230 protein-coding genes, 5 tRNA genes, 1 other RNA gene and 3 pseudogenes (2 of these 239 only partly in view) are annotated in these 229129 nt (G+C 48.2%); 135 read left to right on the top strand and 104 right to left on the bottom strand.

Annotated features, from left to right (window positions below; genetic code table 11):
* The 3 genes from ligA to ampD all read right to left on the bottom strand — a co-directional run.
* On the bottom strand, positions 1-213 hold the 5' end (the start) of the coding sequence (gene ligA, locus FAH66_RS05650; RefSeq protein ID WP_137040972.1) for an NAD-dependent DNA ligase LigA. 2256 nt of this gene lie to the left of the window's left edge; the window shows 213 of its 2469 coding nt (coding positions 1-213); its start codon is at positions 211-213; its stop codon lies off the left edge, out of view.
* Between the two features lie 139 nt (positions 214-352).
* Positions 353-1621, bottom strand: a complete 1269-nt coding sequence (locus FAH66_RS05645) for a cell division protein ZipA C-terminal FtsZ-binding domain-containing protein (RefSeq protein WP_137040971.1) — start codon at positions 1619-1621, stop codon at positions 353-355.
* Positions 1622-1798: 177 nt separating this feature from the next.
* Positions 1799-2365 (bottom strand): 1,6-anhydro-N-acetylmuramyl-L-alanine amidase AmpD, encoded by a 567-nt coding sequence (gene ampD / locus FAH66_RS05640; protein WP_137040970.1) that lies wholly within the window; start codon positions 2363-2365, stop codon positions 1799-1801.
* Between the two features lie 114 nt (positions 2366-2479).
* Here ampD and mltG point away from each other — a divergent pair, with 114 nt between their 5' ends.
* The 3 genes from mltG (at position 2480) to FAH66_RS05625 (ending at position 5713) form a co-directional block, all read left to right on the top strand.
* A complete protein-coding gene (mltG, locus tag FAH66_RS05635; RefSeq protein ID WP_137040969.1) occupies positions 2480-3475 on the top strand; it encodes an endolytic transglycosylase MltG in 996 nt (331 codons plus the stop codon).
* Positions 3476-3542: 67 nt separating this feature from the next.
* Entirely contained in the window at positions 3543-4169 is a 627-nt protein-coding gene (gene tmk / locus FAH66_RS05630; RefSeq protein ID WP_107723041.1) for a dTMP kinase, read from the top strand.
* A 263-nt stretch (positions 4170-4432) separates the two neighbouring features.
* The gene (locus FAH66_RS05625) at positions 4433-5713 is read left to right on the top strand and encodes a malic enzyme-like NAD(P)-binding protein (protein WP_137040968.1); all 1281 of its coding nucleotides are present in this window, start codon (positions 4433-4435) and stop codon (positions 5711-5713) included.
* A 300-nt stretch (positions 5714-6013) separates the two neighbouring features.
* Here FAH66_RS05625 and FAH66_RS05620 read toward each other — a convergent pair whose 3' ends face one another.
* The 7 genes from FAH66_RS05620 to FAH66_RS05590 form a co-directional block, all read right to left on the bottom strand.
* Positions 6014-7357, bottom strand: a complete 1344-nt coding sequence (locus tag FAH66_RS05620; RefSeq protein ID WP_137040967.1) for an aldehyde dehydrogenase family protein — start codon at positions 7355-7357, stop codon at positions 6014-6016.
* A 79-nt stretch (positions 7358-7436) separates the two neighbouring features.
* Positions 7437-8096, bottom strand: a complete 660-nt coding sequence (locus FAH66_RS05615; RefSeq protein ID WP_137040966.1) for a MarC family protein — start codon at positions 8094-8096, stop codon at positions 7437-7439.
* A 1-nt stretch (position 8097) separates the two neighbouring features.
* The gene (rodA, locus tag FAH66_RS05610) at positions 8098-9246 is read right to left on the bottom strand and encodes a rod shape-determining protein RodA (RefSeq protein ID WP_137040965.1); all 1149 of its coding nucleotides are present in this window, start codon (positions 9244-9246) and stop codon (positions 8098-8100) included.
* Positions 9239-11287, bottom strand: a complete 2049-nt coding sequence (mrdA, locus tag FAH66_RS05605; protein WP_137040964.1) for a penicillin-binding protein 2 — start codon at positions 11285-11287, stop codon at positions 9239-9241. The genes rodA and mrdA overlap by 8 nt, the downstream gene beginning before the upstream one ends.
* 4 nt (positions 11288-11291) lie before the next feature.
* Positions 11292-11792: a rod shape-determining protein MreD gene (gene mreD / locus FAH66_RS05600; RefSeq protein ID WP_137040963.1), complete on the bottom strand. Its 501-nt coding sequence runs from the start codon at positions 11790-11792 to the stop codon at positions 11292-11294.
* Positions 11793-11796: 4 nt separating this feature from the next.
* Complete coding sequence (gene mreC, locus FAH66_RS05595) at positions 11797-12639, bottom strand: rod shape-determining protein MreC (RefSeq protein ID WP_137040962.1); 843 nt, start codon at positions 12637-12639, stop codon at positions 11797-11799.
* Between the two features lie 11 nt (positions 12640-12650).
* Positions 12651-13691 carry a rod shape-determining protein gene (locus FAH66_RS05590; protein WP_137040961.1) on the bottom strand — a complete coding sequence of 347 codons (1041 nt, stop codon included), beginning with the start codon at positions 13689-13691 and terminating at the stop codon, positions 12651-12653.
* Positions 13692-13915: 224 nt separating this feature from the next.
* Here FAH66_RS05590 and gatC point away from each other — a divergent pair, with 224 nt between their 5' ends.
* The 6 genes from gatC (at position 13916) to FAH66_RS05560 (ending at position 19961) form a co-directional block, all read left to right on the top strand.
* Positions 13916-14206, top strand: a complete 291-nt coding sequence (gatC, locus tag FAH66_RS05585; protein WP_003685110.1) for an Asp-tRNA(Asn)/Glu-tRNA(Gln) amidotransferase subunit GatC — start codon at positions 13916-13918, stop codon at positions 14204-14206.
* A 150-nt stretch (positions 14207-14356) separates the two neighbouring features.
* A complete protein-coding gene (gatA, locus tag FAH66_RS05580; RefSeq protein WP_070588267.1) occupies positions 14357-15805 on the top strand; it encodes an Asp-tRNA(Asn)/Glu-tRNA(Gln) amidotransferase subunit GatA in 1449 nt (482 codons plus the stop codon).
* A gap of 15 nt (positions 15806-15820) precedes the next feature.
* A complete protein-coding gene (locus FAH66_RS05575; protein ID WP_137040960.1) occupies positions 15821-16696 on the top strand; it encodes a VirK/YbjX family protein in 876 nt (291 codons plus the stop codon).
* A gap of 28 nt (positions 16697-16724) precedes the next feature.
* On the top strand, positions 16725-17345 hold the full coding sequence (locus tag FAH66_RS05570; protein ID WP_137040959.1) for a trimeric intracellular cation channel family protein: 621 nt from the start codon (positions 16725-16727) through the stop codon (positions 17343-17345).
* Between the two features lie 101 nt (positions 17346-17446).
* The gene (gene gatB, locus FAH66_RS05565) at positions 17447-18877 is read left to right on the top strand and encodes an Asp-tRNA(Asn)/Glu-tRNA(Gln) amidotransferase subunit GatB (RefSeq protein ID WP_137040958.1); all 1431 of its coding nucleotides are present in this window, start codon (positions 17447-17449) and stop codon (positions 18875-18877) included.
* A 79-nt stretch (positions 18878-18956) separates the two neighbouring features.
* The gene (locus FAH66_RS05560; RefSeq protein ID WP_137040957.1) at positions 18957-19961 is read left to right on the top strand and encodes an FAD-binding oxidoreductase; all 1005 of its coding nucleotides are present in this window, start codon (positions 18957-18959) and stop codon (positions 19959-19961) included.
* 234 nt (positions 19962-20195) lie between these two features.
* Here FAH66_RS05560 and FAH66_RS05555 read toward each other — a convergent pair whose 3' ends face one another.
* A complete protein-coding gene (locus FAH66_RS05555) occupies positions 20196-22304 on the bottom strand; it encodes a LysM peptidoglycan-binding domain-containing protein (RefSeq protein ID WP_137040956.1) in 2109 nt (702 codons plus the stop codon).
* A gap of 156 nt (positions 22305-22460) precedes the next feature.
* On the opposite strand from FAH66_RS05555, the gene FAH66_RS05550 reads away from it, so the two are divergent.
* From FAH66_RS05550 to FAH66_RS05530, 5 genes are all read left to right on the top strand, one after another.
* The gene (locus FAH66_RS05550; RefSeq protein WP_137040955.1) at positions 22461-23120 is read left to right on the top strand and encodes a class I SAM-dependent methyltransferase; all 660 of its coding nucleotides are present in this window, start codon (positions 22461-22463) and stop codon (positions 23118-23120) included.
* A 37-nt stretch (positions 23121-23157) separates the two neighbouring features.
* On the top strand, positions 23158-23985 hold the full coding sequence (mutM, locus tag FAH66_RS05545) for a DNA-formamidopyrimidine glycosylase (protein ID WP_137041614.1): 828 nt from the start codon (positions 23158-23160) through the stop codon (positions 23983-23985).
* Positions 23986-24049: 64 nt separating this feature from the next.
* On the top strand, positions 24050-24835 hold the full coding sequence (locus FAH66_RS05540; protein ID WP_003685330.1) for a 1-acylglycerol-3-phosphate O-acyltransferase: 786 nt from the start codon (positions 24050-24052) through the stop codon (positions 24833-24835).
* A 188-nt stretch (positions 24836-25023) separates the two neighbouring features.
* Entirely contained in the window at positions 25024-25761 is a 738-nt protein-coding gene (locus tag FAH66_RS05535; protein WP_137040954.1) for a redoxin family protein, read from the top strand.
* A 253-nt stretch (positions 25762-26014) separates the two neighbouring features.
* Positions 26015-27421: a dihydrolipoyl dehydrogenase gene (locus tag FAH66_RS05530; protein ID WP_003685068.1), complete on the top strand. Its 1407-nt coding sequence runs from the start codon at positions 26015-26017 to the stop codon at positions 27419-27421.
* 73 nt (positions 27422-27494) lie between these two features.
* Here the strand turns inward: FAH66_RS05530 and FAH66_RS05525 are convergent, their stop codons facing one another.
* Positions 27495-28625 carry a PilT/PilU family type 4a pilus ATPase gene (locus FAH66_RS05525; protein ID WP_070630538.1) on the bottom strand — a complete coding sequence of 377 codons (1131 nt, stop codon included), beginning with the start codon at positions 28623-28625 and terminating at the stop codon, positions 27495-27497.
* 203 nt (positions 28626-28828) lie between these two features.
* Here FAH66_RS05525 and FAH66_RS05520 point away from each other — a divergent pair, with 203 nt between their 5' ends.
* The 5 genes from FAH66_RS05520 to FAH66_RS05500 all read left to right on the top strand — a co-directional run bounded on the left by FAH66_RS05520 (position 28829) and on the right by FAH66_RS05500 (position 36315).
* A complete protein-coding gene (locus FAH66_RS05520) occupies positions 28829-29530 on the top strand; it encodes a 5'-methylthioadenosine/adenosylhomocysteine nucleosidase (RefSeq protein WP_137040953.1) in 702 nt (233 codons plus the stop codon).
* Positions 29531-29662: 132 nt separating this feature from the next.
* On the top strand, positions 29663-31456 hold the full coding sequence (gene lepA / locus FAH66_RS05515; protein WP_049351467.1) for a translation elongation factor 4: 1794 nt from the start codon (positions 29663-29665) through the stop codon (positions 31454-31456).
* Positions 31456-32475: a signal peptidase I gene (gene lepB, locus FAH66_RS05510; RefSeq protein ID WP_137040952.1), complete on the top strand. Its 1020-nt coding sequence runs from the start codon at positions 31456-31458 to the stop codon at positions 32473-32475. Before lepA ends, lepB begins: the two co-directional genes overlap by 1 nt.
* Positions 32476-32807: 332 nt before the next feature.
* Complete coding sequence (locus tag FAH66_RS05505; RefSeq protein ID WP_137040951.1) at positions 32808-34727, top strand: hypothetical protein; 1920 nt, start codon at positions 32808-32810, stop codon at positions 34725-34727.
* 124 nt (positions 34728-34851) lie between these two features.
* Entirely contained in the window at positions 34852-36315 is a 1464-nt protein-coding gene (locus FAH66_RS05500) for a surface lipoprotein assembly modifier (RefSeq protein WP_137040950.1), read from the top strand.
* A gap of 116 nt (positions 36316-36431) precedes the next feature.
* Here FAH66_RS05500 and FAH66_RS05495 read toward each other — a convergent pair whose 3' ends face one another.
* Positions 36432-37310 (bottom strand): DMT family transporter, encoded by an 879-nt coding sequence (locus tag FAH66_RS05495; protein WP_137040949.1) that lies wholly within the window; start codon positions 37308-37310, stop codon positions 36432-36434.
* A gap of 237 nt (positions 37311-37547) precedes the next feature.
* Here FAH66_RS05495 and FAH66_RS05490 point away from each other — a divergent pair, with 237 nt between their 5' ends.
* From FAH66_RS05490 to greB, 12 genes are all read left to right on the top strand, one after another.
* Entirely contained in the window at positions 37548-38087 is a 540-nt protein-coding gene (locus FAH66_RS05490) for a gamma carbonic anhydrase family protein (protein ID WP_049350611.1), read from the top strand.
* A 14-nt stretch (positions 38088-38101) separates the two neighbouring features.
* Positions 38102-38701 carry a Maf family protein gene (locus FAH66_RS05485; protein WP_137040948.1) on the top strand — a complete coding sequence of 200 codons (600 nt, stop codon included), beginning with the start codon at positions 38102-38104 and terminating at the stop codon, positions 38699-38701.
* Between the two features lie 88 nt (positions 38702-38789).
* On the top strand, positions 38790-39569 hold the full coding sequence (gene rsmA, locus FAH66_RS05480; RefSeq protein ID WP_137040947.1) for a 16S rRNA (adenine(1518)-N(6)/adenine(1519)-N(6))-dimethyltransferase RsmA: 780 nt from the start codon (positions 38790-38792) through the stop codon (positions 39567-39569).
* Positions 39570-39584: 15 nt separating this feature from the next.
* Complete coding sequence (locus FAH66_RS05475) at positions 39585-40250, top strand: SEL1-like repeat protein (RefSeq protein ID WP_137040946.1); 666 nt, start codon at positions 39585-39587, stop codon at positions 40248-40250.
* 2 nt (positions 40251-40252) lie between these two features.
* Positions 40253-40981 carry an amino acid ABC transporter ATP-binding protein gene (locus FAH66_RS05470; protein WP_137040945.1) on the top strand — a complete coding sequence of 243 codons (729 nt, stop codon included), beginning with the start codon at positions 40253-40255 and terminating at the stop codon, positions 40979-40981.
* Between the two features lie 63 nt (positions 40982-41044).
* A complete protein-coding gene (locus tag FAH66_RS05465) occupies positions 41045-41404 on the top strand; it encodes a hypothetical protein (protein WP_137040944.1) in 360 nt (119 codons plus the stop codon).
* 4 nt (positions 41405-41408) lie between these two features.
* A complete protein-coding gene (locus tag FAH66_RS05460) occupies positions 41409-41861 on the top strand; it encodes a protein YgfX (RefSeq protein WP_137040943.1) in 453 nt (150 codons plus the stop codon).
* 38 nt (positions 41862-41899) lie between these two features.
* Positions 41900-43183: a bifunctional tetrahydrofolate synthase/dihydrofolate synthase gene (folC, locus tag FAH66_RS05455; RefSeq protein ID WP_137040942.1), complete on the top strand. Its 1284-nt coding sequence runs from the start codon at positions 41900-41902 to the stop codon at positions 43181-43183.
* A gap of 13 nt (positions 43184-43196) precedes the next feature.
* Complete coding sequence (ftsN, locus tag FAH66_RS05450; RefSeq protein ID WP_137040941.1) at positions 43197-44345, top strand: cell division protein FtsN; 1149 nt, start codon at positions 43197-43199, stop codon at positions 44343-44345.
* Positions 44338-44871 (top strand): CvpA family protein, encoded by a 534-nt coding sequence (locus FAH66_RS05445; protein ID WP_137040940.1) that lies wholly within the window; start codon positions 44338-44340, stop codon positions 44869-44871. The genes ftsN and FAH66_RS05445 overlap by 8 nt, the downstream gene beginning before the upstream one ends.
* A 152-nt stretch (positions 44872-45023) precedes the next feature.
* Complete coding sequence (purF, locus tag FAH66_RS05440) at positions 45024-46565, top strand: amidophosphoribosyltransferase (RefSeq protein ID WP_137040939.1); 1542 nt, start codon at positions 45024-45026, stop codon at positions 46563-46565.
* Positions 46566-46639: 74 nt separating this feature from the next.
* Positions 46640-47131, top strand: a complete 492-nt coding sequence (gene greB, locus FAH66_RS05435) for a transcription elongation factor GreB (RefSeq protein ID WP_003685038.1) — start codon at positions 46640-46642, stop codon at positions 47129-47131.
* 87 nt (positions 47132-47218) lie between these two features.
* On the opposite strand, the gene plsY is transcribed toward greB, so the two are convergent.
* The gene (plsY, locus tag FAH66_RS05430) at positions 47219-47830 is read right to left on the bottom strand and encodes a glycerol-3-phosphate 1-O-acyltransferase PlsY (protein WP_137040938.1); all 612 of its coding nucleotides are present in this window, start codon (positions 47828-47830) and stop codon (positions 47219-47221) included.
* A 58-nt stretch (positions 47831-47888) separates the two neighbouring features.
* Here plsY and folB point away from each other — a divergent pair, with 58 nt between their 5' ends.
* The 3 genes from folB (at position 47889) to FAH66_RS05415 (ending at position 49555) form a co-directional block, all read left to right on the top strand.
* Complete coding sequence (gene folB, locus FAH66_RS05425; protein ID WP_049329397.1) at positions 47889-48239, top strand: dihydroneopterin aldolase; 351 nt, start codon at positions 47889-47891, stop codon at positions 48237-48239.
* A gap of 46 nt (positions 48240-48285) precedes the next feature.
* A complete protein-coding gene (locus tag FAH66_RS05420) occupies positions 48286-48933 on the top strand; it encodes a nuclease-related domain-containing protein (protein ID WP_137040937.1) in 648 nt (215 codons plus the stop codon).
* Positions 48934-49018: 85 nt separating this feature from the next.
* Positions 49019-49555, top strand: a complete 537-nt coding sequence (locus FAH66_RS05415; RefSeq protein WP_070646807.1) for an NUDIX hydrolase — start codon at positions 49019-49021, stop codon at positions 49553-49555.
* Between the two features lie 130 nt (positions 49556-49685).
* Here FAH66_RS05415 and FAH66_RS05410 read toward each other — a convergent pair whose 3' ends face one another.
* Both FAH66_RS05410 and FAH66_RS05405 read right to left on the bottom strand, forming a co-directional pair.
* The gene (locus FAH66_RS05410) at positions 49686-50324 is read right to left on the bottom strand and encodes an alpha/beta hydrolase (protein WP_137040936.1); all 639 of its coding nucleotides are present in this window, start codon (positions 50322-50324) and stop codon (positions 49686-49688) included.
* 41 nt (positions 50325-50365) lie between these two features.
* Positions 50366-51160: a polyamine aminopropyltransferase gene (locus tag FAH66_RS05405; RefSeq protein WP_003685283.1), complete on the bottom strand. Its 795-nt coding sequence runs from the start codon at positions 51158-51160 to the stop codon at positions 50366-50368.
* 215 nt (positions 51161-51375) lie between these two features.
* Here FAH66_RS05405 and FAH66_RS05400 point away from each other — a divergent pair.
* The 6 genes from FAH66_RS05400 to FAH66_RS05375 all read left to right on the top strand — a co-directional run bounded on the left by FAH66_RS05400 (position 51376) and on the right by FAH66_RS05375 (position 57038).
* Positions 51376-51451 (top strand) — tRNA-Thr (locus FAH66_RS05400).
* Positions 51452-51487: 36 nt separating this feature from the next.
* A tRNA-Thr gene (locus FAH66_RS05395) sits at positions 51488-51563 on the top strand.
* 128 nt (positions 51564-51691) lie between these two features.
* Entirely contained in the window at positions 51692-52483 is a 792-nt protein-coding gene (panB, locus tag FAH66_RS05390) for a 3-methyl-2-oxobutanoate hydroxymethyltransferase (protein ID WP_049333454.1), read from the top strand.
* Positions 52484-52602: 119 nt separating this feature from the next.
* Positions 52603-53439, top strand: a complete 837-nt coding sequence (gene panC / locus FAH66_RS05385; RefSeq protein WP_137040935.1) for a pantoate--beta-alanine ligase — start codon at positions 52603-52605, stop codon at positions 53437-53439.
* Positions 53440-53527: 88 nt separating this feature from the next.
* Positions 53528-56149, top strand: a complete 2622-nt coding sequence (gene mutS / locus FAH66_RS05380; RefSeq protein ID WP_137040934.1) for a DNA mismatch repair protein MutS — start codon at positions 53528-53530, stop codon at positions 56147-56149.
* 37 nt (positions 56150-56186) lie between these two features.
* Positions 56187-57038 (top strand): DUF5672 family protein, encoded by an 852-nt coding sequence (locus FAH66_RS05375; RefSeq protein WP_137040933.1) that lies wholly within the window; start codon positions 56187-56189, stop codon positions 57036-57038.
* Positions 57039-57082: 44 nt separating this feature from the next.
* Here FAH66_RS05375 and FAH66_RS05370 read toward each other — a convergent pair whose 3' ends face one another.
* Positions 57083-57919 (bottom strand): DUF4198 domain-containing protein, encoded by an 837-nt coding sequence (locus FAH66_RS05370; protein ID WP_137040932.1) that lies wholly within the window; start codon positions 57917-57919, stop codon positions 57083-57085.
* 387 nt (positions 57920-58306) lie between these two features.
* Between FAH66_RS05370 and FAH66_RS05365 the strand changes: the two genes are divergently transcribed.
* Both FAH66_RS05365 and dinB read left to right on the top strand, forming a co-directional pair.
* Positions 58307-59356: a sulfate ABC transporter substrate-binding protein gene (locus FAH66_RS05365; protein ID WP_208648095.1), complete on the top strand. Its 1050-nt coding sequence runs from the start codon at positions 58307-58309 to the stop codon at positions 59354-59356.
* Between the two features lie 77 nt (positions 59357-59433).
* Positions 59434-60492 carry a DNA polymerase IV gene (gene dinB, locus FAH66_RS05360; RefSeq protein WP_137040930.1) on the top strand — a complete coding sequence of 353 codons (1059 nt, stop codon included), beginning with the start codon at positions 59434-59436 and terminating at the stop codon, positions 60490-60492.
* A gap of 137 nt (positions 60493-60629) precedes the next feature.
* On the opposite strand, the gene recB is transcribed toward dinB, so the two are convergent.
* The 6 genes from recB to FAH66_RS05335 form a co-directional block, all read right to left on the bottom strand.
* Positions 60630-64286 carry an exodeoxyribonuclease V subunit beta gene (recB, locus tag FAH66_RS05355; RefSeq protein ID WP_137040929.1) on the bottom strand — a complete coding sequence of 1219 codons (3657 nt, stop codon included), beginning with the start codon at positions 64284-64286 and terminating at the stop codon, positions 60630-60632.
* 144 nt (positions 64287-64430) lie between these two features.
* Entirely contained in the window at positions 64431-65201 is a 771-nt protein-coding gene (locus FAH66_RS05350; protein WP_137040928.1) for a hemagglutinin repeat-containing protein, read from the bottom strand.
* A gap of 130 nt (positions 65202-65331) precedes the next feature.
* Positions 65332-65532 carry a hypothetical protein gene (locus FAH66_RS05345; protein ID WP_137040927.1) on the bottom strand — a complete coding sequence of 67 codons (201 nt, stop codon included), beginning with the start codon at positions 65530-65532 and terminating at the stop codon, positions 65332-65334.
* Positions 65533-65565: 33 nt separating this feature from the next.
* Positions 65566-65706: a hypothetical protein gene (locus tag FAH66_RS11170; RefSeq protein ID WP_308862626.1), complete on the bottom strand. Its 141-nt coding sequence runs from the start codon at positions 65704-65706 to the stop codon at positions 65566-65568.
* A gap of 27 nt (positions 65707-65733) precedes the next feature.
* On the bottom strand, positions 65734-66042 hold the full coding sequence (locus FAH66_RS11165; protein ID WP_308186868.1) for a hypothetical protein: 309 nt from the start codon (positions 66040-66042) through the stop codon (positions 65734-65736).
* A 2-nt stretch (positions 66043-66044) separates the two neighbouring features.
* The gene (locus FAH66_RS05335; protein ID WP_137040926.1) at positions 66045-66227 is read right to left on the bottom strand and encodes a hypothetical protein; all 183 of its coding nucleotides are present in this window, start codon (positions 66225-66227) and stop codon (positions 66045-66047) included.
* A gap of 158 nt (positions 66228-66385) precedes the next feature.
* Between FAH66_RS05335 and terL the strand changes: the two genes are divergently transcribed.
* The 8 genes and pseudogenes from terL to FAH66_RS05300 all read left to right on the top strand — a co-directional run.
* Positions 66386-67738: a phage terminase large subunit gene (gene terL / locus FAH66_RS05330; protein ID WP_244285035.1), complete on the top strand. Its 1353-nt coding sequence runs from the start codon at positions 66386-66388 to the stop codon at positions 67736-67738.
* Positions 67735-68622 carry a hypothetical protein gene (locus FAH66_RS05325; RefSeq protein WP_244285033.1) on the top strand — a complete coding sequence of 296 codons (888 nt, stop codon included), beginning with the start codon at positions 67735-67737 and terminating at the stop codon, positions 68620-68622. The genes terL and FAH66_RS05325 overlap by 4 nt, the downstream gene beginning before the upstream one ends.
* 307 nt (positions 68623-68929) lie before the next feature.
* Positions 68930-69646: a LexA family transcriptional regulator gene (locus FAH66_RS05315; protein ID WP_049351389.1), complete on the top strand. Its 717-nt coding sequence runs from the start codon at positions 68930-68932 to the stop codon at positions 69644-69646.
* Positions 69647-69723: 77 nt separating this feature from the next.
* Complete coding sequence (locus tag FAH66_RS11045) at positions 69724-70020, top strand: HipA family kinase (protein ID WP_244285031.1); 297 nt, start codon at positions 69724-69726, stop codon at positions 70018-70020.
* A 31-nt stretch (positions 70021-70051) separates the two neighbouring features.
* On the top strand, positions 70052-70282 hold the full coding sequence (locus FAH66_RS11040) for a HipA family kinase (RefSeq protein WP_003685086.1): 231 nt from the start codon (positions 70052-70054) through the stop codon (positions 70280-70282).
* Between the two features lie 12 nt (positions 70283-70294).
* On the top strand, positions 70295-70444 hold the full coding sequence (locus FAH66_RS11035; RefSeq protein ID WP_003684959.1) for a hypothetical protein: 150 nt from the start codon (positions 70295-70297) through the stop codon (positions 70442-70444).
* On the top strand, positions 70441-71256 hold the full coding sequence (locus tag FAH66_RS05305) for a DUF3037 domain-containing protein (RefSeq protein WP_137040923.1): 816 nt from the start codon (positions 70441-70443) through the stop codon (positions 71254-71256). The genes FAH66_RS11035 and FAH66_RS05305 overlap by 4 nt, the downstream gene beginning before the upstream one ends.
* A 428-nt stretch (positions 71257-71684) precedes the next feature.
* Positions 71685-72137, top strand: a pseudogene (locus FAH66_RS05300) (hypothetical protein); the annotation flags it as partial.
* Positions 72138-72285: 148 nt separating this feature from the next.
* Here FAH66_RS05300 and FAH66_RS05295 read toward each other — a convergent pair.
* Complete coding sequence (locus FAH66_RS05295; protein ID WP_137040922.1) at positions 72286-73194, bottom strand: Dyp-type peroxidase; 909 nt, start codon at positions 73192-73194, stop codon at positions 72286-72288.
* A gap of 103 nt (positions 73195-73297) precedes the next feature.
* Here FAH66_RS05295 and FAH66_RS05290 point away from each other — a divergent pair, with 103 nt between their 5' ends.
* Entirely contained in the window at positions 73298-74386 is a 1089-nt protein-coding gene (locus tag FAH66_RS05290) for a metallophosphoesterase (protein WP_137040921.1), read from the top strand.
* 140 nt (positions 74387-74526) lie between these two features.
* Complete coding sequence (locus FAH66_RS05285; protein ID WP_070749551.1) at positions 74527-75117, top strand: LemA family protein; 591 nt, start codon at positions 74527-74529, stop codon at positions 75115-75117.
* Between the two features lie 108 nt (positions 75118-75225).
* Here the strand turns inward: FAH66_RS05285 and FAH66_RS05280 are convergent, their stop codons facing one another.
* From FAH66_RS05280 to FAH66_RS05265, 4 genes are read right to left on the bottom strand one after another with little or no spacing between them, the layout of a single operon-like run.
* Positions 75226-76338 (bottom strand): SGNH/GDSL hydrolase family protein, encoded by a 1113-nt coding sequence (locus FAH66_RS05280; protein WP_137040920.1) that lies wholly within the window; start codon positions 76336-76338, stop codon positions 75226-75228.
* Positions 76335-77363 (bottom strand): peptidoglycan O-acetyltransferase PatB, encoded by a 1029-nt coding sequence (gene patB, locus FAH66_RS05275; RefSeq protein WP_137040919.1) that lies wholly within the window; start codon positions 77361-77363, stop codon positions 76335-76337. Before patB ends, FAH66_RS05280 begins: the two co-directional genes overlap by 4 nt.
* Before the next feature lie 10 nt (positions 77364-77373).
* Positions 77374-78810 carry an MBOAT family O-acyltransferase gene (locus tag FAH66_RS05270; RefSeq protein WP_137040918.1) on the bottom strand — a complete coding sequence of 479 codons (1437 nt, stop codon included), beginning with the start codon at positions 78808-78810 and terminating at the stop codon, positions 77374-77376.
* Positions 78811-78856: 46 nt separating this feature from the next.
* Complete coding sequence (locus tag FAH66_RS05265) at positions 78857-79495, bottom strand: DedA family protein (protein WP_137040917.1); 639 nt, start codon at positions 79493-79495, stop codon at positions 78857-78859.
* Positions 79496-79725: 230 nt separating this feature from the next.
* On the opposite strand from FAH66_RS05265, the gene hda reads away from it, so the two are divergent.
* From hda to FAH66_RS05245, 4 genes are all read left to right on the top strand, one after another.
* Positions 79726-80394 (top strand): DnaA regulatory inactivator Hda, encoded by a 669-nt coding sequence (gene hda / locus FAH66_RS05260; RefSeq protein ID WP_137040916.1) that lies wholly within the window; start codon positions 79726-79728, stop codon positions 80392-80394.
* A complete protein-coding gene (locus FAH66_RS05255; RefSeq protein ID WP_137040915.1) occupies positions 80391-81059 on the top strand; it encodes a histidinol-phosphatase in 669 nt (222 codons plus the stop codon). The genes hda and FAH66_RS05255 overlap by 4 nt, the downstream gene beginning before the upstream one ends.
* 92 nt (positions 81060-81151) lie before the next feature.
* Entirely contained in the window at positions 81152-81433 is a 282-nt protein-coding gene (locus FAH66_RS05250; protein ID WP_244285028.1) for a TonB family protein, read from the top strand.
* 157 nt (positions 81434-81590) lie between these two features.
* Entirely contained in the window at positions 81591-82376 is a 786-nt protein-coding gene (locus FAH66_RS05245; protein ID WP_137040914.1) for an endonuclease/exonuclease/phosphatase family protein, read from the top strand.
* Between the two features lie 163 nt (positions 82377-82539).
* Here the strand turns inward: FAH66_RS05245 and ssrA are convergent.
* From ssrA to FAH66_RS05230, 3 genes are all read right to left on the bottom strand, one after another.
* Positions 82540-82902, bottom strand: a transfer-messenger RNA (tmRNA) gene (ssrA, locus tag FAH66_RS05240).
* Positions 82903-83015: 113 nt separating this feature from the next.
* The gene (locus tag FAH66_RS05235; RefSeq protein WP_003685291.1) at positions 83016-84230 is read right to left on the bottom strand and encodes a pyridoxal phosphate-dependent aminotransferase; all 1215 of its coding nucleotides are present in this window, start codon (positions 84228-84230) and stop codon (positions 83016-83018) included.
* Positions 84231-84314: 84 nt separating this feature from the next.
* On the bottom strand, positions 84315-84530 hold the full coding sequence (locus FAH66_RS05230; protein ID WP_137040913.1) for a tautomerase family protein: 216 nt from the start codon (positions 84528-84530) through the stop codon (positions 84315-84317).
* Between the two features lie 165 nt (positions 84531-84695).
* On the opposite strand from FAH66_RS05230, the gene FAH66_RS05225 reads away from it, so the two are divergent.
* A complete protein-coding gene (locus tag FAH66_RS05225) occupies positions 84696-85295 on the top strand; it encodes an MlaC/ttg2D family ABC transporter substrate-binding protein (RefSeq protein WP_137040912.1) in 600 nt (199 codons plus the stop codon).
* 59 nt (positions 85296-85354) lie between these two features.
* Here FAH66_RS05225 and efp read toward each other — a convergent pair whose 3' ends face one another.
* Genes efp through FAH66_RS05210 form a run of 3 tightly spaced genes read right to left on the bottom strand, consistent with a single transcriptional unit; the run spans position 85355 to position 87425 of the window.
* Entirely contained in the window at positions 85355-85915 is a 561-nt protein-coding gene (gene efp, locus FAH66_RS05220) for an elongation factor P (protein ID WP_049351376.1), read from the bottom strand.
* Between the two features lie 42 nt (positions 85916-85957).
* A complete protein-coding gene (gene earP / locus FAH66_RS05215) occupies positions 85958-87115 on the bottom strand; it encodes an elongation factor P maturation arginine rhamnosyltransferase EarP (RefSeq protein ID WP_137040911.1) in 1158 nt (385 codons plus the stop codon).
* A 31-nt stretch (positions 87116-87146) separates the two neighbouring features.
* A complete protein-coding gene (locus FAH66_RS05210) occupies positions 87147-87425 on the bottom strand; it encodes a hypothetical protein (RefSeq protein ID WP_003747149.1) in 279 nt (92 codons plus the stop codon).
* Between the two features lie 100 nt (positions 87426-87525).
* On the opposite strand from FAH66_RS05210, the gene nadE reads away from it, so the two are divergent.
* Positions 87526-88314, top strand: coding sequence for an NAD(+) synthase (nadE, locus tag FAH66_RS05205; RefSeq protein ID WP_137040910.1), 789 nt, complete (start codon positions 87526-87528; stop codon positions 88312-88314).
* 68 nt (positions 88315-88382) lie between these two features.
* On the opposite strand, the gene FAH66_RS05200 is transcribed toward nadE, so the two are convergent.
* A complete protein-coding gene (locus FAH66_RS05200) occupies positions 88383-88583 on the bottom strand; it encodes a protein MIGRI (protein ID WP_137040909.1) in 201 nt (66 codons plus the stop codon).
* Positions 88584-88699: 116 nt separating this feature from the next.
* Between FAH66_RS05200 and metX the strand changes: the two genes are divergently transcribed.
* Positions 88700-89839 (top strand): homoserine O-succinyltransferase MetX, encoded by a 1140-nt coding sequence (gene metX / locus FAH66_RS05195; protein ID WP_137040908.1) that lies wholly within the window; start codon positions 88700-88702, stop codon positions 89837-89839.
* Positions 89836-90417 carry a methionine biosynthesis protein MetW gene (metW, locus tag FAH66_RS05190; protein WP_003684992.1) on the top strand — a complete coding sequence of 194 codons (582 nt, stop codon included), beginning with the start codon at positions 89836-89838 and terminating at the stop codon, positions 90415-90417. Before metX ends, metW begins: the two co-directional genes overlap by 4 nt.
* Positions 90418-90511: 94 nt before the next feature.
* On the opposite strand, the gene FAH66_RS05185 is transcribed toward metW, so the two are convergent.
* Together FAH66_RS05185 and FAH66_RS05180 are read right to left on the bottom strand one after the other, a co-directional pair.
* Complete coding sequence (locus FAH66_RS05185) at positions 90512-90976, bottom strand: low molecular weight protein-tyrosine-phosphatase (RefSeq protein ID WP_128581860.1); 465 nt, start codon at positions 90974-90976, stop codon at positions 90512-90514.
* A gap of 86 nt (positions 90977-91062) precedes the next feature.
* Positions 91063-92163 carry a conjugal transfer protein gene (locus FAH66_RS05180; RefSeq protein ID WP_137040907.1) on the bottom strand — a complete coding sequence of 367 codons (1101 nt, stop codon included), beginning with the start codon at positions 92161-92163 and terminating at the stop codon, positions 91063-91065.
* Positions 92164-92369: 206 nt separating this feature from the next.
* Between FAH66_RS05180 and gloA the strand changes: the two genes are divergently transcribed.
* Entirely contained in the window at positions 92370-92783 is a 414-nt protein-coding gene (gene gloA, locus FAH66_RS05175) for a lactoylglutathione lyase (protein WP_003685011.1), read from the top strand.
* Between the two features lie 51 nt (positions 92784-92834).
* On the opposite strand, the gene FAH66_RS05170 is transcribed toward gloA, so the two are convergent.
* Both FAH66_RS05170 and FAH66_RS05165 read right to left on the bottom strand, forming a co-directional pair.
* On the bottom strand, positions 92835-93584 hold the full coding sequence (locus FAH66_RS05170) for a lysophospholipid acyltransferase family protein (protein WP_137041613.1): 750 nt from the start codon (positions 93582-93584) through the stop codon (positions 92835-92837).
* Between the two features lie 105 nt (positions 93585-93689).
* The gene (locus FAH66_RS05165; RefSeq protein WP_137040906.1) at positions 93690-94439 is read right to left on the bottom strand and encodes a GNAT family N-acetyltransferase; all 750 of its coding nucleotides are present in this window, start codon (positions 94437-94439) and stop codon (positions 93690-93692) included.
* Positions 94440-94747: 308 nt separating this feature from the next.
* Here FAH66_RS05165 and FAH66_RS05160 point away from each other — a divergent pair, with 308 nt between their 5' ends.
* The 4 genes from FAH66_RS05160 to FAH66_RS05145 all read left to right on the top strand — a co-directional run bounded on the left by FAH66_RS05160 (position 94748) and on the right by FAH66_RS05145 (position 98636).
* On the top strand, positions 94748-96079 hold the full coding sequence (locus tag FAH66_RS05160; protein ID WP_137040905.1) for a YadA-like family protein: 1332 nt from the start codon (positions 94748-94750) through the stop codon (positions 96077-96079).
* A 94-nt stretch (positions 96080-96173) separates the two neighbouring features.
* The gene (locus tag FAH66_RS05155; RefSeq protein WP_137040904.1) at positions 96174-97106 is read left to right on the top strand and encodes an AEC family transporter; all 933 of its coding nucleotides are present in this window, start codon (positions 96174-96176) and stop codon (positions 97104-97106) included.
* 182 nt (positions 97107-97288) lie between these two features.
* Positions 97289-97762, top strand: coding sequence for an iron-sulfur cluster repair protein DnrN (dnrN, locus tag FAH66_RS05150; RefSeq protein WP_049351364.1), 474 nt, complete (start codon positions 97289-97291; stop codon positions 97760-97762).
* 157 nt (positions 97763-97919) lie between these two features.
* Positions 97920-98636 (top strand): DUF8095 domain-containing protein, encoded by a 717-nt coding sequence (locus tag FAH66_RS05145; RefSeq protein WP_137040903.1) that lies wholly within the window; start codon positions 97920-97922, stop codon positions 98634-98636.
* Between the two features lie 41 nt (positions 98637-98677).
* Here FAH66_RS05145 and FAH66_RS05140 read toward each other — a convergent pair whose 3' ends face one another.
* Entirely contained in the window at positions 98678-99643 is a 966-nt protein-coding gene (locus tag FAH66_RS05140) for a tRNA dihydrouridine synthase (protein ID WP_137040902.1), read from the bottom strand.
* An 83-nt stretch (positions 99644-99726) separates the two neighbouring features.
* On the opposite strand from FAH66_RS05140, the gene FAH66_RS05135 reads away from it, so the two are divergent.
* Both FAH66_RS05135 and FAH66_RS05130 read left to right on the top strand, forming a co-directional pair.
* Positions 99727-101301 carry a glycosyltransferase family 2 protein gene (locus FAH66_RS05135; RefSeq protein ID WP_137040901.1) on the top strand — a complete coding sequence of 525 codons (1575 nt, stop codon included), beginning with the start codon at positions 99727-99729 and terminating at the stop codon, positions 101299-101301.
* 223 nt (positions 101302-101524) lie between these two features.
* Positions 101525-102853 carry an anaerobic C4-dicarboxylate transporter family protein gene (locus FAH66_RS05130; protein WP_137041612.1) on the top strand — a complete coding sequence of 443 codons (1329 nt, stop codon included), beginning with the start codon at positions 101525-101527 and terminating at the stop codon, positions 102851-102853.
* A 69-nt stretch (positions 102854-102922) separates the two neighbouring features.
* On the opposite strand, the gene FAH66_RS05125 is transcribed toward FAH66_RS05130, so the two are convergent.
* Positions 102923-103348, bottom strand: a complete 426-nt coding sequence (locus tag FAH66_RS05125) for a DUF4124 domain-containing protein (RefSeq protein WP_070712610.1) — start codon at positions 103346-103348, stop codon at positions 102923-102925.
* Between the two features lie 189 nt (positions 103349-103537).
* Between FAH66_RS05125 and guaB the strand changes: the two genes are divergently transcribed.
* Complete coding sequence (guaB, locus tag FAH66_RS05120) at positions 103538-105001, top strand: IMP dehydrogenase (RefSeq protein ID WP_137040900.1); 1464 nt, start codon at positions 103538-103540, stop codon at positions 104999-105001.
* A gap of 274 nt (positions 105002-105275) precedes the next feature.
* On the top strand, positions 105276-106295 hold the full coding sequence (gene waaF / locus FAH66_RS05115; RefSeq protein ID WP_137040899.1) for a lipopolysaccharide heptosyltransferase II: 1020 nt from the start codon (positions 105276-105278) through the stop codon (positions 106293-106295).
* A 129-nt stretch (positions 106296-106424) separates the two neighbouring features.
* Here the strand turns inward: waaF and FAH66_RS05110 are convergent, their stop codons facing one another.
* The 3 genes from FAH66_RS05110 to FAH66_RS05100 all read right to left on the bottom strand — a co-directional run bounded on the left by FAH66_RS05110 (position 106425) and on the right by FAH66_RS05100 (position 108795).
* A complete protein-coding gene (locus tag FAH66_RS05110) occupies positions 106425-107399 on the bottom strand; it encodes a class 1 fructose-bisphosphatase (RefSeq protein ID WP_137040898.1) in 975 nt (324 codons plus the stop codon).
* A 67-nt stretch (positions 107400-107466) separates the two neighbouring features.
* On the bottom strand, positions 107467-107820 hold the full coding sequence (locus tag FAH66_RS05105) for a hypothetical protein (protein ID WP_049351359.1): 354 nt from the start codon (positions 107818-107820) through the stop codon (positions 107467-107469).
* Between the two features lie 129 nt (positions 107821-107949).
* The gene (locus FAH66_RS05100; RefSeq protein WP_137040897.1) at positions 107950-108795 is read right to left on the bottom strand and encodes a 23S rRNA (adenine(2030)-N(6))-methyltransferase RlmJ; all 846 of its coding nucleotides are present in this window, start codon (positions 108793-108795) and stop codon (positions 107950-107952) included.
* Between the two features lie 125 nt (positions 108796-108920).
* Here FAH66_RS05100 and FAH66_RS05095 point away from each other — a divergent pair, with 125 nt between their 5' ends.
* Both FAH66_RS05095 and FAH66_RS05090 read left to right on the top strand, forming a co-directional pair.
* On the top strand, positions 108921-109535 hold the full coding sequence (locus FAH66_RS05095; RefSeq protein ID WP_137040896.1) for a riboflavin synthase subunit alpha: 615 nt from the start codon (positions 108921-108923) through the stop codon (positions 109533-109535).
* A gap of 17 nt (positions 109536-109552) precedes the next feature.
* Positions 109553-110419, top strand: coding sequence for an ATP-binding protein (locus FAH66_RS05090; protein ID WP_137040895.1), 867 nt, complete (start codon positions 109553-109555; stop codon positions 110417-110419).
* Between the two features lie 65 nt (positions 110420-110484).
* Here FAH66_RS05090 and FAH66_RS05085 read toward each other — a convergent pair whose 3' ends face one another.
* Positions 110485-110913: a Spy/CpxP family protein refolding chaperone gene (locus FAH66_RS05085; protein ID WP_003683375.1), complete on the bottom strand. Its 429-nt coding sequence runs from the start codon at positions 110911-110913 to the stop codon at positions 110485-110487.
* A gap of 277 nt (positions 110914-111190) precedes the next feature.
* Between FAH66_RS05085 and rpe the strand changes: the two genes are divergently transcribed.
* A complete protein-coding gene (rpe, locus tag FAH66_RS05080) occupies positions 111191-111871 on the top strand; it encodes a ribulose-phosphate 3-epimerase (RefSeq protein ID WP_137040894.1) in 681 nt (226 codons plus the stop codon).
* A gap of 102 nt (positions 111872-111973) precedes the next feature.
* Here the strand turns inward: rpe and FAH66_RS05075 are convergent, their stop codons facing one another.
* Together FAH66_RS05075 and ypfJ are read right to left on the bottom strand one after the other, a co-directional pair.
* Complete coding sequence (locus FAH66_RS05075; RefSeq protein ID WP_137040893.1) at positions 111974-113356, bottom strand: phosphomannomutase/phosphoglucomutase; 1383 nt, start codon at positions 113354-113356, stop codon at positions 111974-111976.
* 121 nt (positions 113357-113477) lie between these two features.
* Entirely contained in the window at positions 113478-114320 is an 843-nt protein-coding gene (gene ypfJ / locus FAH66_RS05070; protein ID WP_137040892.1) for a KPN_02809 family neutral zinc metallopeptidase, read from the bottom strand.
* Between the two features lie 186 nt (positions 114321-114506).
* Between ypfJ and FAH66_RS05065 the strand changes: the two genes are divergently transcribed.
* Positions 114507-115004: a YbhB/YbcL family Raf kinase inhibitor-like protein gene (locus FAH66_RS05065; RefSeq protein WP_070749591.1), complete on the top strand. Its 498-nt coding sequence runs from the start codon at positions 114507-114509 to the stop codon at positions 115002-115004.
* Between the two features lie 76 nt (positions 115005-115080).
* Here the strand turns inward: FAH66_RS05065 and FAH66_RS05060 are convergent, their stop codons facing one another.
* The 3 genes from FAH66_RS05060 to FAH66_RS05050 form a co-directional block, all read right to left on the bottom strand.
* Positions 115081-115590, bottom strand: a complete 510-nt coding sequence (locus FAH66_RS05060) for a peptidylprolyl isomerase (protein ID WP_070632836.1) — start codon at positions 115588-115590, stop codon at positions 115081-115083.
* Between the two features lie 118 nt (positions 115591-115708).
* Positions 115709-117124 (bottom strand): SLC13 family permease, encoded by a 1416-nt coding sequence (locus tag FAH66_RS05055; RefSeq protein WP_137040891.1) that lies wholly within the window; start codon positions 117122-117124, stop codon positions 115709-115711.
* A 294-nt stretch (positions 117125-117418) separates the two neighbouring features.
* Positions 117419-118591, bottom strand: a complete 1173-nt coding sequence (locus tag FAH66_RS05050) for a sugar transporter (RefSeq protein WP_137040890.1) — start codon at positions 118589-118591, stop codon at positions 117419-117421.
* 144 nt (positions 118592-118735) lie between these two features.
* On the opposite strand from FAH66_RS05050, the gene FAH66_RS05045 reads away from it, so the two are divergent.
* The 6 genes from FAH66_RS05045 (at position 118736) to FAH66_RS05020 (ending at position 123196) form a co-directional block, all read left to right on the top strand.
* Positions 118736-118945: a heavy-metal-associated domain-containing protein gene (locus tag FAH66_RS05045; RefSeq protein WP_137040889.1), complete on the top strand. Its 210-nt coding sequence runs from the start codon at positions 118736-118738 to the stop codon at positions 118943-118945.
* Positions 118946-119095: 150 nt separating this feature from the next.
* Entirely contained in the window at positions 119096-121261 is a 2166-nt protein-coding gene (locus FAH66_RS05040; RefSeq protein ID WP_137040888.1) for a heavy metal translocating P-type ATPase, read from the top strand.
* 14 nt (positions 121262-121275) lie between these two features.
* Entirely contained in the window at positions 121276-121785 is a 510-nt protein-coding gene (locus FAH66_RS05035) for an SMI1/KNR4 family protein (RefSeq protein WP_137040887.1), read from the top strand.
* Between the two features lie 94 nt (positions 121786-121879).
* Complete coding sequence (locus tag FAH66_RS05030; protein WP_137040886.1) at positions 121880-122137, top strand: hypothetical protein; 258 nt, start codon at positions 121880-121882, stop codon at positions 122135-122137.
* A gap of 122 nt (positions 122138-122259) precedes the next feature.
* Entirely contained in the window at positions 122260-122826 is a 567-nt protein-coding gene (locus FAH66_RS05025; protein ID WP_137040885.1) for an SGNH/GDSL hydrolase family protein, read from the top strand.
* Positions 122827-122947: 121 nt separating this feature from the next.
* Complete coding sequence (locus tag FAH66_RS05020) at positions 122948-123196, top strand: CsbD family protein (protein WP_208648090.1); 249 nt, start codon at positions 122948-122950, stop codon at positions 123194-123196.
* A gap of 63 nt (positions 123197-123259) precedes the next feature.
* On the opposite strand, the gene trpD is transcribed toward FAH66_RS05020, so the two are convergent.
* Complete coding sequence (gene trpD, locus FAH66_RS05015) at positions 123260-124288, bottom strand: anthranilate phosphoribosyltransferase (protein WP_137040883.1); 1029 nt, start codon at positions 124286-124288, stop codon at positions 123260-123262.
* An 88-nt stretch (positions 124289-124376) separates the two neighbouring features.
* Positions 124377-124967 (bottom strand): aminodeoxychorismate/anthranilate synthase component II, encoded by a 591-nt coding sequence (locus tag FAH66_RS05010; RefSeq protein WP_137040882.1) that lies wholly within the window; start codon positions 124965-124967, stop codon positions 124377-124379.
* Positions 124968-125142: 175 nt separating this feature from the next.
* Between FAH66_RS05010 and FAH66_RS05005 the strand changes: the two genes are divergently transcribed.
* The 3 genes from FAH66_RS05005 to kdsA all read left to right on the top strand — a co-directional run bounded on the left by FAH66_RS05005 (position 125143) and on the right by kdsA (position 128063).
* Positions 125143-126684 (top strand): YdgA family protein, encoded by a 1542-nt coding sequence (locus FAH66_RS05005; protein ID WP_137040881.1) that lies wholly within the window; start codon positions 125143-125145, stop codon positions 126682-126684.
* A gap of 78 nt (positions 126685-126762) precedes the next feature.
* Entirely contained in the window at positions 126763-127146 is a 384-nt protein-coding gene (gene panD, locus FAH66_RS05000; RefSeq protein ID WP_003678944.1) for an aspartate 1-decarboxylase, read from the top strand.
* Positions 127147-127220: 74 nt separating this feature from the next.
* Positions 127221-128063 (top strand): 3-deoxy-8-phosphooctulonate synthase, encoded by an 843-nt coding sequence (gene kdsA, locus FAH66_RS04995; protein ID WP_107723130.1) that lies wholly within the window; start codon positions 127221-127223, stop codon positions 128061-128063.
* Between the two features lie 56 nt (positions 128064-128119).
* Here kdsA and mutL read toward each other — a convergent pair whose 3' ends face one another.
* The 6 genes from mutL to FAH66_RS04965 all read right to left on the bottom strand — a co-directional run bounded on the left by mutL (position 128120) and on the right by FAH66_RS04965 (position 134351).
* Positions 128120-130096, bottom strand: coding sequence for a DNA mismatch repair endonuclease MutL (gene mutL, locus FAH66_RS04990; protein ID WP_137040880.1), 1977 nt, complete (start codon positions 130094-130096; stop codon positions 128120-128122).
* 36 nt (positions 130097-130132) lie between these two features.
* Positions 130133-130615, bottom strand: a complete 483-nt coding sequence (locus FAH66_RS04985; RefSeq protein WP_003683615.1) for a GNAT family N-acetyltransferase — start codon at positions 130613-130615, stop codon at positions 130133-130135.
* Between the two features lie 72 nt (positions 130616-130687).
* A complete protein-coding gene (locus tag FAH66_RS04980) occupies positions 130688-131824 on the bottom strand; it encodes a 5-(carboxyamino)imidazole ribonucleotide synthase (protein ID WP_137040879.1) in 1137 nt (378 codons plus the stop codon).
* On the bottom strand, positions 131821-132366 hold the full coding sequence (locus tag FAH66_RS04975) for a DUF1643 domain-containing protein (protein WP_137040878.1): 546 nt from the start codon (positions 132364-132366) through the stop codon (positions 131821-131823). Before FAH66_RS04975 ends, FAH66_RS04980 begins: the two co-directional genes overlap by 4 nt.
* Positions 132363-133838, bottom strand: coding sequence for an anthranilate synthase component I (trpE, locus tag FAH66_RS04970; protein ID WP_137040877.1), 1476 nt, complete (start codon positions 133836-133838; stop codon positions 132363-132365). Before trpE ends, FAH66_RS04975 begins: the two co-directional genes overlap by 4 nt.
* 135 nt (positions 133839-133973) lie before the next feature.
* A complete protein-coding gene (locus FAH66_RS04965; RefSeq protein ID WP_137040876.1) occupies positions 133974-134351 on the bottom strand; it encodes a hypothetical protein in 378 nt (125 codons plus the stop codon).
* 136 nt (positions 134352-134487) lie between these two features.
* On the opposite strand from FAH66_RS04965, the gene FAH66_RS04960 reads away from it, so the two are divergent.
* Positions 134488-135108 (top strand): Smr/MutS family protein, encoded by a 621-nt coding sequence (locus FAH66_RS04960; protein WP_137040875.1) that lies wholly within the window; start codon positions 134488-134490, stop codon positions 135106-135108.
* A gap of 53 nt (positions 135109-135161) precedes the next feature.
* Here the strand turns inward: FAH66_RS04960 and FAH66_RS04955 are convergent, their stop codons facing one another.
* From FAH66_RS04955 to dnaB, 6 genes and pseudogenes are all read right to left on the bottom strand, one after another.
* On the bottom strand, positions 135162-135650 hold the full coding sequence (locus FAH66_RS04955; RefSeq protein ID WP_137040874.1) for a PilX family type IV pilin: 489 nt from the start codon (positions 135648-135650) through the stop codon (positions 135162-135164).
* A 4-nt stretch (positions 135651-135654) separates the two neighbouring features.
* Entirely contained in the window at positions 135655-136200 is a 546-nt protein-coding gene (locus tag FAH66_RS04950; RefSeq protein ID WP_137040873.1) for a pilus assembly PilX family protein, read from the bottom strand.
* Positions 136179-136818: pseudogene (locus FAH66_RS04945) on the bottom strand (hypothetical protein). The gene FAH66_RS04950 and the pseudogene FAH66_RS04945 overlap by 22 nt, the downstream one beginning before the upstream one ends.
* 2 nt (positions 136819-136820) lie before the next feature.
* Positions 136821-137471: a type IV pilus modification protein PilV gene (gene pilV, locus FAH66_RS04940; RefSeq protein ID WP_208648089.1), complete on the bottom strand. Its 651-nt coding sequence runs from the start codon at positions 137469-137471 to the stop codon at positions 136821-136823.
* Positions 137472-137486: 15 nt separating this feature from the next.
* Positions 137487-138182 carry a pilus assembly FimT family protein gene (locus FAH66_RS04935; RefSeq protein ID WP_137040872.1) on the bottom strand — a complete coding sequence of 232 codons (696 nt, stop codon included), beginning with the start codon at positions 138180-138182 and terminating at the stop codon, positions 137487-137489.
* A 157-nt stretch (positions 138183-138339) separates the two neighbouring features.
* On the bottom strand, positions 138340-139746 hold the full coding sequence (gene dnaB, locus FAH66_RS04930) for a replicative DNA helicase (RefSeq protein WP_063075500.1): 1407 nt from the start codon (positions 139744-139746) through the stop codon (positions 138340-138342).
* Between the two features lie 154 nt (positions 139747-139900).
* Here dnaB and FAH66_RS04925 point away from each other — a divergent pair, with 154 nt between their 5' ends.
* Both FAH66_RS04925 and FAH66_RS04920 read left to right on the top strand, forming a co-directional pair.
* Positions 139901-140482 carry a superoxide dismutase gene (locus tag FAH66_RS04925; protein WP_070460856.1) on the top strand — a complete coding sequence of 194 codons (582 nt, stop codon included), beginning with the start codon at positions 139901-139903 and terminating at the stop codon, positions 140480-140482.
* Between the two features lie 225 nt (positions 140483-140707).
* A complete protein-coding gene (locus FAH66_RS04920; protein WP_137040871.1) occupies positions 140708-142249 on the top strand; it encodes an L-lactate MFS transporter in 1542 nt (513 codons plus the stop codon).
* Positions 142250-142307: 58 nt separating this feature from the next.
* On the opposite strand, the gene FAH66_RS04915 is transcribed toward FAH66_RS04920, so the two are convergent.
* The 10 genes from FAH66_RS04915 to cmk all read right to left on the bottom strand — a co-directional run bounded on the left by FAH66_RS04915 (position 142308) and on the right by cmk (position 152104).
* Positions 142308-143153 carry a DUF817 domain-containing protein gene (locus FAH66_RS04915; protein ID WP_137040870.1) on the bottom strand — a complete coding sequence of 282 codons (846 nt, stop codon included), beginning with the start codon at positions 143151-143153 and terminating at the stop codon, positions 142308-142310.
* Positions 143154-143186: 33 nt separating this feature from the next.
* A complete protein-coding gene (gene ispG, locus FAH66_RS04910) occupies positions 143187-144452 on the bottom strand; it encodes a flavodoxin-dependent (E)-4-hydroxy-3-methylbut-2-enyl-diphosphate synthase (RefSeq protein WP_137040869.1) in 1266 nt (421 codons plus the stop codon).
* Between the two features lies 1 nt (position 144453).
* Complete coding sequence (locus tag FAH66_RS04905) at positions 144454-145338, bottom strand: helix-turn-helix domain-containing protein (RefSeq protein ID WP_137040868.1); 885 nt, start codon at positions 145336-145338, stop codon at positions 144454-144456.
* A complete protein-coding gene (pilW, locus tag FAH66_RS04900; protein ID WP_137040867.1) occupies positions 145339-146094 on the bottom strand; it encodes a type IV pilus biogenesis/stability protein PilW in 756 nt (251 codons plus the stop codon). It abuts the gene before it with no gap.
* An 8-nt stretch (positions 146095-146102) separates the two neighbouring features.
* Positions 146103-147191, bottom strand: a complete 1089-nt coding sequence (rlmN, locus tag FAH66_RS04895; RefSeq protein ID WP_137040866.1) for a dual-specificity RNA methyltransferase RlmN — start codon at positions 147189-147191, stop codon at positions 146103-146105.
* Positions 147192-147359: 168 nt separating this feature from the next.
* The gene (gene ndk, locus FAH66_RS04890) at positions 147360-147785 is read right to left on the bottom strand and encodes a nucleoside-diphosphate kinase (RefSeq protein WP_004519785.1); all 426 of its coding nucleotides are present in this window, start codon (positions 147783-147785) and stop codon (positions 147360-147362) included.
* A gap of 94 nt (positions 147786-147879) precedes the next feature.
* On the bottom strand, positions 147880-149016 hold the full coding sequence (gene zapE, locus FAH66_RS04885) for a cell division protein ZapE (RefSeq protein ID WP_137040865.1): 1137 nt from the start codon (positions 149014-149016) through the stop codon (positions 147880-147882).
* 261 nt (positions 149017-149277) lie between these two features.
* A complete protein-coding gene (locus FAH66_RS04875) occupies positions 149278-149592 on the bottom strand; it encodes an integration host factor subunit beta (RefSeq protein ID WP_003678992.1) in 315 nt (104 codons plus the stop codon).
* 10 nt (positions 149593-149602) lie between these two features.
* Positions 149603-151288 carry a 30S ribosomal protein S1 gene (gene rpsA / locus FAH66_RS04870; protein ID WP_137040863.1) on the bottom strand — a complete coding sequence of 562 codons (1686 nt, stop codon included), beginning with the start codon at positions 151286-151288 and terminating at the stop codon, positions 149603-149605.
* A gap of 156 nt (positions 151289-151444) precedes the next feature.
* Positions 151445-152104 (bottom strand): (d)CMP kinase, encoded by a 660-nt coding sequence (gene cmk / locus FAH66_RS04860; RefSeq protein ID WP_137040862.1) that lies wholly within the window; start codon positions 152102-152104, stop codon positions 151445-151447.
* Positions 152105-152319: 215 nt separating this feature from the next.
* Here cmk and ruvB point away from each other — a divergent pair, with 215 nt between their 5' ends.
* The 7 genes from ruvB to FAH66_RS04825 all read left to right on the top strand — a co-directional run bounded on the left by ruvB (position 152320) and on the right by FAH66_RS04825 (position 157478).
* Complete coding sequence (gene ruvB / locus FAH66_RS04855; RefSeq protein WP_137040861.1) at positions 152320-153351, top strand: Holliday junction branch migration DNA helicase RuvB; 1032 nt, start codon at positions 152320-152322, stop codon at positions 153349-153351.
* A 121-nt stretch (positions 153352-153472) separates the two neighbouring features.
* Positions 153473-155380 (top strand): ATP-binding cassette domain-containing protein, encoded by a 1908-nt coding sequence (locus tag FAH66_RS04850; RefSeq protein ID WP_137040860.1) that lies wholly within the window; start codon positions 153473-153475, stop codon positions 155378-155380.
* 90 nt (positions 155381-155470) lie between these two features.
* A complete protein-coding gene (locus FAH66_RS04845) occupies positions 155471-155902 on the top strand; it encodes a type II toxin-antitoxin system RatA family toxin (protein ID WP_003683270.1) in 432 nt (143 codons plus the stop codon).
* On the top strand, positions 155895-156167 hold the full coding sequence (locus FAH66_RS04840; RefSeq protein WP_137040859.1) for an RnfH family protein: 273 nt from the start codon (positions 155895-155897) through the stop codon (positions 156165-156167). Before FAH66_RS04845 ends, FAH66_RS04840 begins: the two co-directional genes overlap by 8 nt.
* A 54-nt stretch (positions 156168-156221) precedes the next feature.
* Positions 156222-156800, top strand: coding sequence for an aminoacyl-tRNA hydrolase (gene pth, locus FAH66_RS04835; RefSeq protein WP_003683307.1), 579 nt, complete (start codon positions 156222-156224; stop codon positions 156798-156800).
* A gap of 103 nt (positions 156801-156903) precedes the next feature.
* Positions 156904-157113 carry a dioxygenase gene (locus tag FAH66_RS04830; protein WP_107867605.1) on the top strand — a complete coding sequence of 70 codons (210 nt, stop codon included), beginning with the start codon at positions 156904-156906 and terminating at the stop codon, positions 157111-157113.
* Positions 157110-157478, top strand: a complete 369-nt coding sequence (locus FAH66_RS04825; RefSeq protein WP_003683668.1) for a VanZ family protein — start codon at positions 157110-157112, stop codon at positions 157476-157478. Before FAH66_RS04830 ends, FAH66_RS04825 begins: the two co-directional genes overlap by 4 nt.
* Positions 157479-157582: 104 nt before the next feature.
* Here the strand turns inward: FAH66_RS04825 and FAH66_RS04820 are convergent.
* The 8 genes and pseudogenes from FAH66_RS04820 to dapA form a co-directional block, all read right to left on the bottom strand.
* Positions 157583-157690: pseudogene (locus FAH66_RS04820) on the bottom strand (opacity family porin); the annotation flags it as partial.
* A gap of 59 nt (positions 157691-157749) precedes the next feature.
* Positions 157750-158925 (bottom strand): radical SAM family heme chaperone HemW, encoded by a 1176-nt coding sequence (gene hemW / locus FAH66_RS04815; protein WP_137040858.1) that lies wholly within the window; start codon positions 158923-158925, stop codon positions 157750-157752.
* Positions 158926-159021: 96 nt separating this feature from the next.
* A complete protein-coding gene (locus FAH66_RS04810) occupies positions 159022-159384 on the bottom strand; it encodes a DUF6568 family protein (protein ID WP_137040857.1) in 363 nt (120 codons plus the stop codon).
* A gap of 59 nt (positions 159385-159443) precedes the next feature.
* Positions 159444-159953, bottom strand: coding sequence for a hypothetical protein (locus FAH66_RS04805; RefSeq protein WP_137040856.1), 510 nt, complete (start codon positions 159951-159953; stop codon positions 159444-159446).
* Between the two features lie 75 nt (positions 159954-160028).
* Positions 160029-160622, bottom strand: coding sequence for an RdgB/HAM1 family non-canonical purine NTP pyrophosphatase (rdgB, locus tag FAH66_RS04800; protein WP_137040855.1), 594 nt, complete (start codon positions 160620-160622; stop codon positions 160029-160031).
* A 9-nt stretch (positions 160623-160631) separates the two neighbouring features.
* Entirely contained in the window at positions 160632-160862 is a 231-nt protein-coding gene (locus FAH66_RS04795; RefSeq protein WP_137040854.1) for an NGO_0222 family membrane protein, read from the bottom strand.
* Between the two features lie 121 nt (positions 160863-160983).
* The gene (gene bamC, locus FAH66_RS04790) at positions 160984-162069 is read right to left on the bottom strand and encodes an outer membrane protein assembly factor BamC (protein WP_425271370.1); all 1086 of its coding nucleotides are present in this window, start codon (positions 162067-162069) and stop codon (positions 160984-160986) included.
* A gap of 126 nt (positions 162070-162195) precedes the next feature.
* Positions 162196-163071, bottom strand: a complete 876-nt coding sequence (gene dapA / locus FAH66_RS04785) for a 4-hydroxy-tetrahydrodipicolinate synthase (protein WP_049351544.1) — start codon at positions 163069-163071, stop codon at positions 162196-162198.
* Between the two features lie 336 nt (positions 163072-163407).
* Here dapA and FAH66_RS04780 point away from each other — a divergent pair, with 336 nt between their 5' ends.
* From FAH66_RS04780 to FAH66_RS04760, 5 genes are all read left to right on the top strand, one after another.
* Positions 163408-164799 (top strand): nucleobase:cation symporter-2 family protein, encoded by a 1392-nt coding sequence (locus FAH66_RS04780; protein ID WP_137040852.1) that lies wholly within the window; start codon positions 163408-163410, stop codon positions 164797-164799.
* A 116-nt stretch (positions 164800-164915) separates the two neighbouring features.
* Entirely contained in the window at positions 164916-166058 is a 1143-nt protein-coding gene (locus FAH66_RS04775; RefSeq protein ID WP_137040851.1) for a THUMP domain-containing class I SAM-dependent RNA methyltransferase, read from the top strand.
* Positions 166059-166345: 287 nt separating this feature from the next.
* Complete coding sequence (gene nrdG / locus FAH66_RS04770) at positions 166346-166855, top strand: anaerobic ribonucleoside-triphosphate reductase activating protein (protein ID WP_137040850.1); 510 nt, start codon at positions 166346-166348, stop codon at positions 166853-166855.
* Between the two features lie 117 nt (positions 166856-166972).
* The gene (gene nrdD, locus FAH66_RS04765; RefSeq protein WP_137040849.1) at positions 166973-168754 is read left to right on the top strand and encodes an anaerobic ribonucleoside-triphosphate reductase; all 1782 of its coding nucleotides are present in this window, start codon (positions 166973-166975) and stop codon (positions 168752-168754) included.
* 190 nt (positions 168755-168944) lie between these two features.
* Complete coding sequence (locus FAH66_RS04760; protein WP_049344783.1) at positions 168945-169334, top strand: DUF5339 family protein; 390 nt, start codon at positions 168945-168947, stop codon at positions 169332-169334.
* A 384-nt stretch (positions 169335-169718) separates the two neighbouring features.
* Here FAH66_RS04760 and FAH66_RS04755 read toward each other — a convergent pair whose 3' ends face one another.
* The 5 genes from FAH66_RS04755 to FAH66_RS10820 all read right to left on the bottom strand — a co-directional run bounded on the left by FAH66_RS04755 (position 169719) and on the right by FAH66_RS10820 (position 177088).
* A complete protein-coding gene (locus tag FAH66_RS04755) occupies positions 169719-170249 on the bottom strand; it encodes an REP-associated tyrosine transposase (protein WP_137040848.1) in 531 nt (176 codons plus the stop codon).
* Positions 170250-170524: 275 nt separating this feature from the next.
* Positions 170525-172420 (bottom strand): ATP-binding protein, encoded by a 1896-nt coding sequence (locus FAH66_RS04745; RefSeq protein WP_137040847.1) that lies wholly within the window; start codon positions 172418-172420, stop codon positions 170525-170527.
* A gap of 17 nt (positions 172421-172437) precedes the next feature.
* Positions 172438-175296 (bottom strand): excinuclease ABC subunit UvrA, encoded by a 2859-nt coding sequence (gene uvrA, locus FAH66_RS04740; protein WP_137040846.1) that lies wholly within the window; start codon positions 175294-175296, stop codon positions 172438-172440.
* A 150-nt stretch (positions 175297-175446) separates the two neighbouring features.
* Entirely contained in the window at positions 175447-176310 is an 864-nt protein-coding gene (rfbD, locus tag FAH66_RS04735; protein ID WP_137040845.1) for a dTDP-4-dehydrorhamnose reductase, read from the bottom strand.
* Positions 176311-176890: 580 nt separating this feature from the next.
* Positions 176891-177088: a hypothetical protein gene (locus tag FAH66_RS10820; RefSeq protein WP_167480318.1), complete on the bottom strand. Its 198-nt coding sequence runs from the start codon at positions 177086-177088 to the stop codon at positions 176891-176893.
* A gap of 8 nt (positions 177089-177096) precedes the next feature.
* Between FAH66_RS10820 and FAH66_RS04725 the strand changes: the two genes are divergently transcribed.
* The 4 genes from FAH66_RS04725 (at position 177097) to dld (ending at position 183337) form a co-directional block, all read left to right on the top strand.
* The gene (locus FAH66_RS04725) at positions 177097-178107 is read left to right on the top strand and encodes a calcium-binding protein (protein WP_244285025.1); all 1011 of its coding nucleotides are present in this window, start codon (positions 177097-177099) and stop codon (positions 178105-178107) included.
* 152 nt (positions 178108-178259) lie between these two features.
* The gene (locus FAH66_RS04720; protein ID WP_003683512.1) at positions 178260-179123 is read left to right on the top strand and encodes a phosphoribosylaminoimidazolesuccinocarboxamide synthase; all 864 of its coding nucleotides are present in this window, start codon (positions 178260-178262) and stop codon (positions 179121-179123) included.
* Between the two features lie 236 nt (positions 179124-179359).
* Positions 179360-181480, top strand: a complete 2121-nt coding sequence (pnp, locus tag FAH66_RS04710; RefSeq protein ID WP_167480317.1) for a polyribonucleotide nucleotidyltransferase — start codon at positions 179360-179362, stop codon at positions 181478-181480.
* Between the two features lie 165 nt (positions 181481-181645).
* Positions 181646-183337: a D-lactate dehydrogenase gene (gene dld / locus FAH66_RS04705; RefSeq protein WP_137040844.1), complete on the top strand. Its 1692-nt coding sequence runs from the start codon at positions 181646-181648 to the stop codon at positions 183335-183337.
* Between the two features lie 61 nt (positions 183338-183398).
* On the opposite strand, the gene FAH66_RS04700 is transcribed toward dld, so the two are convergent.
* From FAH66_RS04700 to FAH66_RS04685, 3 genes are all read right to left on the bottom strand, one after another.
* Complete coding sequence (locus FAH66_RS04700; RefSeq protein WP_137040843.1) at positions 183399-184763, bottom strand: sodium-dependent transporter; 1365 nt, start codon at positions 184761-184763, stop codon at positions 183399-183401.
* A 781-nt stretch (positions 184764-185544) separates the two neighbouring features.
* Positions 185545-186228 carry a 16S rRNA pseudouridine(516) synthase gene (locus FAH66_RS04690; RefSeq protein WP_137040842.1) on the bottom strand — a complete coding sequence of 228 codons (684 nt, stop codon included), beginning with the start codon at positions 186226-186228 and terminating at the stop codon, positions 185545-185547.
* 142 nt (positions 186229-186370) lie between these two features.
* Entirely contained in the window at positions 186371-186847 is a 477-nt protein-coding gene (locus FAH66_RS04685) for an NGO0322 family iron-responsive protein (RefSeq protein ID WP_137040841.1), read from the bottom strand.
* Positions 186848-187188: 341 nt separating this feature from the next.
* Between FAH66_RS04685 and dnaQ the strand changes: the two genes are divergently transcribed.
* The 5 genes from dnaQ (at position 187189) to FAH66_RS04660 (ending at position 190647) form a co-directional block, all read left to right on the top strand.
* Positions 187189-187926, top strand: a complete 738-nt coding sequence (gene dnaQ / locus FAH66_RS04680; RefSeq protein ID WP_137041608.1) for a DNA polymerase III subunit epsilon — start codon at positions 187189-187191, stop codon at positions 187924-187926.
* Entirely contained in the window at positions 187923-188609 is a 687-nt protein-coding gene (gene ispD / locus FAH66_RS04675; RefSeq protein WP_137040840.1) for a 2-C-methyl-D-erythritol 4-phosphate cytidylyltransferase, read from the top strand. Before dnaQ ends, ispD begins: the two co-directional genes overlap by 4 nt.
* Positions 188610-188641: 32 nt before the next feature.
* Positions 188642-189121, top strand: a complete 480-nt coding sequence (gene ispF, locus FAH66_RS04670; RefSeq protein WP_137040839.1) for a 2-C-methyl-D-erythritol 2,4-cyclodiphosphate synthase — start codon at positions 188642-188644, stop codon at positions 189119-189121.
* 43 nt (positions 189122-189164) lie between these two features.
* Positions 189165-189836 carry a ribose-5-phosphate isomerase RpiA gene (gene rpiA, locus FAH66_RS04665; RefSeq protein WP_003679072.1) on the top strand — a complete coding sequence of 224 codons (672 nt, stop codon included), beginning with the start codon at positions 189165-189167 and terminating at the stop codon, positions 189834-189836.
* A 73-nt stretch (positions 189837-189909) separates the two neighbouring features.
* Entirely contained in the window at positions 189910-190647 is a 738-nt protein-coding gene (locus tag FAH66_RS04660; protein WP_137040838.1) for a thermonuclease family protein, read from the top strand.
* Between the two features lie 190 nt (positions 190648-190837).
* On the opposite strand, the gene FAH66_RS04655 is transcribed toward FAH66_RS04660, so the two are convergent.
* From FAH66_RS04655 to FAH66_RS04645, 3 genes are all read right to left on the bottom strand, one after another.
* Positions 190838-190928: transfer RNA gene (locus FAH66_RS04655), tRNA-Ser, on the bottom strand.
* A 63-nt stretch (positions 190929-190991) separates the two neighbouring features.
* A tRNA-Leu gene (locus FAH66_RS04650) sits at positions 190992-191078 on the bottom strand.
* Between the two features lie 38 nt (positions 191079-191116).
* A tRNA-Leu gene (locus FAH66_RS04645) sits at positions 191117-191203 on the bottom strand.
* Positions 191204-191282: 79 nt separating this feature from the next.
* Between FAH66_RS04645 and rnr the strand changes: the two genes are divergently transcribed.
* The 6 genes from rnr to FAH66_RS04615 all read left to right on the top strand — a co-directional run bounded on the left by rnr (position 191283) and on the right by FAH66_RS04615 (position 198134).
* Positions 191283-193778: a ribonuclease R gene (gene rnr, locus FAH66_RS04640; RefSeq protein ID WP_167480316.1), complete on the top strand. Its 2496-nt coding sequence runs from the start codon at positions 191283-191285 to the stop codon at positions 193776-193778.
* 81 nt (positions 193779-193859) lie between these two features.
* Positions 193860-194207: an ArsC family reductase gene (locus FAH66_RS04635; protein ID WP_070585426.1), complete on the top strand. Its 348-nt coding sequence runs from the start codon at positions 193860-193862 to the stop codon at positions 194205-194207.
* A gap of 145 nt (positions 194208-194352) precedes the next feature.
* The gene (locus FAH66_RS04630) at positions 194353-196206 is read left to right on the top strand and encodes a SurA N-terminal domain-containing protein (RefSeq protein WP_137040836.1); all 1854 of its coding nucleotides are present in this window, start codon (positions 194353-194355) and stop codon (positions 196204-196206) included.
* An 82-nt stretch (positions 196207-196288) separates the two neighbouring features.
* Positions 196289-196894 carry a recombination mediator RecR gene (recR, locus tag FAH66_RS04625; protein WP_070748766.1) on the top strand — a complete coding sequence of 202 codons (606 nt, stop codon included), beginning with the start codon at positions 196289-196291 and terminating at the stop codon, positions 196892-196894.
* An 89-nt stretch (positions 196895-196983) separates the two neighbouring features.
* Positions 196984-197334, top strand: a complete 351-nt coding sequence (locus tag FAH66_RS04620) for a helix-turn-helix domain-containing protein (protein ID WP_244285023.1) — start codon at positions 196984-196986, stop codon at positions 197332-197334.
* Complete coding sequence (locus FAH66_RS04615; RefSeq protein ID WP_137040834.1) at positions 197238-198134, top strand: IS3 family transposase; 897 nt, start codon at positions 197238-197240, stop codon at positions 198132-198134. Before FAH66_RS04620 ends, FAH66_RS04615 begins: the two co-directional genes overlap by 97 nt.
* A gap of 85 nt (positions 198135-198219) precedes the next feature.
* On the opposite strand, the gene FAH66_RS04610 is transcribed toward FAH66_RS04615, so the two are convergent.
* Positions 198220-198507, bottom strand: a complete 288-nt coding sequence (locus FAH66_RS04610) for a hypothetical protein (protein WP_003683377.1) — start codon at positions 198505-198507, stop codon at positions 198220-198222.
* Between the two features lie 214 nt (positions 198508-198721).
* Here FAH66_RS04610 and FAH66_RS04605 point away from each other — a divergent pair, with 214 nt between their 5' ends.
* The 4 genes from FAH66_RS04605 (at position 198722) to FAH66_RS11030 (ending at position 203109) form a co-directional block, all read left to right on the top strand.
* Complete coding sequence (locus FAH66_RS04605) at positions 198722-199972, top strand: lipoprotein-releasing ABC transporter permease subunit (RefSeq protein ID WP_137040833.1); 1251 nt, start codon at positions 198722-198724, stop codon at positions 199970-199972.
* Complete coding sequence (lolD, locus tag FAH66_RS04600) at positions 199965-200648, top strand: lipoprotein-releasing ABC transporter ATP-binding protein LolD (protein WP_003683651.1); 684 nt, start codon at positions 199965-199967, stop codon at positions 200646-200648. The genes FAH66_RS04605 and lolD overlap by 8 nt, the downstream gene beginning before the upstream one ends.
* Before the next feature lie 132 nt (positions 200649-200780).
* Positions 200781-202544 carry an exodeoxyribonuclease V subunit alpha gene (gene recD, locus FAH66_RS04595; protein ID WP_137040832.1) on the top strand — a complete coding sequence of 588 codons (1764 nt, stop codon included), beginning with the start codon at positions 200781-200783 and terminating at the stop codon, positions 202542-202544.
* 349 nt (positions 202545-202893) lie between these two features.
* Entirely contained in the window at positions 202894-203109 is a 216-nt protein-coding gene (locus FAH66_RS11030) for a hypothetical protein (protein WP_244285021.1), read from the top strand.
* Between the two features lie 93 nt (positions 203110-203202).
* Here the strand turns inward: FAH66_RS11030 and FAH66_RS04585 are convergent, their stop codons facing one another.
* The gene (locus tag FAH66_RS04585; protein WP_036490717.1) at positions 203203-203604 is read right to left on the bottom strand and encodes an RNA-binding S4 domain-containing protein; all 402 of its coding nucleotides are present in this window, start codon (positions 203602-203604) and stop codon (positions 203203-203205) included.
* Between the two features lie 204 nt (positions 203605-203808).
* On the opposite strand from FAH66_RS04585, the gene FAH66_RS04580 reads away from it, so the two are divergent.
* The 6 genes from FAH66_RS04580 (at position 203809) to FAH66_RS04555 (ending at position 209168) form a co-directional block, all read left to right on the top strand.
* Entirely contained in the window at positions 203809-204768 is a 960-nt protein-coding gene (locus FAH66_RS04580; RefSeq protein WP_070748760.1) for an acetyl-CoA carboxylase carboxyltransferase subunit alpha, read from the top strand.
* A gap of 88 nt (positions 204769-204856) precedes the next feature.
* Complete coding sequence (gene tilS, locus FAH66_RS04575; RefSeq protein WP_137040831.1) at positions 204857-206182, top strand: tRNA lysidine(34) synthetase TilS; 1326 nt, start codon at positions 204857-204859, stop codon at positions 206180-206182.
* A gap of 219 nt (positions 206183-206401) precedes the next feature.
* Positions 206402-207001, top strand: a complete 600-nt coding sequence (gene rpoE, locus FAH66_RS04570) for an RNA polymerase sigma factor RpoE (RefSeq protein WP_137040830.1) — start codon at positions 206402-206404, stop codon at positions 206999-207001.
* A gap of 5 nt (positions 207002-207006) precedes the next feature.
* Positions 207007-207555, top strand: coding sequence for a sigma-E factor negative regulatory protein (locus tag FAH66_RS04565; RefSeq protein WP_137040829.1), 549 nt, complete (start codon positions 207007-207009; stop codon positions 207553-207555).
* A 118-nt stretch (positions 207556-207673) separates the two neighbouring features.
* On the top strand, positions 207674-208465 hold the full coding sequence (locus FAH66_RS04560; protein ID WP_137040828.1) for a TrmH family RNA methyltransferase: 792 nt from the start codon (positions 207674-207676) through the stop codon (positions 208463-208465).
* A 43-nt stretch (positions 208466-208508) separates the two neighbouring features.
* Positions 208509-209168, top strand: a complete 660-nt coding sequence (locus tag FAH66_RS04555) for a YecA family protein (protein ID WP_003683658.1) — start codon at positions 208509-208511, stop codon at positions 209166-209168.
* A gap of 60 nt (positions 209169-209228) precedes the next feature.
* Here FAH66_RS04555 and FAH66_RS04550 read toward each other — a convergent pair whose 3' ends face one another.
* From FAH66_RS04550 to FAH66_RS04540, 3 genes are all read right to left on the bottom strand, one after another.
* Positions 209229-209717, bottom strand: coding sequence for a DUF456 domain-containing protein (locus FAH66_RS04550; protein ID WP_070647064.1), 489 nt, complete (start codon positions 209715-209717; stop codon positions 209229-209231).
* A 159-nt stretch (positions 209718-209876) separates the two neighbouring features.
* Positions 209877-210836, bottom strand: a complete 960-nt coding sequence (gene ttcA / locus FAH66_RS04545; protein WP_003683461.1) for a tRNA 2-thiocytidine(32) synthetase TtcA — start codon at positions 210834-210836, stop codon at positions 209877-209879.
* 128 nt (positions 210837-210964) lie between these two features.
* The gene (locus FAH66_RS04540) at positions 210965-211318 is read right to left on the bottom strand and encodes a RidA family protein (RefSeq protein WP_003683286.1); all 354 of its coding nucleotides are present in this window, start codon (positions 211316-211318) and stop codon (positions 210965-210967) included.
* A gap of 99 nt (positions 211319-211417) precedes the next feature.
* Between FAH66_RS04540 and ybaK the strand changes: the two genes are divergently transcribed.
* The 5 genes from ybaK (at position 211418) to hemB (ending at position 215287) form a co-directional block, all read left to right on the top strand.
* Positions 211418-211903: a Cys-tRNA(Pro) deacylase gene (ybaK, locus tag FAH66_RS04535; protein ID WP_137040827.1), complete on the top strand. Its 486-nt coding sequence runs from the start codon at positions 211418-211420 to the stop codon at positions 211901-211903.
* A 15-nt stretch (positions 211904-211918) separates the two neighbouring features.
* Positions 211919-212506, top strand: a complete 588-nt coding sequence (locus tag FAH66_RS04530) for a DnaJ domain-containing protein (RefSeq protein ID WP_137040826.1) — start codon at positions 211919-211921, stop codon at positions 212504-212506.
* Positions 212507-212509: 3 nt separating this feature from the next.
* Positions 212510-213382: a DMT family transporter gene (locus FAH66_RS04525; protein ID WP_003683395.1), complete on the top strand. Its 873-nt coding sequence runs from the start codon at positions 212510-212512 to the stop codon at positions 213380-213382.
* Positions 213383-213542: 160 nt separating this feature from the next.
* Positions 213543-214253 (top strand): DUF6973 domain-containing protein, encoded by a 711-nt coding sequence (locus tag FAH66_RS04520; protein WP_137040825.1) that lies wholly within the window; start codon positions 213543-213545, stop codon positions 214251-214253.
* Positions 214254-214285: 32 nt separating this feature from the next.
* The gene (gene hemB, locus FAH66_RS04515; protein WP_003683488.1) at positions 214286-215287 is read left to right on the top strand and encodes a porphobilinogen synthase; all 1002 of its coding nucleotides are present in this window, start codon (positions 214286-214288) and stop codon (positions 215285-215287) included.
* Between the two features lie 203 nt (positions 215288-215490).
* Here the strand turns inward: hemB and lipA are convergent, their stop codons facing one another.
* From lipA to FAH66_RS04500, 3 genes are all read right to left on the bottom strand, one after another.
* Entirely contained in the window at positions 215491-216474 is a 984-nt protein-coding gene (gene lipA, locus FAH66_RS04510; RefSeq protein WP_003683323.1) for a lipoyl synthase, read from the bottom strand.
* A gap of 129 nt (positions 216475-216603) precedes the next feature.
* Entirely contained in the window at positions 216604-217206 is a 603-nt protein-coding gene (gene lipB, locus FAH66_RS04505; protein WP_137040824.1) for a lipoyl(octanoyl) transferase LipB, read from the bottom strand.
* A complete protein-coding gene (locus FAH66_RS04500) occupies positions 217206-217481 on the bottom strand; it encodes an HP0495 family protein (RefSeq protein WP_003679150.1) in 276 nt (91 codons plus the stop codon). Before FAH66_RS04500 ends, lipB begins: the two co-directional genes overlap by 1 nt.
* A 216-nt stretch (positions 217482-217697) precedes the next feature.
* On the opposite strand from FAH66_RS04500, the gene lon reads away from it, so the two are divergent.
* From lon to FAH66_RS04475, 5 genes are all read left to right on the top strand, one after another.
* Positions 217698-220157 carry an endopeptidase La gene (lon, locus tag FAH66_RS04495; RefSeq protein WP_137040823.1) on the top strand — a complete coding sequence of 820 codons (2460 nt, stop codon included), beginning with the start codon at positions 217698-217700 and terminating at the stop codon, positions 220155-220157.
* 185 nt (positions 220158-220342) lie between these two features.
* Positions 220343-220612 (top strand): HU family DNA-binding protein, encoded by a 270-nt coding sequence (locus tag FAH66_RS04490; protein WP_003683413.1) that lies wholly within the window; start codon positions 220343-220345, stop codon positions 220610-220612.
* A gap of 351 nt (positions 220613-220963) precedes the next feature.
* Positions 220964-221233 (top strand): FeoA family protein, encoded by a 270-nt coding sequence (locus tag FAH66_RS04485; RefSeq protein WP_049349822.1) that lies wholly within the window; start codon positions 220964-220966, stop codon positions 221231-221233.
* 27 nt (positions 221234-221260) lie between these two features.
* Complete coding sequence (gene feoB, locus FAH66_RS04480) at positions 221261-223129, top strand: ferrous iron transporter B (RefSeq protein WP_137041607.1); 1869 nt, start codon at positions 221261-221263, stop codon at positions 223127-223129.
* Positions 223126-223254, top strand: coding sequence for a FeoB-associated Cys-rich membrane protein (locus FAH66_RS04475; protein ID WP_082156001.1), 129 nt, complete (start codon positions 223126-223128; stop codon positions 223252-223254). The genes feoB and FAH66_RS04475 overlap by 4 nt, the downstream gene beginning before the upstream one ends.
* A gap of 120 nt (positions 223255-223374) precedes the next feature.
* Here FAH66_RS04475 and FAH66_RS11025 read toward each other — a convergent pair whose 3' ends face one another.
* Positions 223375-223683: a phosphatase PAP2 family protein gene (locus FAH66_RS11025; protein ID WP_244285056.1), complete on the bottom strand. Its 309-nt coding sequence runs from the start codon at positions 223681-223683 to the stop codon at positions 223375-223377.
* A gap of 522 nt (positions 223684-224205) precedes the next feature.
* On the bottom strand, positions 224206-224859 hold the full coding sequence (locus FAH66_RS04465) for a DUF1287 domain-containing protein (protein WP_137040822.1): 654 nt from the start codon (positions 224857-224859) through the stop codon (positions 224206-224208).
* A 455-nt stretch (positions 224860-225314) separates the two neighbouring features.
* Here FAH66_RS04465 and ubiU point away from each other — a divergent pair, with 455 nt between their 5' ends.
* The 3 genes from ubiU to ubiT are packed head-to-tail and all read left to right on the top strand — an operon-like array spanning position 225315 to position 227680.
* A complete protein-coding gene (gene ubiU / locus FAH66_RS04460) occupies positions 225315-226322 on the top strand; it encodes a ubiquinone anaerobic biosynthesis protein UbiU (protein WP_070631052.1) in 1008 nt (335 codons plus the stop codon).
* Between the two features lie 13 nt (positions 226323-226335).
* A complete protein-coding gene (locus FAH66_RS04455; protein WP_137040821.1) occupies positions 226336-227253 on the top strand; it encodes a U32 family peptidase in 918 nt (305 codons plus the stop codon).
* Positions 227240-227680, top strand: a complete 441-nt coding sequence (ubiT, locus tag FAH66_RS04450; RefSeq protein ID WP_049352304.1) for a ubiquinone anaerobic biosynthesis accessory factor UbiT — start codon at positions 227240-227242, stop codon at positions 227678-227680. Before FAH66_RS04455 ends, ubiT begins: the two co-directional genes overlap by 14 nt.
* A gap of 261 nt (positions 227681-227941) precedes the next feature.
* Here the strand turns inward: ubiT and mpl are convergent, their stop codons facing one another.
* A protein-coding gene (mpl, locus tag FAH66_RS04445) for a UDP-N-acetylmuramate:L-alanyl-gamma-D-glutamyl-meso-diaminopimelate ligase (protein WP_137040820.1) crosses the window boundary here: on the bottom strand, positions 227942-229129 show its 3' portion. The gene runs 189 nt beyond the window's last position; 1188 of the gene's 1377 nt are visible here — the last part of the coding sequence; its start codon lies off the right edge, out of view; its stop codon occupies positions 227942-227944.

The raw sequence follows: 229129 nt of genomic DNA, 5'->3' as shown, positions 1-229129 counted from the left end.
ATCAAAGCCTGCCAAAGGCTCGCCACCGACGCGCTGGGTTGGGCTGTCGGGCAGTTTCAACTCAGGGTGATTCAACTCCAATGCTTCGAGCTCGCGGAACAATTTGTCGTATTCGGCATCGGGTACGCTGGGCGCGTCTAGGGTGTAGTATTCGTAGGCGTAGCGGTTGAGGAGGTCGGTCAGGTATTTGATACGTTGTGCGGTTGGATTCATGTGCAATCGAAATAGAGTTTTCAGACGGCCTGATGATAGAGAGGCCGTCTGAAAATCGATGAATATTGAAGATGAAGGGATTTTACCTGAAAAAAAGCGGATATGCCGTCATTGCATATCCGCTTTTGATTGGGGAAGTTTAAGAGAACAGGCGAAGGGCTTGTTTGCTGCCGGGTTTGATGCCGACTTTGAGCATTTCTTCCTGACGGGCCAAAACGTAGTTGCGTACGTCTTTAAGCCATTGGGTGGAAACTTCTTCCATTTGGTCGTTAACTAAGTCCAAGCTGAGTTGGCCGGAGAGTTTGATTACCAAGTCCATGAATTTGTCGAAAGTTTTTTCGCCGGCCGGAACATGCGGAATATCCAAAAGCATGCTGAAACCGCGGTAGGCTTGGTTGTCCAACAAAAGATTGGTAAACGGTTTGTTGTCCAAAGTATGGATGGAGAACAATTGAGGGTTGTTGTTATCGCCGAAGTGGAAAGCGCCGTCTTCGCCCAGTTTGAAGCCTGTATCTTCCACGGCGGCACGCAATTCTACGCCGCTGATATTGGAATGGGAAACCAAGTGAATGGCGATGGTTTGGTCAACACGCGCACAGAATTGGTCGAGAGCTTGTGCAACTTCGGTGAACGCGTCCAAGTCGGTATGCAAAACTTTGCCGTCCATCAGCTGGGCAAAAGCATCAACCTGTTGGTCGAAGTGTTGCAGCTCTTCACGCGCGGCCAAACCGTTGCGGCTGACAGCCTGAAGGCCCATAACGAAGCCTTGGTAGTAAACTCCCGGAATCGGCTCGGCAACGCGGAAATGGTCGTCCATGGTGCAACCGATGATTTGGAAGCGGTGAGTGCCGGAAAGGCGCGGCAGGGCGTGCAATTCTTGGGCTTGTTTCAGGGAGATGTAGGCCATGTAGTCGAAGCGCGGATCAAACCAAGGCAACTCGACTTGCGATAATTCGTCCAAGCTGATCAATGGTACTTGTGCCACAGGCTCGGCAGCGGTTTCAACCGGAGCAGAAGCGGCTTCGGCAGGGCTGACGGTAATTTCGTTGTTTAAGCCGATAACAGTGTGTTGGACTTTTTCTTCTGCGGAAAAGTCGTCTTCCACAGTCAACTCGACATCCGTTTTAATCTGTGTAGGGTGGGCCAGTTTGGCTTTTGCCGCGTAGATTTCATCTTGCTCTTGCAGGTTGCGCAATGCCTCTTCGGTTTTTTTGTTTTTCTTGATAAACAAACCCTGGCCGCCGGTTTCTTTACTGTCGCGGACGTGCTTGGTTTTGCTGGTCAAAAGCGCATCTTTATCGGAATGGCCGAATTGTTCGCGCACTTGTTTGCGGTATTGGTTTTCCTGGTACATGTTGTAACCGATGACCGCCAAAAGAGCGGCGAGTGCTAAGACGATGAAAATCATGGAGTAATCACTTTTTAAAAAGGCAGCATTCCGTCTTTTTCAGGGTGCGGAATCTTGCTGCGCGGGAAGTTCGCTGGAGCCGGACTTTATTTGTCCGAATGAATAGCTGAATTATAACGAAAATAAACGGTTGTGACAGCATTATGTCTGCCAATCATTGTTCAGGCCGTCTGAAAGTTATCCGCGTTGGACGGGGAGACCTGCTTTTTGAAGGCGAGGCCAATCGAAGAAATGTCCGGGATCGGTTTTCCTGTCCGGCGCGATGTCCTGATGACCGGTAACGACCTGAATCGGGTAATGTTCGGAGATAGCGGTCAGCAAGGCTTGCAGGCTGGTGTATTGTGCTTCGGTAAAAGGCTCGAAATCGCAGCCTTCCAATTCGATACCGATGGAGAAGGCATTGCATTTTTCTCTGCCTTGAAACGACGATACGCCGGCATGATAGGCCATGTCGTCGCAGGAAACGAATTGGACGGTTTCGCCTTTACGGCTGATGAAAAAATGGCTGGAGACGCGCAAGGTGTGGATGATACTGAAAAAAGGGTGCTCGTCGGGGTTGATTTGGTTGGTAAACAAATTTTCCACTGCCCCCGTGTTGTACTCAAAAGGAGGAAGGGAAATATTGTGGAGGACAACCAATGAGATGTCTTCATCCGGTTCGCGTGGGCTGAAATTGGGCGAATGAGTTTGGCGTGCATTCAGCCAGCGGCCGTTTTGCCAAATGTTTTTTGAAGGGGAATTCATGGTTTCAGACGGCCTTTCGGGATAGGAAAGCATAAGTTAGGGAAGGTGGCAGGCGTGGTGGACTTATTTCGGTTATACTGTCGCCCGACACGTTCACAAACCAAGAATCCTACCATGCTGAAAAAATTGTTGAAATGGCTGGCCGTATTTTTGACGGCATTTGCCGCTGTGTTTGCCGCATTGTTGTTTGTTCCGAAGGACAACGGCAAACCATACCGTATTACCGTTACCAAAAACCAAGGTATCTCTTCCGTCAGCCGAAAACTGGCTCAAGACGGCATCGTTTATAACCGTTATGTGCTGGTAGCCGCCGCATATGTGATGGGCGTACACAACCAACTCAATGCCGGTTCTTACCGTCTGTCTGCCAAAGTATCGGCTTGGGACATTTTAAAACGCATTAAAAAAGGCCGTCCTGACTCGGTCAGCGTGCAAATTTTGGAAGGCGCGCGTTTTGCCCAAATGCGCCGTATTATCGACAACACTGCCGACATTGCCCATGACACGCGTGGTTGGAGCGATGAAAAATTGATGGCCGAAGTAGCGCCCGATGCCTTGAGCAGCAATCCTGAAGGACAGTTTTTCCCGGATAGTTACGAAATTGATGCCGGTGGCAGCGATCTTCAAATTTACAAAATCGCCTACCGTAAAATGCAGGAAAACCTGCAAGAAGCATGGGACGACCGTCAAAGCGGCCTGCCTTATAAAAATCCGTACGAAATGCTGATTATGGCGAGTCTGATTGAAAAAGAGACCGCGCACGAGGACGACCGCGCCCATGTGGCCGCCGTATTCGTCAACCGCCTGAATATCGGTATGCGCCTGCAAACCGACCCGACCGTTATCTATGGTATGGGCGATGCGTATAAAGGCAGAATCCGCAAAGCCGACCTGCAACGCGATACGCCTTACAATACCTATACGCGCAGTGGTTTGCCGCCGACTCCGATTGCACTTCCCGGCAAAGCCGCGCTTGAAGCGGCGGGTCATCCGTCTGATGAAAAATATCTGTATTTCGTCTCAAAAATGGATGGTACGGGCTTGAGCGAGTTCAGCCATAATCTTTCTGAACACAACGCTGCCGTGCGCAAATATATTTTGAAGAAATAAACCGAATAGGCCGTCTGAAACATTTATAATCCCTGTTTCAGACGGCCTTTAAATTGACGATATCCATATGAAACCCAGATTTATTACCCTTGACGGCATAGACGGCGCAGGCAAATCCACCAACCTCGCCGTAATGAAAGCATGGTTTGAAAAACACCAACTGCCCGTGTTGTTTACGCGCGAACCTGGAGGCACTCCGGCCGGAGAAGCATTGCGTGAAATCCTGCTCAACCCAGCCACCCAAGTCAGTCTGCGTACCGAAACGCTGCTGATGTTTGCAGCCAGACAGCAACACTTAGAAACGGTCATTCTGCCTGCCCTGAAAAACGGCACGCATGTCGTTTCCGACCGCTTTACCGATGCAACGTTTGCCTATCAAGGCGGCGGACGAGGCGTTCCCTTGCAAGATATTGCTACGCTTGAGCATTGGGTGCAGGGCGATTTCCGCCCAGATTTAACTTTGCTGTTGGATGTGCCTTTGGAAGTGTCAATGGCGCGCATCAACCAAACGCGTGAGAAAGACCGCTTTGAACAAGAAGAAGCCGAGTTTTTCAATCGGGTGCGCGAAGTGTATTTGCAACGTGCTAACGAACAGCCGGAACGCTATGCCGTCATCGACAGCAGCCAAAGTCTGGACGCGGTAAAAAATCAGATTGAAACCGCGCTAGACAGTCATTTTGAATTGAATGTTTAAGTTTAAATAAAATGCCGTCTGAAAGAAGGATAGTGTAACGAAGAAATATTATTACAGAAGTTTTTAGACATAAAACCAAATAAAACGAAACATCAAAACAAATGTAATAAATATCGGTATGCGCCACCAAAAGAACATGATAAAATTACGGCCTCTTACAAAGCCGGTCTGTTAACAACCCGACTTTAGAAATTTTAAACGTCTGAAGCAGCCTGTTTCAGACTTGTTCGCTGTAAAATCTCTCTCGCAAACAGGATCGATAAATGGAAAATTCATTAAAAGAAGCCGCCCTGCAGTTCCACGAATTCCCCGTGCCGGGCAAAATCTCCGTTACCCCAACCAAATCTTTGGCCACTTCTAAAGACTTGGCGTTGGCGTACTCTCCGGGCGTAGCCGCTCCTTGTATGGAAATCCATGACGATCCTCAAACTGCCTACAAATACACTGCCAAAGGCAACTTGGTTGCCGTGATTTCCAACGGTACCGCAGTGTTGGGTTTGGGCAACATCGGTGCGTTGGCCGGTAAACCTGTAATGGAAGGCAAAGGTGTATTGTTCAAAAAATTCGCCGGCGTTGACGTATTCGATATCGAAATCGATGAAAAAGACCCACAAAAATTGGTAGACATCATCGCTTCTTTGGAACCGACTTTCGGCGGCATCAACCTCGAAGATATCAAAGCGCCTGAGTGCTTCTATATCGAACGCGAATTGCGCAAACGTTGCAAAATCCCTGTATTCCACGACGACCAACACGGTACCGCCATCATTACTGCTGCCGCTGTATTGAACGCTTTGCGTTATACCGGCCGCAAAATTGAAGAAGCGACTTTGGTGTGCTCCGGTGCAGGTGCCGCAGCGATTGCTTGCTTGAACCAATTGCTGGATTTGGGTCTGAAACGTGAAAACGTAACCGTCTGCGACTCCAAAGGCGTGATTTATAAAACCCGCGAAGACAAAGACCGTATGGACGAGTCCAAACAGTTCTACGCCATCGAAGACAACGGCCAACGCGTATTGGCTGATGCCGTTAAAGGTAAAGATATCTTCTTGGGTCTGTCCGGTGCAAACCTGCTGACTCCTGAAATGCTGAACACCATGAACGAAAAACCAATCGTGTTCGCTATGGCAAACCCAAATCCGGAAATTTTGCCTCCTTTGGCAAAAGAAACCCGTCCGGATGTGGTGATCGGTACCGGCCGCTCAGACTTCCCGAACCAAGTAAACAACGTATTGTGCTTCCCATTCATCTTCCGTGGCGCATTGGATGTCGGCGCGACCACCATCAATGAAGAAATGAAACGCGCTTGCGTATACGCTTTGGCTGACTTGGCAATGGAAGAGGTAACTGAAGAAGTGGTTGCCGCTTACGGTAAGAAATTTGAATTCGGCGCGGAATACCTGATTCCTACCCCATTCGACTCCCGCCTGTTGCCTCGCGTTGCTTCTGCTACTGCTAAAGCAGCTATGGAAAGCGGCGTGGCTACCCGTCCAATCGCCGACTTGGATGCGTACGCTGCTAAATTGGCTGAATGGAAACTGTAATTCAGTAAGTAGTGCTTGATTGAAAAGGCCGTCTGAAAGTTGTATTTCAGACGGCCTTTTTGTTTATTGAATATTTTAGAAACGGCTTAATGCAGTAATCGGAATGAAGAATACGATAATCTGCTGATTCAAAATCGACGTGGGAATATGGATTGTTTTCTAAGATAGATTTCTTATTTTTGAGCGGCTTTGACTTTGAAGGGTTTGTACGGGATTGAATACAATATTTTTTCAGCTTTTTTAAACAACGTCAGGCCGTCTGAAATCGAGTTTTCAGACGGCCTGAGTTAATAAAACGGTTTATTTTTGCCAATAGGTTTTGACGTTGACGAACTCGTACAGCCCGAATTCTGATAGCTCGCGTCCATAGCCGGAAGCTTTGACGCCGCCAAAGGGGAGGCGCAGGTCGCTGCTGGTGTGGCGGTTGATAAAGACAGAGCCTGCTTGGATTCTTTCGGCGTATTGCCATGCGTTTGCCGTGTCTGCTGTGTAGATGCAGGCGCCAAGGCCGAAAGGTGTGTCGTTGGCAAGTGCGACGGCATGATCCGGATTGTCGGCACGTAAAATCATGGCAACCGGGCCGAAGACTTCTTCGTGCCAAACGCGGCAGTTTGGGTTGACTTGATCCAATACCGTGGCAGGGTAAAACCAGCTTTCTCCCTCAGGGATATAGCCGCCGCTCAAGCATTGCGCGCCATGTGCAACCGCATCTTGAACCTGCTCGTGTACGGTTTGACGCAGGTCTTGGCGGTGAAGCGGGGCAAGGGTAGTGTTCGGGTTTTTGGGATTGCCGGTTTGCAGTTTGGCGCACTCGGCAAGGAAGAGCGGGATAAATTGTTCGGCAATATTCTGGGTAACAACGATGCGTTTGGCGGCATTGCAGGATTGTCCGGCATCGCGGAAGCGCGAATAGCAGGCATCGATGGCTGCGCGTTGCAGGTCGGCATCGGGCAGAATGATAAACGGATTGCTGCCGCCCAGTTCAAGGACGGTTTTTTTCAGATGTTTGCCTGCATGGGCGGCCAGCAGGCGGCCGGTATGGGTCGAACCGGTAAATGCCATGGCATCGGTATCTTCAATGGCTTTAAGCGTGTCTTCATGGCTCAACCATGCGCCGATAAGCGGCAAACCTTCGGGGACAAGGCTGAATAGGGTTTCGCTGACGCGGGCGACACTGGGCGCAGGTTTGACCGCGCAGGCATTGCCGGCACAGAGGGCAGGGATGGCAAATCGTAAAATCTGCCAAACAGGGTAGTTCCACGGCATGACCGCCAAAACAACGCCCAAAGGCTCGAAGCGGACCTGGCTGAGGCTGGCTTGGGTGGCGATGGTTTTATGGGCAAGCAGTTCGGGGGCAAGGCGGGCGTAGTAGCGGATAAGCTCGATGGATTTGCTGATTTCGGCACGACATTCGTGCAGGCAGCGTCCGACTTCTTCGCAAACCATTTCGGCAAGGCGTTCTTGGTTTCGGGTGAGGATGTCGGCAAATTGCTGTAAGAGGATGGTGCGCTCGATAATGCTTGATTGGGCGAAGGTTTGCTGAAGGGTTTGGAGGCGGTTTAATTCGTCGGTGAACTCGGTATAGCTTTGCGCCGGTCGGCGGTAAATGGTTTCTCTGGTGAAGACATGGGTGCTGTGAAACATGGTTGGCTCCTTTGTTTTTATGTTTTTATGAGGCCGTCTGAAAATGTTTCAGACGGCCTTTTATTGTGATGATTGTACTTCAAGCGACTAGTTGGGGAAAAATGGATTTTAAGCCGGCAACAATAATCTCTACGGAAATGGCGGCTAGCATCATGCCCATGATGCGGTTGAGGATGGTCAGGCCGGTAGTGCCCAAGCGTTTGCTGATGCGTCCGGCCACGACCAAAATGAAATAGCAAATCAGGCTGACCAAGAAGCCGGAGATGATAATTAGGGCAATATCGCTGTAATTTTTGGCGGCAGAGGAATAAATGATGACAGTGGAGATACCGCCGGGGCCGATGGTAATCGGAATGGCAATGGGTACGACGGCAATGGCTTTTTCATTGCGGCGGACTTGTTGCGCACTTTGATGTTCTTCTGAATGGGGATCAATTTTGGGTTTGGCCGAGTTGTCGTTGCCGTTCATTAAGGAGATGGCAATCAGCAAAACCAGAATCCCGCCGCCGACTTGGAAAGAGCCGACGCTGATGCCGAGTACTTTCAACAAGATACCGCCGCTCAGTGCAAAGACGATGATTACGATGAAGACAGCCAATGCGGCAGTACGCGCGATTCTGCGCTTTTCTTTGGTGCTGTGGTTTTGTGTCAGATCAAGATAAATCGAGAGCGCGCTGAAAGGATTAATCAGCACGAGAAATGCCACAAGCAGCTTGCCGATTTCTACACCCAGTTCCATATTATTCCTCGCTTTCAGTTAGGTCATCGTTATCCGCATTACGGCGGCGGTTTTTGTGTTCGTTTGCAATACCCATCAGCAGGGCGAGCACCACCATGATGGAAAGCGTAGCCGTGCCGCCGTAGCTGACCAAGGGGAGAGGGACACCTACGACGGGCAAAATACCGCTGACCATGCCCATGTTTACAAAGGCATAGCAGAAAAAAGTCATGGTCAATGCGCCTGCCAAACTACGACTGTAAAGGGATTGCGCTTGAGCGGCAATCCACAATCCGCGTGCCAGAATGATAAGGTAAATCAGCAGTAAAAGGATATTGCCAATCAGGCCGAACTCTTCGCCGAATACTGCGAAAATAAAGTCAGTCGTTGATTCGGGAATATAGTCCAAATGGGTTTGCGTACCGTTGAGCCAGCCTTTACCCCATACGCCGCCCGAGCCGATGGCAATCATGGATTGGATGATGTGGTAGCCTGCACCTAACGGATCTTTGGTTGGGTCGAGCAGGGTGAGGACGCGGGTTTTTTGATAGTCGTGCATGCCGTAATTCCACAAGAGTGGCAAGGCGGCTACAAAGGCAATAATAGCGGAAAAAATGGCTTTCCAAGGTAATCCGGCAAAGAAGATGACAAAAATACCCGAAGCCATAATCAGCGCGGCCGTACCGAGGTCCGGCTGTTTCAAAATCAGGGCGACAGGAACAAGAATCAGCACGAGGGCGATAATATAATGTATCCATTTCAGACGGCCTTCATAGCGTTGAAAATACCACGCGACGGTCATGGGAATACCGATTTTCATGATTTCGGAAGGTTGGATACGGGTAAAGCCGAGACTCAGCCAACGGGTCGAGCCGTTGACGGTAACGCCGGCGACTTCGACACCAATCAATAGTAATACGCCGACAATGTAAACCGGCAGGGCAACTTTGGCAGCCGTTTGCGGCTTGAATACGGCGATAATCCATAATAGGGCAAAGCCCAAAACGGTATGGATGGTTTTGTTTTCCAATTGGCCGAACTCTTGCCCATCTGCAGAATAGAGCAGGAACAGGCTCATGATGTAGATGGCGAGCATGGCAAAAAACAGCCAAGGGTCAATCGGGGCGGCAATGGTGGATTTGAAATTTTTCCACGCTGATGTGTTATTCATGATGAACCTCCGGCTGTGAGGCAGGGCTTGTCGGAGTCAGTCCGTAGGCAGATTGGAAAATGCTGGTAATAGGCTGATGCTTGTCCGTTGTTTCAGTTTTGGCTAAATCTGACTCAAGGCCGTCTGAAAACTGCTGCGGTTTGACGTGAAGCATATAAAAATCAGTCATTTCACGAGCCAATGGCGCGGCATACGCACCCCAGCCGCCGTTTTCCAAAATAACGGCAATGGCGATTTCAGGTTTTTCCAATGGTGCAAACGAGATAAACCATGCGTGGTCGCGGTGTTGTTCGCGCAGGGCTGCGGCGTTGTAGCGGCCTCCCTGTTTGATTTGTACGACCTGGGCCGTACCTGTTTTACCGCCCATTGTATAAGCAAGTCCGCCACCAATACGGTGCGCCGTACCGCCCGGTTTCAATACCTTTTCCATTGCGCGTTTGACGTATTCGAAGTTGTCGGCTTTGAACGGAATTTGGCGCTCGGGATTGGGGTTGATGCGGGTAATTTTGCGTGCGCCGAAATCCAATACTTCTTTGACCAAATGCGGCTGATAAACGACACCGTTATTGGCCAGAGAAGCTGTCGCATGTGCCATTTGTAAAGGCGTGTAGGCGTTGTAGCCTTGGCCGATGCTGACAGAAACCATTTCGCCGGCGCGCCATTCTTTGGCGGTCGGATCGGAAGATTTGGCAAAGCGTTTGGCTTTCCATTCGCGGCTAGGCAAAACGCCTGTATATTCGCTGGGCAGGTCAATGCCGGTTTTTTGGCCGAAACCGAATTGCGCCAGATACGGAGAGGCTTTATCGATACCCATTTCGTAACCCAAGCGGTAAAAGAAGGTATCTGAAGATACTTGAATGGCTTTGCTCAAGTTGGCCGAGCCGTGGCCGCTTCGGACAGAGTCACGGAAAATATGGCGGCTGCCGGGTATGCTCCATGCGCCGGGAGCGGGGATGATGGTGTTTTGAGTGATTTTGCCGCTTTCCAATAAGGCCATGCCCATAAAGGGTTTGAATGTAGAACCCGGCGGGTAAAGGCCTTGGGTAACGCGGTTGATCAAAGGCTTTTTCCAATCGTCATTCAGCATTTTCCAAGTATCACTGTCGATGCCGTCAATAAAGAGGTTGGGATCGAAGGAAGGCTTGGAAACAAAAGCCAAAACAGTACCGTCTTGCGGATTGATGGCCACCAATGCGCCACGGCGGTCGCCTAAAATGCGGTCGGCTTCCTGCTGCATACGGATATCCATGCCCAGGCGCAAGGTTTGCCCCATTTTGGACGGAACATTTTTCAATACGCGGACGATATTGCCGTAAGCGTCTTTTTCGACTTCCTGATAGCCTGGAATGCCATGAAGCTGGTGTTCGTAATATTTTTCCAAGCCGGATTTGCCGATATGCGTACTGCCGCGGTAGAGGGCGGTCAGGCCTTCTTCTTCCAGCATTTCTTTGTCTTTATCGCTAATACGGCCGATATAGCCTAAGAAATGGGAAGTCAGTTTGCCGTAAGGATATTCGCGGAATGTGCGTGAGTTGACCTCTACGCCTTTAAATTCGCGCAGATGTACGGACAAACGGGCGGCCTCTTCATCGGTCAGCCTGAGCTTGAGCGGGATATTTTCAAATTTTCGATAGCTTTCGCGGTATTTTTTGAAGCGTTTTAAATCTGTCGGCGTAATATCAACATATTTTTTCAATGCTTCAATGACATCTTCCATCTTGCCTTCGATGCGGCTGGGAATAACTTCAAGCGAAAAGACTGGATAGTTTTTGGCCAAAGGAACGCCGTTGATATCGACGATTTCGCCGCGTACAGGCGGCGTTGGAATCAGGGTGATGCGGTTGCTCGATGCCTGACCGGAAAACTCGTTGTGTTGAGTCACTTGTAGGTAAAAGAACCGCGCCAGCAAGATGGAAAAGAAGATGACGATCAGGATAAAAGCAACGAGCAGGCGCAACAAAGCGTCGGCTTGTGCTGCCTGAGCAGAAGGTTTTTTGGTATGTTGACCACCGGAAAGACGGCGTGGAAGAATCGGTTTCATCTTTTCAGCGGGAGCGGTAAATACGGGTCACAATCAACATTAGCTGGCTGAGTATCGGCCAAAGTAATGCGCCGACAAGTGGGGCAACAAAGCCTTGCAAAGTGATGACCTGATGATTAAGAAACAAACGGGCAACAGTTAAGACGGCCTGATTGAGAAGCAGTGCAGCCAATACAGCGGCCAATTGCATAATGTGGCCGTAAAGCATGATTTGGCGGCGGCGGTTTAAGATGAAATAAGTCATTACGACGTAAGACAGGGCGTGCAAGCCCAAAGTCGCGGCGGTTGCGGCATCGACAATCAGACCGATGGCAAAAGCCAGTCCCATGCCTGCGCGTTGCGGTTGGTGCAATGTCCAATACAGCAACATCAGTGCCGTCATTTCAGGCAGCCAAAAGAATCCGTCAAAGGAAAACGGCATAAAGTCCAGTATCATCATCACTATGAGACTGGCCGCCATGATGTGCAGCGGTACTGCACGGTAAGAATCGTCAAAATCGTTCATGAAATCAGCGTGGGGAAGAAGGGGCGGAAGAAAGTACCAAGACAAAACGGCTGCTGCGTAAAGCGGCCAAAGGCGTCAATTGCGTATCGTAATAAGGCGTTCCCGATGCACGGACAACCTTGCTGACGGTTGCAACGGGAATCCCCGCCGGATAAGTACCGTCCAAACCGGAAGTCAGCAGAACATCGCCGGGTTTCAAGTCGGAGCCGGTTGGGAAATAGCGCAAATCCAAACCGTTGCCATTGCCGTATGCCAAGTTGCGTTCGCCGGTACGGCTGACGGCTATGGGGACAATGCTTTGTCCGCCTGAAATCAGCCCAATTTCCGCACTTTGTGTGTGAACTTGTGTCAACAGGCCAATCAAACCGCTTTGATCGATGACCGTATCGCCAACTTTCAAGCCGTCTTGACTGCCCTTGCCGATAATCAGTCTTTCGGAAAGCGGATCTTTGCCATTGGAAATGACTTCCGCGCCGATAACGTTGTGAATGCTTTTTTGTTGTAAACCGTATAGTTTTTTTAATTCGCGCAATTCATCGGTATTGACTTTATCTCGCTGCAAATCAATTTTCAGACGACCATTTTCTTCCAGAAGTTGGCGGTTTTGTTCCAAGAGCTCGGATTTAGACTGGGAGAGGTCGGCAAAATATTGATAAAGTTGAACAGGTTGATTCGCCAGCCATTGAGCAGGGTAGAGCATAGGCATTACTGCCGCACGTATAGGCTGCATTAATGAAAAGCGGTAATCGGCCACAATCATGCCGGTAGCCAGAGCGATATAAACGACAAAACGAGGCAACAGCTTAGGGCCTTTTGCCTCGTCAAAGCGCAAAGAAGAGCGTTCCATAACCATCTACCTTATGGGTTTTCCGTGAATACGGTATCATCCCATTTGCCGATATAGTCCAAAGCCTTACCGGCACCATAGGCAACGCAGTTCAGAGGTTGGTCGGCAATACCGACGGGCAGGCCGGTTGCGTCGGCCAAGACGGTATCGATACCGTGCAGAAGCGCACCGCCGCCGGTCAGCATAATACCGCGGTCGGCGATGTCGCCGGCCAGTTCGGGTGGAGCCTGTTCTAAAGCCAGACGGACGGCACGGATGATTTGATTTACCGTTTCACTCAATGCTTCACGGATTTCAGTTGAAGTAACAGCCAAGGATTTAGGCGTACCTTCGGCCAGATTGCGGCCTTTAATGCGCATGGCTGTTTCGGTTTCAAAGCCCGAGGCCGAGCCGATTTGTTTCTTCAATTCTTCGGCCGTAGCTTCGCCAATCAAGACACCGCGATGGCGGCGAAGGTAATGGATGATGCTTTTATCGAATTCATCGCCGGCTGCGCGGACAGAAGCAGAATAGGCCATGCCGCCCAGCGAAAGAATACCGATTTCAGTCGTACCGCCGCCAATATCGACAATCATCGAACCTGCCGCATCTTCAATTGGCAAGCCCGCGCCTAAAGCGGCGGCCATCGGTTCTTCAATCAAATGTACGCTTGCCGCTCCGGCAGCAAACGCAGAATCCAAAATCGCTTTACGTTCCACTTGGGTGGAGCCGCCCGGAACACAGATAACCACACGAGGCGGAACCAAAGATCGTCCTTCGGTGGCTTTTTTAATCAACATACCCAGCATACGCTCGGTAATCACAAAATCAGCAATCACGCCGTCCCTCATCGGGCGGACAATTTCAATATTGCGCGGCGCACGCCCCTGCATTTTTTTGGCTTCCGTGCCCACGGCTATAATTTTACTTTTATTGCCTGCGCCGGATTGAATCGCAACCATAGACGGCTCATCCAAAACAATCCCTTTGCCACGTACAAAAATCAACGTGTTGGCTGTGCCCAAGTCGATGGCAATATCATTGGAGAGGAAACGAGATAAAAGACGAAACATAGGATTCCTGAAATTCCGGCCCAGCCCGGATGTGTTTAGCATTATTTAAAATAAGAAAAACAGGTACACAGTTTTAGACGGATAAATGCCCCCTTAAAAGGCCGTCTGAATTAAAACACCATGCCAACCTGTTTGGTTTTCGGTTATAATTCTTCGCTTCATAGAAGACGAAATGCAATGATACCCCAAACCCAAGAGGCATTGCTATCAGACAAGGATTTTTTATGGCTTTAAGCTTAAATGATGTGGAAAAAATAGCAAAACTCTCGCGCCTCACTTTAACGGACGAAGAAAAAAACAAAACGCTTGCCGAGTTGAACGACATTTTCGCCATGGTTGAAAATATGCAAAGCGTCAATACCGACGGCATCGAACCCATGGCGCATCCGCACGAAGCCGCTTTGCGCCTGCGCGAAGATAAAGTGACTGAAACCGATCACGCTGCAGAATATCAGGCTGTTGCCCCCGAAGTGCGCAACCGCCTGTATATCGTTCCTCAAGTGATTGAAGAATAAGGTTTCAGACGGCCTTTGCTTATCGGCAAAACCCTATTGCAAGGCCGTCTGAAAGGATATTCTGTTTAGACGGCCCGATTTATTGATTTAAACGGATGTTTTCAATATCTGTTTTGAAAGCAAAAACTGTTTTATAGAAAGTACGGCACAATGACCGCTTACACGCTCAAACAAGCCAGCAGCCTGCTGCAATCCAAACAAATTTCTGCAGTCGAATTGGCGACCGAATATTTGGCCGCTATTGCTGCGAAAAACCCTGCCATCAATGGCTATGTGACCATCGATCAAGATAAGACCCTTGCTGAAGCCAAAGCAGCCGATGCGCGTATCGCGGCCGGTAATGCAACGGCTTTGACCGGTGTGCCGGTTGCTTACAAAGATATTTTCTGCCAAACAGGTTGGCGCAGTGCATGCAGCTCCAAAATGTTGGATAACTTTGTTTCTCCTTATACTGCCACTGTGGTGCAAAACCTGTTGGATGCCGGCATGGTGACTCTTGGCCGTACCAATATGGACGAATTTGCCATGGGTTCGACCAATGAGACTTCGTTCTACGGCGCAACCAAAAACCCATGGAATCTTGAACATGTTCCCGGCGGTTCGTCAGGCGGTTCGGCTGCCGTGATTGCGGCGCGTTTGGCACCGGCTGCCTTGGGTTCGGATACCGGCGGTTCTATCCGTCAGCCTGCATCGCATTGCGGTATTACCGGCATCAAGCCGACTTACGGTACGGTTTCACGTTTCGGTATGGTTGCCTATGCTTCCAGCTTCGACCAAGCCGGCCCTATGGCGCAAACGGCCGAAGACTGTGCGATTTTGTTGAACGCCATGGCCAGCTTTGACGAGCGCGATTCCACCAGTTTGGAGCGTGACAAAGAAGACTACACACGTGATTTAGACAAGCCGCTCAAAGGTTTGAAAATCGGTTTGCCTAAAGAATATTTCGGCGAAGGCGCGGATGCCGATGTTCAGACGGCCTTGCAAAGCGTTATCGATTTGCTCAAAGCACAAGGAGCGGAGACTGTTGAAGTTTCCCTGCCGCAAACATCATTGTCGATTCCCGCTTATTACGTTCTCGCCTCTGCAGAAGCAAGTACCAACTTGTCCCGTTTCGACGGCGTACGTTACGGCCACCGTGCAGCGCAATTCGGCGACCTTGAAGAAATGTACAGCAACACCCGTGCCGAAGGTTTCGGCAGTGAGGTTAAGCGCCGTATCATGATCGGTACTTATGTATTGAGTCATGGTTACTACGATGCGTACTACTTGAAAGCGCAAAAACTGCGCCGCCTTGTAGCCAATGATTTTCAGACGGCCTTTGGTCAATGTGATTTCATTTTGGCGCCGACTGCGCCGACTGCCGCGCCTAAACTCGGCAGCGACATTCACGACCCTGTGCAAATGTACTTGTCCGATATTTACACCATCGCCGTAAACCTTGCCGGTTTGCCTGCACTGACTCTGCCTGCCGGTTTCAGCACAAACGGCCTGCCGATTGGTGTGCAATTTATCGGCAACTATTTCTCCGAAGCCAAAATTTTGGGTGCAGCACATCAAGTTCAACTGAACAGCGATTGGCACACTAAAGCGCCGGAATAAGGGTAGGGAGTCTATATGCCTGAAAAGTTTTCTTTTCCGGGATTTAAAACTGTTTATCAGAATGCACCAAAGTTTAAAACGCAACATTTAAAATTTACATTGAGGACATTGTGGTATCGTAAAGAAATTAAGGCATTTGAGCAGTTTGTAAATGCTTCGGAAATATGCCAAAGTTTTTTTAGTCAAATGCCCCAAGATGCCTATCCTTTGATACATGAGTTTGTTGATAAGAAATTTAGTGGTCATGATAGGTTAAAAATTATGCAGTCAGATTTTGAGGCTGCAGAAAAGCTGTTTGGAAAAGAAAGAGTAATGGATATGAAAACCCGTTCCTTTCATATTGTTTTGGCAAAACCTTCAGACGGCCTTGAGATTTGGCTTAACCGAAATGACAATTGCGTCGATGAGGGAATGTGGTCTCTTTCTTTACGAGAAAGCAATGGAAAACGTCTGTATATGACAACATTCGCCTTTGTAAATAATATGCTGCTTGCAGCCTCCCTTCAGGGACCAGCAGGAGAAGAGGCGAAAGATACCGTACGGGATTTAACTAAGAAGCTACATGGATTGCGTCCTCAGCAATTGATGGTGCATGCATTGCAATATTTTGCTATTGCATTAAAGCTGGATGGTGTGATTGGTATCACACAAGATAGGCAAGTTAAGCTACGTTGGCGCTTGAAGAAACGTGTCAAAATGAACTATGACCAGTTTTGGCAGGAGCATGGTGCTCAAAAAGGTGTTGATGGATTATGGCATCTTCCAAAAGAGCCGGTACGTAAAAATTTTGAGGAAATCGAAAGCAAAAAACGGTCTATGTATCGTAAGCGTTATCAGATGCTAGATGAAATAGAAGAGCAGATAAGAAATGGTTTAGCGCCTATAAAATAAACTATCATCTGATGAATTAAACATATATATGAATACAACCGACTTCATTCAAATCATTGGGACAGCCGCGTTTGCCATTTCCGGCTATTTGGTCGGCTACAACAAGCAATTAGATGTACTCGGTGTCGTCATTACGGCGTTACTGACGGCTGTTGGCGGCGGCATGATACGCGATGGTTTGGTCGGCCGGATTCCGCAAGTGTTTTTGCAAACCGATGCGTTGATAGTTGTGTTTGCCACGCTTGCCATTGCGTGGTTGATAAGGGTGCAACGCTATCGCAGCACCTATTTGGCCGCTGCTTTTATTATTGCCGATGCCATCGGTTTGGCAGCTTTCAGCATTACCGGCGCACAAATCGGTATGGCCTTGCAGCTCAATTTGTTTGGCGTTATTTCTTTGGCTTTTGTGACTGCCGTTGGCGGCGGTATTGCGCGCGATATTTTGGTCAATGATGTGCCGATGATTTTGCGCACCGACCTTTACGGCAGCGTAGCCATTTTGATTGGCGGGCTGATTTATCTGTTCGGGCATTTGGGCTGGATTAATATTTTTACGTTAAACCTGCTCTTTGCCGGCGGATTGTTGTTTCGCCTGACTGCATACCGTTTTCATTGGCAACTTCCCGGGTTCCAACGCCGCAGGAAATAAACTTATCTTACAGACGGCCTCTTATGGATTTCTTATTCAGGCCGTCTGAAAAACGAATCACTCATTTAACCGATTAACTTTTTTTCGACAGAAAGACCCTTATGACTTGGGAAACCGTAATCGGACTGGAAATCCACGTCCAACTCAACACCCAATCCAAAATCTTCAGCGGCGCATCCACTGCATTCGGTGCCGAGCCTAATGCCCACGCCAGCGTGGTTGAGTGTGCGTTGCCGGGCGTATTGCCGGTAATGAACCGCGAAGTCGTCGAAAAAGCCATCAAACTCGGTTTGGCTTTGGATGCGAAAATCAATCAGAAAAACGTGTTCGACCGTAAAAACTATTTTTATCCTGATTTGCCAAAAGGCTATCAAATCAGCCAGTTGGATTTGCCGATTGTTGAACACGGCAAACTAGAAATCGTAGTAGGCGATGAAGTTAAAACCATCAATGTTACCCGTGCGCACATGGAAGAAGATGCGGGTAAATCCGTACATGAAGGTTTGAACGGTGCTACTGGTATTGACTTGAACCGTGCCGGTACGCCTTTGTTGGAAGTTGTCTCCGAGCCGGAAATGCGTTCCGCAGCCGAAGCCGTGGCATACGCTAAAGCATTGCATGGTTTGGTAACTTGGTTGGATATTTGCGACGGCAATATGGCGGAAGGCTCGTTCCGCGTCGATGCCAACGTTTCTGTACGTCCAAAAGGTCAGGCTGAGTTCGGTATACGCCGTGAAATCAAAAACCTCAACTCTTTCCGCTTCTTGGAACAAGCCATCAATTATGAAGTGGAAGCGCAAATCGAAATTTTGGAAGACGGCGGTAAAGTACAGCAGGCAACCATGCTGTTTGACCCTGAAAAAGGCGAAACCCGTGTGATGCGTTTGAAAGAAGATGCGCACGATTACCGCTATTTCCCAGATCCGGATTTGCTGCCGGTCATTATTTCAGACGGCCAGTTGCAAAAAGCCAAAGAGCAAATGCCTGAGTTGCCGCATGAAATGGCGGCGCGTTTTGTTGCCGATTACGGCGTGTCTGACTATGATGCGCGCCTGTTGACTGCCAGCCGCGCTCAAGCTGCCTATTTTGAAGAAGCGGCCAAAGCCTGCGGCCAAGGTAAATTGACGGCGAACTGGATGAACGGCGAGCTTGCCGCTACCTTGAACAAAGAAGGTTTGGAACTGACTGAAAGCCCGATTACAGCTCCACGTCTTGCTGAGTTGGTTGCTAAAGTTGCAGATGGAACATTAAGCAGCAAACTGGCGAAAAAAGCTTTTGAAGCAATGTGGGCAGAGCCTGAAGCAGGTATTGCCGAAATCATCGAGAAACATGGTTTGCAACAAATTACTGACACTGGTGCAATTGAAGCGATGGTGGACGAAGTGTTGGCAAACAATGCGAAAGCCATTGAACAATTCCGTTCCGGCAATGAAAAAGCCTTGAATGCGATTGTCGGCCAAGTGATGAAAGCAAGTAAAGGCAAGGCTAATCCGGCTCAAGTTCAAGAGCTGATTAAAGCCAAATTAGCTTGATAGATAGGACAGGCCGTCTGAAAACAGGTTTATTTTCAGATGGCCTTTATTTTTGATTTTAAAACTATTCTAAAATACCATGACACATACTATTACCTTATCAGATCAAATCACATTTACGGTAAACGAGGATGAAACCGTTCTTGCTGCCGCGACCCGTCAAAATTTAAATCTGCCCCATTCTTGTAAAAGTGGTGCCTGCGGACAATGCAAGGCCGAGTTGATGAGTGGCGAATTTGAAATGGGCGATCATATTGATAAAGCCATTAGCGCAGAAGAAAAAGCGCAGGGCAAAGTGTTATTGTGTCGCACTACAGCGAAGAGCGATCTCAAAATCAATGTGCCGGGGTTTAATCCGAATGCTTTGCCGGTGCGCACTTTGCCTGTGCGCATTGAGACGATTGAAATCAAACATGATGTTGCTTTGTTGAGATTGGCTTTACCTAAAGCGCCGTCATTTGCATTTTATGCCGGACAATATATTGATTTGCTGCTTCCCGGCAATATCAGCCGCAGCTATTCCATTGCCAATTCGCCTGACCAAGAAGGCGTTTTGGAGCTGCATATCCGTAAACGTGAAAATGGCGTATGTTCGGAAATGATTTTTGGTGCCGAGCCTAAAATCAAAGAAAAAGGCATTGTCCGCGTTAAAGGCCCATTGGGTACGTTTACTTTGCAACAGGACAGCAATAAACCGATTGTTTTGTTGGCAACGGGTACAGGTTATGCCCCTATCCGCAGCATTTTGCTTGATTTGATTTATCAGAATAGCGAACGTCCGGTTCATTTCTACTGGGGGGCACGTCAGAAGGAGGATTTGTACGCATTGGAAGAAGCAGAAGCATTAATAGGCCGTCTGAAAAATGCGAAATTCTCGCCTGTCCTTTCTAAGCCTGATTCCAATTGGAAAGGGGAGAATGGGTACGTGCAAAACGTTGCCGCACAAAATTATCCTGATTTAAGCCAATATGAAGTTTATGCTTGCGGGTCACCAGCCATGACGGAGAGTGCGCAAAGTTTGCTGACTCAAAAATGTGCTGTACCGGAAGATGCCTTCTTCTGTGATGCTTTTTCACCGGCATAATCATGTTTATACAGAATTTATATGTTTGAATGTAGGTGTTAAGAGTAAAATTTGATGGCAATCTGTTTGAGAAAGAGTGTGTTTTTGCACACTCTTTTTTCTATGTGGTAGTTATTGCATAGATGTTTATGGCTTGAAGAGATAGCTATTTTGTTTTTAAAAATTGAATTTATTATTTATCATAAAGAAAAGGCCGTCTGAATGTTTCAGACGGCCTTTGTTTTGAAGCAAGTATTAGCTACCGATCAGTTTCAAACGTTGACCAGGAGTCACAGTACGGGTATTGCGGTTCCAACGGCGGATATCATTAACATCAACATTGAAACGGTTGGCGATGGTGTTCAAAGTATCGCCTTTGCGTACAGTGTAGGAAACGTTTTGAATCGGGTTGCTGCGGACTTTTGCAGGAGCAGCTGTGACCCGAAGGATTTGGCCTTTTTTGATATTGTTGCCTTTGATGTTGTTGGCAATAATCAAATCAGCTACGCTCAAGTTGTAACGTTTGGAGATGTTAAACAGCGTATCGCCATCTGCCACGCGGTGTGTGCCTGCTTCAAGTGCTGCAGTTTGTGTGTTTTGTTGACCGTTTACACGGGCAAGACGCGCATTGATGCGGCGTTGTTGTTTAGCGGTATTGGCTGCGATACGTGCGGCACGAGCACTTTCGGCAGTGACAACAGTTTGAACTTGTTTGGCTTCAGGAGTTGCTTCAGCGACAGTCGCTGCAGGTTCCTCCGCAGGTCGGCTTTGTACCAAAGCCATCAGGTCATCATGCTCTTCTTGAACCGGCGCAGCAGCAACAGATTCAACTGCTAGAGCAGGGGCTACATCGTTTGCGGCAACAGTCGGTGCAGTCAAGTCGGCAGGGATAGCTGCTTTGGGTGCTTCTGCAACATTTGTAGCAGCAGGATCAGAAGTAGTATGGGGCATGGCTACAACAGGGGCGGCTACATCCGCATTTGCAACTTGAGGCTGCGCCTTGGTTTCTGTTACCGCTACGGAAGTAACGTTTTCAGCTTTGCTGCGTGCAATAAAGTCAACCGGTTTGCTGGACTGTGGAACAACAGGAGAAACAATATTGGTCACGGTATTTTGAGCGACTTTAACCGGTTCTGCTACGTTGGAAGCAATAATCGGAGACATGGCCGGCATATTGGATTGGTAAGTATCCGGCGTATTGTCTTTGTCGATAAAGTTAATGATATCTTGACTTTGGGTAGCTGAGTTTTTAGCCACCAAAATGCTGCGACCTTCAGAAATGGCACTGCCGCTCAGGCTATTGAGGCGTTTGAGTTCGGCTACACTCATGCCGGTATCGTTAGCAATGGCATTAAGTTTTTTGTTGCCCAAAGAGGTATAAATATCCCAAGACATCAGGGTATCTGGATTGGCATTGCGGTAGTTTTTCTCAAATGCAGAAACCGCAGAAACTGGCAACAACAGACGACGGTTGTTTTTAGGGATAAATACTGGGGCATTGAAACCTGGGTTGAGTGCCAACAGTTCGCTTTCGCTGATGTTTGCAAAGCGAGCGATTGTGCTGTTATCAATAGGTTTGTCGATGCTGACAGATTTGAAATACGGTTGATTGCTGATTTCGCTGATATTCATGCCGAAAGTTTGCGGGTTGGCAACGATGTTGCGGACGGCCAAAAGTTTTGGAACGTAGTTGCGTGTTTCATTCGGCATACGTAGGTTTTCGTATGTCGGCTCCAAACCTTGCGCACGGGCACGGTTTACGGCGCGGCCGACGTTACCTTCGCCCCAGTTGTAAGCGGCAAGGGCCAAAGACCAGTCGCCGAACATACCGTGCAAGTATTGTAGGTAGTTCAATGCGGCATCGGTAGCGGCGTAAACGTCGTGGCGGCCGTCATACAAAGGCGTTTTTTCCAAGCCGAAGTGGCGGCCGGTAGCCGGCATAAATTGCCACAGGCCGGATGCGCCGACGTGTGATTTGGCTTTGGTCACGAATGCGCTTTCAATGAAAGGCAGCAAAGCGATTTCAGCAGGCATATTGCGTTTTTTAACTTCATTGGCAATATGGTACATATAAGGTTTGCTGCGGGAGATGGTGCGGTCGAAATATGCACTGTTTGCAGCAAATTTGTTTTCATGGCGGCGAACCAGTTCTGTGTTGACTTCGTTGATGCGGAAGTCTTTACGCAATGATGCCCACAAGCTGCCAGAGCCGAAGGTTTGTGCTTTGGCTTGGTCGAGCAGGGCGGAGTTGAGGCGCATCATGGCCATGCCGACTTGGTTGGGCGTGGCGTTTTGCGCGTAGGCTGTGGCGGAAACTGCCGACAGGCTTGAAACGGTCAGAGCGATGGTTTTTAGTTTTGCCATAGTAAATAGAGTTATCAAATATATAATAAAATTTCGTCTTTTCGATGGTATCGTTTCAGCATTCAAACGTCAAGTCGAGCAGGGAATTTGCTTGTATGATGTGGCCGTGGTGTTAAAATTCTGTCACACAAGCCAGAATGCATAGGGGAGTCTTTAATGGAAGTTTTTTTTATGCAAACGCCAATGGGACAATATCTTGCTCAAAAAGAGGCGGATTTTTTCAGACGGCATTTGCAATATTTGAATGGCCAAGTGGCAGTTCAATTAGGCGGTATATGGCAGAGGCCGTCTGAAAATATGATTGTGGTGCCGCGCGATGTGCGGATGGATGCTGAAATGTTGGCATTTGAAACGCATTCTGTGGATGTATTATTGATGCCCCATCTTTTGGAAATTTCATCTGCCGATTTGGTGTTGCAAGAGGCATTTAGGATATTAAAACCCGAGGGCAGGTTGATTTTGACGGGATTTAACCCTAAATCTTTGTGGGGATTGAGCTCGTGGTTTGATGGCAAAAGATTGCCTATGAAATCTCAATGCTTGGCGCTGGCTGAGTTGAAACGAAAAATTGCCGCTATTGGTTTTGAAATGGAATATGGGCAGTTTATGGATTATCTGCCTGCTGTGAATTCGCCATCTGCTTTGCGGTTTTGGCGGTTTATGGAAAAGGCGGGGGATAGGTGGTGGCCTCAATGTGCGGCGGTTTATGGTGTGGTTTTAACGAGACATTTAATTGGTGTCCATCCTTTGCCTGAATTGGAATCTGCATTCGATGGCAATACGGTTGCTTTAAGTACGGCGCGTTTGACCGAATAGTTTTCAGACGGCCTATATATGGATTTGGAGAATAATGATGCCTGAATTACCTGAAGTGGAGACGACTTTACGCGGAATCGCGCCGCATATTGATGGCAAGAAGATAGAAAAAGTCATTATTCGCCAGTCTAAATTGAGATGGCCTATCCATCCAAACTTGGCGCAAATTTTGGCCGGGCGCAAAATTTTGGCATGCAACCGTCGTGCGAAGTATTTGATTATTACTTTTGAAACAGGTATTTTACTTATTCATTTAGGTATGTCCGGCAGTTTGCGGATTTTTACCGCCGATGATGAGCGTATCGCCACACCAGATAAACACGATCATTTGGATTTTGTATTTGATGACGGTACCGTATTGCGTTATCACGATCCGCGTAAATTTGGTGCGGTATTGTGGTATGAGGGTATTGCCGAGCATCATCCGCTGTTGGAAAAACTGGGGCCGGAGCCGCTCTCGGACGATTTTGATGCAAATTACCTGTATCAGAAATTGAAAAACCAAAAGCGAGCAGTTAAATTAGCGCTGATGGATAATGCGGTGGTGGTTGGCGTTGGCAATATTTATGCGAATGAAAGTCTGTTTAAGGCAGGTATTTCGCCATTGCGTCCGGCGAATAAGCTGACCAAAAAAGAATGCGCATTATTGGTGGAAACCGTTAAAGCGGTTCTGCAAAGGGCGATTGAAACCGGCGGCAGTACGCTGCGAGACTTCGTTAATAGCGATGGAAAAAGCGGCTACTTTCAGCAGGAGTATACGGTCTATGGCCGCCACAATGAGCCTTGTGTCCAATGTGGCGGGCTGATTTTTAAAGAAACTTTGGGGCAGCGTGGAACATTTTATTGTCCAAATTGCCAGAAATAGTTTCAGACGGCCTTAAATGTCAGAGGCCGTCTGAAAATAATGAACACAATACAGAAGAAATTTTATGTCTAAACAAAAAGCTCCTTTTTTTAAACGACTGGGCAGACTTTGCCGTTTGGCAGCTTGGTTATTCAGAACCGGTCGGGATTTGCGTGCCATCGATGGCAACAATGCAGAGGAACGCAATCACGCTGTGGTTGTTTTGGGAAAAGGTGCGTTGGATGCTTTGGATATCGAATTGGAAATCGGCGTACCGCCGCAAGGAAATGTGAGCGGTACTTTGGTGGTGGCCAATCATGTGTCTTGGTTGGATATTTTTGCCATGAGTGCCGTTTATCCGAGCAGTTTTATTGCGAAACAGGAAATTAGCGGCTGGCCGGTTTTGGGGAAAATGGGTAAAAATGCCGGCACGGTGTTTATTAAGCGCAATTCCCGCCGTGATATCGAGCCGATTAATCAGGCGATTTGTGCGGCATTGAAAGCAGGGCAAAATGTCAGTTTCTTTCCCGAGGCACGCACTTCTTCTGGCTTGGGTATTTTGCCGTTTAAAGCAGCCCTGTTTCAATCGGCTATTGATGCGAAAGCGCCGATTCAGGCAGTAACTTTGCGATATTATGATGGCGAAGGACAACGGACGGATCTGCCATCCTATGCGGAGGTAAACCTGTTTCAGTCTTTATGGCGTATTGTTTCTATGAAGAAAATCCGTATCCGTTTGGATTTCTCGCCTCAATACAAACCGACAGACATGCCGGATAAAGACCGCTATGTTTTGAAGGATATTGCGGAAACAGCCATCGGTGAAATTGTGGCTTCGGATTCTCCCGTTCAGCCCTTACCTAAAAAATAATTTCAGTCAGGTACTTGTTTTATTTCAGACGGCCTCCATTTAAAGAAACAGCTGTTTTCGGTTTAATTGAATTGATAGTTTAATATAATTAATATTATTTGAACTATAAATTATACAAATCGATAGGCCTGCATTAGAATGCAAGCATTGATTCATTTCTCAAACCCGAATTTTTAAGGAGCTTAAAAATGGCTTTGCAAGATCGTACCGGTCAAAAAGTACCTTCCGTAGTATTCCGCACTCGCGTTGGCGACACTTGGAAAGATGTTTCTACTGATGATTTGTTCAAAGGCAAAAAAGTAGTCGTGTTCTCTCTGCCTGGCGCATTTACTCCAACTTGCTCTTCTTCTCATCTGCCACGCTACAACGAATTGTTTGGCGCGTTCAAAGAAAACGGTGTTGACGCAATCTACTGCGTATCTGTAAACGACACTTTCGTAATGAACGCTTGGGCTGCTGAAGAAGAAGCTGACAACATCTACATGATTCCTGATGGCAACGGTGAATTCACTGAAGGCATGGGCATGTTGGTTGGCAAAGAAGACTTGGGCTTCGGTAAACGCTCTTGGCGTTACTCCATGCTGGTTAACGACGGCGTGGTTGAAAAAATGTTTATCGAACCTGAAGAACCAGGCGATCCTTTCAAAGTGTCTGACGCTGACACTATGTTGAAATATATCGCTCCTGAGTGGAAAGCTCAAGAGTCCGTTGCCATCTTCACCAAACCTGGCTGCCAATTCTGTGCTAAAGCTAAAAAAGCTCTGCAAGACAAAGGCTTGTCTTACGAAGAAATCGTATTGGGCAAAGATGCAACTGTTACTTCCGTACGCGCTATTACCGGCAAGATGACTGCTCCTCAAGTATTCATCGGCGGCAAATACATCGGCGGCAGCGAAGACTTGGAAGCTTACTTGGCTAAAAACTAATTGCCTGTATGCTTAAGACGGCTTGAAAAGGCCGTCTGAAAGACCCAAATATAGAGTTATTCAAACGACGTTTGCAAATCGGCGTTCTGAATAACTCTATATTTACAAGTAGAATTTGAGATTATTGTTTTAAATCGATATTTAGGTATTGGCTATTAATTTTTAGATTTTGATAGTTTATGAAGTTTAGGCCGTCTGAAAACGGATAACCTGATGGCAATATCGGTTTGGATATAGACAGTAAGGATAAAATATGAAAAAGATTCAAGCAGATGTGGTAGTACTGGGTGGCGGTACAGCCGGTATGGGCGCATTTCGCAATGCCCGACTTCATACAGACAATGTTTACCTGATTGAAAACAATGTATTCGGAACAACTTGTGCACGTGTCGGCTGCATGCCGTCCAAATTGCTGATTGCGGCTGCGGAAGCGCGCCATCATGCTCTGCATACCGATCCGTTTGGCGTACATTTGGATAAAGACAGCGTAACGGTAAACGGCGAAGAAGTCATGCACCGCGTGAAGTCCGAACGCGACCGTTTTGTCGGTTTTGTAGTCAGCGATGTAGAAGAGTGGCCTGCCGACAAGCGTATTATGGGTACGGCAAAATTTGTTGATGAACACACCGTCCAAATTGATGACCACACTCAAATTACTGCAAAAAGTTTTGTGATTGCCACCGGTTCGCGCCCTGTGATTTTCCCACAGTGGGAAGTTTTAGGCGATCGCTTGATTGTGAACGATGATGTTTTTTCTTGGGATACCTTGCCTAAGAGTGTGGCCGTGTTCGGCCCTGGCGTAATCGGCTTAGAGTTGGGTCAGGCTTTGCACCGTTTGGGCGTAAAAGTTGAGATTTTTGGCGTAGCCGGTGCGATTGGCGGTATTTCCGATCCTGTTGTCGCTGAAGAAGCCAAAACCGTTTTTGGTGAAGAGTTGACTTTGCATTTGGATGCCAAAACCGAAGTCAAATTGGATGCAGAAGGTAATGTTGAAGTTCATTGGGAACAAGATGGCGAAAAAGGTGTGTTCCATGCCGAATATGCTTTGGCTGCCGCCGGTCGCCGTCCGAACGTGGACAATATCGGTTTGGAAAACCTGAATATCGAAAAAGATGCGCGTGGCGTGCCTGTTGCCGATCCGTTGACCATGCAAACCAGCATTCCGCATATCTTTATCGCAGGCGATGCGTCCAATCAATTGCCTCTGCTGCATGAAGCTTCCGACCAAGGCAAAATTGCCGGCCACAATGCCGCTATTTTCCCGAATATTGAGGGCGGTTTGCGCCGTAGCGTAATCGGCGTGGTATTCACCAGTCCGCAAATTGCCACTATCGGCTTGAAATACGCGCAAGTTACGGCGAAATATCAGCCTGATGAGTTTGTCATCGGCGAGGTTTCCTTCCGAAATCAAGGCCGCAGCCGCGTTATGTTGGTCAACAAAGGCCATATGCGTTTGTATGCTGAGAAAGCGACCGGCCGTTTCATTGGTGCGGAAGTTGTCGGCCCTGCTGCCGAACATTTGGCACACTTGATGGCTTGGGCGCATCAAATGAAGATGACGATTCCGCAAATGCTGGATATGCCGTTCTACCATCCGGTTATCGAGGAAGGTCTGCGTACTGCATTGCGTGATGCCGATGCAAAACTGAAACAGGCTTGATTATTTGATGGAATAAAGGCCGTCTGAAACTCGTAGTAAGGTTTTAGACGGCCTTTTCTATGCTTTGAAGCTGTTAAATCAATTCTAAATCCGGACCGGCATTTTGCGCACGACGGCTTCGTAATTGAATGTCTAGGCGCAAGTCATGGGGGGAGTCGGCATTTTTAATAGCGTCTTTATAGCTGATATCGCCGTTTTCATACAAATCATACAAGGCTTGGTCAAAAGTGATCATGCCCATGCCGGTTGATTTTTTCATCATTTCTTTGATGTTGTGGACTTCGCCTTTTTGAATCAAGTCGGCAATAATCGGCGAATTGAGCAAAACTTCGACCGCCGCCACACGACCCCGTCCGCTTTCACGGGGAATCAGTCTTTGTGAAATAAAGGCTTGCAGGTTGAGCGACAAGTCTGTCAGCAACTGGGTACGGCGCTCTTCGGGGAAGAAGTTGATGATGCGGTCGAGTGCTTGGTTGGTATTGTTGGCATGTAGTGTCGCCATACACAAATGGCCGGTTTCCGCGAAGGAAATAGCGTAGTCCATGGTCTCGCGGTCGCGGATTTCGCCAATCAAGATAACATCCGGTGCTTGGCGCAGGGTGTTTTTCAGCGCAATCGGCCAATTTTCGGTATCTACGCCGATTTCTCGTTGGGTGATGATGCAGTTTTTGTGTTGGTGGATAAACTCAATCGGGTCTTCGATGGTGATAATGTGGTCGAAGCTGTTTTCGTTTCGATAGTCGATAAGGGAGGCGAGAGAAGTGGACTTGCCCGAACCTGTACCACCGACAAAAATAATCAGGCCGCGTTTTCTGAGGGCGATGTCTTTCAGAATAGGGGGCAGATTGAGCGTTTCAAATTTCGGGATATTGCTGGTAATGGAGCGGAACACTAAAGCTGTTGCACCGCGTTGAACCATGGCATTGACACGGAAGCGACTGGTATCGGGCAGGCTGATGGCGAAGTTGCATTCGTTGGTGGAAGAAAATTCTTCGATTTGTTTGGAAGACATAATCGAAAAAGCGATTTCCATACATTTTTCAGCACTCAACGGCTCATCACTCAGTCGCGTAATTTTGCCGTCCACTTTCATGGCCGGCGGGAAATTGGTGGTAATGAAAAGGTCGGAGCCTTTGTATGTGTTCATATGGTGTAGCCAAGCGAACAATTCTTCTTTTGCACCCGGAGTATTTTCGTCAAACATAAGAATTCAGATAGTTAATATTAAGTTATTTCATTGAGAATAATTATAACAGAAGCAACCATTATTTGCTGTTTGCCAGCTCGAGCGTCAATCTATTTTAAATTGAGTGTCGTTCTGGGAATATAGCAGATTTTTCAGTATCCCTGTGATTTTAAATTCTGCTGTTATAATGTTGCCCGATTAGTGAATGGAAAGGTAACGAGATGTCAGTACAAACAATTGCCGTGGTCGGCGCAATGGAGCAGGAAATCGAGCTTTTGCGTGAAAGCATGGCTAATGTCAAGCATGTGTCCTTCGGTAAATTCTCGGCGTATGAAGGCGAGTTGGCAGGAAAACGCATGGTATTGGTTTTAAGCGGTATCGGTAAGGTTAATGCAGCGGTTTCGACTTCTTGGGTCATTCATCAGTTTGCACCGGATTGCATCATCAATACCGGCAGTGCAGGAGGTTTGGGCAAAGGATTGAAGGTCGGCGATGTGGTCATCGGCGAAACTGTGGCGCATCACGATGTTGACGTAACGGCTTTTGGTTATGTTTGGGGGCAAGTACCGCAACTTCCTGCTGCGTTTGCATCGGATGAGAACTTGATTCGCCAAGCAGAAAAGGCTGCGCAAGTGTTTGAAGGTGCGGCTGTAACGCAAGGCTTGATTGTTAGTGGCGACCGTTTTGTGCACAGCAGCGAAGGTGTCGCGGAAATCCGCAGCCATTTCCCTGAGGTCAAAGCAGTGGAAATGGAAGCTGCGGCGATTGCGCAGACTTGTCACCAGTTAGAAGTGCCGTTTGTGATTATTCGCGCCGTATCCGATTCGGCAGATGAGAAAGCGGACATCAGCTTTGAAGAGTTTTTGAAAACGGCGGCCGTCAGCTCGGCGAAGATGGTAACCGAGATTGTCAAATCGCTATAAAATCATGCAGAAACGTTGAATTTCCGTTAGAATACGGAACGATTCAACCTTATTCTAAGGCCGTCTGAAAACCGAATCCCTGTTTTTTCAGACGGCCTTTCCGACTTTAATTGCATTTATCTTAATAACAATATGAAAAACATACGGAATTTCTCCATTATTGCCCACATCGACCATGGTAAATCGACGCTTGCCGACCGTTTTATCCAATACTGCGGCGGTTTGGATTTGCGCGAAATGAGTACGCAGGTGCTCGACTCCATGGACATCGAAAAAGAGCGCGGCATTACCATTAAAGCACAAACCGCCGCGCTCAACTATAAAGCACGCGATGGGCAGGTGTATCAGCTCAATCTGATTGATACTCCGGGACACGTCGACTTCTCTTATGAAGTATCCCGTTCGCTGTCGGCTTGCGAAGGCGCGCTTTTGGTGGTCGATGCGTCTCAAGGTGTAGAAGCGCAAACCGTGGCGAACTGTTATACCGCGATTGATTTGGGCGTGGAAGTTGTGCCTGTTTTGAACAAAATCGACTTGCCTGCTGCAGAACCCGAGCGCGTGGAGCAGGAAATTGAAGACATTATCGGCATTGATGCCGTCGGTGCGGTTCAATGTTCTGCCAAAAGCGGTATTGGTGTGGAAGATGTTTTGGAAGAAATCGTTGCCAAAATCCCTGCGCCGACCGGCGATGAAAATGCGCCGTTGCAAGCTGTTATCGTCGATTCGTGGTTTGACAACTATGTCGGCGTGGTCATGCTGATTCGTGTGAAAAACGGCACCATCAAGCTGAAAGACAAAGTGCGCTTTATGAGCACCAAGGCGGAAACGCAGGTTGAGCAGCTGGGCGTATTTACGCCGAAATCGGTTCAAAAACAAGAACTGAAAGCCGGCGAAGTAGGCTTTTTGATTACCGGAGTAAAAGAATTGGGTCAGGCAAAAGTCGGCGATACGGTTACTTTGGTTGCCAACCCTGCCTCTGAGCCGTTGCCCGGCTTCCAAGAAGTACAAAGCCAGGTATTTGCAGGCCTTTATCCGGTGGAAAGCCACGACTACGAAGCTTTGCGCGATGCGTTGGAAAAATTGCAGCTGAACGATGCTTCGTTGAAATTTGAGCCTGAAGTTTCCCAAGCATTGGGTTTCGGCTTCCGTTGCGGCTTCTTGGGCCTGTTACACTTGGAAATCGTGCAGGAGCGTTTGGAGCGCGAGTTCGACATGGACTTAATTACCACTGCGCCAACGGTGGTTTATGAAGTTGTGTTGAAAAACGGCGAGAAAATCGAAGTTGAAAACCCGTCCAAACTGCCTGAAATCAGCACCATCGAAACCATTCTCGAGCCGATTATCACTGCGACCATCCTCGTGCCGCAGGAATATGTCGGTAACGTTATGACTTTGTGTAACCAAAAGCGCGGCGTTCAGGTCAATATGCAATACATGGGCCGTCAAGTCATGCTGACTTATGATTTGCCGATGAACGAAGTTGTAATGGACTTCTTCGACAAACTCAAATCTACTTCGCGCGGCTATGCTTCGTTGGACTACCATTTCAAAGAGTTCCAACCGTCTGATTTGATTAAGCTCGACATCATGGTCAACGGCGAAAAAGTCGATGCCCTGAGCCTGATTGTCCACCGTCAAAGCGCTGTTCACCGAGGCCGCGAGCTGGCAGCGAAAATGCGCGAACTGATTCCGCGCCAAATGTTCGACATCGCTGTCCAAGCCGCCATCGGCAGCCAGATTATCGCCCGCGAAAACGTCAAAGCCCTGCGTAAAAACGTTTTGGCAAAATGTTACGGCGGCGATATTACGCGTAAGAAAAAACTTCTTGAAAAACAAAAAGCAGGTAAGCGCCGCATGAAACAAGTGGGCAATGTGGAAATCCCGCAAAGTGCATTCTTGGCGATTCTGCAAGTGAGTGATAAATAATGAGTATAAATCTGACTTTAGGCGCAATCGTTGTACTGTTAGCCGGCTTGGTCCTCAACTTCAAAAGCAGTAAAGAGCGTCAGGAAAACGGCGAATGGAGCTCCGGCCTGCAATGGAGTTATCTCTTGTGCATGATCGGCGTATTCGGCATTTTGTCCGAATTTATGAGCTTTACCGCCGTATTGCTGGTGTTTGTCGTGTTCACCGGTATTGTTTGGGCAATCCATAAAGGCTGTCTGAAAAAAAGCGAGACCGGCGAAGACAATGCGCATTTTACCGACTATATGGGCGGCTTTTTCCCCATCATCTTGGTTATCTTTGTGTTGCGCAGCTTTATTGCCGAGCCGTTCCAAATTCCGTCCAGCTCCATGCGTCCGGGCTTGGTAAAAGGCGATTTTATCTTGGTGAACAAATTCTCTTACGGTATCCGCCTGCCGATTTTGAATAAGGTCATTATCCCTGTCGGCAACATTGCCCGAGGCGATGTCGTGGTGTTCAATTACCCACTTCAGCCTGAGATGAATTACATCAAACGTATTGTCGGTATTCCGGGCGACGTTGTGGAATACCGTGATAAGGTTTTGACTGTTAACGGTGAAATTATTTCCGAAAAACCAAACGGCAATTATCAATACGCAGATGATACCGATCCGTCTATGATTCATACGCTTGAGCGTTTTCAGACGGCCTTAAACGGCAAAATTTTTGACGTTATCAAAGAGGCCGGTCAGCCTTCCGTATCTATTGCTGTATTGAACAAATATACTTCTGAAGTGATGCCTGAAAGCAATTACTCGCTTGAAACAAGCGGTTTGGAAAATTGCGAATACGCAGAAGACGGCAATGGCTTTATCTGTAAAGTTCCCGAAGGCCGTTATTTCGCGATGGGCGACAACCGTGACAACAGCGCCGATTCCCGTTATTGGGGATTTGTTGATGATAAACTGATTGTCGGTAAAGCCTTCTTTGTTTGGATGAACTTTGGCGAACTCAGCCGTATCGGTAGCAGTATCAAATAAGCAATAAACAGATTAAAAGGCCGTCTGAAGTCTTTCAGACGGCCTTTTTTATAGCAATTTAAAATTTGTGTCTTAGATGAATATTAAATTTAATATCAAAAGATGGGCTTGAAATATTGTTAACTTAAGAGATGATTAGGTATTTGATAATTATAAATTAATCAAAATAAGTACATTTTCAAAAATTAACAAATGTAAATTAAGTAAAGCTGTTTGTATTCGTTTATAATATCACGATGGCGTAATTGTTGTTTATATTTAGTTTTTCAATTATTAGTAAATAATCTAGTTGTTTTAAGTAAAGTTACTTTCAGTTGATAAGGATTATATTTATGTTTACTCAGAAGAAATCACCTATTACTCATTTTGTATTAACAGGTATTTGTGCGGCAGTTTTAGCCGCATGTGCTAGCTCGAATGGAGAACCGGGTTCCCCGACAAGTCCATCTGTAGCACCTAATGATATAAGTAATAATACCAATAAAGGTAGTTCTAATAAGGACAATGCAAACAAGCCTAGTACAGGTAAAGATAACGCCGGTAAGGACAATGCAAGCAAACCTAATACTGGCAAAGATAATTTAGCTCAAATTAATGAGCAAATTTCTAAAAATATTCAGAATAAATTAGTCACTCTTAGATTGAATGATACAGTAGAAAAAGAAGGATATAAATTTGCTGAATTTAGTCAAGCTGAAGTAGATACAGGTTTTATTGCAAATAACTTTGCTGCGAACCCATTGTTGGAGAAAGCTTCCGAGAATACTTTTGTTTATGATAGTGCACATATTATCGAAACTTCTGGGGGGCGTGGCAAATATAAACTTTTACGCCCTCAAACGGTTATATTGGGAGGAGTGGCAACACGCTATAAAATAAATAAAATCGATGGATATATTAAGAGAGAGTATGGTTATGATGAAATTGATACACCATTAAATTCAAAAAATTTAATTGGTGTAGATAAGCGTAATGCAAACGGTATTTTAATTAAACAGGGTAGTAGCGTTAATATCTTAGACCAAGCGGCCAGTAAATTTGAGTTGGATAGTGTAGGGGGCAGTCGTTATACACAATGGTTTAATAATTTTGGAACTAATGCAGATAATAAAACTTCTTTAGATAAAGGGCGCCGTGTATTAGCTGATGTAGAATATAAGTTAGATGATAAGGGGAATCCGATATGGAACATATCTACCAAACCTAGTAAAGGTTATCAATATGCACATTCTTTGAATAATTATTTTGATAATAATCCGGATGACGAATTATATGTTAATCAAAATGGTGAATATGCATATCGCTTTACTTTGGATAAAACTACTACATTTAAAGTTAGCTCGGAAGCAGCAAAAGTAAATCCAGAGCGCGCAGATGCGCTTAAAGCTTTGGGTTGGGTTGCGGATAAACAATATACTTACCCTGCTGGTAGCTATTTTCTTGTAACACAAAAAGATGGTAGGTTGAAGATTGTAGCTGATAAAGGGCAAATGACCGAAGTGTCATTATATTCAATTCATACCGGTATTGATAATAATAAGGCATTAGGCGCATTTCAAAATAAACGTGTAATTGCTGAAATGTTTAGTGCATTGCACTATGGAAAGGTAAATGAAGTTCGTGCAATTTATACTTATGATGTTGGACAAGCCAATGGTTTTAACCAACAATATCTTTCATTAACTGCATGGCGTTATAAAAATGGCGATGGTACTTATGGGGTTAATACTCCATTTAACATCGGCATTTTTAACCGAGTTATTACTGAGAATGGTATGGTTGCCAATGTCTATGATATGAAGACTAAAAAAGGATTATCTGCCAAATATACAGGTGTTGCCTATTCTAGCAGAGATGGTAAACAAGACGGCGTGATGAATATGACTGCACAGTTTCATGAGCCAAACATGGCTTACAATACTGTTTTAAGTAATAATGTTACCTTTAATGGAGCGATTACCAATCGTCGCTTAGATGATAAACGTGATGTATATTTCGCTAGTGGTAATGTAAAAACAGAGAGTGGAATGCCTTCTGCAACTGCAGGTCAAAAAGTCTCTCTAGTGGGGGGCTCACCACTTTCTGGAGATATCACTGTTTGGATGAAAGGAAAAAATCCAGGTGAAAATGAAGTGATTTATGGTAAAGGTGACATACGTTTTGCTGGCCCAAATGCAGAAGAAGTGGGTGGTGTGTTAAAAATTACGACCAGCCATGGTGAAAATAATATTGGTTTTGTTGGCAAGCGTTAAAACGCTGATTAAACAATAAGCAGCAGGAGCTTGGCATCTGCTGCTTATTGTTTTTAATATGAAAAATACCAATAGATAAAATTTTAATTTAACTATTGTTACTTAAATTTTAAGAAATAGATTTATGAAGTCTTATTCATTCATTTTTATGCTGGGAACGCTAGTTCCTTCAATGGTGTCTGCTGAAATTATGACGAATCCTGAAACTGTAGCTGATCGACAGGTAGAAAGAATTCAGGAGATGGCTATTCCTAAAGTATCAGAGCAAGATAAATTATTTTCAGACAATGACGGTACTTCTCTAGAAGAGTCTAGTCAAACGTTGACATTAGATGATTTAGCCAAGCAACCAGAATTGACAGAGCCATTGTTAAATCAGGCTTTACAAATGCGAAATTATATATCGGCAGCACAGCTCTTGCCGATATATCGAAAATGGAGCGGGCACGATCCTATTTTATTGGCCTATGCGCAAGGTGCAATTTGGCGCTCTGAAGGGAAATATAAAAAAGCTATTAAACTTTATCGTTCTATTCTCGCTCAGAATTCTTATCTTGTTACTGTCCGTTTAGATTTAGCTGCTATGCTTTATGAGGATAAACAGACTCGCAATGCGAAACATGAATTCAATACAGCCAAGGAGCAAGGGCTTCCTGAAGATGTACTTCCGACTATCGCACTTTATGAAGATGCTATGAAGAAAAAGAAATGGCAAATTTCAGGTAGTCTAAGTTATATCCAAGACAGCAATATTAATAATGTTTCAACGGAACGCGAAATTCATCTTCCTCAATTTGGTAATTTAGCATTTGAAAAGAATCCTGATTATTTGCCACAAAAAGGACATGGGTTTAATTATTCGTTATCTATTAATCGTGATGATAATATTAAAGATAATCACTACTTAGCTATGTCGGGTGATATAGATGGTGTGACTTATTGGGATAATCATGCTTATGATGATCAAGTAGCAAGAATAAGCCTGGGTTATAAAAATAAAAGTTTTAAAACAGATGGCTATGTTATACCATTTTTAGAAAAACGTCGTTATGGAAATCATCCTTATTACACACGTGCAGGTGTAGATTTAGGCATTTCAAATTGGATAACGCCAAATTTACGTTTGTCCGCTAACAGTACAATAGCAAAAAAAGATTATGCATATACTGAACGACAGGGGAAAGATTATCAAGTTGGAGTAGGTGCTACTTACCTTTTAAACAATGATACTTACTTTTTAGGTGGTTTAAACTATGCTCGTGATAAAGTAAAACATTATGCTGGTAGTAGCTCTAAACGTATAGGGGGATATGTTGGTTGGGGACAGACTTGGGGCAAAAACCTGAATAGCAGACTTATAATCAATCACTATCACGAACGTTTCGATGGAAAGCATTATATTTTTACTGATCGTCATCGCAAAGATAATGTAACTATTACTAATTTAAGTATTTGGCACAATAAATTAAGCGTGCTAGGTGTTACTCCAAGGTTAAATTGGCGATATACAAAAAATAACAGTAATATTGGTGAGCTTAATAGTTATTCTAAAAATCGTGTATTCATAGATTTTGAGAAAACATTTTAAAAAATAATTTAATGGATTCATATAACTTAAACTAATTCTGTTAAATTTGGTTTGAGTCTAAGTATTTCATTATATAAAAAAGGCCGTCTGAAATTTTTCAGACGGCCTTTTTGTATCTATTTTTTGTCTTTTAACGAACCTAAATAAATCGCCAATAAAGTCAAAGTGGCGCCGCTCCATTGGACGGTATTAATCGGTTTATCCAGCCAGAAATAATCGATCAACATGGCGGCGACTGGTTCGGAGAGCAGTAGCAGGCCGGTCAGTGATAAGGATAAAAGCGGGATGGCGTAAGCAATCAATGCCCAAGCGAAGCATTGCATGACGATGCCGTAGATGGAAACTAGAATTACATCGTTTAGAGTTTTGGGGTAGAGATGGGCGGCATCGAATAGTAGCGATGGGATGACCAGTGCCATTGCGCCGCCGAAGCTTAAAATCATCATCAGCGGAAACAAACCGACTTTTTCCTGCTCATGGGTTTTGCGTACGAAAACCATGGACAGGGCCAGCATGGCACCGGATACTACGCCGCTGACAAATCCCCATGCGGCATTGTCGTTATGACCGAATTCTGGGCTGCCGATTAAGGCTACGCCTATGGTGGCCAATATCAAACTTAAAATTTGCAGGGTGCTTAAACGTTCTGAATAAAAGAAGAAGCCGATGGCGGCTAAAAAGAAAATCTGCAGGCTGTTGAGCAAGGTGGAAATGCCGGGGCCTACGGCGTGAATGCTTTCGTGCCAAAGGGCGAGGTCGAACGCGAGGAAAACGCCGGATAAGATTGCGTAGCCGACCATTTTTCTTTTCGTGGGCATTTTTTGTCTGAAAAAACGCCCGAACAGGAAGAATATAGGGGCGGCGATCAGCAAGCGCCAGAATGCGATGGCGTAAGAGCCGACATCGACAAATTTGACGATCAAACTGCCCAAGCCGAAGACGACGCAGCCGACGACTAGCAGGGGCGCTGCATAATTTCCCGAACGTGTCTCCATCGGCTTCTCCAAGAATGAAATGAAGACGATTATTCCATAAAATATAGCTGGGGCGCTAATGATAAATAATGGTAAGCCAAGATAAAGGGTTTATGATGAAAGGCCGTCTGAAAACTGTTTCAGACGGCCTTTTGATGATTTTCTAGCTTGATTTCGTATTGTTGTAGTATAAAATCGTTTTACGCCGTGTTTTCAGACGGCCCGATCAGTTTTGGTTTTGAGAAAAGGATATTGGAAATGGCAAACCCTATTCGTGCGTTTTTGGATTATGTGCCGTCGGTTGATGAGTCTTGTTTTGTAGATGAGACTTCGGTAGTGATTGGTGAAGTGTCGCTGGCGGAAGATGTATCGATATGGCCTTATGCCGTATTGCGCGGCGATGTGAACAGCATTTCTATCGGCAAGCGCAGTAATGTGCAGGACGGCAGCGTTTTGCATGTGTCGCATAAGAATGCGGCGAAGCCTGACGGTTCGCCTTTGATTATCGGCGATGATGTGACGATTGGGCATAAGGTCATGCTGCATGGCTGCCGAATTGGGAATCGTGTGTTGGTGGGCATGGGCTCGATTATTTTGGATGATACGGTTGTCGAAGATGATGTGATGATAGGCGCAGGCAGTTTGGTGCCGCCGCGCAAACGTTTGGAAAGCGGTTTTTTATACGTTGGCTCTCCTGTGAAACAAGTGCGTCCGCTGACGGATGAGGAAAAGGAATTTTTGACGTATTCCTCTGCGCATTATGTCCGCCTGTCCGGCCAGCATAAAATTTCAAAATAAGGAAAATCAATACAATGAACGCAATTTATCTGGCTTCGGGCAGTCCGCGCCGTCGCGAGATTTTGGAAAATTTGGGTTTCACAGTACGCCGCCTTCCTGCGGATATTGATGAAACCCCTAAAGAAGGCGAAGCTGCAGTAGAGTATGTGCGCCGTATGGCCTGCGAGAAAAATCAGGCGGCGGTGGCGCAATGGTTTGCTGCTCATGAACAAGAGCCTGAGTTTGCTGTATTGACGGCGGATACGACGGTGGCGGATGGTGCGGCTATTTTGGGTAAACCGGAATCCGAGGCGGATGCGGTCGATATGCTGGAACGCCTATCCGGACGGACACATCAAGTGCTGACGGCTGTATGCGTTTATTGGCAAGGCGTGCGCCATGATGTGGTGCAGGTGAGTGAAGTGCGCTTTAAAACGTTGACGGCTGAGGAGATTGCAGCCTATGTTGCCAGCGGTGAGCCGATGGACAAAGCCGGTGCGTATGGGATTCAGGGCTTGGGTGGCGTATTTGTCGAGCATTTGCAGGGTAGTTTTACCGGCGTGATGGGTTTGCCGGTTTATGAGACTGCGCAACTACTGAAATCTTTGGGTTTGGAAGCGCCGCCGTTTGCTTAAAATTAGGCAAATGCCGTCTGAAAGCGTGCCGACAAAAACGCCTGTTTCAGTTACAATACTGCCTTAAACAGCTTGCTTGAAGAAAGATATGAAAGAACATAAGGCCCGGAAACGCTTCGGGCAGAATTTTTTGCAGGATACGCGGATTATTAGCGATATTGTCAACGCGGTCAGACCGCAGCCCGATGATATCGTGATTGAAATCGGCCCGGGCTTGGCAGCTATTACCGAGCCTTTGGCGAAAAAACTCAACTGCCTGCATGTTTGCGAAATCGACCGAGACATCGTACGCCGTCTGAAAACCTTGCCGTTTGCAGATAAATTGGTGATACACGAAGGCGATGTATTACAGTTTGATTTCAACAGCATTGAAGGCAAGAAAAAAATTGTCGGCAACCTGCCGTACAATATTTCTACGCCGCTTTTGTTCCGATTGAGCGAAGTGGCAGACGATGTGATCGATATGCACTTTATGCTGCAAAAAGAAGTGGTCAAACGCATGGTGGCGCAGCCGAAAACCAACGACTATGGCCGTCTGGGCGTAATGCTGCAATATTTCTTCGATATGGAAATGTTGATTGAAGTACCACCCGAGTCCTTTGATCCTGCGCCGAAAGTGGATTCGGCCGTGGTGCGCATGATTCCGGTGAAACACCGTATCGGTAAAGCAGAAAATTTTGAACATTTTGCCAAACTGGTGAAACTGGCTTTCCATCAACGCCGCAAAACCATACGCAATAATTTGAAGGAACTTGCCGGCGATGATGATTTGCAGGCAGTCGGCATCAATCCGCAGGACAGGGCAGAACACATCGCCGCTGAGAAATATGTGGAATTGAGCAATTATCTGGTTCAAAAAGTCGTCTGAAAGGTTGGGAACTTAATGTTGAAAAAATATGTCTGGTGTGGGCTGGCTGTACTTATTACCGGTACGGCATTTGCATTAGGCACCGGCGGAGAAGAAAACCTGCGGCGCAAAGCAAAAGCCGGCGATGCTGAAGCGCAATATCTGCTGGCCATGCAGTTGGAAATGACAACAGACCCTGTAAACCTTAAAGAAAGCGAGTTTTACTATTGGCTGAAAAAAGCCGCAGAAAACGGCGAGGGAGCGGCGCAAGACTTACTTGATGATATTGAAGCCGAATATGATAAAACAGCTTTAGAAGACGAACTTGCACCTAACGGTTCACAAAAATTGATGAATGAAGTGTTCAAACTGGAAAATCAGAAGCAGAAAAATTATCCGCTGATCAAAGAAAAATTATTTAAAGCGGCAGCTTTGAGCAACTATGCAGCTTTAGTGGATGCCGCATGGCTGTTTGGAAATCGGGATAATGCGCAGAAATACGGCGTTCCCTTCCATCCCCTGAAAGCCTGCATCCTGTCGGTATATACCAACAACCGTTATGGCGACTTGAACAAAGATGCGCTGGATATATTGTGTCGCGGCATTTATACCAAGGACAACAGTGAGAAAATCGAGCATTACGCCAAACAGATTAAAAACAGGCCGTCCAAAATCTGGTCAATTTTAGAGAATGTCAAATAAACATGATTAAATTCAAAAATGTACATAAACATTTTAAAGATTTGCACGTTATCAACGGCGTGAATCTGGAAGTCAAACAAGGCGAAGTGGTCGTTGTATGTGGCCCTTCAGGCAGTGGCAAATCTACGCTGATTCGTACGGTAAACCAACTCGAGCGCATTGAAAGCGGCGAGATTTGGGTGGACGGCATCAATGTTGCCGATCCGAAAACCGATTTGAACAAAGTGCGCGAAGAAGTGGGCTTTGTGTTCCAAGGCTTCAATCTGTATCCGCATTTGACTGTCTTGGAAAATATCATTCTTTCTCCGATGAAAGTGAAAAACCAAAGCCGTGAAGAGGCGGAAAAGAAAGCGATGGAGCTTTTGGAACGCGTCGGCTTGGCACATAAAAAAGACGCGCTGCCCGGTCAGCTTTCTGGCGGTCAGCAGCAGCGTGTGGCGATTGCACGCGGTTTGGCGATGGAGCCGCGCGTGATGTTGTTTGACGAGCCGACTTCCGCACTTGACCCTGAAATGGTCGGCGAAGTATTGAAAGTGATGAAAGACTTGGCGGAAAGCGGCATGACCATGATGTGTGTAACCCATGAAATGGGTTTTGCGCGCGAAGTCGCCGACCGTGTGATTTTTGTCGATAAAGGCCAGATTCTGGAAGATGAAACGCCGGAAGAGTTTTTTACCCATCCGAAACACGAGCGTGCCAAACAGTTCCTGCAACAGGTGATGACACATTAAACTCGGGCCGTCTGAAATTTCAGACGGCATGATCGGTTTGAATGATTTTGAAAGTTGAAAATAATGTATTTTGTTGACCGTACTGCTGTCGTGCTGAAGCCGACCGCCCGTTTTTGGGAATGGCTGAAATCCGCCGATGAAAATATGCCCGACCTGACCGTCGAGCAACTGCGCACCAACTGCTCCGTATTCCTTGTGCCGCAATTTGACGAACCCGAATCCGTCATTTCTTATTTTGACGAACGCTACCAGCAGATTTTTGAAGCTGAATTGGCCGGCTGGGACATCGATAAAAGCAAATGGCCGCAAGACATAAGCTTGAAGGCTTTTTGGGAATTTTTTGATACCGAAATCCACGATATGGTTTTGGATATGGAAGAGGCGGAATTGAACATTACGCCTGTTTTCGACAATATGATGTAAAGCCGTGCGAAGTTTTCAGACGGCCTTAAAGCCCTCGCGTTCTTTGAAAATTCTGATTGTCTTCTTACACCTTTCGGCGTTTACCTTATGCCTTGCCGAGTTTTACGGCTGGATGATGTGGCTGGGTTTGGCGGCATTGGCCGGCAGTTTTGCCTATGCTTGGCGTACCGTTAATTTTCACGCTCAAAATACAGTTAGAAAAATCATCATCGACCGCCAATACCGTGCGACGGTTTACTTGAATGGCGAGGAAGAGGGAAGAAGCGCGGTTTTGCAAGACAGCAGTATGTTGACGGTTTATGCTTTGTTTTTACAATGGAATGTTGACGGAAAAATAGTCAAACACTGCATCTTGCCCGATATGGCTGGCCGTGATGCCTACCGCCGTCTGAAAGTGTGGGCACGCTGGTGCCGTGAAAAAGAAGACAAAGCAGAACTTGCGGCAGATATGGATTAAACGGCTGTTTCAGACGGCCTTTTGAAGCGATAAATACAATGAAAACATTACAAGACTGGCTTTCTCATTTGGAGACTGCCCATAGTTCCGGCCTTATCGATATGGGTTTGGAACGTGTGGGAGAAGTGAAAAAACGCATGAATTTGGTGCCGCAATGTCCTGTCGTCGTGGTGGCGGGTACCAATGGCAAAGGCTCCGTATGCGCCTATTTGTCGCATATTTATAAAGAAGCCGGTTTTAAAGTCGGTACGCTGACCAGTCCTCATCTTCTGCGTTACAACGAACGAATCGCCATCAACACTCAGCCGGTTTCAGACGACCTGATTGTTTCCTCATTTGAGCGCATCGAAGCGGCGCGCGGCGAAATTTCGCTGACGTATTTTGAGTTTAATGCTTTGGCGGCCGTCGATATTTTCATGCATGAAAATGTGGACGTAATGATTTTGGAAGTCGGTTTGGGCGGACGATTGGATGCTGTGAACGTATTCGATGGCGACTGCTCGGTTGTTACCAGCGTGGATTTGGATCATCAGGCATTTTTGGGTGATACTGTTGAGCAGGTCGGTTTTGAGAAAGCCGGAGTGTTCCGTAGCGGCAAACCTGCTGTATGCGGTCAGAATCCTGCTCCTGAATCATTGGTCAAACACACAGAAGAAATTGGCGCAAAATTGTTGATGGTTCAGCGAGATTTTGATTTTGCATCAATGGAAAGCGTACAGTGGAACTACCGCTTCCATCCGCAATCTTCAGACGGCCAAAGCCGTAACCGCAATTCCTTGCCGTTTCCTGCTTTGCGCGGTGCTTATCAGTTGTCCAATGCAGCGTGTGCATTGACGGTGTTGGAATGTTTGAACGAACAATTGCCGGTTGATATCGGCGCGATTAAACGCGGTTTGCTGTTGGTTGAGAATCCTGGCCGTTTCCAAGTTTTGCCCGGCCGTCCGCTGGTGGTTTTGGATGTCGGCCACAATCCGCACGCAGCCCGTGCTTTGCGCCGCAGCCTGATTAACCTTGCCTTTGCCCAAAAACGTACCGCCGTATTCAGTATGTTGTCCGACAAAGATATTGATGGCGTGCTGGAAATCGTTAAAGACCAGTTTGACGAGTGGAATATCGCGCCTTTAGATGTGCCGCGCGGCATGACGGTGGAGGCTTTGCAAGATAAACTGGCTGAACACGGTATCGATAATGTAAATGTTTTTGAAACTGTCGCTGCTGCCTATCGCGCTGCTTTGGCTAAAGCAACCGAAAATGATAGAATCGTTGTTTTCGGCTCATTCCATACTGTTGCCGATGTAATGGCTGTTTTGAAAGAACACTAACGAGGAAATTATCATGTCCGACAATAAACAAAAAGAAACTCCAAACGGATACGATTTAGACGGTTACGAACGACTCAAACGTCGCAACCGCCGTCGCTTGGTCTTGGCCTCCGGCTTGGTGGTGGCATCGGGTATGCTGTTCGGTCTGGCGCTGACTTCCGGCGACGATAAAAATTCACCGTTTAAAGAAGCGCCTGTCGGTCAGAGCCAAATCAAAACGGCTGACGAGCCGAGCAAGGCGGTTGTTTTAGAGCCTAATAAAGAGGATGTCGCTGCTGCTGAGGAGGCTGCCCGCCATGCGGATGCCGAAGCATCAAATAAACCGCAAAATGCAGGCGACGAAGAAGATAATGCGCCGGTTGAAGTATTGAAGCCAAACCGTGAATCTGCTCCTGAAGATGTCGGCGAGCCGTTGGTTTTGATCAACGATACTTTGGATGACGGCAATATTAAAGGCTTGGAAGAGTCCGAGCGTATTCAACGCGCCGAGGCTGCCAAACGTGAAGCTGCGGAGCGCCGAGCCGAAGAACGCCGCCAACGTCAGGCTGAACAACGTGCTGCTGCGGCCCGTAAAACACAAGCCCAACAGGAAGCTGCTGAGAAAGAAAACGCATTGGCAGCTAAAAAACGCGCACTTCAAGCGCGTGCTGAAAAAGCAGAGCGTGAAGCCGCTGCCGAACGCAATAAATTGGCACAATTGGAAAAGGCAGAGAAAGCCATTGCCGAGCGTAAATCTGCCAAAAACAGCAAAGACAGCGTAAAAGACAAGGCCGAGCCTGCTAAGAAAGTAGAAGCCAAAGTTGAAAAACCAAAAAATGAAAAGGCTAAACCAGAAACGGCCAAAGCAGAAAAAGCCGATAAGGTAAAAACTGCCGAGAAGCCGTCTGAAAAAGCCAAACCTAAAGCTGAAAAAGAAACAGCAGAAGCCAAGCCTGCGAAAAAAGCCGCTATTCAGGCTGGTTATGCTGAAAAAGAACGCGCGCAAAGCCTGCAACGTAAAATGAAAGCCGCAGGTATCGATTCGACCATTACTGAAGTCATGACCGATAAAGGTAAGGTGTATCGCGTGAAATCAGCCAGTTATAAAAATGCACGCGATGCAGAGCGCGATTTGAACAAATTGCGTGTACATGGCATTGCCGGTCAGGTGACCAGTGAGTAATTTGCCTGTTGCCGATTTGTTGGCGGCCGCCGTCATCGTCATCTGCATCATTATCTCGTTGACACGGGGTATTATTGCCGAAGCAGGGGCGATGGTGGCGTGGGTGGTATCTTTTATTGCAGCCAGAACGCTCGCCGTGCCATTTGCCGATGTAGTCTTTAAATCGGTTGAACCGCATTCCTTGGCGGTTGCCATGGGTTTTGCCGCTGTGTTTTTTCTGGCATGGCTGTTGCAGAAACTGGCACGATCGCTGTTGAGCAGTTTGATGTCTGCCGTTGGTTTGGGAAGCATTAACCGTTTGCTTGGCGGTGTATTTGGTGCAGTGAAAGGTGTGATTTTGGTGACACTGGCAGTGATGGTTTTTTCACACACTGATTTGCCGAAAACGGAAGAGTGGCAAAGTTCGTACACAATTCCGTATTTTGAATCACTTGCCGATGCTGCGATGCCTTATTTGCCTGGAAAAGATAGCGCAATGCCCCATCTTTCTAGTAAAGCAGCTGAAGTTGAAGAATTGGATGATTGAGTTTGACGGATTCAGACGGCCTATGGGTCGTCTGAGTCCGTTTTTATTTGCGTAAATTTAGCATCATATTGTTAACAATTCGAGCAAACTCATCTAAATTATTTTATAATGACGGCTTACCCATTTAATCTTCAAACTCGGAGAAGCACGATATGTGTGGTGTATTAGGTTTGGTTAGTCATGAGCCGGTCAATCAGATGTTGTATGATGGTTTGCAGATGTTGCAACACCGTGGTCAGGACGCAGCAGGTATTGTTACTGCCGAAGGCAATATATTTCATATGCACAAGGGCAAAGGCATGGTGCGCGAAGTGTTCCGTACCCGCAATATGCGCGATTTGATCGGTAATGCCGGCATTGCACATGTCCGCTATCCGACTGCAGGCAATGCAGGCAGCAGTGCAGAAGCCCAGCCGTTTTATGTCAGCTCCCCATTCGGCATTGTTTTGGCACACAACGGTAATCTGACCAATACCGAAGAGTTGTATGAAAACGTATGCAACAAACACCTGCGCCACGTTAATACCAGCTCCGATTCTGAAGTTCTACTCAATGTATTCGCGCACGAATTACGCCGCGAAGTCTCTAAAAAAGCCCCTTATCAACTTACTATCGACAATATTTTCAACGCCGTTTCCGAAGTACACCGCATAGTGCGCGGCGCATACGGTGTCGTAGCCATGATTGCCGGATATGGCATGGTTGCCTTCCGAGATCCTCACGGTATCCGTCCATTAGTATTGGGTTCGCAAACCGATGAATCCGGTAAAAAATCGTATGCCGTTGCCTCTGAATCAGTTGCTTTCAACGCGCTCGCCTATGATTTGGAACGTGATATCCAACCGGGTGAGGCAGTGTTTGTCAGCTTTGACGGTTCAATCGTGTCGCGTCAATGCAGTGATAAAGTCAAACTCAGCCCTTGTCTCTTTGAATACGTCTATTTCGCGCGTCCCGACTCCGTCATCGACGGCGTATCCATCTATCAGGCGCGTCTGGATATGGGCGTTTCTTTGGCGGAAAAAATCAAACGCGAGTTGCCCGTCGACGATATCGATGTCGTGATGCCGATTCCTGATACCAGCCGACCCAGCGCGATGGAGCTTGCCGTCCATCTCGAAAAACCTTACCGCGAAGGTCTGATTAAAAACCGCTATATCGGCCGCACTTTCATCATGCCCGGACAAGCAACGCGTAAAAAATCAGTACGCCAAAAACTCAGTCCGATGGAAACCGAGTTTAATGGCAAAAGCGTTTTGTTGGTGGATGATTCCATCGTGCGCGGTACGACCAGCCGTGAAATCGTTGAAATGGTACGAGCGGCAGGTGCGCGCAAAGTCTATATTGCTTCTGCAGCTCCCGAAGTGCGCTATCCGAATGTGTACGGTATCGATATGCCGACCCGTGAAGAACTGATTGCAAACGGCCGCAGCGCAGCAGAAATCTCGGCTGAGATTGGCGCGGACGGCATTGTTTTCCAAAACTTAGAAGACTTGGAAGCAGTAGTCAAAGCACTCAATCCAAAAATCGAATCCTTCGATTCTTCATGCTTCAACGGTGTTTATCAAACCGGCGATATCGACGAAGCGTATCTAAACCGTCTCTCTACCGAAAAATCAGGTTGTGGCGGCTTGAAGGTACATCCAAGCAAAATGGAACACAGCATCAGTATCAGCGATAGTGATGATGAAGAATAAAGTAAATTGACTTACAATAAAGGCCGTCTGAAAATTAACGTTCAGACGGCCTTTAATTATGTTATAGACACATTATGAGTACCGAAACCAAAAATTACATCACACCTACCGGTTGGCAGGCACTGAAAGACGAACTTTATCATTTGGTCAACAAAGAGCGCCCGGAAATCGTCCAAATTGTTAACTGGGCGGCAAGCAATGGCGACCGCAGCGAAAATGGCGACTATCTTTACGGCAAACGCCGTATGCGCGAAATCGACCGCCGTATCCGTTTCCTAACCAAACGCTTGGAAGCAGCCGTCGTCGTCGATCCTGAAGCGCGTGAAGCGACGGACCAGATTTTTTTCAGCGCCACCGTTGGCTTATTGCGCGGAGACGGTCGTGAACAAACCGTCAAAATCGTCGGCGTAGATGAAATCGATACCGCTAAAAACAAAATTTCATGGATTTCCCCTTTGGCACGCAGCCTGATTAAAGCACGCGAAGGCGATGAAGTTGTCTTGGATACACCGGAAGGACGTGAGGTTATAGAGATTCTGTCGGTGGAATATATTAAGATTGACTGATTATGCGTGAATAAAGCGAATGAAACTACAAAAGGCCGTCTGAAAAATATACTTTCAGACGGCCTTTTATTGATTGTATTTATGTTTTTAAGATTTTCCGGCTTTATCTCCGATTTTGCTTTCTTTACCTTGAATCAGGTTTTGAATATTGCTTTTGTGGCGGTACAACACCAATGCTGCAATGAATACGGTTGCCCATGCCCAAGAGGCGTGCAGCATCATGAAGAAGGCGAAGATGGGTGCGCAGACGGTGGCGACCAGTGCGGCGAGGGAGGATACTTTGAAACCGAATGCCATGACCAGCCAAATCAAGGCGCAAAGCAGGGCGGTTGCGGGGGAGAGGGCGAGTAAGACGCCCAATGCGGTGGCTACGCCTTTGCCACCTTTAAAATTGAAAAATATTGGCCACATATGGCCGACCAATGCGGCGATGGCAACCAGTGCTATCGTTGCATCAGACAAATTTAAAGTATCTTGCAGACAGCGTGCCAAGATGACGGCAACCAAGCCTTTTACTGCATCGCCGAGCAAGGTCAGTGCGGCTGCTTTTTTCTTACCGCTGCGCAAGACGTTGGTAGCACCGGGGTTGCCGGAGCCGTAAGTGCGCGGATCGTCCATGCCGTAATATTTTGATACGATGACGGCAAAAGACAGGGAGCCGATAAGATAGGCGGCAATAATAGCGAGTACATTGAACATTTTGGGTGCTTTACTTAAAATGGGAATGGTTATTCTATCAAAAAAAACGGACAGGCAAATGGATAAAATCTTTTTGTACGGCATGAAGGCCGATACTTTAATCGGCGTATATGATTGGGAGCGCGAGCGTAAACAGACTTTGATTTTGGATTTGGAAATCAGCGTTCCCGAGCGAACCGGCACGAGCGACGATATCGGCGACACCATTCATTATGGCGAAGTATGCGAAGTCGTACGCCGCAGCCTTGCCGAACAGGATTTTTTACTGCTGGAAACTTTGGCGGAATATATCGCCCAATTGATTTTAAATGATTTTGGTGCGGCCAAAGTGCGCGTCCGTATTGTGAAACCCGGTATCTTACCCGATGTGGCGCAGGTTGGTATTGAAATTGAACGTACTCGGGAATAAACCATAAATATATAAATTTTTAGTTTTAAATAAAAAAGAAAACGTCATGATTGAACAAATATTGGGAAGTATGTCAGGTATATTTTGGGTTTTTCTGATCATTATTCCTTTGCTTTTATTAAAAGCGTTGTTGAAAAATCCTAAAATAAAGGGAAGTATGGGGGAAATAGCAGTTCGTTCTGTAATTGGAAAAAATTTAGATGAGAAAACTTATTCTGAGTTTCACGATTTAATTATTCCATCTCGAGATGGTACGACACAAATTGATCATATTTATGTCTCAATTTTTGGGATATTTGTGATAGAAACTAAAAATTACACAGGTTGGATTTTTGGTAGTGAAAAGCAATCTAAATGGACGCAAATCATCTATAAACAGAAACATTATTTCCAAAACCCGTTGCGTCAGAATTATGCTCATATCAAAGCATTGTCAGAACTATTGCAATTTCCTGAGGAGAAGTTTCATTCAATGGTAGTTTTCTTAGGTGATTGTGAGTTGAAATCGAAAATGCCACCAAATGTTTGCCGTATTAGGCAGGCGGCGGCTTATATTAAGAATTTTCAGACGGCCGTATTGCTTCCTCATGAGGTAGAGGCAATAGTTGCTGTATTGTCTTCAAGTGATTATCAAGCAAATAGTGAAAAGCTGCGAACACATACGGAGCGTTTGCAACAACGACATCAGCGGTAACTATTAGAAAAGGCATCCTCTGAGTTTATTTCTGTAAAATTTCAGACGGCCTTTAATATTTAATAATTTGGACATGAGGTAAAAAATGGATTTGAAAGAAACTAAATTAAGCAGCGAGCCAATCTACGAAGGTTCTTTTGTTACCATCAGCCGCGATCGGGTGCGCCTGCCCAACGGCAACGAAAGCCAACGGGTTGTGATCCGTCATCCGGGTGCTGCGTGTGTATTGGCGGAAACGGAAGACGGCAAAGTTGTTTTGGTACGCCAATGGCGTTATGCCGCCGATCAGGCGACGTTGGAATTGCCGGCGGGTAAATTGGATGTGGCGGATGAAGATCCTGCCGAATGCGCTTTGCGTGAGTTGGCGGAAGAAACGCCATATGTCGCCGACAGCGTCAAACTGTTGTACTCCTTTTATACTGCAGTCGGTTTTTGCGATGAAAAAATGTATCTCTACCAAGCGCAAGGCGTGCGTTTGGGCAGCGAGTTAAGTAACGATGAGGATGAAATTACAGAAACCGTCCTGATGAGCAAGGAAGAGGTGCGCAATGCATTGGCAAACGATGAAATCAAAGATGGTAAGACTTTGATTGGTTTGCAGTATTGGTTGACTCAGAATTGATATGTTAAGCAGAAAATCCTTGATGGATTTCTGAATACTTGAGCCTGATATTTAGATAATAAAGGTTTCATACAAACAAGGCCGTCTGAAAAAGCTTTCAGACGGCCTTGTTTTATTGTGTAGCCGGATTTTAACCTAATAAAGCCGGTGCAAACCGTGTAATCGTATCGCGTAAAACGATGAGTTTGCCGTGGAAGAAGTGGGACGAGCCGGCAATGGTGACAACAGGCAGGCCTTGTGGTTCTGCCCATGTCAGGGCTTTGTTGATTTCAACGACTTCGTCTTCCGCGCCATGAATCATCAATGTTTTAGCGACATCGGGAACGTTGGATGGTTCCGGGCGGTCGGTGTAGTGATGGACGGCGGCACCCATCAGCAACAGCAAATCAGGCGTGCGCGCTTGTGCGGCAAAGGTGGAAACGTAGCCACCGAATGAGAAACCCGCCAGGACGAATTGCGGTGCGTCAGGATGTTGCGCACGGGCGTAGTCGATAACGGCAATGCAGTCTTGCGTTTCGCCACGGCCGTAGTCGTGTTCGCCTTCGCTATTGCCTACGCCGCGCAAATTGGGCAGGTAGCAATGAAAGCCGAGTTGGCTGAGGGCTTTGGCGGCGGTTTGGATGACTTTGTTGGTGTTGGTGCCGCCTTGCAGGGGATTGGGGTGGTTGATGACGGCAACGCCGCGGGCGGATTCTTGTGCGCTTGGCAGGTAGATGGTTTCCAGCAAACCGGCCGGGCCGGGGATTTGAATGATGTCGGGTTTGAGCATGAGTGTGTCCTTGTTTATTTTTTTAGACGGCCTGAAACGGTTTATAGATAAAAATTCTTGCCGTTGTTTTGATTGTTGGCTTTCAAATCAGCAAGCATCCGTTTGAAGTCCAAGCCGTATTTTTCGCTTAATTTTTCGGCGCGTTTTTTCAGGTTGTCGAGATTTTGTTCTTTAGGGCTGCTTTGGAACGCCATGACCGCTACGTTGCCGTGGCTCTCTGCAGGCAGCTCGAGTACGCGGCCGTCAAAGACGTTGAGCAGGCGTTCGACAAAGCGTTGATAACGCTGGTCGCCGCTCCACCAGTTGGTGACAAATACGCCGTCTGGAGAGAGGGCATTGCGGCAGTCTTGGAAGAAAGGCTCTTCCACCAAGGCATCGATAATCTGTTCGCCGTCAAAACCATCTACCAAAATCACATCGGTATTGTGGCGGAACACTTTAATATATTCCGCACCATCTGCCTCGATAATTTCAAAATTTTCGCCTTCGTGCGGCAATTCAAACAGGCTGCGTGCCACGGCGATGACTTGCGGATTGATGTCTATGGCGGTTTGCTTGGTGTGGGGCAGATAGCTGTCTATCCAACGGGCAAACGAGCCGCCGCCCAAGCCGATTTGGGTGATGTGTTTCGGCGGGGTTTCTGCAAACAGCAGCCAACCCATCATGGCGCGGCTGTACGACAACACCAGCTCGGATGGATGATCGACATTCATGGAGCTTTGAATGGTGTCGCTGCCCAAATGCAGGGAACGGATATTGCCTTCTTCGGAAATGCCGACTTCGGGCAGATGGGATTTGGCTGGGCGCAGGCGGCGGTAAGGATGGCGGGGGGGCATGGGTGCAGGCAAAAGATATTAAAGGCGTTATTTTAACAGAAACAATGATGTTTTGCGCTGGGGTGGTTTTCAGACGGCCTTTGAGTGTGTTGGATGGAAAGATAAGGTATGTATTTAATTTTCTTTAAAATCATTGGTTTTTATAATTTCGTGAGTAACTTTGTTTTAAAATGCTTGCCAAAATGGGAACTTATCGGCATAATGCCGACTTCCTTGCCGGTATAGCTCAGTTGGTAGAGCACCTGACTTGTAATCAGGGGGTCCCGAGTTCGACTCTTGGTGCCGGCACCAGTTAAAGACTGATGGTGCTGTAAGGCATTTCAGTAAGCCGGTATAGCTCAGTTGGTAGAGCACCTGACTTGTAATCAGGGGGTCCCGAGTTCGACTCTTGGTGCCGGCACCAATTAAAAGCCCGATTGTGAAAGCAGTCGGGCTTTTTGCTTATGCTTTGATATTTTAAAAGCAGACCTTATAATACCGCGTTTCCATTACAACAAAGGGCTGCCCGTCGGGCGGAACACACAAAACACCATGATTACCGTAAACACTTTGCAAAAAATGAAAGCAGAGGGCGAAAAAATCGCCATGCTGACCGCTTATGAATCCAGCTTTGCCGCGCTGATGGACAATGCCGGCGTAGATGTATTGCTGGTCGGCGATTCTTTGGGCATGGCGGTGCAAGGTCGTCAGTCCACTTTGCCGGTGAGTTTGCAAGATATGTGCTACCACACTGAATGCGTGGCTCGCGGCACTAAAAATGCCATGATTGTCAGCGATTTGCCGTTTGGCGCATATCAGCAGAGCAAAGAGCAGGCATTTGCGGCAGCGGCAGAGTTGATGGCGGCCGGCGCGCATATGGTCAAGCTTGAAGGTGGTGTCTGGATGGCGGAGACCACTGAATTTCTACAAATGCGCGGTATCCCTGTTTGCGCCCACATCGGCCTGACTCCGCAATCCGTGTTTGCATTCGGCGGCTATAAAGTTCAAGGCCGCGGCGACAAGGCGGAGGCGTTGCTCAATGACGCCAAAGCGCATGATGCGGCAGGTGCGGCGATTGTGTTGATGGAATGCGTTCCTGCAGAATTGGCGAAAAAAGTGACCGAGACAGTTTCTTGCCCGACCATCGGTATTGGCGCAGGCGTGGATTGCGACGGTCAGGTTTTGGTAATGCACGATATGCTCGGCATTTTCCCGGGTAAAACCGCCAAATTCGTGAAAAACTTTATGCAGGGCAAAGACAGCGTTCAAGCTGCGGTCAAAGCTTATGTGGACGAAGTCAAAGCAAAAACGTTCCCATCTGTCGAACATACGTTTGCCGGGTAAAATAAAAACCAGGCCGTCTGAAACTTATTCCAGACGGTCTTTTTGATGAATAAAAGCGTATAATCGGCGCGTGATTTCCGTTGATGAAACGGCGGAAAAGATAAAGGATTTTTCAAACCATGCAAATCATTCATACGATTAAAGAATTGCGCGAGTGGCGCAAAACTGCCGGAAAAGTGGCATTTGTGCCGACCATGGGCAATTTGCACGAAGGCCATCTTGCGCTGGTGCGCGAGGCGAAAAAACGTGCCGATAACGTTGTGGTCAGTATTTTTGTCAACCGCCTGCAATTCGGACAGGGCGAAGATTTCGACAAGTATCCGCGCACTTTGCAACAAGATGCCGACAAATTGGCAGGCGAGGGCGTTGCCGTTGTGTTCGCGCCTAATGAAAAAGAGCTGTATCCGAATGTGGAACAGCGTTTCAACGTCGAGCCTCCGCATTTGCAAAACGAATTGTGCGGCAAATTCCGCCCGGGCCATTTCCGCGGCGTGGCGACTGTTGTGACCAAGTTGTTCAACATTGTTCAACCTGATACCGCCTGCTTCGGCAAAAAAGACTATCAGCAGCTGGCGATTATCAAAGGCTTTGTTGAAGATTTGAACTTCAATATCGATATCGTACCTGTCGACACCGGCCGCGCTTCAGACGGCCTGGCACTTTCCAGCCGCAACCAATATTTGAGCGAAGCAGAACGCGCAGAAGCGCCGCGCCTCTATCAAGAGTTGCAAAATATTGCCGCTGCCCTGAAAAACGGCAATCTGGATTACGCCCAGCTTGAAGCCGAATGTATCCGCCGTTTGACCGATGCCGGCTGGGTGGTTGATTACGTTGAAATCCGCCATGCACACAGCTTGGCAGTGGCTCATGTTGGCGATAAAGAATTGGTGGTGCTTGCCGCCGCCCGTCTGGGTACAACGCGACTGATTGATAATTTGGAAGTGGCTTTGGCTTAAACCCAAGCTGCTGTTAAAGGCCGTCTGAAACCTGTTTTTCAGACGGCCTTTTGTTACAATAACGCTTTTGCGTTTCTAAGGCTTTTCCATGTCCAAACCCACTGTTTCTCCGATGATGCAGCAGTATCTTGCCATCAAATCGCAACACGCCGACAAGCTGGTGTTTTACCGCATGGGCGATTTTTACGAGCTGTTTTTGGATGACGCGGTGGAAGCGGCGAAGCTGTTGGACATCACCCTGACCACGCGCGGGCAGATGGACGGCGTGCCGATTAAGATGGCGGGCGTGCCGTTTCACGCGGCGGAGCAGTATCTGGCGCGGCTGGTGAAGATGGGCAAAAGTGTGGCGGTGTGCGAGCAGGTGGGCGAAGTCGGCGCGGGCAAAGGGCCGGTGGAGCGCAAAGTCGTGCGCATCGTTACGCCCGGCACGCTGACCGACGCGGCATTTTTGGAAGACAAGGAAACCAACCGCATCGCGGCGGTGAACGCGGATAAAAAACACATCGCCATCGCGTGGGCATCTTTGCAAAGCGGCGAATTCAAAACCAAGCTGACGACGGCGGACAAGCTCGCCGACGAGCTGGCGCGTTTGCAGGCGGCAGAAATCCTGTTGCCCGAAGGCAAAAGCCTGCCTAATGGTTTTCAGAGTGCGCAGCCTGCCCGTGGTACGACCTCCGCCAACATCACGCGCCTGAACTCATGGCAGTTTGCCGCCGATGCGGGCGCGAAATTGTTGACCGAATACTTCGGCTGCCAAGACCTGCACGGCTTCGGTTTGGACGGCAAGGAACACGAAGCCGCCGTCGGCGCGGCGGGCGCACTGTTGAACTACATCTGCCTGACGCAAAACCTGATGCCGCAACACTTAGACGGCATTTCGCTCGAAACCGACAGCCAATATATCGGCATGGACGCCGCCACGCGCCGCAATCTCGAAATCACGCAAACCCTCTCCGGCAAAAAATCGCCGACCCTGTTTTCCATACTCGACGGCTGCGCCACCCACATGGGCAGCCGCCTCTTGGCACTTTGGCTGCACCACCCCTTACGCAGCCGCGCCCACATCCGCGCCCGCCAAGAAGCCGTTGCCGCATTGGGTTCGCAATACGAAACCCTGCAAGGCCGTCTGAAAAACATTGCGGACATCGAACGCATCGCCGCCCGTATCGCTGTCGGCAACGCCCGCCCGCGCGATCTCGCCGCCCTGCGCGACAGCCTGTTTGCCCTGTCCGAAATCGAATTGTCCGCCGAGGGCAGTAGTCTCTTAGAAACCCTCAAAGCCGTTTTCCCCGAAACCCTGCCCGTCGCCGAAACCCTTAAAGCCGCCGTGATGCCCGAACCCGCCGTCTGGCTCAAAGACGGAGGCGTCATCAACCAAGGCTATTCGGCAGAACTTGATGAACTGCGCCACATCCAAAACCACGGCGACGAATTCCTGCTCGACCTCGAAGCGCGCGAACGCGAACGCACCGGCCTCTCCACCCTCAAAGTCGAGTTCAACCGCGTCCACGGCTTCTACATCGAGCTATCCAAAGTTCAAGCCGAACAAGCCCCCGCCGACTACCAACGCCGCCAGACCCTGAAAAACGCCGAACGCTTCATCACCCCCGAACTCAAAACCTTCGAAGACAAAGTCCTGACCGCGCAAGAGCAGGCATTGGCACTGGAAAAACGCCTGTTTGAAGCCCTTCTAAAAGACATTCAGACGACCCTGCCCCTGCTTCAAAAAGCCGCCAAAGCCGCCGCTGCGCTGGACGTACTCTCCACCTTCGCCGCCACCGCCGCCGAACGCGGCTTCGTCTGCCCCGAGTTCGCCGACTACCCCGTCATCCATATCGAAAACGGCCGCCATCCCGTCGTCGAGCAACAAGTGCGCCACTTCACCGCCAACCACACCCGCCTCGATCACAAACACCGCCTCATGCTCCTGACCGGCCCCAACATGGGCGGCAAATCCACCTACATGCGCCAAGTCGCCCACATCGTCCTCATGGCGCACACCGGCAGCTTTGTCCCCGCCGATGCCGCCCAAATCGGACCCATCGACCAAATCTTCACCCGCATCGGCGCCTCCGACGACCTCGCCTCCAACCGCTCCACCTTCATGGTCGAAATGAGCGAAACCGCCTACATCCTCCACCACGCCACCGACCAATCCCTCGTCCTCATGGACGAAGTCGGACGCGGTACTTCGACTTTTGACGGCCTCGCCCTCGCGCACGCCATCGCCGAACACCTGCTGCAAAAAAACAAATCCTTCAGCCTCTTCGCCACCCACTATTTCGAGCTGACCAAACTGCCCGAAGCCCACGCAACGGCAGTCAACATGCACCTCTCCGCACTCGAACAAGGACAAGACATCGTCTTCCTCCACCACATCGAACCCGGCCCCGCCAGCAAAAGCTACGGCATCGCCGTCGCCAAACTCGCAGGTCTGCCCAACCGTGCTTTGAAAGCGGCTCAAAAGCATTTAAACGATTTGGAAAACCAAGCCGCCGCCAACCGTCCGCAGTTGGATATTTTCAGTGCCATGTCGTCTGAAAATGGGGCTGAAGAGGAAGGGAAAGAACAAGAAATTGAGCCTGTTGATAATTTGCAGAACAATGAATTGGCTGAAGCGTTGGCGCAAATTCAGCCCGACAACCTCACGCCACGCGAAGCCTTGGATGCCTTGTATCGCTTGAAAGATATTTGCAATAAGGCGTCGTAAATAACTCAAAGGCCGTCTGAAACAGGGAAATATATTAATGAGTTTTACTGACATTACCGTGGTTGGTATTACCGGCGCAGATTCTTATACCGAGGGCACGATGTATGCCATTATCCGTAGCTGTGCCGAATTGCCCGGCAGCCGTGGATTGCTGATCAGCCCGAGCTGTCCGCAAGGTTTGCCGGAAAATATCCGACATCAGCCTTGCCGGAAATTCGGTTATCTGGAATACAATTTGTTTGTTTTGTACCAACTGATGTATTACATCGATACGGATTATTGTTTGATTGTTCAAAATGACGGCTGGGTGTTGAACGGTCAAAACTGGCAGGATGCCTATCGGGAATATGACTATATCGGTGCACCTTTGCCGATTTTGTTGGAAACCGAAGCCGACGGGCAGTTTTTCCTGAAGGGAACCGACCAATATTTGGCCAAACAACATCTGATTCAGACTTCTCCGAATTTGGACGAGCCGCAGAACGGTGGTTTCAGCCTGCGCAGCAGACGGCTTTTAGCCATGCCGCGACAACTGGGCTTAAATGTAGAAATCCGACCGCCTTTGCCGCCGAAAGACGAAAAAATTGCCGATATGGAATGGCTGGTAAAGCTGCACCATGAAGATATGTTTTTGACGGCGCAACACCGTTATAGATTGCAGGACTTGGGTTTGAAATTTGCGCCTCCGAATATTGCTACGCAATTTTCTTTAGAAGTACCGTTTATCAATCAAATGAGGAATGTCCCTTTAGAGCGCGTCTTTGGGGCGCACTGGATGGGAAATGTGGTCTTGACCGGCTGCAATCGTGTCCGGTTTGCCCAATTGAATGAAGATAGATTGGAAACATACTCCCGTTTTTTTAGAAATTTGGGTTATGAATGGGAATAAATTAAGGCCGTCTGAAAGTTCAGACGGCCTTTTGTTAATGGCTGTTAGTGTTGATGATGGAGGGCATGGCGTGCAGCCGCACGTTTGGTACCGACAGGTACGATCAGCGTTGCATAAGCTTTGTCCTGCTGGCATACGCTTTTATCGCTGTAATCGGTCTCGTTCACCACTTTGATTTTCCACAAGCCGTCAATCAACGTAATCACATTGACCACGCCGTTTTTATCGGTTTTGCCGGAGAAGCCTTGAGGCTCGCGGTGGTCATGGGTTGATTCCAAGTCCATTTCGGCCAAAGTGTCCGAGCTGGCGGTAACGGTGGCTTTAACCAAAGGCTCGCCTTTGTACAGGACTTTGACCGGCAAAATACCGCCGGCTTTGACTTCGTTAGGATTTTTCAGCGGAACCAGTTCCAGCTCTTGGCCGATAGGGCGGGTCAATACAGCTTCATCAACTGCGCCGTTGCCCACTTGGACAAAGCTCTTTCCGAACATTTGCGATTGTTCGCAATAGGTTGAACCGGCCAGCTGTTTCAAGGTTTGCTGTTTCCAGCCGTCTTGGTTTTTCGACCAGAAAGTCGGTTTGTAGGTTGCGCTGACCCAGTAGGAGCCTTCAGGCAAAGCGGCTTTGGAAACGTATTGATAGTTTTCGCCCTTATTCACCAAATCAACGGTTTTCTTTGAGCTACCGGTCAATTGCAGCGGTTTGAAAATATGCACGCGGTCGTCGGCAATTTTTTCGACATTGGGGAAGTCATGGCTGTAACCCAAATCCGCATGCAGGATTTGGCCGGCAGGCTGATGTGTCGGTGCGGCCACCCAAACATCGTGTGCCTGCGCCACTGCGCCCAATCCCAGCAATCCTAAAAGCATCCATTGTTTCATAATTTCTACACTCCATTTTGTTGTTGAATGAAAGGCCTTGTATTTTGGCGAGTAGAAACATTACTCTTATTTGCATTTTTTGTAAATAAAAAGAATTATATTTTTTAATTATAAATAATTATTTATATTGGATTTTCAGACGGCCTGACGTATTGGGTAATGCTGTTTGCAACGTATGTTTATCCTGTATAAATAGCTGCTTTAATCTTTATCTGATTGATGTATATGAAATTTATTGTAATGTGTATTTGAGTGGGCATTTTTTCCCGATTTCCGCCCGGATTGTATATAACCAAAACTGATAAACGCGAAAGCAAACATTATTTCCAGTTTGCATCCAATTCCGATAAAGTTCTCCCATATTTTTAACAGGAGCCGACCATGAATATCCGTACGCTTTCTTTTGCCGCTTTGACCGCCGCGCTGGCTTTGAGCGCGTGCTCGCCAAAAACCGAACAATCCGCCGATAATGCCTCTCAAGCTGCCGGAGGTAAGGGGGGCGAAGTCAAATTGCTGAATGTCTCCTACGATGTCGCCCGCGATTTTTATAAAGAATACAATCCTTTATTTGTCAAAGAGTTTGCTGCAAAAAACGGCGGACAGACGGTTGAAGTCCAACAGTCGCACGGCGGCTCCAGCAAGCAGGCTTTGGCTGTCGCCAATGGTTTGGCTGCCGATGTGGTGACCATGAACCAGACTTCCGATATCGAGCTTTTGGTGAAAAAAGGTTTGGTCAAAGCAGATTGGAACACGCGCCTGCCGGATAATGCCGTACCTTATACCAGCAACGTCGTTTTCTTGGTGCGCAAAGGCAATCCGAAACACATCCAAGACTGGGGCGATTTGGCCAAAGACGGCGTGCAAATCGTTTTGGCCAACCCGAAAACCACCGGCAACGGCCGCTACGCCTTTTTGGGTGCGTACGGTTATGGTTTGAAAGTAAATAACGGCGATGAAGGCAAAACCAAAGATTTTGTGGCCGCATTGCTGAAAAACACGCTGGTGTTTGAAAACGGCGGCCGTGCGGCGACAACGACCTTCAGCCAGCGCAATATCGGCGATGTCTTGGTTACCTTTGAAAATGAGGCCAACTACGTCAGCAAAAAGCTGACCCAAGACCAGTTTGAAATCGTTTATCCAAGCTACACCATTCTTTCCGAAGCGCCGGTTGCCGTCGTGGACAGCGTAGTCGATAAGAAAGGCACACGCGCCGCTGCCGAAGCCTATCTGCAAAACCTCTGGAGCGAACCGGCCCAAGAGTTGGCCGCCAATCTTTACCTGCGTCCGCGCAATGCCGAAGTATTGGCGAAACACAAAGCCGATTTCCCTGAAATTGAGACGTTTAATCCGAATGAGAAATTTGGATCGTGGGAAGAAATTATGAAAAAATTCTTTGCCGACGGCGGATTATTTGACCAGCTTTCCAGTAAAAAATAAGGCTTAAACATAGAGGCCGTCTGAAACTTCAGACGGCCTTTTGTTACAATAAGCCTTTTTCTTATCCATCTTTTCCCATGTCCCAACGCAAAATCATCCATATCGATATGGACGCATTCTACGCTTCGGTAGAACTGCGCGAGCAGCCGCACCTGAAAGGGCTGCCCGTCGTTGTGGCGTGGGACGGTACGCGGTCGGTCATTTGTGCCGCGTCTTATGAAGCACGCAAATTCGGTTTGCACTCGGCTATGTCGGTGGCGACGGCGAAAAGGCTGTGTCCGCAGGCGGTGTTTGTGCCGCCGCATTTTGATTTGTACCGTCAAGTTTCGGCGCAGATTCATGCCGTGTTTCGGCGTTATACCGATTTGATCGAGCCTTTGTCTTTGGATGAGGCTTATTTGGATGTTACCCGGAATTTTGAAAATATCCCGTACGCCAGCGAGGTAGCCAAACGCATTCGTGCCGAAATTTTTGAAGAAACCGGTTTGACAGCCTCCGCAGGCATCGCACCCAATAAGTTTTTGGCAAAAATCGCTTCCGACTGGCGCAAGCCGAACGGGCAGTTTGTGCTGCCGCCGCAAAAAATCATGGTGTTTTTGGAGAGCCTGCCGTTGGGTAAGATTCCCGGTGTCGGCAAAGTCACGCTGAAAAAGATGAACGCCCTCGGTATGCAGACTGCCGGCGATTTGCGCCGTTTTGAGCGCGGCGAACTTTTAAACCATTTCGGCCGTTACGGCTACCGCCTTTACGATTTGGCACGCGGTATCGACGAGCGGCCGGTCAAAGCCGAACGCGAACGCCTGCAAATCTCAACCGAAATCACCTTGCCCGAAGATTTGTCTTTGGCGCAGGCTTCGAGCCATTTGCCGCACCTTGCCGAAGATCTCTGGCGGCAAATCGAACGCAAAAACGTCGAAGCCAAAGGCGTTACCCTCAAACTCAAAACCCACGATTTCCGCATTATTACGCGTTCGCTGACGTATTCTTCCGTCCTGCCCGACAACGCTTCACTGCTTCAGGCGGCGCATACTTTGTTGCAACGCATACCGCCGCAACGCGAAGACGCCTTCCGCCTGATCGGTATCGGTGTGAGTCATTTACTGCCGAAAAACCAGCAGCAGACGCTTTGGTTATAAAGAAATAGAAAAGCATTCTTTCCGTTTGAAGATAGGGCTCAGGACAATATTGTTCCATAACCATATCGGCAGCCGTTTAAACAGGCCGTCTGAAAACGTTTCAGACGGCCTTTTTGACGGTTTAACAAAATGATTTATCAAGAATTTGTTTTTCGTTCAACAAAAGTGGAAAGCAGGGCGGTATCGATGTCCCATTTCCAAATGCCTCGTTCCGAGCCGTCCATGCCGCGTAGGAAGAGGTAGCGGATGGCGATTTTGGTCAACGGCTTGCCGCGCAGGGCGTAGTAGCGCGCAATGGCAACGGCGTAGATCAGGGCTTGCAGGTAGTAGTGATGATGCGCCACGGCTTCGTTCATCGCCTGTTGCGTGTAGGCGCTTGCATCGTTGCCCAAATGGTTGGATTTGTAGTCGATTAAAACGACATTGCCGTCTGAATCTTGGCAAACCATATCGATAAAGCCGTTTAAATAGCCTTGCAAATCATGGAAATCAAGCAGTTGCGCGGCTTGGACGCATTCGGGCGGCAGGTTTGCTTCGCTTGAGGCAAACCAATGGCGCAAGTCGTCCAGTTTGAAATCGTCCATGTACAGGGTGAACCCCATTTCGGGCAGGCGTCGGGTTGGCGGAATCTGCGACAGGCTCTCGCCGATTAAAGGCGTCAGGCGGCAGGTGTCGAGCATGGCGCTTACCGTCGGCAGCCATTTGTCTTCAAAGCTGTGGCGTTGCAAAACTTCGGCAATCATTTCGGATTGGCTCTCGGCAGAGGCGGCGAAGTCGAGTTTTTCCAACATTTCATGCAAACATACGCCGGCATTGGTGCCGCGGGGGAAATGATGGATATCGAGGCCGTCTGAAAGCGGGGACGGCAGGTTTTCAGACGGCATGGCACGGTCTGCGCTTTCTGCCGGGTCGATGGCAGGTTGCAAAGGCTCGTGTTGTTCGTCGGTTGACTTGGTGTGTCTGCTCAAACCGGTAAAGCTGGTGTGGCGGATAAAGTCAAAATCGCGGCGTTTGATGCTATGTGCGCCAAAAGCTTGGTCTTGCTGGCGGCTGTATTGGTAGACGGTTTCCGGCGGGGCTTCTTCCGTGAAGGCAAACTCCGTATTTTCAGGCGCGTTTTTGATAAAGCGCTGCCAGTTGGTTTTGAGCATTTCCACAACATCTGTCGCGCTTTTATAGCTTTGACTGACGCTTTCGCGGCCGGCATCCGGCAAACCTTCGAGCAGATAGGCAAAAGGATTGTTTGGCGTACAGTTTTTGTTGGCGGCGGCGTAGATGTTGAGCTGTTCTTCGGCGCGGGTAAGGGCGACATAGAGCAGGCGCAAATCTTCTGCCGTCTTTTCGTCGGCAAGGTGGCTTAGTTCTGCTTCCGAGGTTTGCGATGTTGCCAGCAGCTCGGTTTCGTGGTTTTCTGTATGCAGGATTTTCCAGTTTTCTTTGGAATTGTCTTTGGTATCCCATGCAAAGGGGCAGTACACCAAAGGATATTGCAAACCTTTCGACGCGTGTATGGTAACGATTTTGACCAGTTTTTCGTCGCTTTCAAGACGGATGGTTTGCGCGTCTGACGGGAAATGGCCGCCGCGCGCACGGCCGATTTGTTCGTTCAGCCATTTATGCAGGGCGGCAGGGTTGCGGCTTTGGCTGTCTTCTTCGGCCAAAAGCTCCAGAATTTGGTAGTAGTTGGTCAGGCTGCGTTCGTTGCCGCCTTTGAGCAGGCGTGTTTCGATGTCATGTAGGGCGGCAAACTGCTGCACGGCGGCAAAAATGCCGCCTTTACGCCATTTTTCCATGGCTTCGGCAGACGATTCCAGCCATTTCAGTAGCTGGTGTTCGTTGTGGTTGAGTTCGTAAATCTCTTTGGCGGTATAGCCGAATAAAACGCCAGTTAAGACAAAGCGCAGCCAGTCGGTTTGCCTTGGGTTGAGCCAAAAGCCGATCAGCGCGGACAGCGAGTCTGCCTCGGCGGAATCGAAAACGGACTGGCGCGACAGCAACACGCTTTGGATACGGCGCTGTTTCAGTTTACCGGCAATCATCGCCGCTTCGTTGTTGGTGCGTACCAAGACGGCAATATCGCCGGATTCCAATGCACGGCCTTTGAAGTTCAGACGGCCTTCGGCTGCTTCATTGAGCGCAAAGGCAATTTCATCGGCGCAATATTCGGCGGCACGGCCGCGCAAAATTTCTTTGCCGGTTTGGTCGTCCGTATTGAGCCAGCGCACTTGGATGGCGGGGCGGTGTGGCGACAGCCGGCTTTTGGCACGGCTGGCGGAGACATCGCTGTAATCGATGTTTTCCAATACGAATGGATGTTTTTTTTGTTTGAACAAGGCGCTGATGCCGTTGATCAGCTTGGCATGGCTGCGGTAGTTGACGGCGAGGGTGTAATGCCTGTCCGCATCTTGCGCGGCTTGCAGATAGGCGTAAATGTCCGCACCGCGAAAGCTGTAAATCGCCTGTTTGGGGTCGCCAACGAGAAACAGCGGGCAGCCTTGTTCGATAAAAATTTGGCGGAAAATTTCATATTGCAGCGGGTCGGTATCTTGGAATTCGTCAATCAGCGCGATTTCCCAGTTTGCCGTCGCCACTTTTGCCAATGCGTTGCCGTGTTCATGGATGGTCAATGCCTGATGGACATCCAGCAGCAAATCGTCAAACACGCGCTCGCGGCGTGATTTTTTTTGTTCGGCAATAGATTGGTTGATGTAGGAAAGGAGATCGAGTTGCAGGCAGATGAAGACCGCTTCTTCCGCGCTTTCCATTGCTTGCAAATCACGACCGAGATTGGCCAAGGCTTGCAGCTGGATAATTTCCGGCGCATCGGCATCGGCTTTATATTCTTTTTTCAGTTTGCTGTTGAGCGTGTCGATACTGAAGAGGCTTAATTTCCCTAGCGTTTGTTTGCTCAGGCGGGGCAGATGACTGGATTCGGCGTTTGTTTTTAAATCGATAAAAACATTTTCAAAGGTATTTCTTTTGTAGGTCTGGCCATTAAGTTTGGGCAAGATTGTCCAAAACACTTTTTCCAAGTCTTCCAACTGACCGCAAACTTTTTGCCATGTTTCTTGAAGGTTGGCTTGGGCTTCTTTCAAACTGCCTTCAGGCCGTCTGAATTTCAGATAGGGGCGGCCGGTGTAGCTTTTGATTTCGGCAAGCATTTCTTCAGGCGTGCATTTCCGGTCAAAAACCAATTGTGCCAATGTGGTATCGGTTGCCACTTTCTGCCGCCAAAAGTCCTGCGCAGGAATCAGCAGCCTCTCGCGCGAGTCGTCCGACAGCTCGACATCCAAAGGCGCGCCGCACAAAAACGCATAATCGCGCAAAACGCGCTGACAGAAGCCGTGGATAGTGTAAATCGAGGCGTTGTCAAACTGGCTCAGCGTGGCTTTGAGGCGGAGAATCAGGCGATGGCAGCTTTCCTGTCCGTCTTGCTCACCTAAAGCCAAAGGAATCAAGCGATTGAGAAAGTCATCGGGGGATTTTTTCTCTTTTTCGTAATATTTGTTCAGGCCGTCTGAAATATGTTCCGGCTTGCCGCCCAAAGTTTGGATTTCGTTCAAAACCTGCAATACTTCGTCCAAACGCGCGCGCAAACGGGTTTTCAGTTCTGCCGTCGCCGCCTTGGTAAAGGTAACGACCAGAATTTTCTCGATGTCTTTTTTTTCTAAAACAATCAGTCGGGTAAAGAGCGCGGCAATGCCGTAGGTTTTACCCGTACCGGCAGAAGCTTCGATGAGGTTGGTGCCGTTGATGGAAAGTGTGAGCGCGTCAAAAGGAAGGGCGGAAGACATGGTTGGAACGGAATAATATTAGCGAGGCATTATCATAACAGAGATAGTGTGTTGTTTTGCATTGATGATAAAAATGCCGTCTGAAAACTTTCTGTTTTCAGACGGCATGTCTTAATGGCTATTAAATGACTTCAATAGCGCATCTTAGTAGCGCAAACGGCGTTTGGCGTAGTTTGGTTGGCGAGGACGGTAGGTATAACGGTTCGTCGCAGGAGCTTTACTGTCGTCATAGTAGTATGCAACATTATTACCGTTGATGGTCGTATTGTTGACGCTCAAACCGGTTGGAGAGCCGGTAGTGATAACGACATTGTCGCTTTGGATGGTGTTTGCCGTATTGGTTACGTTGGCTTCGTTTTTACCTTTGGCGTTGATGCCGCCGTCAGGTTTGCCTGAAGCGTAGCTGCCGTTGACATTGACGGTCAGATTTTTTTCGTTAACGCTGCTGATCGCGCCGAAAGTATTGACTTTGTTGCCTTCTACTTCAACGGAGTTGTTGGATACCAGGTTGGTACCGTGCAGGTTGACGTCGCCGTTGTTGGCATTGATTTTAATGTCATTGCCGACCGCTATATTCGCGCCTGTGGCGGTAGAAGAAGCGTTATCGGTTTTGTTGACGCCGATAGAGCCATTGACGTGAGGAACGGCAACACCGGTTTCAACATTGATTGTCGCACCAGCGCCGATACCGACATTAACGGCTGTACCTTGGTTGGAGGCAGTATTGGCTGACTCGGTGAAGGTTACACCGTTGCCTGCGGTAATGTTGACGTTGTTGTTGGCAGTAATGTTGGATGCGATTTCAGCAGAGTCTTTGGCGTTGATGACAACATTGGTCGCATTCATATCGCCTTTAACGGCGGTAGATTCTTTTTTGTTTTCATCAGCGTAGTTGACGTTCAGGTTGGCATTCACATCAACGTTTGAACCGTCTTTGGTGTATCGATGAATTTGATACCGGCTTTGGCAGTCACGCTGCCGTTTTCTTTATTGGTTTCGGTGCCAGAGTAGCCTTTAATGGAATACTCGTTGACCTGTTTGTTTTCTACTGCTTTGCCGCTTGTCGATAGAACTTATAAATCAGGTGGTCGTCGTAGCTCGAATTGCGGTTGATGGTGCTGCTCACAGTAAAGGTTTGGCTGTCTGCAAAACACTCCCAGCCGGGCAGGTGCAGTTCGGCCACGAGGTCGAGATAGGCGGGCAGTTCGCTGCGGGTGTTCCCGCACCTGCCGCGTCGCCGTCTCATCTTTCTTATTCCCCGCCTGCGTGGCGAGATTTTTCATGCCTGCCTTTTTAGGACGGACACGATGGCGGCAAGATCATTGGGCGACCAGCGCCAGCAGTTGGGCAGCCCCAATGCGGCGGCGTACCACTCGGAGCAAAACCACTTGTCGCCGCGTTGGCGGGTTTTGAATACCACGCCGACGGCACCGAACCAGTCGTAGGGCTAGCTGACGGTATTGCGGTATAGGCGGTCGAGCTGGCCGTGCTCATTGATGCTGTCGGGCAGCGGGATTAGATCCCACTTATCAGCGGGCAGCAGCATCGTTTTGGCGCGCACGCCGCCGTCGCGCACGGAAGATGAAATACAGTCGTACCCGCCGCCTTCGACTGGGCCGTAGGCAATCTCGGCGTGGCTGTATTGGCCACGAGTGAGAATGCGGGTCAGCCAGTCGGTGGCTCGAGCACACCATACGCGCCAGCCGGAGCCGCCCCGATGGCCTTTATAGAGAGCTAGGTAGTATCGTGGTTTCATGATTACGCCTCCTCCAGCTCGGCGGCGGGCTGCTCGTAGTTAGCTGTCCAGCCGTCCGAATAATCGTATTCCAGCGGATTTTCGGCCTTTAACATGGCGGCTTTATGGCGTTCGGCGTTGGCAAAGTCGGCCTGCTCATCCAATACCATCTGCGTAGTCATCTCATCCAGTAGCTCGCGGGTCATGAGGACGAAATCGTTTTCCATCGTTTTCCAGCGTAACCCCACCGGCAACTATTTCATGGTGCGCAGTAGGATGTATTGGGTGCAGCTCTCATCGTTGGTGTGAAACCACTTACCCACGCTTTTGACAAATACCCCAGGAATCATACGGCAGCTTGTATATGTTTACACGCTGGATGTTTTATCAAAGACGTGGCTATATTTGGCAGCGAGCGAATCATCACGCCCTAATCTGTAACGCCCTAGAACGTGTTTTCAACGGCGAAACAAAACGCTTGATTATTAATATTCCGCCGCGATACTCGAAAACGGAAATCGCGGTCGTGAACTTCATCGCGTGGGCGATGGGGTGCGTGCCGGATTGTGAATTTATTCATGCGAGCTATTCGGCTACGTTGGCGGTCAATAACTCCGTACAGATTCGGAATTTAGTGCAACACGAAGAGTATCGGGCAATTTTCCCTGATTTAGCACTTGCAAGCGAGAGTAGTCATCACTGGAAAACAACTGCCGGCGGCGTGATGTACGCAACAGGTACGGGGGGCACGATTACCGGCTTTGGCGCGGGCAAACACCGCAAGGGGTTCGGCGGCGCAATCATACTGGACGATTTGCACAAGGCCGATGAAGCACGAAGCGAGGTCAGACGGCAGAATGTTATCGACTGGTTTCAAAATACGCTGGAATCACGGAAGAACAGCCCCGATACACCGATTGTCGTGATTATGCAAAGGTTGCATGAAAACGATATTGCAGGATGGCTGCTTGACGGCGGCAACGGCGAAGAATGGGAACATTTGTGCTTACCAGCGATTCAAGATGACGGCACGGCGTTATGGCCTGAAAAGCACGATATTGAAACACTGCGCCGAATGGAACAAGCCGCGCCGTATGTGTTTGCCGGGCAGTATTTGCAAAAATCTGCACCGCCTGATGGCGGTACGTTCAAGCCTGATAATCTGCAATTTGTTAAGGCATTGCCTGCCGGTAATATCAGATGGGTGCGCGGATGGGACTTAGCCTCAACCGCAAACGACGGCGACTATACAGCAGGCGGCAGGCTTGGCGTAACAGAAGATGGGCGGTATATCATCGCCAACGTCGTGCGCGGTCAGTATGGCGCGGATGAACGGGATAGGATTTTGAAAAACACGGCGCAAAAAGACGGCGTGAAAACAAAAATATCCATTCCGCAAGACCCTGGTCAGGCTGGTAAATCGCAAACACTATATCTGACCCGTCAATTGGCGGGTTTTTCTGTATCTGCCAGCCCTGAGTCGGGCGATAAGGTGACACGAGCCGAGCCATTCGCGGCACAGGTCAACATCGGTAATGTGATGGTGCTGGATGACGGCACATGGGATACAGATGCGCTGATTTCAGAAATGCGGATGTTCCCAAACGGTCAGCACGATGACCAAATCGACTGTTTGAGCCGTGCATTTAGTGAGCTATTGGACACCCGAACGGGCATGATTGATTACCTGCGTTCGCAGGTTGAGGCAAACAAATGAGTAAAAAGACACCATTATCGCAAGGCTTTGTTGTCCGCGTTGCCGCTGGTGTCCGTTACGCCTTTACCGGCAACGCGGACGGGTGGTTTGATGCGGGCGAGCCTTTAGCCCCTGTCGCACAGCAGGCAGAGGGGCGGCGGTTCGACTATGAGCCGTTCTACAACGTCGGGCATTCTAAGCCGCGTGAACGCGAGGCAATAGGCTTTGCACAATTACGCGCCCTTGCCGATAACTACGATGTGCTGCGTTTGGTTATTGAGCCGCGCAAAGACCAAATGGAGTGCCTAAAATGGACAATCCAAAAGCGCGATGTCGAATCAACGGCAAACAACGAATCGCAGCGCAAAGACAGAAAGATTGACGAAGCTATTGCGTTCTTTCAGTCGCCTGACAAAGAGCATACATGGGCGGACTGGCTGCGCATCTTGCTGGAAGATTTGTTTGTCATTGACGCGCCATGTATCTATCCGCGTAAAACACTGGGCGGCGACTTATTCGCCCTTGAAGTGATAGACGGCGCAACAATTAAGCGCGTATTGGACAATACAGGCCGCTTGCCAGCACCGCCTGATACAGCGTATCAGCAAATCTTGCACGGCATGGCGGCGGTTTCACAATTTCAGCCCACTTATTCAACGCTTCCTGCGTTTTTTTTTGACATCTTCTGCTTGCATATAAGCCAAGACTTTCAACCGTGCTTCATACACCTTTGCGCAATTAATTATCTTCTTGCACTGTGTCTGTTTTTGGTCTATCATACTCACTTCTTTTGTTGCAGGCCTCGTGCCTCAACCCTGCCCCACGTTCCTGCGTGGGGCTTTCCTTTTCAACTCCGGCCAAATCTCGTACCCGCCATTCCCGACGGGCTTTTTTATTTGGGTTGATCGTCTGATTTCTTTGAGTTCAAAAACAAGTCGGGATATTTCAGCTTTATCCGTGCAGGTATTCCGCGCTTCGTCCAATTGAAAACGCATTGAGGGCTATTCCCCGTTATTCGACCAATCTCCGCGTAACTGCCGATTGATTGCAACAGGCGTTTGTCTTCGCTGACTCTTTTATCCATAAATAAACCAAATATTTAAATCTAATGCCAATATTAAACACTATGTTTAGATAAAAATTAAGTCTTGTTTGACAACATTTTGTTTAAATATGGGAGAATAATTAAACCAACTGCGAATAGGATTAAAAATGACAATGCACGAAACAACTGACAGACTTTTTGAGATAGCCAAAGAGCAGGGAGTTTTAAAGCCGGCTGATATAGCAGGGCGTCTAAATATCAGCCAGCAGGCGTTGAAAAACTGGGAAAGTCGAGGTATAGCGGCAAAGGCGTTGCCTGAAGTAGCAAGAGTATTCGGCGTATCGGAAACATGGCTGCGAACAGGAGAAGGCAGCCGAACCGTGCCCGTCCTCATTGACCCAGGCCTACCCCATGAAGTCAAAGACATTCACAGCCCGATGATGTGGAGCAGCAACGACCTGCTGCCGGAGGATGACTACACGTTTGTTCCATATCTAAAGGAAAGTTGTTTTAAAGGGGGAACCGGCGCGTATGAGATTCCAGATTACAACGGCTACCGCCTGCCGTTCGGCAAATCCACGCTCAAACGCAAAGGCATCAATCCCGACAACGTCTTCTGCTGCACCCTAACCGGCGACAGCATGGAGGAGAAAATCGCAGAAGACGCGGCAATCGCGGTAGATACAGGCGAAACCGCTATACGCGACGGCAAAATATATGCTTTCGCACAAGATGGGATGTTCCGCGTCAAATACCTGATACGGCAGCCCGGCGGCAATGTGCTGATTCGCAGCCACAACAGTGGGTTCTATCCAGACGAAACCGCCCCTTTGGACAGCCTGACCGTTATCGGCCGCGTCTTCTGGTGGAGCGTGTTGGATTGACAAATTCCGCCCTGGGAAAATCTCAAAAAGTCGGATTTACAGATTTACACAAAGTGTAATTTTCATAGGGAAAAGAAATGTTGCAGATACAGACAATAATGGACCGTGCAGAGCAAGGCATTACCTCGCCATTCATCTGTATGGCGGAGAATAGTCTGGAATATTTCGTCAAAGGGCTGCATGCCACCCGTGCGAGCCAAATAAACGAATGGATAGGTGGAAACATAGCGCAGGCTTTAAGTTTGCCCGTTGTCCCGTTTGATCTGTTGGAAGTCGGAGAAGAGCTGTACGAAGAATTACCCGCAAGGATGAAGGAAATCGGCAAAGGCATCTGTTTCGGCTCGCAGACGCAAAAAAGGCTACGCATTGCTTGAGCCGGCGGACATCCCCCGAATCGATATAGTTATGCAGCGTCAAATCGCCACCTTCGATTGGTTTATCCGCAATGAAGACAGAACAATCGGCAACCCTAACCTTTTGTATAGAAATTGCGACAATCCCCTGATCGTCATCGACCATAACTGCGCCTTCGACACCGGCTTCAATCCAAAAAACTTCCTGCAAAATCATATTTTCTCATCGGCATTTAAACAGGTTTTGGAAGACTGGGTGCTTCAGGAAGAGATGGAATTATAGCTGAAAAGCGCATTGCCAGCCTACAGAAAAGCGTGTGATAATCTGCCGCTGGAGTGGGCATGGGCAAACGAAGAGCGCGACCTGCCCGCCGCCTATAACCGCAGCTATACCGACGAAACCGTCCGCCGCATTGATAACGGAACACTTTGGAGCATCTCATGAACCAATATGCCATGCGTTTTGCCGTCATACGGTTTATGCCCTATGTCCAAACGCGCGAATTTGCCAACATCGGCATCATCATAACCCACCCTCAAAGCGGCTACTTCGACTTTAAAATCGAACAGCGCTACAGCAGATTGAGCCGTTTTTTCCGCCACTTCGAGCCGTTCGTCTATAAAGCGGCAACCCATGCCTTTGCAGAAGAATTACAGCGGATTAGAAAACTGGCGGCACACTCCGCGCCCGATCAGATACGCGCCATGCTCGACCATCTGACCCGCCCGCGCGAAGCCCTGATTATGGCCACCCAACCGGGCGTAACCCTCGCCTCCGACAGGGAGCAGGAACTGAACCGCCTGTTTGATTATTTTGTCGCCCACAGCTTTGCCAAAAGCCAACCCGAAGCAGAACTTACCCGCCAAATACAGGCAATGTTAAAGCCGCTTCAGACGGTATACCCCTTCAAAGAAAGCACAATCGGCGACCCGTCAGGCTTTCACGCCTCCATCCCCTTAGTGCAAAAGGCGGAAAACGGCGAAATACGGAAAATCATTAAGCCGATATATTTCGGACAAAAAGACCCTGCCGACATCTATCACAAGTCGGATAAGTGGATTGCCAGCATAAAACGGTTGCGGCGCAGCGGATACATCGACCGCTCTGAAATATTGTTTGCCTACGAGCCCCCGGAGTATCCAGACAAGGCACAACAAAAGGCATTGCTTGACGTGCTGGGCGATCTGAAGGAGCAACGTATACAGCTTGCTCGCAACAAGGACGACGCAATCATCAGAAACTTTGCCTCCGCCTGATTGCCCCGTTTTTAACTTGGTGGAATTTCGCCAAATTAAAACTGAAGCCGGCGCGTGTCAGATTAGCCTAACTTTGTAAAATTACCGATTTACACAAAGTGTAAATTTCAGGCCGTCTGAAATTCAGGCGGCCTTTTTCACGCCCGCTGAACCTGAAACGACACAAAACCGACACAACCGCCCGAAAGGCGGTTTTTTTGTGCCTTCGAAAGTTCAAAAATAAATTCTTTTAATAATCAAAATGTTTATAAATTTTAAACAAAAATCTTAAGTAGAGTGTTGCATATTATTAAACACTATGTTTAAATACACCTATCGAAGCAAAACACAGTTTCAACGGTTCTTTAAAAATTTGAAAGTGTAGTAACCGCCCTTCAGGTATTGCGTGAGCGGTAAATCAATTCGTCCGCCGTGTAGTCAAGGGGTTGATGATGAAACTGTCTGAAATGTTGAGAGTGGTAGGTAAACCAATCGCGTATTACCCGGAATTGGCAAAGCCTTTAGGCGGCGTGAACGCGTCAATCTTATTCAGTCATTTCTTCTACTGGCACGATAAGACACGGCATGAATTAGGCATTTACCGGACAGCGGAAGAAATTGAAATTGAAACTGGGCTATCCGTTCAAGAGCAAAGAACGGCACGGAATAAACTGAAAGAACGCGGTGTCTTGACCGAGACTGAAAAACGAATTGAACACCGCATTTACTACAAGCTGAATTTAGACGCTTTTGATGATTTGATGTTGCAACATTCGGGGAGTGAGGAATCAACAGCCCCGAAATGCAATATCAACAGCCCCGAACTTCAAAATCAACATTCGGGGAGTGAGGAATCAACAGCCGTTATAAGAACAGAAGATTTAACAGTATATACCCCCTTATCGGTTTTTATCGTTGTCTGTAATCAGGGTTTATTAAGAAATGATAGGATAAATTTCTATGATGATACCATAAAAAATATTAAGGGAATTTAAATAACAAAACCTGCCTTTGAAAAGGCAGGTTTTTTTTCAGACGGCCTGTGAGCCGTTAAAGATTTTGCAAACGCTCGACAGAAGGTGCGTAGTAGTAAGCACCTGATACGGCTTTAGACAAATATTTCAGCAGTAAGTCGGTTTTGCCGTCTGCATCGCCGAACATATTGAGTAGCTGAACTTCAATATTGTGCAGCGTGTTGCAATAGGAAGTGAACATCAAACCATGTTCGCCGCTGAGTTTGCCGAAGGGCAGGCTGCGGCGGACAATTTTTAGGCCAACGCCGTTTTCTTTGACATTGACGCGGCCGAGATGGGAGTCGGGCAGGCGCACATCTTTGCTGAATTCGTCATTGGTTTCTTTGCTGCGGCCCACGCAGGCTTCTTGTTCGGCAGTAGGGACGGCATCCCATTTTTTCAAATCGTGCAGGTATTTTTGCAGCAAGACATAGCTGCCGCCGGCATCCGGCTTGCCTTCTGGAATGATGGCAACATTGCGTACATTGTCATCGCCCTGCGGATTTTCCGTACCATCGACAAAACCGTCCAAGCCGCGGTCTTCATACAGGCGCAGGCCGTGTTCTTCAGTGGCTACGCGAATGCTGTCGCCGAATGCGCCTAAAACAGATTGGGCCAAGGCATAGGCGGCTTTTTGCTCGGTGGCTTGAATGTGGATATAGAGGTCGTGTTGGGTGGAAGGGGCAAGGCCGTTTCCCAATTCAGGGAAAGGTTTGATTTCGCTGCCTTCGTCAGTATGGCCGAACGATTGCCATGCGCGGCTGCCGAAGGCAATGGTCAAACCCAAAATATCATTCGGAAAACGGGTTTTTAATTTGGCCAGTGCCTCCAAAGAAAGACGGCAGGCAGATTTGATGTCTTCGTTGCGGCCGTCTGAAATGTCTGCTTCGATAAAAATACCGGCTTGTGCGTGATCAGGAATAATGGCTGATTGGGGATGGCTCATGATGATTCCTTTCAAAATATTATGGGTTTTTACGCGTGGGATTATACACTGAAAGTTTCAGACGGCCTAAAATCTTCCTTTTAATTTTTTAGGGCGGAAAGGCATGTTTGGCAAGATGTTTTTTGTGAGCGTCATTCTGTTGCAAGTGTTTACATTCGGGCTTGGTCGTTCGTTGCAATGGCTGTTTGCGCCTTGGATTGGTAAAGTCGGCAGACGTTGGCTGATGGGTATTTCCTATTTCATTACAAACGGCTTGTTGGTCGGCTTGCTGCTGGAGTTGGGACATATGATGTTCCGCATGGTGGCGTTTTGGATGGTAATCTTGCTGTTTGTGATGTATGCCGCGCTAGCGACATTTATCCTATATCTTTTGCTGCGCCGTTTTATGGCGCGCCAACCGCTGTCACGAAGCCTGCGGCTGTTTGCGCCTTTGTTTGTGGCCGGTTTGCTCGGTTTTGGGATGTATAACGCCTATACGCCTGTTGTCCGACATCAGACCGTATTCATCAATAAGAAAATGGATAAGCCGCTGCGTATCGGCGTAGCCAGCGATTTGCACTTGGGGATTTTGTTTGGCGCGCGTCAATTGGACAAGCTGACGGACATTATGAAGCGGGAACAAGTCGATATGGTGTTGCTGCCGGGCGATTTGATGGACGATACCGTCGATGCTTACCTTAAAGAAAACATGAAACCGCATTTGCAGAAGCTGACTGCGCCGATGGGCGTTTATGCCACTTTAGGCAATCATGACTGGTTCCGCGATCAGAAGCGTATCAAGCATGAATTGGAAGCGGCAGGTTTGACGGTTTTGGCCAATCAGGTTTTGGAAGTGAATGGCGCGTTGCTGGTAGGGCGGAGCGATGATTTGGATCGCAAGCGTCCCAGTGCGGAACAGCTTTTGGAAGGTCAAAATACCCAATTACCGGTTTTATTGATGGACCACCGTCCTACTTCAATCGAAGCCCATGCCCGGCTGCCGATTGATGTGCAAGTTTCCGGCCATGTTCACAACGGCCAAGTTGCACCTGCCAACCTTATTGTCCGTACGCTTTATCGTCTTGCTTACGGTTATGAGGCGATCGGCAACGGCCATTTCTTCACCACTTCGGGCTACGGCTTCTGGGGCATTCCCCTTCGTTTGGGTTCGCAATCAGAAGTGTGGGTTATCGACATCAAGTCAAGGCATTGAAATAGAAATATAAACTTCAGGCCGTCTGAATTTCAGACGGCCTTTTTTATAAAAACTGGGAAAAAATATTGGAATTGGATTATAATCAATGTAAAAAATCAGCCACCGATATGAGTGGCATCATAACTAGGGAACTCACTATGGGCATTATTAGTCTTACACTTATCTTCGTATCAATCGCCGCCGTCTTATTGTATTTCAAACAACAGTTGAAAGACCGCAAAAAAGACTGTCGCGAATCCTTTGTTTCTTTGCGCATTGCGCTCGACTGCCGACATCAGGCCGTCCGTCATGTATTGGATGCATACAGCAAACATCTGCAAGAGCAGGGCATTGCATCGGATCCAAACGTTCAGCAGATGTGTGCTGAAGTCGAAACCGCATTGGCGCAAACTGCCAAAACCTTTTCCGAATCTAAAATCAAACATCTGTGCGAAGCCGAAACAGCATTGAATTATGCGCTGAAAAAATTGCAAATTGCCGTCAACGGCCTTTTGAAACAGTATCCTGATGAGAAATTGGCCGGTTTGATGGAAATGCTGGATGCTGCAGAAGCGGAAGTCACATCGGCACGCCGCACTTACAACCGCAGAGCCGGAAGCTACAACCATCATTTGAATAAGCTGCCTAACCGCCTTGTCGCCAAGCCATTAGGCTTTGATAAGCAGGCAAGATTGGTTCGTTTTACGGAAAACCAAACGCAACGAATGAGCAGCAATATGTTGGCTTAAATATTAAGCAGTTTGCTGAATAAGCGATAAACAAAAGGCCGTCTGAAATATTAATTTCAGACGGCCTTTTGTGTACTGTTAATGAAAAGCACTTAGGTTTTGGCCAATTTATTGGGCAAAGCGGATCAGGCTGTCGGCAAGCTTATCGGCTGCGGTTTCATAACCTTGTGCAGAGAAGTGAACGCCGTCTTTGGCTGCCAAGCCTTGAGCCATCCAGTTTTTCATACTGCATGCCCCGCCCATCGCATCCTGCCAAGACCAGAACATAATATTTTCGTCACGGGCAACACGTTGCTGCATTTGTTGTACTTCGCTGAGCAAGACCGGACGGTTGCCGCAGCTACCGTAGGCGGTTTTCAAAGATTCAGGAGCGCCGAGGATCAGGATACCTGCGTTGGGCAGGGTATTTTTGATTTGACGGATGTAATTGCGCCATGTCCGCTCGGTAGAGGAAATATCGAGATTGCCGGAAAAGGCTTCATTGGTACCGTAGGCAAGGATGATTAAATCGGCTTTGGTTTGTGCCAAATCTTCCCACATGCCCGGCCGCCATTTTGACCATTGGGATAACTGCGCGCCGTTGATGCCCATAGCGGAAACGGTTATGCCGCGTCCGGGGCGTTCGATATTAATGAAACCGATTTGCCAAGGCATGCTGCTGCTGAGGGTCATCGGCAGGGAAGCATGGGTATGCAGCAGTTGCCAACCATTTTGTGTGGCGGGGATTTCACGGCCGTTGACGGTCAGGGTTTGCTCTGACCAAACGGGTTTGCCGAAAATGGAGATTTGTTGCATATCCATGCTGCCGTCGGCTGCGCTTAAGGTAACGCTGCCGCCATCGGCGCGCGCTTCAATACCGCCGAAAGAAAAATCGCTGTGTGATTTGCGGCTACTGATGGTGTTCCAACCGCTGCCGTTGTAACGGACGGTAGCCATACGCTGGCCTTTGACAGCATTGGGATAAACCCAACCGATGCCGCCGTTGCCCCATTGTTGTTGCAAACGGCGACGCAGACGGTCGGTAAAATAGTCGCCGGCGGTGTGGGAGTCGCCGACTTGGATAATGCGGAATTTGCCGTCTGAAGTATGGTTGAGCTGTTGCAGTTTGTTCAGCCAGGCAGGGCGGTTGGAGCCGTAGTTGCTTAACAGGCCGTCATTGGTTGCGCAGGCGGTAATAGGGAGTGCGATAAGCGTGAGGAGTAAGGTTTTATTAAATTTCATGGTTGTGTATCGTGTGTAAAATTAATTTTTTCCATAATTTTTCCGGCCAATAGTTTTTGGCCTTCTGCGGAAAAGTGAATGCCGTCCTTGCTGCGGTAACGGATGATTTTTCCGTTGACTTTGACAGAGTCGGCATATTCTTCTGCGCCATTGCTTAACAGTTTGTCGGTTGGCAGCCAGATGGCTTGAGATGACACCGTACCCGACAGGATTTTGTCGAGGTAGCGCATCTGTTCATTGAGCTTGGCTTTTTTCATATAAGGAATGCCCAGCCAAATGACTTGGACATCATGTGCGGAGGCTGCATCAAGAATACGGCGGACGCGATTGAGGTATTCTGCCTCCCATTCGGGGGAGGCGAACTTCAGGTATTTTTTACCCATCGGGAAATCCCAAGGGTCGTTAGGGCCTAAGAATACAACTAAAACGCGGATGTCGGGTTCTTTTTGCAAAGTTTGTTCGATGGTTTTCGGCCAGTCGAAGAAATTGGGGTAGGACAAACCGGTGCTTTGTTTACTAAGGTTGACCGATTGTACGCCATATTCTTGCTTGAGGTGTTTTTGTACGAAAGGTGCAACGCCCTGCATCAGCGAGTCGCCGGCAAAGAAAACTTTATTGCCTTTTTTCAACACGACCTGTGTTGCCGACTGATCAACCTGATTGCTTGGCTCGCTGGCGGCGGTATCCGTATTGTTAGCCGCATCGGAAGCAGCAGAGCCTTTTTGATTGTCCGATACTTTAATGTTTTCCGTATTTTCAGACGGCCTTATTGTTTCAATACTAGAGTCTTCCGAAGCCAAAGCGTCTTCTGTTTCCAGTGAAGCTTTCAGGCCGTCTGAAAATTCGTAGGCTTTTTGTTGCCAATCCGCACCGATACGCCACCAAGCGTATTCGGATAAAGGCTCAAGCGGACTATTTTCATGATAGGTCTGCTGCCAATAGGCATTGATGGAGTTTTGGGCAAACCACGTCAGTGCAACCGCACTGAGCAGAATAGAAACAAACAGGGAGATAAAGCGTTTCATGTTCTGCTCCTTAGAAGTTGGCGTAAATAAAGCCGGGAATGCCGGACGGGGCGAAGATGATAATCAGGGCGAGGATAAGCGTGATGGGGATAAACCACAGCCATGCAGGCAGTTTGTCCAAGCCTTTTACCGATGCTTCAAATAGGCGAAGCAAATACGGGTACAGCAAAAGCATCAGTGCAAATGCACCCAGCAACATGAGGTCGGTCGGTAGAGGCGTGTTCCAACCTTTGTCATTGGCAAATAAGGCGCTGAACAGCATTTCCGTATCGGCAAGCGTTGCGCTGTTGAACACGACAAAAGCGAAACAAACGAAATGGAAGGTAAACAGCCAGGCAAGCGGTTTGCCGATTTTCAGACGGCCTAAAGCATTGCGGCCGACGATTTTGTCGCCGCAGTTCAGGAACACCAAAGCCGCACCGTGCAGCGCGCCCCAAATCAAAAAGCTCCAGCCGTAGCCATGCCAAATGCCGGAAAGCAGCATGGCAATCATCAGATTGAGCTGGGTGCGACCGAAGCCTTTTTTGCTGCCGCCCAAAGGAATATAGATATAGTCGCGGATCCAAGTGGACAGGCTGATGTGCCATCTGTCCCAGAAGTCGCGGATGTTGATGGCGCGAAGCGGCGCGGCAAAGTTTTTCGGCAGCTGGAAGCCGAGCAGCATAGCCAGACCGATGACCAAATCCGAATAGCCGGAAAAGTCGAAAAAGAGTTGGAAAGTGTAGCCATAAATCGCAGACAGCACGCCCCAGCCGTCGAACTGGGCCGGATTTTCAAAAACAGGTGATACCCAGCCTTCCGCCAATACGCCGGCAAGCCACCATTTTTTGGCAATGCCCAACACAATCAGGCCGACCGCCAACGCCGGATAAATCAGTTGGCGCGCCTGTTTGGTGCGGATTTGCGCCAATGCGCCCGCTTGTTCGCCGTCTATGCTTTTAAAAGCGGCCGCACGGATAATCGGGCCGGATGTGATGGTGGGGAAGAAGCTCAGATGCAGTAGGAGCTCGTGCCATTCAAAACGGTCTCCTTTGGGCTCGCGGTAGCAATACACCAAGTAAGCCAGCGATTGGAAAGTGTAATAAGACAAGCCTAAAGGCAAAAGGATGTCGATGACGGCGCTTTGCCCTGTATATTGTTGAATAATCAGGCGGAAAAAGTCGAAATATTTGAAGAAACACAAAACAGTCAATGCCGCTGAAATACCGCAACCCAGCCAAAATTTGCGGATATTCTCGTTTTCAGAAAACATCAGCACGCTGACCAGGTAAACCACAGACGAGTAAACCAAAATCAGCGCGGCAAAAATAGGGTCGATACGGTAAAGCCAGCTCAGTCCGGCAACCAAAAGTAAAACGTTTTGAACTTGCGGCAAACGTGCAAATGCCCAGTACAGCGGCAAAAATGCGATAAAGAATACCGCAAACTCAATAGACAGCAACGGCATGACAATTCCTTGATGTGTTTAAACTTTCAAACTTTTCGATTGATTGTTATTTTTGGGCGTTAAGTTTGGCGCGGATGACTTCGACTACCGCAGGTAAAATCGAAATCACGATGATTGCCGCCATGACTAAGCCCAGATTGTTTTTGACGACGGGGATGTTGGCGAAGAAGTAGCCCGCATAGGAAAACGACAATACCCACAACACTGCGCCGATAATGTTGTAACGGATAAACGTGCCGTAGTGCATATCGCCCATGCCTGCGACAAATGGCGCAAACGTCCGCACAATCGGCACAAAGCGGGCAATGATGATGGTTTTACCGCCGTGTTTTTCATAGAACGCATGGGTTTTTTCCAAATACGAACGTCGGAAAATTTTGGAATCCGGGTTGGCAAACAGTTTTTGTCCAAAATACTTGCCAATCATAAAGTTGGCCGCATCGCCTAAAATGGCGGCTGCCAAGAGCAGCAATACCATGACGTGGATGTTCATGCCGCCGATGGCAGCAATACCGCCGGCAGCAAACAGCAGCGAGTCGCCGGGTAAAAATGGTGTTACGACCAAACCGGTTTCGCAGAAAATCACAACAAACAAAATCGCGTAAATCCACGGGCCGTATTGGGCGGAAAGGTGGACAAGGTGTTGGTCGATATGGAGGATGAAATCAATAAGGGTAGAAATCACTAGGGTTCCCCAAATAAAAAGGCCGTCTGAAAAAGAACAGACAAATGTTTCGGCGAGAAGTTCGACATTGTAAAACCAAAGCGGAATAAAACCAATGCCGTAAGCGCGTCAAGATATGTTTAGAAGTGCAGATATGTTGCAGGTATAGGCTGCAGACGGCCTTTATCCTTGATGGTGGACGGCAAAACAACGTAAAATAAAGCCGATTTCAACCTAACCGGTGCGCCTTTGTGAACCAGCTCATCTTCGATTTTGCCAGTCATGATTATCCCGGCTTCGACAAATTTCTGGGAACAGAAAATGCCGAGTTGGTGTATGTGTTGCAGCACAAACATGGGCAATTTATCTATGTGTGGGGCGAAGAGGGCGCAGGCAAAAGTCATCTCTTGCGGGCGTGGGTTGCACAGGCGCTCGAGGCCGGACGAAATGCCCTCTATATTGATGCCGCCGCCACGCCGCTGACAGAAGCCGCGTTGGATGCGGAGTATCTCGCCATTGACCAAATCGAAAAGCTTAATAATGAAGAGCAGGCTTTACTGTTTGCCATCTTCAACCGCTTCCGCAACAGCGGCAAAGGCTTTTTGCTTTTGAGTTCCGAATATACGCCGCAGCAGCTTGTTATCCGCGAAGACCTGCGCACACGCATGGCGTATTGCTTGGTTTACGAAGTCAAACCGTTGACCGACCGGGAAAAAATCGATGCGCTTGTCAGCATGGCGGCCGCCCGTCAGGTAACCATCGATCCGGAAATATTCGAATACCTGCTGAACCATTGGCGGCGCGATATGGACAGCCTGATGCAAATGCTCGATACCCTCGACAACTACGCCGTTATGATGGGCAAACGCATTACTTTGCCGCTTTTGCGCCAGCTTTTAAAACAACAGGAAACACAATGAAAAACCTTGCCATTTTCGACCTCGACAATACCTTAATCAATATCGATTCGGATCACTCCTGGCCGCAATACCTGATTAAAAAAGGCATAGTGGATGCGGCTGAAACCGAGGCGCAAAATGAAAAGTTCTACCAAGACTATCAAAACGGTTGTCTTGATATCGATGCCTTCCTCAAATTCCATCTCGCGCCTTTAGCCCGTTTCAGCAAGGAAGAGTTGGCTGAGTTTCATCGTGAGTTTATGGCCGAATATATTGTTCCGCATATTTCACCGATGCAGCGTATGTTGGTGCAAAGCCATCAAATGGCAGGCGACGAAATGTTGGTTATTTCTTCGACCAACGAATTCATCATTACCCCTATCTGCCATCTTTTCGGTATTCACAACATTATCGGCACACAGCTTGAAACCGGTGAAGACGGCCGATATACGGGCAACTATGTTGGTACGCCCAGCCTGAAAGAAGGCAAAATTACCCGATTGAACCAATGGCTTGCCGAGCGCGGCGAGACCTTTGAAAGCTACGGTAAGGTTTATTTTTACAGCGACTCCAAAAACGATTTGCCGTTGCTGCGTATCGTGGACGAACCTGTTGCTGTCAATCCGGATGCCGAGCTGGAAAAAGAAGCCAATGCAAAAGGTTGGCCGATTTTGAATTTCAAATAACGATCAATCAGGCCGTCTGAAATATTTAACCTAACCACAACCCTAATAAGGACTAAAACATGAAAACGACTAAACTCCTCGCCTAAGCCCTGTTGTTTGCCGCTGTATTCGGTACCGCACAAGCAGCTGATACCGAAACCCTGGAAGCCATGAAAGCGCAAAACGGCAGCGTTAAAACCGTTTTGATGGATGTTTTCACAACTACTGCTGGCAATGTTGACCGCGTGAATATCATTCAATCCAGCGGTAATCCTGAAATGGACGAACGCGCAGTGAAAAGCGTTTCCAAATATCCTTATCCGAAACGCAAAACTGCATCTAAATATCAACACACCGTTACTTTTGAAACTAACGTTGAAGTAATCAACAACTAATTCGGACGCAAGGCCATCTGAAAAACAGAAGGCGTTTTGATTGGGAAATTCCCTGTCAAAACGCCGTTTTATTCTTTAAACAAGTATAACCAAAATTGCCGTAAAACCACACGCTCCGGTGCTATACTGAAACAAATAAACCGCTTCATCACACATCATGTCTCCCCGTCCAGTTACCATTACTTCCTACAATATGCACAAAGGCATGTCTGCGCTCAACCGTAAAGTGCAGGTCAACCGCATGGCTGACGCGCTGGGTGCATTGGGTTCGGACGTTTTGTTTTTACAAGAAGTCCAAGGACAACATCTCAACAGAAGCCGCCGTACCAACTTTCCTGATGCACCGCATTATGACATCATCGGCGACAGCCTCGATTATCATCGCAGCTACGGTAAAAATGCCGTCTATCCTAAACGCCATCACGGCAACGCCATTCTCAGCCGCCTGCCGCTGAAAACGGAAAACAACCTCAACATCAGCGTCAACAAACTTGAACAACGAGGCCTGTTGCATTGCGAAGTCGTGCCCGAAGGTTGGGAAGATCCGCTGGTGTGTTTGTGCGTCCACCTCAACTTGCGCGAGCCTGACCGGCTTAAACAATACCGCGCCATCAGCGACTACGTTGGTCGATACATTAGTCCGGAAAGCCCGTTGATTATCGCCGGCGATTTCAATGATTGGCGTCAGAAATCAGCGCGTGAGCTGGGCAGGGCATTAGATTTGAACGAAGTATTTGTCGATAATACAGGCAAACGCCCCAAAACCTTCCCTTCGCGCCTACCCATCCTCAGTCTCGACCGCATTTATACGCGCAATCTTGATGTTATCGATTCTGAAATCCACAACAGTAAAGACTGGCAGCATTTGTCAGATCATCTGCCATTGAGTGTAACGGTTAGGCCGCATCGTAAAATGAATATGAAATCAGATAGAAAAATGTAAGGTTGAAATTTTTTTAAAGCACTATTGGCAATGTATCGAAAGAAAAAGTTTTTTCACTTGGATATTTGAGACAAAAACAGGCCGTCTGAAAAGTTTCAGACGGCCTGTTTAAGTTTATAAAAAAGCGCAAAACTTTTTATGTCAAAAGTTTGCGCTTTAAATCTGGTGGAGGCGGGGGGAATCGAACCCCCGTCCGAAAGTCCTCTACAGAGCGTTCTACATACTTAGTTGTGTCTATTTAGAATCTCGTCCCCATCATGCCGACCAACAGGCCTTCAGAGAACCAGTTACCTTAAATCTCGTTTCCTGCCAAGTAACCCGACAGAAAACCAGTCAATGTAGAATGACGTTGCGGTAGCTTGCGCTACACAGCCCATTGACCAACTGCTGCAACGGCAGGCCTTAAGCGGCCAGTGCGTAAGTTTCGTCGTTTGCGACTATTTAGATTCAGTGTTTTACGGGAAATCTGAGACCCCGGTATGCCCGCATCTGCTTTGCAACCCCCGTCGAAACCAAGATCGCCCCCAGATAGGAAAAGTCGATTATACGCATGTCAGCGTGCTTTGCCAAGTTGCCGATTGATTGAAAAGGCCGTCTGAACAGCAGTTTGCTTTTTCAGACGGCCTGTTTGGCTTAGGTTTATTGATGGTAGTTTTGCAAGAAGCGTTTGAGTTTGTCCATGGCTTCTTCGATTTGATGAACGGGCGGCAGGGTAACGATACGGAAATGGTCGGGGCGTATCCAGTTGAAGCCTGTACCTTGGACGAACAAGACTTTTTCACGCACGAGCAAGTCGTAGACGAATTTCATGTCGTCATGAATGCCGTACATTTCGGTATCGATTTTGGGGAACATATACATCGCGCCCATTGGTTTGACGCAGGAAACACCGGGGATTTGGTTGATCAGTTCCCATGCCTTATTGCGTTGTTCCAACAGGCGGCCGCCTGGCAGGATAAATTCGTTGATGCTTTGATAGCCGCCCAAGGCCGTCTGAATGGCGTGTTGCATCGGCGTATTGGCACACAGACGCATGGAGGAGAGCATGTCGAGGCCTTCGATATAGCCTTTGGCATGATGTTTCGGACCGTTGAGCACCATCCAGCCTTGGCGGAAACCGGCCACGCGGTAGGCTTTGGAGAGGCCGTTAAACGTAATGGTCAGCAAGTCGGGGGCGAGGGCGGCAATGTGATGGTGTACGGCACCATCATAAAGAATTTTGTCGTAAATTTCGTCGGCAAAAATAATCAGGCCGTGTTTACGCGCCAATTCGGCGATTTCCAGCAGGATTTCTTTGCTGTACACCGCGCCGGTGGGGTTGTTGGGGTTGATGACGACGATGGCTTTGGTTTTCGGCGTAATTTTGGCTTCTATATCGGCTAGATTCGGAAACCAGTCATTTTCTTCGTCGCACAAATAATGACGCACATTGCCGCCGGCCAGTGTTGCGGCAGCGGTCCACAGTGGATAGTCAGGCGCAGGAATCAGGATTTCATCGCCGTCGTTGAGCAATGCTTGCATGGACATGGTAATCAGCTCGGAGACGCCGTTGCCGATGTAAACGTCGTTGACGGTAACGTCGAGCAAGCCTTTGGTTTGATAGTAATGAACGATGGCTTTGCGTGCGGAATAAAGGCCTTTGGAGTCGCAATAGCCCTGCGCGGTCGGCAGGTTGCGGATCACGTCAACCAAAATTTCATCAGGCGCTTCAAAGCCGAACGGGGCAGGGTTGCCAATATTGAGCTTGAGGATTTTGTTGCCTTCTTCTTCCAGTTGCAGGGCTTTTTTATGAACCGGGCCGCGGATGTCGTAGCAAACGTGGTCCAGTTTTGATGATTTGGGGAATTTCTCCATGATGTGTGTTCCGTAAAATTGTAGACAATGGGATAAATGTACTCTTTTTGCGGGTAAATTAAAAGGGTTTCAGACGGCCAAAGCTTACTTATTGCGCGCTTCAGCACGGCGAACCGTCACGCTTTTGCCGCCTATGCCCCAGTTGTCCATATCGATTTCGTCAATGACGACGACGGTTGTCTCAGGATTTTTGTTGAGAACGCGTGAGAGTAATTCGGTTACGCCGCGGATTAATTCGGCTTTTTGCTCTGTGCTCGGGGCTTCGCTGCCGCCGGTTACTTTGATGTTGACGTAAGGCATGGCTGTTTCCTTTTAAAATAGCGTTCATATGTTATCTTATTTTTATCAGGCCGTCTGAAATTTAATTGCAGGATTTTTCATTGCTCATGACTGCTTTTACAAAGAATTAAGTTTTTTGGAATAGATTGTTTTTACAATGCGGTTTTATTTTGGATGGATATCGTCATGAACCGTTTTCTTCAGACTTTGATTGTGGCTGCACCGATGGTAATTGCCGCGCCTTATGTGGCGGCGGAAACTCATCCGGCGCAAAAGCAGATGCAGCAGAACATTGATACCGTGTTGAAAATTGCACGCAATACATCTTTAACAGAAGCGCAACGTGTGAAACAGGTTGAGCAGTATGCCAACCGTTATCTGGATTATGAACGTATTTCGGCTTTGGCGGTTGGCGCACCATGGCGTGAATTTTCTGCCAAACAGAAAACCGATTTTATCCGTGCATTTAAAGACATGGTGATTGCGATGTATTCGCATTCTGCACTGATTGGTGCGGCGGATGCGAATGTGCGCTTGTTGCCGAAGATGACGGTAAACGGCAATAAGTTTGACGTTTTCTCGGAAATTCAGACCAAAAAAGGCACCAAGTATGAAGTTGCCTACCAGCTTTACCAAAGCGGCGGTGCGTATAAGATTTACAATATTCGCGTGGACGGTACCAGCTTGGTAACGGTATACCGAAATCAATTTGGCGAGCTGATTAAGAGCAAAGGCATTGACGGTACGATTGCGACTGTCGAAGCCAAGGGCTTGAAGAAACAATAAGGCAGATTAAGAAAAAGGCCGTCTGAATATTCAGACGGCCTTTTTGTTTTACGGACTGATTAAGCACGTTTACGGAATTCACCGGTGCGGGTATCGATTTCGACTTTGTCGCCGTTTTCGATGTAAGACATCACTTGGATTTCAGTGCCGCCGACCAGACGCGCGGTTTTCATTACTTTACCGGAGGTATCGCCTTTAACGGCAGGCTCGGTGTATTCAACTTCGCGAACGATGATGGTAGGCAATTCTACGGAGATTGGGTTGCCTTCGTAGAAAGTTACTTCGCATACGTCTTCCATGCCGTCAACGATGAATTTCAACGCGTCGCCGATGTTGTCGGCTTCGATTTCGTATTGGTTGAATTCTTCGTCCATGAAGACGTACATTGGGTCGGCAAAGTAGCTGTAAGTACAGTTTTTGCGGGCCAAAATCACGACGTCGAATTTGTCGTCGGCTTTGTAAATAGTTTCAGAAGCGGCACCGGTCAGCAGGTTTTTCAGTTTCATGCTGACTTTGGCGGAAGAGCGACCGCCTTTGATGTATTCGGTTTTTTGAACAACCATAGGGTCGTTGCCGACCATGAATACGTTGCCGGCGCGCAGTTCTTGTGCTGTTTTCATTGTAGTTTTCCAATCAAATCGGTTGTAATAAAACGCGCTATTTTAGCGTATTTTTTTGTGCTTTGAAATAAAGGCGGCAAGTTTTTCAACGGCACTTTTTTGTGCAAAAAGTCCGTCCCGCCATTTTGCCGCGCTTTGCCGCCATTCGTTTTGGTGTGCCGTCAGGGTTTGCCATGCCTGCAGGCGCTGGCTGTCGCTGAGTGCTTCTCCGTTATTGAGTTCGTCGGAAAGGCGGCGGTGTGCCGTGGCGACAACATCCGGATAAACCTGATGCGCTTTGTCCCAAAACGCGTGCAGCTTGTCGAGATGGATATTTTCTTCTTGCGGATAGATGTGCCAAAAGAAAGGTTTTCCGGCGAGCTGGGCGCGAACAAAGCTGTCTTCGCCGCGTATGACGGCGCCGTCGGCAAGATTGAGCAGTTTATCGAAATCCTGTTGGGCAACGAAAGGGATTTTGATCAGGGTAATGTGTTCGCTCTGATGCATATCGCCGTCTTCAAGCAGGGCGTTTTGCGGCACTAGGCCGCTGTTTTTCAGGCTGGTGATGATTTGTGTACCTGCAAGCAGCAGAGTAATGGGTTGGCCGGCCTGTTGCCACATGGTCAGCCATTTTGCCCAAATATCGCTTTGATAGCCGAAAAGCAGCCATTCGGGCGCATTTTTTGCGGGAAGTTTGAGTTGTCGGCGTAAGGCTTCCGTATCAAATCCGGCAGATTCGGCGTAATCGCGTTCGCGCAGCAGGCCGCCGCTTTTTTCGCTGAAACCCATAAACCAAAAGTATTTCTGTATGCCGTCGGCTTGGGGCGAAGGCATTAAGTGCAGCCTCTCGTTGCTGTCTTCCGCGCTGAGGTATTCCCAGTTAAGCCAAAGCGGTTGGTGTCGGCGGATGACGGTTTGAACGTTGTCGGGCAGTTCGCAGGCGAAGGTTTCGATGACGATGTCGGGGGTAGGGGCTGTATCGGTATCTTCGGCATGGTCGGCTTGCCAAGCGTGAATACCGATGCCTTGATGGATATTGGGAATCGAGGCCAAGTCAGGGCAGAGTGCCTGAAGGGACGGGAAGTCGTCTGTCCATAAATGCACTTGCCAGCCGAGTTCGCGTTGTAAGACACGAGCCAGCCGCCATGAAACGCCGATGTCGCCGAAGTTGTCGATGACGTTGCAGAAAATCCAGCAGGTATAAGGTGGGGTGGTGTTCATGGAAAAATATGCCCAAGGCCGTCTGAAAACATCAGAATGCGCCGAAATAGTGGAATAAATAGACAATCAGCAAAACAATCGGGATAAACATCCAAATGCTTTGCCGTTTCAATTCAGGCTCTTGTTTGAGGTGGTGTTTGATGACGTCAAAGAGGACAAATTTAAATAGGAACGTGGCTTCACAGGCAAGGATGATGCCGTTGATGAGGTGTTGCGTTTTGTCTTCGGGCGGGTTGAGGGCAAACCACAAAAGGGTGGCGAGCGGAATCAGACAGACGGCGAGCCAGCGCAGAAGGATGGGTTTGGACATGGTGTGTGCAAGAAATAAAAAGGGCATTATACCCTGTCGTCTTTCAGACAAGTGCAAATCAGGCTATTATTCGTTTTATTTGAAGCGAACATTTATCCCTATGCAAACCCAAGCCATCATCCGCCATATTGTTCAATGGCTCAAAGATTACGCTGAGCAGGCGCGTGCCAAAGGTTTTGTCGTCGGCGTATCCGGCGGCATCGATTCTGCCGTGGTTTCCACCCTTGCAGCGCAAACCGGGTTGTCGGTTTTGTTGTTGGAAATGCCGATTCGTCAGAAATCCGACCAAGTCAACCGCGCGCAAGAACACATGTGCCGTCTGAAACAGCGTTATCCCAATGTAAAAGCGCAAAGCGTTGATTTGACCCAAACGTTCGATACGTTTGCCGATACCGTTGATATCAGCGAAACCGAATTTCCCAATAAACAGCTGGCACTTGCCAATGCACGCAGCCGCCTGCGCATGACGACGCTTTATTATTACGGCCAGCTGCATGGTTTGCTGGTGGCGGGGACAGGCAACAAAATTGAAGATTTCGGCGTCGGTTTCTTCACCAAATACGGCGACGGCGGCGTGGACATCAGCCCGATTGCCGATTTGACCAAAACTCAAGTGTACGCGCTGGCAGCCGAACTGGACGTATCGGAAGACATTCAAAAAGCCGTACCGACGGACGGACTTTGGGATACCGAGCGTACCGATGAAGAGCAAATGGGCGCATCTTATCCAGAACTCGAATGGGCGATGAGCGTGTACGACAGTCACAAGCCTGAAGATTTTGAGGGCAGACAGCGCGAAGTTTTGGCAATCTATACCCGATTGCACAAAGCCATGCAGCACAAAGTCAATCCGATTCCGGTTTGCAAGATTCCGGAAGAGTTGTTTTAAGTTTGAACATCAAAAGGCCGTCTGAAAACGCTGGATTAAGGTTTTCAGACGGCCTTTTATATTTTATTTCAATAAGAATTGGGAATATGCTTGAAAAACAGCATCATCAGATACCAAAACAGCGTAGCCGCCGCTGCGCCCAGCAATACCCACGCGCTGATTTTGGCGATTTCACGAATGGTGCGCTTTTGTTTGCAGCTGAACAAACGGTTCACAATCAATGCCGCTATGGCGCAAAAGAAAAAAAATCGCAAAAGCCTGCCTATCATTCCACATTCTCCCAAAAATATTGCCTTTAATCAGGGCAGGCCGTCTGAAGCCTCATGCACAAAACAAAAACGAAACGTTATAATACCCCTTTTGCCGCTTCACTTGGAAATTACAAATGACAACAAATGCCTCAGTGGGCATTGTAACGCCCCAGAAAATCCCGTTTGACACACCGCTTGCTCTGGAAAACGGCAAAACCTTACCTCGTTTCGACCTGATGATTGAAACCTACGGCACACTCAATGTCGACAAAAGCAATGCCGTCCTTATCTGCCACGCCCTGTCAGGCAATCATCACGTTGCCGGCAAGCACAGTGCGGAGGATAAATACGCCGGCTGGTGGGACAATATGGTCGGCCCCGGCAAACCTATTGATACCGACCGCTTCTTCGTTGTCGGTTTGAACAACTTGGGCGGCTGCGACGGCAGTACCGGCCCTTTATCAGAAAATCCTGAAACCGGCCATGAATATGGCGCGGATTTCCCTGTCGTAACCGTCAAAGACTGGGTGAAGTCCCAATCTATGCTTGCCGATTATCTCGGTATTCAAAAATGGGCTGCCATTGTCGGCGGTAGTTTGGGCGGTATGCAGGCATTGCAATGGACGATTTCTTTGCCTGAACGTGTTGCCCACGCACTCGTCATCGCTTCTGCGCCTAAACTTTCCACTCAAAACATCGCGTTTAACGATGTTGCCCGTCAAGCCATTTTGACCGATCCCGATTTCCATGAAGGCAATTACCGCAGCCATCAAACCGTTCCTTCACGCGGTTTGCGTATTGCGCGCATGATGGGGCACATCACCTATCTTGCCGAAGACGGCTTGGGTAAAAAATTTGGCCGCGATTTAAAATCAGACGGCTATCAGTATGGTTACGGCGTTGAATTTGAAGTGGAATCTTATCTTCGCTATCAGGGCGACAAGTTTGTCGGCCGCTTTGATGCCAATACTTATCTGCTGATGACCAAGGCACTCGACTACTTCGACCCGGCCGCTGATTACGGCCACAACCTCACGCGCGCCGTAGAGAATGTGCAGGCCAAGTTTTTTGTTGCCAGCTTCAGTACCGACTGGCGCTTCTCGCCGCAACGTTCGCATGAATTGGTCAAGGCATTAATTGCCGCGCAAAAATCCGTGCAATACATTGAAGTCAAATCCAATCACGGCCACGATGCCTTCTTGATGGAAGACGAAGCCTATATCCGCGCGGTTGCCTCTTATATGAACAACGTTTACAAGGACTGCCAAAAATGAATCTGCGCGACGATTTGCAACTCATTTACGATTGGATACCCGAAGGCAGCCGCGTACTCGATTTAGGCTGCGGCGACGGCGAACTGTTGGCCGCGTTGGTGGAACATAAAAATTGCACCGGCTACGGCGTTGAAATCGATACCGACAGCGTGATTGCCGCTATATCCCGCGGCGTGAACGTCATTCAAGCCGATTTGGAAGAAGGTTTGGTGGCGTTTGGCGATCAAAGTTTTGATGTGATTGTTTTGAGCCAAACCATTCAGGCGATGCAGAATACGGAAAAAATCCTACGCTGCCTGATGCGCGTGGCCAAGCAGGCCATTGTCAGCTTCCCTAACTTCGGCTACTGGCGCAACCGCTTTCAAATCGCCATCGGCGGCCATATGCCGGTTTCTGAGCGGATGCCGTATCATTGGTACGATACGCCCAATATCCATTGGTGTACCCTTAAAGACTTTGATTTGCTGTGCGCCAAAAACAAAATCCGTGTGCTGGAACGTGCTGTCATGACCGGCAATAAACAGATTAAACATCTGCCGAATTTATTGGGGAGCCTGGCGTTTTATCGTGTAGGTTAATGCGGTAATCAATAAAGGCCGTCTGAACAGGTAATCACGAAAGCATGGCTTTTGCGGATACCTGTTCAGACGGCTTTTTATTGTTAAAGCCGGTTTAAGCCTGTTTTAATTTTTCCAACAAGGCCAAACTGCCGGCATCGACCAGACGGTAGGTTTCGTCAAAGTCGCCTGTGTACCATGGATCGGGAACGTGGTTGTAACCTGAATCGGGGATAAGGTCGGTCAGTTTGAAGATTTTGCCGGGGTGGAAACCGAGCTGTTTTTCAGTTTCTCTGAGGTTGTTGTCGTCCATCACGATGATGTAGTCGAAATGTTCGGCATCGCTGGGTTTGATTTTGCTGCTGGTAAAGCCTGACGGGTCGATGCCGTGTTGCTTGAGTGCGCGGCGCGTGCCTTCGTGCATGTCTTCTCCGTCGTGCCAGCCTGATGTGCCTGCGCTGGCTGTAATGATGGCATTGCCCATGCCTGCTTCGCGGGCCCGATGGCGCAGGACGTATTCGGCCATGGGGGAGCGGCAGATGTTGCCGAGGCAGACGAAAAGGATTTTGTGGGTTTTCATATGCGTGAAAATGAGCGGTAAGGTTTGAAAATAAATGCAACACGCTAAACCGTTTTCAGACGGCCTTGGCGTGTTGCATTTTCAATTTAGTTTACATGGCTGAAGAAAGGATTGTGGCCTTCCAGTTTTAACGCTTGGGCATAAGTAGGGATGTTCTCGTTTTCGCCCAATGGATTGTGCAGCAGGTAGAGGTGCTCGATTCGGCATTCGGCCATCAGGTCGAGGAAGTTTTGCTGAACGATGGCGATATTGTCGGTTGAGGCCAGCTCCCATGTGAAGGTCTGCGGAACGATTTCAAACGCGCTGTCTGTCGCGTTGAAGCTGAACTGGAGCTTGCCATCCGCTTTTGCTGCGGCAACAACGCCGACACGCGGGCTTTGCATACGGATAGCGCGGATGGCGTTGGTGGCAAAAACATCCATGGCCATGCGTTGGCGGGTGTGGCTGCCGTCGGTAAGCGCGTTAAGCGGCGTATTGGGCGAGAGTGGGTTGGTAAAGAGGGTAACGCCGTCGAGGGCGAGATGCTCTTGCCAAACCTGCATCAATGGCAGACCTGCCTGTTGCAGGTTGAGACCCAAGGCCGTCTGAATGTCTTTATTGCCGTAGCCCAGCGCGTAAACCACATGGACGGATTGACCTTCGGGCAGCGTCAATGGTTTGTATTCGAATTTTTGCAGGAATGCGCCTGCCGCTTCATCGTTTTGCTTGGCTTGGAACCACTCGCCCGGGGTAACGCTGCTCAAGTCGGTAGATTGGACGAGGTAAGGCAGCCATTGTGTGTTTTGCGTGAGGGTGCGCAGATTAGGGTAGTTTTGCAGGCAGGAAAAGAGGGCTTCGGTAGGTAGCGTGAGCGGCAGGGTTTGTTCTTTTTTGCAACCGGCGACCAAAACGACAGGCAGGGCAAACCATTGGGCTTCGTTATCATTTTCTGCTTTTAAGACTTCGCCCACGCTTTGAATCAGGCTGGTGTAAGTACCAACATCGGGCGCCATGGTCATCGCCAATGAAAGGTTGATGTAATGGTTTTGGCTGAGCATGGTGCGGATTTCGGTTTGCAGTTGGCTGGCCGAGAGCTTGCGTGATGCGGAGGAGGAGTTGTGCGCCAGTTGATAGGCATTGAGCAGAAGGTAGTTTTTGATAGGGCTCTGCGGATAAGGGCGGGTATCTGGAAGAACAAAGGTTTTCATGACGGTTTGAAGTGTTGTGTTGTAAGTGTGGCGATTATAGCAATTTAGTCAGTCGGTGTGCTTGTTAATAAATTAAATTCAAATAGCGATAGGGGAGACGCTTCATTTTTACATGGTTTAAGTATCGGCATTTTCTAAGTTGAGGAGGGTAAATGCCCGATATGTTATAATCCATAACCAAACATAATTCAGAAAGGAACAAAATCATGCGCTTGCTTCATACTATGTTGCGTGTCGGCAATCTCGAACGCTCTTTGGATTTCTATCAAAACGTATTGAACATGCAACTGCTGCGCCGCCGTGATTATCCTGAAGGCCGTTTTACTTTGGCTTTTGTCGGTTATGGAGATGAGGCGGACCATACTGTTTTGGAACTGACCCACAACTGGGATACCGAATCTTACGATTTAGGCGATGCTTACGGCCACATCGCGATTGAAGTTGATGATGCTTACGCCGCGTGCGAACGTGTCAAAGAAATGGGCGGCAAAGTGGTACGCGAAGCCGGCCCGATGAAACACGGCACGACTGTGATTGCGTTTGTCGAAGATCCGGACGGCTACAAAATTGAATTTATTCAAAAGAAAAGCGGTAGCGATTCGGTACAATATTCATCTTAAGACATAAGATAATGGAAAAGGCCGTCTGAACATTCAGACGGCCTTTTTTGATTAGCCCAACTGTTTTTGCTTTTCGCTCAACAGGGCGTGTATGTGAAGCGCAGTAGCGTAGCGGTCTTCTCCCGCTTCAATCGGATCGAGGAAATGCAGCTCGACCGTGCTGGAAGGCTGGCTGATGACCATGCAGATGGATTGCCAGAGGCTGATGTCGCCGTAGTAGGCAGTGTGCGGATTGGGGCTGCTGCCGTCCGGATTCGGATAGCGGCAGAGTGCTGGAATAATCGGTACGCCTGCATCATAGGCCGTCTGAAAAAAGCTGGGTTTGAACGGCAGGATTTCACGGCCTTCGGTACTGGTGCCTTCGGGGAAAATGGTGACGGTATCGCCGTTTTTCAGTGCTTCAGTTACGCCGGCGATTTTGGCGGAATTGCCTTTGATGCCGCGGTTGCGCGAGACGTAAACCGTTTGCGCCTGTGTGGCGAGATAACCGACCACCGGCCATTTGGCCACATCGTCTTTAGCCACAAAGCGGCCGGGAAAAGCGCCGTTGACCGCCATAATGTCCAACCATGAAATATGGTTGCTGATAAGCATTTGGCCGCGGCCTTCTTGCGGCGGCGTGCCGAAGGTTTGCAGTTTCATGCCGCAGGAAGCAAGCACGCGCAGCGACCATAATTGGATTGCGCGCAGTTTGCGTTTGCTGCTGTAAAAGGGAAACAGAAAAAACATTTCGGCCATGCCGTACAAAAGGCAGCCGGCAATACAGAGAAGACGGAAGGCGAAGCGTAGTTTGGCAGTCATGTCAAAGGGGGAGTGTTTGTGTGTGTCGGGCGTGTGGGTTTGAATCGTTTCAGGCCGTCTGAAAGGCTGGGCTCGCACTTTCAGACGGCCTGTGTGCCCTGACGTTTATGGGCGGGGGGCGAATTTTTGCAGATAGCGGTCGCTCAGTTTCGTGATGTCCATCATGATCAGCACATCCGCGCAGTTGAATGCTTCATCGACGCAAGGCTCGCCGCAAAACCACGCGCCTGCTTTGAGATAGCCTTTGATCAGTGCGGGTACAGGCGGATTTTCAGACGGCGTGATGCTGTCCCATTTGAGCGGGTTGAGTGGTTTGACGCGCCATTGTTCCGGAGCGAGGTATTTGTCTTTCAAAGCATGATACAGGCCCGCCGCATCGTTGCCGCCGTCGCGCATTTCGATACTGCCGCAACCAATCATAAAGCGCAGGTTTTCGTCTTTCATGAATTTGACCAAACCGGTCCACAACAGCATGACCAAGCCGCCGTTGCGGTAGTCCGGGTGGGTACAGGCGCGACCGAGTTCGACGGTTTGCGGCAGAATGTCTTTCAAAGGCTCAAGGTCGAATTCATGCTCGCTGTACCAGCCGCCGACTTTTTTCGAGGTTTCTTCGGTAATCAGGCGGTAGCAGCCGATAACTTCGCCGGTTGCATCGTCGAAGGCGAGCAGATGGTGGCAATGTTCATCATAAGGATCGACATCGCGGCCGTCATCGCTTTCGATTTCCGCCCCCAACTCTTGGGCAAAAACCTGATAGCGCAATCTTTGGGCGGCTTCGATTTCAGCTTGGGTTTCTGCAAGGCGTACGCTCAGGCCGATTTTAGGGCCCGTTTGATTGAAACGGCTGGGGGACATGATGTTTCCTGTTTAAAGAAAATGGCTGATTATAGCGGATATACGGACAGATTTATATTGATTTGCTTTGCGATAGGGCAAATTATGTCGGGTTGTTGGAAAAAGGCTTCAGGCCGTCTGAAACTGATGGCTGTTTAGAAAGATGGCCAAGAACATTTGCCAGGATGTTTGAAATTTATGACATAAATCAAAATATTTATCCGAATTATTTAATATGAGAATAAAAATATATACAATATAACTAGTTCAAAAGTATTAATATGATTGAATGGGATATTTTTAATATTTAAAAAATGGAGAATATAAAGATGAAACTGAATGTATCGCTCAGTCCTTTGTGTTTGGCTTTAGCGCTTTTTTTCGGTACTGCGTATGCGGACGGAGGTATCGTTGCTGGAACCATGCACAAGACGGGTTCTTTGGCTGTCGGTAAAGAATCCGTATCGGGCGAAAATGCCGCTGCAGTTGGCGACAAGGCTAAAGCAGGTGGCTATAAGGCGGCTGCTTTGGGTTATGATTCTGCCGCTTCCGGTTTAAGCGCAACTGCTTTGGGTGGCGAATCCAAGGCGGAGGCATTGCGGTCGGTGGCGGTTGGCTTTCGGGCCCATGCCAAGGGAACAAATGATGTAGCAGTCGGTGGCGCAGCAGCTGCTTCTGGCGGTCAATCTGTTGCAGTTGGCCTGCTGTCCAAGGCTTCGGCTTTGCGTGCCGTTGCGGTAGGTAATGGCGCGCAGGCAAGTAATATTGATGCAGTAGCTATCGGCAGAGATAGTGAGGCGGATGCGCTCAGTGCAACGGCCTTAGGTGATCGAGCTAAAGCACGTGGAACTCAATCACTTGCACTAGCATCGGCTGCTGAAGCAGAAGGTTATCAAGCAGTGGCAGTCGGTACGCGTGCGGTATCGAATGCCGTAAACAGTGTGGCTTTGGGTGTAGAGTCTTCCGCCACGGCCTTGAACGGTCTGGCTGTCGGTACCAGCTCCAGCGTGCGTAAAGAAGGTGGTACCGCAGTCGGCGGTGGCGCATCGGCTTTGGAAGAGAAATCTTTGGCACTCGGTTTCCAAGCCAAAGGTAAAGCCGAGAAAGCAGTGGCTCTGGGTGCGCAAAGCATCGCAGATTCGGCTGCAGGGCAGGCAGGCTATGATTTTGCGACACAGTCGGCAAGTCAATCTGAAGAAACGGCATGGAAATCGACATTGGGCGCGGTTTCGGTTGGCAATGAAAAGGACAGCCGTCAAATTACCCATGTGGCTGCCGGTACTCAGGATACGGATGCGGTAAATGTGGCTCAGGTTAAAAGGCTTGCGGAAAGATGGCGGGCCGACAGTCAGCAAAAAGAGTCGGCGGTGGCTGCTCAAATCAATCAGATACGAGCTGAAACACGCGTAGAAATGAAAAAACTGGAAGACCGTGCGGATGCCGGCTCTGCCGCTGCAATTGCGGTGGGTAATCTGGGACAAGCTTACCAGCCGGGACAGGGTGCGGTATCCATTGGCAGCGGCGTTTGGCGCGGAAAGGCCGGTTTTGCTGTCGGAGTATCGAAAGTATCCGCCAGTGGCAAATGGCTGGTGAAAGGTTCGGCTGTTGGCGCATCTAAGGGTGGTGCAGGCGGTGGAGCCAGCGTAACCTATCTGTGGTAGAAAATTTCAGATGGCCTTGAATGTTGAGGCCGTCTGAATTTGGCATGCCAAGCGGTAGAAGCGTAAAATTAACGTTTTTGTCGCTTTTTTTATTATGGAAACCTCTTTCCTGCTTGCCGGAAAAATTACCGAGCTGACGCTGATTGTTTTGATGGGCGTGGCCTTGGTGAAAGCCGGGCTGTTGAAATCGGAAAACAGCTACACGCTCTCCGTTATCGCGCTTTACCTGATCAGCCCGTCCGTCATGATTCACGCTTTTCAGATGGACAATACGCCGCAGATTATTGAAGGGCTGAAGCTTTCCGTCATGCTGGCGGTGTTTTTCCATGTGGTGTTGATTGTTTTGGGTAGGTTGTTTAAGCAATTGTTCAAACTCGATGCGCTCGAACACGCGACGACGGTGTACAGTAATTCGGGCAACCTGATTATCCCTTTGGTAATGTCGGTCTTTGGTGCGGAATGGGTGATTTACACCAGCGGTTTTATTATGGTGCAGACGTTTTTATTTTGGACGCATCTGCGCCTGTTGATTTGCGGCCGCGGCAATGTGGCTTGGAAAACCATTTTTACTAATATCAACATTTTATCCATGCTAGTCGGGCTGCTGATGTTTATCTTTCAGATCAAGCTGCCGCATATTATTGATAATACTTTGGCGACGGTAGGCAGCATGATTGGCCCGGTTGCCATGTTGGTGGCGGGCATGCTTTTGGCTTCTTTGCCGCTGCGCTCGATTATGTGGACACCGAGGCTTTATCTCGTTGCTTTTTTAAGGCTGATTTTGATTCCGGTATTATTGCTTTTTGCCGTTAAAGTCTGCGGTTTTGCCCATCATGATGCGCATGCGGATACGGTTGTTTTAATCAGCTTTTTGGCAACGACTTCGCCTGCCGCCTCGACAGTTACCCAAATGGCGGTTGTTTACGGTAAAAATGCCCAAAAAGCCAGCGCGATTTACGGGCTGACAACCTTGCTTTGTGTGGTAACCATGCCGGTGATGATTGCGTTATATCGTTGGATTATTTAAGAAAAGGACAGGCCGTCTGAAACTTTAGTCTTATGTTTCAGACGGCCTGTTTGTTATTTTAAATTTGAAAATAACTTTTATTATCAATTAATTAAACAATTAAAAAACTATACAAAGATGATAGCTGCGTGTATCCTTACGCCTAACATTCATCCAATATAAATCTTTAAAGGAACACAGCCATGACTGACTTTACCCTTTGGGAAACCGCGCCTTTCAATTCTACGATTGACCATATCCTGCAACGTTATCACAACGTTCACCGCGCCCAGTTTGAAGAGTTGGTACCACTGGCGCAAAAAGTGGCGCAGGTTCATGCCGACACTTTCCCTGCCGAAGTGACCGATTTGTTGGCCTATATGCAAAACGAGCTGTTGATGCACATGATGAAAGAGGAACGCATGTTGTTCCCGATGATTAATCAGGGCGTGGGCCGTGGCGCGGCAATGCCCATCAGCGTGATGATGCACGAGCATGAAGAACATGACCAAGCCATTGCGCGTCTGGAAGAATTGACCAACAATTTTGAGCTTCCCGAAGGCGCTTGCGGCAGCTGGACCCGTTTGTACACATTGGCCAAAGAGATGGTGGACGATTTGAAAGATCATATCCACTTGGAAAATGAAATTTTCTTCCCCCGCGTTTTGGCTTCTTAAAATTTGCGGTTAATCAAGGCCGTCTGAATGTTCAGACGGCCTGTTCTTTAATCCCTTGCTAAGTTAGTACAATAGTTCTAAAATTTTAATAAAGAAATAAAATTAGGCAGTAAAGGCACACATCCGTTCTTTTGTTTACTTGAGAAGGAATTTATGAATGAAACATTCTAAAGTTTTACTATCGGGTATTCTGTTTGCTGCTGTGACTGCATGCGCCCAAACGACGGACGGAGGCTGGAGCGCCCTGCTGCAGGATACGAAAACAGGCGTGCAGTCGCGACCTTATTATGAATTTGGCAATGTGGTTCAGAAGATTTCTTTTAAGAAAACCGGTAATCCGGAAAATGGTCTGAAAAAGCCTGTCGTGACTGTGTATCGTCAGGGCAAGCTGTTGGGCGAAGCATATAATTTGGAAGGCACCTTGTTGCCAACCCTGTTTTTAGTAAACGGCAAGTCATTAAATATTAATGACGGCAACGATAGAAAACTGTTGGCTGCTGCTAAGAGAATCGATTTTTATGATTTCGGACGTGGCCGGATCGGCCATGCAGTCTTTACCGCGCCTAACGGCATCTGTCAGGATATGAAACACGGCAAAGGTGTTTCCTACAAGCTGGTTACCAACTATATTGATTTTCCGGATTATCCTTCGCCTGAAAATATCTTGATTATTACTGCGCAAGGCAAATATGGGCAAGACGGTTTTATATTGGATTCTACTGAGTCAAGGGTGACCAGTGCCAATAAAGAATTTGCCAGAAAATATGGCGAAGCCCTGAAATCTAAGAATGGCCCTGAGACCAGGCAGGTAAATATGGCTAATGCAGCCAGTGCGGAAAAAGGCAGGCTGTTGGCTGATTATGTATGTAGGTGATGAGATCAAAGGCCGTCTGAAATTCAGACGGCCTTTTAAAATCATGAATGCATCTCTTGTTCAAACGACAGCAGAATCTGTTTCACTTCATCCGCTTCTTTGATAGCGCGGATGCGGTCAAACAATACCTGCGCCTGTTCAAACTCTTTTTTCATCATGCCCAGCCATTGTTTCAAACGGGCAACTGGATATTTGTTGTTGGCTTCTTTGGCAAGGCACAAGTCGAAAAATTGGACTATCCATGAAGAGACTTCGGCAAAGTCGGTGTCTTTCACTGTTTCGCCGTTTTCATATTGCTTGATTTGCCGCGCCAAGTCGGGACGGATGACCGCGCCGCGTCCGAGCATCACGCTGTCGCAGCCGCTGACGGTTTTAATATCGAGATAGTCTTGAAGGTTGAACACATCGCCGTTGGCGGTAACGGGAATACTGACTGCATCGCGGATTTTGCGCACCCATTCCCAATGTGCCGGCGGTTCGTAGCCTTCGACTTTGGTGCGTGCATGGACGGTTAACGCGCATGCGCCGCCGTTTTCAATCGCGGAAGCGCATTCCAATGCCAGACTTTTGTCTTCATAACCGAGCCGCATCTTAGCAGTCAACGGAATGTGTTGCGGCAGGCGTTGGCGCAGGGTGTGGACGATGTGGTAAATCAAGTCCGGCTCTTTGAGCAAGACAGCACCGCCTTTGTGTTTATTGACCGTCGGCGCGGGGCAGCCGAAGTTGAGGTCGATTTTGTCCGCACCGAAACGCACGGCTTCCAAAGCATTGACGGCCATGTTTTCCGCATCGCTGCCCAAAAGCTGGACAGTACAGGGCGTGCCGGCCGGCGTGCGGTTGGCATGGGCGATTTCGGGAACATATTTAAGCCAAGTGGCGCGTGAGTGGACCGTGTGCGTAATGCGGACAAATTCGCTGACGCATTCGTCAAATCCGCCAATACGCGTCAACAGGTCGCGCATCACATCGTCCACCAGCCCCTGCATCGGAGCAAGAATAAGCTGCATGAGTCAGGCCGTCTGAAAAAAGGAGGACATATTGTAGCGGTATATCGGTTAAAATACAGCTTCCTTTTTCAGACGGCCTTTTTATGATGCACACAATTCCGGCAACCGCCGCCATGTTGGTAAAAAATTCAGAACGTTATCTTTCAGAAGTTTTGAGTGCGCTGAAAGACTTTGACGAAGTCCTGCTGTTGGACAACGGCTCGACCGACCGTACTTTTGAAATTGCCAAGGGCTTTCCCAATGTCAGCTATTACAAGCATGACTTTATCGGGTTTGGCCCGATGAAAAATCTGGCAGCCAGACTGGCGCAAAACGATTGGATTTTCAGCATAGATAGCGATGAAGTGGCGGATGAGGCTTTAATAGAATCCATTCGTGCGGCCGTTTTAGAAAATGAGAAGGAATATATTTTTTCGCTTTCCCGTCTGAACCATTACCACGGCAGACTGATTAAAGGCTGCGGCTGGTATCCGGATATTATTCCGCGCCTTTACCATCGCAGATTTACCCGTTTTTCCGACCGTCAGGTGCATGAGTCTTTGGTGTTGCCGCAGGAAGCCAAGGTTAGACAACTCGATGGCCGTCTGAAACATTATTCTTTTGAAAACGCCGAAGGGCTGATTCAGAAAATGCAGCAGTACAGTTCGCTGTATGCGGAAGAAAACCGCTTCAAGAAAGACAGTTCGCCATTTAAGGCTTTGCTGCATGGCGGCGTATCGTTTGTGAAGAATTATCTGCTTAAACGCGGTTTTGCCTATGGGGCGGACGGCCTGACGATTTCAGTGTCCAATGCGCAAGGTTCGTATTACAAATATGTCAAACTCTACGAGCGCAACCGCACGATAACCGTCTCCCTCATCATCACCACTTACAACCGCCCCGATGCTTTGGAGCTGGTGTTGAAATCGGCTTTATCGCAAACCCGTCTGCCGGATGAGATTATTGTTGCGGATGACGGCTCAAGGCAGGAAACCGCCGAAGTGGTTGATTTTATCCGTCGTAGGACAAGCATTCCGGTCAAACATTCATGGCAGCCGGATAGGGGCTTTCGTGCCGCCGAATCGCGCAACCGTGCGTTGGCACAGGCGAAAAGCGATTATATTGTGTTGATTGACGGCGATATGGTTTTGGATCCGTCTTTTATCGCCGATCATTTGAAGATTGCCCGCAAAGGCCGTCTGATACAGGGTTCCCGCGTGATTTTGACTGAGGATAAAACGCAGGATATTTTAGACGAAGGCGATTTGCCTGCTTTGTCCATGTTCAGCTCGGGGATAGAAAAACGGCTTTCCGCCTTGCGCTGCCGTTGTTTAGCCAAATTGGCAGGCCGAAAAGGTAACCGCAAACACAAAGGCATCAAAACTTGCAATATGGGCTTTTTCCGCAGCGATGCGCTTGCCGTCAACGGGTTTGACAATAGCTTTGTCGGTTGGGGCAGGGAAGACAGCGAATTTGTCGCCCGTTGCTATCATAATGGGATGAAACGCTATAATTTGAAATTTGCCGGCATTGCGTACCACCTTTGGCACAATGAGGCGGAACGCGATTCCTTGCCGCAAAATGATGCTTTGTTGGAGGCAACTTTGTCGGAACGCAAAATCCGCTGTGTTCATGGCGTATCGGATTTTATAAAAGATGAAGAAGTAGCCGGAAAATAGCCTTATCATCTGTTTGAATCATAAAGGCCGTCTGAAAATCTTCAGACGGCCTTTTTTGTGCTTTTAATGAGTCTATTGGTTAAATGAGAATATTATTTATTTGATGTAGATTGGTATGTATAATTAGGTAAAGTATAGTTAGGGAAGAGGGTTTACTCTATAATCCAACTATTTGTAATTTTATTTCGGTCAAGGCCGGATTTTGGGAGTTGTGATGTCAACTATGTTTTTTATCCAGTTTGCCATTGTGCTGCTGTGTATCCTGATTGGTGCGCAGGTTGGTGGGATTGGTTTGGGCGTGCTCGGCGGTATCGGCTTGGCCGTATTGTCTTTTGGTTTCCATCTGCAGCCGACTAGCCCGCCGATTGATGTGATGCTGATGATTATGGCGGTAGTGTCTGCCGCGGCGGCTATGCAGGCCAGCGGCGGTTTGGACTATATGATTAAGATTGCCACGCGCGTGTTGCACCGCAATCCGAAATACATCACCTTTATCGCGCCGGCGGTAACTTACACTTTTACCGTGTTGGCAGGTACGGGCCATGTGGCTTACTCGGTCTTGCCCGTGATTGCCGAAGTCAGCCGTCGCAATGGCATCCGTCCCTCCCGTCCGCTGACGATGGCGGTTATCGCTTCCCAATTTGCGATTGTCGCCAGCCCGATTGCCGCCGCGGTTGTTGCCTGCGTCACCATGCTTGAGCCGCAGCACATCACGATGGCGGACGTGTTGAAAGTTACCGTTCCGTCCACGATTTTGGGTATCGGTTTGGCTTGCGTGTTCGTAAACAAATTGGGCAAAGAATTGAAAGACGATCCGCATTATCAGGCTTTGCTGAAAGATCCGAACTATGTGAAAGAATACATCGATGTGGAGGAGCAACAAACCGATGTCGCCATTTCGCCGAAAGCCAAATTGTCGGTCGGTATTTTCTTGACTGCGGCATTGCTGGTGGTAGTAATGGGGGCGTTGCCTGAGCTGCGTCCGGCTTTTGAACACGATGGCGCGGTCAAGCCTATGGGCATGGCGCATACGATTGAAATCGTGATGTTGTCTGCTTCTGCGCTGATTATTTTGGCGTGTAAACCCAATGGCGATGCGATTACCCGAGGTTCGGTATTCCATGCCGGTATGCGTGCCGTGATTGCAGTATTTGGCGTGGCTTGGTTGGGCGATACCTTGATGAGCGGCCACTTAACAGAAGTAGAGTCGACCGTCAGCCATTTGGTTGAATCTGCACCGTGGACCTTTGCCTTTGCCCTGTTTGTCTTGTCGGTATTGGTTAATAGTCAAGGCGCGACAGTGGCGACGCTGTTCCCAATCGCCATCAAACTGGGGATTCCAGCGCCCATCATTATCGGCACATTCGTTGCGGTAAACGGCTATTTCTTTATACCAAACTATGGTCCGATTATTGCCGCTATCGACTTCGATACAACCGGCTCGACCAAAATCGGCAAATTCATTTTCAACCACAGCTTCATGATTCCGGGCCTGTTGAGCATGGCATTCAGCTTGGCCATCGGTTTGTTGTTGGTTCAACTGTATTATTGATAGGCTGAAAAATGAAGGCCGTCTGAAATTAAATTTCAGACGGCCTTTTTGATATTGTGATTCGAGAGCTTAATTGCAGTATTTATTGACGTCGTTTTGATATTGCTTAATCAAACTGTCGCGATTGGCCAAGCGAGCGCTTTCGGCGACTTGGCGGTTGATTTTGGCGATTTTGCAGTTTTCCAGCTTGTTTTGGCGGTTTTGTTCTTCGATTTTTTTATTGCGCTCTTCAATTTGTTTGTTTTGTTCCGCAACCTGTTCGTTAGGCTGCTCGGCAACCGGCTCAGATGCCGCAACAGCAGGCGCAACGGCAGGTTTGACGTTGTGCGTGCGGATGTTGACCACGCCGGAACGCTTCGGTTGCAGGCGGTTTGGCGTATCGGAATAGCTGTTGCCCGACGCGCCTTTCCAAGTGTAAACCTCGGCCGCGCCGGTCAGGGCGGCGGAAGAGAGAAGGGCTGCTGTCAGACAGGTTTTGAGTACGGAAGATTTCATGGGTTTCCCTTATGTAAATGATGTTCTCATCCAACCTATTTTACTTGAAACTGCAATGCGTTGGCATATTTTTGTACTGCGGATTAAATCATGTAAAAAAATAACGTTAAAACATGTATTACCAATGTTAGCATCAAGCCGGTGTGATATAATGCCGTGCATCTTGCACAAACTGAAAGACCGAGCATCATGCGTATTGTAGAAAAAGCCTATACTTTCGACGACGTTTTGTTGGTTCCAGCGCACTCAAACGTGCTGCCTCGAGATGTCAAACTTCAAACCAAACTCACCCGCGATATCACGCTCAACCTCCCTCTACTTTCTGCTGCAATGGATACCGTTACCGAAGCGCGTCTGGCCATTTCTATGGCTCAAGAAGGCGGCATCGGCATTATCCATAAAAACATGACGCCGGAGTTGCAAGCGCGTGCCGTTTCCAAAGTGAAGCGCCATGAGAGCGGCGTGGTGAAAGACCCCGTTACCGTTGCGCCGAACGCATTGATCCGCGAAGTCTTGGAAATGCGCGCACAACGCAAACGCAAAATGTCCGGTCTGCCTGTTGTTGAAAATGGCAAAGTGGTCGGTATCGTGACCAACCGCGACCTGCGTTTTGAAAACCGTGTCGATCTGCCGGTTTCTGCCATCATGACTCCCCGCGACCGTTTGGTTACCGTTCCTGAAGGTACCAGCATCGACGAAGCCCGCGAAATCATGCATGCGCACAAAGTTGAGCGCGTTTTGGTATTGAACGACCAAGATGAACTCAAAGGTCTGATTACAGTTAAAGATATTCTGAAAACAACCGAATTCCCTAATGCCAACAAAGATGCCGAAGGCCGCCTGCGCGTCGGTGCCGCGGTAGGTACCGGCGGCGATACCGAAGAGCGCGTCAAAGCATTGGTAGAAGCAGGCGTGGACGTGATTGTGGTCGATACTGCCCACGGCCATAGCCAAGGCGTTATCGATCGTGTGCGCTGGGTCAAAGAAACCTACCCACACATCCAAGTCATCGGCGGCAACATCGCGACTGCTAAAGCCGCTTTGGATTTGGTGGCTGCAGGTGCAGATGCCGTTAAAGTCGGTATCGGCCCGGGCTCAATTTGTACGACCCGTATCGTAGCAGGCGTGGGCGTGCCTCAGCTGACTGCGATTCACAATGTTTCCGAAGCCCTGAAAGGTACAGGCGTTCCCCTGATTGCCGACGGCGGTATCCGCTTCTCCGGCGATATTGCCAAAGCTCTGGCAGCAGGTGCATACAGCGTCATGCTCGGCGGTATGTTTGCCGGTACGGAAGAAGCACCGGGCGAAATCGAACTCTACCAAGGCCGCTCTTACAAGTCTTACCGTGGCATGGGTTCGTTGGGTGCGATGAGCCAAGGTTCTGCCGACCGCTACTTCCAAGACAAAACCGACAGCACAGACAAATATGTTCCTGAAGGCATCGAAGGCCGCGTTCCTTACAAAGGCCCGATTGTGAACATCATCCACCAGCTGACCGGCGGTCTGCGCTCCAGCATGGGTTACTTGGGTTGCGCCAATATTGCTGAAATGCACGAGAAAGCAGAATTTGTGGAAATCACTTCTGCCGGTATGAGCGAATCTCACGTTCACGACGTACAAATCACTAAAGAAGCGCCTAACTACCATCGTTAAACCAGTATAAAAAGGTCGTCTGAAAATATTTCAGACGGCCTTTCTGTTTTTATAAGGTTTTAAAAATGAAGAGAATATTGCTTACTGCTGTTTGGTCTGGTGTTTCAGGTTGGGTATTTTCAGAACTTGCCGGATAAATTGGGAAGATAAACGCTTCACGCGCTGAAATGACATGTATCAACCAGTACGTTTTGAACTGAGCGATTAAACCAAGTTTCAGACGGCCTTTTAAAAATCGTATTACAATAAGCCAAAATTAAAAACACATTCCATTATGTCCAAAAAAATCCTGATTATTACCCCAAGCTGGATTGGTGACTGCGTCATGACCCAACCGCTTTATCGCCGTTTGCATGAGCTGCATCCCGGCTGCATCATTGATGCGTTTGCACCTAAATGGTCGATGGCCGTATTTGAGCGTATGCCTGAAATCAACCGTGTAATAGAAAATCCGTTTGGACATGGTGCGTTGGAATTGAAAAAACGCTGGCGTATCGGGCGTGAATTGGGAAAAGAAGGCTATGATCAAGTGATTGTTTTGCCCGGTTCGCTCAAGTCCGCCATCATTGCCTTGGCTACGGGTATTAAGCAGCGTACGGGCTACGTCGGCGAGTCGCGCTATTTTTTGCTGAACGATATCCGCAAGTTGGATAAGGCCGCATTGCCTCTGATGGTCGACCGCTATACTGCGCTGGCGCATCCGACCCAAGCGGATTTTAACGGGCATTCTGATAATCCCTGTTTCACGATTGATCCCGAAAGCCGTCAAGCCGCTTTGGCAAAACATGGTTTGACGGCGGATAAACCGATTTTGGCATTTTGTCCCGGTGCGGAATATGGTCCGGCCAAGCGTTGGCCTGCGCGTCATTTTGCCGAACTCGGCCGCCAATATTTAGCCGAGGGTTGGCAGGTTTGGCTGTTTGGTTCGCAAAAAGATTTCGATATTGCAGATGAAATCAACCGACTTTCAGACGGCCTGTGTACCAATCTTTGCGGCAAAACCAATCTTCAGGAGGCGATTGATTTGTTGTCTTGCGCCGATACGGTTGTGTGTAACGATAGCGGTCTGATGCACCTTGCGGCCGCGCTTGATCGGAAATTGGTTGCAGTTTACGGCTCATCCAGCCCTGACCATACACCGCCTCTAAGCCTAAAGGCAAAAATTGTCAGCTTAAATTTGGATTGCTCTCCTTGTTTCAAACGCGAATGTCCGTTGGGGCATACGGATTGTTTGAACAAACTGACGCCGGATAGGGTGCAAAAAGCGGCGGAAGAGCTGGCTCGTTCGGCGTAATCCAATAAAGATTAGATGAAAAACAGCAAAGGGCGGATTTGAATCTGCCCTTTTGATTTTTTTTAACAAAATGCCGTCTGAAAATCATATTTCAGACGGCCTTTTGGGGTTTGAAATCAATACATCTGATTATTTTTGATGCAGATTATAAACGTATTCCACTTCTTCGCGGCTGCCCATGAATACGGCAACACGTTGGTGCAGGCCGGTAGGTTGGATGTCGAGCATGGCTTCGATGGCGTTGTTTGATGCGCCGTCTGCCTGTTCCATAAGCAGGCTCATCGGGTTGGCTTCGTACATCAGGCGCAGTTTTCCCGGTTTGGAGGGGTCGCGTTTGTCTTGTGGATACATGAATACGCCGCCGCGCATCAGGATGCGGTGAATTTCGGCAACCATGCTGGCTACCCAGCGCATATTGTAGTTTTTGCCGCGTACGCCGGTTTCGCCTGCCAGCAATTCGTCAATGTATTGTTGAACAGGGGCAAACCAATGTCTTTGGTTGGACATATTGATGGCGAATTCTTTAGTGGATTTGGGAACGCGCGGATTTTCTTTGGTCAGCAGGAATTGGTTGGCATCGTCCAAAGTGAAGACAAATACGCCGTGACCGACAGTCAGTACCAGTTGGGTTTGCGGACCGTATAAAACATAACCTGCGGCTACTTGGTCTCGGCCTTTTTGCAGGAAAGATTCGGTAGTCAATGCGCCTTCAGGTTTCGCCAAAATGGAGAAGATGGTGCCAACGGAGATGTTGACGTCGATATTGGAAGAGCCATCCAGCGGATCAAACAATACCAAATAGCCGCCGTTTTCGTGTGTGGCGACATAGGTGTCTTCTTCTTCGCTGGCAAGGCCTGCGATGTTAGCATTGGCTTTTAAAACATCAATCATGATGTTGTTGGCGATGACGTCAAGTTTCTTTTGGTCTTCGCCTTGGATGTTGCCGGTACCTGCCATGCCCAAAACGCCGGAAAGCGCGCCGAGGCGGACTTTGGCGTTGATGTCCAAACAGGCGGTAGCCACGGATTCCAATACGCTGGCCAGCTCTTGCGGCAGTTTGTGTTCGGGCAGGTGTTGGGCTAAGAATTGGTTCAGTGTATTCATGGTTTCACTCTTTTCCTAAGTTTGAATCGGGTATTTTTCAATTTCAGGCCGTCTGAAAACGGCGTGTTCATTTGGTTTTGCTGTCGGCCATGTCTAAAACTTCTTTAGTGCAGGCGATGCTGGTGTCTTTGATGCGTTTTTTCAGCTCGTCGCTCATGGAGTCGCTACCGCCCAAAAGCGAGGTTGCTTCTTCAGGATTGATTTGGTCGACTGTTTTTTCACCGATGCAGCGGCAGATTTTTTCAGTGGTCGCGGAATCAAACGGGCTTTTTCCGGAAGCTTTTTCTACGCAGGCTTCGGTTGCCGAGCGGACAAATTCGGTGCGGAAACTTTGGGTAAATTCTTCTTTAAATTCGTTTTTTACTGATTCGCTGCACGCGCAAAGCAGGAGCGTGCAGGCTAGGGGTGTGCGTATATTCATGAGGGACGGTCGTTAATTGTTATGTTGTGAATTGTAGTGGAAAAAGGCTTAAGTATAAAGGGTTAAGGCCGTCTGAACGGGTATGGCGGAAAAATCGAAGCGTTTGGGTATGCATTCAGACGGCGGCGTTTATTTCGTTTTGCTTTCCAATATATAATGCGCGCCGGCATCTTGCGCTAAAATTTTGGCAAGTTCGGGCAGATTGTTTTGCAGCTGTTCGGCAAGCATATAGGGCGGGTTGATGATGAACATACCGCTGCCGTGCATACCGAAGCCGTCACTGCGCGGCGTATGGACATGAAGCTCGGCGTGCAGATAATTATCGGGAGCGATTTTTTTGAGTTCGTCCGGCAGTTTTCGGCTTTCTTCGCGGCTCAGGCAGGGATACCAAACCATGTAGCAGCCGGTTTCAAAGCGTTTCAAAGCATCTTTCAAAACTTGGACGACGCGGCGGTAGTCTTGTTTTTCTTCGTAGGGCGGATCAATCAAGACTGCGGCGCGGCGGGGCGGAGGAGGCAAGAGTGAAATCAAACCTTGATAACCGTCCGCTTGACTGACCTGTGCTTTACGCGCGGGACGGACTTCGCGCATATTGTTTTGCAAATGGACAAAATCGGTAGGGTGCAGCTCAAAGAGGCGCATTTTGTCGCTGTCGCGCGTGAGCGCCTGTGCCAGCCAAGGCGAGCCGCAGTAAAGGTTGTCTTGCAGCAGTATTTGTTTCAGACGGCCTACAAATTCGGCCAATTCGGCAGGCAGCTTGTCAGCTTGTTCCAAGAGCGCAATGCCTTGTTTGTATTCGCCGACTTTTTGCGCTTCATCGCCGCTCAAATCATACAAACCGGCACCACTGTGCGTATCGATATACCAATAGGGCTTGTCTTTACGGTTGAAATATTCGAGGACGAGGAAGAGGGTAAAGTGCTTGAGCATATCGGCATGGTTGCCGGCATGGAAGGCGTGGCGGTAGCTGAGCATGATCGGGCTGCGGAAATAAAAATCCGATTATACCCCAAACCATCGCCATCACTGCTTTCAGACGGCCTTTGTGCCTGGAAAATGCTACAATATCCGCCTCATCGTACCATCGGAAAGAAGACATCATGTTTACAGGCATCGTACAAGGCATGGGCAAAATTACAGACATCGCCCAACCTTCGCCCGACTTTCGTACCCACACTGTCGAGCTGCCCCCCGAAATCGCCGACAATCTGCAAACCGGCGCCTCTGTCGCCAACAATGGCTGCTGCCTGACCATTACCCGAATCGACGGCAACAAAGTCAGCTTTGATTTGATGGACGAAACCTTACGCAAAACTAATCTCGGCAGCTTGAAAGTCGGCGACAGTGTCAATTTGGAACGCGCGGCGCGGTTTGGCGATGAAATCGGCGGCCATGTGATGAGCGGCCATGTGATGGCGGTTACCCGAATTTCCCGTATCGAATCCAGCGAGTTCAATCGCACAGTTTGGTTTGAGCTGCCGGAAAATCTCAAGCCTTATATCCTGACCAAAGGCTTTGTCGGTTTGGACGGTTGCAGCCTGACCATAGGCGAAGTCAGCGACAGGGAATTTTGCGTACACCTGATTCCGGAGACTTTGGAGCGTACCCTGTTTGGCAGCCGCAAAGAAGGCGACCTCATCAATATTGAAATCGATCCGCAAACCCAAGCCGTTGTCGATACCGTGATGCGAGTATTGGCGCAAAAGGCCGTCTGAAAAAAAAGAAAGCCGAAATGAAATTATCCAATTTTTTGAAAAAAGCCAATTCCGTTTTAAACCGTCTGGATTTAATCCTGCCTGACGAAGCCGGTAAAACCGACTGGCGCGCTTTGGCCTTCCGTTGGCACAGCGTGGGAAAAAAAGGCATTTTGGAAAGCCTGCCGCGTCCGCATACGTTTCCTTTGAGCAGATTGGCGGCAGTCGGTTCGCAAACCGACAGGCTGAAACGCAATACCGAGCAATTTTTGGCAGGCCGTCCGGCAAATAATGTCTTGATGACCGGCGCGCGCGGTACGGGTAAATCCTCCTTGGTTAAAGCGTTGTTGCACGAATACGCCGAGCGCGGCTTGCGACTGATTGAAGTGGACAAAAGCGATTTGATCAGCTTGCCGGCTTTGTTGACGCTGTTGTCTGAGCGCCCCGAGAAATTTATCGTTTTCTGCGATGATTTGTCGTTTGAAACCGGTGATGAAACCTATAAAGCCTTGAAAACGGCTTTAGACGGCGGCCTGTCGCAACGTTGCACCAATGTTTTGGTTTATGCCACTTCCAACCGCCGTCATTTAATTCCCGAATACATGGATGAAAATGGCGGTACTACGGGCACTCGCGGCGAAATCCATCAGAAAGAGGCTGTCGAGGAGAAAATCTCCCTTTCCGACCGCTTCGGCTTATGGCTGAGTTTTTATCCTTTCGATCAAAACGATTATTTGACCGCCGTAGCCAACTGGTTGGACGATTTCAATGTGCCTTTTGACGATACGGCGCGCCAAGCCGCGTTGCAATGGGCGCAAATGCGCGGCAGTCGTTCAGGCCGCTCGGCATGGCAGTTTGCCTGCGACTGGGCAGGACGGTTACCGGAAGAAAGAGTGCTGGATTAAGGCTGAAAAAGTAAAGGCCGTCTGAATATGGTTTCAGACGGCCTTTTGGTATTTTTATTGATTCATCAGCGCAAGCATGAAGACAACCATTGCTGGCGTTGGCGCGGATTGAGCAGATGATAGAAGCGGTATTGGATTTCCATTTCGTCCACCGCATAGTCCATGCTGGAGAGGTAGCGGTTTTCAACATAATCGCGGGCGGCGTTTGAGTCGAATGAGTCGCCGGAGAGGATTTTGATGATGGTTTGACGGCGGTTGCGGTCGGAGCGTACGGTTTTACGGTAGGCTTTATCGTTGATTTGTTTGAAGTCGGTACGCAGGCGGCGCAGGGCGGCGTGTTGGTCGGCGGATAAATTGAGCTGTCGAATGTCGCAATTCGGGTGGAAGTCGTCCAAAGTGGCCAGAAACGGACCGGCATGTGCAGGCAGACTGGAACAGAGTAGGGCGAGTGCTAAGAAAATAAAAGTCGGATAGCGGGAAAGTGCAACAGACACGGTGTTTTCCTAATGTTTCATCAGGTTTGGAAATATAACCGATAAGCGTGTGAAAGGCAGTATCAATGCAGTTAACTTTTGTTAATGATGTTAGATTTTTTTGCAGATGTATGTAATCTAATAATTTATTTTCAAAGCCTTACTATGTGATTATAAGTTTCATTAATGTATATGAAATGTAAATTCATAAAAATGACGGCAGAGATATTGTCGGCAGCATACAACATAGGGTTAAAAATGCGATAATGACAAAGGAACACACTTTAGGAGAATAAACATGGCCGACTACCGTATTGCACCCAGTATTTTGTCTGCCGATTTTGCCCGTTTGGGCGAAGAGGTTGCCGAAGTGATCCGCGCCGGTGCGGATTTGATTCATTTTGACGTGATGGACAATCATTATGTGCCGAATCTGACTTTCGGCCCTATGGTTTGCGCGGCTTTGAAACCGTATGCAACCGTGCCGGTCGATGTGCATTTGATGGTTGAGCCGGTGGACGATTTGATTCATGCGTTTGCCAAAGCCGGTGCCAATATCATTACCTTTCATCCTGAAGCCAGCCGCCATGTCGACCGCAGCTTGGGTTTGATTAAAGAATACGGCTGTCAGGCAGGCTTGGTATTGAATCCTGCTACGCCGGTCAATATTCTGGAAAACGTTTTGGACAAACTGGATATGGTGTTGCTGATGTCGGTCAACCCGGGCTTTGGCGGACAAAGCTTTATCCCGAATACGCTGGTGAAAATCCGCAAAGTGCGTGAGATGTTGGACGAGTATGAACGGCAAAGCGGCCGCCATATCGCATTGGAAGTCGATGGCGGCGTGAAAACAGACAATATTGCTGAAATTGCGGCTGCAGGTGCGGATACGTTTGTGGCTGGCTCGGCGATTTTTGGCAAACCGGATTACAAAGCCGTTATCGATGAAATGCATCAACAGTTGGCGCAAGTCGGATAATTAAGCCGGGATATTCTTGGTTTCCAAACTTTTGAATCATCAATGTTTAATATTAAAGGCCGTCTGAAATGATTTTCAGACGGCCTTTTTTAGCCTAAACCCTTACAGCGGCCATTTCAATGCAGGATTGCTTTCAATGACTGCTTTGAATTGGTTTTGAATGCGCTCAATTGCTTCTTGCGTATCCGCTTCAAAACGCAATACCAAAATCGGTGTGGTATTGGAAGCACGCATCAGGCCGAAGCCGTCAGGGAATTCAACGCGCAAGCCATCGATGGTGATGATTTCGGTCGCACCTTCAAACTTGGCATTGGCAGCCAGCTCTTCAATCACTTTGTGGCCGTTGCTGCCTTCCGGCAGGTCGATGTTGAGTTCCGGAGTGGAAATGCTTTGCGGCAGCTTGTTCAACACTTCGGACGGATTGTCGAAGGCAGACAGGATTTCCAAGAGGCGTGCGCCGGCATACATACCGTCGTCGAAGCCGAACCAGCGTTCTTTAAAGAAAACGTGGCCGCTCATTTCGCCGGCAACCAGTGCGCCGGTTTTTTTCATGGTGGATTTGATGAAGCTGTGGCCGGTTTTTTCCATTACAGGTTCGCCGCCGTGTTCTTTAATCCAAGGCGCAAGCAGACGGGTGGATTTGACGTCGAAAATCACTTTGGCTTTAGGATTGCGGCGCAACACGTCTTGCGCAAAAAGCATCAGTTGGCGGTCTGGATAGATGATGTTGCCGTCTTTGGTGACCACGCCCAAGCGGTCGGCATCGCCGTCAAATGCCAAGCCGATTTCGGCATCGCTGTTTTTAAGCTCGACGATGAGGTCTTGCAGGTTTTTCGGTTTGGACGGATCAGGGTGGTGATTAGGGAAATTGCCGTCCACTTCGCAGAAAAGTTCGGTCACTTCATTGCCCAAACCTTTGTAGAGTTTGCCTGCAAATGCGCCGCCGACACCGTTGCCCGCGTCAATCACGATTTTCATCGGGCGTTTGAGCTTGATGTGGCCGACGATGTTGTTGTGGTATTCGCCGGAGATGTCTTTTTCGGTTACGCTGCCTTGTTTGTCGGCGGCAACAAAACCGTCTTTCTCAACAATAGCTAAAAGTTCTTGAATGGCTTCGCCTGCGAGCGTGTCTTCGCCGAGCATCATTTTGAAACCGTTGTAATCGGGCGGATTGTGGCTGCCGGTAATCATTACGCCGCTGCCGCCGCATTCGTTGATGGCTGCGAAGTAGAGCATAGGAGTGGCAACCATACCGACGTTGAGGACGTCGATGCCGCTGTCGGTAAAACCGCGTTGAATTTGTGTCATCAGGCCGGGACCGCTCAAACGGCCGTCGCGGCCGAGTGCGATGCGGGTAATGCCTTTTTCTAAGGCTTTGGTGGCAATGGCTTTACCGATTAAGTAGGCAGCTTCGGCAGTCAGGGTTTTACCGACGATGCCCCGGATGTCGTAGGCTTTAAAAATGTCGCGGGCGATATTTGCCATGTGGATTTCCTTTAAATTTAAGGGGAAATAATGGGGCTTATTTTAACACGGCTAAAAGGCCGCCTGAAGCATTCAGACGGCCTTTTGTCGTTACATCAAAGAACAGTGTTGCTTGGTCGAATCAATTGTTGAAAGTGTTGCACTGGTTGATGTCGCCGCTTTCCAAACCACGCTTGAGCCAAGTCATGCGTTCTTCAGACGAGCCATGGGTAAAGCTGTCGGGAACGACATAGCCCTGAGCTTGTTTCTGCAAGCGGTCGTCGCCGACGGATTCGGCGGCAAGCATCGCTTTTTTAATGTCTTCGGCTTTGAAGATATTGTTGTTGACGGCGTAGTGTCCCCAAATACCGGCGAAACAGTCGGCCTGCAATTCGAGTTTGACGGAAAGGGCATTGGCCTCTTTCTTGCCGACTTGTTGTTGCATTTTGTGGACTTTAGGCAGAATGCCGAGCAGGTTTTGAACGTGATGGCCGACTTCATGGGCAATAACGTATGCAAACGCGGCATCGCTAGCGGATTCGAGCTTGGTGCGCATGTCTTCGTAGAAACTCAAATCCAAATAAACTTTTTGGTCGCCCGGGCAGTAAAATGGACCCATGGCAGATTGGCCCGTACCGCAGGCGGTGGATGTACCGCCTTCATACAACACCATGGTCGTCGGTCTATAGCTTTGACCGTGTTGTTGAAAGTATTTGCCCCATGCTTTTTCCGTATCGGCAAGGACGACACGGGACAGCTCGTTCAATTCGGCTTCTTGTTGGCTGTCGAGTCGGGAAGCTTGCTGGGTAGGAATGCCCATCGAAGATGAGCCGCCAACCAAACCGCTCAAATCCACGCCGTAATATGCACCGACCAAAACCACGATAATGCCTAGTATGCCCGGCGTTTTGCCGCCACCGCCGCCGCCACGGCTTCCACGGCGATCTTCGACGTTTTGGCTTTGTTCACGACCTTTCCAATCCATAATGCGTATCCTGTATAGTTTTCATGCGGCGGATTATACTATGGAATGTCAAATGTGTTTGATCGAATTGCGAATATTGCTGGAGGCCGTCTGAAAATGCGGCATCGGGAAAGTGAAAACGGCAGTATCTTTCAGACGGCCTTGGTGTTTGTTAGAATGAACCAACCTACTATTGGGAGATATAAGATGAAAGTCAGCAGTAAAGCTATTGTCAACGGTGAATTTGAAGACAAATACGGCAAGCGCGGCAGTCAGTTCAGCCCGAGCGGTATGCCTTCTTATTCGATTCCTTTTGAAATCGAAGATGCGCCAGAAGGAACAAAATCGTTTGCCGTGGTGTTGGAAGACAAAGATGCCATTTCAGCATCCGGCTTCGTATGGACGCATTGGTTGATTTCGGATTTGAAACGCACTTCAGTGGCAGAAAATGAGAGTATTTCTGCAACAGATTTCACACAGGGCGCGAACACTTGGGCGAGTGCGTTGGGTAAATTTGAAATCGAAGAGGCTTCTTTTTACGGCGGTATGGCGCCACCGAACAACCGACATCGTTATGAACTGATTGTGTACGCGCTGGATACCGTTTTGGATTTACCGCGCGGTTTCCGCTTTAATGAGTTGCATTTTGCCATACAGGGCCATGTGTTGGATTCGGCATGCGTGGTCGGTACTTATGATGTGTGACGGTATGCGTCATTATTGAAAAACAGCCTGTCTGGTTTTAATTCGGACAGGCTGTTTTTATGGGAAATCAAATCAGTTAAACCACTTCGGCTTTAGTGATGATGACAGGCTCGCTCGGTACGTCGTCGTGGTAGCCGTGACGTTTGGTAGAAACGCCTTCGATGGCATCGACAACGTCAAAACCGTCAACGACTTTACCGAATACGGCATAGCCCCAGTCTTGGACTACGGTTTTGCCGTACAGCTCTTTAGAACGGAAGTTCAGGAAAGCGTTGTCGGCGGTGTTGATGAAGAATTGCGCGCTGGCAGAATGAGGATCGGAAGTACGCGCCATGGCGATGGTGTATTTTTCGTTAGGCAAACCGTTGGACGCTTCGTTTTGAATCGGATCGCGGGTTTCTTTTTCGTTCATGTTTTCATCCATGCCGCCGCCTTGAATCATGAAGCCTTTGATGACGCGGTGGAAGATTACGCCGTCGTAGAAGCCGTCTTTAACGTATTGCTCGAAGTTTTTAGCAGTAACGGGGGCTTTGTCGAAATCGAGTTCGATTGTGATGTCGCCTTTGTTGGTGTGCAGGATAATCATGGGTTTCCTTTCGTTAGAATCCGGTTTTGAATCATTCGTTAAATTGTGTCTGAACGAGAAACTTCAAGGCCGTCTGAAAAATATTCTTTCAGACGGCCTTGTTGTTTGGGTCGATGGTTTACATCAGTACAACATAAGCCCACAGAGCAACCAGTACCACGCAGAGGATGTTCAGCAATAAGCCGACATTCATCATTTCGCGTTGTTTGATTAAGCCTGTACCAAACACAATCGCGTTAGGTGGTGTGGCAACCGGCAGCATGAAGGCACAAGATGCGCCTACACCGATGACGAATACCAAGACTTGTTCCGGCAGGCCCATTTGCGCGGCGATGCTGGCGAAAATAGGCACAAGCAGGGCGGCGGAAGCCGTGTTACTGGTGAACTCGGTCAGGAAGATGATGAAGGTGGCAACCACGAAAATCACCAGCAATGCAGGAGAATGGGAGAACGTGGAAGCAACTTGCTGACCCAATGCTTCAGATGCGCCGGAAGATTGCAGCAATGCGCTCAAGCTGATACCGCCACCGAAGAGCATCAATACACCCCAGTCGGTATTGCGGGCAACTTCTTTCCATTGCGCCACGCCGAATACGACGACGGCAACGGCGGCAATCAGGGCGATAACGGTATCAGGGTTGGAAATACCGAATGCGGCTTTGATTTTGGAGCTGAATACCCAAGCGATGGCAGCGGCCAAGAAAATCAACAGCGCGATAACGCGGTGCAAAGTCCAAGGGATAGATTCGGCTTTAACTTCCACGCGCTCGTTCAAATTAGGTTTGAGGATGACGTACATGGAAAACAGCATCAGCGGCAGAATCAACAGCATCATCGGCAAGCCGAGCTTCATCCAGCCGACGAAGTCCAAGTTCAGCGCTTTGGCGGCAATCATGTTCGGAGGAGAACCGACCACGGTACCCAAACCGCCGATACTGGCGCAGTAGGCGATACCGAGCAGGACGAAAACGTAGGTTTTGCGTTCTTTTTCTTGGTCGAGGTGGCTCATCATACCCATTGCCAAAGGCAGCATCATCGCGGCAGTCGCAGTGTTACTGATCCACATAGACAGGAAGGCGGTAACGGCAAACAGCATCAATACGGCAACTTTCATATTGCCGCGGGACAGGCGCAACAGGCTGACGGCGATTTTACGGTCGAGACGCTGCATGTGCAGGGCGGTTGCAAGCGCAAAGCCACCGAAGAAGATGTAAATCGTCGGGTCGGAGAAACCTGCCATTGCTTTTTTGATGTCCATATCCGGGAGGCCGAGTACAACGGCAAGGATAGGGATCATCAGCGCGGTAACGGTAATGTGTACGGCTTCGGTAAACCAAAGTGCCGCAACGAAAAGCAACAGCGCGATACCTTTGTTGGCATCGGTACTGTAGGGAAGAATGTAATAAATGCCGAAGCAGACAACAGCAGAGATAATGGTCGTCAGCAGCCCTTTGAAGTCGGTAATCGGCTTCTGCGCACTGAGAAGCTCGACGTTTTCAGGATGCTGAGTCTTATCCTTGGCGTTTAAGTCCATGATGTATTCCTCTGAAACATGATTGGTTTTTCTTTTCAGCCGTACGTTCAGACGGCCTAATAGGTAACAGTATATTTGTAATTTAATGTAGTGTAAACAAATTGTAAATTATTTTTTAAAAATGAAATGAAAACCGGATAAGCAGCAAGAAAACTGCTTATCCGGCGGAATAAAGACCCATCGTGAGTTAGTAAGAATCAGGACAAATCGGTAAAACTGCCAAAATTACGGCAGAATCGGTAAAACTGCCAAAATTACGACAGAATCAGTAATACTATCCTGATTTATATGGATTTAAACGTTTTGCGCCAGATTGTCTTGTTCCTTAAACAACAAACCGCAAACGGCTAAACCAGCCGCCGCTAGCAAGGCTCCGGCAATGCCGATATTGGAAAGGCCGAACCAGACGGTTACATAATGCCCCAAAAGCGCACCGCCGCCGATGCCGACATTGTACAAACCTGAATAAATCGAGTTGGCCACATCTGTTGCATCCGAGGCAAATGCCAAGACTTTCGACACCATGCCCAAGCTGACGATGACGATGGCCACGCCCCAAATAAACACCAGCGCGTACACCGCATAAGGGAAAGAGGCAAACGGCAGAAGCAGCAGGGCGGAGAGCAGGATGACCGCCACCGCGCCAAGCATAAACAGGCGTTGCGATTTGGCAAACCATTTGCCAAACAGATAAGAAGCGGCGAAGCCTGCCAAACCGTACAGGCTCAAAACGATGGTGACTTGTTCAGCCTTAAATCCGCCAACTTGCAACACAAAAGGCTCGATATAGCTGTATGCCGTGAAATGTGCCGTAATAATCAACACCGTCATTGCATAAAGCAGCATCAGATTGCGGCGCTTGAACAAACTCGGCAGGCTGCTTAAAGAGCCGGTATTTTGGCTGGGTAAAGCAGGCAGATTTTTGGCCAACACCAGCATTACGCCGGCAGCGCAGACGCCGATCAGCAGGAAACTGAGCTGCCAGCCGAAGTATTGCCCGATCACGCGCCCCAGCGGAATGCCCAAAACCATCGCCAAAACCGTACCCGTACTGAGCAAGCCCAGAGCCTGATTGGTTTTGCCGGTGGGCGCAAGCCGTACCGCCAAAGAAGCCGTAATCGACCAAAATACCGCGTGTGTCAGCGCAATCCCGATACGGCTGACCAAGAGGATGTTGAAGTTCCAAGAAAAGAACGACAGCGCGTGAAACAGCGCAAACAGTGCAAACAGCATCAGCAATAATTTGCGCCGTTCGATGTTTTTCGTCATCAGCATCAGCGGCAGCGATAGGAGCGCAACAATCCACGCATACACCGTAATCATCATGCCCACTTCCGTTGCCGGTTTGTCAAAGCTCTGACCGATGTCGCTCAAAAGCGCAATCGGAATGTATTCGGTGGTATTGAAAATAAACGCCCCCACCGCCAGAGCGCATACGCTAACCCATTGTTTGAATGTTGAAGTCATTATTATGTCCGTTTGATGAAGCAAAGGGCGTTATTGTACGCCTATCTGCATTTTTCAGACGGCCTTAATGAAGAATTTGCAAGCTGTTTGTGTAAGGAGTAAAGTATTTGGCAACTATATTTGTTTGAATGAAAGGAAATACAAATGCAAACTGTTACCCTCAATATCGACGGCATGACCTGCGGCGGCTGCGTGAAAAGCGTAACCCGTCTTTTGGAAGGCGTAGAAGGCGTGGAAAAAGCAGAAGTCAACTTGGAAAACAAAAATGCAGTGATTACTTTTGATGAAAGCAAGACAGATACCGACGCGCTGATTGATGCCGTAGAAGACGGCGGCTATGATGTGGCTTTGTAACCGATAAGCGTATTTTTGAATAAAGGCCGTCTGAAACGCTTCAGACGGCCTTTGTCTCTTGATAACTTACTTTTTGCCATTATGTCGTTTTCGTTTGATAATACATAAACACAAAAAACACGCGTCAAACAATCAATAGGAGGCTTTGCCATGCAACAAAAAGTCCGTTTCCAAATCGAAGGCATGACCTGTCAGGCCTGCGCTTCGCGCATTGAGAAAGTGTTGAACAAAAAAGACTTTGTCGAATCGGCGGGGGTGAACTTCGCCAGCGAGGAGGCGCAGGTGGTGTTTGACGACAGCCAAACCTCCGCCGCCGACATCGCCAAAATCATCAAGAAAACCGGTTACGGTGCAAAAGAAAAAACGGAAGACGCGCTGCCGCAAGCTGAAGCAGAACACCATATCGGCTGGAGGCTGTGGCTTTTGCTGGCCATTAATATCCCGTTCTTAATCGGCATGGCAGGCATGATGATCGGGCGGCACGATTGGATGATTCCGCCTGTATGGCAATTTGTGCTGGCAAGCGTGGTGCAGCTTTGGCTGGCGGTGCCGTTTTACAAAAGCGCGTGGGCAAGCATTAAGGGCGGGTTGGCGAACATGGATGTGCTGGTTACCATCGGCACGGTATCGATTTACCTGTATTCCGTTTATATGCTGTTTTTCAGCACGCACGCGGCGCACGGCATGGCACACGTGTATTTTGAAGTAGGCGTGATGGTGATCGGTTTTGTGTCGTTGGGCAAATTTTTGGAACACCGCACCAAAAAATCCAGCCTCAACAGCTTGGGTCTGCTGCTGAAACTCACGCCGACCCAAGTCAACGTGCAGCGAGACGGAGAATGGAAACAACTGCCCATCGACCAAGTGCAAATCGGCGACCTTATCCGCGCCAATCACGGCGAACGCATCGCTGCCGACGGCATTATCGAGAGCGGCAGCGGCTGGGCGGACGAGAGCCACCTCACCGGCGAATCCAATCCCGAAGAGAAAAAGGCGGGTGGCAAAGTGTTGGCGGGTGCGCTGATGACCGAAGGCAGCGTGGTGTACCGCGCTACGCAGCTCGGCAGCCAAACCCTGCTCGGCGACATGATGAACGCGCTCTCCGAAGCGCAAGGCAGCAAAGCGCCGATTGCGCGCGTGGCGGACAAGGCGGCGGCGGTGTTCGTGCCTGCCGTCGTGGGCATCGCGCTTCTGACTTTTATTGCCACTTGGCTGATGAAAGGCGATTGGACGATTGCGCTGATGCACGCCGTTGCCGTTTTGGTGATTGCCTGCCCGTGCGCGCTCGGTCTGGCAACGCCCGCCGCGATTATGGTCGGCATGGGCAAAGCGGTGAAACACGGCATTTGGTTTAAAGACGCGGCGGCGATGGAAGAAGCCGCCCACGTCGATGCCGTCGTGTTGGACAAAACCGGCACGCTGACCGAAGGCAGGCCGCAGGTTGCCGCCGTCTATTGCGTGCCCGACAACGGCTTTGACGAAGACGCTTTGTACCGCATCGCCGCCGCCGTCGAACAAAACGCCGCCCACCCGCTCGCCCGCGCCATCGTCTCCGCCGCCCAAGCGCGCGGCTTGGAGATTCCCGCCGCACAAAACGCGCAAACCGTTGTCGGCGCAGGCATTACCGCCGAAGTCGAAGGCATAGGTTTGGTGAAAGCAGGCAAACTTGATTTTACCGAATTAAAGTTGCCTGAAAACCTTTCAGACGACGTCTGGCGCATCGCAAGTATCGTCGCCGTTTCCGCCAACGGCAAACCCATCGGCGCATTCGCACTTGCCGACGCGTTGAAAGCCGATACCGCCGAAGCCATAGGCCGTCTGAAGAAACACAATATCGATGTCTATATCATGAGCGGCGACAACCAAGGCACGGTCGAATACGTCGCCAAACAGTTGGGCATCACACACGCCTTCGGTAACATGAGTCCGCGCGACAAAGCCGCCGAAGTGCAGAAACTCAAAGCCGCCGGCAAAACCGTGGCAATGGTCGGCGACGGCATCAACGACGCGCCCGCACTCGCCGCCGCCAACGTCAGCTTCGCCATGAAAGGCGGTGCGGACGTTGCCGAACACACCGCCTCCGCCACGCTGATGCAGCATTCGGTCAACCAACTCGCCGATGCCCTGTTGGTATCGCAGGCGACTTTGAAAAACATCAAGCAAAACCTGTTTTTCGCCTTCTTCTACAATATCTTGGGTATTCCGCTCGCCGCGCTTGGCTTTTTAAATCCCGTCATCGCAGGTGCGGCAATGGCGGCAAGCTCGGTTTCCGTGTTGAGCAATGCCTTGCGCCTGAAACGGGTGAATATTGAGTGATATGGAAAAATCAAATGGAAAATAAAGCATTGTGGTATCAGCCTTTTGAGTTTTATAGTAAAGAAAATCCAGCTACTGCAAGTGATATCGCCGCATTCCATGCCCCTCTGCCTGAGAGCGAACGGGCAGACTCATTACGGCTTCTTGAAATCCATGCTGATCAACTGAATGCCACAGGATTTTGTTTGCCAAAGCATTTTTTTATCCCAGATGAGCTGATGCAGCTTTGGCAGTATTCTGTAAACGGCGGTATCTTGGGGAATCAGCAGGATTTTGGTTATTTTTCACCTGCTGAAGTCGTATCATTCTATTTTATCTATCAGTTTTGGCATTACGCTCCTAATTTGATGCCAATCGCGTTCGATGGAGGAGGTGTGTTTTACTGCTATGATTTCAGACAACCCGACCTTCCTCCGCAGGTTGTGATGAGCTCATCAGGTAATCTCGGCGAAAGTAGTGATGAGCTTATCCCAGTTGGCAATACGCTGGCTGAAGTATTGGCTAAAGAGATAATGTTGGATTGAGCGTAATAATATTGAGGCCGTCTGAAATATCGTTTTTTCAGACGGCCTTTAATCCATATTTTCTGATTTTGAGACCTAAGCGGGAGTATGTCGTATGGACATGATGTTGTTGACCAATATTGTATTGATTGTTTTATGTATTTTTACCATGTTGCTGGTGTGGTCGCGCAACTGGAAACGCAAGCAGGCGTATTTTGAGAAAATCAAAAGCAATCCGGAAAACCTCAAATGGGTTGGGCAAAATCTGACTGGTCAGGAGTGGAAGGATTTGAAAGTCGTGAGCGACCATTTTGGCCTACCCATGTTGCAGGCCAAGCAATTAATTGATTTTTATAAAAACAGTCAGCATTAATTTATGATTTAACGATAGAATTTGACTGAAGTTAAGGCCGTCTGAAATAGCACTCTTATAATAATATAAGTAATATTTCAGACGGCCTTGCTGTTGGTTCAAATAAAGGGAGGAGAACAAAAATGACCGTTTACTTAATCGGCGATTCCGTTCGGCTTGCATCGGAGCCTTACACACGCGCCGCTTTGCCTGAGGCGGATATTGTTTCTCCATCGGAAAACTGCCGCTCGTCGTATGATGTGCTAGAGCATATCGGGCAATGGACAGAGGGCGCGACTGTGGGAGACATTATCCACATCAACTGCGGTTTGCATGACATCCGCCACAATCAAGGCTGTAATGAGCCGGTGGCCGATATAGACACCTACCGCAACAACCTGACCCGAATTTTCGATTATCTGAAACAGATAGGTGCAAAAATTATTTGGGCGAGCAGCACGCCCTTTTTGGAAAGCGTACACAATATCGTCAAACCCTCGCGCCGTTATCTGGCCGACTTGAAGGCCTATAACCGTGTGGCTGAGGATTTGGCAAGGCAATATGGTTTTGCCGTCAATGATTTATACAGTCTGATGTTTGGGCAGGATTTGACTGATGTGATGCTGTGTGACGGACTTCATTTCAATGAGTTCGGCAGTAAGATGATAGGCAAGGCAGTAGCCGAAGCAATATTGAAACAGATGGACTAACCCTACTTAACTCGTTTTGTCATGTTTTGGCTTTCAGACGGCCTTTAAAGCTAAAGCAAAGTTCCCAATATCAGGTAATGCAGCACTAATTCTTATCAACATTTAATCCAGGAGTATGACCATGAGCGGCGAATTAGATAAAATCAGCGGTAAAGTAAAAGAAGTGGCTGGAGATGTATCCGGCAATGCTAAACTTGAAGCTGAGGGCTTGGTTCAACAAGGAATTGGCAAAGTAAAAGAAGTGGTCGGCGACATTGAAGAAAAAGTCGGCGATGTTTTGCAAAAAGGCAAAGAAGAAGCCGAGCATTTGGTTGATGAAGCCAAAGAAAAAGCTGAAAGCTTGATTAATGATATTAAAAGCAAATTTTAATATTTAAAGAATAAAAGGCCGTCTGAAAGATTTTCAGACGGCCTTTGTTTATGGTTTTAAAGCTTAGGCAAACTGTTTGCCAAATTCGATAAATTCGTCTTTTTTGGCTTTGGCTTTGCCGGAGTCGATGGCTTCTTGAGCGGCTTTGACACCATCCGCCAGCGAAGCAATCACATTTCCTGCATAGAGCGCGGCAGCGGCATTAAGGACGACGATATCGCGTGCGGCACCGGCTTTGCCGTCCAACACTTCGTTCATTTTTTGCAGGGATTCTTGCGCGTTTTCGACTTTGATTTCGTCTAAATTGCGGCGGACTTCCATGCCGAAATCGGCTGGGCTGATGTCGTATTCGGTGATTTTGCCGTCTTTCAGTTCGGCAACGCGGGTTTTGCCGGTCAGCGTGATTTCATCCAAACCGCCTTCGCCGCACACAACCAAAACATGTTTGGAGCCAAGCTGTTGCAATACGCGGGAAAGAATGCCGCACAAGTCGATGTGGAACACGCCCAAGAGTTGGTTTGCCGCGCCGGCAGGATTGGTCAGCGGGCCCAAGATATTGAAGATGCTGCGGAAGCCGAGCGAACGGCGGACGGGGGCAACATAGCGCATGGCGCTGTGATGGTTGGGTGCGAACATAAAGCCGATGCCGGTTTGCTGAATGCTTTGGGCGACCTGTTCGGGGTTGAGGTTGAGGTTGGTGCCCATTTGTTCCATGACATCGGCAGCGCCGCTGGATGAAGAAACGGAGCGGCCGCCGTGTTTGGCGACTTTCGCGCCTGCCGCAGCCGCGACAAACATGGAAGTCGTGGAAATATTGAAAGTTTTGGCACCGTCGCCGCCTGTGCCGACAATATCGACCAAGTCATCGGCGTTTTCCAGCGGCACTTTAGTGGCAAATTCGCGCATCACGCTGGCTGCGGCGGTAATCTCGGAAACGGTTTCAACTTTAATCCGCAGGCCGGTCAGAATGGCGGCGATTTGCTCGGGCGGAACTTGGCCGCTCATGATTTGGCGCATGAGGTCGGTCATTTCATCGTAGAAAAGTTCGTTGTTGCTGATGAGGCGTTCAATCGCTTGTTGAGGGGTAATCATGATTTTTCCTTTGTTCGTGTCCGATGTGATTCAGGCCGTCTGAAAATGCGGTTTGAACACTGTCAAACACATTTCAGACGGCCTTTCATTAAGATTTTTGCGGACGATAGTCTTTGAATTCTTCCAGGAAGTTTTTCAGCATATCGTGGCCGTGTTCGGTCAGCAGGGCTTCGGGGTGGAACTGTACGCCTTCGACGGCATATTCTTTGTGGCGTACGCCCATGATTTCGCCGTCTTCCGTCCGCGCGGTAATTTCGAGGCAGTCGGGCAGGGTGGCGCGGTCGATGGCCAGGCTGTGGTAGCGCGTGCAGTTGACCGGATTGGGCAGGTCTTTAAACATGCCTGTGCCGTGATGGAAAACGGGGGAGACTTTGCCGTGCATCATTGTTTGCGCGCGCACGACATTGCCGCCGAACGCTTCGCCCATGGTTTGATGGCCAAGGCACACGCCCATGACGGGCAGCCTACCGGCAAAGTGCTGCATGGCTGCAACAGAAATGCCTGCTTCCTTAGGGGAACAAGGGCCGGGGCCGATGACCAGATATTGCGGTTTCAGGGCTTCGATTTCTTCGATGGTGATTTCATCGTTGCAACGTACCAAAACTTCCTGCCCCAATTCGGCAAAGTATTGGACGATGTTGTAGGTGAAGCTGTCGTAATTATCAATGAATAAAAGCATTTGCAAACCTTTAATGACATTTTGGCAGTCAGGGTAAGGCCTGCCAAAAGTGTAAAAATCGTTTATGTTTGCATAATATCACAATCTTTACCTAAAGGCCGTCTGAAAAGGCGGATAAGACAAAACAGCTAAAAAATGCTATGCTTTACGCTTTGAACCTAATCTGTTTGAAGTGATGAAAAAGTATCTTATCCCGACTGCCGCCGTCGTTGTCGCCGCTGCGCTCGGCACGCCTTATTATCTTGGTGTCAAAGCGGAAGAAAGCCTGACCGAGCAACAAAAGCTGTTGCAGGAATCCGGTTTCCTGACCGTTGAGTCCCACCAATACGATCGCGGCTGGTTCAGTTCAACCGAGACGACCGTCATCCGCCTCAAACCGACCCTGCTTCAAAATACCCAAAAATACCTGCCGGACAATTTGAAAACCGTCCTGCAAGAGCCGATTACGGTCATCAACCATGTGACACACGGCCCGTTTGCCGGCGGCTTCGGCACGCGTGCACACGTGGAAACCGAGTTCCAATACCATCCGGAAACCAAAAAAGTTTTGGACCGCTTCTTCGGCCAGCAAACGCCGTTGACCATGACCAATACGGTTTATCTTTCCGGCGACGGCAAACTCAGCCTCAATATCCCTGCCTTCGACTATGAAGAGCTTTCCGGTATCAAGCTCAACTGGAAAGGCTTTGGCGGCAATACCGATTACAGCCAAGGCTTCAAAAGCTACCGCCACGATTACCTTGCGCCGTCTTTACAAGTCAAATTGGCCGACAAAGGCGATGTGTCTTTGGAAAACCTGCGCTTCCAATCCGAAACGGAAGACGGCCTGACCAAGCTTTCTTTGGGCAAGAGCAGCATTACGCTGGATAAATTCCTGCTGCAATGGAAAGAAAACATCGATTACAACGTTAAGTTGAACGAACTGGTCAACCTTGTGACCAATCTGCAAATCGGTGCATTCATCAATCCGACCGGCACGATTGCTCCGTCTAAAATCGAAGTCAGCAAACTGCGTTTCGATACACAAACCGGCGAAGTCGATAAATTCATCAACAGCGAAGGCCGCTTCCAATTTGAAAGCCTGACTTATGGCGAAGACAAATACGGCCCTCTGGACATCAATGTTGCTGCCGAGCATTTGGATGCCGCATCACTTCTGGCATTGAAAAACAAAATTGCCGAAGTGTCCGTGAAGAAAATGAGCGAAGAAGAAATTCAGGCTTCCCTGATTCAGACGGCCAAAAACGAGGCTTCAGGCCTGTTTACCAATAATCCGGTTTTAAACGTTAAAACCTTCAAATTCACCATGCCTCATGGCGATGTCGATGTCAGCGGCAAACTTGCGTTTAAAGGTTTGGCAGCCAAAGACCTCAACAATTTGGGCGATATGCTGAAGAAAACCGAAGCCGACTTCAATATGAGCGTACCGCAAAAATTGTTGGAGCAGCTCGCCGTCAACCAAGCAAGCAGCCTGTTTAGCGTCAATGCCGAAGATGAAGCCGCAGGCCGCGCCAGCATCGACGATATTAACGAAACCTTGCGCCTGATGGTGGACAGTACCATCAAAAGCATGGCAAGCGAGAAATATCTGACCTTAGAAGACGATAATGTCAAAACCCATCTGACTTTGCAAAACAGCGAGTTGAAATTAAACGGAAAAGTCCTTCAAAGCGATCCGGAACCCGAGTTTGACGAAGCAGACTTTCCCAATAACTAATCCTCAATCACACAAACAGCGGTTTTAACTTCTCAGAAGTTAAAACCGCAAATCAACCCACAATCAAAAAGGAAACCCATGTTCCGTACCATGCTCGGCGGCAAAATCCACCGTGCCACCGTTACCGAAGCCGACCTCAACTACGTCGGCAGCATTACCGTTGACCAAGACCTGCTGGATGCGGCAGGTATTTGCGTTAACGAAAAAGTCGCCATCGTCAACAATAACAACGGCGAACGTCTTGAAACCTACACCATCCCCGGCGAACGCGGCAGCGGCGTCGTTTGCCTCAATGGCGCGGCCGCGCGTTTGGTTCAAAAAGGCGACATCGTGATTATCATGTCTTATGTCATGTTGTCCGAACCCGAAATTGCAGCGCATGAGCCGAAAGTCGTCCTCGTCGATGAGAACAATAAAATCCGCGACGTGATTTCTTATGAGCCGCCGCACACCGTGTTGTAATATTCAAACAAAGGCCGTCTGAAATGTTTCAGACGGCCTGTTTCCCAAATTCAACTTATCTGAAAGGTTTTGCCGTGAATATCCAAATCAACAATATCACCGTCAGCAACGATGCGCCCTTTACCCTTTTCGGCGGCATCAATGTCCTTGAAGACCTCGACTCTACGCTGAAAGCCTGTGAGCAATACGTTAAAGTCACCAATAAACTCGGCATTCCTTATGTGTTCAAAGCCTCTTTCGACAAGGCAAACCGCTCTTCTATTCACTCTTTCCGCGGTGTGGGCCTGGACGAAGGCATGAAGATTTTTCAAGCGGTGAAACGCGAGTTTAACGTTCCCGTGATTACCGACGTTCACGAGCCTTACCAATGCCAACCGGTTGCCGAAGTCTGCGATGTCATCCAGCTGCCTGCCTTCTTGGCGCGCCAAACCGATTTGGTGGTGGCAATGGCGAAAACCGGCAATGTCATCAACATCAAAAAACCGCAATTCCTCAGCCCGTCTCAAATGAAAAACATTGTGGAGAAATTCCAAGAAGCAGGCAACGAGCAAATCATTTTGTGCGAACGCGGCGCAAACTTCGGCTACGACAATTTGGTGGTCGATATGCTCGGCTTTGGCGTGATGAAAAAAACGTGTAACAACCTGCCCGTTATTTTTGACGTAACCCATTCCCTGCAAACGCGCGAATCCGGTGCCGCTGCATCAGGCGGACGTCGCGCCCAAGTATTGGACTTGGCACTTGCCGGTATGGCAACCCGATTGGCCGGTTTGTTCCTTGAATCTCATGCCAATCCCGACCAAGCCAAATGCGATGGACCAAGCGCATTGCCGCTTGCCCAATTGGAAGACTTCCTGACCCGTGTTAAAGCGATTGATGAAACCGTGAAATCGTTTGCACCTATGGATATTCGTTAAGGGCGAATAGTTGAAAGGCCGTCTGAAAGCATTTTCAGACGGCCTTTTTATCGGCGTTACTGTCCGCGTAAAAACAACGCATCCAATTCTTTTAAAGTCAGTTTGACCCATGTCGGACGGCCGTGGTTACACTGGTTGCTGCGCGGCGTGTTTTCCATATCGCGCAGGAGCGCATTCATTTCTGGCAAGGTCAGTTGGCGGCCGGCGCGGACTGAGCCGTGGCAGGACATGGTGGCGAGGATGTGGTTTTCGTGTTCTTCGATGGTTTGGCTGCTGCCGACTTGGGCGAGTTCGCCCAATACATCTTTGGCCAGCGAAACGACGTCGGCTTTACCGAGCATGGCAGGAACTGCGCGGACGGCAAGGGTATTGCCGCCCATGTCGGACAATTCCAAGCCAAAGCCTGTCAGCATTTCGGCATGATCGGCAAGGGCGGCGCATTCTTCGTGGGACGCGGCAAAGGTTACGGGAATAAGCAGGCGCTGGCTTTGTAGATTGCCGTTTTCCTGACGTTGGCGTTTCATTTTTTCGTAGTTGACGCGTTCGGCGGCGGCGTGCATGTCGATGAGCAGCAGGCTGTCTTCGGCTTGGGCGAGGATGTAGATGCCTAATAGTTGGGCGATGGCAAAGCCGAGCGGCGGCAGTTCGGATTGGGAGGGAAGGCCGTCTGAACATTGCTTATCTGTTTTGGGAGTAGGCGTTTCAGACGGCATATTACCGAAACGTGCCTGCTCGAATTGGCTCAACTCAAGGTCGATGTCGTCGGTTTTTTTGTAGAGCTCGGCATAAGTATTCATGGCTGCGCGGCTTTCGCGCAGAGACAGGCTGCGTTGTTGCGGCGCACGCGCGGCTTGGTAAGGCATAGGCGCGGTTTTGCCTGATGAACCAAAGGCATTGCGTGTATCGGTTTTTTTGCCCGTCGGGTAGTTGGATGAGCTATCAAACAGATTTTCGCTGTCATTTTCAGACGGCATTGGGGCAGGAGTAACGCCGGTAATGTCATGCAACACTTCGCCTGCGTTGCTGACGCTTTCGGTCAGGTCGGCGCGTGTGTCGGCAAGGGCTTTGTTGAGCGTGTGGAACACGAGTTGGTGCACCTGCTGGCTGTCGCGGAAGCGGATTTCGGTTTTGGTCGGGTGGACGTTGACATCCACGGCTTCGGGCGGCAGGTCGAGGAAGAGGACGAAAGCAGGCGTCAGCGCGTTGTGCAATACGTCTCGGTATGCCTGCTTGACGGCATGAAGCATGACTTTGTCGCGCACGAAGCGATGGTTGACGAAGCAGTATTGTTTGTCGGTTTTACCTTTGGCAAAGGTCGGCTTGGCAATCGCGCCATAGAGCCGCAATGCGCCATTGCCGCTGTCAATTTCCAATGAGGCCGTCTGAAAATCATCGCCGACAATGGCGGCAATACGTTCATGCAGGCTTTGTGCAGGAAGTTTGAACACTTGTTTGCCGTCGCGTTTGAGTGAGAAGGCAATGTGCGGATGCGCCAGCGCAAGACGTTCGAGCATGGTGGCGCAGTGGGCGTATTCGGTGTTTTCGGATTTGAGGAACTTGCGCCGTGCAGGGGTATTGAAGAAGAGTTCGGCAGCTTCGATGGTGGTGCCGACGGGGTGGGCGGCGGCGGTGGGGCTGCTGAGTTTGCCGTCTTCTGCTTTGACTTGGGTCGCGTGTGAACTGTCTTCTTGACGGCTGGTCAGGGTCAGGCGGCTGACTGAGGCGATACTGGCCAAACCTTCGCCACGAAAGCCCATACTGGCAACGTGTTCCAAATCGTTTAAGGTTTTGATTTTGCTGGTGGCGTGGCGGTGGAGCGCAAGCTCGATGTCGTCTGAGTGGATGCCGCTGCCGTTGTCGCTGACGCGAATCAGGCGGATACCGCCGCCGGCCAGCTCGACATCAATCGCTGTCGCGCCTGCGTCAATACTGTTTTCAACGATTTCTTTCAGAGCGTTGGCAGGGCGTTCAACCACTTCTCCGGCGGCGATTTGGTTGACAAGATGGTCGGGCAGTGCGGCAATTCGGGACATCGGTTTCTTTCAAAAAAGCAACGGCGGAAGGGAAAATTACAGGTATTTGCGCATCAATTCGCATTCGACACGGACGGTTTTGTTCAGCTGCAACACGGCAGTACCGAGCGATTCATAACGATTGAGGCGATAGAAAGGCACGGAATTGAGCGAGGCATACAGTTTGAGAAAGCTGAGGCCTGCATTTCGTGCCATTTCTTCGGCGCGGCTGAGCAGGGCCGTACCCAAGCCGAGATTGTGGAAGAGCGGATGGACGTATAAGGCGTCCAGTTGCGCTTCTTTGAAATCGACTTGGAAAAAGCCTTGAATCAGCCCTTTGTATTCGACCACCCACAAGGCTTTGTTTTTATCGGAGATGGTTTCCAAATAGCTGTTGATGTCGAGCAGACTTTCCCATGTGTGCATAATAGTTTCATCATAACAGCGAATGCAGGCGTATTGAACGGCATGCAGATGGGCGTTGTGTATAGCTTGGCAGTCTTTTTCGGTTGCCGGACGGAGGATGGTCAGAAGGCTCATGGCGGATGGTCGGAAAAATTGATTTCAGACGGCCTTTTGCAATCAAAGGCCGTCTGAAAAAAGTGGGTAAGGTTACAGGCTTTGATGTAAGGTTTGTGCGGTTTGGAACGCGTTGTCCGCATCGTTGGCCAAGACGGTAAAGTGGCCCATTTTTCGGCCTTTGCGTGCGGCTTTTTTGCCGTAAAGATGCAGATGCGTATTCGGGTTGCTTTGCAGCGGCAGCCATTCGGGTTCGCCGCCGTCTTCCTTCCAAACGTCGCCCAAAATATTCGCCATACAGCAAGAAGTCAGCAATTTGGTATCAGCAGGCGGCAGATTGCACATAATGCGTACCTGCTGCTGGAACTGGTCTGCGGCGCAGGCATCCAGCGTATGGTGGCCGGAATTGTGCGGGCGCGGGGCGATTTCGTTGACGACCAATTCATGCGTGTCGCCGACGACGAACATTTCCACCGCCAACACGCCGACATAATCCAATTCGTCCGCCAAGCGCTGCGCCATCTGCCGCGCCTGTTGCTGCACGTCGGCACTCAGCCGCGCAGGGACGATGGAATAAGCCAAGATGCCGTTTTCGTGGATGTTTTCAGCAGGATCGAAGGTTTGCACGTTTTCATTGTTCAGACGGCATACGATAACGGAAATCTCGCCGCGCAAATCCACCATTTTTTCCAAAACGCAATCCACGCCGCCGTGTTCGGCAAACGCGGTTTTAAGTTCGTCCACCGTTTTGACGCGGATTTGACCTTTGCCGTCGTAGCCCAAAGTCGCCGTTTTCAGGATGCCGGGCAAAAATTGCGCGCTTTCGTCGCTGATGTCGTCTGAACGGCAAACCACCTGATACGGCGCGGTTTGCAATCCCGCTTTGCGTATCCACGCTTTTTCCTGAATACGGTTTTGCGCGATGGCAACGCAGTCGCCGCTCGGAGAAACGTTGGTATGCTTTGCCAGAAAGCGCATCGCGTCGGCATTGACGTTTTCAAACTCGGTCGTAACCGCCGCGCATTTTGCCAATTCTTCCAAAGCGGCTTGGTCGTCAAACGGCGCGCACAAATGGCGGTCGGCAAATTCCGCCGCCGGCGCGTTCGGATCGGGGTCGAGAACGGTTACTTTGTAGCCCATGGTTTTGGCGGCAACGGTAAACATTCTGCCTAATTGGCCGCCACCGAGGATGCCGAGCATTGCGGGCGGAGAAAGAGATATGTTTTTCATGCTGATTCTTCAAATTGTACAAGTTGATATCTATAACTAATTCTTGACGGATGTCTTGTATCGCTGGAATTACCAGTTTCAGAAATACAGAATACTTTTTCCATAAATTTTTCTGTTTTTAGAAATTCCAGTATTCTGTTTTTTTCATCCTTATAAGCACCGCGGTCTGTACCCCATGCAAGAACAATCATATCAGCATCTTCCAAACATCCTTTAAATTTGGAAAAATCGGTTTGGGTGTTTGCCCTAATTCCTGTTTGCTGTGTAGAGTAACTGGAAAAAATATTTAACATTTTGAAGTTGGTAAAACCGTACATATCCAAGAAACGTGCAAGTTGGGTAAGGGTTTTGTCGCTTCTTTCATCATTTGCTTTACTTGGATTAATTCCTATAGCAACAGCTGAGAAATTTTTAGGATTTTCTGTGTTGCCGCTCCATCTAACCGTTAGGATTTCTCGATTTTTTTCATTATCTGTATAGAGACCATCTTTGGTAGTCGGTCTGAGTGTTTGGCGAAGCTCATAAAGTTTTTCATAAGTCATTTATCCAACCCCTCCTGCACCATCTGCGCCGCCAGAACCACAGCTCGGGCCTTATTCTGCGTTTCCTGCCATTCGGAAGTCGGGTCGGAGTCGGCAACGATGCCTGCGCCGCTTTGGATGTATAGGGTATTGTTTTTCACTACGGCGGTGCGGATGGCGATTGCTAAGTCCATGTCGTTGTTGAAACCCCATACGCCGACGGCGCCGCCATAGATGCCGCGTTTGCTGGGTTCGACTTCTTCGATGATTTCCATGGCGCGGACTTTGGGTGCGCCGGAAAGTGTACCTGCCGGGAAGGTGGCGGCGAGGATATCCATGTTGGTCATACCGTCTTTCAGACGGCCTTCGACGTTGGAAACGATGTGCATTACATGGGAGTATTTTTCAATCACCATTTTGTCGGTGACTTTGACTTCGCCGGTTTTACTGATGCGGCCGACGTCGTTGCGTCCTAAATCAATCAACATGACGTGTTCGGCAATTTCTTTGGCATCGCTCAGCAGGTCTTGTTCGTTGGCGAGGTCTTCGGCTGGTGTTTTGCCGCGCAGGCGTGTGCCGGCGATAGGGCGGACGATGACATCGTCGCGTTCGCGGCGGACGAGGATTTCGGGGGAGGAGCCGACAATATGGAAATCGCCGAAATCGTAGTAAAAGAGGTAAGGCGAAGGGTTGAGCGTGCGCAGAGCGCGGTAGAGGGCAAGCGGGCTGTCGGTGAATTCCATGCTCATGCGCTGGCTGGGGACGACCTGCATACAGTCGCCTGCGAAGATGTAGTCTTTGATTTTGTTGACGCAGGCTTTGAACGGCTCTTCGCCGAATTCGCTGACGGCTTCGGTGTGTTTGCTGCCGAGGGAAAGCGGGATGGCGCAGCTTTGGCGCAACTGGGTGCGGATGTCTTCGAGTCGTTCGCGGGCGCGTTCGTAGCCGTCGGGCTGCGAGGGATCGGCGTAAACGATGAGGTGGATTTTGCCGCTCAAATTGTCGATAACCGCCAATTCTTGCGACAACATCAGCAAAATATCGGGCGTGCCGAGCGGGTCGGCTTTGGCGTTGTTTTTCAGGCGGTGGGCAAAGTGTTCGAAATTGTAGATGGTTTCGTAACCGAAGTAGCCGACTAGGCCGCCGGTAAAGCGCGGCAGACTTGGGATTTCAGGCGTTTTGAAGCGGTTGTGAAAGGCTTCGATAAATGGCAGCGGATTGCCGTCGTGTTGCTCGACGATTTCGCCGTTTTGATAAACATCGACGTGTTTGCCACTGACTTTGAGATAGTAGCTGCAAGGCAGGCCGATAAAGGAATAGCGGCCGAAACGTTCGCCGCCGACAACGGATTCAAGCAGGTAGGTGAAAGGCTTGTTGGCAAGTTTGAGGTAGATTGAGAGCGGTGTGTCCAAGTCGGCAAGCAGCTCTTGAACGAGTGGAATGCGGTTGTAACCTTGTGCGGCTTGGGCTTGGTATTCTTGTTTGCTGATCATCTTGATAAGTCTTTCAGACGGCCTGTTTTAGGGTGTTAAATCGTGTGAAGAGTATAGCATTTTATTGGGATTGTTGACAGTCTGAGCGTTATGTCAGATATGGAAAACGCCGTCTGAAAAAGACGGTGCGAGGTATCAGGCAAGGGTGTTGGCGATTTTGTTTTTCCGGCTTCGTTTCCACTTGAAGAGATAAGCGGCAACAACGGGAATCAGGGCGATAATGGATTTGAATGTCCATCCTGAATACCATGTGCCTTCGGGAACGTCGCTTGCAAGCCAAGTGAAGTATGGCCACCAGCAGGCAACCAGGCTGCCGAGGAACAGCGGCCAAATATGACGGCTTAAGTTGCGTTGCCATAAAAGGAAACAGATGGCCGCCCAAACGAAAGTCAATACGGTAATCAGGAGAATGGTGTAGGCATCTGAAATCAGGATGGCGGCAAAGTAGTAGCTGAGTCCGACCCATAATAGGGCAAGTATCAAGACGATGATTTCTTCCGGGCGTTTAAACATGATTTCTCTCTTTTGTAAGACTGGCAATGCATCAATACTATACCCTAAACAAGAAGCGATGGTAAGAGTCTTTCAGACGGCCTTGTAGCCGGGTTTGCTATAATGTGCGCAATCAATTTTTTGGAAAGGACAAACCATGACGGCAAACTTTCAAGAAACGCTGAAGGCTTTGGGTAAAAAGGCGAAACAGGAAGCAGCGGAGCGGGAAGCGGAAGCGAAGGCTAAAAAGCAGGTAGAGGATGTGGATTTCAGTAAGGCAGTTGGTAAGGTTATACCGTTGAAAAATGCGGGTAACTATTATGAACAGCCCCGTGATAAATCTCCGATCAAGCCGCGACCTAAAGAAATGGCGACTTTGGAGCAGGAAGATTATTTTTATGTGGGCAGCGGCGGCTGGGAAGAACCGCCGGCTTCGTTCAGTAAAAACGGGCAGGGTAAAAATGATTTGATGCGTTTACGAAACGGCCATTATCCTGTTGTGGCGGATGTAGATTTGCACGGCTATACACAGGAAGAAGCGCAGCAGGTATTGAACGAATTTATTGAGTTTACGAAAAAACGCGGCGTTTGCGGCGAGATTGTCCACGGCAGCGGCTTGGGTTCTTCAGGCTATAAACCGGTTTTGAAAAATATGACGCGCCGCTGGTTGATGCAGCATCCTGATGTGTTGGCTTATGTCGAGCCTCGACAAGGCAATGATGGCGCAGTCAGGATTTTGTTAAAACGCCAACGCCGAGACGATGATTGGAAACAGTAAAATATAAAAAGCAGTGTCGATAAAATGACACTGCTTTTTTTATGGTTGTCAGACTAAGAGGATTTCTTTTTGAAAACCGATTCGCAACCTTTGCCATTGGTCATTGCAGTTTTGAAATTATTGGCTGAATCAATATCAGTGCATTTGTAAGCATTGCCCAAACTATCCATCCAAACGGAAAGGGTATAGCCTGTTTTGGTGGGTATGGCTTTCAAACGATAGGCTCGGCTTGTACTGGTATCAATCATTTCGGCAGAGTATTTATATTTGTCTGCCAAATCTTTATGGCCTTTGTATGAGGAAATAAAGTCATCCAACTGAGTTTTAATCTCATCAGTTTTCCACTTTGGATTTTTAACCATCTGGTTTTTAAAAGCAGAATTGATGGCGACTAACTCGGCATGCGCTTGTGATTGGTAGCCGCGTTCAATGTAGCGGTTGTAAGAGGGAATGGCAATGACGCTTAGGATGGCTAAGATGGCGACAGCAATCATCATCTCAACCAGCGTAAAGCCTAGTTGTTTGGTAGAGGTGGTATTCATTATATTATTCGCTGGCAACGTAAGACTGAAGAACGACTTGGGTATTGGCATTCTTACCCCATGCTTTGGCGGTAACGCGGTAAGTAATTCGACCCTCTGTCGTTTTACCTAAATATTCGATGATGTAGCGTGGATTATTTACGATGCCACTTTTTTTATCTAAAGGATATTCCGTACCATTGGCGTCAATACACAGGCTTTTGTCGCATTTGCGCTTCCAAGCATCTACGGTTGGGTTGCCTTCTTCAGTAAAATCGCCATTGGATTTTACGTTTGGTGTGGAACATAAACCTTTTGTACATTCTGCAGTAAAAGTAGTCTTTTTACCTTCAATATCAAAAATTTGATTTTCACCTTCACGCAGTGCCGCTTCGGCTAGGGTGGTTGCCAGTTTACGGTCGGCATCATTGGTACTGATACGCTGTTCGGTATTGTAGGACTGGGTGGCTGTAACCACGAGCAGGGCGATGACGACCATCATCATTAAGACGATAAACAAAGCATAGCCCTGCTGCCGGTCAGGTTTGATTAGAGTGATCGGTCGGCGCATACGTTTCCTCCGCGGATGGTGGCATTAATATTATAGATATCGACTTTATTGTCTTGTTCTTTTGATGGGTCAATACTGCCGTTATTCAGTACGATTTGGATAGATGCCGGAGACTTGGCCTCAGCTGAGATATCCAATGCGTTTTTGTAATCAAATGATTCTGTATTCAATCCGCTGGCAGATGCATTTTCAGAATTAGGACATTCTGCATAGATATAGTGGATATCCATAGCAGTGATGCCTTTAATTAACAGCTGCGGATTACTCCATGAGCCATCATTTGATAATTGGAAACGGAACAAACCGCTCTCTTCGCCAAGTTTACCGACGGCGTAGGCAATCATTTCATGTTTCATAATGGCAATACTGCCGTCTTGATCAGAGTCGTTAATTTTTAAAGCCAATTTTGCCGCCGCCAAATCTTTAATTTCTGTTTGAGGCTTTGCAATGCCTGAACAGTTACTGACAATAGCAGTTTTTGCAGCAGGTAAAGTAGGTGGAGCTGACAGCCATTAAGACAATCATGCTGAGCAGGCTGGCAACCAAAAATTCAAGGATGCTGAAACCGTGCATCGCGGTTTTATTGGGAATATGGTTGAGTAAGCGTTTATTGTTCATTGTTAGTCTCTTACGCGTGATTGGTAGGTATAGACAACGTGATGCCCCGATGTGTTGAGATTTTTTGCGCTATTTTCTTCTTCGACATCTTGCAACCATAAAACTTTCACGATGGTCGTGTCGCCTTTGCCATCGCATTTTGCGTTAAACCCATTTTCTTCGTAAGTTGGCTCTGCACCGGAAGAATCTTTGCAGATGGTCGAAAATACTTGGGCTTCGGGAAGGGCTTTGGCTAAATCGGTTTTAAACTGTGCAATTTGAGCCTGTGCAAGTTGGGCTTTGGTCATTTTGGCTTCAAATTTTGCAGTTTGTTTAAAGTCGGATTTTAGGTAGGCATCATAGGATTTTTTATAACGGGAGGTTTTTTCCCCTGCAGTATCGGTTTCTTCAGAAAGCGTCGGATTAATGAGCATGCCTTCAATCAGATTTTGTGTAATTTGGGCGACTGTGGTTTGATTTTCAGACTCACGTACGTTGGATACGGTACGCAATTGAACAGCCAGCAGGGCGAGTACGCCGATAGCAAGGACAAACATGGCAATCAAAACTTCAATCAGGGTCATACCTGATTGAAGTTTTGGAGTAGAGCTTGTTGGGCTCGTTTTCAGACGGCCTTTAAATGATCTGAGATGAGTAGGATTAGTAATGTTCATAAGATACCGTTGTTATTATTTGGAAGTGTATTCGCACATTTTGCGCTCATCGTTTTTAGCACAGATTTCGACATGCCCATTGCCATTGATTAAAAGTACGGTAGCACGGGCTTTTTTGGTTTCAGCATCGGTGGCAAATTTATCCGTCAGGCTGATTTTGATGTGACCGTCTGAAAATTGATAATTTTTCTTATCCTTATCACCATCCTTATCATCGATTAAATATTCAAATGTACCATTGGGCAGGAATTTCCACCAGACTTCTTTTGGATCGGAAGAGGAGAGGGCGGAAAGTGAAGTACCGCTGGGAATATAGTCGAAGCGGTATTCCACTTTTTCAGTGTCGCCATTGAGAATGATGTAGCGGATAGATAAATCGTCTTCATCATTTTGATAGCTGGAATTTTCGTTTTTATCGGCGTAGGCCAACATACCAATACTGGTACTGGTACTGTTTTTTTTGTGAATGCAACCATTATGCGAGCCATCGGATTTGATTTTGGCCGGGCAGATGTAAACGGGAAGATTGAGACGGACGGCCTCATTACGCGCGAAGCGCAGCAGATTGGCAATTTGCTCTGCTTGCGATGCCGCACGTCTGGAGGCAATCCATTGATTCATATTGGGAAGTGCGATGACAGCCATTACTGCTGCAATAGTAATGACGATCAGCAACTCAATTAGGGTGAAGCCTTTTTGTGTCTGATACATGAGTGATTTTTTAGTAGTAATGTGTTGGGTAACTGACGTTTTCTCTTTTGCACTTGCCTGTGGCAATGCTTTTGCTTTTATTAGATTTATTTTAAACGATTTTGTAATGCGTGACTAATGAAATATGAAATTCGGTTAGTTTTTCAGACAATCTGTCTCAATCTTCCATCAACATGGATTCTGGAACATAGGCAGCATTATCAAATTTGGTAAATTGGCCCATCCAAGTGAGGAATACTTTCCCGACGGGACCGTTACGGTGTTTGCCGATAATACATTCCGCCAAGCCTTTTGCGGGTGAATCTGAGTTGTAGTATTCGTCGCGATACATGAACATAATCAAGTCGGCATCTTGTTCGATTGCGCCAGATTCACGCAAGTCGGACATCATTGGGCGTTTGTCGGTACGCTGCTCAACAGTACGGCTCAACTGCGACAGGGCAATAACGGGAACTTGCAATTCTTTAGCCAATGCTTTGAGGGAGCGCGAAATTTCACCAAGCTCGGAAGCACGGTTGTCAGAACGGCCGGAGCCAGACATTAATTGCAAGTAGTCGATGACGATCAAGCCCAATTTACCGTTGAACTGGCGTGCAAGACGACGGGCGCGAGCGCGGAGTTCGAGCGCAGTCAAACCCGGAGTTTCATCGATATACATGGGTGCATCGGAGAGTTTAACGACCGCTTCGTTCAGACGGCCCCAATGTTCGTCTTGCAATCTGCCGGTTTTTAAAACGCTTTGGTCCAAACGTCCGACTGAACCCAGCATACGCATAACCAGCTGCGCGCCGCCCATCTCCATGGAGAATACGGCGACAGGTAATTTGTTTTCTACGGCAACGTGTTCTGCGATGTTGATCGAAAAGGCGGTTTTACCCATAGACGGACGGCCCGCCACGATAATCAAATCGCCCGGTTGAAGGCCTGATGTTTTTTTGTCGAGGTCGATAAAACCTGTCGATATGCCGGTTACCTCATCAGGATTGTCGCGCGAATAAAGCATATCGATGCGCTCGACTACTTCTTTCAAAAGGTCGGGCATCTCAAGGAAGCCTTGTTTGGATTTGGCGGTACTTTCGGCGATTTGGAATACTTTGTTTTCTGCCTCGTCCAAAAGCTGGCCTGCATCACGCCCTTGCGGATTGTATGCGCTGCGTGCAATTTCCGTGCCGACTTCGGCAAGCTGGCGCATGATGGAACGCTCGCGCACGATTTCGGCGTAGCGGCGGATATTGGCAGCGGATGGCGTGTTTTGCGCCAGTGTAATCAGATAGTTGAATCCGCCTGCCGCTTCCAATTCTTCATTGCGTTCCAAACTTTCCTGAACGGTAATGACGTCGGCAGGACGGCTTTCATTAATCAGGTTGGCAATCGCACGAAAAATCAGGCGGTGTTCGTGGCGGTAGAAATCTTCGCCGGAAACGACATCGGCAATACGGTCCCAAGCAGAATTTTCCAGCATCAGGCCGCCCAAGACGGATTGCTCCGCTTCTGTGGAATGTGGCGGCAGTGACAATGCGCTGATTTCACGGTCTTCAGACGGCATATCGGAATAATTGCTCATGACGGGCATCTCTGGCTGGAAAATTGCAATCCACTATTATAGCGCAGTGTAAGTTCAATTGGTTTGTTTAGGCTAAAGCAGGTAAAATAGCAATGTTGTCGATTTGACAACACACACTACCAAAATATAAATATCAATAATTAGGAGCATAAAAATGGAACACAAGCTGCCACAATTGCCTTATGAACTGGATGCGTTGTCCCCTCATCTGACCAAAGAAACTTTGGAGTTCCACTACGGCAAACACCATCAAACTTACATCACCAATTTGAACAATCAAATCAAAGGCACTGAGTTTGAAGAAATGCCTTTGGAAGAAATCCTGAAAAAATCTTCCGGCGGTATGTTCAACAACGCTGCCCAAACTTGGAACCACACTTTCTACTGGCTGGGCTTTACCCCTAAAGGCCAAGGCAAACCTGCCGGCGAATTGGCTGCGGCCATCGATGCCAAATGGGGCAGCTTCGAGAAATTCCAAGAAGCGTTCGATGCTTGCGCGGCCGGTACTTTCGGCTCCGGCTGGGCATGGTTGGTGAAAACGCCTGCCGGTGAATTGGATCTGGTTTCTACTTCCAATGCAGGTACTCCGCTGACTACTGAAAACACTCCGCTGTTGACTTGCGACGTATGGGAACACGCCTACTACATCGACTACCGTAACAGCCGTCCTAACTACCTGAAAGGTTTCTGGGAAATCGTTAACTGGGATGAAGTTGCCAAACGCTTCGCCGCATAAAACGATATGAGTGAAAAGGCCGTCTGAAGAATTTTCAGACGGCCTTTTTGTCAATATTGGCGTGAAGAGATGGTTTAGATGAATGTTTTTTCTGTCTGATGCGCAAAATTATCATGGAGCAAAAAAAAAGGATAAAGGGGAGATTATGCTAAAATATTGTCAACAATTTTTTTGATTCCGCATGATATGGAATCAGCGTTTGACACACATAGACAAGAGGATTTTATGAAATTTCTAGACCGTGAGGCGACCATTGCCAAACCCGGCTTTAATCGTTGGCTGGTACCGCCTGCCGCTTTGGCCGTGCATCTTGCCATCGGGCAGATATACGCTTATTCCGTGTTCAATGCGCCGCTGACCAAGCTTATCGGTATTACTGAGTCGGCTATAGGAGATTGGAAGCTGACCACGGTAGGTTGGATTTTCAGTATTGCCTTGGCGATGTTGGGCGCGTCTGCGGCTATGTTCGGTACTTGGATGGAACGCGTTGGGCCGCGTAAGGCGATGTTTGTTGCTGCCTGCTGCTTTAGCTTGGGCTTTTTTGTCTCGGCGATTGGCGTCCATACGCACAATCTGTTTTTGCTTTATTTGGGCAACGGTGTGATTGGCGGGGTCGGTTTGGGCTTGGGCTATATTGGGCCTGTATCGACACTGATGAAATGGTTTCCCGATAAACCGGGTATGGCGACAGGTTTGGCGATTATGGGCTTTGGTGGCGGCGCGATGTTGGCTTCGCCTTTATCCGTGTCGCTGATGAATTTTTTCTCCAGTGAAACTTCGGTTGGCGTAGCGCAGGCTTTTGTCGTCTTAGGGTTGTTCTATCTGGTGTTGATGATGTTCGGTGCGTTTACCATCCGCATACCTGCCGATGGCTGGAAACCTAAAGGTTATGTTGCGCCGAAAATCAAAAGCAAATTGGTCAGCAGCAATCACGTCAATGTTTCCGAAGCCATGAGAACACCGCAATTTTGGCTCTTATTTTGGGTGTTGTGCTTGAACGTGACGGCGGGTATCGGCGTTTTGGGTCAGGCTTCTGTCATGATTCAGGAACTGTTTTCTGAAGCTTCTGTCGGTAAACAGGCTGCTATTGGCGCGGGTGCGGCGGCAGGTTTTGTGAGTCTGTTGAGCCTGTTTAATATGGGCGGCCGTTTTTTGTGGTCCAGCGTGTCCGACAAAATCGGGCGTAAAAATACTTATACTATTTTCTTTGTGCTTGGCTCGCTGTTGTATTTCGCCATTCCGTCTATTGGCGCGAGTGGTAACAAGGCTTTGTTTGTTATTGGGTTTTGCGTCATCATTTCCATGTATGGCGGCGGTTTTGCAGCGATTCCGGCGTATCTGAAGGATTTATTCGGTACTTATCAAGTCGGTGCAATCCACGGCAGGATTTTGCTGGCATGGTCAACTGCAGCTGTTATTGGCCCGGTGTTGGTCAACTATATCCGCCAAAGTCAAATTGAAAGCGGCGTTCCGGCTGCTGAGGCTTATAGCATTACCATGTACATTATGGCAGGTTTGTTGATTGTCGGTTTGTTGTGTAATTTGAGCGTCCGTTCGGTTCACGAAAAGCATCACGAAAAAGACATTAAGGTCGCGGCACATAGCGGCAACCCTGATGATGAAACCGCTGTATCTGATGCCTATCTGATCAGCAAGAAAGTATCAGCGGGCGGTATCGGCGTATGGTGGCGCTGGGCTTTGGTTTGCATTCCTTTGGGCTATGGTGTCATTATGGTGTTTGTTAAAGCATTAAGTTTGTTTAATTGACTGTTGAAAATTAGAGGCCGTCTGAAAGTTTCAGACGGCCTTTTCAAATGTTAAACAATTAATCTTTTGATACGCTGATGGTATGTTTGATGTGTTTTAAATTTGCAACGATGGTAAAAGTCATCATCACCAGTAAAGCCCATGAACTCCATTTGCTGATGTGTACTGATGCCCATGCGCCGATTTGGTTGGGATAGCGCCAAACGCCGAATAGGGTTCCCAAATTTTCCGCCAGCCAAATGAAAAATCCGATCAGGACGAAAGCGAGCAGGAGGGGCATTTTGCGAGTGGTGTCATAGGGCGTGTATAAGACCGTTGTCCGGGCGTATAGGCCGAGAGCAAAAGCTGCAAGATACCAGCGATAGTCGCCGATATAGTGATGGGTGAAGAAATTGATATAAATCGCCAGTGCGCACAAAGTGCCCAACCAATACGGCGGATGGCTTTTGATTTTGAGGTCAAACAGCCGCCATGCTTGAATGATATAGCTGCCGACTGCGGCATACATAAAGCCTGCAAACAGCGGTACGCCGCCAATTTTGGTATAAGCCTCATCAGGATAGCTCCAAGACTGGATATCGCCTGATGTCTTGAACCATTCCAAAGCAAAGCCCACCAAGTGAAACAGCGTAATCGATTTCACTTCATCCCAAGTTTCCAGCTTGAAATACAGCATGGCTGCTTGTACGGAGATGGCAAAAATCAGTAGCAGGTCGTAGCGCGAAATTCCCAACCAGCCTGTTTTCGGAACAAGAAACATGGCAATGAAAAACAAGCCTGCAAATAAGCAGGCTCGTGCTTCTTTCAAACCGAAAAACCAAAATTCAACGATAAAGCGTCGCCAACTATGCAAATCCTTGCGTTTGGGGTGCTCAGTCAGCCAAGTATCCAGTTTGCCCAACATATTTTCAGACGGCCTCTTTATCTTGAAAATGTTTTAGGCAGATTGAATCGGAATGACGCGATTTTGCTTACGTTTTGCGCCGCCCTCACAGTAGTTGGTTTTGACATAATCTTCAACGATTTGTAAAAACTCGGCAGCGATATTGTCGCCTTTGAGGGTGACTTTCCGCTCGCCGTCTACATAAACCGGCGCAACCGGTGTTTCGCCTGTACCGGGCAGGCTGATACCGATATCGGCAAGCTTGCTTTCGCCCGGACCATTTACCACGCACCCCATTACGGCGACATTCAATGATTCAACACCTGGATATTCAGTGCGCCAAACAGCCATTTTCTGGCGTAAATAGTTTTGTACGTCTTGAGCCAACTCTTGGAATACGGTACTGGTGGTACGGCCGCAACCCGGGCAGGCTGTAACCATTGGCGTAAAGGAGCGCAAGCCCATGGTTTGCAGGATTTCCTGACCGACAATGACTTCTTGTGTGCGTGAGGAGCCGGGTTCGGGCGTAAGGGAAATTCGAATAGTGTCGCCGATACCTTCTTGCAACAATACGGACAAAGCTGCTGTGGAAGCAACAATGCCCTTGCTGCCCATGCCTGCCTCAGTCAGACCGAGATGGAGCGGGTAACGGCAACGGCTGCCCAATTCGCGGTAAACCTGAATCAAGTCTTGTACGGCGCTGACCTTGCACGACAAAATGATTTTGTCTTCGGGTAAACCTAAAGCCACGGCTTTTTCTGCCGATTCCAGCGCAGAAACAATCAAAGCCTCTTTCATGATTTCTTCAGGCGGCTTCGGTGTGGCAGAAGCTAAGTTGGCATCCATCATGCGCTTGGCAAGGCCTTGATCAAGCGAACCCCAGTTCACACCGATGCGTACGGCTTTATTGTTTTCTGCGGCAGTACGGATCATAAAGGCAAATTTTTCATCGCCTTTTGCACCTTTACCGACATTGCCCGGGTTAATCCGATATTTGGCCAAGGCCTTGCCACACTCAGGAAATTCAGCCAATAAGCGTTCGCCATTAAAATGGAAATCACCAATCAGGGGGGTGGTGTAGCCCATATCGTCTAAGCGGCTGCGGATTTCGGCTACTTTGGAAGCCGCTTCAGGAGTATTGACTGTGATACGAACCATTTCCGAGCCGGCATCGCTCAATTCTTTGACTTGTCGGGCAGTTGCTGCGGCATCTGCCGTATCCGTATTGGTCATGGATTGGACAAGAACGGGCGCCTCAGAGCCGATGATGAGGTGGTCAATTTTGACTTGATGTGTCTGACGGCGTTTAGGTGTGGTCATTTTAGTTTTTTCCTGCAACAAAAGAGGCGGATTTTTCACCGGCAACACGGTATTTCAAAGGTTCGATAGGTGTGCCGCCGTAATTGGCTTCAGAGCCGGCTGCAATACCGAGCCAAACATTGTAAGGCGCACCGCCTCTCAGACGTTGTTCGCTTCCGGCCGGAACGATACGGCTGAATACTACTTTTCCATCTTTGTCTGTAATAATCAGATTGCTTCGGTATTGGACTTTAATCCAAAGTTCGTCTTTCTCGACTTTGACGGCAGGCTTCTCTTCTTGTACGACGGCGGAAGCTGCTGAGGCAGCTTGATCATTAGTCACTTCAGGCTTATTGGTTATTTCTTTTTTGCCGTCTTCCGTCATTTCGCTAACGGCAACATTATCCGTTTTTAAGGCAGGCGTTTTCATCGTATCAGCAACATCTTTGCTGTTTTGAATATTTGCCTGTTCGTTTTCAAAACTGGATTTGCTTTGCCAAAAGTAAACGCCGCCTACAGCCAAAGCCAGTGCGGCTATTCCCAATATCCATTTTGGGAAACCTTGCTTATCAGCGTCTTGGTAGCTTAAGCCGGCGTTGGCGCTGCGTGTCACCGCGTATACATGGTCTTCAAGTTGCGGAGTAATGGAGAGCAAATGTTTGGCGATGGTTTGTTCGTCGATTTTCAGAAATCGTGCATATGAACGCAGATAGCCTGAAACAAAGACTAAACCGGGAAAGCCTGAATATTCCCCTTTTTCCAAAGCATCAATTTGTTCGGCAGACAGTTTCAAACGTGAAGCGACATCTTGAATATCGATTTTGGCATCAGTTCTGTGTTTGCGTAATTCATCCCCCAATGTTTTGGCGGCTTGTGTGTCGTAGTTGATTTTATCGTTATTTTCCATTTAGTGGCCTGTTGTGACGGTTTGTAGTTCGTCTGAATAAGGGAAGTTTGCCCTAAGTTGGGCTTCGTATTCGTATGCGGCGTGTTTATTGCCCAAGGCAGTAGCCAAACGCCAGCCTAAAAGCAAATCGTCAGCCTGAAGGACATCAACTTTGCTTTGGTATTGGCGGAAATAATAGTCGGCATCGTTCAGATTGCCTGCCATCATTTTGGTTCGGGCAAGTTCTTTGAAAGCAGGGAAGAATTGTGGATTTGCTACTAAAGACCTTTCCAAATAGGCTTGGGCTAATGAGTATTGGCCTAACCTTGCACTGCAAATGCCTTTATTCATATTGGCAATAAAGGGGCTTGGGTAGGTTGGGTCGGCCAGTGCTTTGTCAAAGTAAGCCAAAGATTCGGCCGGTGCATTCATTTGATTGCACAAGAACCAACCGTAGTTGTTGTTGACTTCCGCGCTATCAGGTTTTAAAGACAATGCTTTAAGAAAGCTTTCCTGAGCTTTATCTTTGACCTTCAAATACTGATAAATCTCGGCGCGTACCAACCAAGCAAGGTCATTTTTTGAATTGGACTTAAGCGCCTCTTCGATACTTTCAGTAGCTTGGCGGTAGTTTTGGCCGCGCATATATTCCACAGCCAGTTGGGTTTTGATATTAGAAACTTGAATGGCACGTTCTTTAGGGCTTGGGCCGGAAGAGGAAGCGCAGGCTGAAAGAGTCAGTGCGGTAAGTAAAGCGAATCCGAACTTGATTTTCATAATTAACCTTATTGTTCGACCAAAATCTGTTGCCATTTTTGTTGTCGGCGTGTTTTATCTTGTACTTGTCCTGCCAATTGTCCGCAAGCTGCATCGATATCGTCGCCGCGGGTTTTGCGGACAGTAACGACAAAGCCGGCTTGTTGCAGAATATCGCGGAAGACACGGATATTTTCATTGGTAGAACGTTCGTAGCCGGAATTTGGGAAAGGATTGAACGGAATCAGATTGAATTTGCATGGTACGTCTTTAACCAACTCAATCAATTCACGCGCATGTTGTGCCTTATCGTTGATACCGTCGAGCATAACGTATTCAAAGGTAATAAAGTCACGGGGTGCTTTGACCAAATAACGTTGACAGGCCGCCATCAATTCTTTGAGTGGGTATTTTTTGTTGAGGGGAACAATCTGATCGCGCACTTCATCGTTGGATGCGTGTAAAGACACAGCCAAAGCAACAGGCATTGCGTCACGCAGTCTGTCCATTTGTGGAACCATACCCGAAGTGGAAACGGTCACACGACGGCGGCTCAAGCCGTAGCCGTGATCATCCAGCATAATGCTCAAAGCGGTAACAACATTGTCAAAGTTTGCCATGGGTTCGCCCATGCCCATCATCACCACGTTGGAGATAACGCGTTCGTTTTTTGGGGTAACACCCATGGCTTTATTGGCCCACCAAAGCTGACCGATGATTTCAGCGGTAGTCAGGTTACGATTGAAACCTTGTCGTCCGGTAGAGCAGAAGGTGCATTCCAATGCACAACCAACTTGGGAAGAGATGCACAAAGTACCGCGTTCAGCCTCGGGAATGAAAACGGTTTCTACACCGTTGCCCGTGCCGACATCCAGCAACCATTTGTGCGTGCCATCCGTAGATTCTTGTGCCATCATTAATTTAGGCACTTCGATTGTGGCTTGTTCATTTAACTTGGCACGCAATGATTTGGCCAAGTCAGTCATTTCTTCAAAGTTTTGTGCACCGGCTTGATGCATCCAACGCATTACCTGCTTGGCACGAAAAGGCTTTTCGCCCATTTCGGCAAAGTGTTGCGTCAGTCCGTTTAAATCATAATTCAGTAGATTGGTTTTCATGTATTTTTATGTTTCTCAGTAAAGCTTTTAAAGCAAAGGGGCTTATTGGGCAGCTTTGCTTTAATAGCCTTTGGATTTTCAGACGGCCTTTAATTTGTAGGACATACAAAGCAGTTTTGCCGTCCGATATGAATCGGACGGCCGTAAAGCGGCTACAGGCTTTTATTCTTAGCGTGGGCAGATTTCGCTTTGGCTGAAGAAGTAAGCAATTTCAATTGCAGCATTTTCAACGCTGTCAGAACCATGTACAGCATTAACACTGACAGATTCTGCAAAGTCGGCACGGATTGTGCCAGGAGCTGCATCGGCTGGATTGGTTGCGCCCATCAGTTCACGATTTTTGGCAACGGCGTTTTCACCTTCTAATACTTGAATCATGACAGGATTGCGAGTCATGAATTTAACCAAGTCTTCATAAAAAGGGCGGTCTTTGTGTACGGCATAAAATTCTTTTGCTTCACGCTCAGAGAGATGTTTCATTTTTGCCGCAATAATGCGCAAGCCGTTTTCTTCAAAGCGGCTGTAAATCTTGCCGATGACGTTTTTTTCTACTGCATCGGGTTTGATGATGGAAATCGTACGTTCTATGGCCATGTTATGTCCTTGTTTTTATTGAAAGGTAAGTTGTCGTAGCCAAGAGGCGAGGGAAGTGTATTCTACCAAATTTCGCCCCTTTTTGGGAAAGGCATTATTTGCTTAAAGTCAGGTGCAGTTGTTCCAAGTAGACTTCAGATTGCATTTCGATCATACGGCTGGCCGTACGGGTAAATTCTTCTGCAAAATCGCCTTCGACGTAAATATCGTTTACACCAACTGCGCTGGTAGCGCACAGCTTCACACGGAAATCGTATAAAACGTCAATTAACCATGTCAGACGGCGTGCTTCTGCTTTTTCTTGCGGGGTTAGGCGTTCTAACCCTGAAAGGAAAACCATCTCGTAATGTTCGGCTAAATACAAATAGTCAGCTTGAGAGCGCGGGCCAAAACATAATGCGCGGAAATCAAACCAGATGGCGCGTTCTGACTGGGCTTTATGAGGAATTTCCCGTCCATGAATAATGCTGATGCCTGGGTTTAATTCAGAGATTCCGCTCATTTCTTTAAATAAAGCAGCCAGTTTTTGCTCGTTTTCTTCATTATTGGGGACAAAGAAAATTTCGGCAGGACGCAACGTACGCAAGCGGTAATCTTCGCCGCCATCCACATTTAAAACAGTCAGGTTGGACTCGATAAGAGCGATGGTTGGCAGAAAGCTACTGCGGTTTTGGCCTTGAGGATAGAGTTCGGATGGGACGTAGTTGGAAGTGGCTACCAAGACGACACCTTCACTCAACAGGTTTTCCAGCAAGCGACCCAAAATCATGGCATCGGCAATATCGCTGACGTGAAACTCGTCAAAACACAAAACTCGTGTTTCTTTGGAAATTTCTGTTGCAACGGCTTTTAAGGGATTGGCTTCGCTTTTCAAGACTTTAAGGCGCTGATGGATTTCGGCCATGAAGGCATGGAAATGCACGCGACGCTTGCGACGATAAGGGAGACAGCCGAAAAAAGCATCCATCAAGAAACTTTTACCGCGTCCTACGCCGCCATAAAAATAGAGTCCTTTAGGTACTTGGGGGGAACGCAAGCTACGGCCGAGAAAACGGTTGCGTTTGCGTTTGAACATCATCAGCTCGGTCCACAAACGATCCAAATATTCAATGGCTCGCGCTTGGGCTTCGTCGCGGATAAAGTTAGGCTGTTCGGCTGCAGCTTGATACCAAGTCAATGGGCTGTGGTTTTCAAATGGAGGTGGTGTGAATAGTTGGTCTCTATTGCTCATGTGTAACCTTTATTATGCTTTGCTGGCGATAGTTGAAACATCATCCGCAATAGTTTGGATAGTAGTTGGAATGATGTTTTCATTACAGAATAGTCGGTCTATTATAAATGATTTCAGACGGCCTGCGTTTTTTGCAAAAGCATTGTAGTAAATATAGTTGAAATAGTGTGCGATTAAGGTATGCGTGAAAAGAGCTGGCTTTGGTATTTCTTGCGAAAACAAAAAAAACGCCGCATTTCTGCGGCGTTTTGCTACTAAGTATTAATGAGCACTTTCTTGCAATGCCAAGTCTACACGCTCACGCAACTCTTTACCTGGTTTGAAGTGAGGAACATGCTTTTCAGGCACTTCCACGCGTTCGCCGGTTTTCGGGTTGCGCCCGATACGGGCAGGGCGGTGGTTCAAGTCGAAGCTGCCGAAGCCGCGGATTTCGATACGTTGTCCACGAGCCAGTGAGCGGGTCATGGTATCAACCAAGACTTTTACACTGTATTCGACATCTTTAGCCAGCAGTTGGTTGCCATTTTTTTCGGCAAACACTTCTGCGAGGCGAACCATCAATTCAGACTTCGTCATGTCTGCAACCTTATTCTTGGTCGCCGGACAGTTTGGCTTTCAGCAAGTCGCCCAGGCTGGTAGTACCGGCATTGGCGGTTGCAGCGGCGTTAACTGAATTCAGCGCTTCGCGGTTTTCTTTAGCGTCTTTCGCTTTAATAGACAGACGGATGCTGCGGTTTTTGCGGTCAACGGTAACGATAACGGCTTCAACTTCGTCGCCTTCTTTCAGTTTAGTAGTCAGGTCTTCAACGCGGTCAGCAGCGAATTCAGAAGCAGGCAGGTAGCCTTCAACTTCTTCAGACAGAGCTACTACTGCACCTTTGGCGTCAACAGATTTCACAGAACCTTTAACCAAAGAACCTTTGTCATTTACGCTGATGAAGTTGCCGAACGGATCACCTTCCAGTTGTTTGATACCCAAAGAGATGCGTTCTTTTTCAACGTCGATGGCCAATACAACGGCTTCAACTTCTTCGCCTTTTTTGTATTTGCGTACAGCTTCTTCGCCGGCTTCAGTCCAAGACAGGTCGGACAAGTGAACCAGACCGTCGATGCCGCCAGGCAGACCTACGAATACGCCGAAGTCAGTGATAGATTTAACTGCGCCAGAGATTTTGTCGCCTTTGTTGTGGTTGGCGGCAAATTCTTCCCAAGGGTTAGCTTGGCATTGTTTCATACCCAAAGAGATACGGCGACGGTCTTCGTCGATTTCCAGGATCATTACTTCAACTTCGTCACCAAGTTGAACAACTTTGCTTGGGTGTACGTTTTTGTTGGTCCAATCCATTTCGGAAACGTGTACCAAACCTTCGATGCCTTGTTCGATTTCAACGAACGCACCGTAGTCAGTCAGGTTGGATACTTTACCGAACAGGCGGGTACCTTGTGGGTAACGACGGGTCAGGCCGCTCCAAGGATCTTCGCCCAGTTGTTTCATACCCAGAGAAACGCGTTGTTTGTCTTGGTCGAATTTCAGGACTTTGGCTTCAACTTCTTGACCAACTTCCAAAACTTCGCTTGGGTGTTTCACACGGCGCCATGCCAAGTCGGTGATGTGCAACAGACCGTCGATGCCGCCCAAGTCAACGAATGCACCGTAATCGGTGATGTTTTTAACGATACCTTTGATAACTGAACCTTCTTGCAGGTTTTCCAGCAAGGCTTTGCGTTCTTCACCCAAAGTAGCTTCCAGAACAGCGCGGCGGGACACAACAACGTTGTTGCGTTTTTTGTCCAGTTTGATCACTTTGAATTCAATTTCTTTGCCTTCGAAGTGAGAAGTGTCTTTTACAGGACGTACGTCAACCAAAGAACCCGGCAGGAATGCGCGGATGCTGTTGATCATAACAGTCAGGCCGCCTTTGACTTTGCCATTGATAACGCCGGACAGGATGTCGCCGTTTTCCATAGCTTCTTCCAAAGCGATCCAGTCGGCAGCGCGTTTGGCTTTTTCGCGGGACAGTTTGGTTTCGCCGAAGCCGTTTTCAACAGATTCGATGGTAACGGTAACGAAATCGCCAACTTTAACTTCAATCTCGCCCTGAGCGTTTTTGAATTCAGCAACATCAATCAGAGATTCTGATTTCAGACCTGCGTTAACGGTAACGAAGTTTTGATCGATGCCGACTACTTCGGCAGTAATCACTTCACCTGGGTTCATCTCTTGCAGGGTAAAGCTTTCTTCCAGCAGCTGGGCAAAATTTTCCATAGTCATATATACTCTTTTCGGTACACCGCCAAGGGGTGCGGGTTAGGTTTGAAATGACCTGCCGTCCTTGGCGCGGCAGGTTGGGAAAAATGTTTTCAGACGGCCTTGTTATAGGGTTAACAGGCCGTCTGAAATGAAAACTTCGCAATTATACTCCAAATTTTAAACTTTATGATACCAATCAAGCACTTTTTTTACAGCTTCTTCGATAGAAAGGTTATCAGTGTCTAAAAGCAGGGCGTCGGGCAGCTGTTTCAACGGAGCAACAGGGCGGCGGCGGTCTGCTTCGTCGCGCGCTTCAATGTCCGACAAAATACGCTCGAATGCAACGCCTTCGCATGGGATACCGAGTTGTTTGGCACGACGTTGGGCGCGGACATTGGCACTTGCGGTCAGGAAAATTTTTAATGCGGCATCAGGGAAAATAACCGAGCCAATATCGCGGCCGTCGGCGACCAAGCCTTTTTCAGTTAGGAAGTCGCGTTGGCGTTGCAAAAGGGCGGCACGCACTTTAGGCAACTGTGCGACGGCAGATGCGCCCATGCCGATCGCTTCGGTACGGATTTGCTCGGATACATCTTCGCCGTTCAATAATACGGCGCTGCCTTCAAATTGTGCGGGTAAAGTTTCTGTCAGTGTGCTGACGGTGTCTTCATCTGTCCAGGCAACATTGTGTTTTTGTGCGTAAAGTGCGGTCAGGCGGTAAAGCGCACCGGAGTCGAGGTAAAGAAAACCCAAGGCTTCGGCTACGCGTGAGGCAACCGTCCCTTTACCGGATGCGCTGGGGCCGTCGATGGCAATGACTTTTTGCTTGAGGCTCATGTGTTCTCCTGAATGCGATAGGTATTTGAATCAACCGTTTATTATACGTTGCTTTGGCCGTCTGAAAGCGAAAATTTTTGTGTGATTTAGATTTGAGGGAAAAGTGGCTCGGCCTTATCGGGTATAATGGCCAAAATCATAATTTAACCGCTTTATCTGATTGTTCGGGCCGTCTGAAATAACGGGTCGGGAACGGTCTTAGAATTTAGAACATTATGTTACAAACTGATAATCTTACTTCTGCACAACCTCAGCGCATTATCACTGCTCAAAATATTTCCGCTCAGGAAGAATTGCTTGAACGCGCTTTGCGTCCGAAAACTTTAGACGACTATATCGGGCAGGATAAAGCAAAAGAGCAGTTGGCCATTTTTATTCAGGCAGCGAAAAAACGTGGTGAAGCGCTTGACCACACTTTGCTGTTTGGTCCTCCGGGTTTGGGCAAAACTACTTTGGCACACATTATCGCTAAAGAGTTAGGCGTTAATTTGCGTCAAACCAGCGGCCCGGTTTTGGAACGTGCCGGCGACCTTGCAGCCTTGTTGACTAATCTTGAGCCGCATGATGTGCTGTTTATCGATGAAATCCACCGTTTAAGTCCTGTGGTTGAAGAAATCCTTTATCCTGCGCTTGAAGATTATCAGTTGGACATCATGATAGGCGAAGGACCGGCCGCGCGTTCGGTCAAAATCGATTTGCCGCCGTTTACATTGGTAGGCGCAACGACCCGTGCCGGTATGCTGACCAATCCTTTGCGCGACCGTTTCGGTATCGTATCCCGATTGGAGTTTTATCAAAACAAAGACTTGGCAACTATTGTTACCCGTTCTGCTCAACTATTGCAGTTGGATATGGGTGAAGAGGGCGCGATGGAAGTGGCCAAGCGCAGCCGCGGTACGCCGCGTATTGCCAACCGCCTTTTGCGACGTGTGCGCGATTACGCTGATGTGAAAAACAACGGTGTCATTGATGCGGAAATTGCCGATGCGGCTTTGAGTATGCTGGATGTGGACGGTCATGGTTTGGATGTGATGGACAGGAAATTCCTTGAGGCGATTCTGCACAAGTTCAGCGGCGGCCCTGTCGGTTTGGAAAACGTGGCTGCTGCGATTGGTGAATCAACCGATACCATCGAAGATGTGATTGAACCATATCTGATTCAGCAGGGCTTTTTGCAGCGTACACCGCGCGGACGTGTAGCAACAGAACGAGCCTATCTGCATTTCGGCTTGAAGGTTCAAGAATAATAATGAAGGCCGTCTGAAAACTGCTTTCAGACGGCCTGATACTTCAATTTCATATGATTGTCGGCAAATATCTGCCGATAATCGGTTAAAATGTCTCCCTTTTCTTTTTTGAAGTTTCCCCATGAATATCTTATCCGTAGAAAATGCTTCTTTTGCCGTCGGCCACGTCGCCTTGCTCGACAAAACTTCTTTTCAACTCGACAGCGGCGAGAAAATCGGTTTAATCGGCCGTAACGGTGCGGGTAAGTCTTCGTTTTTAAAAATCCTCGCCGGCGTACAAAAGCTCGACGATGGGCAGATTATTGTTCAAAACAACCTCAAAATCGTTTATGTACCGCAGGAATCCTTTTTTGATAAGGACGCAACCGTATTTGATACCGTTGCCGAAGGTTTGGGCGAAATTCGCGATTTATTGCGCCGTTATCATCATGTCAGCCATGAGTTGGAAAATGGTTCGAGTGAGGCTTTGTTGAAAGAGCTCAACGAATTGCAACTTGAAATTGAAGCGAAGGACGGCTGGAAACTGGATGCGGCAGTCAAGCAGACTTTGGGCGAACTCGGTTTGCCGGAAAACGAAAAAATCGGCAACCTCTCCGGCGGCCAGAAAAAGCGTGTCGCCTTGGCGCAGGCTTGGGTGCAGAAGCCCGATGTATTGCTGCTGGACGAGCCGACCAACCATTTGGACATTGACGCGATTATTTGGTTGGAAAATCTGCTTAAAGCGTTTGAAGGCAGTCTGGTCGTGATTACCCACGACCGCCGTTTTTTGGATAATATCGCCACGCGGATTGTCGAACTAGACCGTGGCATTCTGCGCTCCTATCCCGGTTCGTTCTCTAAATACAGCGAGAAAAAAGCGCAAGAATTGGCGGTTGAAGCAGAACATAACCGCTTGTTTGACAAATTTCATGCTCAGGAAGAAGCATGGATACGCAAAGGCATCGAAGCGCGCCGTACACGTAATGAAGGCCGCGTGCGTCGTTTGGAAGAGCTGCGCCGCCAGCGCGCCGAACGCCGCAATGTACAAGGGCAGGTCAATTTTAAGCTCGACAGTGGCGAGAAGAGCGGCAAAATCATTGCCGAATTGGAACATGCCTCGTTTGCCTATGGCGACAAAGTCATCATGGACAAATTCTCCGCCATTTTGCAGCGTGGCGACAAAATCGGCTTAATCGGTCCAAACGGTATCGGTAAAACCACCTTCCTCAAGCTGATTTTGGGTGAATTGCAGCCGACCTACGGCAGAATCCGCATTGGCAGCAAGCAGGAAGTTGCCTATTTTGACCAGTTCCGCAGCGCGTTGAATGAAAACGATACTGTGTTTTACACGCTCGGACAGGGCAATGATTACGTTGAAGTCGGCGGCAAGAAAAAACACGTTATGAGCTATCTGGAAGATTTCCTGTTCCATCCTGCCCGCGCGCAAAGCCCTGTTTCATCGCTCTCCGGCGGCGAACGCAACCGCCTTTTGCTGGCAAAACTCTTCACCCGTCCTGCCAATATCTTGGTCCTGGACGAACCGACCAACGACTTGGACATCGACACCCAAGAGCTGCTCGAAGACTTACTGCGTGATTATCAAGGCACGGTATTCCTTGTCTCGCATGACCGTATGTTCTTGGATAATGTGATTACCCAAAGCATTGTTTTTGAAGGACAAGGCCGTCTGAAAGAATACATCGGCGGTTATCAAGACTATATTGACGCAAAATCGCGGGAAGATAAAATTCAGACGGCCTCTGCGCCTAAAGCGGTTGCCGAACCTGAAAAAGTCAAACCCAAAGCCAACCGCACGGTCAAACTTTCCTATAAAGAACAGCGTGAACTCGATGCCCTGCCTGATGAAATCGCCGCCTTGGAAACCGAGCAGGCTGAAATCAATACCCAGCTTTCCGATCCTGAAATTTTCAAAGATTATGAAAAAGCAGGTGCGTTACAAAGCAGGGCTGAAGAAATTGAAATGCTGCTTTTGGAAAAGCTGGAACGCTGGGAATGGCTGGAAGCGAAACAAAATGGCGAAGCGGTTTAAATTGGGAATTTTGTCCCAAAGTAGGGCAGGTATTTTTCTAAATCATGCCGTCTGAACCCCGAATATTCAAAAACAAGGTCTACAACCAACATGAAAAAAGTCGAGAAAAACGTATTGGTGCTGCATAGCGCTAAGGAAATGTTTGAGCTGGTGGACAAAGTTGAGGACTATCCAAAATTTTTGCCGTGGTACAGCAAGACCGAAGTCATCGAACGCAAAGGAAATGAGCTAAAAGCGCGCCTGTTTATGGACTATATGCGCGTCAAACAGTCATTTGCGACGCACAACCACAATATACCGGGGCAGGAAATCCGCATGGATTTGCTCGAAGGGCCGTTTAAAACCTTGCGCGGCACTTGGAAATTTATCGATTTGGGCGATGATATGTGTAAAGTCGAATTCAGATTAGAATACGATTTTTCCAATGCAGTACTCTCTGCCATGATTTCCCCAGTGTTCGGCCATCTTGCCGGTACGTTGGTGGATGCTTTTATTAAAGAGGCCGACCGCCGCTATGCTTGAGATTGAAATTGTTTACGGACTGGCCGACAGGCAAGTGTTGAAGAGCATGACCGTTGTCGAAGGTACAACCGTACGCGAAGCTGCCCTGCAAAGCGGATTGGAGGTGGAGTTCCCAGAGTTGGATTTACAGCAAGCGCCTTTGGGTATTTTCGGCAAGACTGTGAAAGGCGAGACTGTGTTGCGCGATGGTGATCGGATTGAGGTCTATCGTCCATTGTTGATTGATCCGAAAGAAGCGCGACGTAAACGCGCAGGGCAAGAATAAATCAAAGGCCGTCTGAAACTTTTTCAGACGGCCTGTCAAACTGAAAGAACAGTAATGAGCTTGAAAATTAAATTAATCGTCGGTTTGGGCAATCCAGGCCAAGAATACGAACAAACGCGCCACAATGTCGGCTTTTGGCTGTTGGACGAACTGGCGTGGAAATGGAAAGTCAATTTTAAAGACGAAAAGAAATTTTACGGCGAAGTAGCGCGCGCCACTACGCCGGATGGCGATGTTTGGCTGCTCAAACCCATGACCTTTATGAACCGCTCCGGTCAGGCAGTAGCCGCTTTGGCTCAATTTTACAAAATCAAGCCGGAGGAGATCTTGGTGGTTCATGACGAGCTGGATATTCCATGCGGCCGTATCAAATTCAAACTTGGCGGCGGCAACGGCGGACACAACGGCCTCAAAGACATTCAGGCTCGCTTGGGTACGCCTAATTTCTACCGCCTGCGCTTAGGTATTGATCATCCGGGCGACCGTAATCTAGTTGTCGGTTATGTGTTGAATAAACCGTCGGCGGAACATAGACAGCAAATTGATGACTCCATCGCCAAATCCCTGCAAGGATTGCCGGCCGTGTTAAATGGCGAATGGGAAGAGGCAACACGTTTTTTACACAGTAAGTAAGCGTACCCGAATCAAACAGGCAACCTTGCGCATCATGTTCAGACGGCCTGAAAACAGACGGCGCAGTCTGACTAGTGATAAACCAATCAAAGAAACAGTAAATATGAGCGAACTGACTAGCCTTATGCAGACCGAAGCCCCAGGCATTGTTGGCGAAACATTAGACTTCTGCCTTTACGAATGCAGTATTGAAGATGCCCCGGATGCAGAAGAAGTGGCACAATGGCGTGATATTTTGAAGGTGCGGGGTGGGAAATTTGTCCGCTTGGCAGATATCTGCCAAACATGGCTGGATGAAGAGGCCGACAAATGAAAGCCTTACCATTAAACAAATTTACTGCCGCTGCCTTGATCTGGTTTGCCGCCGCCATTTATGCCTTACTTTTCAAAGAGGGTGGCAATAGTGCTCCACCATTTCCCCATTTTGATAAAGTCGGCCATTTCGGACTGTTTTTCGGTCAGGCATGGCTGTGCGCAAAAATATTTATTCAAGACAATAGGAATATTCCCTATAAAGGCATTCTGTTTGCCGCTTTATTGTTTGCAGTAGGAAGTGAGTTGGCTCAGGCATTTCTGACTGCTACGCGGCAAGGTTCGATTGCGGACGGCATTGCCGATATGGCAGGTACGGCTGCGGCGCTGTGGTTTGCAGAAAAAGTAAAAACAGCAAAAAGTTAGATATATTTAAAGAAGTTAAAAGGCCGTCTGAAATCCTGAGAAACAGGTTTCAGACGGCCTTTTGTTACTTGATATTTGAAGCAATGATTGCTTCATGATAAGAATTAGAATGTTACGCGTACGCCGGCAGATACTTCGTGGGAATGGAGCTTAACGTTATTGATCTTGCTCCAGTGGTTATAGCGATAGCCTGCATCCAAGGCAACGTTTTGTATTTTCTTGTCGTAAATTAAGCAAATCTAAAAATGTTTTAACTGTTGTAAAAAAGCACTTATAAAAAACACTGTAACAAGTCGTTTAAGAACAAACGGCCTTGCTCGGTCGGGCGGAACACAGTCGGGTCTGATTCAAGCAGGCCTTTTTGTCTGGCGGTTTCGATTTGAGCCATGATTTTTGCAGTGGGTACGCCGGTACGTTCCTGCAGCATTGAAGCAGGTACACCGTCGGTCAGGCGCAGGGCGTTCATCATGAATTCGAATGGAAGGTCTTCAGCAGCAACGGTTTTGCGTTCAACGGCTTCATGCGGATTGCTTTGCATAGCGGCAAGATAGTCGTTGGGGTGGCGACGGCGGACAGTTCGTTCGATACGGTCGGGATAGGAAATTTTGCCGTGTGCGCCCGCGCCTATGCCCAAGTAATCGCCGAACTGCCAATAGTTCAAATTATGGCGGCACTGCATACCAGGTTTTGCAAAAGCCGATGTTTCGTAGTGAATAAAGCCTGCGCCTTCCAATTCGCCGTGTACGGCATCTTCAATATCCAAAGCTGCTTCATCTTGCGGCAAACCTTTCGGCGGCGTATGACCAAACGGTGTGTTCGGCTCCATCGTCAGATGATACGCGCTGATGTGTGTCGCGCCTGTGGCGATGGCGGTTTGAACGTCATCCAATGCCGTCTGAACGGTCTGGTTCGGCAGGGCATACATCAAGTCGATATTGACTTTATCAAATAATTTCAAGGCAGTAGCTATGGCGGTTAAGGCTTCCTTGCCGTTGTGAACGCGTCCCAATCTAGTCAGCATATCGTCGTTAAAACTTTGTACGCCGATAGACAGGCGCGTAATGCCTGCGTCTTTAAATCCTTGAAACTTCTCAATTTCAAATGTGCCTGGATTGGCTTCCAAAGTAATTTCCGCTTCGGGTTGCAAGCGCAACAGCGAACGCACGCCGCTTAACAAGCGGTCAATTGATTTCGCTTGAAACAGGCTGGGTGTACCGCCGCCGAAAAATATGGTTTCCACCGGTCTGCCCCAAATATTGGGCAATTCAAGCTGCAAGTCGGTTAATAGGGCATCGATATAGGCGTCTTCCGGCAGGCCGTTTTTCAGGCTGTGGGAATTAAAGTCGCAATATGGACATTTTTTGATGCACCAAGGAATATGGATATAGAGTGATAAAGGAGGCAGGGCAGTTAGCTGGCCGGGGCGTTGGAAGGTAATTTGGGTCATGGTATGTGTTGGGGCGCAAGGCCGTCTGAAATTTTTAGGCCGTTATTTTAACTGAAATGTCGGCCGGGAAAGTAATCAGTAGGAAATTTGCGCAGTCTAGGCACTCAAAAAAGCTTCAATTTCTTCTTCTGATAATTTGGAATTGCAGACAAATTTTATTTTGCCTTGTGAGATGTTGAGTAGTGCGGGAACAGTTCTGATGCTGTATTGCTCACGAAAAGTTTTTAAAGCTGCTTTATTGCTGCTGTCAGTAAAGTGGATGGTAAGCTGCTTGTTTATGGAAACGGTAGACAGTTTTGCAACAAAACGGCGGCAGTATGAACAACTTGGTTTGCCTAGAAAGACGATAGCAGTTTCTTGACTGTCAATAAGTTGAAGAAGTTTGTCGGGTGTGGTTGGGATGAAAGCAGCGATGTGTTTTGCAAAGACTGCCAATTCTTCAGGCGAGGGTTTGGGCATGGGAATGAATGTGAGGTAGGCCGTCTGAAGGTTTCAGACGGCCTGTTGTTTTTATGTAGTTAAAGTCTTTTGCGCATCCAAGATGAGAGTTTGGGTGCACCGAATAGCAGGAAAATGCCGATAAAAAGCTGCGTGATGTTGGCAAGTATACCGGCTTGGTTTTGTGCGCCGAGGTCCGCCCAAACGGATGTATGTGTGTCGATAGCAATAGACTGTACAAAAAGATAGAGAGAGAACTGGTAAATTAGGTCGGGGATAGCTTGGAAAACAGTATATATGCCTATTAATACAATACCGGTCGTCAGCCATGGTGCAGGGTGTTTTGGGGCTTCCTGTACGGTTTGCAGATGTTCGGGCAATAGGCGGTTGGCAATGGCGGCAGGGAAACACCATAGCAGCAGCCATGCAATTAAATACAAGCCGTAGAACATCAGTACGGGCGGAATTTGTTTGCTGTCATACATGCTTTCTGACTGTGCGAATATGGTAGCAATGCCGCCAAGTGTTTGTACGATGCCGATTAAAACGACCAAGCGGATGACGACAATCAGGATTTGCTTAGGGGACATGGATTTCTTTCATTATTTGTTGGATTTAGAACATCTAAAAAAACGTTTCAGGTTTTCAGACGGCCTATTATTGATTTATAAGGATTCGATTTTTCTTAATAGTTCACGCAATGCTTGGGCGCGGTGGCTTTCAGCATTTTTGATTTCAGGATCAAGCTCGGCGGCGGTGCAACCGTGTTCGGCCAGATAGAAATGCGGGTCGTAGCCGAAGCCGTTTGTGCCGGCTGCCTCGGTCTGCCATTGTCCGTGCCAAATACCTTCTGCAATGATGGGTTGCGGGTCGTTTTCGTGGCGGACGAGGACAAGGACGCAGACGTAGTAGCAGCTTTTATCGTCTTTATCGGCAAGATCGGCAGAGAGTTTGGCGTTGTTTGCGGCATCGGATTTGGGGTTTTCACCTGCATAACGTGCGGAGAAAATGCCGGGTGCGCCGTTTAAGGCGTTGGTGCAGATGCCGGAGTCGTCGGCAAGTGCGGGTAAGCCGCTGTATTTAGCGGCATGACGTGCTTTAGCCAGGGCATTTTCAATGAAGGTATGGTACGGCTCGGGGCATTCGGGCATATTGAACTGCGATTGCGGCAGGACTTCGATGTTTAAGTCGGCAAAGAGGCGGGAAAATTCTTTGAGTTTGCCTGCGTTGCCACTGGCGAGGACGATTTTTTCAAACATGATTTTTCCTTAATGGTTTTCGGTTTGCTGCATACGAGCCATTTGTGCGCGTGCTTTGTGGCGGATGTAAAGGGCAAGGCTGCCGATTTGGGCAAAAACGGCTGCAAAGGCAAACAGAAAGGCGGCAAAGGCAAATTGTTTGCTGTGAATGCTCAGAAGATAAGCGCCCAACAGAATCAGTACGATAAACATCAGGGTAAACAGGGCAGTCAGGAGCAGATAGGCTTTTTGTCGGGTCATGGCAGCTTGGGTAAGGGGAAAAATGTTCTGATTATAACGTCAGATTAGGAATTTGAAACCATGCCGTATTCGTTAAAAAGGCCGTCTGAATATTTCAGACGGCCTTAAGTCGAATAACGGATTAACGCAATTCTGTGTGCAGGCGGCTCAACAATGTGGAGGCATCGCTGCCTTTGTATGGGCTGCCGTCTTTGTTCAACAGATGGAGGCGTGCGCCATTGTTGATAGGCTCAACATAAACGATGATTTCAGGATAAGTTTTTGGCGCTTCTGCTTTGCCTTTGCCAAATACGCGTTTGAACAGACCCGGTTTTTTATTGGCAACTGCTTCGCCTTCGGTTGGCGCTTGTTGAACCAAGAAAGCGCGGCGTTCGGCATTTTGACCGATAACAGTCAGACCGATGCGGTCAAGCGCAAGGGCGGTACGGCGCCAGTTGCGGCCGTAATCGCCTGCCAGCAATAAAGTGCCATTGTCCACACGCGCCAATTCAGACGCATTGCTGCGGGCTGCAACGCTTTGGGTCAGAGCCTGTTCGGCCTGCTGACTGTCAACGCCCAAATATTGCATAAAGCGGGCGAGGAATGCGGCTTCGAGGTTAGGGTCGTTTTCACCCGGCTGCCACATCGTAGTGTCTTTTTTACGGTCGGCATAAACTTCTTTCATGCCTTTGTGGGCGAAGAAGATATCGGTCGAACCATTTTTACCTTGTTCGATGCGGATGATGAACTTGTCGCGTTCGCTGGTAGAGTAGATACCGCCCAAGCCGACTTTATCCAACAGACGGCGCAGGCTGTCTTGAGGGATTTTGGCTCGGTTTTCTGCCCACTCGGTTTCCATTTGACCGATGGCAGGTTCTTCAGATTTGATGTCGAAACCGTTTTCTTGCCAGAACACTTTCAGCAAAGGCCAAATTTCGCGAGGCGATTTGCCTTCGACAACCAACCAGCGTTGGTTGCCGTCACGCTCAAGGCGTACGCCTTTAACGGATTTCAAAACTTCTGCATTGGCAGGTTGTTGTACGGCTTGGGTACGGCGTTTGTTGAAATCGCTGGCGCGGACGGCGCCGCTGCCTGCTGGTAATTGATAGAGGTTGCCTTGGTCTGGGTTGTTCAAATCAGGTGGTACTTCCAGTTTGACCAAGCGGTGTGATTGACTTTGATAGTCGAGTTTGGGTTGTTCTTTTTTGCTGTCGGAACAGGCAGTCATGCTAATCAGGGCGAGGGCTACTACGATGGGTTTGATATAGGTCATCTTGTTTTCCTGTGGATGAAGTTCTTAACAGGGAGGCCGTCTGAAAAGGGTGTTTGGGATTCAGACGGCCTTATTTCCGGATCAGATTTGTCCTGATTTTTCCAGAGCAGCTCGGACTTTGGCTTGACCGGCTTCGGTCAGTGCTACCAAAGGCAGACGAACATGGGGTTCGCATTTGCCCAATAGGCTCAGACCCCATTTGGGCGCGGCTGGACTGGGCTCGCAGAACATGGTGTTATAAATTGGGATAAGTTGCTCGTTTAGACGACGGGCGGTCGCAATATCGCCCTCAAGGGCGGCTCGGCACATGTCGGCAAAGAGTTTCGGTGCGACGTTGGCTGCGACGGTTACCACGCCATGACCGCCACACAGCATGAAAGGCAGGCCGGTAGGGTCATCGCCGGATAAAACGACAAAACCTTCAGGAACGCTGTTGATCAATTCGATGTTCTTGCCGATATTGCCGCTGGCTTCTTTTACGCCGACGATATTCGGAATCTCGGCCAAACGCAAAATAGTGTCGTTGCTCATGCTGACGACGGTACGGCCGGGAACATTATAGATAACCATCGGAATCGAAGTAGCTTCGGCGATGGCTTTGAAATGTTGGTAAATGCCTTCTTGCGAAGGTTTGTTGTAGTAGGGAACAACAGATAAGGTGTAGTCCGCACCGGCTTGCTCGGCGGCTTTGGAAAGGGCGATGGCTTCGACAGTATTGTTGGCGCCTGTGCCGGCGATAACGGGAACGCGCTTGTTGACGTGTTTGACAGTGGCTTCAATAACGGCCAAATGTTCTTCGACAGGCAGGGTGGCTGACTCGCCGGTAGTGCCGACTGCGACGATGCCGTCGGTGCCGTTTTCAATGTGCCAGTCGATTAAGTCGTGAAGTTGTTCGTAGTTGATGCTGCCGTCTTGATTCATCGGAGTAATCAGGGCAACCAGACTGCCTTTTAACATACGGAAACCTTTAATTTTATGGTGTGGGTGAATTATGCAGTGGATTGTAGCTTACTTTGTTGTTTGTGTGAAACATATCCGCTAAACGGCTTTACTGTTTAATGGCGACTTGTCATTATCTTAATGAATAATACATTTTTAAATCATTGGTTTGTTTGTTTTGAGATGGAAAAATAATGTCAAGAATTAAAATGTGTTAAGGCGGTTTGAGGCCGTCTGAAAACGGTTGGGCGGAACTTTCAGACGGCCTGACGGTTTTGAATTTGCTGATACATTTCAAATTGGTTAAAATACGCATCTTAATATTTTTTAACGATTCTTGAGAGAAGGTTCAACATGGCCGGAATGACTGAAAAACAAGCGGAACCGCTTGATTTGGTTTATGGTTTGGAAGATAAGCCGCCGTTTGGGAATGCGTTGTTGAGTGCGGTTACGCACCTTCTGGCGATTTTTGTTCCGATGATTACTCCGGCACTGATTGTCGGTGGGGCGTTGGAGCTGCCGGTTGAAATGACGGCTTATTTGGTGTCGATGGCGATGGTGGCTTCCGGTGTCGGCACTTATTTGCAGGTCAACCGTTTCGGGCCGGTCGGTTCGGGCATGTTGTCGATTCAGTCAGTCAACTTCTCTTTTGTTACCGTGATGATTGCACTCGGTACTGGTATGAAAGAGGGCGGTTTGACTGAAGATGTGATGATTTCAACGCTTTTGGGCGTGTCCTTTGTCGGCGCGTTTTTGGTGTGCTTCTCCGCTTGGCTTTTGCCTTATTTGAAAAAAGTGATTACGCCGACTGTAAGCGGTGTGGTCGTCATGTTGATTGGTTTGAGCTTGGTACATGTCGGCATTACCGATTTCGGCGGCGGCTTCGGTGCGAAAGCAGACGGTACGTTTGGCTCGATGGAAAACCTGGGTTTGGCATCGCTGGTGTTGCTGATTGTATTGGTTTTCAACTGTTTGAAAAATCCATTGTTGCGCATGAGCGGTATCGCGGTGGGTTTGATTATCGGTTATATTGTTGCGCTGTTTTTGGGCAAAGTAGATTTTTCCGCCCTGCAAAACCTGCCACTGATTACCCTGCCTGTTCCGTTTAAATATGGTTTCGCATTTGATTGGCACGCGTTTATCGTTGCCGGTGCGATTTTCTTGTTGAGTGTATTTGAAGCGGTAGGCGACTTGACGGCGACTGCGATGGTCTCCGAGCAGCCGATTGAGGGTGAGGAATACACCAAACGTCTGCGCGGCGGCGTATTGGCAGATGGTTTGGTGTCTGTGATTGCGACTGCGTTGGGCTCTTTGCCTTTGACTACTTTTGCGCAAAACAACGGCGTGATTCAAATGACCGGCGTGGCTTCGCGCCATGTGGGCAAATATATTGCGGCGATTTTGGTATTGTTGGGCTTGTTCCCTGTTATCGGCCGCGCGTTTACCACGATTCCGAGTCCGGTTTTGGGTGGTGCGATGGTGTTGATGTTCGGCCTGATTGCGATTGCTGGTGTGCGGATTTTGGTCAGCCACGGTATTCGCCGTCGTGAAGCGGTCATCGCGGCTACTTCTGTCGGTTTGGGTTTGGGCGTGGCGTTTGAACCGGAAGTGTTCAAAAACCTGCCGGTATTGTTCCAAAATTCAATTTCTGCCGGCGGTATTATGGCGGTATTGTTGAACTTGGTGTTGCCGGAAGACAAAACCGATAAAGCGGTTAAGGTTGAAACCGACAGTTTGGATCACTAAGCAAGCTTTGTTCAAAGGCCGTCTGAAGTTTCAGACGGCCTTTGGTTTTTCGGCTATAATATTGTTTTTATTTGTTATCCGAGTGGTTCGGATAGCTCTACCCGGAAAGGTTTTATATGACGGTTTATTCACTTTTTATCACTTGTCCTCGCGGTTTGGAAGCACCTTTGACGCAGGAACTTGAAAACATGGCATGTCAGGATATCCGTGCTGTTGACGGCGGTGTGGCATGTAAAGGCACGATGGAGCAGGTGTATCGCATCAACCTGCATTCGCGCGTTGCCAGCCGTGTTTTGCTGCGCTTGACCAAAGGCGGTTATCGCAACGAACACGATATCTACAAACTGGCACGAAATCTGCATTGGACAGGTTGGTTTAAGCTGGAGCAGACCTTCAAAGTTAAAGTTGAAGGCAAGCGCGCCAATGTGAAAAGCCTGGATTTTGTCGGTTTAAAGATCAAAGATGCCGTCTGTGATGCCTTCCGGGATATTTATGATGCGCGTCCGAGCGTGGGCAAAATCAACCCCGATATCCGCATTCATGCCTTTATCGATGAGCGCAATGTGGAAATCTTTATCGATACTTCCGGCGAAGCTCTCTTCAAGCGCGGCTATCGTCAGGATACCGGCGAAGCGCCATTGAGAGAGAATTTGGCGGCAGGTTTGCTGCTTTTGGCAGGCTATGACGGTACGCAGCCTTTCCAAGACCCGTTTTGCGGCAGCGGCACGATTGTCATTGAGGCTGCATGGATTGCGACACACCGTGCGCCGGGCTTGATGCGCCGTTTCGGTTTTGAAAAACTGCAAAACTTCGACAAAGAAAAATGGCAAGCCCTGCGCCGTGAGGCTGAAAAACAAATCAAACCGGCCGCCGCGCCAATTTCCGGCAGCGACAACGACCGTTATATGATCCGTGCCGCATTGGCCAATGCCCAAGCCGCCGAAGTGGATAATTTCATCCGCTTTGACGTGCAAGATGCGCAGGCTGCACGACCAAACGGCGAACACGGCATTATGATTTCCAATCCGCCTTATGGCGTGCGCCTTGCCGAAATTCAGGCTTTACAGGCGCTTTATCCTCAACTGGGCACATGGTTGAAACAGCATTACGCAGGTTGGCTGGTTGGGATGTTTACCGGCGATCGCGATATGCCGAAATTTATGCGCCTTTCTCCGAAACGTAAAATTCCGCTGTTTAATGGCAACTTGGATTGCCGATTGTTTTTGATGGATATGGTTAAAGGCTCGAATCGGGGCTAAAACCTGAAATTGAGGCCGTCTGAAAGATGATTTCAGACGGCCTTTTTTGTTTTATTTAGATAGACTTTGCTATAACGGAGTTTGTTTCTCTTATTTTAATTTTAGGCCGTCTGAATCGTGTTTAGACGGCCTTTTTATTGGTATAAAGTTGAACTTAATATAGTAATTTACAATTGGTTAAATAACAAAAATCTATTATATGGATAAAATTCATTGTTAAATAAAAATACCATATCTAGTAGTATTGTGTTTTAATTCACACCATATCTTGTGTTTATGGTATTGCAATGAGCAGCTTGAAATTTACAGTTGAGCAAATTGTTTGGCAGGAAGTGCCAGGCGAAGTGTCGCTGGCATTTCTGTTTTCAGGCTGTCCGCTGCGTTGCAAAGGTTGCCACAGTGCCGATACATGGAAAGAGGGCATCGGCACAGAATTGACCGAGGATTATTTAAAAGGCCGTCTGAAACGCTATCGCGGATTAATCAGCTGTGTGTTGTTTATGGGCGGGGAGTGGCAACCGAAAGCCTTGCAGAAAATGCTGGCCATCGTGACGCAGGCGGGTTTGAAAGCCTGTTTGTACACCGGTCTGGAGCGTGAAGAGCTGGAGGCGGTTTCAGACGGCATCCTGCCTTATCTGACGTATCTGAAAACCGGCCGCTGGCAGATGGAGCTGGGCGGCTTGGACAGCCCGACCACCAATCAGAAGTTTGTCGATTTGCGCACGGGCGAAGTGTTGAACCGATTGTTTATCAAAGACAAACCTGCACCTAAAGTTTTTCCAGTGGCTTCAATTTAGCCTGGTGCTGTATTGCACTGATTTAAATTGAATTTATTGTATTCGCTGACAGCGATGTTTCAGACGGCCTGACCGTCATTGCTTGATAAATCATCCAAACCTTACAGGAGAATTAACATGATTCGGCTGCATCCCGAGCAGTTAAACAGTAAACTGCAATTCATGCACGACTACATCAGCGCGCAAAACGCGGCGGACGGCTCGAAAATGGACGCCAACGCCAACGTTACCCAGAAAAACATCGCCACGATGGAAGCGGAAATCATGAAAGACTTTTTCGTGCAGATTAACCGTGCCCAAGTGTCGCGCAAAATTGCCGAAATTTTCGACCAATCCGTCGCCGAAGAATACATCCGCCAAATTGAGGCGCATGAGATTTATGTACACGACGAAACCAGCCTCAAGCCTTATTGTGTGTCGGTTACGCTGTATCCTTTCCTACTCGACGGCTTAAGCAAACTCGGCGGCGAATCAAAGGCACCGCAGCATCTAGCTTCGTTTTGCGGTTCGTTTATCAACTTGGTGTTTGCCATCAGCGCGCAGTTCGCTGGCGCGGTGGCGACGGTGGAGTTTCTAACCTATTTCGACTACTTTGCCCGCAAAGACTACGGCGACGATTATTTGGAAACCCACGGCAAAGAAATCGCCAACCATATGCAGCAGGTGGTGTACAGCATCAACCAGCCTGCCGCCGCGCGCGGCTATCAGAGCGTGTTTTGGAATATTTCTGTTTACGATCAATACTATTTCGACGCGATGTTCGGCGATTTCGTCTTCCCCGATTTTGAAAAACCGGTGTGGGAAAGCGTCGCCAAACTGCAAAACTTCTTCCTGAAATGGTTTAACCAAGAGCGCACCAAAGCCGTTTTGACCTTCCCTGTCGTTACCGCCGCGATGCTGACCGACGGCGGCAAATGCAAAGACACCGTGTTTGCCGACGAAATGGCGAAAGAGTTGGCGGAAGGCAATTCCTTCTTCGTTTATCTTTCCGATAATCCCGACTCGTTGGCTTCCTGCTGCCGCCTGCGCAACGCCATCGAAGACCGCACCTTCAGCTACACACTCGGGGCGGGCGGCGTGGCGACCGGTTCCATCAACGTCATCACCATCAACATGAACCGACTGGAACAAGACGGGCGCGACCTTGCCGCTGAAGTTGCCAAAATCCATAAATACCAATACGCCTACCGCAAACTGATGGAAGAATACCAAGCTGCCGGAATGCTGCCCGTTTACGATGCAGGCTTTATCACGCTGGACAAACAGTTCCTCACCATCGGCATCAACGGCATGGCGGAAGCCGCCGAATCGCAAGGCATCAAAGTCGGCTACAACGACGATTACATCAACTTCGTCCAAGGTCGTCTGAAAACCATATTCGAAGCCAACCAAGCCGCCAGCAAACACTACGGCGTGAAGTTCAACACCGAGTTTGTCCCCGCCGAAAACCTCGGCGTGAAAAACGCCAAATGGGACAAAGCTGACGGTTACAAAGTCAGCCGTGAATGTTACAACTCCTATTTCTACGTCGTCGAAGACGAAGAAATCAACGCGCTCGACAAATTCCTGCTGCACGGCAAAGAACTGGTGGACTGGCTCGACGGCGGCTCCGCGCTGCACCTGAACCTCGACGAAGCCCTGCCCGAATCCGGCTACCGCTCGCTCTTGGACATCACCGCACAAACCGGCTGCAACTACTTCTGCGTGAACGTGCGCATCACTATTTGCAACGAATGCGGCCACATCGACAAACGCACCCTGCACGCCTGTTCCGCCTGCGGTTCGCACGACATCGACTACGGCACCCGCGTCATCGGCTATCTGAAACGCGTATCTGCATTCAGTAGCGGACGGCGCAAAGAACACGCGCTCAGACATTATCACCGTAAAGCGGCGTAATCGTTAAAAAAGGATTACTTACAAAAGCGAAGGCCGTCTGAAATTTCAGACGGCCTTTAGGATGTTTGGATAGACTGATTCTTTCAATGATATGATTTTAATTAAATTAAACAACAATACTTGACACTTTAATATAATGAATTAACATATAATCTCCTTTAACTCAAACTCGAAAAAAAGCGAGAGACATATGAAAACATCAGCTTTATTAGCAGCTTTATTGGCAGCCCTGTCCCTGTCAGCATGCGGCGGCGGTTCAGGCTCATCTTCTTCTGCCGTTTGTGACGAGTACGAAAAAGCATTTGCCGAAGCAACTAAAGACGTAGATGCCGCAACCAAAGACATGATGCAAAAATCTTTTGAACAAACTAAAGAAGCACTGAAAAACCTGCCGGCAGACCAACGCGATGCAACTTGTAAAACTTCTTTGGACGCTTTGAAAGGCGTTCCTGCTGCCGAAACTCCTGAAGAAAAAGCCGAAGAAGCCAAAGATGCTGCTGAAGAGGCTAAAGAAGACGCAAAAGACGCAGCGGAAGATGCCAAAGAAGCTGCTGAAGACGCTAAAGAAGAAGCTAAATAATACGGCTAAGCTTTATAGAAAAACGGATTCCAATAATTTGGAATCCGTTTTTTGTTTTGTAGATCAAGGTAGGTGTTTTTGAACAAGGAATTATTGCTTTCAGACGGCCATATTTAATGCCGTCTGAAAGCGTTAGTTTTAACTAAGTAAAATTTACAACAGCAAACCATTAATCAAACAACCGCGTGCGTGCGTATCGCACACACCCTACGCGTTGGTTTTGAAGTTCCGTGTGATTCGCAGGTAGGGTGTGTGGCGTAGCCACGCATGCGATTGTTTGGGTATGTAAGTTACGGATTATTCTACGTATTGATTTTAAAGTTTCGCGTGATTCACAGGTAGAATGTGTGCAGTACGCACGCGGTCGGTAATTTTTTATAGTATTCACTCCCCAAAACTCATTACTGCCGTTTCTTTCGTCCCGCCCCAATCCAACGGCAACCATCCATCTCGAATATAACGGTGGAACGACGAAAACGCCCAATCGCGAACATTGCCGCACAATCCATGTTTGACGGGATTGAAATGGATGTAGTCTGCGCAACGTTGCAAATCCGTTTCGTCGCGCACGGTGTGTTCGTAAAAACGCCGTTGCCAAATACCGCGTTCGTGCCGCCGCTGTTTGCTGGCGGACAGGTTTTCGGCATGAGGGAAATGTGCGGAGAATTTGGTTTTAATCAGCCGCCAGCGTAGGGAATAATCCGCATCGTCGGGCGGCAGCGTCCAAATGGCGTGAATGTGGTTCGGCAGCACGCATACGGCGACGGTTTCAAAGGGATATTGTTTTTGCACATCCATATAGGCCGCACGCAATAAGTCGATATATTCGACAAGCAGGTGCGATTTCGGGTTGGCGAGTTTGACGGTGAAAAAGAATGTGCCGCCGGCAATGAAGTTTCTGCGATAACGCGCCATAGGATTTTTGTTTGTGGTTTGGGTGTTGGAGAAGGAATGGTTTGTTTTTTAGGGTTTAATTTTGTTGAAGCTGGCACTTTCAGACGACATTGGAGGCCGTCTGAAAAGTTGAAACGGTAAACCGTCAATCAAATAACCGCGTGCGTGCGTACCGCACACACCCTACACGTTGGTTTTGAAGTTCCGCGTGATTTACAGGTAGGGTGTGTAGCACAGCCACGCACGCGGTTGGTTGGATATGCAGGCTACGGCTTATTACAGATTATATACATTAATTAGGCAAATCTTTTCATATTCTCCCGCAAAACTTCTAAAAATGTATGATTCCTCGATTTTGCGTCATTAACAATCGCATCGAATGAAATGACAAAAGTTGGTGTAGGTACCTCTCCTATTGTTTCTGATTCTGTTTCATCTTTATAGATAAAGGTTTTGTTTTCCTTATAAAAAATCTTTCCTTTTGAGAATAATGGAGAATACCCCGACTGCATTAGTTGCCGATTCATAGTGTGGTCAATATCAACGACCGCATAATACCACATACGTTGAATGTTCTTACAATAGTTTACTAATTTATTAGAGCGATCTAGTAATTGATTAATAGCATACATACTATTTTTTAAATCATCATCTGCATCTTTAATCTCAATTACTACTACATCAACTTTTTCATTATTAGTAGGATCGGCAGAAAAAATTAAAGCAATATCAGGTCTTCCTCTCTCATCAGATGCCTTCTTCTCATCATCCAACTGAATTTCTTGGATAATTTTTCTCATTTCCTGTTCGCTTAGAATGGTTCTAAATGACATAAATTTATCATCCAATAACCATGCATTATTTTGATAAATATTAGAAACAAGACTCTCTTGCTCAAATTGATGGTATCTTGGAATAATTAAATTATGTATCTCTGCTTCTTTGCTCTTGCTATTAACTAGATCCTCCATTTTAGAAATAATCTTTTCACGATAAAGTACATATTCAGTTAATACTCTCGATGAAAATTCAAGAGATTTTTGGTATTGTTCATCGGAAAGATTCTCTGCTTCTAAAATTCTTTTTTGTTCCTGAAAAAGATGAGATTGAGCGCTATCTAATGCTTCATCTTTATCAATTAAACCAACAATGTTCTTATCAAAATACCCAAGCAAATGAGGGTAATCCCTCTCAAAATTTTGCTTAGTCTCTTTATTCTTCTCTGAAATAACTGGAATTCTATCAGATAAAATTTCTCCGATCTTATTACGTAATAATCTGTTTAATTGGTTTTCACTTATTTCATCAGGTAAATTGAATCTTTGACGAGACATATCTGCACAGTTATTAAACAACTCTGACTCAAATAAGAATATACAATAATAGCCTGTATTAGGTAAAACATTTCTTTTTAAGAAGTTATCAGCCAAGACTGTACGGTTATCAATATTAAAAGCCACTTTCAATTGACTAATTTTATCAACCTCTTGAATTAAATAAGAAGTTTTGATTTTATATTCTTGTCCTAAATTGCTTTGTATGGATATAGGATTAGCTGTATCTATTATTAAATTTGGCAAATCTTCCTTAGTGATAGATACCTTGTCGCTATATAAATCACCACCACCATCCGTATCTATTTTTAAATCTATCGTTATTTCAAACGGAATTGATTGTTGAGCAAGTGTGTTTAGCTTTGGTAAAAAATGCTCAATAATAGCAAACTTAAGTTCAATTGGTCGTATATAATCATATTTATGTATTTTCTTCCCAGTAAATTCACAGAATAATAACTCTGTTTTCTTTGTTTTATTTTGTTTATTTCCTTCTGTAATGTTTTTAATATCATCTTTATCAAAAGTAAATGATCTACTACCTTCCAACCATTCGCTTTGAATTTTTACTTTCTTGAAATATTTCAAAAAAACTAAACGTCCAATACCTTTATGCGCTTCATCTTTTGGAGTTAATAATGTTTTAAATCTATTAAAATTCTCATCTATAAATCCATCTCCATTATCAGTAATCTTAATTTTCAAAGTATGAAAAGCCGTTTTATCTTGGATATTAATCTCAATATTAATTTTTGTAGCATTTGCATCTAATGAATTAGCAATAGCCTCGAAATAAACTAATGATAATGCAGGTTTTGGAAAAAAGAGTTCTAATGCATTTTCTGTTTCAATTCTCATGGAAATATCCTCAGATGTTAATTCTTATTTAAGATATCTTTCAAATATCGAGCAGTATAGCTATTTTTGGCCACGCTAGCCACTTCCTCGGGGCTACCACAAGCAATAATCCTCCCCCCGCCGTCGCCGCCTTCCGGCCCTAAGTCCACAATCCAATCGGCGGTTTTAATCACGTCAAGATTATGCTCGATAATCACAATCGAGTTGCCTTTGCCTTTCAGACGGCCGATGACTTCCAGCAGCAGGGCGATGTCGGCGAAGTGCAGGCCGGTGGTGGGTTCGTCGAGGATATAGAGCGTTCTGCCGGTGTCGCGTTTGGAGAGTTCCAAGGCGAGTTTGACGCGCTGGGCTTCGCCTCCCGAGAGGGTGGTGGCGGACTGGCCGAGGCGGATGTAGCCGAGGCCTACGTCCATCAGGGTTTGCAGTTTGCGCGATACGGTGGGGACGGCGTCGAAAAATTCGCGGGCTTCTTCGACGGTCATGTCGAGGACTTGGCTGATGTTTTTGCCTTTGTATTGGATTTCGAGGGTTTCGCGGTTGTAGCGTTTGCCGTGGCAGACTTCGCAGGGGACGTACACGTCGGGCAGGAAGTGCATTTCGACTTTAATCACGCCGTCGCCTTGGCAGGCTTCGCAGCGGCCGCCTTTGACGTTGAAGGAGAATCTGCCGACGTTGTAGCCGCGTTCGCGCGAGAGGGGGACGCCGGCGAAGAGTTCGCGGATGGGGGTAAACAGGCCGGTGTAGGTGGCGGGGTTGGAGCGCGGGGTGCGGCCGATGGGGGATTGGTCGACGTTGATGACTTTGTCGAGGTGTTCGAGGCCGCGGATGTCGTCGTATGGGGCAGGTTCTTCTTGGGCGCGATTGAGTTCTCGGGCGGTGATTTTGGCGAGGGTGTCGTTAATCAGGGTGGATTTGCCGCTGCCGGATACGCCGGTGATGCAGGTAATCAAACCGAGCGGCAGTTCGAGGGTGACGTTTTTGAGGTTGTTGCCGCGCGCGCCTTTGAGGACGAGCATCCGGTCGGGATTGACGGGCGTGCGTTCAGACGGTACGGCAATGGTTTTTTTGCCGCTGAGGTATTGTCCGGTAACGGATTTTTCGCATTTGGCGACGTTTTCGGGTGTGTCGGCAATCAATACGTTGCCACCGTGTTCACCCGCGCCCGGGCCCATATCGACGACGAAATCGGCTTCGCGGATGGCGTCTTCGTCGTGTTCGACCACAATCACGCTGTTGCCCAAATCGCGCAGGCGTTTGAGGGTGGCGAGCAGGCGGTCGTTGTCGCGCTGGTGCAGGCCGATGGAGGGTTCGTCCAAAACGTACATCACGCCGGTCAGGCCGCTGCCGATTTGACTGGCGAGGCGGATGCGCTGGGCTTCGCCGCCGGAAAGGGTTTCTGCGGAGCGGGAGAGATTGAGGTAATCCAGCCCGACGTTGATCAGGAAGCCGAGCCGTTCGGTGATTTCTTTGAGGATTTTTTCGGCGATTTGTTTTTTGTTGCCGTCTAAATCCAGCGTTTCAAAGAATTGGTGGGTTTTGGTCAGCGGCCAGGCGGAAACTTCGTGCAAGGGTTCGCCGCTGACGTAAACGTAGCGCGCTTCTTTGCGCAAACGTGCGCCGCCGCAGCTCGGGCAGGCGCGGTGGTTTTGGTATTCGCGCAGTTTTTCGCGCACGGTTTCGCTGTCGGTTTCGCGGTAGCGGCGTTCGAGATTGGGAATGATGCCTTCGAAGGCGTGGCTGCGGTTGAAGGTGGTGCCGCGTTCGGACAGGTAAGTGAAATCAATGACTTCTTTGCCCGAGCCGTGCAGGATGACTTTTTTGACTTTTTCAGGTAGCATTTCCCAAGCAGCCTGCACATCGAAACCGTAATGCCGCGCCAGCGACTGAATCATTTGGAAATAGAACTGGTTGCGCTTGTCCCAGCCGTCAATCGCGCCCGTTGCCAGCGACAATTCGGGGTGGGCGACCACTTTTTCGGGGTCGAAGAAATTGGTGTTGCCCAAGCCGTCGCAAGTCGGGCAGGAACCCATCGGGTTGTTGAACGAAAAGAGGCGCGGCTCCAACTCGGGCAGGCTGTACGAACACACGGGGCAGGCGAAACGCGCGGAAAACCAATGTTCTTCGCCGCTATCCATCTCCATTGCCAGCGCGCGCTCGTTGCCGTGGCGCAGCGCGGTTTCAAAACTTTCCGCCAGCCGCTGCTTGATGTCCGCCTTCACTTTCACGCGGTCGATAACCACGTCGATATTGTGCTTGATGTTTTTTTCCAGCTTCGGCACTTCGTCCAACTGATAGACCTCGCCGTCCACGCGCACCCGCGCAAAACCCTGCGCCTGCAAGTCGGCAAAGAAATCGACAAACTCGCCCTTACGCTCGCGCACCGCCGGCGCCAGAATCATCACGCGCGTGTCTTCCGGCAGCTTCAACACGGCATCGACCATCTGCGACACGGTCTGGCTCGACAGCGGCAGCTTGTGTTCGGGGCAATACGGCGTACCGACGCGGGCGTACAAAAGGCGCAGGTAATCATGGATTTCCGTTACCGTGCCGACGGTGGAACGCGGATTGTGGCTGGTGGATTTCTGCTCGATGGAAATCGCGGGCGACAGGCCTTCGATCAAATCGACATCGGGTTTGTCCATCATCTGCAAAAACTGCCGCGCATAGGCGGACAGGCTCTCGACATAACGCCGCTGCCCTTCGGCATACAGCGTGTCAAACGCCAGCGACGACTTGCCGCTGCCCGACAGCCCCGTGACCACCACCAGCTTGTGGCGCGGAATGTCCAAATCGACGTTTTTCAAATTATGCGTGCGCGCGCCGCGGATGCGGATGGTGTCGTTGTCGTGTGAATGTTTGGGATGATGGTTGCACATGGTGTCAGGCCGTCTGAAAAATAAAATAAACGGCTATTGTAGCACTTTTCAAATGACAGACTGGATAGATAAAGCATTTGATATAAAAGAAACAAAGAGGCCGTCTGAAAATATGTTTTCAGACGGCCTTGATATAGATGGATCAGCTTATCAGTCGATTTTGCGGAGAATTTCGCGCAGGGCTTTTTGCCAGTCGGACGGTTTGATACCAAACTTGGTCTCTAGGCGTGAGCAATCCATAATGCTGTATGCCGGACGCGGAGCGGGCAGGGGGTATTGTTCGGTGGTGATTGCGTTCAGTTCCGGAATGCGGAAGCTGTCGTCTAATTGGTGGGCCGTCTGAAAGATGGCTTTGGTAAATTCGTACCATGTTGCCGATTTATTGCCACAGTAATGGAAGATACCGCGTGGGGAAGTAGGCTGTTGCAATAAACTGATGATGGCATGAGCCAAGTCACCTGCATAAGTCGGGCAACCGGTTTGGTCATGAACGATGGAGAGGGAGTCACGCTCTTTAGCAAGGCGCAACATGGTTTTGACGAAATTGCTGCCGTATTCGCTAAACAGCCATGAAGTACGGACGATTGTACTTTCCGGATGCGCGGCTAAAGCCAAAAGCTCGCCTGCAACTTTGGATTGACCGTAAGTGCTGCGCGGATTGGTGTAGTCGGTTTCGCGGTAAGGGCGTTTGCCTTCGCCGTCGAATACATAATCAGTGGAAATATGAATAAAGCGCGCGTGTGCGGCGCGGGCGGCTGCGGCCAGGTTGTGAACAGCGGTTGCGTTGACGGCAAAAGCAGCCTCTGCGTTTTCTTCTGCTTTATCGACGGCAGTGTAAGCTGCGGCATTAACGATGGCATCTGGTTGGAAGTTTTTGATCATGTGATGCACGGCTTCGGTATCGGTAATATCCAGCGAAGTAGAATCGGTAGCAATCAGTTCCCAATCTTCGGGTAGGCGGTCGCGCAGACAACGGGCAAGCTGGCCTTTGGCTCCGGTCAATAAAGTACGCATGGTTGAGTATCTCCTCTGATAGTTGTTAAATAGGTATTCGTGTCATTATAGTGTAAATACGACAAATTCACATTATTGGCGTAGAACAAAATGCAGAGTCGGCTGTATTAGGGTTAATTATTGATATTATCTATCCATAATAATAACCGCTTATTGGTATTATGTTTGCTTACTATAACTATAGTTAAAGTTCAGCTTTCAACAAGATAGATAAAGGATCTATGCTGTTTGAGAGAGTGTGAATCAATGTTGATGTTTTTATTGTTGCTAGGATAATGGAATTTAAAAACAGGCAAAACTCCGTCCTTTTGTCGGAAAATTCTACCGTTTGATATTTTTCAGTAAATATCTTGAAAAATATAACTAAAATAATAATTGAGCAAGGGCGGATTTGCTCATTCCTCTAGCTCGATATCTTTATTAACTATTTTGGGAGTAATTATTATGGCATTATGTTACGGTAGGTATCATTGGAGAGCCCTGGCTAGTAGTAAGCCTTACGGTGCTTTTATTCAAAAGTTTAACGACTCTTCTCACATCTGCACTTCATCAAAACCTTCTGTTTCTACCGGCAGCACCGCTAGAATTGGCAGCGTGCAAAAGCCTTTCTGCCCACCTTACCACCCTTGGCACACCAACCCGAGCAATCGGCTCCGATATCCAAAACCACAACCAAAACCTCAGCGTAAACCACCTCAACCAAAACCTGAGCCACAACCAGAACCGCAACCACAAAAACCTGTGCCACAAAAACCTGTGCCACAAAAACCTGTGCCACAAAAACCTGTGCCACAACCACAACCAAAACCACAACCAAAACCTGAGCCTAAGCCTAAGCCAGAGCCAAAACCTAAGCCAGACTGCAAAGACTGTGCTGACGACCATAACCAAAACAACTCATACGGTCACGAAGACAAAAATCCAGGTAATATCATCCGAGCCAACGTTATCCGCGGTACTGATGCTAAAGATACCATTTATGGTACTGCTGGCGAAGACATCATCTACGGTGGCAACGGCGCAGACGTAATCTACGCCGGTGCAGGTAATGACACCATTTACGGTGATGCCGACGGTGACTCTCTGTACGGTGAAGAAGGTAAAGACTACCTGCAAGGTGGTGACGGTAACGACTACCTGAACGGTGGTTCCGGTGCTGACATCATGCGCGGTGGCGACGGTAACGACGTTTATTTCGTTGACAATGCCGACGACCAAGTTATCGAGTACGGTAATCTGAACGGCGGTATCGATACTGTTCGTACAGTTATCGACTACACCTTGACCGATAACGTTGAAAACCTGTTTTTGCAAGGTATGCAAAACCTGAACGGTACCGGTAACTCTTTGAACAACAACATCGAAGGTAACGGCGGCAACAACCATCTGTACGGTTTGGCCGGCGATGACTGCCTGGTTGGTAAAGACGGTAACGACTACCTCGACGGCGGTGTCGGCAACGACATCCTGATCGGCGGTACCGGTAACGACACTTACTTCTTCGACAAAGGTTACGGTCACGACACTATCCGTGAGGAAAGCGGTAATGACACCCTGTTGTTCGGTAAAGGCATTGCAGCTTCCGACGTATTGCTGAGCAAATCAGGTGCCAACCTGACTGTTTCTGTCGGTGCTGACCGCATCACCATCGACGACTGGTTCACCGGTAACAATCACAAAGTTGAAAACTTCAAATTTGCTGACGGTAGCACTTACCAAGTAACCGGCCACGGTGACTACTACTCTCTGTCTGCTGTGAACCACATCCAAGAACAGACTCAAGTTTCTGGATGGTAATTTTCAGGGTTCTTCTCTGAAATCAACGGTTAAGGCCGTCTGAAACCAAAATATAAGGTTTCAGACGGCCTTTATTTCGTAAACAATCTGACGAAAAATTCCAAATTGGGCTAAAATGTCGCATTCTTCTGTCTATCTAAGAGATACCCGAAATGTCTGAAATCAGCTTGAAAAAAATTTACTCCGGCAAAGTACGCGATTTGTATGAAATTGACGATAAACGAATGTTGATGGTTGCTTCCGACCGACTGTCTGCATTTGATGTGATTTTGGATGACCCGATTCCGGGAAAAGGGGAGATTTTGACGCAGATTTCCAATTTTTGGTTTAAAAAACTGGCTCATATTATGCCTAACCACTTTACCGGCCATACCGTTTACGATGTTTTGCCTGAAAACGAAGCCAAAGTTTTAGAAAAACGCGCCGTCGTGGCTAAAAAACTCACTCCGGTGAAAGTGGAGGCTATTGTGCGCGGTTATCTGGCAGGCAGCGGTTGGAAAGATTATCAAAAGACAGGCTCTGTCTGCGGTATTCAACTGCCTGAAGGTATGCAGGAAGCGCAACAACTGCCTGAAGTGATTTTTACGCCATCGACCAAAGCTGAGGTTGGCGATCATGATGAAAACATTAGCTTTGAAGAATGCGAACGCATTATCGGAAAAGAATTGGCGGCGGAAGTACGCGCCAAAGCGATTCAGCTTTATACAGAAGCGGCCGAATATGCCAAATCCCGCGGTATCATTATTTGCGACACCAAGTTTGAGTTTGGTTTGGACGAAGAGGGTACGCTGACTTTGATGGACGAAGTGTTGACGCCTGATTCCAGCCGTTTTTGGCCTGCCGACCAATATAAAGTCGGCACCAATCCGCCGTCTTTTGACAAACAATTTGTCCGCGACTGGTTGGAGCAAAGCGGTTGGAACAAAAAAGCGCCGGCGCCTAAAGTGCCTGCCGATGTGATTCAAAAAACAGTCGAAAAATATCAGGAAGCATTGACTTTACTGACTCAGGATTAATTTTTAAGTTTGAAGGCCGTCTGAAAGTGATATGTTTCAGACGGCCTTTTTATTGTATCAATACTGGATTTTAAGGATGGTTGCCTTTATAATCGAGAGTTGTTTTCAGTGCCTTAAAGGCCGTCTGAAAGCTTGTTTATAACCTGCCGCACGGTCTGAAACCCTAACTATGCACATTCGGATTTTAGTGTGCATTATTAGTGTTTTAGCAGTGCGGTATTTTGAAAGGAACAATAATGTTCAATAAACACGTTAAGACCTTCCAATACGGTAATCAAACCGTTACTTTGGAAACCGGCGAAATTGCTCGCCAAGCCGCTGCTGCCGTTAAAGTATCCATGGGCGACACCGTTGTTTTGGTTGCCGTTACTACCAACAAAGAAGTGAAAGAAGGCCAAGACTTCTTCCCTCTGACTGTCGATTACCTCGAGCGTACTTACGCAGCAGGTAAAATCCCCGGCGGTTTCTTCAAACGTGAAGGCAAACAAAGCGAAAAAGAAATCCTGACCAGCCGTCTGATCGACCGTCCGATTCGTCCTTTATTCCCTGAAGGTTTCTACCACGACATCCAAATCGTAGCGATGGTCGTGTCTGTTGACCCTGAAATTGATTCTGACATTCCTGCAATGTTGGGCGCGTCTGCCGCGCTGGTGTTGAGCGGCGTACCGTTTGCCGGTCCGATTGGTGCGGCACGCGTGGGTTATGTAAACGGCGTGTACGTTTTGAACCCGACTAAAGCCGAATTGGCTAAATCACAATTAGACTTGGTTGTTGCCGGTACTTCTAAAGCCGTGTTGATGGTGGAATCCGAAGCCAACATCTTGTCTGAAGAAGTGATGCTGGGTGCGGTTGTTTACGGTCACGATCAAATGCAAGTGGCCATTAACGCCATCAATGAGTTTGCCGACGAAGTCAACCCGGAAGTCTGGGATTGGAAAGCTCCTGAAACCAATGAAGAATTGGTTGCAAAAGTACGCGAAATTGCCGGTGAAACCATTAAAGAAGCGTTCAAAATCCGTCAAAAACAAGCGCGTTCTGCCAAATTGGACGAAGCTTGGAATACTGTAAAAGAAGCGTTGATTACCGAAGAAACCGACACTTTGGCAGCCAACGAAATCAAAGGCATTTTCAAACACTTGGAAGCCGATGTTGTCCGCAGCCAAATTTTGGACGGCCAGCCGCGTATTGATGGTCGCGACACCCGTACCGTTCGTCCGCTGAACATTCAAACCGGCGTATTGCCGCGCACTCACGGTTCTGCATTGTTTACCCGTGGCGAAACCCAAGCTTTGGCGGTTGCCACTTTGGGTACTTCACGCGACGAGCAAATCATTGATGCGCTCTCCGGCGAATACACCGACCGCTTCATGCTGCACTACAACTTCCCTCCATACTCTACCGGTGAAGTGGGTCGTGTAGGTGCGCCAAAACGTCGTGAAATCGGTCACGGCCGCTTGGCTAAACGTGCGTTGTTGGCCGTATTGCCAGAACCTGAAGATTTCAGCTACACCATGCGCGTGGTTTCTGAAATTACCGAATCTAACGGCTCTTCTTCTATGGCTTCCGTCTGCGGCGGCTGCTTGAGCCTGTTGTCTGCCGGTGTGCCTTTGAAAGCACACGTTGCCGGTATCGCCATGGGTCTGATTTTGGACAACAACAAATTTGCAGTCCTGACCGACATCTTGGGTGATGAAGACCACTTGGGCGATATGGACTTTAAAGTAGCCGGTACAACCGAAGGTGTGACCGCGTTGCAAATGGACATTAAAATCCAAGGTATTACCAAAGAAATCATGCAAATCGCTTTGGCTCAAGCCAAAGAAGCACGTTTGCACATCTTGGATCAGATGAAAGCAGCCGTTGCAGGCCCGCAAGAGCTGTCTGCACACGCACCACGCTTGTTCACCATGAAAATCAACCAAGACAAAATCCGTGATGTGATTGGTAAAGGTGGCGAAACCATTCGTTCGATTACTGCTGAAACCGGTACTGAAATCAACATCGCTGAAGATGGTACCATTACTATCGCTGCGACTACTCAAGAAGCAGGCGATGCGGCGAAAAAACGCATCGAAGAAATCACTGCCGAAGTGGAAGTGGGTAAAGTGTACGAAGGTACTGTGGTTAAAATCCTCGACAACAACGTTGGCGCGATTGTCAGCGTGATGCCGGGTAAAGACGGTTTGGTACACATCAGCCAAATCGCTCACGAGCGCGTACGCAATGTCAGCGACTACCTGCAAGTAGGTCAGGTCGTAAATGTAAAAGCATTGGAAGTAGACGATCGCGGCCGCGTGCGCCTGTCTATCAAAGCTTTGCTGGAAGCACCTGCACGCGAAGAGAAAGCAGCCGAATAATCTGATTATTCAAGCTTGAAACAAAAGGCCGTCTGAAATTTTCAGACGGCCTTTTGTTTATTTAGAAGATGAGTTTAAAAAACAAGTTTCGCCTTTACTTTGATTGAACGGATTACTACAATGCTTGCAATTTAATAAATATATTAATCTCTCAAGGAGTATACAATGAATGCTACGCAATTAATCAGCCGACTGACGCAAACTGTCGGCGAGAAATACATCATCACAGACCCGGCAAAAACCGAACAATACCGTCAAGGCTATCGTTTTGGCGAAGGCAAGGCGTTGGCAGTTGTCCGTCCGGGTACGGTTTTGGAAATGTGGCAAATTTTGCAGGCGTGTGTTGAGGCTGATGTTATCGTGATTACGCAGGCCGCCAATACTGGCCTGACCGGCGGATCGACTCCTGACGGTAATGATTACGACCGCGATATCGTGATTGTGAATACCATGCGTCTGAACATCATTCAGCCGATTAACAATAACGAACAGGTTGTCTGCCTACCCGGTTCTACCCTGAATCAATTGGAGCTGCTGCTGAAACCTTTAGGCCGTGAGCCACACTCCGTGATCGGCTCGTCCTGTATCGGTGCTTCTGTATTGGGTGGCGTATGTAATAACTCCGGCGGCGCTTTGGTACAGCGTGGCCCGGCTTATACGGAAATGGCTCTGTTTGCACAAATCAACGAAGAGGGCAAACTGGAGCTGGTCAACCATTTGGGCATTGATTTGGGCGAAACCCCTGAAGAGATTTTGACCAACTTGCAAGGTTTCCATTACCAGCGAAAAGACATTACGCAAGATGCCGGCAAGGGCCATGACCATGCTTATTGCGACCATGTGCGCAAAGTGGATGAGCCGACGGCCGCACGCTTTAATGCCGACCCAGCACGCCATTACGAAGCATCAGGTTGCGCGGGCAAGCTGATGGTGTTTGCCGTACGCTTGGATACGTTCCCACAAGAAAAACAGACTGCCGTTTTCTATATCGGCACCAATGATATTAATGAGCTGACCGATATTCGTCGTGCTGCTTTGAGTGAGTTTAAAAACCTGCCTATTTCCGGTGAGTATATCCATCGTCATGCTTTTGATATTGCTGCCGTTTATGGTAAAGATACTTTTTATATCATTAAGACGTTCGGTACCCACCAACTTCCGAAACTGTTTGATCTGAAAGCCCGTGTGGATAGATTCAGCAAAAAGATAAGTTTCTTACCAAAACACTTCTCTGATAAATTCATGCAACTGATCAGTAAAATTTTGCCCGATCACTTGCCGAAGTCTATGCGCAACTATCGGGATAAATATGAACATCACCTGATTTTAAAAATGGGTGGCGAGGGCGTAGAAGAAGCGCGTGCTTTCTTGAAGGAATATTTTGCAACCCATGGCGGCGCATTCTTCGAATGTAATGCCGAAGAAACGCAGGCGGCCATGCTGCATCGCTTTGCTGTGGCTTCTGCCGCGATCCGTTACCGTTCTGTACATGATGATGAAGTAGAGGATTTGGTTGCACTCGATATCGCCTTGCGTCGTGATGATCGTGATTGGTTTGAAACACTGCCACCGGAAATCGACAATAAAATCATCCATAAATTGTATTACGGACATTTTATGTGTCATGTGTTCCATCAGGATTACATCATTAAAAAAGGCAACGACTGCATGGCCTTGGAACATGAAATGCTCCATCTGCTTGACCAACGCGGCGCACAATATCCTGCCGAACACAACGTCGGTCATCTGTATGAAGCCAAGCCTGCGCTGAAACAATTCTATAAAAAACTTGACCCGACCAACAGCTTCAACCCAGGTATTGGTAAAACAAGTAAGAAGAAAAACTGGGCTGAATAAAGCATAGTGAAAAACAAAGGCCGTCTGAACATTTCAGACGGCCTTTTTATATGTTTGTTTATTAGAACAGGTTGCTGATGAAAATCAGCAGAATAACCAACGGTACGAGGTATTTCACATAAGCAAACCAGATATTGACGGTGGTATGGTTGCCTTTGTAGAGCAATTCCTCCTTCGCTTCATCTTTCATCACGAAGCCGACAAACAAGGCAGAGCCAAGCGCGGTCAGCATAAACAGGATGTTGCCGCTGATATAGTCAAAGGCATCAAAAATGTTTTTACCAAATACGGAAATATCTTTCCATGGGCCGTAGCTCAAGATGGACGGGATATTGCCGAAGATAAAAATACCTGCCAGTACGATGGTAATCGCGGCTGCGCGGCGGATTTTGGTTTTCTCCTGAATGGTCGTAATCAACACTTCATAAATGGTCAGAGAAGTGGTCAGCGCGGCAATCAGAAGCAGGGAGAAGAAAATCACTGCAAACACTGGGCCTGCCCACATATTGGAAAACACGATCGGCAGGCTTTGGAACACCAGCGTCGGGCCGGAGTTAGGGGCAACGCCAAAGCTGAAGAGGGAAGGGAAAATCATGAAGCCCGCCAACACGGCAATCAATGTGTTGGTAATCGCGGTAATTACGGCCGTCTGAACCAGATTTTCGTTTTTATCCAGATAGCTGGATAACGTAATCATCACGCCGAAACCCAAGCTCAAGGCGAAGAATACTTGTCCTAAAACGAAGACGAACAGTTCGGTTGTAATTTTGCTGAAATCAGGTTTCAGATAGAAGGTAATGCCTTCCATAGCGCCCGGCAGGGTAACGTTGCGCACGACCATGGCAATCAGGAATAAAAACAGCAAAGGCATTAGGTATTTTGCCGCTTTTTCAATACCGCCGATCACGCCTTTGACCAAGATCCATTGGTTTACAACCACAAATAGGAAGGTGTAGAAAGCAATTTCCCAAGGGCTGTTTTCGATGTGTTCCGTAAAGAAGCTTTTGGTGACTTCGCCGGAAACCGGACTGGAAATGTCCAAATTACCGCCGATGATATTGATGATGTAGCTGATCACCCAGCCGCCGAGCACCATGTAATAGGCCATGATGCCGAATGCGCCGAGCAGGCCCATCCAACCGACCAATTTCCAAACTTTGGCAACGGGTTTGCCATTCATTGTGCCGCCAAACGCATCCAGCGCGTTCACGCCTTTACGGCGGCCGATGACGTTTTCCACCAAAATCATCGGAATACCGATGACCAGCATGGCAATACAGAACAGAAACACATACGCGCCGCCGCCGTTTTCACCGACCAAATACGGGAAACGCCATGTTGCGCCAAAGCCGACAGTCGCGCCGGCAACGGTAAGGATGTAAGTCAAACGGTTGGACCAGGTTTGACGGGGTTGATTGGAAGACATAAATACTCAGATGTATAAAAACAAAGACAACATTTTACCGCAAAGATTTAACGAATCTTGACTAAAGTCTAAAAAGAAAATTAGTTAAAAAAACCATGTAGTAAAGAATTTTTAGTGGATTTATCTGGTTTGATTGGTATTAAAACCTGCAAACAGAGAATTTGGCTGAAGCGATATGAATGATTGAAAGAGCCGTAACGATAAAGGCCGTCTGAAAAGTAGGATATGGGAAAAGGTTGTTGTGAGGATATTGGATAGCACCAAGGTGTGCTTTCAAGTATGTCGGCAACAAAGATGGTATTTATCTAAGGCTGTCTAATAACATCCTGTAACCTTAGCTTGGATAGTCGCTGATAGTTTTTCTTTCTATAAAACGATTTGTCTGAAATGGGAACGGCACAGATTGATGCGGAAGAGACGAGAAAGAGAAAAGGAGTAATGGCAAGTTAATGAGTGGAGACGGGGTTTAGCAATGATGGCTTCTTTAGATGAGATGGGCCGTCTGAAAGTACGCCCGCTTGGTTGCCAAATTTTAGATAAAAAAAAACCATCTATACTAAGGGGAAAGTATAGATGGCCAAACACATTACGGGGAAAACGTCTTACTCACTTACTCACTTCTTTCGAAGCAAGCGTTACTCAGACAGGCGAATTATACAATAGTTCAGTCTTCACAGTGTTAAATTCTGTTAAATAAAAATAATAAGGTTTAGATTTTTGATTTTAAATAAATAAAAAATCCATATTGTTTAAAAATTTATCGAAAAAATTTGGAATTTTTTTAGATTTGGATAAATTTCCATTCTCCGGCGGCTAAATCATCGACATTCCAGTCGCCGAATTTCTCACGGTGAAGCTGCTCGACACGGTTGCCTGCGGCCGCAACCATGCGTTTGACCTGATGGTATTTACCCTCGGTAATAGTCATCATCAATGTGGTTGGGTCGGCCAATACTGCTTCGGCTGCGGCAACGGTTTCATTATCGTCATGCAGGAGGACGCCGTTTTTGAGTGTGGTGCAAAGGGTATCGTCGGCAGGATGTTTCAAAGTGACGCGGTAGAGCTTCGGAACTTTGTGTTTGGGCGAGGTAACGCGGTGGTTAAATTGCCCGTCGTTGGTAATCAGAATAATGCCGGTTGTGTCTGCATCCAAGCGGCCGACTGCCTGCATATCGATATTGCGCATTTGGTCGGGAAACAGGCTGAAGATGCTTGGATATTGCTGAGGTTTGTGCGAAGTCTCGTAATCCGCAGGCTTATGAAGCAGAATGTAGAAATGGGGCATGGGGACGGCGGCAATTTCTTCGCCGTCAACAGACAGGGTGTGCACTTGAGACGGGTCGATATCGTCTTTGGCACGATTATGAATTTCGCCGTTGATGGCAATGCAGTCGTTGTCTATCAGCCATTGGCATTGCTTGCGGCTGCCGAGGCCTTGCGATTGGATGTATTTGAGCAGTTGCATGGTTGAAAAGTAGGAAATATTCAGACGGCCTTTATTGTACTGGAAAACCGGTGTTTAGGCCGTCTGAAAAGTAGGGGCAAAAAAATCGCCCCTTTAAAATGTTAAGGGGCGCAAAAGGAACACAAACCACTACCAAAAACTGTTACAGGGCAAATTCTCCTATTTGATGTGTTGCCGGATAAAGTGCTTTCATCAAGTCATGTGGTGAAAGCAAGAAATCTTTGCTGTTTGTCGTCAGACGGCCTTGCTGCGGCGTCAGCTCAAGCAATCGGGCGTTTGCCGACTGGATAAACTTGTTTTTCGTGCGCTGCATTTTTCTTTGCAGGGCGGAAACAACGCGGTTGTACAGACTGTCTTTTTGTTTGACTTCGCGTGTACCGGCAACCCAGCTCAAGCGTGTATTGCCATCTTCATCTTCAATCAGCAGGATGCCGGTTTCTGATTGGGGCGATTTACCCATGCAAGGGAGCCAAACATAATATCGGCCATCTAAAGTAATGAATACTGCGTCATGTACTTCACATTCGTCGCAACACTTGGTAGCGATTAAAGAGCGGATGGCTTGTTGGTGCAGTCTCAGAATGTCAAGGGAGACTTGCTTAAAAATACTTTCGGGCATTTTCTTCTCCTTTCATTCTGTTGTGCGGTTGTTTTGTTTCGATGGGTTGTATTATACGGCGATTTTTTAAATTTGCAAATGATAATTGTTTCTATTATTTAATTTATGAGTAAGGTATTAATTATTAAGGAAATTAAATTTAAAAAATTTTCTAGAAATTGGGTTTTATACTCAAAAATGTTGTAATAGATGGCCATTAAATGAGAAAAGAATAAAGGCCGTCTGAAAAAATCCAGCTATAAAAGGGTATTTCAAAAGCAGCTAAAGTTTTGCTGACTATACATTTCAGACGGCCTTCAGTATGATTCAAGGCGTTTTGATAATTGCAGAAACCACCAACCATGAGCCAACGTCAGATTATCCTCGATACGGAGACCACGGGTCTTTATCCTGAAAACGGCGACCGTCTGGTCGAATTTGCCGGCCTAGAAATGATCAACCGCCAAATGACCGACTCCAACCTTCATTTATATATCCACCCCGAGCGCGATATGCCGGAGGAAGCGGCGAAGGTGCATGGTTTGACGATCGAAGTATTGGAAGCGAAGAATGCGCCGCCGTTTGCTCAAGTGGGTAAACAGATTGCCGACTTTATACGTGGCGCAGAGCTGATTATCCATAATGCCAAGTTTGACGTCGGCTTTCTGAATATGGAATTCCGCCGCATGGGTTTGCCTTCTATTGAAGAACTCGGTTGCAAAGTGACCGATACGCTGGCCATGGCGCGTGAAATGTTTCCGGGGCAAAAGGCAAGCTTGGATGCGTTGTGTAACCGCTTTTCCGTTGACCGCAGCAAACGTGTCTTGCACGGCGCGTTAATCGACTGCGAGCTTTTGGGTGAAGTCTATCTTGCCATGACGCGTCAGCAGTTCGACCTGATGGGCGGCGAGGCGGAAGAAGAGGGCGAAGTCAAACAAACCGTTATTGCGGAAACCAAACGTACGTCGCAGTTGAAAGTCATCAAAGCCAACGCAGACGAGCTGGCTGCCCATGAGAAATATTTGGACGATTTGGGCGAAGCGTGTGTATGGCGAAAGGCCGAAACTTCTGATGAGGCCAATGCCGGAGCGTCAGCATGATGCGCCGCAATATTGCTTTGATTCCTGCTGCCGGTGTGGGAGCGCGATTTGGCGCAGGAAAACCTAAACAATATGTTGAAATCAATGGTAAAACCGTATTGCAACATACCATAGAAATCTTTGAGCAACATTCCCGCATAGATTTAATTGCCGTTATTCTTTCGCCGGAAGATTCGGTTTTTCAGACGGCCCTGTCTGAGAAAGTACGCATCTTTCGAGTAGGCGGGGCAAGTCGTGCCGAAACGGTACGCAATGGTGTGTCCGTTTTATTGGAGCAAGGTTTGGCCGAGGCGAAAGACAATATTTTGGTTCATGATGCCGCACGCTGTTGCCTGCCTGCTGAAGCGCTAACGCGTTTGCTTGATGAGGCGGGTGAGAATGATGAAGGCGGTATTTTGGCCATACCGGTAGCCGATACGCTCAAGCGCTCAGACGGCAGTCATCATATTGATGAAACCGTTGCGCGCGCAGGATTATGGCAAGCGCAAACGCCGCAGCTTTTTCAGACGGCCTTGTTACACCGAGCTTTATCGGTTGATGATCTAAGTGAGATTACGGATGAAGCATCAGCTGTTGAAAAACTGGGTATCCGGCCGCGCTTGGTGCAGGGCGATACGCGCAATTTGAAATTGACGCTGCCGCAAGATGAATACATTGTCAGATTGTTGCTCAAGGCCGTCTGAACAATCAAAACCCATTATTTAAGGAAACAAACATGAATATCCGTGTCGGACAGGGCTACGATGTCCATCAGTTGGTCGAAGGCCGAGATTTGATACTCGGTGGCGTCAACATTCCGTTTGAAAAAGGCTTGTTGGGTCATTCAGATGCCGATGCACTTTTGCATGCGATTACCGATGCCCTGTTGGGGGCAGCCGGTTTGGGCGATATCGGCAGTCATTTTCCTGATACTGCCGCCGAATTCAAAGATGCAGACAGCCGTGTGCTGTTGCGCAAGGCTTATCAAAGCGTGCAGGAATTGGGTTGGAAGGTGGTTAATGTCGATACGACCGTGATTGCGCAAAAGCCAAAACTTGCGCCACACATTCCGGCAATGCGCGCCAATATTGCCGCAGATTTGGGTTTGCCTGAAAACTGCGTGAACATCAAGGGTAAAACCAACGAAAAACTTGGCTATCTGGGGCGCATGGAAGCCATTGAAGCACAAGCGGCAGTATTGCTGATTAAAGCCTAAGAGCTTAAAATTACTTTATTATTCAAACTGAAAGACTGACAACATGGCAACTCAAGACGAACTCAAACGTATTGCCGCCGAAAAAGCGGTGGAATTTGTTCCTGAAAACGAATACATCGGTATCGGTACCGGCTCTACCATCAACTTCTTTATTGAAGCTTTGGGTAAAAGCGGTAAGAAAATCAAGGGTGCCGTGTCTACTTCTAAAAAATCCAGCGAGCTTTTGGCGAAATACGAGATTCCAGAAGTTTCACTGAATGAAGTGATGGGTTTGGCGGTTTATGTTGACGGCGCAGACGAAGTCAACCACGCGCTGCAAATGATTAAAGGCGGCGGCGGTGCGCATTTGAACGAAAAAATCGTGGCCAGCGCATCCGATAAATTTGTTTGTATCGCCGATGAAAGCAAATATGTTTCCCGTTTGGGCAAATTTCCATTGCCGGTAGAAGTCGTTGAAAATGCCCGTTCGCTGGTGTCGCGCAAACTGCTTGCGATGGGCGGACAGCCTGAGTTGCGTGTCGGCTATACTACTTTCTATGGCAATCAAATCGTTGATGTTCACGGCCTCAATATCGACCAAGCCCTGAAAATGGAAGACGAAATCAATAAAATCACCGGCGTACTCGAAAACGGTATTTTTGCCCGTGATGCCGCCGATGTATTGGTTTTGGGTACGGCAGAAGGTGCAAAAGTCATCCTGCCTTGTCAGGATTAATAAAGATTAATTAATCTTAAAGGCCGTCTGAAAGTGCATCAGGTCTTTCAGACGGCCTTCAATTTGGCAAAATATGCAAATCAGTAAAATTATAAAATGGTTGCCCGTTGTTTTATCTGTTTTGGGTGCGCTTGGTTACAGCTCACGCGATACCGAGTTGATTCGTACAGGGGTAAGCGTTGCTGCCACATTGGCACAAGGCGACAATATCGGTTTAGAAAAGGTCAATGAATGGCTGGGTGAAAATGTCGTCAAAGCCACATCTGACACCAAAGCCGAAGCTAAACCCAAACCGGAACAAAAACAAAAGTCATCGCGACAATCCTACACATACAACGGAAAAATCATCAAAATCCATGATGGCGATACCATACACATTATCGATAGCGACGGCAGGAAACACAAAATCCGCATGGCCTATATCGATGCGCCGGAAATCAACCAGGCTTATGGTACGCAATCACGAGACAATCTGATTGATGCAGCATTGAATAAAAAAGCCAAAGTCCATGTGTTTGAAGCCGATCGTTACCAGCGCGAAGTTGCACAAGTATCAGTCGGCACGATTGACTTGAATTTGATGCAGATACGGGATGGCGCCGCATGGCATTATGAAAGTTATGCCAAAAAACAACAAAGTAAAACCGCTTACACCGACTATTCAGCCGCACAAAAACAAGCCAAGGAAAAACGTAAAGGCTTGTGGAAAAAAGACAATCCGCAAGCACCTTGGCAATTTCGTCGTCAAAACTACGAGCAGCAGAACGGCAATAAAAAGCAGTCTGATAAACAATGGTTTGGGATTTGGTAGGTTTTAAGAAAGAGGCAGTCTGAAAACTTTCAGACGGCCTTTAATCATTACAATATAGTATAAGATAAGAATGAGTGGCAGGTTTCTGATTAGAAGGTAAGAGAAATAAAAGTGTAATGTAATATTTGATGTAATATTTTTAAGAAGGCAGATATGAAAAAAGACACCGTTAGCTGGTGTCTTTAGTATCTGGCAGAGAGGAAGGGATTCGAACCCTCGATACGCTATTCACGTATACACGCTTTCCAGGCGTGCGACTTAAACCACTCATCCACCTCTCTGTGGACTATTATCCTGACTTATTATTCAGAATAATGTGAAAATTTGACTGATTGATTTATCAGTGGTGCCCAGGAGAAGACTCGAACTTCCACACCCGTGAGGATACTAGCACCTGAAGCTAGCGCGTCTACCAATTCCGCCACCTGGGCAATTTAAATTTTCTTAAGCAAAGAAGCACCAAATTATTTGGTGCCCAGGAGAAGACTCGAACTTCCACGCCCGTGAGGACACTAGCACCTGAAGCTAGCGCGTCTACCAATTCCGCCACCTGGGCTTTGCTTTATTCTTCAATTTAAGGTAGAGTTGACTACCTGAACTGCGAAGAAGCAGCTATTATATATTTTAAAAAAAGAATGTCAACTATCAAAATGAACAAAAATACTAAATCTTTAAATTTACGAGAAAAAGACCCGTACTTGGAGCGGGAGAAACAACGTTACGCTCATCCGCTGCCCAGCCGTGAGTGGGTTATTGAATTATTGGAACAAAAAGGCGTGCCGACAAAAATCGAAGCTTTGGCACATGAATTGTCGATTACAGAAGATGAATATGAATTCTTTGAGCGCCGTCTGAAAGCGATGGCGCGCGATGGTCAGGTGTTAATCAATCGACGTGGCGCGGTGTGTGCGGCAGAAAAATTGGCATTAGTTAAATGCCGTGTTGAAGCGCATAAGGACGGATTTGGTTTTGCCGTGCCGCTAACGCCGACAGGCGAGGGCGATTTCGTTTTGTATGAGCGTCAGATGCGCGGCGTGATGCACGGGGATATTGTTACCGTTCGTCCTGCCGGTATCGACCGCAGAGGCCGTCGTGAAGGTACGGTTTTGGATGTGGTGGAGCGTGCGCAGTCTAAAGTGGTCGGTCGTTTTTATATGGATCGCGGCGTGGCTATTTTGGAGGCCGAAGACAAGCGTTTGAGCCAAAGTATCGTGTTAGAGCCTGAAAGCGTGGCGCACTTTAAACCACAATCCGGCCAAGTGATTGTGGCTGAAATCGAGACGTATCCTGAAGCGCATCGTCCTGCTGTGGCTAAGCTGATTGAAGTTTTGGGCGATTATGCCGACAGCGGTATGGAAATTGAAATTGCTGTACGCAAGCACCATTTGCCTCATCAATTCAGCGAAGCATGTGTCAAAGCTGCGAAGAAAATTCCTGATCATGTGCGTAAAACCGACTTGAAAGGGCGCGTGGACTTACGCGATTTGCCTCTGGTAACCATTGACGGCGAAACTGCACGGGACTTTGACGATGCGGTTTTTGCTGAAAAAGTCGGCCGCAATTACCGTTTGGTGGTGGCGATTGCCGATGTCAGCCATTATGTCCGTCCTGATGACGGAATTGATGTAGATGCTCAGGAACGCAGTACCAGCGTGTATTTCCCACGCCGTGTGATTCCAATGCTGCCGGAGAAGTTGTCCAACGGTATCTGCTCGCTCAATCCTGATGTTGAACGCCTGTGTATGGTGTGCGATATGGTGATTACTTATGCCGGCAATATCAAAGAATACCGTTTCTATCCGGCAGTAATGCGTTCGCATGCGCGACTGACTTACAATCAAGTTTGGGATTGGATTTCAGACGGCCAAGATCATCCGTTTAAGCAGCGAATCGATACTCTGTATCAGTTATTTAAAATCTTGCAGAAAAAACGTTTTGAGCGTGGCGCGGTTGAGTTTGAGAGCGTTGAGACTCAGATGATTTTTGATGACAACGGTAAGATCGACAAGATTGTTCCCGTCGTCCGCAATGATGCGCACAAGCTGATTGAAGAATGTATGTTGGCGGCGAATGTTTGCGCGGCAGAATTTTTGCTGAAGAACAAACATACGGCTTTGTTCCGCAATCACTTGGGCCCGACTCCCGAAAAACTGGCCACTTTACGCGAGCAACTTGGTTTGCTGGGGCTGAGTTTGGGTGGCGGCGATAATCCGACGCCGAAAGACTATGCTGCGCTTGCCGAGCAATTTAAAAACCGTCCGGATGCGGAGTTGTTGCAAGTGATGATGTTGCGTTCTATGCAGCAGGCGGTTTATGAGCCGCATTGCGATGGTCACTTTGGTCTGGCTTATAGCGCATATGCACACTTTACTTCTCCTATCCGTCGTTATCCTGATTTGACGGTACATCGTGCCATTAAGGCTGTGTTGAACGGACAAACTTACCAGCCCAATAAAACCTGGCAGGCTTTGGGCGTGCATACCTCTTTCTGCGAACGCCGAGCCGATGATGCCAGCCGCGATGTGGAAAATTGGCTGAAAACTTATTATATGCGCGACAAAGTCGGCGAAGTCTTCAGTGGTAAGATTTCAGGCATGACCAGTTTCGGTATTTTTGTAACGTTGGACGATATTCATATCGACGGTTTGGTACATATCAGTGATTTGGGAGAAGATTATTTCAACTTCCGTCCTGAAATTATGGCGATTGAGGGCGAACGCAGCGGTGTCCGTTTCAACATGGGCGATACGGTCACTGTGAAAGTCGCGCGTGCCGATTTAGATACCAGCAAGATTGATTTGACCTTAGTCAGCGGCGGTTCAGTCGGTAAGAAACGCGGCAGTAGAAAAGCAAAACCTGTGAGCAAGCCGACAGCTGCTGACAAACCTGTCGAAAAGCGTAAGCGTAAACTTTCGGCTAAAGAAATCGATGAAGCGTTGGCTGCTCCCGTGAAGGCAAAGAAGAGCAAGGTGAAAAGTAAACCTGCCTCCAAGCCCGCTAAGCCAAGCAAACCTAAAGCTGCAAGCAAGAAAAAAGTGCAGGCGAAAACAGCTTCCGTCAAAGCCGGAGGTAAAAATAATGCTCAAGGCAAAAGCGTGAAGATTAAAGTGAAGAAAGCTGCTAAGAAATAAGCAGCATTCAATTCAGGCCGTCTGAAAATTTTCAGACGGCCTGAATTTGTGATTTTATAAATAAAACCAAGGATAAATAAGATGATAAAACTATACGGTATTCCCAATTGCGATACGGTTAAAAAAGCGCGCAGTTGGTTGGCAGAAAACGGCATCGAGTTTGAGTTTGTAGATTTTAAGAAAAACGCCCCGACTGCCGAATTGATTGATGGCTGGCTGGAGCAGGCAGCTTTGGAAATTTTGCTCAATAAAAGAGGCACGACTTGGCGCAAGTTGGATAAAGATGCGCAAGAATCTGCCGCCACAAAAGAAGGGGCGATTGCCTTGATGGTGGAAAATCCCAGCATCATCAAGCGGCCTGTATTGGTCAAAGAAGGACAGGTTCATGTTGGATTCTCCGTAGAAGCGTATCAGGAAATTTTCGGATAAGGCATTTTTAGGTTTTTAGGCCGTCTGAAAAAGCAAGCCTCGAAAAAATACGTTACAATACGCGCTTTGAGCCTGTTTTCAGGATTTTAAGATTTTTGCGGCAGCATTTTCCGGCTGCCGCGCCAAACTTTTCTTTCGGATAAATATGTTCCATATTGTTGAAAAATATAAAACACCCGCCCAGATTGTTTTAGGTATCATCGGTCTGACCTTTATCGGATTCGGTGCCAATAACTTGTCTTCGCCGGGTTCTGATTACATTGTCAAAGTCGGGGATGAGAAGGTCAGTGAGCATGCTTTACAGATTGCGATACAAAATGAGCAGGCTGCCGGCAATAATGCGCCTTCGCGTGATGCTATATTCCAATCTTTATTGCAAAGAGCTTACCTGAAGCAGGGTGCCAAGCTGATGGGCATCGCTGTATCTCAGGAACAAATCAAGCAAGTTATTGTGGATGATCCGAATTTCCATGATGCTTCCGGCAAATTCAGTCAGGATTTGCTCAAAAAGTATTTGGATCAGCGCAAAATGACCGAGGATCAGTTTGTTGAAGATATCCGCGAACAGTTCCAGTTGCAAAATCTGTTGAATTTGGTGCAAAACGGTGCGTTGGTCAGCGATGCGCAAGCGCGTCAGTTGATTAACCTGACCCAGGCCACCCGTACCATCCGTTCATTTACATTTAGCCCTGAAGCATTTGCGGCACAAGTAAAAGTAGATGATGCGGCTTTGCAAAAATATTATGAAGCGCATAAGAAAGATTACTTGATTCCTCAAGCCGTTAAGCTGGAATATGTGGCTTTGAACATCAAAGATTTGGCTGACAAGCAAACCGTCAGTGCGGAAGAAGTACAAAAAGCTTACGACAGTAAAAGCGTAGATTTGTCGCCAAGAGCCGAAATTGCGCATATTTTCATTCCTGTTATGCCTAACGGAGATGAAGCAAGTAATGCGGAAATTAAAGCAGAAGTGGACAAAATGGCTGCAGAGCTCAAAGCGCACCCAGATGCTTTTGCCGAGCTGGCGGCCAAGTACTCCAAAGATTTGTCCAGTAGCAATAAAGGCGGCAATTTGGGCTACCTGAGTAAAAGCGGCGGTAGCGGCTTTGGACCTGAATTCGATAAAGCGGCATTTGCATTGGGCAAAGGCGAAGTCAGCGATACCGTTAAATCGTCTTTGGGTTATCACGTTATCAAAGTTTTGAATGTCGAAGCTGAGCCGACTTTGGAACAAGCCAAAGCGCGTATCGAAACGGCTTTGAAACTGAAAAAAGCAGCTTCTGCCTTTAACGCGGCCAAAGAAAAATTGGGTGAAGATGCCTTCAATGATCCATCTTCTTTGGCAAAAGCAGCCGCCAATTCAGGCTTGAAAGTGGAAAACCTGGATGAATGGGTAACCAAAGCGGGTGCGAAAGAAGCCGGTTTGCCTGAAACGTTGATTAATGCTGCGTTTAGCGATGATGTACTGAAGAAAAAACACAATTCTGAAGTAATTGCCATCAACAACGAAACCGTTTGGGTCATTCGTGCGAAAGAAGTGCGCGAAGAGAAAATTGCACCATTTGCAGAGGTCAAAGATACTGTCCGTGCAGCATATCTGCGCTCTGAAGCCGCCAAACTGGCAGAGAAGAAAGCCCAAGAAACTTTGGCTGCGTTGAAAGCCGGTAAAGCTGCCGACGTTCAATGGTCGCCTGTTTCGCAATTGAGCGCGCAAGATGCGCGTAGAACCATGTCTCCGGAGGCTTATGCGGCTTTGTTGAAAGCACGCCCTGTCGGCGGTAAACCTGCGTATGCATTATTGGAAGGTATGCCTGCACCGGTGATTATGGAAGTTCAGAGCGTTTCTGCTCCTGAAAATGCCGATTCACAGATTCCGGCTGCCAAACAGGCTTTGGTTCAGCAGCTTTCTGCCAATGTGTTCGATAATTTACTCCAGTATTTGGGTAAGAAAATCGATCGTACGCAAGGAGCACAGAAAGTTAATAATGCTGCCGAATAAGCAGAGTATTTGAGTAGGGCAGCCGGATAAATTCCGGCTGTTTTCTTATTTTTAGCTATCTTTTAAAAGGCCGTCTGAAATCATGAGTAAAAATCCTGATGCCTTTGTCCGCTTGATTAATGCATTAAAAATCCTGCCCAATGTCGGCCCGAAATCCGCACAACGCATGGCTTACCAGCTTTTACAGTATAAACGCGAAGAAGCGCAGGAGTTGGTGGATGCTTTGCAATTTGCCTTGAGACAGGTGCAGCATTGTCGGATGTGCAACACATTTTGCGAGGGCGATTTGTGTGAAATTTGTGCGGATGAAAAACGCGAGAAAAGCCGCTTGATGATTGTACATATGCCGGCGGATGTCTCCAGTATGGAGGCGGCTAATTGTCATGATGGTCTGTATTTTGTTTTGATGGGGCAAGTCAGTCCGGCGCAGGGTATGGATATTTCGGTAGTAGCGTTAGATAAGCTGGTTGCCCGTTTGCAGGCGAGTGATATTGAGGAAATTATCATTGCCACCAACTTCACAGCCGAAGGCGATGCGACAGCGTATGTATTGGCGGAATTGTTTAAAAATCTTCCTTATAAAGTCAGCCGATTGGCGAGGGGAATCCCCTTGGGCGGTGAGATGGAATATGTGGATGCCGGTACTTTGGCTCAAGCTGTTTACGATAGAAGAAATATCCAATCTTAAATGGCAATATAAAAAGGCCGTCTGAAAGTCTTGAACTGCACCCCAAAAGTTGGACATCCCCCCTCCAACTCACAAGGTGCAGTTTTTTTATGAGCAAATATACATTACACTTCAAATACCAAGCCGTACTCCACTACCTGCACATACGCAGCCAACAGCGTACCGCAGACCACTACGGCATCTCACGAACCCACCTGCGGCGATGGATACGCGCCTATCAGGAAGGCGGCATCGGCGCACTCGAACATCCCCAATCTAAAACCATGACCGACCACCGCAAAAACCCCTTCATCGCCGACAAACCCGACCACGAAAAAACACAGGAAGAGCTTATAGAGGAGTTGTGCTATATGCGCGCAAAGGTTGCCTACCTAAAGGAGTTAAAAGCCCTCAGCCAAAAGCAGACCGAAAAGAACAAAGCCAAACCGTCCAAACACTGAGGGCGCAACACCCGCTCAAATACCTGCTGCACATCGCAAACCTGCCCAAAAGCAGCTTTTACTACCACCATCAAGACCGGCCCGACCCCGATGCAGCCGACAAAGCCCTTATCGCCGAAATCTACGAACGGCATAAAGGACGCTACGGGCAAAGGCGCATTGCCGCAGCATTGGATTGGAACCGCAAAAAAGTGGCGCGGTTGATGAAGCAGCTAGGACTGAAAGCTCTTATACGGGCAAAAAAAGCCTACCGCCATCCCGCCATGGGCGAAATATCGGAACACCTCCTCAAACGCCTATTCACAGCCGAAAAGCCCAACGAAAAATGGCTGACCGACATGACCGAACTCAAAGGGAGCGACGGCAAACTGTACCTCTCGCCAATCTTGGACTTGTTCAACCGAGAAATCGTCGCCTACGCCATGAGCCGCAATGCTAACAGCGAAATGGTGAAGAAAATGCTCGAAAAAGCCGCACCCCGTCTGACTGATAAGGGAACGATGCTTCATTCCGACCAAGGTGTGCTGTACCGTACGGCGGGGTATAGGGAATTGCTTGCCCGACATTCCATGGTCCAAAGCATGTCGCGTAAGGCGAATTGTTGGGACAATGCGCCGATGGAGAGCTTCTTTGCGGTGTTGAAGACGGAGTGTTTCTATAACGCAGGGGAATTGGCGGTGGACGAATTGATGAAACAGATAGATGACTATATGGATTACTACAACCGGGAGCGTTGCAGTCTGAAATTGAAAAAGCTGAGTCCTGTCGCATACAGAACCCAGCTTGCACAGAGCACCTGAAAAGGCTTTTATGAGTGTCCAAGATTTGGGGACCAGTTCATCTTTCAGACGGCCTTTTCATTGATTAAATCTTGATTAAATCAGATTATTTGCAGCTGACGCCTTGAATTTGAGGCGTATCGCCGTTGCCGACTTTAAATGCGCATTTGGTTGCGCTGCTGCCGGACACGGTAACAACACCGTTTCCGCTGTTGAGGCTGACAGGTTCTTTTACGCCCATGCCGACAGCAGTGGCTGCCAGTTTTTGAACATCGGCGTCGGAGTAAGCGGTATTGTTTGAACTGATTTTGATTTCTTTGGCGGCATATGCATTGAAGCTGAATGACAAACCTACAGCTACAGATACGAGGGCCAAGAATTTTTTGCTGTTCATTAGTGTATTTCCTTTTTGATGGTGACAAAGTGTGTCACAGCTTCAGAATAAGGGCGATTGGCCGATTGTGCAAGTTTTTCGGCGGAATTTACGGGAAGATACATGGTTTTACATACGCTTTATCCCTGAATGCTACATCAGTCGGGCAATCGGACGACCTGTCGGTTTTACGGTACAATAAGCCTTTTTTGACAAACGAATGAGGCATTTTTGAATGGCTTCTTTAGAAACTTGGATAGGCCTGCGCTATCTGCGTGCGAAAAAACGCAATGGCTTTATGTCATTTATTACCATGATTTCAATCGTAGGTATCGCCTTGGGCGTAACGGCTCTGATTGTGGTGTTATCTGTAATGAACGGATTTCAGAAAGAGATACGCGGTCAATTGTTGAACGTCGCACCTCATGCAGAAATCGGCTATTACGATGTCGGCAGTGCGCCGGGTTGGCAGAGTTTGCGCGAATTTGTAAAAGGCAAAAAGGAAGTATTGGCCAGCGCGCCTTATGTTTCCGATCAGGCTTTGCTTGCCAATGCCGGTGAAGTGCGCGGTGTGCAGATACGCGGTATTTTGCCGTCTGAAGAAAAAAATGTCGTTGATTATGGCAAGGATATGCCGGCCGGCAGTTTTGATGATTTGAAGCCGGGCGAATTTGATATTATTTTGGGTCAAGGGCTTGCTGAGGCATTGGGCACGGAGATTGGCGGCAAGGTTACAGTGATTACGCCAGAGGGTAACGTTACCCCTGCCGGCGTGGTACCGCGCTTGAAGCAGTTTAATGTGGTCGGTGTGGTAAAAACCGGTGTTTATGAAGTCGATAACACATTGGCCATGACGCATATTAAGGATGCGCAAGTCTTATATCGACTGGGAGAAAACGTCGGTGGGCTGCGTTTGCGATTGGCTGATCCTCAGAATGCGCCGTCTTTTATTACCAAGTTGATTCCTGATGCTAAAAAAGATGAAGTATGGGTGCGCGACTGGACGTTTAACAACCGCAGCTATTTTGAAGCCGTTGAGTTGGAAAAACGCATGATGTTCATCATTTTGACACTGATTATCGCGGTTGCTGCGTTTAACCTCGTCTCTTCCTTGGTAATGGCGGTAACGGAAAAACAAGCCGATATTGCGATTTTGCGCACTTTGGGTTTGTCTCCGGGCGGCGTCATGAAGATTTTCTTGGTGCAGGGCGCATTTGCGGGGTTCTTCGGTACGCTTGTGGGCGTGGTATGCGGTGTATTGCTGGGTTGGAATGTCGGCAAGATTGTCGCGTTTTTTGAAGACCTGTTTGGCGTGCATTTGATTAACTCACAGGTTTATTTCATCGATTACCTGCCTAGTGATGTGAATTTGAAGGATGTTGCCGTTATTGCCTGCATTTCGCTTGGCTTGGCATTTATCGCCACACTGTATCCAAGCTGGCGTGCTGCAAAAACCCAACCCGCGGAGGCTTTGCGTTATGAGTAAGACAATTTTGAAATGTACCGGCGTTGGCAAAAGCTATAATGACGGCGCATTGAATGTACAAGTGTTGAATCATTTAGATTTTGAAGTTGCCGAAGCGGAAAGCGTGAGTATCATCGGTTCGTCAGGCAGCGGTAAATCCACATTGCTGCACCTTCTTGGCGGTTTGGATATGCCGTCTGAAGGCAAGGTAATACTGATGGATCAGGATTTGGGCGGTTTGAGCCAAAAACAGTTGGGCGAATTGCGCAACCGTTATTTGGGCTTTGTGTATCAGTTCCACCATCTATTGCCTGAGTTTTCTGCGTTGGAAAATGTCATGATGCCGCTTTTAATCGGCAAAATGCCCAAAGCGATGGCTGAGGAGAAGGCTGTCAAGATGCTGAAAAAGGTTGGCTTGGATAAGCGTATGCTGCACCGTCCGAGCGAACTTTCCGGCGGCGAGCGTCAGCGTGCGGCCATTGCCCGTGCTTTGGTTAATGAGCCGAAATGCTTATTGGCAGATGAGCCAACAGGGAACCTTGACCGTAAAAATGCGCAAAATGTGCTGGACATGATGCTAGATTTGAAACGAGAATTGAACACCAGCCTGATTGTGGTGACCCATGATGACGAGCTGGCTGAGCGTTTTGACCGGGTAATGACCATGAAAGACGGTAGCCTGCAAGTGCTGCAATAAGGTTATTATTTCAGGCAAATATTTTATGCTTTGAACGGTATAATAGAGGCCGTCTGAAAAATAGGTTTTCATTTATGGAAACGCTGTTTTTCAGACGGCCTTTCTTTTTTCCGTATCAATTAAGCCTGAGCCATGAATCCGACCGACTCTATCCTTTCCTCTGCCGCAGATGCAGCCATAGCGTTTTTCCGCCGCCACGAAGTACAGGGCGCATCCATTATTGAGACTTATGTGGTTCGATTGTTTGCAGCCTTGCAAAACGGGCATTCGTTCATTTACTTGGATAAAGCGGATGTCGATGCCTTAAGCAACTTGCCGAACTTGGTCGGTAATGCGGATAAACCGCTTATCCTGCAAGGCTGGAAATTGTTTTTGGGGCGGATGTGGCAGTTGGAGCATGATTTGGCTGTTGAAATCAAACGACTGGCCAGTGCCGAGGCGGAAGAAGTGAATTTCATGGCGGCTTCAAAAAGCCTGAGCGACTGGTTTGATACTAAAGACAGTAAAGAGCAACGGGATGCTGCGGCTTTGGCTTTGCTGCAAAATTTTATGTTGATTACCGGCGGGCCGGGTACGGGTAAGACGACGACAGTAGCAAAGCTTTTGGGTCTGATTTGCAATAACAGTACGAAGCTGCCACGTATCGCGTTGGCGGCGCCGACGGGCAAAGCGGCTGCGCATATGGCGCGAGCCTTACAGCGTGCTTTAGACGGTTTTGATTTGTCTCCGAGCATTAAAGCGCATTTGGAAAATTTGGAAGGGCAGACCGTCCATCGATTATTGAAATTGAGGCCGCCGCAAATGCGCCCTGCGTTCAATCATGAACATCCGCTTGCTTTGGATGTTTTGGTGGTGGATGAGGCTTCGATGTTGGATTTGCCGCTGGTGTTGGATTTGTTGCGTGCCGTGCCTACTGGCTGTCGTCTGGTGTTGCTTGGCGATGAAAACCAGTTGCCGTCGGTTGGCTTGGGAGCTGTGTTGGCGGCATTGTCGCGTCCGACAGCTTTGGATAAAGAAACTGCTGAAAAGTTGGAAGTGTACCTGCCCGATCATGGCTTTGAGATTAAAGGGCAGCCACAGGCTTTATCGCAAAACAATGCCAAATTGACGTTCAGCCACCGTTTTGGTGCAGACAGCGGTATCGGTTGTTTGGCGAGGGCGGTGGTATCTGGGGAAAAGCAAACTGCGGTCGAACAGTTTGACAAGTTCCCCAAAGAATTGGAAATGAAATCAGGCCGTCTGAAAGAGCAGGTCACCTTGCTGTATCAAAAGCAACAGAATTATTGGCAGGCCGTGGCAGAGAATAATGTTGCACTCGCCTATGGTCATGCTGCCGATGTGGTGGTATTGGCGGCTTGGCGGCAGGATGCGGATGATTTGAATCAGGCTTATCAAGAATACTTGCAACGACAAGGCAAGGTTTCGGGCGAAACGCCTTGGTTTGCCGGACAAATCATTATGATTACGCACAATGATTACATGCTGGAAGTGTTTAATGGCGACATCGGGCTGATTATGAAAGATGAAGAATCGTTGAATGGCTTGTCTGCATATTTTCCTGAGAAAGATGGATTTAAAAAAATTGCCATCAGCCGTTTGCCTGATTTTGAATCGGCTTTTGCCATGACGGTGCACAAGAGCCAAGGTTCGGAATATCGAGAAGTGTGGCTGTTGCCCCCGTCAGTGCCTGTAACGACGGAAAGCGAAGAGGAAGCCCGAGGTTTGGATAAGGCTTTGCTTTACACAGCCATTACCCGTGCGCGTGAACGATTTGTGTTTTGGGGAAATGCGGAGGAATTGTGTCAGGCTGTGGGATGCCACCAAAAACGCAGGACGGCATTGGCCGATGCCTTGAAATGGCAGTTTGAACAGCCTGATGAGCAGGCTTCCGTTTGACCTGAATCAAGAGGCCGTCTGAAAGAGGATAAAGCGTTTAAATCTGCTTGACTGATTACACTAATTTACATACGATAAAAATAATTAGTAAATAAATGAATGATTTATACGAAATTCATAATGTTGTACGCTTTATCGAATACTTCACTTTCAATACCTTCTTTTGGAGAGTCGGCATGAAATTTCAAACCAAACTGATTGCAACCTGTATTTTATTGGCTTCATCATCTTATTCTTTGGCAGAGAATGCTGATGGCAGACGTGATGCGGCAGCTTTGGCCACCACCAACGATTTGAAGTACGCTATAAATTGGCCGACTGGAGCGTCCGTAATTCTTACGATGTATTCTTGAACTACCGCCGTGTCGGTTCGTTGTCCGGTGTCTCTTCTGTTGAGGATTACAGCAAAAACGTCCAAGGCGTACAAATCGGTGCGACCTATATTCCTTGGAAAAACTGGAAACTCAAAGGCTTCTATTTGGCCGGCAAACAGGTTACGTCTACTGTTGGCACGGATAAGCAGGACGTAAACGTTATTCGTGGTCAGTTAGAATATAAATTTTAATCATCACAAATAAAAACAGGCAGGGTGTCCTGCCTGTTTTTGGTTTTCAGACGGCATGGATATAGGGCCGTCTGAAACAATGGATGAAACACTTTACCAGCTATCGCGCTTCATACGGTCAAGCTGGCGGCGGTCGCGTTTGGTTGGGCGTCCGTCCGGATAAGCGGCACTGATGCGGCTGGCTTGGTCGAGCTGTTTTTGAGCCTCGCGTTCGGCAGCCGTTTTCATGTCTTCTTCGTAGAGTAAACGCGCTTCCGGTGCCGGGCGGCGTTGATGATTGAGTGCGGTAACTTTGAATTTGTAGGGTAGGGAGTTCAAAGTCATGTCGATGGTGTCGCCGGCAGAAATATTTTTGCTGTTTTTCACTTTTGAGCCGTTTACCAAAACCCTGCCCAGCTCAATATGTTTTTGTGCCAGCGCGCGGGTCTTGAAAAAGCGCGCGGCCCACAGCCATTTGTCCAAGCGCATGGACGAATTGTCATGATCGTTTTTCATAGCCTGTTTGAAATGATTGAACTGAATTGAAGTTTATCATAAGATACGGCACTCCATGTGTTTAGTGCAGATATACTATTTCTTTATTAAAGGCCGTCTGAAAGATTTTTTATTGCAAAAGATGGCAGTTTCCCTTTGAGAAATGCTGTCAAATGCGTCTGATTAGCGTATCATGTCAGCAACCGTTACCGAGAGCTTTGTTTTATGAAACCCGTATTTTTGGACTTCGAACAACCCATCGCCGAATTAACCAATAAAATTGACGAGTTGCGATTCGTACAAGACGAATCTGCCGTTGATATTTCTGACGAGATTGCCAGACTGAAAAAGAAAAGCAGTGAGTTGACCAAGTCAATTTTCAGCAAGCTGACTCCGGCTCAAATTTCACAAGTATCCCGCCATCCGCAACGTCCTTATACTTTGGACTACATCAACGGTATTTTTACCGATTTTGAAGAGTTGCACGGCGACCGCCATTATTCTGACGATCATGCCATTGTCGGCGGTTTGGCGCGTTTTAACGGCCAAAGCGTGATGGTTATCGGCCATCAGAAAGGCCGCGATACCAAAGAAAAAATCCGCCGCAATTTCGGTATGCCGCGTCCTGAGGGTTACCGTAAAGCACTGCGCTTGATGAAGACTGCCGAAAAATTCAATATTCCAGTTATGACCTTTGTCGATACTCCGGGCGCGTATCCGGGCATTGGTGCAGAAGAACGCGGCCAGTCTGAAGCCATCGGCCGTAATTTGTACGAACTGACCCGTCTGCATGTGCCGGTATTGTGCACCATCATTGGTGAAGGCGGTTCAGGTGGCGCGTTGGCAGTGGCTGTCGGCGACTACGTCAATATGCTGCAATATTCGACTTATTCGGTGATTTCTCCCGAAGGTTGCGCTTCTATTCTTTGGAAAACTGCTGAAAAAGCAGCAGATGCCGCGCAAGCATTGGGTATTACCGCCAAACGCCTGCAAGAGTTGGATCTCATTGATAAAGTAATTGATGAGCCTTTGGGCGGCGCACACCGTGATTTTGAAACCACGATGAAAAACGTCAAAACCGTTTTGGAACAGCAATTAAGCGAAGCGCAAAGCATGACCATGCCTGACTTGCTTTCTCGCCGTTTCGACCGCATCATGGCTTACGGTAAATTTACCGATAAATAAGTTTGACTGCTGAAAAAGCAAGCAGATGTCGCTGCTTGCTTTTTTTGTGTTCTATTTTTGAGTAATTCACAATTTTAGGCCGTCTGAAATGTCGCAACTATCCCCTGATTCCCTATTTAAAAGTTTTCACGCAGCTTTTCCTGATTTGCCGAGCCATACTGTTGTTGAAGTTGGTTTGAGTGGCGGATTGGATTCTGTCGTCCTGCTGCATCTTTTGCACCGGACGCGTGAATTTCACCATTTTGATTTGCGTGCCGTCCATGTTCATCATGGTTTAAGCACTAATGCCGACAGTTGGGCAAAATTTTGTCAGGATTATTGTCGGGGTTTGAATGTGACCTTGCGCGTGTGCCGTGTCAATGTGGAAAAACAAGGAAAAGGTTTGGAGGCTGCGGCCAGGGCTGCCCGATATCAGGCATTTTCAGACGGCCTGAAGAAAATTATTGTTTTGGCCCATCACCGCAATGATCAAATCGAAACATTTATGTTGTCGGCTGTGCGAGGGGGTGGATTACGCGGTATGGCGGCCATGCCGGTATGGCGTGATTTAAATGAAGAGATTCAAATTTGGCGGCCGCTTTTGGCATTTTCCCGTCAGGAACTGGCTGAGTATGCGCAACAATGGGGATTATCTTTTGTTGAAGACGAAAGTAATGAAGACTCAGGCTATTTACGCAATTGGATGAGAAATCAGGCTTTGCCGAAATGGCAGCAGCGTATCCCGAATTTTGAGCAGCAAATTTGTACCAATGTTCGATTATTGCAGGAAGATTTGCAGCTTTTAGATGAATTGATTGAGTCTGAATACCAGCGCATCAGTCCAAAAGGAATATTCAGCATCAGTCTATGGCGGCAGTGTACCCCGCTTTTGCGTCGTCGGCTGCTTTGGTATTTTTTGCGAAAGCAAACGGAATCATTGCCTTCTTATCACAGCATTGCCGATTTTGCCCGAGTATTAGAAACCGCTGATCAAGCGCAGTTGAATTTGCCAGACGGGAAACTAGTCGTATATCGAGATAAGCTGTTTGTTTGTCAGGAAAGTGAGTTTCAAAAACTGCCTTGGTGTAATGGCAGGGAAGTTCGAGGCCGTCTGAAAGATATTTTGCTGGAAAACGGTTTCGTTTTATTACCCTTTAAGGGAGGTTTGTCAGAAGAGGAGTTGGAGAAGCAGGCGGTATTTCGAAATGTGGCCAAAGGTGATGTGATTCAGTCGGGGCAGAGGGAAAAATCAGTCGAAAAACTATTGCAAGAGTGTCATATTGTGCCATTCGTCCGTAAATATTGGCCGATTATCCTAAGTATGGGCAACAAGTGTCTTGCTGTTATTAATCTTCGGGTGGGAAGCGATGTTCAAATAGGGGAAGGCTATCTGCCTGTTCATGAAAAGTTAGCTAAATATATAGTAGAAAAGTAAAGAGACTAACTTTAAATTTAATAAGTATTAGTAATTTAACTACTTGTGCTAAGTGTAGATATAATAAGCAATATAGCTTATATTAGAGTATCTATACGAATAAACTTTTGCGATTAAATGTAATCTTGTGGAACTTTTTCAAAGCGATGCTGTCTTTATTGTGCACAGCACGCTTTACTATTTTCTGGTTTAAAGCAGTAAAACGATTAAAGGTTGGGTATGAACGATCGCCAAATAGATCAAGTTTTGGTGGAGCGCGCGCAGAAAGGTGACCATAAGGCATTCGAGATGCTGATGTCCAAGTATCAGCGTCGGCTAAACAGACTGATTTCCCGTTTTATTCAGGATGAGCACGAAGTACACGATGTAACCCAAGAGACAATGATTAGGGCTTATCGTGCTCTGGTTAATTTTCGCGGTGAGAGTGCATTTTATACATGGCTGTACCGTATCGGTATCAATACGGCAAAGAATTTTCTGACCACTTCGGGTCGCCAGTTTTTTGTCAGTTCGGAAGCAGCCAATGAGGAGGGAGATGTTCTCGATTTAACCGATCAGATTGCAGATTACCATACGCCGGAAGCTGAAATGATGAATCGGGAAATCTTGCAGACCGTCGAAGCAAGCATTGCGCAACTGCCAGACGATATGCGTCAAGCCATTACACTTAGGGAAATGGATGCCTTGTCTTACGAAGAAATAGCTCGGGTAGTGGATTGTCCGATAGGTACTGTACGTTCGCGTATTTTCAGAGCGCGTGAACTGATTGCAAAAGATTTGCGGCCGCTGTTGGATACTTCTGAAGATCAAAGGTGGTAATAAAAATGAATGACAAAACAAATAAAGCATTGGAGTATGTGTCTGCATTGATGGACGGTGAAGCATTGACTGATGAAATGCTGGATGCTGTATTGGCAGACGAGGAAGCCTTGCGCGCTTGGCATGAGTACCACATTATCGGCGACTGTATCCGTCAGGGTGCTGCGGCGAGTGTTACCGGTGAAACCATGCAAAGCAAAGCATTTACAGTGCCTCAAACCGAGGCTGAAGGCAAACAGGAAAAATATGCTCAGCATGAAGTGGCCAATAGCGGCTTCTTCAAATTCTTCGCGGCCGCAGCCAGCGTGTGTGCGATTGCTGTTGCAGTATGGCAATTTACACCGCAAACTTCTCGTGACGATATGCCAGTTGCAGAGAAGTCTAATGTTCAGTCTGCTCAAAATATCATTCCGGTAAGCGGTACGCCTAGTGATAAAGCAGCTTCCGAGCCTGGCGAAACTGTTGTGCCAAATGCGGCAAAAGACGGCAAAATTGAAAACCGTCCGACTGTCCGTACCGAGCAGCAAAATGAGCAGCAGACAGTTGTGCAGTAAAAAATGAAATCATGTAAAACCCTTGCTTCATTGTAAGGGTTTTTTATTTTCTAAGTAAAACCATCAGGCCGTCTGAAAGCATAGCTTCAAGGAAGTTAAAACAGTTATAATGCGCTCCATGAAACTGATTACCTCTGCTCAAAACGAACAGCTCAAACATTTATTCCGTCTGCTGACGCAGGCCAAAGCAAGGCGTGAAAGCGGTGAAACCGGTGAAACCGTATTGGAAGGCGTACATCTGCTGCAAACTTATTTGCAAAGCGGCGGTACGCCCAAACAGGTTTACTTGCCTGAAAAGAAACAGCAACATCTTGAAATTCAAGAAATTACGGCGCAGTTGGACGAGGGATTGATTACTTGGGTCGGTAACGAAGCACTGTCTAAAATCACCAGTCTGACCGATGCCGATGATGTGATGACTTGGATTGATATTCCGCAGCAGGCAGGTTTGCCTTCAGACGGCGATTGCGTAGTATTGGAGCGGGTACAAGACCCCGGCAATGCAGGCACGATTTTGCGCAGCGCGGCGGCAGCCGGAATCAGGCAAATCGTGTGCGGCAATGATTCCGTGGATATCTGGTCGCCCAAAGTGTTGCGAGCGGGGATGGGTGCGCATTTTCTGCTGTCTATTTTCAATCGAGTGGAATTATCCGCTTGGATGGAAACGTATCAGCATCAAATTTGGGCAACTGCCTTGGGCGGTCGCAATATCGGTTTGTATGAGATGGACCTCAGTCAATCTTGTGCTTGGGTGTTTGGCAACGAAGGCAGCGGCGTGAGCGAAACGGTAAAAGAGAAGGCTGATGCCTGTGTCAAAATCCCCATGTTGGGGCAAACCGAATCCTTGAATGTCGCGATGGCGGCAACGGTTTGTCTGTTTGAACAAATGCGGCAACGTATCCATGCCTAGGCCGTCTGAAAACAATAATACAATTTTATTTTAAGGAACAAAAATGCAAATACTGACTTTTGATGAAGCGGCACGCAGCCGCTTGATGGAATTGCTGGATGATAAATCTGAAGCCCATAACACCATGCGTTGTGATGAGGTTCAAGGTTTTATGATGGCTTTATTGAGCGGTCCGGATGCTTTGAATCCGACCAACTGGCTGCCAGAGATTTTGGGTGAGGAATCTTTGTTTGATGCCAAAGAGCGCACCGAAATCGAACGTTTGGTAATGGCAATGGCCGCCGATATGCGCATGAAGCTTAATGAGAAAATCCTGCCTGATTTGTGGTTTTATGAAGATGAAGCCGGCAATCCGGATTTCTACACTTGGTGTAACGCCTATCTTTACGCATTGGATATTGTGCCTACCGATTGGTTTGAAGCAGTCGATCAAGAAGAGTTTGAGGATTTGTTCTATCCGATTATGGCTTTGGGCGGCATCTATGATGATGAGGAAAACGGCGAAGTCATCTTGCATCTCAATGAAAAAGAGCTGACCCAGCTGGAGTCTGATTTGCCGCATGTCCTGCTGGATATTTACTGGTACTGGCAGGCCATCATCAATAAACCGCAAACCGTCCGCCGCGAAGGCGAAAAAGTGGGGCGCAACGATCCTTGCCCATGTGGCAGCGGTAAAAAGTACAAAGCCTGCTGCGGCAAATAAACAGCGAAATAAAAAGGCCGTCTGAATGCTTGAAATTCAGACGGCCTTTAATGTTTTGTCTTAGAACAACGAGGCCAACCAAACAAACAGGATGGTCAGTGCGATGGTCAAGGCGCAGCCGATTTTGGCCACGGTGCCGATGATAAAGCCGATAAACGTACCGATACCGACTTTGCCTGCCTGCCAAGTGTCTTTGCGTGCGATAAATTCGCCGATGGCCGCACCGGTCAACGGACCGAGCAACAAGCCGGGAATAGAGAAGAATGCACCGACGATACCGCCGATAAATGCACCCCAAACCGCAGTTTTACTTGCGCCGGTATATTTTGCACCCAATGCGCCTGCCACATAGTCCATTGCAGTACCGAATACGGCAACGATGGCCAAAAAGGTCAGCGTACCCGAGCCAAACACTTGATAATCGCCGGCATAACCCAACAGCCATGCGCCGCCAAACATCAAACCCAGTCCGGGCAAGGCAGGGTAAATAGTGCCTAAAATGCCGACAACAATGGCGATTAAACCGAGGATAATCAGAATGGTGGTCATGGTTTTCCTTTTGATGGAGGGGTGGATAACGGCGGTATTATGAGGGCGTTTTGCCGGATTGCGATAAAGGTTTATGCAAGAAAATGAAAATATGCCTAAATATTCAGACGGCCTTTCAGTCAATAGCTACCGAAAGGCCGTCTGAATGTCTAAACGCGGTTACATACCGCAGGTTTTGGGTTTGTTTGCCAAAATATTGATGACTTTGCGTTCGGTTTTTTGCGGTTCGATTTTAATTTCGCTTTCGTCTTCTTCGCTGCCGTCGGAGAAACGTTCCGGCATTTTTTCGCTGTCAAACGCCAAGTCGCCGCCGTGTTTCAGGCTTTGACCGCGTTCCAAGCCGACAAAGTCGAAAAGTTCGGTATCGGCCAAATGCGATGGAACGACGTTTTGTAGAGCGGAGAACATAGACTCGATACGGCCGGGGAAGCGTTTGTCCCAGTCGCGCAACATATCGCCGATGACTTGGCGTTGCAGGTTGGGCTGAGAGCCGCAGAGGTTGCATGGGATAATTGGGAATTGCTTCAGCTCGGCGTATTTAATCAAGTCCTTCTCTTTGACATACGCGAGAGGACGGATGACGATGTGTTCGCCGTTGTCGCTTACCAGTTTGGGCGGCATGGCTTTGAGTTTGCCGCCGTAAAACATATTCAGGAACATGGTGGCGAGGATGTCGTCGCGGTGGTGTCCCAAGGCGATTTTGGTGCAGCCCAATTCTTTTGCAGTACGGTAGAGGATGCCGCGGCGTAAACGGCTGCACAGCGAGCAAGTTGTTTTGCCTTCTTCCAATACGCGCTTGACGGTGGAATAAGTGTCTTCTTCAACGATTTTGTAGGGAACGCCGATGCTTTCGAGATAGGTCGGCAATACTTCTTCAGGGAAGCCCGGCTGTTTTTGGTCGAGATTGACGGCGACCAGTTCAAAATCAATCGGCGCGCTGGCTTGAAGTTGGCGCAGAATGTCTAAAAGGGCGTAGCTGTCTTTGCCGCCTGAGAGGCAGACCATGATTTTGTCGCCCGGCTCGATCATATTGAAATCGTTAATGGCATCGCCGACGGCGTGGCGCAGGCGTTTGCTGAGTTTGTTGTTTTCTAATTCTTGCTTGGTTTTTTTGGACATGGCTGTTTGTGCTTTGAAATAATAGAAAAATTTAAGGGCGGTATTGTACCGCAAAAGAATAAAGGCCGTCTGAAAAACTGCGAGTGCTTGATTGAAGCGGCGTTTTCAGACGGCCTGATATTTGTGCTTTATTTGATTTGAAGGGCGGTAATTTTGATTTCAACCTTCCAGTCGGGCGAAGCCAGTTTCGCCTCCACGCAGGCGCGGGCCGGAGCGCGTTCAGGAGCTGTCCATGCATCCCAGGCTTCGTTCATAGCGGCGTAATCGTTCATATCGGGCAGATAGATGGTGGCTTCTAAAATATGGGCTTTGTCGGATTGGCATTGTGCGAGCCATGAATCGATTTGCGCCAAAACATTTTCAGTTTGCGCTTTGGCATCGGCTTCAGGATTTTCGGGAACCATGCCGGAGAGGAAAACCAAGCCGTTGGCTACGACGGCTTCCGAATAGCGTTTACTTGCACCAAGATAGCGGATGTCCATGTTGTCTCCTGATTTCAAAAAGAAGGTATGGTAACATTGCGACTGTTTACGTTCCACATTTAAGAGGGGCCGTCTGAAAAGGATGGCGGAAAACAACCCATGAGTAAAGCAGAATATCCGGTTACACAGGCAGTACGCTTTTTACGCAGTAATAAAATCGATTTTGTCCCTTATGTTTACGCGTATGAAGAACACGGCGGTACGGCGCGTTTTGCCGAATGTGCGGGCAAGCCCGAGCATCAAGTCATCAAAACGATTGTCTTGCAGGATGAGCATAAAAAAGGCTTGGTTGTTTTAATGCACGGCGACAAACATATTTCCACCCGCAATCTGGCGCGTGAACTGGGCTTGAAACACATCGAGCCGGCAACGGCGGATCAGGCGGCGAAATGGACAGGATATTTGGTCGGCGGTACGTCGCCATTCGGTATGAAAACCGCGTTGCCGGTTTATGTGGAAGAAAGTATTTGGACTTTAGACGAGATTTTTATCAATGGCGGCAAACGTGGGTTTATTGTGGGCATGAAGCCTGAAAACCTGCGGACGCTCAATCCGCAAAATGTTCATGTTGCAGTCAATTCATAAAGGATAGGAATACAGATGGAACAATTAAATTTATACGAAATCTTGGGTGTCTCTCAGGATGCTAATATCAACGTTATTCGCGAGGCTTACGGCAAATTGGTGGCTAATCCGGATATTCAGAAAGATGCGGAGCGGTTTAAAGCCATCGGACAGGCGTTTGAAGTATTGTCTCATCCGGAAAAACGTCTGGCTTATGATGCGGCTATGCAGTACGAGCGTCAGGAAAACAATACCGACAACTTCACTAATATGGCGACAAATGTGGTCAATACGCCCAACTCTGACGTGAAAAACTATGTTTTTATTGCTTATGTTACATACGCTGTGGGCTTATTAATTTTGTTTACCCCTGTTGTCGGTGTGATTATGGCGTATGTTAAACGCGATGAGGCTCAAGGTAGTATTTACGCCAGCCATATCGATTATTTGATTAAGACATTTTGGGTGTCTTTGGTGGGTACGGTTTTGGGAACTTTTACTACACTGATCTTAATTGGTTGGTTGATTCTGTTGGTAACTGCCATTTGGTTTATTTACCGTGTAGTCATCGGACTGATTAAACTGAATGAAGATAAGCCCGTCTCCACTCAAGGATGGTTTTAAAGCATGGCATATTTATTGGCAAGTATCGTTTGCAGCGTGTTGGTTTCCGTATTGTTGAAAGTGGCGCGCAAGCAAAAAATCAATATCGAGCAGGCGGTGGCGGTGAACTATATCGTTGCCATCACTTTGACCATGCTGGTGTTAAAGCCTGATTTGAGCAATCCGCAGGTATTTTTGCCGACTTGGTGGCTTTTTGCGGCCTTGGGCATTTTGCTGCCAAGCGTGTTTGTCATTATGGGCAAATCCGTAGATGCAGCAGGTATCGTCAAGTCGGATGCAGCGCAACGCCTATCGCTGTTTTTACCCATTGTTGCTTCGTTTACGTTGTTTCATGAGCAACTGACCGAAGGCCGTCTGATTGGTTTGGTATTGGCATTTACGGCACTGTTTTTCTTACTTTGGAAAAGCGATGGCGGCAAGAAATCCGGCGGCTTTAGCACGCAAGTGATGCTGCTTTTAGGCGTTTGGTGCGGCTATGGTGTCATTGATATTTTGTTCAAACAAGTGGCGAAAAGCGGTACCGCGTTTGCCGGTAATTTGCTGGTGGCGTTTTGTTTGGCCGGTATCTTGATGTTTGGCTACCTGTTTGCCAAAGGAAGCAAATGGACCAAAGAGGGCATAGTGGGCGGTATGATTTTGGGTTGCCTGAACTTTTTGAATATTGTTACCTACATTTCTGCACACCAAATCATGAAAGATAATCCGACCTTGGTATTTGCCGGTATGAATATTGGCGTGATTGTTTTGGGTACGCTGATTGGTGCAGCAATATTTAAGGAAAAAATCAGCAGCATTAATGCAGCCGGTATCAGCGTTGCTATTTGCTCGATAGCCTGCCTGTTTTATTGGCCGCAGATTCGCAGCTTGGTAGGCTAAAAATACTTATGCCGTCTGAAAATTTTCAGACGGCCTTATTTTTATTATAAAATAGCCATTCATGCGCCGATTTGGCCGTATGGAAATTATTTTACGCTTACGGGCGTTTCTATGTTAAACAAAGAAGTTGAACTCACACAATAATATCGATAGTTACATCATGAAACATATTAAAAAACACATTCAATGCGCCGTTCTCGGCATGCTGGTATTGTCCGGTTGTCAATCTTATCAGGAAGATCAAAGCCGCCGTAGCAAAATGGCTCAATTCGCGCTGAACCATCCCGTAGCCGCCCAAGTTATCGGCATGGAAGACGAAGGTTTAATCAATATGACCAGCAATGCAGCACGTTTTGCCGAGCGTTCAGGTCTGGACGATAAAGCAAACGGCGACAGCAGGGGGACACAAGTCAATGCCGTACGCCAAGCATTGTGGCAGGCGGCGATTGCTTCCAAATTCGACAGTATTATTGCAGAAAAAGCAGGTAATGCGCGTCTGACGGATATGGAGTTGCGTGAAGGTAAAGACGACTACTTCAGCCGCTACCTTGCCGACCAAGCGGTCGATCAACGCAACAACCGTATCGGCCGCAGTATCGGCAGTGCCAAGCCCGACCGCGATATGAAAACGCTAGCGGCAAGCATTTTGTTCTACTACAACAAAGTAGGCTTGTGGACGGCTTCCGAAGTGAACAACCGTTGGCACATCAAACAGGAAAAACTTTCAGACGGCCAGTATGCCGAGGCATTGAAAAACATCGCCAAATTGGATCAAAACGGCATGACCGAACAGGAACGTAGCGGTTATAAAACCAATACGCTCAGCGAAATCAAGCGTTCGGTTAAGGCCATGCGTCAAGTCGAAGACTGATTTTAAGATTTCATCATTTAAAGGCAATTATTATGAATTTCCCTCCGCGTTATGTCTCAAACACCCGTATGCGCCGTATGCGTAAAGACGATTTTTCACGTCGCCTGATGCGCGAGCATACTTTGACGGCAGATGATTTGATCTATCCGGTTTTTGTATTGGAAGGTCAGAATCAGGAAGAGGCAGTACCATCCATGCCTGGCGTCAAACGCCAAAGTTTGGACAAATTGTTGTTTACCGCTGAAGAAGCACTGAAGCTCGGCATTCCTATGCTGGCTTTGTTTCCCGTGGTAACGCAAAACAAAACCGAATTTGCGGAGGAGGCTTATAACCCTGAAGGCTTAGTGCCGACAGTGGTACGAACACTGCGCGAGAAATTCCCAGAGCTGGGTATCATGACCGACGTTGCCTTGGATCCCTATACCATTCACGGCCAAGACGGTTTAACCGATGAAAATGGCTATGTCCTCAACGATGAAACCATTGAAGTTTTAGTAAAACAGGCTTTGTGTCATGCTGATGCGGGCGCACAAGTCATTGCCCCATCAGATATGATGGACGGGCGTATTCTTGCCATTCGCGAAGCTTTGGAAGATGCCGGACATATCCATACACGCATCATGGCATATTCGGCAAAATATGCTTCAGCATTCTACGGCCCATTCCGCGACGCTGTCGGCAGCTCCGGCAATTTGGGTAAGGCAGACAAGAAAACCTACCAAATGGATCCTGCAAACACTAACGAAGCCTTACACGAAGTCGCATTGGATATTCAAGAGGGTGCAGATATGGTAATGGTAAAACCAGGTCTGCCGTATCTGGATGTCGTCCGCCGAGTTAAAGATGAGTTCGGCGTACCGACTTATGCTTACCAAGTTTCCGGCGAATATGCCATGCTTCAGGCTGCCATTCAAAACGGTTGGCTTGATGGCGAAAAAACCATTTTGGAAAGCCTGTTGGCATTCAAACGCGCCGGCGCCGATGGTATTTTGACTTACTATGCGATTGAAGCGGCAAAATTGTTGAAGAAGTAAAATAAAGAAATAAATTAAAAAGCGGCAAACAGTGTTTATCCTGTTTTGCCGCTTTTTTGTATTACTTAAAATTGACTCAATAGAGCCCGACTAAGGTTTATTTTTTTAAATCTAAAAAATCTTGTATAGTCATTTTGACCAAATAAAGGCCGTCTGAAAAATCAGGGAACTGTTTTTTCAGACGGCCTTATATAATTTAAACCTTAGTGATGGCTGCAACCGCCGTGGGTTTCACGCAAAGCTTCGGCTGCTTGCTCGTCTGCGTGGTAGCTGGAGCGAACCATTGCGCCGATGGCGGCATTGGTAAAGCCTAATTCGTATGCTTCTTTTTCAAAAACTTTGAATTGGTCAGGCGTTACATAGCGCAAGACGGGCAAGTGGCCGTCTGAAGGTTGCAGATATTGGCCGATGGTAATCATCTCGATATTGTTGGCACGCATATCGCGCATGATTTCGCGTACGTCCTCGTCTGTTTCGCCCAAGCCGACCATGATGCCGGATTTGGTCGGGATATGAGGCATCATTTCTTTGTAGCGGCGCAGAAGCTCGAGGGAATGTTGGTAGTTGGCACCCGGACGGGCTTTTTTATACAGGCTTGGATGGGTTTCCAAGTTGTGGTTCATCACGTCGGGTGGTGTTTCTGCCAAAATTTCCAGTGCGATGTCCAGACGGCCGCGGAAATCGGGAACAAGGATTTCAATTTTGGTATTTGGGCTGGTTTCGCGGATGGCTTTAATGCAGTCGGCGAAGTGTTGGGCGCCGCCGTCACGCAGGTCGTCACGGTCGACGGAAGTAATCACGACATAGCGCAGGTTCATGGATTTGACGGATTCGGCCAAGTGTTTAGGCTCGTCAGGATCCAACATGTTGGGGCGGCCATGGCCAACGTCGCAGAACGGGCAACGGCGGGTACAAATATCGCCCATGATCATGAATGTGGCCGTACCCTTGGTAAAGCATTCGCTGATATTTGGACAAGATGCTTCTTCGCACACGGTATGCATTTTTTGTTCGCGAAGAATGTTTTTGATTTCAAAGAATTTCTTGCCCGGTAATTTGGCGCGGATCCATTCGGGCTTTTTCAATTTTTGTTCCAATGGAACAACTTTAATCGGAATGCGTGCAGTTTTGTCCGCGCCTTTTAGTTTGATGCCGCGTTTGGGGTCGTTTTTTACTTCTTCACTCATGGTGATGTGTTCTTTCTGTCGTTATAAAGGCCGTCTGAAAAGCTGATTGCGGCCTTTATGGCCTAAGGGCTTGTGGGTTCAGAGGGGCAGTTAAAAGGTGGCATTGGGGCTGAATATTTTCAGACGACCTTATGCCAGCTCTTTTTGTAAATGCTTGGTCAGTTTGTCTGAAACTTCTACCAAACTAGGTGCCGGAGAGACATAGTCGGCAATTTGGGTCATTTCCATACCGGCATAACCGCAGGGGTTGATATGGGTAAACGGACTTAAATCCATGTTCACATTAAGCGCCAAACCGTGGTAAATGGATCCGTCTTTGATACGCAGGCCAAGGGAAGCGATTTTACGCTCTCCGACATAAACGCCGGGGCGTTTGGGATCGGCGGCTGCTTCGATGCCATATTCTGCCAAGGTGGCGATGATGCTGTTTTCAAGTGCGGAAACGATGTGGCGGACACTGGTTTTACGGCGTTTGAAATTGATCATCGTATAGACGACCAGTTGGCCGGGGCCGTGATAGGTAATTTGACCGCCTCTGTCAATTTGGACAACGGGAATATCGTCGCGGATGAGGAGGTGTTCGGGTTTTCCGGCCAAGCCTTGGGTAAATACGGGCGGATGTTCGACCACCCATAATTCGTCTTCGGTATTTTCGTCACGCGAGGCATTAAATGCCTTCATGGCTTCGAAAGTCGGCAGGTAATCGACCAAGCCTTTGTGCACGATTTTCATTACAGCACCACTTTTACCAATTCGTGTGAAGTCAGGTCGCGGTAGATATTGTCGAGCTGCTCTTGGTTGTCGACATTTACTTTGACGGTTGCGCCGGTATAGTTGCCTTTGCTGCTTGGGCGTGTAGTAATGTGGTGCGGCTCGGTATCGGGAGCGTGTTTGCGCACGGTTTCCAAGATGGCGGATTCAAATTCGGGATGAACTGCGCCCATAACTTTCAAGGGGAAAGTGCAGGGGAATTCAATCAGTGATTTTTTTTCAGTTGAGTCTGTCATGGTTTTTTACTACCTTGTTTGGTTTGCTCGGGCCGTCTGAGAAGTTTTCAGACGGCCCGAAATCCGATATATTTTATCGTAAACGTCCATATCGGGCTATTAAAAATGATGTTTTCGAAAATAGGTGCGGATAAGCTGTTTTCAAGTCTTGAAATGCAGCGCTTCAGCCCAATTTTGAGCTACATTCTGATTTAACAATGATTGAGATTTCTAACTATGCCGACAAAAGACAAATATTTCGAGGAATACAGTGCGCTGGCTACCTTGCCTTTACGCGATGTTGTGGTGTATCCGCATATGGTATTGCCGCTGTTCGTCGGTCGTCCTAAATCGATTGCGGCCCTTGAGGCGGCAATGGCCAATGATGATCCGGTTTTCCTGTTGGCCCAGCTTGACCCTAATACAGAAGATCCTAAAGCTGAAGACTTGCACCAAACCGGTACAGTCGCCCAAGTTTTGCAGGTTTTGAAGCTGCCTGACGGTACGGTTAAAGTATTGGTAGAAGGCATTCGTCGTGCGCGTGCGTTGACGGTTGATGAAACAGGCGGATTGTTTTTGTCTCATGTTGAGGCGATTGATGAGAATAGCGACAAGGACAATCCTGAAATTGAGGCCTTGCGCCGTACTCTGCTGACTCAATTTGAGCAATATGCGAAGTTGAACAAAAAAATCCCTGCCGAAGTCATCAGTACCATCAGCAGTATCGATGACAACAGCCGTCTTGCAGATACCATTGCCGCGCATTTGCAGCTGAAATTGGAGCAGCGTCAATATGTATTGGAGACTGCCGGCATTGTTGACCGTTTGGAATTTTTGCTGGCGCAGTTGGAAGCCGAACTCGACATCATGCAGGTTGAGAAACGCATCCGTGGCCGCGTGAAACGTCAAATGGAAAAATCCCAACGCGAGTATTACTTAAATGAGCAAGTGAAAGCGATTCAGAAAGAGTTGGGCGAAGAGGACGAGCGTGGCGAGCTGGATGCGCTGGAAAACAAAATCAAAGAAGCAGGCATGAGCAAAGAGGCTGAAGAAAAATGTCTGTCTGAATTGAAAAAACTGAAAATGATGCCGCCGATGTCTGCGGAATCGACCGTCGTGCGCAACTATATCGATACTTTGCTTGAGTTGCCGTGGAAGAAAAAATCCCGAGTCAGCAAAGATATTGCCAAGGCTGATTTGATTTTGAATGCCGACCACTATGGATTGGAAAAAGTCAAAGAACGTATTTTGGAATATTTGGCTGTTCAAAAACGTATGGACAAGCTCAAAGGCCCGATTTTGTGCCTGGTTGGTCCTCCAGGGGTGGGCAAAACTTCCTTGGGTGAGTCGATTGCCAAAGCCACAGGCCGCCAATATGTGCGTATGGCGTTGGGCGGCGTGCGTGATGAAAGCGAAATCCGCGGCCACCGCCGTACCTATATCGGCTCTATGCCGGGCAAAATCCTGCAAAACATGGCGAAAGTCGGTGTGAAAAATCCATTGTTCTTGCTCGATGAAATCGACAAGATGGGCAGCGATTTCCGTGGTGATCCGGCCAGTGCATTGCTTGAAGTGCTGGATCCTGAGCAAAACAACAAGTTTGCCGACCACTATGCCGAAGTCGATTATGATTTGAGCGATGTGATGTTTATTGCCACTTCAAACAGCTTGAATATCCCGACTCCGCTGCTTGACCGTATGGAAATTATCCGTCTGTCCGGTTATACGGAAGACGAAAAAATCAATATCGCCATGCAATACCTTGTGCCGAAACAAATGAAGCGCAATGGTGTAAAAGAGGGTGAGTTGGTGGTTGATAAAAGTGCGGTGCGCGATATTATCCGTTACTACACCCGCGAGGCCGGTGTCCGCTCGTTGGATCGCGAAATTGCCAAAATCTGCCGCAAAGTGGTAATGCAGGTTACTTTGAATGAGGACAAGAAAAAAGCGTCCAAATCCAAAACAGTAAGCAAGGCCAAGCCTAAAGCGATTAAAGTTACTGAGAAAAATCTGCATGACTATCTGGGCGTGCGCCGTTTCGACTATGGTGTGGCTGAAAGCGAAAACCGTATCGGCCAGGTAACCGGTTTGGCTTGGACCGAAGTCGGTGGTGAGTTGTTGACTGTTGAGGCGGTTGCTTTGCCGGGCAAAGGTACGATTCAATGTACCGGCCAACTGGGCGATGTCATGAAAGAATCGGTATCGGCCGCATGGTCGGTTGTCCGTTCCCGTGCTGAGTCAGTGGGTTTGGCTCCTGATTTTTACGAGAAAAAAGACATTCACGTCCATGTGCCTGAAGGTGCGACGCCGAAAGACGGTCCGAGCGCAGGTATCGCCATGACTTTGGCGATGGTTTCTGCCTTCACCAAAATTCCGGTGCGTGCAGACGTGGCGATGACCGGCGAAATCACTTTGCGTGGCGAAGTTTTGCCTATCGGCGGTTTGAAAGAAAAACTGCTGGCTGCTTTGCGCGGCGGGATCAAGCATGTATTGATTCCAAAAGACAACGTCAAAGATTTGGAAGAAATCCCTGAAAATGTCAAAACCGGTCTGACCATTCATCCGGTCAAATGGATTGATGAAGTGTTGGCTTTGGGCTTGGAAACTCAGCCTGAGCAATGGGCGGCTGAATTGGCGGTTGCCGAGACCCCGCAAACTTCTAAGGCGAAGTCAAGAACAAAAGCAACCAAGCATTAAGTTGGCCGTCTGATGTTGCAAAAAATGTGGTTTTGCCCTGAATGCCACAAAAATAGGGCAATTCCACATCTTTTACTTGACATGATAATTTCAGAATTGCTATAAAGTGCGTATGTGCTTTAAAAGTGCTTAAGCCCCGAGTATTCGGGCATTTCATCATTTTTTACGATAGGAAGGGACTAATTGTGAACAAGTCTGAATTGATCGAAGCAATTGCTCAAGAAGCCGGCATTTCCAAATCTGCTGCGCAAAAAGCTTTGGATGCTACTACTAATGCCGTAACCAACGCGTTGAAAAACGGCGACACTGTTACTCTGGTCGGTTTCGGTACTTTCTACGTCGGCGAACGCGCCGAACGTCAAGGCCGCAACCCTAAAACTGGCGAGCCTTTGACTATTGCTGCTGCTAAAACTCCTAAATTCCGTGCCGGTAAAGCATTGAAAGACGCTCTGTAATTTAGAGTCTTTCCCTGAATGGGAATAAAAAACCGATTTGATTCGGTTTTTTATTTTGAAGGCCGTCTGAAACCTTTCAGACGGCCTTTAGTTTGTTGAGTGCATAAAAAGGCTGAAATCCTAATGATAAAAGGATTTCAGCCTTTTTAGTTTATCTTGTTACATTTGATTTTTATATTGATATACCTTATCATTAACGGAAACACAGTATTCAAAACAAACCGCACTTATCGAAAGAAGGGGCAAATAGCCATTCATAACCAATCTTTCAATTCAAATGTGCCACGCACTCGTCATACTTCTCACATTTTTTCAATAATCTGATTTTAAAACAAATGAAAAGAGAGGCTTATGTCTACCATTCCTTTATCAAGCCTTAAAAAAGGCGCAGTCGTACATATTGATTCCATTGCTCCCAACCCTGTTTTTGGTGATTTGGATACCTTGGTAACCCGTCGTCTTTCGGATTTGGGTTTTTCCAGCGGAATGCCGTTGCAAGTGATTGCCGTGGGCGGTTTTGGAAGAGGACCGTTTGCAGTACGCTTGGGCAATCAATCCCAATTTTCCCTGCGTTTGGAAGAGGCCGGGAAGATTATGTGTCGTATCGTTGAGGCCGTTTAAGGCCGTCTGAAAGAATAAGGAAAAATGATGGAACTAAGCTATTTTGCCTTGATTGGCGCGCCAAACTGCGGCAAAACCGTTTTGTTCAACGGTTTGACCGGCGCACATGCCAAGGTTGCCAATTATCCGGGCGTAACTGTCGATAAGCGCGAGGGCGCCTTCCTCGACGACGAGGCCGTCCGCATTATCGACCTGCCGGGTACATACAGCCTACGCACGACCAGCCCCGACGAAGCGGTGGCGAAAGATGTAATGGTAGGCAAGATGGGCATTCCGCCCGATGCCATTATTGCCGTTGCCGACGCGACCAACCTGCGTATGACCCTGCGCATGATTTTGGAACTGAAAACGCTGGGACTGCCTATGGTGGTGTCGCTGAATTTGAGCGACGTGGCCCGCAAAAGGGGCTTGAATATCGACGCGGCCAAACTGAGCGAGTTGTTGGATGCACCTGTTTTGGAAACAGTTGCAGTGAGCGCGTCGGGCGTACAGGCTGTACGCGAAGCCGTGGCGAAGCTGCCGCGCAAACGCTCTTTCCCCGCAAACCCCGCCTCTGCCGAACGCACGCTCGATGCGCTGGATAGCGACAAACTTTATCAAGAAGTCGAATCGATTTTGGCACAAGTGGTACGCACCCAGATGACGCTGCCCGCATGGCACAAAAAACTCGACGACATCGTGCTGCACCCCGTCTGGGGCATGATTATGCTGCTGGTGATCCTGTTTATGGTGTTCCAAGCGGTTTACACATGGGCGGCGCCGATTATGGACGCCATCGAAGGCGGCTTTACCGCGCTGGGCGAATGGATAGGCGCCAACATGGAGCCGGGCATCCTCAGCGACTTGCTCGTCAACGGCGTCATTGCCGGTATGGGCAGCGTGTTGGTGTTCGTGCCGCAGATTACGATTTTGTTCGCCTTCATCCTGCTTTTGGAAGACTCAGGCTACCTGCCGCGCGCGGCGTTCCTGCTGGATAACGTGATGGCAAAAAGCGGCCTGTCGGGACGCTCGTTTATCCCGCTTCTGTCGAGTTTCGCCTGTGCCGTTCCCGCCGTGATGTCGGCGCGTACGATTAATGACCCGCGCGAACGCCTCGTTACTATCGCCGTCGCCCCGCTGCTGACCTGCTCCGCGCGGCTGCCCGTTTACGCGCTGATTATCGCCGCCGTCATTCCTGACCGAACAGTAGGCGGAATTTTCAACCTGCAAGGGCTGACACTGTTCATCCTCTATCTCGCAGGCATCCTGTCAGCCGCCTTGGCAGCGTATATCATGAAACGCTTGGCGCGTATGAAAGGCAACGTGCAGCAATTCCCGCTCTTAATGGAACTGCCGACTTTCCGCACGCCCAACTTCAAACACATCATGACCAGCCTGTGGGACAGGGTAAAAGCCTTCCTCAAACGCGCCGGTACGATTATCTTCGCCCTTGCCGTAGTTTTGTGGGGCTTGGTAAGCTGGCCGCAACCGCCTGAAGGCGCAACCGGTGCAGCCATCGATTACAGCTTGGCAGGTACGCTTGGTCATGCTATTCAGCCGTTGTTTGCACCTTTGGGCTTTACTTGGGAAATGTGTATCGCCATGATTCCGGGTATTGCCGCGCGTGAAGTAGTTGTCGCCGCTTTGGGTACCGTTTACGCCGTCAGCGCGTCGTCTGAAGATGCGGTACAAAACGCACTGATTCCTATCGTACACAACAACTGGGGCTTGCCGACTGCCTTTGCTTTCTTGGCTTGGTATGTGTATGCTCCGATGTGTGCTGCGACTTTGGCCGTAATTAAACGCGAAACCAAATCCACGAAAAATATGCTTATGATTACAGGCTATTTGTTCCTGATGGCTTATTTTGCCGCATTCGTGGTTTACCAAATTTCTTCAAGGATACTATCGTCATGACTCAATATATTATCGTCGGCTTAATTATGCTCACCTGCGTATTCTTCCTCTTGCGAAAATTCGTGTTCAAACCGAAAAAACGCGACTGCAGCAGCGGCTGCGGCAAATGCGGCGGTTGCGGTTAAATAAAGAGGGTTAGGTAAAAGTAAAAGGCCGTCTGAAATGGTTTCAGACGGCCTTTTTGTATGTTTGAACTATGGTTCAATCGTTGTTGTAGGGTTTTCTAAGATTCTGTGACAAAACGCTTAAACTGTCTTTTTTCTTGGGAAAATGATGCAAGTGATTAAAAATATCAATGTTCCCCCTACGAAATCGATTAAATGGTGTTGATAGACAAATAAGACCGAAATGGCGAGTAAAAACCCCCATATACCAAAAAATGATTTTAAGAATTTGGATTTGAATTCTCTACAATAAACCTCAGCCGAAAGAAAAGCGAAACTCACATGTAATGACGGGCATTGATTAAAACTACTGTCCAATTTTCCCAAAATATAAAAGAAGGATTTTAAAATTTGGTTATCGACTTCAGGCTTGGGAAAATAAAATTTCATAGGAAATATTACAAATAGAGCAGTAGAAACTCCGATTAAAAAGGCTGCTCTTTTTATCAGTAATTTCAGACTGCTTTCGTTCTTTTCCAAAAATATAGTGACCAAGAAGAAAAACGGTGACGTCATATAAGGCAACATAAATATGGGCAAGAAAGGAATATTCCTTTCCCAGTCTATAAAATATGAAGGCACATTATCGACTGTATATGTATAAAACTCAGCTCCCTTTTAAAAAACGATAAAAAATATTGATATAAAAATTGTATATTTAATCTTTAGTTTCGATAGCTTATCCACTTACCGATTTTCTCCATCCATGATTCCAATATAATTAAAATCGTAAAAGTTCATCACACTATCATATATATCAGTGATATGGAATATGTCGCACTGTCTCTAATATTTTGTCGGATGGTTATTCCATCTATGGTTTCAGACGGCCTCGAAAGGTGGATTGTAAAAAAAGCGCAAAATTACAGATTAGGTATGATATTGAAGTGAATCTTTCAGTAGTCTCATGATTTATTGAACGGGAAGTCTGAAATGTCCGGTAATGGTGTAGCGGTAGAGGACATCGTCTTCACGGGTTCCCAAACCGATATTATGGATAATCAGTGGCCTGTCGCCGATTTTTCGATCGGAGACAATGCCGATATGGGGACGGTTGCCTTTTAACTCCCAAGTTACGATATCTCCGGCTTGATAGTTTGTGTCTTGAACGGCCCAGCCTTGACGCGTGAAATAAGTCATTAGGTTAGGGACGCGGCGGTGGTCGATATTGGTATCGGGTTGTTTCAAACCCCAGCGTTTCGGATAGACAGAAAAGTTACGGCTCATGTCTTGATGAACAAGCTCTTGCAAATCTATATTTTGCTCACGCAATGCACGGATGACCACGTCTGTGCAAACGCCTTTTTCCATCGGTACATCGCCCATCGGATAAGTGAGCTTCGTGTAAGCTGGGTCGTAACAAAGGGTTTTACCAATTTGATTTCGTGCAGATTGGACAATTTGCGGAGATGGTTCTTCGGGTTCGGTAATCTCCTGTTGTAGGAAATCGGTATTAATACTTGGGATAGAGTTGTGATGACGGGCAAAAAATACAGCTGTTGTAATCAGAAGGATAGAAAGCACAATACTGATAACTATGGGCTTAAAGGCTGTTTTGTGTTTCATGATATATACACGGCTTAGATGTTGTTTGCATTATTATCAAATTTTTGGGTGGGTTGGCAATGCATAATGGAAAAATGGTCTTTAGCAAGTATGTATGGGTAAATAATAGATGAGTGTTATTTGGGTATTACTAAAACGTTTTTCGTAAATATAGATTTTAAATTGGTACATGATAAAAGGTCGTCTGAAACAGGTTTCAGACGACCTTTTATTGTAAAAATCTATAAATTTAATAGATAATAACTATTCTCATATTATCAAGCTAGAAAAGATAACCCGCTGATTAACTTGATATTTTATATGGTTAAATTATGTTAACTAAAACATACGCTATCCAAACCTGATTTCACAGTTGATTTAAATCATAATGTCTTGTGTCCAAATCTCTAAAATACCCGAAATCATATTAGATATTGATTTTCGAATAACAAACTACAAGAGTCGAGGAACGCAAAATGCCGAAAATCCCTGAGTTGGTTTGTCCTGCCGGTAATCTGCCTGCTTTGAAGACGGCAGTGGACAATGGCGCTGACACAGTTTATATGGGGCTGAAAGATGCGACGAATGCGCGCAATTTTCCGGGACTGAATTTCGATATGAAATCGGCGCAGGAAGGGGTAGCTTACGCCCATGCGCGCGGCCGCAATGTGTTGATGGCAATCAATACTTTTGCCCAGGCGGGGCAAATCGAGCGGTGGCATCGGGCTGTCGATACGGCGGTGCAACTGGGGGCGGACGCGATAATCGTTGCCGACCCTGCGATTATGGCTTATGCCGCCGAGCGTCATCCTAATTTGAGGCTGCACATGTCGGTGCAGGGTTCGGCGACCAATTACGAAGCCATCAATATGATGAAGGAACTGTTCGGCGTCCGCCGTGCCGTGTTGCCGCGCGTTTTAACGGTCGATCAGGTCAAGCATGTGATTGACAATACGGATGTGGAAATCGAAGTGTTCGGTTTCGGCAGTTTGTGTGTGATGGTAGAAGGGCGCTGCATTTTATCGAGCTATGCGACGGGCGAATCACCGAATATGCAGGGCGTGTGTTCACCGGCGAAGGCGGTGCGTTGGGAGCAGCTGCCCGACCGCATGAACGTGCGGTTGAACCAGGTGTTAATTGACCAGTACAAACCGAACGAACCGGCAGGCTATCCGACACTGTGCAAAGGCCGTTTTGAAGTCAATGACGAAACCTATTACGCGCTGGAAGAGCCGACCAGCCTGAATGTTTTGGAAATGTTGCCCGAACTCATCAAAATCGGTGTATCCGCCATTAAAATCGAAGGCCGCCAGCGCAGCCCGATGTACACGGCGCAGGTTACCAAATCGCTGCGGCAGGCTTTGGACGCGGCCGCTGCCGATCCGGCTCATTTCAAAGTCAATCCGGTGTGGAACAACGCGCTGAGCAAGGTTTCGGAAGGGCATCAGACGACCTTGGGCGCATACAGCCGTCCGTGGAAATAAGGGAGGAGGAAAAATGAATCCGATGAAATTATCGTTGGGGCCGGTTTTGTTTTTCTGGCAGAAGGAAGCCCTGCTGGAATTTTACGCCGCTATGCTGGATGCGCCAGTGGACACCATTTATCTGGGAGAAGTGGTGTGTTCGCGCCGCCAGAAAATGCGTTTTGCCGACTGGGTCAGCTTGGCGGAAGATTTGGCGGAAAGCGGCAAAGAGATTATCTTGTCGTCGCAGGTGCTGCTGGAAAGTGAATCCGATTTGAAGCGCCTGCGTAAAATCACGGGGCAGGACAAATTCAAAGTCGAAGCCAACGATATGGGCGCGGTCAAATTGGCGCGCGAACACGGTATTCCGTTTGTCGCCGGCGCCAGCCTGAACATTTACAATGAAAGTACGCTGGCATTGTTTCAGAAACTTGGCGCATACCGCTGGATTGCGCCGTCCGAGTTGAGCCGTGACAAAGTTGCCGAAATCATCAAGGCTTCAGACGACATCGAAACGGAATTGTTTGCTTGGGGCAAAATGCCTTTGGCGTACTCTTCACGCTGCTTTACCGCGCGGCATTACAACCTGAACAAAGACGGCTGTGAATTCCGCTGCTTGGATTACGAGCAAGGTATGGACATGAACACCCGCGAGGGCAAGCCGTTTTTAACCATCAACGGCATCCAAACCATGTCTTACGGCTGCCAAAACCTGCTGCCGCACCATGAGGATTTGCGACAAATCGGTGTGAACATGCTGCGCCTGTCGCCGCAAATGCACGGCATGGCGGAAATCGTCCGTATCCACCGCGATGTATTGGACGGCAAAACCGCACTGGCGGATGCGCTGCCCGAATTGGAAAGACTGACCACCGGCACGCTGGTGGACGGCTATTGGCACGGTCAGCCGGGTATCGAAGCCGTGAAGGAGGAATATTATGGCGTTGCCTGAAATTGTATTGCCCGCATGGGCGGGAAAAATCGGCGGAAAATTACCGGGCAGGCCACCGCGCTTCGCTTTGGTTTTTACCCTCAACACCATGCTCAAACGCGGATTGCTGCCCGCCGATATGAGCCTGTTTGACGGTCGAACCTTCGAAATTGACGTATTGGACGCAGGCATCAAGGTGCGTTTCACCGCCAATGCCGAAAAATTCATCGATGCGGATTTTTTGGGTACGCCCGATTTGCGCCTTGCCGCCAACGGCATCGACTTTATGCGCATGATGATGCGCGAGGAAGACCCGGATACTTTGTTTTTCAATCGCAAACTGCAAATCGAAGGCGATACCGAGCTTGGGCTGATTACCAAAAACCTGCTCGACAGCGTGGACTGGCCGTTCGGAGATTGGTTTTTGAAGCGGCAGATGTCCGACTGAATGCCGGTTCGTGCAAGAATAAAGCAAAGCATTCATCCATTAAGTTTATGATTTAAAAATAAAATATTCAATACCTTTTACAAAATTCCCAAATCCCTAAATTTCTACCAAGGTATTTAGGGATTTGGGAATTTGTGTTTGGATTTTGGCCACCGGGTAAAAGGTATTTTGCAAAAGTCTCAATCCACAACAAAAAGGCCGTCTGAAAACCAAATTCCGGTTTTCAGACGGCCCCAATCATTTAAAACTTTCAACAAACTCTTATTTCAACGCTTCCAACAGCTTTCCGTGTATTCCGCCGAATCCGCCGTTGCTCATGATCAAAATATGGTCGCCTGCTTCGGCATTTTTCACAATTTCGGCAACAAAGGCATCGAAGTCTTGACCGACGTGCAGCTTGCCGTCCAAAGGCGCGAGAGCTTCGGCGACGTTCCAGTCCACGCCGCCGGCGTAGCAGAACACTTGGTCGGCACCTTTGAGGCATTCGGGCAGAGCGGCTTTCATGGTGCCAAGTTTCATGGTGTTGGAACGCGGCTCGAGGACGGCGAGGATGCGGGCATTTCCGACGCGCTGGCGCAGGCCTTCGATGGTGGTTTCGATGGCGGTCGGATGGTGGGCGAAGTCGTCGTAAACGGTGATACCGTTTACCGTGCCTTTGATTTCCATACGGCGTTTGACGTTTTTAAACGCGCTCAAGGCTTCGCAGGCGGTCTGAATGTCGACTCCGGCATGACGTGCGGCGGAGATGACGGCAAGCGCGTTCATGCGGTTGTGTCCGCCCATCAAATCCCATGCGACGTGTCCGGCTTTTTTGCCGTCAAGCAACACGTCAAACGAGCCGTCGGCATTGACTTCGCCGACCTGCCAGCCGTGTTCGGTGCCGAATTTTTCCACCGGCGTCCAGCAGCCTTTGTCGAGCGTATCTTGCAGGCTTTGCTGCTGTCCGTTGCAGACGATTAAGCCTTCGGACGGCACGGTGCGCACGAGGTGGTGGAACTGGGTCTGTATCGCGCCCAAATCGGCGAAGATATCGGCGTGGTCGAATTCCAGATTGTTCAACACGATGGTACGCGGGCGGTAATGTACGAATTTGGAGCGTTTATCGAAAAAGGCGGTGTCGTATTCGTCGGCTTCGATGACGAAAAACGGCGATTTGCTGTTCGGGTCTTGACGCGGCGTTTGCGGCAGACGGGCGGAAACGCTGAAGTTTTCCGGTACGCCGCCAATCAGGAAGCCTGGTGCGAGACCGGCATATTCCAAGACCCATGCCAGCATAGAGGCGGTAGTCGTTTTGCCGTGTGTTCCGGCTACGCCGAGTACCCAGTGTTGGTGTAATACGTTTTCAGCAAGCCATTGTGGGCCGGAAATATAAGGTAGGCCGCGGTTTAAAATCGCTTCAACCACATCCATGCCGCGTTTGGCAACATTGCCGATAACGTAAATATCGGC

Source organism: Neisseria subflava, assembly GCF_005221305.1.
Lineage (GTDB): Bacteria > Pseudomonadota > Gammaproteobacteria > Burkholderiales > Neisseriaceae > Neisseria > Neisseria subflava.
Note: the sequence above shows the minus strand (reverse complement) of the source record. Positions and strands in the feature narration are given on the sequence as shown.

Coding starts and splice junctions, on each gene's coding strand:
- FAH66_RS05500 (WP_137040950.1), top strand. CDS start 34,852: ATGAAGTCTTATTCATTCATTTTTATGCTGGGAACGCTAGTTCCTTCA.
- ndk (WP_004519785.1), bottom strand. CDS start 147,785: ATGGCCATAGAACGTACGATTTCCATCATCAAACCCGATGCAGTAGAA.
- FAH66_RS05335 (WP_137040926.1), bottom strand. CDS start 66,227: ATGACCCGCGAGCTACTGGATGAGATGACTACGCAGATGGTATTGGAT.
- lipB (WP_137040824.1), bottom strand. CDS start 217,206: ATGAAAATCGTGCACAAAGGCTTGGTCGATTACCTGCCGACTTTCGAA.
- ubiT (WP_049352304.1), top strand. CDS start 227,240: ATGGCGTTGCCTGAAATTGTATTGCCCGCATGGGCGGGAAAAATCGGC.
- FAH66_RS05125 (WP_070712610.1), bottom strand. CDS start 103,348: ATGAAATCTTCCGTACTCAAAACCTGTCTGACAGCAGCCCTTCTCTCT.
- FAH66_RS05045 (WP_137040889.1), top strand. CDS start 118,736: ATGCAAACTGTTACCCTCAATATCGACGGCATGACCTGCGGCGGCTGC.
- FAH66_RS04540 (WP_003683286.1), bottom strand. CDS start 211,318: ATGGACATCCGCTATCTTGGTGCAAGTAAACGCTATTCGGAAGCCGTC.
- ispD (WP_137040840.1), top strand. CDS start 187,923: ATGATGCGCCGCAATATTGCTTTGATTCCTGCTGCCGGTGTGGGAGCG.
- FAH66_RS05530 (WP_003685068.1), top strand. CDS start 26,015: ATGAAAAAGATTCAAGCAGATGTGGTAGTACTGGGTGGCGGTACAGCC.
- FAH66_RS04825 (WP_003683668.1), top strand. CDS start 157,110: ATGAAAGCCTTACCATTAAACAAATTTACTGCCGCTGCCTTGATCTGG.
- dapA (WP_049351544.1), bottom strand. CDS start 163,071: ATGTTAAAAGGCAGTCTGGTTGCCCTGATTACTCCGATGAATCAAGAC.
- FAH66_RS04455 (WP_137040821.1), top strand. CDS start 226,336: ATGAATCCGATGAAATTATCGTTGGGGCCGGTTTTGTTTTTCTGGCAG.
- FAH66_RS05525 (WP_070630538.1), bottom strand. CDS start 28,625: ATGTTTGACGAAAATACTCCGGGTGCAAAAGAAGAATTGTTCGCTTGG.
- FAH66_RS05405 (WP_003685283.1), bottom strand. CDS start 51,160: ATGCCCCCCCGCCATCCTTACCGCCGCCTGCGCCCAGCCAAATCCCAT.
- FAH66_RS05210 (WP_003747149.1), bottom strand. CDS start 87,425: ATGTCCAAACCCATCCTTCTGCGCTGGCTCGCCGTCTGTCTGATTCCG.
- FAH66_RS05100 (WP_137040897.1), bottom strand. CDS start 108,795: ATGCTCAGCTACCGCCACGCCTTCCATGCCGGCAACCATGCCGATATG.
- FAH66_RS05255 (WP_137040915.1), top strand. CDS start 80,391: ATGAAAAACCTTGCCATTTTCGACCTCGACAATACCTTAATCAATATC.
- FAH66_RS04780 (WP_137040852.1), top strand. CDS start 163,408: ATGGCCGGAATGACTGAAAAACAAGCGGAACCGCTTGATTTGGTTTAT.
- earP (WP_137040911.1), bottom strand. CDS start 87,115: ATGAACACCACCCCACCTTATACCTGCTGGATTTTCTGCAACGTCATC.
- FAH66_RS04955 (WP_137040874.1), bottom strand. CDS start 135,650: ATGAATACCACCTCTACCAAACAACTAGGCTTTACGCTGGTTGAGATG.
- FAH66_RS05245 (WP_137040914.1), top strand. CDS start 81,591: ATGTCTCCCCGTCCAGTTACCATTACTTCCTACAATATGCACAAAGGC.
- FAH66_RS05555 (WP_137040956.1), bottom strand. CDS start 22,304: ATGGCAAAACTAAAAACCATCGCTCTGACCGTTTCAAGCCTGTCGGCA.
- FAH66_RS04935 (WP_137040872.1), bottom strand. CDS start 138,182: ATGTATCAGACACAAAAAGGCTTCACCCTAATTGAGTTGCTGATCGTC.
- FAH66_RS04685 (WP_137040841.1), bottom strand. CDS start 186,847: ATGCCCGAAAGTATTTTTAAGCAAGTCTCCCTTGACATTCTGAGACTG.
- tilS (WP_137040831.1), top strand. CDS start 204,857: ATGTCGCAACTATCCCCTGATTCCCTATTTAAAAGTTTTCACGCAGCT.
- dinB (WP_137040930.1), top strand. CDS start 59,434: ATGTCCCAACGCAAAATCATCCATATCGATATGGACGCATTCTACGCT.
- FAH66_RS05575 (WP_137040960.1), top strand. CDS start 15,821: ATGCCTGAAAAGTTTTCTTTTCCGGGATTTAAAACTGTTTATCAGAAT.
- FAH66_RS04605 (WP_137040833.1), top strand. CDS start 198,722: ATGGCTTCTTTAGAAACTTGGATAGGCCTGCGCTATCTGCGTGCGAAA.
- nrdG (WP_137040850.1), top strand. CDS start 166,346: ATGAGCAGCTTGAAATTTACAGTTGAGCAAATTGTTTGGCAGGAAGTG.
- FAH66_RS11165 (WP_308186868.1), bottom strand. CDS start 66,042: ATGAAACCACGATACTACCTAGCTCTCTATAAAGGCCATCGGGGCGGC.
- FAH66_RS04745 (WP_137040847.1), bottom strand. CDS start 172,420: ATGAGAATTGAAACAGAAAATGCATTAGAACTCTTTTTTCCAAAACCT.
- FAH66_RS05415 (WP_070646807.1), top strand. CDS start 49,019: ATGGATTTGAAAGAAACTAAATTAAGCAGCGAGCCAATCTACGAAGGT.
- FAH66_RS05615 (WP_137040966.1), bottom strand. CDS start 8,096: ATGGAACTGGGTGTAGAAATCGGCAAGCTGCTTGTGGCATTTCTCGTG.
- dnaB (WP_063075500.1), bottom strand. CDS start 139,746: ATGAGCAATTATTCCGATATGCCGTCTGAAGACCGTGAAATCAGCGCA.
- FAH66_RS04550 (WP_070647064.1), bottom strand. CDS start 209,717: ATGACCACCATTCTGATTATCCTCGGTTTAATCGCCATTGTTGTCGGC.
- ispF (WP_137040839.1), top strand. CDS start 188,642: ATGAATATCCGTGTCGGACAGGGCTACGATGTCCATCAGTTGGTCGAA.
- greB (WP_003685038.1), top strand. CDS start 46,640: ATGAGTACCGAAACCAAAAATTACATCACACCTACCGGTTGGCAGGCA.
- recR (WP_070748766.1), top strand. CDS start 196,289: ATGAGTAAAAATCCTGATGCCTTTGTCCGCTTGATTAATGCATTAAAA.
- FAH66_RS05270 (WP_137040918.1), bottom strand. CDS start 78,810: ATGCCGTTGCTGTCTATTGAGTTTGCGGTATTCTTTATCGCATTTTTG.
- FAH66_RS04475 (WP_082156001.1), top strand. CDS start 223,126: ATGACTCAATATATTATCGTCGGCTTAATTATGCTCACCTGCGTATTC.
- FAH66_RS05135 (WP_137040901.1), top strand. CDS start 99,727: ATGATGCACACAATTCCGGCAACCGCCGCCATGTTGGTAAAAAATTCA.
- mreD (WP_137040963.1), bottom strand. CDS start 11,792: ATGAACGATTTTGACGATTCTTACCGTGCAGTACCGCTGCACATCATG.
- trpD (WP_137040883.1), bottom strand. CDS start 124,288: ATGATTACCCCTCAACAAGCGATTGAACGCCTCATCAGCAACAACGAA.
- mutS (WP_137040934.1), top strand. CDS start 53,528: ATGTCCAAACCCACTGTTTCTCCGATGATGCAGCAGTATCTTGCCATC.
- folB (WP_049329397.1), top strand. CDS start 47,889: ATGGATAAAATCTTTTTGTACGGCATGAAGGCCGATACTTTAATCGGC.
- FAH66_RS05200 (WP_137040909.1), bottom strand. CDS start 88,583: ATGATAGGCAGGCTTTTGCGATTTTTTTTCTTTTGCGCCATAGCGGCA.
- rpe (WP_137040894.1), top strand. CDS start 111,191: ATGGCCGACTACCGTATTGCACCCAGTATTTTGTCTGCCGATTTTGCC.
- FAH66_RS04795 (WP_137040854.1), bottom strand. CDS start 160,862: ATGACCCGACAAAAAGCCTATCTGCTCCTGACTGCCCTGTTTACCCTG.
- FAH66_RS05375 (WP_137040933.1), top strand. CDS start 56,187: ATGAGTTTTACTGACATTACCGTGGTTGGTATTACCGGCGCAGATTCT.
- FAH66_RS05470 (WP_137040945.1), top strand. CDS start 40,253: ATGATTAAATTCAAAAATGTACATAAACATTTTAAAGATTTGCACGTT.
- FAH66_RS04485 (WP_049349822.1), top strand. CDS start 220,964: ATGTCTACCATTCCTTTATCAAGCCTTAAAAAAGGCGCAGTCGTACAT.
- FAH66_RS04555 (WP_003683658.1), top strand. CDS start 208,509: ATGCAAATACTGACTTTTGATGAAGCGGCACGCAGCCGCTTGATGGAA.
- FAH66_RS04965 (WP_137040876.1), bottom strand. CDS start 134,351: ATGTTTAAACGCCCGGAAGAAATCATCGTCTTGATACTTGCCCTATTA.
- FAH66_RS05280 (WP_137040920.1), bottom strand. CDS start 76,338: ATGAAATTTAATAAAACCTTACTCCTCACGCTTATCGCACTCCCTATT.
- FAH66_RS05035 (WP_137040887.1), top strand. CDS start 121,276: ATGGAAAATAAAGCATTGTGGTATCAGCCTTTTGAGTTTTATAGTAAA.
- FAH66_RS04630 (WP_137040836.1), top strand. CDS start 194,353: ATGTTCCATATTGTTGAAAAATATAAAACACCCGCCCAGATTGTTTTA.
- mrdA (WP_137040964.1), bottom strand. CDS start 11,287: ATGAAACCGATTCTTCCACGCCGTCTTTCCGGTGGTCAACATACCAAA.
- rfbD (WP_137040845.1), bottom strand. CDS start 176,310: ATGCGTACTTTATTGACCGGAGCCAAAGGCCAGCTTGCCCGTTGTCTG.
- rodA (WP_137040965.1), bottom strand. CDS start 9,246: ATGAATAACACATCAGCGTGGAAAAATTTCAAATCCACCATTGCCGCC.
- rdgB (WP_137040855.1), bottom strand. CDS start 160,622: ATGTTTGAAAAAATCGTCCTCGCCAGTGGCAACGCAGGCAAACTCAAA.
- metW (WP_003684992.1), top strand. CDS start 89,836: ATGAATCTGCGCGACGATTTGCAACTCATTTACGATTGGATACCCGAA.
- mltG (WP_137040969.1), top strand. CDS start 2,480: ATGCTGAAAAAATTGTTGAAATGGCTGGCCGTATTTTTGACGGCATTT.
- FAH66_RS05095 (WP_137040896.1), top strand. CDS start 108,921: ATGTTTACAGGCATCGTACAAGGCATGGGCAAAATTACAGACATCGCC.
- ybaK (WP_137040827.1), top strand. CDS start 211,418: ATGAGTAAAGCAGAATATCCGGTTACACAGGCAGTACGCTTTTTACGC.
- terL (WP_244285035.1), top strand. CDS start 66,386: ATGTTTACACGCTGGATGTTTTATCAAAGACGTGGCTATATTTGGCAG.
- ttcA (WP_003683461.1), bottom strand. CDS start 210,836: ATGTCCAAAAAAACCAAGCAAGAATTAGAAAACAACAAACTCAGCAAA.
- FAH66_RS05570 (WP_137040959.1), top strand. CDS start 16,725: ATGAATACAACCGACTTCATTCAAATCATTGGGACAGCCGCGTTTGCC.
- lolD (WP_003683651.1), top strand. CDS start 199,965: ATGAGTAAGACAATTTTGAAATGTACCGGCGTTGGCAAAAGCTATAAT.
- FAH66_RS04985 (WP_003683615.1), bottom strand. CDS start 130,615: ATGAGCCTTCTGACCATCCTCCGTCCGGCAACCGAAAAAGACTGCCAA.
- recD (WP_137040832.1), top strand. CDS start 200,781: ATGAATCCGACCGACTCTATCCTTTCCTCTGCCGCAGATGCAGCCATA.
- FAH66_RS05290 (WP_137040921.1), top strand. CDS start 73,298: ATGTTTGGCAAGATGTTTTTTGTGAGCGTCATTCTGTTGCAAGTGTTT.
- FAH66_RS05370 (WP_137040932.1), bottom strand. CDS start 57,919: ATGAAACAATGGATGCTTTTAGGATTGCTGGGATTGGGCGCAGTGGCG.
- FAH66_RS04925 (WP_070460856.1), top strand. CDS start 139,901: ATGGAACACAAGCTGCCACAATTGCCTTATGAACTGGATGCGTTGTCC.
- lepB (WP_137040952.1), top strand. CDS start 31,456: ATGAGTATAAATCTGACTTTAGGCGCAATCGTTGTACTGTTAGCCGGC.
- FAH66_RS04875 (WP_003678992.1), bottom strand. CDS start 149,592: ATGACGAAGTCTGAATTGATGGTTCGCCTCGCAGAAGTGTTTGCCGAA.
- FAH66_RS04755 (WP_137040848.1), bottom strand. CDS start 170,249: ATGGCGCGTTATCGCAGAAACTTCATTGCCGGCGGCACATTCTTTTTC.
- FAH66_RS05550 (WP_137040955.1), top strand. CDS start 22,461: ATGGAAGTTTTTTTTATGCAAACGCCAATGGGACAATATCTTGCTCAA.
- FAH66_RS04920 (WP_137040871.1), top strand. CDS start 140,708: ATGAAATTTCTAGACCGTGAGGCGACCATTGCCAAACCCGGCTTTAAT.
- FAH66_RS04975 (WP_137040878.1), bottom strand. CDS start 132,366: ATGACTTATGAAAAACTTTATGAGCTTCGCCAAACACTCAGACCGACT.
- FAH66_RS04850 (WP_137040860.1), top strand. CDS start 153,473: ATGAATATCTTATCCGTAGAAAATGCTTCTTTTGCCGTCGGCCACGTC.
- ypfJ (WP_137040892.1), bottom strand. CDS start 114,320: ATGGATTGGAAAGGTCGTGAACAAAGCCAAAACGTCGAAGATCGCCGT.
- pth (WP_003683307.1), top strand. CDS start 156,222: ATGAGCTTGAAAATTAAATTAATCGTCGGTTTGGGCAATCCAGGCCAA.
- lepA (WP_049351467.1), top strand. CDS start 29,663: ATGAAAAACATACGGAATTTCTCCATTATTGCCCACATCGACCATGGT.
- FAH66_RS04760 (WP_049344783.1), top strand. CDS start 168,945: ATGAAAACATCAGCTTTATTAGCAGCTTTATTGGCAGCCCTGTCCCTG.
- FAH66_RS04960 (WP_137040875.1), top strand. CDS start 134,488: ATGACGGCAAACTTTCAAGAAACGCTGAAGGCTTTGGGTAAAAAGGCG.
- panB (WP_049333454.1), top strand. CDS start 51,692: ATGATTACCGTAAACACTTTGCAAAAAATGAAAGCAGAGGGCGAAAAA.
- FAH66_RS04810 (WP_137040857.1), bottom strand. CDS start 159,384: ATGCCCAAACCCTCGCCTGAAGAATTGGCAGTCTTTGCAAAACACATC.
- rpsA (WP_137040863.1), bottom strand. CDS start 151,288: ATGACTATGGAAAATTTTGCCCAGCTGCTGGAAGAAAGCTTTACCCTG.
- FAH66_RS05130 (WP_137041612.1), top strand. CDS start 101,525: ATGTTTTTTATCCAGTTTGCCATTGTGCTGCTGTGTATCCTGATTGGT.
- cmk (WP_137040862.1), bottom strand. CDS start 152,104: ATGAGCCTCAAGCAAAAAGTCATTGCCATCGACGGCCCCAGCGCATCC.
- mreC (WP_137040962.1), bottom strand. CDS start 12,639: ATGGAACGCTCTTCTTTGCGCTTTGACGAGGCAAAAGGCCCTAAGCTG.
- FAH66_RS04775 (WP_137040851.1), top strand. CDS start 164,916: ATGACGGTTTATTCACTTTTTATCACTTGTCCTCGCGGTTTGGAAGCA.
- FAH66_RS04520 (WP_137040825.1), top strand. CDS start 213,543: ATGAAACATATTAAAAAACACATTCAATGCGCCGTTCTCGGCATGCTG.
- dnrN (WP_049351364.1), top strand. CDS start 97,289: ATGACTGACTTTACCCTTTGGGAAACCGCGCCTTTCAATTCTACGATT.
- FAH66_RS05180 (WP_137040907.1), bottom strand. CDS start 92,163: ATGAAAACCTTTGTTCTTCCAGATACCCGCCCTTATCCGCAGAGCCCT.
- FAH66_RS04915 (WP_137040870.1), bottom strand. CDS start 143,153: ATGTTGGGCAAACTGGATACTTGGCTGACTGAGCACCCCAAACGCAAG.
- uvrA (WP_137040846.1), bottom strand. CDS start 175,296: ATGTGCAACCATCATCCCAAACATTCACACGACAACGACACCATCCGC.
- rsmA (WP_137040947.1), top strand. CDS start 38,790: ATGAAAGAACATAAGGCCCGGAAACGCTTCGGGCAGAATTTTTTGCAG.
- FAH66_RS04805 (WP_137040856.1), bottom strand. CDS start 159,953: ATGTCCCCTAAGCAAATCCTGATTGTCGTCATCCGCTTGGTCGTTTTA.
- rpoE (WP_137040830.1), top strand. CDS start 206,402: ATGAACGATCGCCAAATAGATCAAGTTTTGGTGGAGCGCGCGCAGAAA.
- FAH66_RS04620 (WP_244285023.1), top strand. CDS start 196,984: ATGAGCAAATATACATTACACTTCAAATACCAAGCCGTACTCCACTAC.
- FAH66_RS04690 (WP_137040842.1), bottom strand. CDS start 186,228: ATGCAACTGCTCAAATACATCCAATCGCAAGGCCTCGGCAGCCGCAAG.
- FAH66_RS05090 (WP_137040895.1), top strand. CDS start 109,553: ATGAAATTATCCAATTTTTTGAAAAAAGCCAATTCCGTTTTAAACCGT.
- FAH66_RS05520 (WP_137040953.1), top strand. CDS start 28,829: ATGTCAGTACAAACAATTGCCGTGGTCGGCGCAATGGAGCAGGAAATC.
- FAH66_RS04580 (WP_070748760.1), top strand. CDS start 203,809: ATGAAACCCGTATTTTTGGACTTCGAACAACCCATCGCCGAATTAACC.
- FAH66_RS05540 (WP_003685330.1), top strand. CDS start 24,050: ATGTCTAAACAAAAAGCTCCTTTTTTTAAACGACTGGGCAGACTTTGC.
- FAH66_RS05040 (WP_137040888.1), top strand. CDS start 119,096: ATGCAACAAAAAGTCCGTTTCCAAATCGAAGGCATGACCTGTCAGGCC.
- rnr (WP_167480316.1), top strand. CDS start 191,283: ATGTCAACTATCAAAATGAACAAAAATACTAAATCTTTAAATTTACGA.
- FAH66_RS04465 (WP_137040822.1), bottom strand. CDS start 224,859: ATGAAACACAAAACAGCCTTTAAGCCCATAGTTATCAGTATTGTGCTT.
- hemW (WP_137040858.1), bottom strand. CDS start 158,925: ATGACCCAAATTACCTTCCAACGCCCCGGCCAGCTAACTGCCCTGCCT.
- FAH66_RS05105 (WP_049351359.1), bottom strand. CDS start 107,820: ATGAATATACGCACACCCCTAGCCTGCACGCTCCTGCTTTGCGCGTGC.
- FAH66_RS05160 (WP_137040905.1), top strand. CDS start 94,748: ATGAAACTGAATGTATCGCTCAGTCCTTTGTGTTTGGCTTTAGCGCTT.
- patB (WP_137040919.1), bottom strand. CDS start 77,363: ATGAAACGCTTTATCTCCCTGTTTGTTTCTATTCTGCTCAGTGCGGTT.
- metX (WP_137040908.1), top strand. CDS start 88,700: ATGACAACAAATGCCTCAGTGGGCATTGTAACGCCCCAGAAAATCCCG.
- FAH66_RS05065 (WP_070749591.1), top strand. CDS start 114,507: ATGAAAGTCAGCAGTAAAGCTATTGTCAACGGTGAATTTGAAGACAAA.
- FAH66_RS04840 (WP_137040859.1), top strand. CDS start 155,895: ATGCTTGAGATTGAAATTGTTTACGGACTGGCCGACAGGCAAGTGTTG.
- ispG (WP_137040869.1), bottom strand. CDS start 144,452: ATGACCACACCTAAACGCCGTCAGACACATCAAGTCAAAATTGACCAC.
- FAH66_RS11025 (WP_244285056.1), bottom strand. CDS start 223,683: ATGAAATTTTATTTTCCCAAGCCTGAAGTCGATAACCAAATTTTAAAA.
- mutL (WP_137040880.1), bottom strand. CDS start 130,096: ATGTCCCGAATTGCCGCACTGCCCGACCATCTTGTCAACCAAATCGCC.
- recB (WP_137040929.1), bottom strand. CDS start 64,286: ATGTCTTCCGCCCTTCCTTTTGACGCGCTCACACTTTCCATCAACGGC.
- FAH66_RS05305 (WP_137040923.1), top strand. CDS start 70,441: ATGAACCAATATGCCATGCGTTTTGCCGTCATACGGTTTATGCCCTAT.
- FAH66_RS05230 (WP_137040913.1), bottom strand. CDS start 84,530: ATGCCTTACGTCAACATCAAAGTAACCGGCGGCAGCGAAGCCCCGAGC.
- FAH66_RS05485 (WP_137040948.1), top strand. CDS start 38,102: ATGAACGCAATTTATCTGGCTTCGGGCAGTCCGCGCCGTCGCGAGATT.
- FAH66_RS04720 (WP_003683512.1), top strand. CDS start 178,260: ATGTCTGAAATCAGCTTGAAAAAAATTTACTCCGGCAAAGTACGCGAT.
- gloA (WP_003685011.1), top strand. CDS start 92,370: ATGCGCTTGCTTCATACTATGTTGCGTGTCGGCAATCTCGAACGCTCT.
- FAH66_RS04610 (WP_003683377.1), bottom strand. CDS start 198,507: ATGAACAGCAAAAAATTCTTGGCCCTCGTATCTGTAGCTGTAGGTTTG.
- FAH66_RS05055 (WP_137040891.1), bottom strand. CDS start 117,124: ATGGACTTAAACGCCAAGGATAAGACTCAGCATCCTGAAAACGTCGAG.
- FAH66_RS05495 (WP_137040949.1), bottom strand. CDS start 37,310: ATGGAGACACGTTCGGGAAATTATGCAGCGCCCCTGCTAGTCGTCGGC.
- feoB (WP_137041607.1), top strand. CDS start 221,261: ATGGAACTAAGCTATTTTGCCTTGATTGGCGCGCCAAACTGCGGCAAA.
- FAH66_RS04585 (WP_036490717.1), bottom strand. CDS start 203,604: ATGAAAAACGATCATGACAATTCGTCCATGCGCTTGGACAAATGGCTG.
- folC (WP_137040942.1), top strand. CDS start 41,900: ATGAAAACATTACAAGACTGGCTTTCTCATTTGGAGACTGCCCATAGT.
- FAH66_RS05505 (WP_137040951.1), top strand. CDS start 32,808: ATGTTTACTCAGAAGAAATCACCTATTACTCATTTTGTATTAACAGGT.
- rpiA (WP_003679072.1), top strand. CDS start 189,165: ATGGCAACTCAAGACGAACTCAAACGTATTGCCGCCGAAAAAGCGGTG.
- FAH66_RS04635 (WP_070585426.1), top strand. CDS start 193,860: ATGATAAAACTATACGGTATTCCCAATTGCGATACGGTTAAAAAAGCG.
- purF (WP_137040939.1), top strand. CDS start 45,024: ATGTGTGGTGTATTAGGTTTGGTTAGTCATGAGCCGGTCAATCAGATG.
- FAH66_RS05050 (WP_137040890.1), bottom strand. CDS start 118,591: ATGACTTCAACATTCAAACAATGGGTTAGCGTATGCGCTCTGGCGGTG.
- ruvB (WP_137040861.1), top strand. CDS start 152,320: ATGTTACAAACTGATAATCTTACTTCTGCACAACCTCAGCGCATTATC.
- FAH66_RS04560 (WP_137040828.1), top strand. CDS start 207,674: ATGAAACTGATTACCTCTGCTCAAAACGAACAGCTCAAACATTTATTC.
- tmk (WP_107723041.1), top strand. CDS start 3,543: ATGAAACCCAGATTTATTACCCTTGACGGCATAGACGGCGCAGGCAAA.
- FAH66_RS05465 (WP_137040944.1), top strand. CDS start 41,045: ATGTATTTTGTTGACCGTACTGCTGTCGTGCTGAAGCCGACCGCCCGT.
- FAH66_RS05155 (WP_137040904.1), top strand. CDS start 96,174: ATGGAAACCTCTTTCCTGCTTGCCGGAAAAATTACCGAGCTGACGCTG.
- FAH66_RS05345 (WP_137040927.1), bottom strand. CDS start 65,532: ATGAGACGGCGACGCGGCAGGTGCGGGAACACCCGCAGCGAACTGCCC.
- FAH66_RS05025 (WP_137040885.1), top strand. CDS start 122,260: ATGACCGTTTACTTAATCGGCGATTCCGTTCGGCTTGCATCGGAGCCT.
- efp (WP_049351376.1), bottom strand. CDS start 85,915: ATGAAAACAGCACAAGAACTGCGCGCCGGCAACGTATTCATGGTCGGC.
- dld (WP_137040844.1), top strand. CDS start 181,646: ATGAATGCTACGCAATTAATCAGCCGACTGACGCAAACTGTCGGCGAG.
- plsY (WP_137040938.1), bottom strand. CDS start 47,830: ATGTTCAATGTACTCGCTATTATTGCCGCCTATCTTATCGGCTCCCTG.
- FAH66_RS04660 (WP_137040838.1), top strand. CDS start 189,910: ATGCAAATCAGTAAAATTATAAAATGGTTGCCCGTTGTTTTATCTGTT.
- FAH66_RS04845 (WP_003683270.1), top strand. CDS start 155,471: ATGAAAAAAGTCGAGAAAAACGTATTGGTGCTGCATAGCGCTAAGGAA.
- panC (WP_137040935.1), top strand. CDS start 52,603: ATGCAAATCATTCATACGATTAAAGAATTGCGCGAGTGGCGCAAAACT.
- FAH66_RS05535 (WP_137040954.1), top strand. CDS start 25,024: ATGGCTTTGCAAGATCGTACCGGTCAAAAAGTACCTTCCGTAGTATTC.
- FAH66_RS04980 (WP_137040879.1), bottom strand. CDS start 131,824: ATGAAAAACATATCTCTTTCTCCGCCCGCAATGCTCGGCATCCTCGGT.
- FAH66_RS05005 (WP_137040881.1), top strand. CDS start 125,143: ATGAAAAAGTATCTTATCCCGACTGCCGCCGTCGTTGTCGCCGCTGCG.
- FAH66_RS04565 (WP_137040829.1), top strand. CDS start 207,007: ATGAATGACAAAACAAATAAAGCATTGGAGTATGTGTCTGCATTGATG.
- ubiU (WP_070631052.1), top strand. CDS start 225,315: ATGCCGAAAATCCCTGAGTTGGTTTGTCCTGCCGGTAATCTGCCTGCT.
- FAH66_RS04830 (WP_107867605.1), top strand. CDS start 156,904: ATGAGCGAACTGACTAGCCTTATGCAGACCGAAGCCCCAGGCATTGTT.
- FAH66_RS05475 (WP_137040946.1), top strand. CDS start 39,585: ATGTTGAAAAAATATGTCTGGTGTGGGCTGGCTGTACTTATTACCGGT.
- gatC (WP_003685110.1), top strand. CDS start 13,916: ATGGCTTTAAGCTTAAATGATGTGGAAAAAATAGCAAAACTCTCGCGC.
- waaF (WP_137040899.1), top strand. CDS start 105,276: ATGTCCAAAAAAATCCTGATTATTACCCCAAGCTGGATTGGTGACTGC.
- FAH66_RS05145 (WP_137040903.1), top strand. CDS start 97,920: ATGAAACATTCTAAAGTTTTACTATCGGGTATTCTGTTTGCTGCTGTG.
- FAH66_RS04905 (WP_137040868.1), bottom strand. CDS start 145,338: ATGGAAAATAACGATAAAATCAACTACGACACACAAGCCGCCAAAACA.
- FAH66_RS05235 (WP_003685291.1), bottom strand. CDS start 84,230: ATGGAGAAATTCCCCAAATCATCAAAACTGGACCACGTTTGCTACGAC.
- gatA (WP_070588267.1), top strand. CDS start 14,357: ATGACCGCTTACACGCTCAAACAAGCCAGCAGCCTGCTGCAATCCAAA.
- FAH66_RS04700 (WP_137040843.1), bottom strand. CDS start 184,763: ATGTCTTCCAATCAACCCCGTCAAACCTGGTCCAACCGTTTGACTTAC.
- FAH66_RS05315 (WP_049351389.1), top strand. CDS start 68,930: ATGACAATGCACGAAACAACTGACAGACTTTTTGAGATAGCCAAAGAG.
- FAH66_RS11045 (WP_244285031.1), top strand. CDS start 69,724: ATGTTGCAGATACAGACAATAATGGACCGTGCAGAGCAAGGCATTACC.
- FAH66_RS05170 (WP_137041613.1), bottom strand. CDS start 93,584: ATGACTGCCAAACTACGCTTCGCCTTCCGTCTTCTCTGTATTGCCGGC.
- hemB (WP_003683488.1), top strand. CDS start 214,286: ATGAATTTCCCTCCGCGTTATGTCTCAAACACCCGTATGCGCCGTATG.
- FAH66_RS05325 (WP_244285033.1), top strand. CDS start 67,735: ATGAGTAAAAAGACACCATTATCGCAAGGCTTTGTTGTCCGCGTTGCC.
- bamC (WP_425271370.1), bottom strand. CDS start 162,069: ATGACTGCCTGTTCCGACAGCAAAAAAGAACAACCCAAACTCGACTAT.
- ampD (WP_137040970.1), bottom strand. CDS start 2,365: ATGAATTCCCCTTCAAAAAACATTTGGCAAAACGGCCGCTGGCTGAAT.
- nadE (WP_137040910.1), top strand. CDS start 87,526: ATGCAAACCCAAGCCATCATCCGCCATATTGTTCAATGGCTCAAAGAT.
- FAH66_RS05010 (WP_137040882.1), bottom strand. CDS start 124,967: ATGCTTTTATTCATTGATAATTACGACAGCTTCACCTACAACATCGTC.
- FAH66_RS04530 (WP_137040826.1), top strand. CDS start 211,919: ATGGAACAATTAAATTTATACGAAATCTTGGGTGTCTCTCAGGATGCT.
- FAH66_RS05590 (WP_137040961.1), bottom strand. CDS start 13,691: ATGTTTCGTCTTTTATCTCGTTTCCTCTCCAATGATATTGCCATCGAC.
- FAH66_RS05645 (WP_137040971.1), bottom strand. CDS start 1,621: ATGATTTTCATCGTCTTAGCACTCGCCGCTCTTTTGGCGGTCATCGGT.
- FAH66_RS05140 (WP_137040902.1), bottom strand. CDS start 99,643: ATGCAGCTTATTCTTGCTCCGATGCAGGGGCTGGTGGACGATGTGATG.
- lon (WP_137040823.1), top strand. CDS start 217,698: ATGCCGACAAAAGACAAATATTTCGAGGAATACAGTGCGCTGGCTACC.
- FAH66_RS05410 (WP_137040936.1), bottom strand. CDS start 50,324: ATGCTCAAACCCGACATCATTCAAATCCCCGGCCCGGCCGGTTTGCTG.
- FAH66_RS05285 (WP_070749551.1), top strand. CDS start 74,527: ATGGGCATTATTAGTCTTACACTTATCTTCGTATCAATCGCCGCCGTC.
- FAH66_RS05185 (WP_128581860.1), bottom strand. CDS start 90,976: ATGAAAACCCACAAAATCCTTTTCGTCTGCCTCGGCAACATCTGCCGC.
- lipA (WP_003683323.1), bottom strand. CDS start 216,474: ATGAGTGAAGAAGTAAAAAACGACCCCAAACGCGGCATCAAACTAAAA.
- FAH66_RS05560 (WP_137040957.1), top strand. CDS start 18,957: ATGACACATACTATTACCTTATCAGATCAAATCACATTTACGGTAAAC.
- FAH66_RS05295 (WP_137040922.1), bottom strand. CDS start 73,194: ATGAGCCATCCCCAATCAGCCATTATTCCTGATCACGCACAAGCCGGT.
- FAH66_RS05165 (WP_137040906.1), bottom strand. CDS start 94,439: ATGTCCCCCAGCCGTTTCAATCAAACGGGCCCTAAAATCGGCCTGAGC.
- FAH66_RS05420 (WP_137040937.1), top strand. CDS start 48,286: ATGATTGAACAAATATTGGGAAGTATGTCAGGTATATTTTGGGTTTTT.
- guaB (WP_137040900.1), top strand. CDS start 103,538: ATGCGTATTGTAGAAAAAGCCTATACTTTCGACGACGTTTTGTTGGTT.
- FAH66_RS05625 (WP_137040968.1), top strand. CDS start 4,433: ATGGAAAATTCATTAAAAGAAGCCGCCCTGCAGTTCCACGAATTCCCC.
- FAH66_RS05225 (WP_137040912.1), top strand. CDS start 84,696: ATGAACCGTTTTCTTCAGACTTTGATTGTGGCTGCACCGATGGTAATT.
- FAH66_RS05490 (WP_049350611.1), top strand. CDS start 37,548: ATGGCAAACCCTATTCGTGCGTTTTTGGATTATGTGCCGTCGGTTGAT.
- FAH66_RS11040 (WP_003685086.1), top strand. CDS start 70,052: ATGCAGCGTCAAATCGCCACCTTCGATTGGTTTATCCGCAATGAAGAC.
- pilV (WP_208648089.1), bottom strand. CDS start 137,471: ATGAACATTACTAATCCTACTCATCTCAGATCATTTAAAGGCCGTCTG.
- pilW (WP_137040867.1), bottom strand. CDS start 146,094: ATGAAAATCAAGTTCGGATTCGCTTTACTTACCGCACTGACTCTTTCA.
- FAH66_RS05620 (WP_137040967.1), bottom strand. CDS start 7,357: ATGTTTCACAGCACCCATGTCTTCACCAGAGAAACCATTTACCGCCGA.
- FAH66_RS04525 (WP_003683395.1), top strand. CDS start 212,510: ATGGCATATTTATTGGCAAGTATCGTTTGCAGCGTGTTGGTTTCCGTA.
- FAH66_RS05020 (WP_208648090.1), top strand. CDS start 122,948: ATGAGCGGCGAATTAGATAAAATCAGCGGTAAAGTAAAAGAAGTGGCT.
- pnp (WP_167480317.1), top strand. CDS start 179,360: ATGTTCAATAAACACGTTAAGACCTTCCAATACGGTAATCAAACCGTT.
- rlmN (WP_137040866.1), bottom strand. CDS start 147,191: ATGAAAACCAATCTACTGAATTATGATTTAAACGGACTGACGCAACAC.
- dnaQ (WP_137041608.1), top strand. CDS start 187,189: ATGAGCCAACGTCAGATTATCCTCGATACGGAGACCACGGGTCTTTAT.
- FAH66_RS04500 (WP_003679150.1), bottom strand. CDS start 217,481: ATGACAGACTCAACTGAAAAAAAATCACTGATTGAATTCCCCTGCACT.
- zapE (WP_137040865.1), bottom strand. CDS start 149,016: ATGAGCAATAGAGACCAACTATTCACACCACCTCCATTTGAAAACCAC.
- gatB (WP_137040958.1), top strand. CDS start 17,447: ATGACTTGGGAAACCGTAATCGGACTGGAAATCCACGTCCAACTCAAC.
- FAH66_RS05075 (WP_137040893.1), bottom strand. CDS start 113,356: ATGGCAAATATCGCCCGCGACATTTTTAAAGCCTACGACATCCGGGGC.
- ftsN (WP_137040941.1), top strand. CDS start 43,197: ATGTCCGACAATAAACAAAAAGAAACTCCAAACGGATACGATTTAGAC.
- FAH66_RS05110 (WP_137040898.1), bottom strand. CDS start 107,399: ATGAATACACTGAACCAATTCTTAGCCCAACACCTGCCCGAACACAAA.
- FAH66_RS04950 (WP_137040873.1), bottom strand. CDS start 136,200: ATGCGCCGACCGATCACTCTAATCAAACCTGACCGGCAGCAGGGCTAT.
- FAH66_RS05060 (WP_070632836.1), bottom strand. CDS start 115,590: ATGATTATCCTGCACACCAACAAAGGCGACATCACAATCGAACTCGAT.
- nrdD (WP_137040849.1), top strand. CDS start 166,973: ATGATTCGGCTGCATCCCGAGCAGTTAAACAGTAAACTGCAATTCATG.
- FAH66_RS05030 (WP_137040886.1), top strand. CDS start 121,880: ATGGACATGATGTTGTTGACCAATATTGTATTGATTGTTTTATGTATT.
- mutM (WP_137041614.1), top strand. CDS start 23,158: ATGCCTGAATTACCTGAAGTGGAGACGACTTTACGCGGAATCGCGCCG.
- panD (WP_003678944.1), top strand. CDS start 126,763: ATGTTCCGTACCATGCTCGGCGGCAAAATCCACCGTGCCACCGTTACC.
- trpE (WP_137040877.1), bottom strand. CDS start 133,838: ATGATCAGCAAACAAGAATACCAAGCCCAAGCCGCACAAGGTTACAAC.